Here is a 229,444-nt window from a genome sequence, read left to right on the forward strand (position 1 = left end):
GCCCCGTTCACCCCGGCGGAATTCGGCCGGCACACCCGGCGGGCGGACAGCGGCCCGTCCCAGCTCACCGCCGAGGTGCGGGCCGAACTGGCCGCCGGGTTCGCGCCGCACAACGCCCGCCTCGCCGACCTGCTCGGCTGGCCCCGCACCTGGTGAGTGCCCCGGCTGTCCAGCCGGTGTTCACCCAGGTGCGCCGTGGTCGGGTCGCCCGACCTCCCATGATCGTCTGCAGCTGAGCGGCACCCGACACGGCGTGTCGAGTCGCGCAGCCGTAGACGATCATGAGGTGGTCGGAAGGGCGGGCCGGTCAGCGGATCGGGGCGAGGACCGCGTCCGGGGTGCCGGTGGCGCGCAGCAGCACCGGGCTCGGGCCGATCGGCAGTGCCCCGGTGCGGGCGGTCGGATCGGCACCGACCGGGCCGCCGGTCACCCCGGCCGTGGCCGGCAACGACACCGTGCCGGTGGAGGTCGACCAGACCACCAGCGTGCTCTCCGCGCCCCGCCGGAACGCCACCCCGGTCAGACCCTTGCCGTTCACCGGCTCGACGGTCGCGTCCCGGGCCGCCGCCGCGAGGGCGGCCATCATCGCCCCGGCCTGCCGCTGGGTGCCGTCCGGGTCGAGCAGCCCGTAGCGGACCTCCGCGCCGGCCCGGTTGTTCGGGTTGTACGCCAATGGCAGCCACAGCACCTCGTGGATGCCCCCGGCGACCAGCAGGCTGACCACCTTGACCATTTCGTCGCCCCGGGCCGCGGCGTCGTCGTTGCCGTCCTTCCAGAACTGGCCGACCTCCCACGCCTGCACCGGCACTCCGGCCGGCGTTTCTGCCCGCAGGTACTCCAGCAGCGCCGGCACGCCGGAGAAGTGCTCGTAGAAGTGCAGCTGCCGGACGTCGACCACCCGGTCGTCGAGCAGCTTCTCGGTGACCGCGAGGTAGGCCAGGTTGCGGGAGTTCTGCGCGTTGTCCAACGCCGCGCGCAACGCCGTCGGGTCGTTCACCGCCGGGATCAGCCGTCCCCGGGTGCCGATCCGCCGCTGGAAGTACGCCTGGTAGGCGGCGACGGCCTGGTCCGGCTGCCCGGCGCGCAGCAGCCGGTCGGCGACCCCCATCCCGTACGCCACACTGCTCATGCCCGAGTCGACCACCTTGGCCTTCGGGTCGGCCGACCGGATCGCCTCGGCGGCGGCGGTGACCAGCCGGCGGTAGTCCTCCGGGCTGCCCGCCCAGTACTGCTGCGCGTTGACCTCGTTCTCGATGGCGTACTCGCCGACACCGTACGGCGCGTACCGCCGCACCAGGGTACGGACGAAGTTCTGGTAGGCGGCCAGGTCCGTCGGCATCGCCGACTCGGTCTTGTTGGCCTGGCCCCGGGTGAACTTCGCCGTCCCGCCGGTCGCCCAGCACACCCCGGTACGGATCTTCAGGTGCAGGGTGATGCCGAGCTTGCGGCTGCGCTCGGCGATCTGGTCCACCGCCGAGAAGTCCGGATTGCCTCGGGTCTTCTCGATGTCGCACCAGCTCAGCTCGTGGTACGTCGTCGAGCCGGTGAGCTTCTCCAGGTAGGGCACGAACTGGTCGTGCCGGGAGAAGTCCCAGTGCGCGCCGAACGGGTTGCGGACCGGCGCACCGGCCGGCGGTGGCGTGCCGGTGGCACCGCTCGACGGGGCGGCGGGGGGCGGGGTCGCCGACGGGGCCGGCCCGGGACCGGGGTCGTCCGAGCAGGCCACCCCGGCGACCAGGGCGAACAGCAGTGCCCCGGCGACCAGTACCCGCCGCCCGGCCCGGCGGGTCACCGACGGCCCGCCCGGAAGGTGCGCCGACGATCCTGCCCGGTCGGCCGTCGGCGGTCCGGCCACCGGGCGCACCGGCGGCCCGGCCCGGCGGTTCACCGGTAGCCCAGTTCGCGCAGGGTGGCACCGGAGAAGACCCGGACCAGCACCCGCAGGAAGGGGTCCAGCTCCCGGCGGTAGGTGCCGACCCGGGAGCCGTAGATCGGGGCGTCGGTGCCGGCGGCGGCCCGCCGTCGGTCCGCCTCGGCGGTGTACTTGCCCGCCACGTCGTGCTGCTTGCCGTCGTAGTCGAGCACGCCAGCCTCCCAGGGTTCGCCGAGGAACTCGAACAGGCCGCGCATGGCCTTCTCCGGATCGGTGACCGTCTCCTCGTACCGCAGTTCGTGGTAGCGCCCGGCCGGCAGCCGCGCCCCGGCGGCCCGGGCGACACGGATGTAGCGCGGCCACTTCACCACGCACTTGACCGCCGACCAGTAACCGAACCGCTTGCGGTGCGACACCACCACGTCCCGGCCGTCCCGGATGACGTGGACGAACTGCGCGTCGGGGAAGACCTCGGCCAGGAAGTCGATGGACAGCGCGTACAGCGGGGTCTTGTCCGCCCAGCGGGTCTTGCCCCGGGACCGGGCGTAGTCGGCCTGGATGCCGCCGAAGAAGTCGGCGATGCGGCCCAGCCAGTACTCCCGGGGGAACCCGAAGCGGGCCAGCCGTTCCCAGTCCCGCCCGACGATGCGGCGCATGTCGGCCAGGAACCGGGTCTCCGGGCCACAGCTCACCCGGGAGTGCGAATCGAGCACCAGCCGCAGCATCGTGGTGCCCGACCGCTGGCACCCGACCAGGAAGATCGGCCCCTGCGGGTGATCCCCCCGGCTCCCGACGGCCGGCACGTCGGCGGGTGCGGTGCCGGTGAGCGGCACGTCGGCGGGTGCGGTGTGCGGGACCGGGCCGGTGGGGTCAGCCATGCTCCACCGCCTCGTGCCGTCCGGCCAGCGCGTCCAACCGGCCGGTCAGCTCGGTGCAGAGCGCCCGTACCCGGGGATCGATCTCCAGCCGGGGCCGCGGCGGGGTGCGCACGCCGACGTGCGCGTGCAGCACCGGGTCGTACGGCAGGTCGAGGAACGCGCACAGCCGCCGGGTGTACCCGGCCGGGTCGGCGACCAGCGCGTCGTACGCACAGAGCAGGGTGTCCGGACGGTCGGCCAGGCCGAGGGAGAAGAACAGCGCGTTGCGGACGTACCAGAACAGGGCGGCGGCGGTGTGCGGGGTCATCCGGTCGTAGTCGAAGCCGGCGACCAGGTCCCGGGTCGGCGCGTCCAGGCGTTGCCCCTGCCACCGGTCACCGATGGTGCCGTCGGCGACCGCCCGCAACGCCCGCAGGTTGGCGTCGCCGAACTTCGCCACCTCGGAGCGCGCCCGGTCGTCGACGTCCCGGTACGCCCACAGCGCCCGCCCCGGCGCGACCCCGGGCAGGCCGAGCAGCTCGTCCACCCGGTGCGTGTCGCACAGCGGTTTGACCAGCACGAACCGCTGCCGGCTGCGCCGGATGACGGCGGTGAGCACCGGGTCGGGGCGCAACCGGAAGCGGTGGAACACGGCCCGGTCGTTCTCGTTGCGCACCTCGACCGACGGGTCGGTGTCCAACCCCCGGGTGAGCATGTTGGTGCCGGAGCGTTGCAGGCCCACCAGGTAGACCGGCACGGCCCGGCCGGGCGGCCCGGGGTGGGCCCGTCGCCACCGCCACTTGGCCAGCGCGGTACGGGTCCGTTCGACCGGGTCGAGCCGGTCCTCCTCGACGAGCCGCCGGACGCCCTCGGTACGCGCCCAGCGCAGGTGCCGGCGGACCCGTCGGGCGGTGTACGCCAGCGCCGAGGGTTCGTCGGGGTGGGGCACCGGGTCCTCCTCGGGCACGTCGGGCGGGGTGGGGCACACGGTACCGGCAGATCATCGCGGCTGGCCACGTGGCCGTGTGGCCAGCCGGCGATGGGCCGTGTGGCTACTTGGGGATCATGAACTGGACTCACGACACCGGTGTTGCATACGGTGGGGCCCCTGGTCACCGCTGCTGTCCGGGGCGACCATCCCACCCCCGACCCCAGTGGGCCGCAGCAGCCACCCCCGGAGCAGGCCGATGCGTGTCCTCCACGTCAACAAGTTCCTCTACCGGCGCGGCGGTGCCGAGGGCTACCTGCTCGACGTCGCCGAGCTGCAACGGGGCGACGGCGACGAGGTGGCCTTCTTCGGCATGACCCACCCGGACAACGACGCCCCCACCCCGTACGCCCGGCACTTCCCGTCCCACGTGGAGCTGGACCCGACGCCGCGCGGCGCGGGCGCCCGGGCGGCGGTGGCGGCCCGGATGATCTGGTCACCGGCCAGCCGGCGGGGCCTGGCCCGGGTGCTCGACGAGTTCCGGCCCGACGTGGTCCACCTGCACAACATCTACCACCAGCTCTCCCCGTCGGTGCTGGCCGCGGTGCGGGCGGCCCGGGTGCCGGCGGTGATGACCCTGCACGACTACAAGCTGGCCTGTCCCAGCTACCAGATGCTCGACCGGGGAGCGGTCTGCGACGCCTGCGTGACCGCAGGGCCGCTGCGGGCGGCCCGCCGCCGCTGCAAGGACGGTTCGTTGGGGGCCAGCTCGCTGCTCGCCGTCGAGTCCTGGCTGCACCGCACCACCCGGGCGTACGGGCCGGTGCAGGCGTTCGTCAGCCCCAGCCGGTTCCTGGCCGACGTGATGCGCCGGGCCGGTGTCTTCCCCGACCGGATGCACGTGGTGTCGCACTTCGTCGACGTCGCCGCGATGGCGGTGAAGCCGGCACCCGGCGGCCCGGTGGTCTTCGCCGGTCGACTGGCTCCGGAGAAGGGCGTCGACGTGCTGATCGAGGCGCTCACCCGGCTACCCGACGACGTCGTGCTGGAGGTGGCCGGCGACGGTCCGGCCCGCGACGGGCTGGCCGAGCTGGCCCGGCGGTGGGCCCCCGGCCGGGTCCGCTTCCACGGTCGGCTGGACAAGGCCCGGCTGCACGAGCTGGTCCGCTCGGCGACGGTGGTGGCGGTGCCGTCGCGGTGGAACGAGAACCAGCCGATGGCGGTGCTGGAGGCGTATGGCTGCGGGGTGCCGGTGGTCGCCTCCGACCTGGGCGGACTGCCGGAGCTGGTCACCGGTGGGGTGGACGGCGAGGTGGTGCCCGCCGACGATCCGGCGGCGCTGGCCGCCGGGCTGGGCCGGGTGCTGGCCGATCCGGCGCGGGCGTACCGGATGGGGCGGGCCGGGCGGGCGCGGGTGGAGCGGGACTTCTCCCCGCAGGCGCACCTGGACCGGCTGCGGGAGGTCTACGCGACCGCCGCGCGGGCCGTGCGGGAGCCGGCGTGAACCGCCCGGTGCGGGTGCTCTACCTGGCCGGCAGCGGACGCAGCGGCAGCACCCTGGTCACCACCGTGCTCGGCCAGTACGCCGGGGTCTTCGCCGCCGGCGAGCTGCGCTACCTGTGGCAGCGCGGCGAGGTGGAGAACCGGCCCTGTGGCTGTGGACTGCCCCTGCGGGACTGCCCGCTCTGGAGTGCGGTGCGCCGGGAACTGCCGACGGACCGGGCCGCCGCGATCGCCGCCGGGCTGCGCGGCCGGCTCCGGATGCGTGGCCTGCCCGCGCTGCTGCGCCGGCACCGGCGGGGCCGACGGCCGGTGCCCGCGCACCCCGACGACGCGGCGCTGGCCGACCTGTACGCGGCCGTGGCCCGGCACACCGGGGCGCGGGTGGTGGTCGACTCGTCCAAGCTGCCCCCGTACGGTGCGCTGATCGGCGCGCTGCCCGGCATCGAGCTGCGGGTGCTGCACGTGGTCCGCGACCCCCGGGCGACCGCGTTCTCCTGGCGTCGCCGCCGGGGCCTGGACGGTGCCGCCGACCCGGAGCTGATGAGCCGGCCACCGGTGTGGAAGGCGGCCCTGCTCTGGCTGGTCTGGAACGCCGTGACCGTCCGGCTGTGGGGTGGTCGCGCGCCGGAGGGCTACCTGCGGGTGCGCTACGAGGACCTGACCGCCGATCCGGAGCCGACGCTGCGCCGGATCCTCGGGTTCGCCGGGGTCGACGCCGACGGTGGCCCGTTCACCGGTCCGGCGACGGTCCGGCTGTCGCCGACGCACTCGGTGGCCGGCAACCCGTCCCGGCACCGCACCGGTCCGGTGCCGGTCACCGCTGACGTGCAGTGGCGGCGTGACCTGTCCCGCTGGTCGTACGCGCTGGTCACCGGGCTGACCGCGCCGGGGCTGCGCCGGTTCGGCTACCCGTGGCGTCGGGGCGGTCCGGCGGCGGCCGGCGGGTCGGCGGGATCCGGGCGGTCGGCCGCCGGCCGGTCGGTGGCGGTCGGGCAAGAGGAGGGCTGAGGGATGTTGGCGGTGGTGGTGGGCACCGGGCGGTGCGGCTCGACCCTGGTGCAGGAACTGCTGTCCCGGCATCCCGGGGTGGGATTCGTCTCCGGCGTCGATGACAAGCTGTCCCGGCTCAACCTCGCCGGCCGGTTCAACGGGCCGCTGTACCGGCGGTCCGCACCCCGCCCGGCCGGGATGACCTCGTTGCGGCACAGCCGCCGGCTGCTGGAGAAGGGACGGCTGCGGGTCGCCCCGTCCGAGGCGTACCACCTGCTGGACCGGCATGTGGTGGCCGGTTTCTCCCGGCCGTGCCGGGACCTGACCGCCGAGGACCTCACCCCCTACCTGCGGCGTCGGCTGCGCGCCTTCTTCGACGCCCGGATCGAACGGCAGGGCTGCCGGCTGCTGCTGCACCACGTGACCGGGTGGCCGCGTACCGGCTTCCTGCGGGCCGGCTACCCCGGGCTGCGGGTGGTCAACGTGGTGCGCGACGGTCGGGCGGTGACCAACTCCTGGCTCCAGATGGGCTGGTGGGACGGCTGGCGCGGACCGGAGAACTGGTTCCTCGGGCCGCTGCCGACCGACCTGCGCCGGGAGTGGGAGGAGTACGACCGGTCGTTCCCGGTGCTCGCCGCCCTCGGCTGGAAGATGCTGATGGACCGGTTCGCCGAGGCCCGCGCCGCGCATCCCGAGGGGCAGTGGCTCGACGTACGCTACGAGGACCTGCTGGCCGACCCGCGCGCCGAGGTGGCCCGGATGCTCGACTTCCTCGACCTGGACTGGTCGCCGGCGTTCGAGAAGGGGTTCGGGCGGTACCGGTTCCACGCCGGTCGACGGGCCGCGTACCAGGACGAGTTGGGGGCCGACCAGCTCGCCGCCGTCGAACGGGTGTTGGACAAGCCGCTGCGGCAGTGGAGCTACCGGGACTGACCGCCGGGTGGCCGGTCCGGCCCCGCCGTGCCGTGTCGTGGTCGGTCCGGCCCTGCCAGGGGTGCCGTCGCCGGTCCGGCTCTGCCCCGGCGTGCCGTCGGCGGGGCACGGGCGGCCGGGGTGCCGGACCCGGCGGGGGCAAAGTTCCTACAGGTGCAGGTGGTCGTGACGGTCGGTCGGCCCATAACGTGCGCGGTCTCGCCGAGTTTCAAGGGAGACCGCATGGCTGGAATGGGAATGCCCCTCCGCGCCGGGGTGGCCGTACTGTCCGCGCTGGCGCTCGCCGCCGTGGGCGCGGCGCCACCGGCGGTGGCGGCACCGGACGCACCGACGATCGTGGTCCAGGACGGGGTCACCCAGCCGGTGTTCGGCTACGCCGACGCCATCCGGGAGCGCCTGTTCATCGACTCCACCTTCGACAGCGACAACGACGGCCTGCGCGACATCATCGCGTTCGACCTGATGCGACCGGCGGCCACCGCGAACGGGCTCAAGGTGCCGGTGATCATGGACGCCAGCCCGTACTACTCGACGGTCTGCCGGGGCAACGAGTCCGAGTGCAAGGCCGACCTGGACGGCGACGGCCTGCTCGACAAGTGGCCGCTGTTCTACGACAACTACTTCGTGCCGCGCGGTTACGCGGTGATCCTGCTCGACATGGTGGGCACCAACAACTCCACCGGTTGCCCCACCACCAACGCCAACCAGGACAACCTCAGCGCCAAGCAGGCGATCAACTGGCTCAACGGCCGGGCCACCGCCCGCAACGCCGCCGGCCAGGTGGTCACCGCCGACTGGCACAACGGCAAGTCGGGCATGATCGGCAAGTCGTACGACGGCTCGCTGGCCATGGCGACGGCGGTGACCGGCGTCAAGGGCCTGACCACGGTGGTGCCGATCAGCGGCCCCACCGAGTACTACGACTACGTGCGCAGCAACGGGGTGGTCACCCGGGGCAACAGCTACGTGGCGTCGCTGGCCAACACGGTGACCAACCCGGAGCGGCGGGAGTACTGCAAGCCGGTGCGGGACGCGATGGCCGCCGCCGACGGCGACGAGACCGGTGACTACACCGCCTTCTGGAACGAGCGCAGCTACGTCAAGAAGGTCCCGAACATGACCGCCAGCGTGCTGCTCTACCACGGCCTCAACGACGACAACGTCCGCGCGGACCACTTCAGCAAGTTCTGGTACGCCCTGGCGGAGAACAACGTCCAGCGCAAGCTGTGGCTGTCCCAGGAGGGGCACGTCGACCCGTTCGACTCGCGGCGCGCGGTGTGGGTGTCCACCCTGCACCGGTGGTTCGACTTCTGGCTGCACGGGATCGCCAACGGCATCATGGACGAACCCCGGGTGGACCTGGAGCGGACCGCCGACGTGTGGGAGACGCACGCCGACTGGCCGATCCCCGGCAAGGCCGACACCGAGGTGTTCCTCCAGCCCGGCACCACCGGGGCCGGCGGCCTGAGGCTGGTGCCGACCGCCAAGCCCACCACCGGCGCGTTCCAGGACAGCCGGACCCAGAGCCAGAACACCATGATCCTCAACCCGGACACGGTGCAGCCGAACCGGCTGGCGTTCCTGTCCGCGCCGCTGACCGCGCCGCTGCACATCTCGGGCACGCCGACGGTGCAGCTGCGGGCCTCGGCCGACCAGACCGACACCAACTTCGGGGCGATCCTGGTCGACTACGGCACCGACGAGCGGGTGGCGCACCGGGCCTCCGGCGAGGGCATCGTCACCCTGGCCACCGAGGACTGCTGGGGGTTGAACAGCCCGACCGACGACGGCTGCTACAAGCAGACCGCCAAGCGGGTCGCCACCGCCGACTACGAGCTGGTCACCAAGGGCATCATGGACGCCCAGAACCGGCAGTCGATCCGGACCGCCGTGCCGCTGGTGGTGGGGGAGTCGTACAACTTCACCTTCCCGCTGCTGCCGGAGGACTACGTGTTCAAGCCGGGCCACCGGATCGGCGTGATCATCGTGGCCAGCTACCCGCAGTACTCCAGCCAGGCGGACACCACCGCCGCGAACATCCAGGTCGCCCTGAAGAGCAGCAAGATCGTTCTTCCGGTGGTCGGCGGCACCCCCGCCGCCCACGCGGCAGGTCTCTGACCGCTGCCGGGGTGGCCGCCGCAGCACCGCTGCGGCGGCCACCCCGGCCCGGTCACCCGACGGTGCAGGGGGTGCCGTTGAGCACGAAACCGGTGGGCGGGACGTTCGGGCCGCTGTAGGCCCCGACGAAGCCGGCGGTGGTGCCGCCACCGGCGGCGATCCGCCGGTTGTCGTCGGTGCTGACGACCGTCACGGTACGCCCGGTCTGCGTCCAGGTGCCGCTCCAGCCGCTGCTGACCTGCTGCCAGCCGGTGGGCCAGCTCCAGGTCAACGTCCAGCCGTCGACCGGGTTCGCCCCGTTGTTGACGATCTCGACGTTGCCGACCCAGCCGTTGCCCCAGTCGCTGGCGGTGGTGAGCCGGACGGTGCAGCCGCTGTCGGCGGGGCCGGCGGTGGTGAAGGTGACCGGCGACGACGACCAGGACACCTTCCCGGCGGTGTCCCGGGTCAGCACGTTGAGCGTGTACCGGGTGCCGGGGACGAGGTTGTCCACGGTGAACGAGGTGCCGGCCGTCTCGCCGAGCTGCTCGCTGACCGTACCGTTCTGCCGGTACACCTCGTACTTGGCGATCGGGGCGCCCTTCGGCGGGGCCGGCGACCAGGAGATCGTCGCCGACCGGTCGGTGACCCCGCTCGCGGTCGGCCGCCCCGGCGGGGCGGGGTGCGCGGTGACCGGGGACGAGGGCCGCAGCACCAGCGTGGTCAGGGAGTACGCCGGCAGCGTCGCGCCGCCCGCGCTGCCGGACTGCCCGGTGACCACGCCGGACGCCCCGTTGGTCAGCGAGTACGTCGTCGGCGCGGCGTCCGACGGGGTGAAGCCGGCGTAGTCGATGGTGACCGGTCGGGCGTTGGCCGGGTCCTTGTTGACCAGCAGCACCGCGAGATCCCCGTCGACCCGCCGCACGGCGTGCGCGGTGACCAGCGGCTCGTCGGTGGCGGCCCGGACGAACTGGTCACCCGGCCGGGCGAACAGATTCATCATCGACAGCCCGTGGTACGGCGCGAACGGGGTGTTCAACGGCGGCTCGCAGACCGCGTTGTCGGCGGTGCACCCGCCACTGGACAGCAGCCCGAAGTCGCCGTAGTCGGTCTGTCCGGCGACCTCGGTGACGGTGCCGATGCCGTTGTGCACGTTCCACCACTGGACCGTGAACACGCCGTTCTCCAGCAGGTCGCTGTAGGCGTCGGCGAGGAACAGCGCACCCGGCTGGGTGTTCTGGCCGGTGCCGACGTTCAGCTCGGTGAAACTGATGCCGATCCGGCCGGCGTTCGGGCCGGCGTACCGGGCGAGCTGGTCGCGCAGCAGGTGGGCGGCCTCGTCGATGTGCGCCGTGCGGGCCAGCGACTCGGCGGCGGTGCCACCCGGGTACCAGTGCACGTCCACGAAGTCGATCTTCGGGCCGGCGATGGAGAGCACGGTCCGGTTCCACGGGCCCGGGTCACTGCCGGCGGTGATCCCGTCCGGCCAGTTGCCCGGCATGGTGAGCACCGCGCCGACCTTGATCGTGGGGTCGACCGCCTTCATCGCGTCGGCGTAGTCGACCACCAGCCGGGCGTACTGGCTGGCGCTCTTGTCGGGGTGGTCGTCGGCCTCCCAGGCCGACCCGTAGTGGCCGTTGCCGTAGTTCTCGTTGCCGACCGTCCACCACTTCGCGCCGTACCCCTTGGTGACGTTGGCGTAGCGCACCCAGTCGGCGGCCTCGGCGGGGGTGCCGGTGCCGTAGTTCGCGATGATCATCGGCTGTGCGCCGACCCGTCGGGCGGCGGCCATGAAGGTGTCGAAGTCGGTGTTCGGGGCGACGTACCCACCGGGCGCGGTGTGGTCGCGCCAGTGGTAGATGTCGGCGTACGAGCCGCCCGGGTAGCGCATCATCCGTACCCCGGCGGCCTTGAGCAGGTCGGACGTCTCGTTCGTGCCGAGCTGGGAGTCCCAGATGGCATGGTTGACGCCCAACGCGGTGTCCGGCACGGTGGCCAGTCCGGCGTTGGCGTTGACGGTCACGGCCACCGGGTCCGCCGCCGCGTCGGCGGGCGACGGGCCGGTGACGGCGAGCCCACCGGTGGCGAGCAGCAGGCTCGCGGCGAGCGCCGTCCAACGCCCCCGGTCGCGGCGCGACAGGCGCGACGACGGGGCGGAAACTCTGTTCATACGGGGTTCCTTCGGGGGTCACCACAGCACACCGCCCGGCCGTTCGGGGTTGCGTCGCCCACGAGGAGCGTCGATACGGCGGGCGGGACTGGTGGACGGGAGTGCTGGCGTCGTTCCGTCGTGCTCGTCGCCGTCCCCCGGAAACCCAGCGGCCCCCGGTTGCCCTGGACGACTGTCAGCCCCACGCGCGGCACGTCATCGACGCATCAGAATCCCACGACGATCGTGGCGAATTCAAGGCGCTCCCCGGACCGCCGGGCCGGTACGGCTCACCGCCGGGCGGCCACCCTCGTCGCGACCCCGGCCGCCCGGACCACCGCGGCCATCCGGCGGGGCCGGGAGACGACCGCCGGCCGGGTACGCAGGCAGTCGCGCACCACGTCGGCGGCCCGCTCCACACTGAGCAGCATCGGCGTGACCGGCGACTTCGCCATCTTGGTGTCGACGAACCCGAACCGCACCACGGTCACCCGCACCCCGTGCGGACGCAGCGCGCCGCGCAGCCCCACCAGGTACGACGTCAACCCGGCCTTGGCGGCGGCGTACCCGGGGGCCTGGGCCGACGGGGCGGCGTCGGCGAGGCTGGACAGGCCCACCAGGTGACCGCCGCCTCCGGCCACCATCGCCGGCACGACCACCTCCACGGTGCGCGCCGCACCGATCAGGTTGACCTCCAGCGCCCGGGTCTGCGCCGCCAGGTCACCGAGGTCGAAGAACTCGCCGACCCCCGCCGCGTAGACGCACACGTCCAGCCCGCCGAGCCGGTCGACCGCCCCGGCCAGCACCGTGCGGTAGGTGTCGCCGGTGACGTCGGCGACGTGGTGGGTGTACCCGGGGGCGGTCAGGTCGCTGCCGCTGCGGGACACCCCGGTGACGGTCCAGCCGGCCGCCACCAGTTGCCGGGTGAGGGCCAGCCCGACGCCGTCGCTGTTGCCCACCACGACCGCCCGTCGCCCCTGCGTGTCCATGCCCCGGACTCTAGACACCACCGTCCGGCCCCGACGCGACGCCACCCCGCCCACCGGCTCGGTGGACGGGGTGGCGGGGGAGCGGCGACCGTCAGGGCTGGCCCTGGTAGATCTCGTCGTCGGCACCCCGGACGAACAGCCGCACCAGACCGCCGTAGACGCTGCCCGCCGGGGCGGAGATCGTCTGGCCGGGGCCGTCGACCGTGCTCCAGCCCGTCCACGCGCCGGAGTCCTGGAGGTACCAGGCGGTGCGCACGTCGTCGCCGCCGGTACGGACGAAGACGTGCAGCCCGCCTCCGTAGACCAGGGCGGCCGGCGCGGACGCGGCACGCGCGGTGCCGGGCACGTCGCTCCACCCCGACCAGGCGGCGGTGGACAGCGAGTACCGGTTGGCGCGCACGTTGCCGTTCGTGCCCCGGACGAAGACGTGCAGGTATCCGCCGTAGATGGCGGCGGACGGGGCCGAGTTGGCACCGGTCGGGCCGGCGAGGGTCGCCCAGCCGGACCAGGCGGCGCTGTCCAGCGTGTACTGGTTGGTGCGGACCTTGCCGTTCGCGCCCCGGACGAACAGGTGCAGTTGGCCACCGTAGACGGTGGCGGACGGGGCCGACGACGCGGACGTGGTGCCGGGCACCGTGCTCCAGCCGGACCAGGTGCCGGTGTCCAGGGCGTACCGGTTGGTGCGGACCTTCTGGTCGGACTGCACGAAGACGTGCAGCTCCCCGCCGTAGACGGCGGCCGCCGGTGCCGAGTTCGCCGCGGCGTCACCGGGGACGGTGGACCAGCCGGACCAGGAGTCGGGGTTGGTGTCGTACCGGTTGACCCGCACCTGACCGTCGGGGCCCTGCACGAAGACGTGCAGCTCACCGCCGTAGGTGGCGGTGGCCGGCGCGGACCGGGCCTGTGCCGTGCCCGGCACCGGCGTCCAGCCCGCCGCCCGGGCGGCCGGGGGCCGGGCGGTCGCGGAGGCGACGCCCGTGGCGGAGCCCGCCGGGTGGCTGCCCGTGGGCACGGCGGCGGCGGGGGTGGCGACGAGCGTGACCGCGCCCAGGCCGAGAGCGAACGCGGGCAACCGGTGCCGCACCAGTTTCATCGATAGAGTCAGACGCATAGACGCTCCCTTGTGGACGCTCGGTGGTGACGACGGCACGGTCGGCTCGCGGCTGGTCCACCGGGCTGCGCACCGCCGCCCGTCCCGGCGCGGCCGGCGACCCCGGCCCGCGACCCCGGGCGACCCCCCGTCACCGTCACCCTATCGATCCGCCCGCACCCCCACATCCACCGAACCACCCCACCCCGCCCGTCCGCGCGGCAACCGGCCCGACCGGCCGGCCGGGGAAGGGGGAGCGGCGGTGATCAGGAGGTTGACGTCATCCGGATCGGCTCCGGTGCCGGCAACCTCCTGATCACCGCCAGTTGACCACCGTCAGTGGGTGCGGTCAGACGACCGCGCAGGGGGTGTCGTTGAGGGTGAAGAAGGCCGGTTTCGCGGTGTTGCCGGTGTGGTCGGCCTGGAAGCCGATGCTCACCGAGGCGCCCGGCGCGATCGTGCCGTTGTAGGAGACGTTGCGGGCGACGACCGTCCCGCTGGTCGGCGAGTACGTCGCGTTCCACCCGCTGGTGATGCTCTGCCCGGCGGGCAGGGTGAACGTCAGGCTCCAACCGTTGACCGTCGTGCCGCTGGTATTGGTGATCGTGACGGCCGTGGTCAGGCCGGTGTTCCAGGCGTTGACCGTGTAACCGACCTGGCAGCCGGCACCCGGGCCGGGCGTGGTGGGCGTCGGCGGGAACGGCGTGGGCGGCGTGGTGGTCGGCACCGGCGGCGTCGTCGTGGGCGGCGGCGCAGTGGTGGTGGGCGGCGGGGTGGTCGGGGGCGGGGTGGTCGGCGGAGCCGTGGTCGGGGGCGGGGTGGTGGTCGGCGGGGCGTCCAGGCCGAAGAAGCGGATCGCCTGCGCGGCGTCGACCGGCAGGTTGTGCGTGACGCCCTGCATGCTGATCGCCTCGACCGGCGCGGTGCCGCCGCTACCGCCGTACCGGGTGCGGGTGTAGCCGGCCTTCGGGGTGTCGGTGAACGTCGGCGTCTGGCTCAGCCCCTGGACGTTCGTCCACTGCTTGACCTCCTCGCCGAAGTTCGGATACCGCAGCGTCTCGTCGTTGGTGCCGTGCCACAACTGCATCCGGGGCCGCTTGCCGGTGTACCCCGGGTAGGCGTTGCGGACCAGGTCACCCCACTGCTGGGCGGACTTGATGACCTGCCCGTTGGCGCACTGGCTGTTCCACTCCGAGCCGTCGGTGGTGGCGAAGCAGCCGAACGGCACCCCGGCGAAGGCCGCGCCCGCCGCGAACACGTCCGGGTAGTCGCCGAGCAGCACATTGGTCATCATCGCCCCGGACGAGGTGCCGGTGGCGAAGATCCGGTTCGGGTCGACGGGGTACCGGGCCCGGACGTAGTCGATCATCGACTTGATGCCCACCGGGTCGCTGCCCCCGTCACGGCGCAGCGCCTGCGGGGAGGAGACGTCGAAGCACTTGCTGCTGCGGGTCACCGACGGATAGATGACGATGTAGCCGTACCGGTCGGCCAGGGCGGCGTACTGGGTGCCGGAGTAGAACGCCGGGCCGCTGCCGGTGCAGTAGTGCACCGCCACCACCAGGCCCGGACGGGCCGCCACGGTGTTCGGCACGTACAGGTACATCTGCAGGTTGCTGGGGTTGGCGCCGAAGTTCGTCACCTGGGTCAGCGTCGCCGCCGAGGCCGGGGTCGGGGCGGCGATCGCCGCCAGTGCGGTGAGCGCGGCGGCGACCAGGGCGGTGCCGAGGAGTCGGATCCTGGATCTCATCAACGGGTTCCTCCGGAGGATCACGGACATGCGAGACTGTCGATCGAGGCTGCCCGGCGCTCGATCATGTCCGGCTCAGGAACATCCATGAGTATCGTTAGCCGCTCGTCGGCTTGGCAAGGCGGGCCGTTCCGCCGGAACTTCCGGTTCGGCAGGGCGGTTCGTCCCACCGGAACGTCCGGCTCGGCAGGGCTGGCCGTCCCACCGGAACTTCCGGTCGCCGACGGGCCTGGCCGCCGACGCCCGGTGGGTCCGGGCCGGTGGATAATGGCCGGCATGCGTGGTCCTGCGATGACGGACGTCGCCCGCCTGGCGGGAGTCTCCCACCAGACGGTTTCCCGGGTGCTCAACGACCATCCCAACGTCCGGGAACAGACCCGGGTCCGGGTCCGGGCGGCGATCGCCGAGCTGGGCTACCGACCGAACCGGGCGGCCCGGGCGCTGGTCACCGGCCGGTCCCAGCTCATCGGGGTGGTGGCCCAGAACAGCACCCTGTACGGTCCGGCGTCGCTGCTGGCGGCCCTGGAGCAGGCCGCGGCGTCGGCCGGCTTCGCGGTCAGCGTGGGCAGTGTCAGCACGCTCGACCGGCGGTCCATCTCCGCCGCCGTGGAGCGGCACCTCGACCACCGGGTCGCCGGCATCGTGGTGATCGCCCCGGTGGCCTCGGCCGACGAGGCGCTCGACCACCTCCCGCACGGTGTGCCGCTGGTCACCGTCGACGGCGACCCGGCCCGCGAGGCGGCGTTGGTCACCGTCGACCAGGCGGCGGGTGCCGGGCTGGCCACCCGGCATCTGTTGGACGCCGGGCACCGTACCGTCTGGCACGTCTCCGGTCCGGCGGACTGGTTCGACAGCGCCGGGCGGGTCGAGGGCTGGCGGGCCGCGCTGCGGGCGGCCGGCGCCGAGGTGCCGCCGGTGCTGGCAGCCGACTGGAGCGCGGCCTCCGGCTACCGGTGTGGGCAGATGCTGGCCCGGATGCCCGAGGTGACGGCGGTCTTCGCGGCGAACGACCATCTCGCGCTGGGGGTGTTGCGGGCGTTGAGCGAGCGCGGGCGTCGGGTGCCGGACGAGATCAGCGTCGTCGGCTTCGACGACGTGCCGGAGGCGGGGTACTTCATCCCGCCGCTGACCACCGTGCGACCGGACTTCGACGCGGTGGCCCGCGCCGGCCTGGCGATGCTGCTGCGACAGATCGAGGACGGCCCGGGGACGGTGGAGCGGTACACCATCGCCCCGACCCTGGTCCACCGGGCCAGCGTCGCCCCTCCCCCCACCTGAGCCCCGGTTGCCTCTGCCCGCGCGCGACTGGCGCTGATCAAGAGGTTTGCGGCACCTGATCTCCGGCAAACGTCTTGATCACCAGGGGTGGGCGGGGCGGAGGACGGCCCGTGGTGGCGCGGTGCGGGCGGTCATGGGCGTGGCCACGTCTCGAGGGCGGTCACCACGCTGTCGATCGTCCGGTCGTAGCTGCGTTCGAGATCGGCGGCGAGCTTGAAGGCGCCGGCGGTCTCCAGGCTGACGAAGCCGTGGATGGCGGCGCGCAGGAAACGCGTGGCGTCGATCGCGTCGTCGCCGACGAGGTGGAAGCCGGCCAGGACCGGGTAGATCACCTGGAGCGCGCCGGCGCTCGCCCGCTGGTCCTCGGCGTCGTCGGGCTCGGGCGCACGGATGGTCATCGGGTACTGCATCGGGTTCTCCCGCGCCCATGCCCGGTAGGCGGCGGCCAGGCTGCGGACCGCGTCGGCGCGGGCGCGGCCGATGCAGGCCTGGGCGAGCGCCGCCGCCAGCCTCTCCTTCGCCCGCACCATGATGCCCCGGCGGAGCCCGGGCAGGCCGTCGACGTGCTTGTAGAGGGACGGGACGCGGACGCCGAGGCTCTCGGCGAGCGCGGCGAGGGTCAGCTCGTCGGCGGGCTGGGCCTCGAGGAGCCGGGCGCCCCGCTCGATGACGACCTCGGTGGTGAGACCCGCCCTAGGCACCCGGGTGCGCCTTGGCGAGGAAGTCCAGCACCGCCCGGGTGGTCAGCTCGGGTTGCTGGGCGTGCGGGTAGTGGCCGGCGTCGGGCACCATCATCACCTCACCGTGCAGCGTCTCGCCGATCCACGCCGCCTCGGCCGCCGGGTCCTTGAAGTCGGGATCCCGGTCACCCATGACGACGAGCACCGGCGTGTCCACCTCGACCAGGCGTGCCTCGGCGAACGCGTGGTCGGTCTGCCGGGCGGTCTGCGAGAAGGCTCTGCCGTAACCGGGCTGGCGGAGCCGGTCGACGACGGCCGCCCGGTAGGCGGCGAAGTCGGCGGGTTTGGCGCCGGCGTAGAGGGAGGGCATGTAGGCCTTCCAGACGGTGGCCACCCAGAGCGGCGACGTCATCAGGTGGAACAGGCTCCGCATCCCCGGGGGCAGCGTGGGGTTGCGCACGAACGGGCCGACCAGGACGAGGCCGGCGATCTGCCCGGGGTGGTCGGCGGCGGCGATGACACCCGCCCCCGCGGCGAGGGAGTTGCCGACCACGACCGCCGGCCGGCCGAGCTCGGTGATCAGCGCGCTGATGTCGGAGGCCGTCTCGGGACCGCCGTAGGAGGTGAAGGTGGTGTCGCTGTCGCCGTGGCCCCGCAGGTCGGTGGTGGCCACGGTGTAACCGGCGGCGACCAGGGCGGGGGTCAGGAAACGGTACGAACTGCGTAGCTCTGCCATTCCGGGCACGAGGATCACGAGGGGGCCGCTGCCCTGGACGTCGTACGCGATGCGGCCCTCCTCTCGGTGCAGGAAGCGGGTCGTCGACGGGGAGGTGTGCTGGGGTGCGGTCATGCAGCTAGCTTAGCTAGGCAAAAAGCTAATGACAATAGCTTTTGTGGCCCCCGACGGGTGCCCACCGCTAGGAGGTGGTCCCCCTCGGCCGTCGCAGGCCGGATTACCCCTGGTCGACGCCGATACGCACGCCGGAGGGAGGGGCCGGCGGCACCGCCCGGTGCCCCCGACCCGTCGCCGCTGCGGGTCCTCAGCTGTCGGGGCGGCCGGCGTCCCGCACCGGACGGACCTCGACCAGGCCGAAACGGGCCTCGGGTATCCGGGCGGCCTGCCCGACCGCCCGCGCGAGGGTGTCGCACTCGACGAGGTAGATGCCGGCGAGGTGCGGCTCGGCACCGGGGAGCGGGCCGTCGGCGGTCGCCGTCCGACCGTCGCTGACCAGTACCCGCTTGGCCTGGTCAGGTGCGGCGAGCGCCTCGGCGACGATCAGCTCGCCCGTCGCGGTGAGGTCCTGCACCAGGGCGGCGTGCGCCCGGACACCCGCCTCGCGCTCCGTGTCGGACATGTCCTTCCAGGCGTCGCGGGTCTGCTGGTCGTGACTGATCATGATCAGGTATTTCATGGCGTCCTCCCGACGGCTCGACGACTTTCATCGGGATGTCGAGACCGCCGGGCCGCTTTCGACATCCGGTCCCGCAATGACACGCGCCGGTTCACCCCGGCTCGTGGGCGGGGCCTCGGCGGCGGAGGGGGTCAGGCCGCGCCCCCGGTGGGAGGGCGAGGAAGGTCGGGTTGCCGGGCCGCGCGTAGGCGCAGGAACCGCTGCTCCGGCACGCTGAGCGTCGCCTGGGCGGCCGACAGGTAGCACCGCCGGGCCGCCGCCCGGTCGCCGACCAGGTCGAGCAGGTGTGCCCGGACGACCTGCGTCCGGTGGTTGCCCACGAGTCCATGATCGGCCTGGGCGGCGGTCAGCTCCGCGAGCGCGACCTCCGGCCCGTCCACCATGGCGAGCGCGACGATCCGGTTCAGGGTGACCATCGGGCCGGGCGCGATATGCCGAAGCAGGTTGTAGAGACCGAGGAGTTGTGGCCAGTCGGTGTCCTCGGCCCGGGGTGCCTCGTCGTGCACCGCCGCGATCGCAGCCTGAAGCTGGTACGGCCCGACCCGCGCGTCCGCCAGGGTGCGGGTGATCAACGCGACGCCCTCGGCGATGGCCGACCGGTCCCACCGGGACCGGTCCTGCTCGGCCAGCGGGACGAGTGACCCGTCCGGCCGGGTCCGCGCCGGCCGCCGGGCGTCGGTGAGCAGCATCAGCGCCAGCAGGCCGGTGACCTCCGGGTCGTCGGGCAGCCGCCGGTGCAGCTGCCGGGTCAGCCGGATCGCTTCGCTGGTGAGTTCGACCCGGGTCAACGCCGGCCCCGAGCTGGCCGTGTGCCCCTCGTTGAAGATCAGGTAGAGCACCTCCAGCACGGCGGCCACCCGTGCCGGGTGGTCCCCGGCGGCGGGTGGCCGGAACTCCGCGCCACCGACCCGGATCCGCTGCTTGGCCCGGCTGATCCGTTGGGCCACCGTCGACTCGGGCACCAGGAAGGCACGGGCGATCTCGGCGGTGCTCAGGCCTCCGACCGCCCGCAGGGTGAGCGCCACCTGGGAGGCCCGGCTCAGCGACGGATGGCAGCAGAGCAGCAGCACCGTCAGCGTGTCGTCCACCGCACAGACCGGTTCCGGCCCCGGACCGGTCAGGGCGGCCACCGTGCGCTCCCGGCGTCGGCGGGCGGCGTCGGTACGCCACGCCTCCGTCCAGCGGCGGGCGGCAACCGTGGTCAGCCAACCCCGGGGGTTCGCCGGCAGCCCCTCCCGTGGCCACTGCACCGCCGCCGCCAGCATGGCCTCCTGGAGAGCGTCCTCGCAGGTCTCGAAGCTGCCGTACCGGCGCACCAGGGTGGCGAGCACCTGCGGCGCGTGGACGCGCAACAGGTCCTCGACGGCCGGTGTGCCGGTCACGCGTCCGGTCGCTCGTCGCCGCGGACCGGCCGCACCTCGACCAGGCCGAACCGCGCCTCGGGCACCCGGGCGGCGTACGCCACCGCCTGCCCGATGCTGTCGCACTCCACCAGGTAGAAGCCGGCGAGATGCTCCTTCACCTCGGGAAAGGGGCCGTCGGTGGCGATGGTGCGGCCCCGGTCGACCCGCACCCGGCGGGCCGTGCCCGGGTCGGCCAACGCCTCGGCGGCACGCAGCGCACCGGAGTCGGCCAGTTCCTCGAGCAGGGCGGTGTGGGCCTGGACGCCCTGCTGCCGTTCGGCGTCGGACAGCCCCTGCCACACCTCGCGGGCCTGCTCGTTGTGGCTGATGAGGATCAGATACTTCACCGCACCTCCAGAGGTCAGGGTGATTGTCCCAGCACCGCAGGGGCGGAGGTGGCCGGTCGTGTCCCCGCGTCAGGAACCCCTGCCGTCCCCGGCACCAGACCCGAGTGACCCGACGGCCCCGCCCCGAGGGTTCGATGTCGGAAGTGCGATACCTGGCCGCCGGCCGTCGCCATGCGGCGACCTAGCCGTTGACCTGGGCAACGACGAAGGTGCGCCCGGCCCCGGACCGGTCTGACGACGAACGGGTGTCCGGCCGGGGGCCACGACGGAAGGTGTCTCGACATGGGGGACGCGACGACCGACAGCCCCGACGGGACGCCCCCGTCCGCTCCCCGCCGCCCCGGCGGCAGCCGGCCGGCCGAGACGGTCCGGAGCCCCTCCGCCCTCGACGCCTGGGGCCGGGCCAACCGGCGCGGACAGTGCGACTGGTCGGACCCGGACGCCGAGCCGCACCTCATCCGTGGTCTGGACTGAACCGCGCCGGACCGGGTGCGGAGCGTCCCTGGGCGGGCCGGCGGGGGAGCCTGCCGCCCCGGGTGCGGGCCGTTCCCGGGTGGCCCCGGCGGACGGGAGCGTGGTCAGGCCGCCCGCCGGTCGCGGGCCTGCGCGCCGTACGGCTGGGCAGCCATCCGGCGCGGCTCGTCGACCTCGTCGAGCCGCAGCCGCCACCGGGACCGGCCGGTGCGTCGCCCCTGCGGCGGGCCGGCCGGACGCGGGCCGAGCCGGAACAGCAGCACCGTGATCAGGTAGCCGCCGACCAGGAACCCGTGGCTGACCAGCCGGGGCACCGCCACCTGCGCGGTGACCAGGTCGTTGACCGACAGCAGGACCAGGGTGGCGACGAAGGCGCTGAGCATCGGCAGCAACCCGGCCGGCGGGGTACGGCGCAGGGCGACGAACAGGAAGCCGGCGCCGACCGCCACGTTCCACGCGGCCGACTCGTGCCACAGGTGCTGCCCGGTCGGGTGCAGGTGGTCGGCGTTGACCCCCTGTCCCACCTGGGCCAGGCCGAGGGCCAGCTGGACCGCGCCGAGCAGCCCCAGCGCCCCCCGCAGGCCGTTGGTCAGACCACCGCGCCACCGGTCGGCGAGCCGTCGGCGGGGTGGCGGCACGGTGGCGAGGATCGTCTCGGTCAGGTCGGGCACCGCCTCCACCACCCGGGTACGGGCCCGCCGGGTCACCATGGCGGCGACCTCGTGCCACGCCCGGCAGTCCGCGCAGCCGTCCAGGTGGGCCTGGACGGCCGTCCGCTCCTCGGCGGTCTCCTCCCCGTCGAGCTGGGCCGACAGGATCTCCCGCCACGATTCGCACCGCATCCGGCGATTGTCGCTCATCAGGGCCGCCCGTCGGCGCAGCGTTCCGAGAGGGCGTAGCGCACCAGCACCACATCGCCGATCTGGCGTACCTCGGCGATCCTGGCCCGGCGACCCGGGTGCCACGGGAACGCCCCGTCGCCGACGAACCGGGGAGCCCGCCGGTCCCCGACGAAGAACGGCGCGACCACCAGGTGCAGTTCGTCGGCGAGACCGGCGGTGAGGAACTGGGCGTGCACCGACGCGCCGCCCTCCACCATCAGCCGTCCCACCCCCCGGCCGGCGAGGTCCGCCAGGGCCCGGGCCGGGTCCAGCGGGTCGCCCGCGTCGACCACGGTGGCCAGCCCGGCCAGCAGTGCGGTGGTCTTGTCCACCGCCGCGGTGGCGCAGTAGACGATCTTGTCGGCATCGCCGACGGTGAAGAACCGGGCCGTCGGGTCGAGCAGTCCCCGGGCGGTCAGGGTCACCTTGACCGGTGACGGCGGCAGTCCGGCGGCCTGCCGGGCGGCCCGCAGCCGGGCCGAGCGGACCACCAGCCGGGGGTCGTCGGCCCGGATCGTGCCCGCGCCGACCAGGATCGCGTCGCAGCCGGCCCGGACGGCGTCGATGCGGTCCATGTCCTCCGCGTTGGACAGCAACAGCCGCTGCTCGGTGGCATCGTCGATGTACCCGTCGATCGAGGTGGCGCAACTGAGCAGCACGTACGGCCGCCCGGTCGAGGCTCCGACGGCGGTGTCCGCCGTCCGGGCCGGCACGACACCCATCTCAGTTCAACGACGGCAGGTCGACGGCCCGGCCCGCGGCCCGGCTCGCCTTCGCCGCCAGGTAGTCGGCGTTGGCGGGGGACAGGAACACCCCGGTCGGCACCACCTCGGCCACCGACACACCCAGCCGGGTCAACTGCTCGGCCTTGTCCGGGTTGCTGCTCAACAGCACCAGCTCCGGCACCCCCAGCACCGCCAGCATCTGCGCGGCGGCCCGGTAGTCGCGCTCGTCCTCGTCGTGCCCGAGCGCCACGTTGGCCTGGTAGGTGTCCAGCCCGGCGTCCTGGAGGGCGTACGCGTCCAGCTTGGGGTAGAGGCCGATGCCGCGCCCCTCCTGGCGCAGGTAGAGCAGGAAGCCGCCCGCCTCGGTGATCCGCTGGACCGCCTCGCGCAGCTGCGGTCCGCAGTCGCAGCGTTGGCTGCCGAAGACGTCCCCGGTCAGGCACTCGCTGTGCGGGCGGACCAGTGGCGCGGTCCCGCCCGCCGCGTGCCGACGCAGGGCGCCCGCCCAGTCGCCCAGCCCGAACGCCAGGTGCTCCCGACCGTCCACCAGCCCGTCGAACGAGAAGACCCGGGCCGTGGTGGCGTACCCGTCGGGGAACCGCAGCGGCACCGTGACCTGTGTCCGGACGGTCGCTGTCGGCAGTGCTTCGTACATGTGTCTCCTCCGTCAGGCGCTGCCGGCCAGCCCGGCAGCGGGTACCGGTGAGGAACCACCCTGGGTTCCCACCGTACGGTCACCCGCCCGTGTGCGCAGTGCGGACGGGCGACCCCGCAGCACCAGCACAGCGGCCCCCGGCAGTGCGGCGACCAGCACCAGCGCCCCGTACACCAGGGCGGTCGCCACGCCCTCGGCCGCGCCCAGGCCCGCCGCCCCGAACGCCCACGCGGCGACGCCCTCGCGCGGGCCGAAACCCGCCACGTTGGCGGGCAGCGCCATCGCCAGCAACGCCAGCAGGGTCAGCGGCACCAGCACCGTCAACGGCGCGGTGACCCCGGCCACCCGGGCCGCCAGCACGAACGTCGCCAGATGGCAGCCGACCACCGCCGTCGAGGCGAGCAGCACCCCCGGGCCGGTGCGCCGGCCGAGCAGCCCGGCCCGCACGTCGGCGGCGGCGGCCCGCACCGCCCGGGCCCGCCGCGACGGCCCCGACCGGGGCAGCGCCCGGACCAGCACCGCCAGCACCAGGCCGACCGCCACCGTCACCGCGACCGCCACCGGCAGGTAGGGCCGCACCGGCGACGGTAGCGCGATCAGCAGCACCGCGGCCAACAGCACCTGCACCACCTGCCCGGCGGCCCGCTCCCAGACCACCGCCCGGACGGCCCGACCCAGGTCACCGGCCTCCCGGCCGTGCCGCACCGCCCGGTGCACGTCCCCGAGCACCCCACCGGGCAGCGTCGCGTTCAGGAAGACCGCCCGGTAGCAGTCGGCCACCGCCGTGCCCAGCGGCAGCCGGATGCCGAGCCCTCCGGCGACCAACCGCCACCGCCACGCGCAGCCGAGGGTGGCCAGCGCCCCCAGCACCAACGCGGTCAGCACCGCGGGCGTGTCGATCCGGCGCAGCCCGGCCAGCGCCGGGCCGGTGCCCAGCCACCACAGCAGCACCGCGACCAGGCCCACCCCGCCGAGATTGCTCACCCAGGCCCAGGCCGGGTTCCCGCGAGCGCGGGTGGACGGTGTGCCGGTGGCCTGGGGTGACACGCGGTTCCTCCTCGGAAAGATCTCGTCCTTTCTCACGTACCGGCCGGCGGCGCGGTTCATTCCACCCCGGCGAGCAGGTCGTCGTGGCCGACGGTGACGGTGAGCCGCCCGGCCGCCGCCTCGGACCGTCGCCGCCGGGCGTACCCGGCCGTACGGTCGGCCAGATCGGGGCGTTGGGCGACGGCGGCGTCGAGCCAACCGTCGAACCACTCCCCGGCCAGCGCGGCCCGGTCCGGGCCGAGCCGCCACGGGCTCGGCCGCACGGTCACCGGCATCCCGTGCCGGACGAACTCCGCGCCGGCCGCGGCGGCGGCGTCCGGTCCGAGCAGCGTCCGGCCGTCGACGGTACGCCGCTGGTGGGCGTCGAACGCGGCGGCGACCTCGGCGTCCAGCGGGTCGGCGGGGTGCAGCGTCACCCGACCGACCACGGAGAGCACGAAGAGGCTGGGGCAGCCGACGCCCGCGCAGGTGGCGACGATCCGGGCGATCTCGTCGGCGGTGAGCATGTCCAGCAGCGCCGACGCGGTGACCAGACCGGCCCCGGCCAGGTCGGCGGTGGTCAGCCGGGTGATGTCGCCCTGCCGGGTGTGCACCTCGACCGGGCTGCCGTCGGCGGCGACCGGCACCGTCGCGCCGGCCCGCTCCAGCAGACCCGGATCCCGGTCGTGCAGCACCCAGCGCTGCGGGCCGGGCAGCAACGGGGCCAGCCAGCGCAGCATCGACCCGGTGCCGCTGCCCAGGTCGTGCACGAGCAGCGGTCGGTCCCCGGTGAGCCGGTGGCGCAGCCGGTCGACCAGCTCCCGGCTGCGGGCGTCGGCGTCGGCGGGCTCCCGGAGCCGCAGCCAGTCGGCGAACGGGTCGGTGGCGTACGCGGTCATGTCCTCACTCCGTCCAGCACCTGGGAGATCATCGTCACGGTCGTCGGCCACCCCGGCAGGTCCGCCCGCCGGTCGCGGGCCGCGTGCCGCAGCCGGTCGCGCAGGTCGGCCGAGTGCAGCCAACGGCGCAGCCCACCGGCCAGCGCCACCGGATCGCCCGGCGGCACCAGCATCCCGGGCGCGGTCCCGTCGGCGGCCCGGCCCAGCGCCTCGGACACCCCGCCGGCCGTGGTGCCCAGCACCGGGAGCCCCCGGGCCAGGGCCTCGACCACCACCATCCCGTACGTCTCGGCGCGGGAGGCCAGCACCAGCAGGTCCGCCCCCGCGTATGCCGCGTCCAGCGCCGGCCCGGACAGTGGCCCGTGCCAGCGCACCCGCCCGGCCAGCCCGGCCCGGTCGACCCGACCCCGCAGCCCGGCCACGAAACCCGGATCGCGGTCCAGCGCGCCGACACAGTCCAGCGTCCACGGCCGGTCGGCGAGTGCGGTCAGCGCGTCGACCAGCACGTCGTACCCCTTGACCGGGGTGACCGCCGCGACGCAGAGCAGCGCCGTGCCGGCCGCCGTGCCGGGAGCGGGGTCGGCCGGATCGACCCCCGGTACCGCCACCGCCACCCGTGCCGGGTCGAGGGGATGCCGGGCCAGCAGCAGGTCGCGGGTCCAGCCACTGGTGGTGACGAGGGCGTCGGCGTGCGGCAGGGCACGCGCCTCGGCGTCGTCGCCGAGCGGCATGTGCACCAGCAGGACCTGGCGCAGCCGACCGGCCTGCGCCGCCAGCAGCTCCGGCACCGTCGAGGCGACCAGCCCGTCGTAGAGCACCAGCGTGCCGTCCGGCAGGGCCGCCAGCACCCCGGCCAGCCGCGCCCGTGCCGCCTCGTCGGGCGACGGCCAGTCCCCGGGCACGCCGTGCTCGCGCACCACCCATCCGGCCGCCGCGAGCCCGGTGCAGACCCGCCGGTCGTACGCGTTGCCGCCGCTGGGCGTGGCCGGGTCGTCGATGTCCCCGGGGAGGACGACGTGCACCGTCGGCACGGGCTACAACGACCGCTCGTAGCTGGCCCAGGCGATGTGCGACTCGTGCAGGGTGACGGTGATCCCGGACAGCTCGCGGGCGCCCTCGCCCAGGCCACCGGCGTGCACCCGGTCGGCGAGCCGGTCGGCGACGGCCCGGCACAGCACCTCGGTGGTGGTGTTCTGCCCGGCGAACGCCGGCTCGTCGTCGAGGTTCCGGTAGGTCAGGTCGGCCAGCACCGCCTTCAGCTCGTCGATCGCCCGGCCGATGTCCACCACGATGCCGTCGTCGTCCAGCTCCGGGCGGCGGAAGGTGGCGTCGACGACGAAGGTGGCCCCGTGCAGCTTCTGCGCCGGCCCGAAGACCTCGCCCCGGAAGCTGTGGGCGATCATGATGTGGTCCCGTACGGTCACGCTGAACACGGCGTCTCCTCGTCGTAGGTGATCAGATGGCACAGCGCGGGCAGTTCCCCCGAGGCCAGGCGGCCGAGCACGTCGGGCAGCTCCGCGAAGCGGGACCGCCCGGTCAGCAGCACGTCGAAGACCGGGTCGGCGAGCAGCTCCAGGGCGAGCGCCAGCCGGTCGCCGAAGTCACGCCGGGCCGCCCGCGCCGGGGAGACCGTGCCGACCTGGCTGCTGCGGACGGTCAACCGGCCGGCGTGGAACGCCCCGCCCAGCGACAGCTCGACCGGCCGGTCGCCGTACCAGCTCAGCTCGACCACGGTGCCCTCCGGGGCGAGCAGGTCCAGACTGCGTTGCAACCCGGCGGCGGTGGCGCTGGCGTGCACCACCAGGTCCCGCCCCCCGGTCGCCGCCTCGGGCGGGGCGAAGTCGACCCCCAGCGCCGAGGCGACCACCGCCCGCGCCGGGTCGGTGTCGACCAGCTCGACCCGGACCCCGGGGAAGCGGGCCAGCAGGGCCGCCACGCTGCACCCCACCATCCCGCCGCCGACCACGCTGACCCGGTCGCCGACCAGCGGCGCGGCATCCCACAGCGCGTTGACCGCCGTCTCCACCGTGCCGGCCAGCACCGCGCGGGCCGCCGGCACGCCGTCGGGCACCGGGGTCACCGCCGACGCCGGCACCACGTACGCGCTCTGGTGCGGGTGCAGGCAGAACACCGTCCGGCCGCGCAACGCCGCCGGACCGTCCTCGACCACCCCGACGCTGAGGTAGCCGTACTTGACCGGGGCGGGGAAGTCGCCCTCCTGGAACGGGGCGCGCATCGCGGCGTACTGGCTCGGTGGCACACTGCCGGTGAACACCAGCGTCTCGGTGCCCCGGCTCACCCCGGAGTAGCGGCTGCGGACCAGCACCTCGTCGGGTCCGGGTGCGGGCAGGGTCACCGGCCTCAGCTCACCGACCCCGGGAGCACGCAGCCAGAAGGCCTGGGCGTCGCGGATCACGCGGTTTTCTCCTCATCTGCCGGCCGGACCGAACGAATCGGCGGCGTGCTGCGTACCCATTACCGAGGTCGTCGATCATAAACACGGAGGCAGGGTGTCCAGGGTTCGAACCGGTCCGGTGCTCGGCCTGGCCGTACAGACCGTCCTGCTGGCCGGGCTGGCCGCGACCGTCGGGCTCGACGTCGCCGGCTGGCTGGCCGGCCTCGGGTACGGCGTGGTCACCTGTGTCGCGCTGCGACGCGGCCTGCGCCGTCGCGGCGCCGACCGGCTCGGGCCGGCGGACCGGGTGACGCTGGCCAGGGGGGTGCTCGTCGGCGGGGTGACCGCCCTGGTCGTGGCCGGTCTGGACGGCACGACCGCGCTGGGGGTGCTGGTGCCGATGACCGCGGTGGCGCTGGCCCTGGACGCGGTGGACGGCTGGGTGGCCCGGCGCACCGGCACGGTCAGCGCGCTCGGCGCCCGGTTCGACATGGAGGTCGACGCGTTCCTCATCCTGGTGCTCAGTGTCCAGGTGGCACCCGCGGTGGGGCCGTGGGTGCTCGCCATCGGCGGCCTGCGGTACGCCTTCGTCGCCGCCGGCCGGCTGCTGCCCTGGCTGCGGGGGGCGCTGCCGCCGCGCTTCTGGCGCAAGGTGGTCGCCGCCGCGCAGGGCGTACTGCTGCTCGTCGTGGCCGCGGACCTGCTGGCCCGACCGGCGGCCGCCGTACTGGCCGCGGTGGCGTTGGCGCTGCTGGTCGAGTCGTTCGGGCACGATGTCGGCTGGCTCTGGTGGCACCGACCCGCCCGGGTCGCCCGGACCACCGCCCCGACGGGTGTCCCGGCGCTGTCCCTGCCCCGGGGATCGTCCGTCGCGGCGCTGCCGTCCGTACCATCGGTGCGACCCCGGGTCGAAGCCATCGCCGACCGGCCGTTCGCCGCCCACCAGCCGGTCTGAGTCGGACCGTCGACCCGGCCCCGGAGCCGGGACCTGCCCAGGAAGGACCATTCGGAGTGTCGTTGTTGTCACGCCTGCGTCGGCCGAGCACGGCAGCCGGGAGTACCGCCACCGGGACCGGCCGACCCACTCCGACAACCGGGCCGGCCGAGCCCGGCACGTCGGCCGAGCCGGCCGCGTCGGTCGAGCGGGCGCAGCCCGGCACGTCGGCCGAACCCGCCGCTTCGGCCGAACCCGCCGCTTCGGCCGAACCCGCCGCTTCGGCCGAACCCGCCGTGTCGGACGGGGCCGCCCGTTCGGTGCCGTCGGCCGACGCCGCCGACGTGTCACCGGCGTCGGCCGCGACCGGACCGGCGGCGCGCTGGCGGCGGGTCGCCGCCCGGGTGACCACCGGGCTGGCCGCGCTGCTGGTCCTGGCGGTGCTGACCGCGCCGGACCGGTACGACCAGCTCACCCCGACGGCGTTCCTGGGGGTGCCGATCGAGGGGCTGGTGGCCGCCGGCCTGTTGCTGGCGCTGCCCGGCCGGGTGCGTCGGCTGGTCGCGGTGCCGGTCGGGGTGGCCCTGGGGCTGGTCGCCATCGTCAAGGTGCTCGACCTGGGCATGTCGGCCAGCCTGGCCCGCCCGTTCGACCTGGTCGTCGACTGGGTGCTGCTGGACGACGGGTACGCCTTCGTCACCGACTCGGTGGGCGGCGGTGGCGCGGTGGCCGCCGCCGCCGGGCTGGTCGCCCTGGTGGTCGCGTTGCTGGTGCTCACCGTCCGGTCGGTGCAGCGGCTGACCCGGGAGGCGACCGGGCACCGCCGGGCCGCCGTCCGGGTGGTCGCCGGACTGACCGCGCTCTGGGTGGCCGCCGCGACCCTCGGCGTGCCGGTCGCCGACTCCGGCACCGCCACCCTGGTCGGCCAGCATGTCGGCCAGGTCGGCGCGGGGCTGCGGGACCGGCGGGAGTTCGCCGGCGAGGTCGCCCGGGACGCCTACCGGGACACCCCGGGGGACCAGTTGCTCACCGCGCTGCGCGGCAAGGACGTGGTGCTGGCCTTCGTGGAGAGCTACGGCCGGGACGCGGTCGAGGACCCGGAGTTCGCCGGCCAGGTCGGCGCGGTGCTCGACGGCGGTACCCGGCGACTGGCCGCCGCCGGCTTCACGGCCCGCAGCGGCTTCCTGACCTCGCCCACCGCCGGTGGCGGAAGCTGGTTGGCCCACGACACGCTGCTGTCCGGGCTGTGGATCGACAACCAGCAGCGACACGACAGTCTGCTGGCCAGCGACCGGCTCACCCTCAACAGGGCGTTCCAGCGGGCCGGCTGGGACACCGTCGGGGTGATGCCGGCGGCCACCTCGCCCTGGCCGGAGGGGGCGTTCTTCGGCTACGACCGCTACCACGACGCGGCCGGGCTGGAGTACCGCGGGCCGCAGTTCAGCTATGCGCCGATGCCCGACCAGTACACCCTGTCCACCTTCCAGCGCCGGGAGCGGGCCACCGGGGACCGGGCGCCGATCATGGCGGAGATCCCGCTGATCTCCAGCCACTCACCGTGGGCGGCGATCCCCCGGATGCTCGACTGGGACCACGTCGGGGACGGCTCGATCTACCGCCGCCCGACGTCGGTGGCGTTCAACCCGAAGGACGTGGTGGGGCGGAGCACCACCGAGGTGCGCACCGGTTACCGCAGGGCCATCGAGTATTCGCTGAACAGCCTGATCTCCTACGTCCAGACGTACGGCGACGACGACCTGGTGCTGGTCTTCCTCGGTGACCACCAACCGTCCCCGCTGGTGACCGGCCCGAACGCCAGCCGGGACGTGCCGATCACCGTGGTCGCCCGCGATCCGGCGGTGCTGGCCCGGGTGGCCGGTTGGGGCTGGCAGGAGGGGCTGCGGCCCGGACCGGACGCGCCGGTGTGGCGGATGGACACGTTCCGGGACCGCTTCCTCGACACGTTCGGTCCGCAGCCACCGGCCCACGTGGCGGCCCCGCGCTGATGCCCCGGCGAGGCGGAACGCCCCGCGCTGACGCTCGGGCGAGGCGGAACGCCCCGCGCTGACGCCCCGGCGAGGCGGGACGCCCCGCGCTGACGCTCCGGCGAGGCGGGACGTCCGGCGGGACGTCCCGCCGTCACGGCACGGTCAGCGCCGCGACGACAGCCGCAACGTGTTGCAGACGTCGACCACCCCGGGCACCTGCCAGGCGACCTGTCCCGCGAACCGCCGGGTGGCCGCGTCGGGGACGAGCCCGCCGAGGATGGCCACCCGGTTCTGCACGGTGACCGTGATCCGTCGGGCCCGCGCACCGACCCCGCCGACGATCCGGTACGCCACCTCGGCGGCCAGCCGTACGTCGTCCCCGGGCGGTCCGGGCGGTCCGGGCTCCGGACGGAACCAGCTCTCGTCGGGCAGCGGCCACGGCATCACCATGCCGTGCTCCTGACCGGGGAGCGGTCGGACCCGGCGGACCGGGACCAGTCCACCGCGTCCCGTCGCGTGTCGAAGACCGGGAAGACCCGGTCCAACCGCATGGTGTGCAGCACGGTGCGGACGAACCGGGACGGCCCGGCGAGGCTGAGCCGCCGGCCACGGTGCCGGGCCTCCTGCCGGGCCCGGACCAGCACCCCGAGCGCGGTGGAGTCGATCAGGTGCACCCGGACCAGGTCGACCACCACGTGCCGGTCGGCGTCGACCGCCTCGGCCAACGCCCCGTGCAGGTCGTCGCCGGTGGCGATGTCGAGGTCCCCGGCGGCGGTGACGACCGCCACCCCGTCCAGGTGTTCGACGCCGAGCACGCCGAGCGGGTCGGCGCGGCGTGCCGCGCGGGCCGGTGGGGCGGGCGCCGGTGCCCCGACGAGTTCGCAGCGGGGGCAGCGGTGCGGACCGGTGGCGAACGGGGAACCGGTCCAGCCCTGCTCGGCGACGAACGTCCACACCACCTCGGCGTCGGGCAGGACGCAGGCCGGGCCGCTCGCCACCGTTCCGCAGCTGTCGCAGATCAGCGTCATCAGCGGGTCGTCCGGTACGACGGTCATCGGTCTCCTCCTTGAGGGTCGACGTCGGTGGCCCGGTGGTCGTGGTGGCCCGGTGGTCGTGGCCCGGCGCACGGTGGTCGACCGGACACCCCGCGCGCCGGGTCACGACCGGATCGGGTGGGTCAGCGCTCGGCACGGCCGCCGGCGGTCCCGACGACCAGCGCCACGGCGACCCCGGCCAGGCCGACCTGCACGATCAGTTGTCGCAGCGTGTAGCCGTCGCCGTCGATGCCGACCAGCCGGCTCAGGATGGTGCCGAGCAGCGCGGCGACCAGGCCGACGGCGAGGGTGAGCCAGAGCGGGAGCTGGGTGCGGCCGGGGACGACGAGCCGGCCCAGCGCGCCGATCACGAGCCCGACGACGACGGCGGCGACGATCCCGGTGCCGCTCACCGGCTGTGCTCCCGCAGCCGGGGCGGGGCGGTCTGCCGGTGGACGGCGGACGGGACCAGGCCGCCGTCCACCGACAGTGCCCTCGGGGTGGTGACCATGGGCAGCACCCGGGACACCCGGGCGGCGCTCAGCACGCGCATCGCCCGGGGGCTGGGATCCCGCAGGGTCAGCACGCCGCCGTGGCGGGCCAGTTGCCGGTGCACGTCGAGCAGCAGCCCGACGGCGGCGGCGTCGAGGTGCCGGCATGCGGAGAGGTCCACCACCACGTGTGCCGGGCGCAGCTCGACGAGCCGGTCGAAGACCTGCCGGGACCGGGCCAGCGCGGCCAGGTCCAGGTCGTCGGTGACGCACACCTCCACCAGCGGTACGGTGCACTCCGGGCGGGACGCTCCCACGATCGCCCTCCTTCCGGTTCGCTGTCCGGATTCCAGCCTGCTGGGCGAGATTGGCGGGGGCCGCGCAGACGTATGTCAGTTGCGTGACAAATTTCGCGTAGCCCACGGCCGGGTCGTCACCGCCGGAGCGCACCGGGCACGATTTGCCGATGGCGGGCGTACTGGTGATCGAGGACGACGACCGGATCCGTCTGGCGCTGCTGCTGGCCCTGGAGGACGAGGGCTATCTGGCGCGCGGGGCGGCCACGGCCGAGGAGGGGCTGCGGGCGCAGCGGCAGGAGACCGCCGACTACGTGCTGGTGGACCTGATGCTGCCCGGTCTGGACGGTTTCGAGTGCATCCGGCAGTTGCGCCGCCACGACGACGTGCCGATCGTGGTGGTCAGCGCCCGCGACGACACCCACGACATCGTCGCCGCGCTGGAGGCGGGCGCGGACGACTACCTGGTCAAGCCGGTCGCCATCAAGGAACTCTCGGCCCGGCTGCGGGCGTTGCGCCGCCGGGGCCGCAGTGCCGTGTCGGTCGGCACGGCGACGGTGCCGGTGCTGGCCTTCGGCGCGCTGGAGATCAGCCCGGAGGCCGGTGAGGTACGCCGGGCCGGGCGGCCCGTGCCGGTGACCCGGACCGAGTTCCGGTTGCTCTGCGAGCTGGCCGAGCACGCCGGGCGGGTGTTGTCCCGGCAGCAACTGCTCAGCCGGGTGTGGGGCTACGAGACCGGCGACGAGCGGCTGGTGGACGTGCACGTGGGCCGGTTGCGGCAGAAGATCGAGGCCGATCCGGCCAACCCCCGGCACCTGGTCACCCTGCGGGGCCTCGGCTACAAGCTGCAACGATGAGGCGGCTCGGCCTGCGGGCCCGGGTCACCGCAGCGTTCGCGATCGGCGCGCTGCTGCTGTCGGCGCTGATGGCCTTGATCTCGTACGAGCTGGTGCGCCGCTCGCTGCTCGACGAGCGGGAGCGGACCGCGCTGCGGGCGGCGTACTTCGACGCGGCGGTGGTCCGTGCCGGTCTGGACACCGACACCCCGGACGTCTACGAGGTGCTGCGCACCCTGGACACCGGTGGCAGCCGCCGGGCGCTGGTGCACCGCGACGGCCGCTGGTACGCCCGGACCGCCGACGAGGGCCCGTCCGGCGCGGTGCCGGCCGGGCTGATGGCGATGGTCGCCGACGGTGAGCCCGGGGTGCAGCGGATCCGGGTCGAGGGGCAGCCCGCGCTGTTGGTCGGGGTGCCGCTGGCGGAGTCGACCGGCTACTACGAGATCACCTCGCTGCGGGAGCTGGAGCAGACGTTCCAGGTGCTGGCGTTGGCGCTGACCGTGGTGGCGGTCACCGTGGCCGGCTCCGGTGCGGCGCTGGGCTGGTACGCCACCCGGCACGGGTTGCGCCCGTTGACGGCGGTGGCCGACGCGGCCGAGAAGATCGCGGCGGGGGACGTCACCGCCCGGCTGGCCCCCGGCACCGACCCGGACCTGGCCCGGCTCTCCACCTCCTTCAACCGGATGGTCGACCAGGTGGCGGTGCGGATCGAACGGGACCGCCGGTTCGCCGCCGACGTCGCCCACGAGCTGCGCTCACCGTTGCAGACGCTGTCGGCGGCGGCGAGCGTGCTGTCCCGGCGTCGGGACGGGTTGGACGATCGCACGGCCACCGCCGCCGGTCTGGTCAGCGAGGAGATCACCCGGTTCCAGCGGCTGGTCAACGACCTGATCGAACTGGCCCGCAGCGACCGGCCGGTGCAGCGGGAGGAGGTCGACGTGCTGGCGCTGGCCCGGGGGGTGTGCCGGGGGCGGGGGTTGCCCGAGTCGCTGGTGGCCGCCGGCCCGCCCCCGCCGGGACTCTGGTCGGTGGACCCTCGGCGGGTGGAGCAGGTGCTGGTCAACCTGCTGGACAACGCGGTCCGTTACGGCGGCGGCCCGGTCGCGGTGCGGCTGTGGGTCTGCGACGGGGTCGGGATGGTGGAGGTCGACGACGAGGGACCGGGGGTGCCGGTGGCCGATCGGAAGGTGGTCTTCGACCGGTTCGTCCGGGGACGGGCGGCACACGACCGGGCCGGCGGGGACGGCACCGGGCTGGGACTGGCGCTGGTCGCCCAGCACGCCGCGGCCCACGGTGGCCGGGCCTCGGTCGGCGACCGGCCCGGCGGCGGCGCCCGGTTCCGGGTGGAGTTGCCGGGGAGCCGGACGTGACCCGGCGCGGCCGGCCCCCGGCCGGGCTCGGGCGGGTGTGCCGGCCCCCGGCCGGGCTCGGGCGGGTGTGCCGGCCCCCGGCCGGGCTCGGGCGGGTGTGCCGGCCCCCGGCCGGGCTCCGGCGGGTGTCACCGTCGGTGCGGTGGTGGGTGCTGCTGCCGGTGGTGGGCCTGCTGCTGACGGCCGCGTGCGGGGTGCCGGTCGACGACCGGCCGAGGGGTGTCGAGCCGCCGTTCGGACCACCGGCCGCCCCGGCCGCCAGCAGTGTCCCGGGCCGGGTGGAACAGGCGTTCTGCCTGGTCCGTGACGGACGACTGGTCCGGACGGTCCGGCAGGTCGACGCCGTCGGTGGAGTGGACGGGCACCTGCGTCGCCTGCTGGCCGGTCCCACCCGGGCCGAACGGGCGGCCGGGCTCGGCACCGCCCTGCCGGGCGCGGTGCACGTGCTCGGGGCCCGGTTGGTCGACGGGCGGGCGCACGTGGAGGTGGAGCCGCTGGGGGAGGAGTCCGGTCGCAGCGACGAGGTGCTGGCGTACGGGCAGATCGTCTGCACGCTGGACAGCCGGGCCGACGTCTCCGGGGTGTCGTTCCTGCTGCGTGGTGGACCGCTGGAGGTGCCCCGGGCCGACGGCTCGCTGTCGGCCGGCCCGTTGACCGCCGCCGACTACCCGGCGGTCACCGGCCCGGACTGACGGCGCCGCCGGGCCCGGGGGACGACCAGCGGGGTGCCGGTCTCCGGGTCCTCGACGATCCGGCAGGGCAGCCCGAACACCTCCTCGACGAGGGCGGCGGTGACCACCTCGCGGGGGTCGCCCTGGGCCACCACCCGACCGTCGCGCATGGCGATCAGGTGGGTGGCGTACCGGGCGGCGTGGTGCAGGTCGTGCAGCACCGCGACCAGGGTCCGGCCCTCCTCCTCGTGCAGCCCGGCGCACAGGTCGAGCACCTCGATCTGGTGGGCGACGTCCAGGTAGGTGGTGGGTTCGTCGAGCAGCAGCAGGGCGGTCTGCTGGGCCAGCGCCATCGCGATCCAGACCCGCTGCCGCTGCCCACCGGACAGTTCGTCGACGGGCCGGTCGGCCAGCTCGCCGACGCCGGTGGCGGCCATCGACCGGGTCACCACCCGCTCGTCCTCGGTGGACCACTGGCGCAGCAGGCCCTGGTGCGGGTAGCGGCCCCGGGCGACCAGGTCGGCCACCGTGATGCCCTCCGGCGCGACCGACGACTGCGGCAGCAGGCCGAGGGTGCGGGCGACCTCCCGCGAGCGCAGCGAGTGGATGTCCCGGCCGTCGAGCAGCACCGTCCCGGTGGTCGGTCGCAGCGTCCGGGCCAGGGCGCGCAGCAGGGTGGACTTGCCGCAGGCGTTGGGGCCGATCACCACCGTGAACGACCGGTCGGGTACGGCCACCGACAGGTCCCGGGCCACCACCCGGCGATCGTAGGCCAGGGTCAGCCCGACCCCGCCCAGCCGACTCTCCGGTGTCACCACGTCCTCCTCAGATCCGGGCCGCGCGGCGTCGCGCGGCGAGCAGCCATACCAGGTAGCCGCCGCCGATCAGGCCGGTGACCACCCCGACGGGGAGCTGGTGGCCGTCGACCGCCCGCTGCGCGGCCAGGTCGGCGGCGAGCAGCAGCACCGCCCCGGTGCCGGCGGCGGCGGCCAGGTTCGGCCCGGGTGCCCGGGTCAGCCGGCGGGCCAGGTGCGGCGCGACCAGGGCGACGAAGGAGACCGGTCCGGCGGCGGCGGCCGCCCCGGCGGCGAGCAGCACCGCCGCGGCGAGCAGCAGGTGCCGGACCCGGGCCACCGGCACGCCGAGCGCGGTGGCGGTGTCGTCACCCAGCTCGATCGTGGACAGCGGCCGGGCGACGCCGACCACCACCGGCGTCAGCAGCCCCAGCAGGCCGAGCAGCGGGACGGCCTGCTCCCAGCCCCGACCGTCGAGGCTGCCGGTGAGCCAGAGCACCGCCCGCGCCGCGTCCATCAGCGGTGCCCGGGTGAGCAGCCAGCCGTTGACGCCGGTGAGGATGGCCGTGGTGCCGATGCCGACCAGCACCAGCCGGTACCCGGGCAGGCCGTGCCGGCCGGCGACCGCCCACAGCAGCAGGCCGGTGGCGAGCCCGCCCAGCAGCGCCGCCCCGGACAGCAGCAGGGTGCCGCCGCCGAGCACCACCACGACCAGCGCGCCGGTGGCCGCGCCCTGGGTGACCCCGAGCACGTCGGGGCTGCCCAGCGGATTGCGGACCAGGGACTGGAGGATCGCGCCGGACAGCGCCAGGGCGGCCCCGACGCCGAGCGCGGTGACCAGCCGGGGCAGCCGCAGCTCGCCGACGATGAAGTCCTCGGCGGGGGTGCCGCCGCCGGTGAGGGTGCGCAGCACGTCGGCGGTGCTCATCGGGTAGTCACCGCCGCCGATCGCGGCCACCCCGAGGACGACGACCAGGGCGGCGACGCCCAGTCCGACGAGCAGGGACCGGCCGTGCCAGCGCACCGACCGTCCGCCGATCCGTACCACCCGCACCGGCGGGCGGGGGCGGGTCGACGGGTCGGCCGGCCGGGTGCGGGTCATCGGCGGGCCACCAGACGCAGGAACAGCGGTCCACCGAGTACGGCGGTGACCAGTCCCACCTGGAGTTCACCGGGTCGGCCGAGGACCCGGCCGAGCACGTCGGCGCCGAGCAGGAGCACCGGTGCGAGCACCGCCGCGTAGGGCAGCAGCCAACGCAGGTCCGGGCCGGTCAGTGCGCGTACCAGGTGGGGGACGAGCAGGCCGACGAAGACGATCGGGCCGCAGGCGGCGGTGGCCGCCCCGCAGAGCAGGGTGACCGCGGTGACGGTGCCGGCCCGGACCAGGGCGGGTCGCGCGCCGAGGGCGCGGGCCGCGTCGTCGCCGAGGGCCAGGGCGTTGAGCGGTCGGGCACCGGCCAGTCCGACCAGCAGTCCGACCAGGATGAACGGGGCCACCGTGCCGACGGTGGTGAAGTCGGCGGTGGCCAGCGAGCCGACGGTCCAGAACCGCAGCCGGTCCAGCGCGGCGGAGTCGAGCAGCATCATCGCGCTGACGTACGAGTAGAGCACCGCGTTGAGGGCGGCCCCGGCCAGCGCCAGCCGCTCCGGGGTGGCCTGCCGGCCGCCGCCGACGGCGTGCACCGCGACGGTCACGGCCACCGCCCCGAGCAGGGCGAACCAGATCCATCCCCGTACCGTGGCGACGCCGAACAGCGCGGTGGCGGTGGCCACGGCGGCGGACGCGCCGGCGTTGATGCCGAGCAGGCCGGGGTCGGCGAGCGGGTTGCGGGTGAGTGCCTGCATGAGCGCGCCGGCCACGCCGAGCGCCGCTCCGGCGAGCAGGCCGAGCAGGGTGCGGGGCAGCCGCATCTGCTGGACCACCGCGTGTTCGGGTGAGGCGGTGCCGAAAAGGCCCTGCCACACCTCGACGGGGGTGAGTTGTCGCGCGCCGACGGCTACGCTGAGCACCACTACGGTGACGAGCAGCAGCAGGCCCGCCCCGAGTCCGGCGGCCCGTGCCCTGGTTCGCCGGCGGGCGGCCACGGTCCCCGGCGGTACAGTGGGTGCGGATAGGGTGGCGGACAGTGTGGACTCCCGGGGCGAGTGCGGCGCATGCCGCCCGTTGACAGCGATTTAGGTTAGGTTAACCTAACCGTGCCGTCGCGGATCGCCGCGGTCCGGGCCTGACCGAAAGACGTCACATGTTGCCTTCCTCGTCCTCACCCCGATTCTCCCGCCGGGGCCTGCTCGCCGCCGGTGGCGGGGCAGCCCTGACCGCTCTCCTCGCCGCCTGCGGCGGGGGCGACGACCCGGCGAAGCCCACCGCGAACGGCTCCGCCGGCCCGTGGAGCTTCACCGACGACCGGCAGCGCAAGGTCGAGGCGGCCAGCGCGCCGACCCGGGTGGTCGCCTTCACCGGGGTGGCCGCCGCGCTCGTCGACTTCGGACTCGACTCCCAGCTCGTCGGCGTGTTCGGCGAGACCACCCGGACCGACGGCTCCCGTGACCCGCAGGCCGGGGACCTCGACGTCGACCGGGTCACCGTGCTCGGCAACGTCTGGGGCGAGTTCAACGTGGAGAAGTACGCCGGGCTCCGCCCCGAGCTGCTGGTCACCCACATGTACGACCCGGACGCCCTCTGGTACGTCCCGGACGAGAGCCGCGACAAGATCCTCCAGCTCGCGCCGAGCGTGGCCATCACCACCGCCCGGACCCCGATGACCCGCCCGATCGAGCGTTACGCCGAGCTGGCCCGCTCGCTCGGCGCGGACCTGTCCGCCGCGAAGGTCACCGCGGCCAAGACCCGGTTCGAGGCCGCCGCCGAGCAGGTCCGGGCAGCGGTCAAGGCCAACCCCGGCATCCGGGTGATGGCGTCGTCCGGCAGCCCCGACCTGTTCTACGTCTCCAACCCGAAGGTCAGCACCGACCTGATGTACTTCGCTGAGTTGGGCGTCGAGATCGTGGTCCCCACCAAGCTCGAAGCCGGTGACTACTTCGAGGCGCTGAGCTGGGAGAACGCCGGCAAGTTCCCCGCCGACCTGATCCTGCTCGACAACCGCTCCACGGCGTTGCAGGCCAAGGACCTCGCGGCAAAGCCCACCTGGGCGCAGCTACCGGCCGTGAGGGCCAACCAGGTCACCCCCTGGGACGCGGTGCCCCGCTTTTCGTACGCGGGCGCGGCCCCGCTGCTGGAGAACCTGGCCACCGCGATCCGCTCCGCCAAGCGCCTCGGCTGACTGTCCGGCCACCGACCGGGTCCTCGACCCGACGCGGTGTCGCCCGCCTCCGTCAGTCCGGACGGTGTCGCCTCCCTCGTCGGGCCGGCGGTGCCGCGTCCCCCTCGCCGTTCCGGTGCGCCAGCCGCCGGGGGCGAGGGGGACGGCGGTCGACGGTTCAGGCCGCTTCGACGGTACGCGTGCGTCGCGCGGTGCGACCCGGCTGCTCCCGCACGGTGCGCCGGTCGTCGGTGACGCCGTTCGTCGTGTCGCCGGCCATGGTCAGCGCCCGATGGGCGTTGCGGGCGGCGTCGCAGGGCCACTGCTGGTGTTCGCAGAGCAGGTTGTCGCAGCGCCCGGCCTGGTCCGGATGGTGTGCGTCGATCACGTCGAGAGCCATTCGCCACAGGAGTGGATCGGTCACCCCGGCGGGCACGGTGGCGCGGGTATGTCGCTGTGGGCGGTCGGTGTCGGGCATGGTCTCCCCCTTTGTCGGTACCGAAGAAGAGTCTCCAGCCTGTCCGGTGGCAAAACCAATGACCTGGGGTGGGAATCACCACCTCGGCCCGGCCCGGTGACCTGTCCGGTACCGCCGGCCGCCGTTTCGGCCCCACCCCCGGGTCCGGGAACTGGCCGCGGCGGCACGGGTCGGGGAGGATGCGGGCATGCTGTTGATCGTCCCCGCCGACCCGCTGCGCCCCCGGCGACCGGACGCGCACTTCGCGCCGGAGGCGCAGGCCGCCCGCGAGGCTGGCCACCGGGTCGCCGTCGTCGACCACGACGCGCTCGCGGCGGGCCGCGACCCGGGACGGGCGGTCGCCGGGATCCCCGCCGCCGACGACGCGGTCTACCGGGGCTGGATGCTGTCCGCCGCCGGGTACGCCGGATTCGCCGAGGCGCTGCGCGCCCGGCAGGTCACCCTGCGTACCGACCCCGACCAGTACCGCCGCGCCCACGAACTACCCGGGTGGTACGCCACGGCGGCGGCGTTCACCCCGGAGTCCCGCTGGACGGTCGGCGTCGACCGGACCGACTTCGACCGGGCACGCACCGGGCTGGGCACCGGCCCGGCGGTGCTGCGCGACTGGACCAAGTCCGCCAAGCACCACTGGCACGAGGCGTGCTTCGTCCCCGAGCTGGCCGACGCGGAGGCCGCCTGGCGGATCGCGACCCGGCTGCGCGAACTGCGCGACGACGACTTCACCGGTGGTTTCGTCCTGCGCCGATTCGAGCCCCTGTCCGGCGTCGAGGTGCGCACCTGGTGGGCCGCCGGCCGATGTGTGCTCACCGGCCCGCACCCGGACACCCCGGGGGAGCTTCCCGACACCCCGGTGGACACCGGGCCGCTGGACCCCGTGCTGTCCGCGCTCGGTCTGCCGTTCGCCACCGCCGACCTGGCCCGGCACGCCGACGGTCGGTGGCGGCTGGTGGAGATCGGCGACGGCCAGGTCAGCGACCGCCCGTCCACCATGGCCCCGGAAGCCCTGATCGCCGCCCTCACCTGACGGCGGGCGGCGGCGGGCGGTGGGCACAGCCGGTGGTGATCAGCAGCAGCGCGGCCAGGTAGGTGGTCATCACCCACAGCCCGTGACCCGGTAGCCGGACACCCGTCGCCTCGACCCCGATCAGCAGGTCGGACAGGAGGAACAGCGCGCCTCCGGTGGCGACCCGCCGGGAGACGCCCCAGCCGGCGGCGGCCATCAGGCTCAGCGCCAGGCTGTAGCCGAGCACCGGCAGCCGCAGGTCGCCCAGCCGGCCCCAGAGCAGCACGTTCCCCGCCGCCCACAGGGCCAGGTACCCGGCGACGGCCACCGCCGGTGGCCGCCGGTGGCGCAGGAACGCGACCATGAACGCCGCCTGGGTGCCGAGGAAACACCCCATCCCGATCAGGAACGCGGTGGTGCCGGGGACCAGCAGCGCCAGGTCACCCGCCGTCGCGCAGATCAGCCCGGTCGCCACCAGGTCCCATCGCCGGCGTACGGCCAGCAGCCAGCCGAGCAGCAGCGGGGCGAGCAGCGGCTTGGCCGCCCACTGCATCGCTGTCGAGTCGAGCGCGACCCCGGTCAGCTCCATGGCGGCGACCAGCCCGAACGACCCGAGCCACCAGCGTCCCGCCACCCCGGCGGCGCGTGGCGACCGGGCGGGCTGTGGTGTCCCGGCCGGCTGGGTCGTCCCGGCAGGCTGTGGTGACCGGGCCGGCCCGGTCGTCCCGGCTGACTCCGGCGCCCCGGCCGACGGTGGCGGCACCGGCACTCCCGCCCGGGACGACCCGCCGCCGGCCTGGTGCGGCCCGGGACGGCCGGGTGGGCGGTCGGACCGGCAACGGCTCATCGGGCGGGCTGCCAGCCGGGGCGGCCGAGGACGTGCCCGAGCCGGTGTCGCCACGAGTCGGCCCGCCGGACGTCGGCCCAGATCGCGGCGTACTCGTGGGTGGCCACCCGCAGCGGGTTGTAGGTGCCGATGTTCGTCGTCAGCCCGTACCGGACGGGGGTGTGTTCCGGCGCGAAGCTGCCGAAGAGCCGGTCCCAGACGATCAGGATGCCGCCGTAGTTGCGGTCCAGGTACTCGCGGTTCGCCCCGTGGTGCACCCGGTGGTGCGACGGGGTGTTGAAGACCCACTCGACCGGTCGGGGTAGCCGGTCGATCCGCTCGGTGTGCAGGAAGAACTGGTAGAGCAGGCTGACCGACTGCTGGAGGAAGATCATCCAGGGTGGGATGCCGAGCAGCGCCAGCGGCAGCCAGAACGGCAGCGAGGTCATCGGTGTCCAGCTCTGCCGCAGCGCGGTGGACAGGTTGAAGTGCGTGCTGGAGTGGTGCACCACGTGGCTGGCCCAGAACAGGCGAACCTCGTGGTGGGTGCGGTGGAACCAGTAGTAGGCCAGGTCGTCGGCGAGGAACAGCAGCACCCAGGTCCCGATGCTGGTGGGGGAGAGCTGCACCGGCGCGACGGTCCACAGCGCGACGTAGAGGCCGACGGTGAGCAGTTTCCACGGGAAGCCGACCAGTTGGCTGCCGGCGCCCATGGCGAGGCTGGTGGTGGTGTCCCGCCGCTCGTAGCCGCGTTCGTCGTCGTCCGGAGCGAACCGGTACGACCACGCCTCGACGGCGATGAGCAGCAGGAACGCCGGTACGGCGTAGAGCACGGCGGGGATCATGTGCGACGTTCCCTTCCGGGGGACGGGCGACGGGGGTGGACGCCCGGGACGGGTCGGCGGGTGGGTGGTCGGGGCGGGCCGGTGGGGATGCGCGACGATCAGCCGCTGGGGGCGGTGAGGGACGCGGTGAGCAGGGTGTGTGCTTCGGTGGCGGCGTCGTCGCCCCGGCCGTCGGCGATCGCGGCGGCCAGCCGGCGGTGCCCGGCGACGTCCAGCAACTCGGCCGCGCGTCGCTGCGGCGGCACCTCGCCGACGGCCAGCGCCCCGGCCACCAGGCTGTTGAAGGAGAGCAGGTAGGCGGTGTTGCCGCTGCCGGTGACGATGTGCCGCCACAGCGCGATGTTGGCGTCGGCCATGGCGGCCAGGTCCGGTGCGAGCGCGGCGAACCGCTCCACGGTGTCGACGACGGTCCGGCCCACCGCTTCGCCGGCCCGTACGGCGCAGCGCCGGGCCGCGTCGACCCCGACGCAGGCGCGCATCTCCATCATGTCCCGGACCAGGTGCTCCACCGGCAGCACGTCGCCGGACTGGACGAGGGACAGGGCCAGGTCGAGGCCGGCGTGCACCCGCCAGTCCAGCACCCGCGTGACCCCGCCCTGGCTGACCCGCAGCAGCCCGAGCTGCTGGAGCCGGCGCAGCGCCTCACGCACGGCGTGCCGGTTGACGGCGAACGCGGCGGCCAGTTCGCGTTCACCGGGCAGCGGGTCGCCCGGCTGGTGCCCTCCGCTGACGATGGCGTCGCGGAGCTGGGCGAAGACGTGGTCGGAGACGGAGCTGCGCGGTACGGGGACGAAGGCCACGGCAGCAGTGTGTCGGCCTACCCATCAACCCGTCAACTGGTTGGACCAGTCGCGCCACAAGAAGTGGCGGCCGGGTCGGGTGACCCGGCCGCCGTCCCGACGGACCTCAGCGGTGGCCGTTACCGGGGGACCTCAGGACCGGCCGCGCTCCGAGCGGTAGCGCCGGATCAGGGCCGCGGTCGAGGAGTCGACGTCGGACAGGTCCGGCGCCTCCCCGGTCAGCTTCGGGGCGAGCTGGTTGGCCATCACCTTGCCCAGCTCCACCCCCCACTGGTCGAACGGGTTGATGTCCCAGATCGCGCCGCAGGTGAACACGATGTGCTCGTAGAGGGCGATGAGCTGGCCCAGCGTCGACGGGGTGAGCTTCGGCGCGATGATCGAGGTGGTCGGGTGGTTACCCGGCATCACCCGGTGCGGCACCACGTCGGCGGGCGTGCCCTCCGCCTCGACCTGCTCCCTCGTCCGGCCGAAGGCCAGCGCCGCGGTCTGCGCGAAGAAGTTCGACATGAACAGGTCGTGCATCTCGCCCAGATCGTGCTGGGGCTGGCTGAACGCGATGAAGTCCGCCGGGATCAGCAGGGTGCCCTGGTGGATGAGCTGGTAGAAGGCGTGCTGGCCGTTGGTGCCCGGCTCGCCCCAGAAGATCTCCCCGGTCGGGTGGTCCACCGGCGTGCCGTCGAAGGTCACCGACTTGCCGTTGCTCTCCATGGTGAGCTGTTGCAGGTAGGCGGGGAACCGGTGCAGGTACTGCGAGTACGGCAGCACCGCGTGGGTCTGCGCGCCGAGGAAGTCGACGTACCAGACGTTGAGCAGGCCCAGCAGCGCCGGCACGTTCCGCTCCACCGGTGCGGTGCGGAAGTGCTCGTCGACGGCGTGGTAGCCGGCCAGCAGCTCGCCGAACCGGTCCGGCCCGATCGCCAGCATCACCGACAGTCCGACCGCCGACGGCAGCGAGTACCGGCCACCCACCCAGTCCCAGAAGCCGAACATGTTCTCCGGGTCGATGCCGAAGGCGGCGACCCGGTCGGCGTTGGTGCTCACCGCCACGAAGTGCTTCGCGATCGCCGTGTCGTCGTCGGCGTCCAGGCCCGACAGCAGCCAGGTCTTCGCCTGCTCGGCGTTGGCCAGCGTCTCCTGGGTGGAGAAGGTCTTCGAGACCACCACGAACAGGGTGCTCGCCGGGTCCAGGTCGTGGGTCTTGTCGTGGATGTCGGTCGGGTCGATGTTGGAGACGAACCGGCAGTGGATCCCCGCGTCCCGGTACGCCTTGAGCGCCTCGTACGCCATCACCGGCCCGAGGTCGGATCCGCCGATGCCGATGTTGACCACCGTGCGGATCCGCTCGCCGGTGTGCCCGCGCCACTGGCCGGTGCGGACCCGCTCGCTGAACGCGGCCATCCGGTCCAGCACCCGGTGCACGTCGGCCACCACGTCCTGCCCGTCCACGGTCAGCGCGGCGTCGCGCGGCAGCCGCAGCGCGGTGTGCAGCACGGCCCGGTCCTCGGTGGTGTTGATGTGCTCCCCGGCGAACATGGCGGCGATCCGGCCGGTCAGCCCGACCCGCCCGGCCAGCGCGGTGAGCAGCCCGATCGTCTCGTCGGTGACGAGGTTCTTGCTGTAGTCGACGTGCAGGTCGGCGACCTCGCCGGTGAGCCGCTCACCCCGTTGCCGGTCGGCCGCGAACAGCTCCCGCAGGTGGGTGCCGCGCATCGTCTCGGCGTGCTTGCGCAGCGCCTGCCATTCGTCGGTGGTGGTCACACTCGCAGCCATCGGGTCGATCTTCTCCTTCACGACGGTCGTCGGCGCGTGGTGCCGCCGACGGTTCGCGTCCCAGCCTGCCACCCGGGGCCCGGCCCCGCGACGCGACCCGGCGCACCGGGCGGCGCGGCGTGCCCCACGACACGCCAATGCGACAGGTGTACGACACGCCGCCACGGCGAGACAGCCCGTCGTCGCTGACAGTAGGCTCGCCCGTGCCCAGCCCCCTTCGGCCCGGGAGGAACCATGGCGACGGTGACCGGTCCCCGCCGTGCGACCGGCGCGGACGAGCCCGCCGAGACGGGTGCCGCCGACGCCACCGACGCGGGGCTCGACCTGCCGGAGCTGGCCGACGGCGCCTGGATGCACCACGCCACCGCGTTCGCGCACACCAGCTTCCGCGCGGTGGCCCGGCGGCTGCCCCGGCTGGTGCGCGAGGCCGTCGCGTTGGCCTGGGCCACCAGCCGGCGCGACACCCTCGCCGCGATCGGCCTGAACCTCGCCGCCGGGGTGATGACCACGCTGGGCCTGCTCGCCACCACCGGGGTCCTGCGGGAGTTGTTCGCGGCCGGCCCGACGCCGGACCGGGTCCGGGCGGCGCTGCCGGCGCTGGTGCTGGCCGCGGCGGCGGTGGCCGCCAAGGGCACCCTGACCGTCACCGCCGGTTGGGCGCAGGCCCGGCTGATCCCGCAGATCACCTACGCGGTCGAGCTGCGGCTGTTCGAGACCACCACGGCGGTCGAGTTGGCCGCCTTCGACGACGCCGGGTTCGCCGAGGAGATGGACCGGGTCCGTGACCGGGGCGTGGCCGAGGCGGCGTCCATCGTCGACCACACGGTCAACCTGATCACCGGGGTGGTGGGCGTGCTGGCCACCGCCGCCGCGGTGACCGTGATCCAGCCGTTGCTGCTGCCGTGCCTGCTGCTCGCCGCGGTGCCCGAGGCGGTCACCGCGGTCAGGATGGCCCGCCGCCAGTACCTCGACATGCTGGCCCGGATCAACCGGCGTCGCCGGATGTGGATGCTGGCCAACCTGATGGCCAACCGGCACACCGCCGCCGAGGTGCGGGCCTACCAGATGCGCGACTTCCTGCTCACCGAGTTCCGCCGGATGATGAACACCGAGACGGCCGCGCTGCTGCGGTTGGCCCGCGCGCAGAGCCGGACCCGGGCCGTCGGGATGTCCATCGGGGGGATCGCCGCCTTCGCGGTCTACGCCGTCCTCGGTGGGTTGCTGCTCGCCGGCTTCGTCGCGCTGGCCGCGGCGGCGACCGCGCTGCTCGCCCTCCAGTCGGCCCGCAGCAGCCTGGCCCTCGCCGTCTTCGCCACCAACAACCTCTACGAGGACGCCCTCTACTACCAGGACTACCGGGACTTCCTCGACCGTGCCGAGGGGCGCGGCGGCACCGGGACGGGCCGGCCCGCCACCGGGTTCGACACCATCGAGCTGGACCGGGTCAGCCTGCGCTACCCGGACACCGACACTCCGGCCGTCGACGAGGTCAGCCTCACCGTCCGGCGGGGCGAGGTGGTCGCGCTGGTCGGGGAGAACGGCTCCGGCAAGACCACCCTGGCCAAGCTGATCGCCGGTCTCTACCGCCCCACCGGCGGGGTCATCCGGTGGGACGGTGTCGACGTGGCCGAGCTGGACCCGGCGTCGACTGCCGCGCAGGTGGCGGTGGTGACCCAGGAGTGGTGGAAGTTCCCGTTCACCGCCGCGCAGAACATCCGTGTCGGCCGGTACGACCGGACCCCGGACATGGCCGGGCCCACCGTCGAGGACGCCGCCCGGTCGGCCGCCGCGCACGACATGATCGCCGGGTTGCCGTTCGGCTACGACACCCTGCTGGCCCGGGAGTTCAAGAACGGACACGACCTCTCCGGCGGGCAGTGGCAGCGGCTGGTGGCTGCGCGGGGCCTCTACCGGGACGCCCGGCTGCTGATCTGCGACGAGCCGTCGGCCGCCCTCGACGCCCGCGCCGAACACGCGCTCTTCGAACAGCTGCGGCGGCGGCCCGACCGGACGGTCGTGCTGATCACCCACCGGCTGGCCAACGTCCGGCACGCCGACCAGATCTTCGTGATGGACCACGGTCGGCTGGTGCAGCAGGGCGACCACGACACGCTGATGGCCGCCGACGGACCCTACCGGGAGCTGTTCGCGTTGCAGGCGAGCGGCTACCTCGACGCCACCGGGCGGCGCGGCTCAGATATCGACGTTCGTTGAACTCCGAGAGATGTTTCGATAGCGTCATCCGGGTAACCGCTCGACCTCGGCGGTGGCGGCTGAGCGACGACACAGGCGGGTGTGGCCTCCGGGCGACCACACCGCCTCCCCGGCCGGCCACCGCACTCGGGCGCGGGTCGGGACGGTGCACCCCCCACCGTCTTGAAAGGCGTCTGCCATGAACCCTGTGTCCGCCCGCAGCAGCGGGCGTCGGACGACACCGCCGCGGCTGCGTGCCGCACTGGTCTCGATCGCCACCGGCGTGGTCGCCGTCGGCACCACCGTCGCCCTCGCCTCCAGTGCCAGCGCCGGCACCACCCTCGGTGCCGCCGCCGCCGAGACGGGCCGCTACTTCGGCGCCGCGGTGGCGGTGAACCGGCTCTCCGACTCCGTCTACGTGGGCATCCTGAACCGTGAGTTCACCTCGGTCACCGCCGAGAACGAGATGAAGTGGGACGCCACCGAGCCCAGCCCGAACCAGTTCACCTTCGCCAGCGGCGACAAGCTGGTCAGCCACGCCCGGGCCCACGGGATGCGGGTCCGGGGTCACGCGTTGGCCTGGCACCAGCAGCAACCGCGCTGGACGGCGGTCCTGTCCGGCACGGCCCTGCGCAACGCCATGCTCAACCACGTCACCCAGGTCGCCACCCACTACCGGGGCAGGATCGACGCGTGGAACGTGGTGAACGAGGCGTTCGCCGACGGTGGCAGCGGCGCTCGTCGTGACTCCAACCTGCAGCGCACCGGTGACGACTGGATCGAGGCGGCGTTCCGGGCCGCCCGGGCCGCCGACCCGGGCGCGAAGCTCTGCTACAACGACTACTACACCGACGGGCAGAACCCGAAGAGCAACAGCGTGTACGCCATGGTCCAGGACTTCAAGGCCCGGGGCGTGCCGATCGACTGCGTCGGCTTCCAGTCCCACTTCACCGCCCAGTCGCCGGTGCCGTCGGACTACCAGGCCAACCTCCAGCGTTTCGCGGACCTCGGCGTCGAGGTGCAGATCACCGAGCTGGACGTCGAGGGCTCCGGCAGCTCCCAGGCCGACAGCTACTCCCGCGTGGTCCGGGCCTGCCTGGCGATCTCCCGCTGCACCGGCATCACCGTCTCCGGCATCCGGGACACCGACTCGTGGCGGTCCAGCGCCACGCCGCTGCTCTTCGACGGCAACGGCACCAAGAAGGCCGCGTACACCTCCACGCTGGACGCGCTCAACGCGGGCGGCACCACCGTCCCGCCGACCACCACGACCCCGCCGCCGACCACGACTCCGCCGCCGACCACCACCCCACCGCCGACCACGACTCCGCCGCCCGGCGACGGTGACTGCACCGCGTCGGTGTCGCTCAGCTCCTGGCCCGGCGGCTTCGTGGCCACCGTGAAGGTCACCGCCGGTCCGGCCGGGCTCGACGGTTGGGTGGTCGGCCTGACCCTGCCGTCGGGGACCACCGTCACCAACGCCTGGAGCGCACAGCACACCGTCGCCACCGGTGACGTCAGCTTCCGCAACGCCGAATACAACGGCACCGTCGGCGCGGGGATCGGCACCGAGTTCGGTTTCCAGGGCACCGGCGACGGTCCCACCGGCACGGCGACCTGCGCCCGCGCCTGACCCCGGTCCGATCCCGGACCCGGCGCGACGGCGACGCCCGCCGCGCCGGCCGGTCGGCCGCCCGTCGCACCCGGGCGGCCGACAGGTCCGCGCGGCGAGGGTGTCCCGCCGCCCGCCACAGCGCCGGGTGGAGCGGCTAGACGGTGCCCGGGGCCACCCCGACCGGCTCGGTGGCGGGCGCTACCGCTCCCGTGCGCCGGCGAGGGCGCCCGCCGCGCGGTCAGACCGCGGCGGCCAACGTCACCACCCCGGCCGCGACCAGCGCCCCGGCCCAGAGCCGGTCCACGTTGAACCAGGCCCGGCGCAACATCCCCACACCGAACACCTCGTACACCACGAGGGCGACGACCAGCGCGACGACCAGCATGGCCAGCGTGTGCACCCCGGCCGCCACCAGGCCGGGCAGCGCGCCGGCCGGGGCCGCCGCCAGGTGCCCGGCGTGCCCGCCGGTCGGCGGGGGATCGGCCAGCAGCACCGGCAGCAGCATCAACCCGGCTCCGTGCGCCGACGACATCAGGAACGACCAGCCGGCCACCTGGGCCGCCGACAGGCGCATCCCGGCCCAGCGGAAGTGCCGCTGCGACAGCAGCCGCCACAGTCCGAAGCCGACCAGCACCGTCCCGCCGGTCACCGTCAGCGCGGTGCTCACCCCGACCGACCGGGTGGCGGTGACCAGCGCGGCGATCACCGCCACCGAGGCCAGGTGCCCCGCCGCGACCGGGGGTAGCGCGGCCAGCAGCGCCGCCCGGCGGCGCTGCTGCAACCCCCGGGCGACCGCGAGCAGCCACCCCATGGCCGGGTTCAGCCCGTGGAACGCGCCGAGCGCCGCCAACGCCAGCAGGGTCCGCCCGGTCACGGGAAGCAGTACGAGTCGGAGCTGGCGTCACCGCCCTGCAACCGGGTCTGGTGCACCCGCAGGCCCCGGAACTCCTCGCCGTGCGGGAAGAACCGCTCGTCCGGGGTGAGCCCGCCGTGTTCCGGGTCGACGTCCAGCTTGGCCAGCCAGGCACCCACCCCGTCGGGATAGAACTGGTCGTCCCAGGAACCGTAGAGCGAGTTGCTGACGTAGACCCGCCGGCCGTCCCGACTGACCTCCACCATCTGCGGGCCACCGGCCAGGGGCTCGCCCGGCGCGGCCGGGTGAGCGGTGCGGGCCACGATGCCGCCGAGCCGCACCGAGCCGACCAGCACCGGGTGGAACGGGTCGCGGACATCGTACTGGCGCAGCTCCCCGGTGCCCCAGCAGGAGACGTAGAGGAAGCGGTCGTCCACCGACAGGTCGATGTCGGTGACCAACGGGGGCACCGCCCCGAACGGCTTGAGCAGCTCGGGCAGGTCGGCCGGATCGGCCGGCTCGGCGGGGATGTCGATCACCTTGGTCACCGCCCACGGGGCGTGCGCGCCCGCGCCGTCGCGGTGCCACAACCAGACCGACGCCGACAGGTCCTCGACGCTGATTACCACCCCGACGAAGCCGTACGACTGCGTCGGGTCGTGGGCGGGACGCAGCTCGAGCGGCATCTGGTACTGGTCGCCGAGGTCGACCCGCTGCACGTGCCGGCGTTTGGCGAGGTCCCAGAAGTGGATCGCGTGGCCGTACTTCCGCCCCAGCAGCAGCTCGCCGACGATGCCGTCCTCGATCATCGACGGGGTGCCCCACTCGCTGGTGACCAGCACGTCCTGGGTGAGGTGCCACCACACGTCGTACGCCAGGAACTGTGGTCCCCGGTCGGCCTCCCAGGCACCGCGGACGTCGAAGGTGGTGTGGTCGAGCACGACGATGCCGCCGGGGCCCTCGGCGTCGACGCCGTCGGCACTCTGCGCGGCGTTGACGCCGTCGGCACTCTGCGCGGCGTTGACGCCGTCGGCACTCTGCGCGGCGTTGACGCCGCCGAGCGCCGACAGGTAGATGCCGTCCGGGCCGCAGTGCACGGTGTGCGGGCGGGAGTAGCCGGCGCGTCCGGCCAGCTCCTCCGCACCGATCACCTTGACCAGCTGCGGGGCGCGCGGGTCCGGCCGGGTGTCGAACACGTGGATCCGGGACGAGCGCAGCCCCGGCACGATCAGGTAGCGCCGCTCGACGTGCGGGTGCGGGGCGGTCGGGCAGAGCGCGCTGCTGCACGCGTTCCACCCGAAGTGGTGCACCTCGTCGCCGGTGTCCGGCAGGTCGGTCCAGCCGACGACCCGGCCGTAGTCGGCGGACTCCGGATCGGTGTCGAGCACGACGATCGCGTCCGGCCGCTGCGCCGTACGGTCGAACGCGGCGACGTAGGCCAGCTTCTCGGCGGGCGCGGTGGACGCCTCGCGGGGGGAGGGGTAGAAGCTCGGGTCGGGTGTCCAGCGGGTCATGCGGTCCTCCGGTGGTCAGGCGGCGGGTACGCCGAGGCGGCCCAGCAGGCGGCGGCGCAACGCGCCGAAGGCGGGATGGTCGGGGGAGCGGGCGGGTGGCTGGTCCCCGGGGTGGGCGGGGTCGAGGTCGACCGGGATCTCCTCGGCGATGACACCCCCGTCGAGGAGCAGGATCCGGTCGGCGAGCAGCAGCGCCTCCTCCACGTCGTGGGTGACCAGCAGGGCGGCGAAGCCGTGCTGGGCGCGCAGCCGTCGCAGCAGGGACTGCATCCGTAGCCGGGTCAGCGCGTCGAGCGCGCCGAACGGCTCGTCGAGCAGCAGCAGGTCCGGCTCCCGGACCAGGGCGCGGGCCACCGCGACCCGTTGCGCCTGGCCACCGGAGAGTTCCGCCGGCCAGGCCCGACGGCGGTCGGCCAGCCCCACCTCGGCCAGCGCCCGGTCCACCCGGGCACGCACGTCCGGGCCGGTCACCCCGAGCGCGACGTTGTCGCCGACCCGTTTCCAGGGCAGCAGCCGGTGCTCCTGGAAGACCACGGCGGCGGTGCCGTGCAGTCGGGTCCGGCCGGTGGCCTCGGCGTCCAGGCCGGCGAGGATCCGCAGCAGGGTGCTCTTGCCGGAGCCGCTGCCGCCGAGCAGCGCCACCACCTCACCCGCGGCGATGCTCAGGTCGACCCCGGCGAGCACCGGCCGACCGTCGAAGGCCCGCCGCACCGCATGGGCGGTGAGCACCGCCGCGGCGTCGCCCGCCCGCTCCGCGCCGCCGGCTGTCGGGCCCGCCCGGCCGGCGGTGGCGCCCACATCGCCCGCCGTCGTGCCCGCGTCGTCGGTCGTGGTGCCCGGATCTCCGGCTGTCGTGCCCGCCGTGCCGGGCGTCCCGCCCGGGCCGTCGGCTGGCGTGCCGGCCGGGTCGGTCAGGTCGCCCGCAGGCCGCGTCGCCATGTCAGGGTCCTCCTCTCCAGCGTCCGCAGGGCGAGGTCGGACAGCAGCCCGAGCAGCGCGTAGACGACCAGGCCGAGCACCACCACGTCGGTCTGGCTGAACTCCCGGGCCTCCATCATCAGGAAGCCGATGCCGGTCTGGGCGTTGACCTGTTCGCCGACGACGAGGCTGAGCCAGGCCGCCCCGATCGCCAGCCGCAGCCCGAGGAACAGCGACGGCAGCGCGCCGGGCAGCACCACGTGCCGCAGCCGGGCGGCGGGTCCGAGTCCGCAGGTACGGGCCGCTTCGACGAGCCGCTCGTCGATGTCCCGGATGCCGGCGTAGGTGTTGAAGTAGATCGGGAAGAACACCCCGAGCGCGACCAGGGTGATCTTCAACGGCTCGCCGATCCCGACCCAGATGATCAGCAGCGGGACGAGTCCCAGGTGGGGCAGCATCCGGGCCATCTGCACCGGCGGGTCGACCAGGTCGTCGCCGAGGCGCAACAGGCCGGCGGCGGCACCGAGCACCAGCGCGAGCACCCCGCCCACGAGCAGCCCGACGCCGGCCCGGGTGAGCGAGTCGAGCAGGTGGACGCCGAGGGTGCCGTCGGCGGCCAGTCGTACGCCGGTGGCGAGCACCTGACTGGGCGCGGGCAGCTTCTCCGGGGCCAGCAGCCCGGCGCGGGCGGCGGCCTCCCAGCCGGCGACGAGCGCGACCGGGCTGACCAGCCGCCACCAGCGCGGGCCGGTGCGGCGTCGCGGGCCGGCGTCCGGTGGGGCGGTGACCGTGGCCGGCGGCGCGGTGGCCAGCACGGCGCTGCTCACTGGAACACCGCGCTGAACCGGTCGTCGACCCGGCCGGAGATGTCGACCGGCCCGGGTACGAGATCGAGGGTGGTGAAGCCGTCCGCGATGGCCTGGAGTTCGGCACCGACGGCGGGGGTGACCGGGGCCAGCGGGCGGGCGCTACGGGCCAGCGCCCGGGTGGTCACGTCCAGCGGGATCTTCAGCTCGGGGGCGAGCACCGCGGCGCGCTCGTCGGGGTGGGCGATGCCCCAGTCGGTGACCTCCCGGTAGGTGGTGAGGAACGCGCGGACGTCGTCGGCGCGGTCGCGCACCGCCCCGGGCGCGGCCAGGACGTACTCCCGGTTGCTGGCCAGCCCGGTGGCGTCGGCGAGGACCTTCACCCCGGGCTGTTCGGCGAGGGCGAAGTACGGATCCCAGATGATCCAGGCGTCGATCTGGCCGTTGTCGAACGCGGGCCGTCCCTCGGCCGGCTTGAGGTACTTGACGTTGAGGTCCTTGAGCGTCATGTTGTTCGCCGCGAGCAGCCGCACCAGTAGCCAGTGCACGTTGCTGCCCTTGTTCAGCGCCACCGTCCGGCCGCGCAGGTCGGCGAAGGTCTTCAGGCCGCTGCTCTCCTTGACCAGCACCGCCTCGCCCTGCGGGATGGGGGCGGAGGTACCGATCACCGAGAAGGGGATCTTCGCGGCGGCGGCGAAGATCGGGGGTGCCTCACCGACCTGCCCGATGTCGATCGCGCCGGCCTTGAGCGCCTCGGTGAGGGCGGGACCGCTCTCGAACAGCGACCACTGCGCGTCCGGCGCGGCGTTGCGCGCCTTGACCAGACTCAGCCCGCCGAAGCGTTGGTAGCCGATGCGCAGCGGGCCGGTGCTGCCGCCGCCGGCGTCGGCGTCGGCGGCGCAGCCGGTGATCCCGCCGACCGCGACCAGTGACAGCACGGTGAACAGGGCGGTGACCAGGCGGCGGAGGCTCCTCGGCGGGGTGGACATGTCGGCTCCTCGGGAGTGGACGAACTGCTCGCGACGCCGGAGATCGGCGGCGGGCAGTAACCTACCAAGCCGATAGGTTTTATGGGTAGCCTGTCGTGGTTGCCGTCCCATCCCTCAGGAGGACCTCCGATGCCGCTGACCTTCCACTGGTTCCTGCCCACCTACGGCGACAGCCGCGACATCGTCGGCGGTGGCCACGGCGTCGCGGTCGGCACCGCCGGTGGGGCCCGCCCCGCCACCGTCGCCTACCTCGGGCAGATCGCCCGTACCGCCGAGCAGCTCGGCTTCGTCGGCGCGCTCACCCCGACCGGGGCCTGGTGCGAGGACGCCTGGCTGACCACCGCGATGCTCTCCGAGGTCACCGAGCGGCTGAAGTTCCTGGTGGCGTTCCGCCCCGGACTGCTCTCACCCACCCTCGCCGCCCAGATGGCCGCCACCTTCCAGCGGCTCTCCGGCGGCCGGCTGCTGCTCAACGTGGTCACCGGCGGGGAGGCGGTCGAACAGCGCTCCTACGGCGACTTCCTCGACAAGGACGCCCGGTACGCCCGTACCGACGAGTTCCTCCACATCGTCCGGGCACTCTGGCGGGGCGAGACGGTCGACCACGCCGGCACGCACCTGCGGGTCGAGGCCGCCCGGCTGTCCCATCTTCCCGATCCGGTGCCCCCGGTCTACTTCGGTGGGTCGTCCGCCGCCGCCGGCCCGGTCGCCGCCCGGCACAGCGACATCTACCTGACCTGGGGTGAGCCGCCCGCCCAGGTGGCCGAGAAACTCGACCGGATCCGCGCCGTCGCGGCCGAGGCCGGCCGGGAGCTGCGCTTCGGCATCCGGCTGCACGTCATCGCCCGGGACACCGCCGAACAGGCCTGGGCGCAGGCCGGTCGGCTGCTCGACGGCATCGGTGCGGCGGACGTCCGGGCCGCCCAGGAGGGGCTGCGGCGCAGCGAGTCCGAGGGGCAGCGCCGGATGCTGGCCCTGCACGGCGGCAGCCGCGACGCCCTGGAGGTCGCCCCCAACCTCTGGGCCGGATTCGGGCTGGTCCGGGGCGGCGCGGGCACCGCCCTGGTGGGCAGCCACACCGAGGTCGCCGACCGGATCGCCGAGTACCACGCGCTCGGCATCGACGAGTTCATCCTCTCCGGCCACCCGCACCTGGAGGAGGCGTACTGGTTCGGTGAGGGGGTGCTGCCGATCCTGCGGTCCCGGGGGCTGTGGCGGCATCCGGCGGGCGACCCGGTGGTCGAGGCGACGGCGAGCGTCCCGTTCGCCCCCCGACCGGCCCGGGTCTGACCGCCGACGCCGTGGCCCCACCCGCCCCGACGCGGCGGGGTCGGTGGGGCGGGCGGGCCGGTGTCGACGGGCGGGCCGGTGTCGACGGGCGGGCCGGTGTCGACCGGTGGGCCGGTGTCGACCGGTGGGCCGGTGTCGACGGGCGGGTCGGTGGGGCGGGCGGGCCGGTGTCGACGAGCGGGCCGGTGTCGACCGGTGGGCCGTCGTGAGCCGGTGGGCCGTAGTGGGTGGTGGGCCGTGGTGGGTGGTGGGTGGTGGGTGGTGGGGCGGTGTCGGCCGGCGGTCAGGGTTGGCCGGCGAAGAAGTCGGCCAGCACCCGGGTGTGGGTCGAGAAGGCCAGCTCGACCGGCTCGGTGAGGACCAGCCACTCGGTGGCCTCCTCGGTGGGCTTCGACGGGGGCAGCCCCGAGGCCGGTCGCTCCGGCAGCACCCCGAAGATCATCATGGTGCCGCCGCGGGGTGCCCCGTGCACCGCGAACAGCCGCGCCCGCTCCGCCTCGTCGACCAGGCCGGTCTCCTCGCGCAACTCCCGGACCAGGGCCTCGGACCACTCCTCGCCGTACTCGACGAAACCGCCGGGCAGGGCGAGCTGGCCGCGGGCCGGCTCGATGTCCCGGCGGACCACCACCACGCCGAGGCCGGTGTCGGTGCGGACCGGCAGCAGCGCCACCGCGACCGGGGTGGGATTGCGCCACACCGTCTCCCCGCAGGCCGGGCAGAGCCGGGGCCAGCCGGCGTCCGCCGGATAGGCCGCGCCGCAGTAGTGGCAGTGGGCGTACGGGAGGACGGTCATGCCGCCGCACGTTACCGCCCCGGGCGTACCCCGGCCGGGGCAGGTCGACCGGTCCGGTCCCCGGGCCGGTCGTCGTCGCGCAGGAGGTCACGGGCCTCCATCAGGGCGAAGCCGAGCAGGTTGAGCCCGCGCCAGCGGGCCGGGTCCTCGGCGCGTGGATCGTCGGCGGCCAGCCCCACCCCCCACACCCGGTCGACCGGGCTGGCCTCCACCAGTACCCGGTCCCCGGTGCCGAGCAGGTACGCCCGCAGGTCGGCGTGCTGGCCGAACTTGGCCAGGCTGCCGGCCAGCACGACGGGGTACCGTTCGGCCTCCCACACCGCCGGATCGAAGCGGCGGATCTCCCGGCCGATCGCCTTGGCCTGCTGGGGATGGCCGGCGGCGAGGACCCGCTCCCCGGCCTCGGTGTCGTCGAAGAGCTGCGCCTTGCGCCACATCATCCAGTGCTCGGCGGTGCGGAAGTGCCGCCCGTCGACGGTGAACGCCGCCGGCCACCACTGGCTGAGGCAGCTCTGGCCGACCGTGCCGTCCCGTCGGGGCCGGTGCCCCCAGAAGCAGAGGTAGCGCACCCGGTGCCCGGCGGCGGACCGGGCGAGGACGTCTTCGGCACAGCGCAGCGGCATGTGCACAGTCTCCCTGCCGGCACCGACAATCCGCGCGGGGGTTCGGCGGCTGGCCCGTCCCGACGAGGAACCCCGGGCCGGCGGGGAGGCGGGAGTGTCCCGCGCTCTCCACCGGCCGGACCGGTACCCGACACCGTACGTCGGGCGGCGGTGTGACCCGGGGTCGGCCGGGTCAGGCCGGTGGTGCGCCGGTGTAGGCGGCGATGGTCCGGGCGGCGGCGGCCCGGGCAGCCTCCGGTTCGGTGCCGCCGGCGATGTCGGCCTCGGCCCAGGCCTGGCCGCTGAGCGTCATGAAGAGCCGGCCGTCCGGGGAGCCGATCCAGGCGGCGGCCTGGTCGGGGGTGATCCCCCCGCCGTCGGCGTCCAGATGGCTGGCGAGCCCGAGCAGGCCGGAGTCCCAGCCGACGCCGACCGCGCCGGGACCGTACTCGGCCCACCGCTGGTCGTCGACGTGGGCGACGTGTTCGAGGGTGAACCGGGTCCGCTCGTCGCCCTCGGGGGTGAGGCGCACCTCGATCCAGCTCACCTCGTCGCCCATCTCCCAGGTGGCGGCGAAGCTCTTCGGCGGGTCGCAGCGTTCCACCACGCCACCCGCGTTCCCCTCGAACTGGTAGCGGCCGTGCAGGCGCAGGTCGCCGGAGATCGGCAGGAACCAGCGCGGGATCCGGTCGATGCTGGTGCAGGCGTCCCAGAGGTCGTCCAGCGTCGCCCGGTACGTCTGGCTGATGGTCAGCACGCGGGCCTCACCCGCCTCCAGGGTGCGGGTGCCCACGGTCCGTCGTACGGCGTTGATCTGGTGTGTCGTCTCGATCATGAGTGCTCCGGTGCTCGGTCGGGTTGCCCGTCGGGGTGTGCGACCGCCGTTCGCGCCGACCTCGGGCCAGCTCGGTGGCCAGGGCGTCCAGCGCGGGTGTCCAGAACCGGCGGAATCCCTCCAGCCACCGGTCGACCTCGCGCAGCGGAGCGGGGTCGACCGCGTAGAGCCGCCGGGCGCCCTGCGGGCGGACGGTGGCGAACCCGTTGTCCCGTAACACCTTGAGGTGCTGCGAGACGGCGGGCTGGGTGATCCCGAACTCCTCCTGGATGACCGCGCAGACCCCGCCGGCGCTCCGCTCTCCCTGCGCGAGCAGTTCGAGGATGCGCCGACGTACCGGGTCGCCGAGGACGTCGAAGGCGTGCACGGTGCCCTTTGTATCAGCCATAGCTTATATAAGCAATCACCCTAGTCGCGCGGCGACGGCGGCCCGCAGCTCGGGGAGCCGGTCGTGCAGCAGGCCGGGGCACTGGGTGCTGGCGAAGTCCTTGTGGCCGTAGATCTGGCTGGCCGGAATGCCGTACTGCTGGCAGGTGAACGCGCAGAAGACCACCAGGCTGTCCCAGAGCGCCTGGGGCGGCTGCACGTCGACGTAGATCCCGTCGTTCTCGATGCCGATGGCCTGGCTGTTCTGCCCCACGCAGTGCGCGCCCTGCACCATGCTCTGGCCGTGCAGCAGCGCGTACAGGCTGCCGTGCCGGCCCTCGGTGAGGTGGCCGCCCCGGCTGTTGGTGAAGTGCTGCCCGGAGTCCAGCCAGCCGTTGCCGTCCATGTGCAGGTCCTGGATCTCGCGCGAATTGGCGTACGCGTAGGCCAGGCTGTAGTCGGTCGCGTTCGGGAACGCGGTGTGATGCACGATGATCTTGTTGGGTCGGCTCTGCACCAGGCTCACCGGGGACGACGGCGGCCGGGCACCCCAGGTGGCGCAGTTGGCGATCACCGGTTGTTCGACCCGGCCGAGGGTGGCACGGCCGGTGACCGGGGCGCTGCCGGTGATGGGGGCGCTGCCGGTGGTCGGGATGGTGCCGCTGGTCGGCCCGGTGTCGGTGAGCGGCGACGGGCCGGGGGCAGCGGCGCTCGCGGCGGGTCCGCCGAACGGGGTCGACGCGAGCGCCCCGGCCGTGCCGAGCAGGACCGCGCCGCGCAGCACACTGCGCCGTGACACGGGTAGGGACATGGCGGGCTCCTCAAGGTGACGGGGGGTGTCGACGGGCGGATCTGCGCGGCGATGCCGGGGTGGCGGGGGGTGTCGACGGGCGGGTCTGCGCGGCGATGCCGGGGTGGCGGGGGGTGTCGACGGGCGGGTCTGCACGGCGATGCCGGGGTGGCGGGGGATGGCGACGGGTGGACCCGCGCAGCGATGCCGGGGTGGCGGGGGGGATGGCGACAGGCCGACCTGCGGGCCGATGCCGGGTCAACCGGGTCGGGCAGGCAGGGGTCAGCAGGGGCCGTTGCAGGCCAGCACCCGGAGCCGGTCGAGGCTGCCGTTCCAGACGTTCTGGTCGCCCGGGAAGGTGCCCGAGGACGCCCACTGCCAGAAGGAGTACGTGGACCAGCCGGCGGGCAGGGTGCCCACCGTGCTGGCGTACCGGGCGATCCAGAGCGGGTTGGTGGCGGCGAAACCGCTGTAGTTGCCGGTGCAGGTGACCCACCAGTCGGTGGTGGTGTAGATGGTCGCCCAGCGTCCGGTGCGGGCGTGGTACTGGTTGACGAAGGAGGTGATCCAGCTGCGCATCGCGCTCTGACTGAGCCCGTAGCAGGTCGCCCCGTAGGGGTTGTACTCGATGTCGAGCGCGGCGGGCAGGGTCCGGCCGTCCTTGGACCAGCCGCCGCCGTGGTCGACGAGGTAGTTGGCCTGGGTGGCACCGGTCGTGGTGTCCGGCCGGGCGAAGTGGTACGCGCCCCGGATCATCCCGACGTTGTACGACCCGTTGTACTGCTGGGCGAAGTACGGGTTGGTGTAGTAGTTGCCCTCGGTGGCCTTGACGTAGGCGAACCGGGCACCGTTGTTCCAGGCGGCGGACCAGTTGACGTTGCCCTGGTAGCTGGAGACGTCCAGGCCGGGCAGTCCGGCGGGGGCGGCGGCGGCCGGGGTGACGACGCCGAGGGTGGCGGCGGCGACCATGGTGGCGGTCGCCAGCAGCGTGCCCGTGACCGCACGGAGACGGTTCATCTTTCCTCCCTGGGGGATGCCGCATGGGTACGGCGGGAGCGACGAAAGGAACTGTCAGGTATTAGGTCACGACTGGAGATAGTTTTCAATAGACACATTCAAGATTATCCACCTTCAGTGGCCGGTCGGTCGCCGACCGTCCCCGCCCTGTTCCTCGATCAACTACGTCCGGGTGACTCGACACGCCGGGGTGGCTGTCGCTGGGGCGTAGGTGATCACGAGTCGTCCAGCCCTAGCGGAACGGCGGGGGTCGTGGGGGTTGTGCACAGGGTGGGGGTTGTCCACAGGTGGGGCCTTCCGGGTTGGTCGGCGGCGGTGCGGGTGGGTGAGGGTTGGTGGCGTGTGGGACGTGCTGCGGGACCTGGTCGAGCGGGAAGGTGGCGTGGTGACCGTGAGCGCCGCGCGGCAGGTGGTACCCGAGTGGACGCTCAGACGTGCGGGCGACCGGGGGGACCTCGTCCGGGTGCTGCCGCAGGTCTATGTCGACGCCCGGTTGCTGTTCGTCCCACCGGCCCCCGGTGTGCCGCTGCTCGGCCGCCTCCCCGCACCGGTCGCCCGACGGGCGGCGCTCGCCTGGGGCGGTGGGCGGGCGGCGCTGGGTGGTGTCACCGCCCTCACCGTCTGGGGCGTGCGCGGGCAGGTGGACGGGGAGCCGGTGCACCTGGACGTGGCCGCCGGTTCCGGGCTCCGGCCCCGGCCACACCTCATGATCCACCACCGGGACGGCTTCTCGCTTGCCTCACCCCGAGTGGTGACCCGGCGGCGTCTTCCGGTGGTGCGGCTGGAGCGGGCACTGGTCGACGCCTGGCCGGTGCTATCTCCGGTCGACCGTCCCGCCCCGGTGATCAGGGCCGTCAACGACCGGCTCACCACCCCGCAACGGATCGGGTCGGCGCTCGCCGCCGTGCCGAGGCTGAGCGGCCGTGCGCAGCTGCGTACCCTGCTCGACCGGCTCGCCGCCGGGTGCCGCAGCCCGTTGGAGATCTGGGGACACGACCACGTCTTCACCGGCCCGGGCCTGCCCGCGTTCCGCAGGCAGGCCCGGATCGTCGTCGGCCGTCGCACCATATACCTCGACGTGTACGCCGAGCGGGAACGCGTCGACTTCGAACTCGACGGCGCGACGACCCATGGTGATCCCCGCGAGCGGGAGATCGACCTGCGTCGGGACGCGCTGCTCGCCACCGTCGGCATCCTGGTGGTGCGCTTCGCCCGGCACCGCCTGATCCACGAGCCCGACGAGGTCCGCCACGAGGTGCGGGCGATCCTCGCCACCCGGGGACGTATCGGTGGCCCGTGACCGGGCTCCGCACCCTCGATGTCCGGCAGGTGCGGCCCCCGGAGTGCGGGTTCCGGGCAGGGCGGCGTGGAGCGGTCGGGTTTGTCGGAGTCGGTGGTGCAGGGTGCGGGTGGGGTCGGGGTGGTCGGGTTTGTCGGAGTCGGTGGTGCAGGGTGCGGGTGGGGTCGGGGTGGTCGGGTCTGTCGGAGTCAGTCGCGCAGGGTGCGCAGGATGCGGGTGAGGTCGGCGTGGTCGGCGGGGGAGAGGTGACCGAAGAAGCGCTCCGCCTCGGTCGCGCGGGCCGTCTGGATGGCCGCGCCGACCCGCGTACCCTCCTCCGTCGGCGCGACGAGGGTCGCCCGCCGGTCGGCCGGGTCGGGCCGGCGGGCGACGAGTCCGCGCTCCTCCAGGCCGTCGACGACCTCGGTGGTGGAGCGGGGCGCGATGTGCAGGTGCTCGGCGAGCGCGCTGAGCCGCATCGCCCCGTGCCGGGTGAGCACCGCGAGGGCGCGGGCGTGGCCGGGGTTGACGTCCCAGGGTTCGAGGGTACGTCGGGACTGGTGGCGCAGCCGTCGCGCCACCGCCCAGAACAGTTCGGCGAGGCTCTCCTCGGCCGCATCGGCCGGCTGCTCGGTGCAACGTGCGACCGGGTCGGTTCGGCGGGTGGTCGGTTCGGCCGGTGGGTCGGTTCGGCGGGTGGTCGGTTCGGCCGGTGGGTCGGTTCGGCGGGTGGTCGGTTCGGCCGGTGGGTCGGCGCGAGGGGTGGTCGGTTCAGCCGGTGGGTCGGTTCGGCGGGTGTCCGGTGGGTCGGCGCGAGGGGTGGCCGGTGGGTCGGCGCGGTGGGGGGCCGGGTCGGCTGGCGGGTCGGATGTCGCACCGGTCACCGGAATACGGTAGCAGCACTCACTGTTGCTACCTCATGATGAGGTAACCTCAGTAATCATCGGACGTACCGACCGACCCCCTGCGGACGCACACGGGCCCCCGAACGAGAGAAGGAACCCCTTGGACACCACCAGAACCCACCGGGAGGGCCACGGCGGCGTCCCCCGGACCGTCAGTGCCGCCGAGAAGTCCCAGGCCCGCGCGGTCTCGCTGCGCCGGATCGGCCGGCTGTTCACCGCGTACCGTGGTCAACTGGCCGTGGTCACCGCGATCATCGTGGTGTCGTCGATCGTCGCGATGGCCTCGCCCTTCCTGCTGCGGGCGGTGATCGACCGGGCGCTGCCGGAACGCGACCTGACCCTGCTGGTCTGGCTGGTCGCCGGCATGATCGCCGTCGCGGCGCTGACCGCCGTGCTCGGCGTGGCGCAGACCTGGATCTCCACCCGGGTCGGGCAGCTCGTGATGCACCGGCTGCGCACCGACGTCTTCGCCCACCTGCACCGGCAGTCGATCGCGTTCTTCACCCGCACCCGCACCGGCGAGGTGCAGTCGCGGATCACCAACGACATCGGCGGCATGCAGACCGTGGTCACCTCCACCGCCACCTCGATCGCGTCCAACCTGACCACGGTGGTGGCCACCCTGGTCGCCATGGTGGCGCTGTCCTGGCGGCTCACCCTGGTCTCGCTGGTGGTGCTGCCGCCGGCCATCTGGCTCACCCGCCGGGTCGCCGCGATGCGCCGCGAGATCACCGCGCAGCGCCAGCGGGAGCTGGCCGACCTCAACGTCACCATCGAGGAGGGGCTGTCGATCAGCGGTGTGCAGCTCAGCAAGACCCTCGGCGCGGGTGGCACGCTGATCGACCGGTTCACCGCCAGCTCGGCCCGGCTGGTCGACCTGGAGCTGCGCTCCGAACTCGCCGGCCGGTGGCGGATGGCCACCATGACGATCATCTTCGCCGCCATCCCGGCGGTGATCTACCTGGGTGCGGGGCTGCCCGGCACCGCCGGCACGCTCAGCATCGGCACCCTGGTCGCCTTCACCGCCCTCCAGGGTGGGCTGTTCCGGCCGCTGATGGGGCTGCTCAACGTGGGCGTCACGCTGACCGCCTCGCTGGCGCTGTTCGCCCGGATCTTCGAGTACCTCGACCTGCCGGTGGAGGTGGACGACCCGGCCCGGCCGGTGACCGTCGACCCGGCCCGGGTACGCGGGCACCTACGCGTCGAGGACGTCACCTTCAGCTACCCGGGCAGCGACACCGCCGCCGTCGCCGGCATCAGCCTGGACGTGCCGGCCGGCACCAGCCTCGCCCTGGTGGGCGAGACCGGCTCCGGCAAGAGCACGCTGGCCGCCCTGGTCAGCCGGTTGCACGACCCGGACGCCGGCCGGATCACCATCGACGGCGTCGACCTGCGCGACCTGCGGCTGACCGATCTGGCCGCCATCGTGGGCGTGGTCAGCCAGGAGACCTACCTGCTGCACACCACGATCCGGGAGAACCTGCGGTACGCGCGCCCCGACGCCACCGATGCCCAGTTGGAGGCCGCCGCCCGCGCCGCGCAGATCCACGACCTGATCGCCGCCCTGCCCGACGGGTACGACACCGTCGTCGGCTCCCGGGGCCACCGGTTCTCCGGCGGCGAGAAGCAGCGCCTGGCCATCGCCCGTACGCTGCTGCGCGATCCCCGGGTGCTGGTGCTGGACGAGGCGACCAGCGCGCTGGACACCGAGACCGAACGCGCCGTGCAACGGGCCTTCGACACCCTCGCCGAGGGGCGCACGGTGATCACCATCGCGCACCGGCTCTCCACGGTGCGCCACGCCGACCAGATCGCGGTGCTCGACCACGGCCGGATCGTCGAAGCCGGCACCCACGAGACGCTGCTGGCGCGCGCCGGCCGGTACGCCACCCTGGCCGGCTGACCGGGACATGTTCCCCTGGTCGGGGCGTCTCCTCTCTGGCCGGGGTCGTGTCCCGTGGCCGGAGACCAGGGGACCTCGCAGGTGCCCGACCCCAACGACCGACCGGCGGGGCCGTGACCAGGGGCGACCCGGCGGGCGGAAAAACCCGATCTGCAAGACGTGAGTCGTCGATCACCGGTGACTAGAGTGACGCCGTGCAAAGTGGTGTGCGGGCCCAGGTGCCGGTGCTGTACGTGGCGGACGCCGACGCGGCCCGACGGTTCTACGAGAACTTCGGCTACACCGAGATCCGGGGCGGCGGCGACGGCGGGTCGCACTGGTCGTACCTGCGGTGCGGGGAGTTGACGCTGCTGCTCGCGGCGGTCACCCCCCGCCTGGTCACCGTCGAGTTGCCCCTGCTCGTCTACCTGTACGTCGATGACCTGGCCGCGACCGCCGAGCGGCTCACCGCCGCCGGGCACCCGGTCGAGAAGGCCGGCTACCCGGAGCACGCCCCGGGCGGCGAGTGCCGGGTCACCGACCCCGACGGCAACGTGGTCGCCTTCGGCCAGCGGCAGGCCGTACCGCAGCAGGAGCGTGACCCGCAGGCGGGCGGTGAGGCGCGGTTCTCGCTGATCCGGGAGGCGGCCGAGGCGGTCGGCCGGCGCGGCGGGGCACCCGCCCGCTGCCAGATCGGCGGCCCGCGCGGCGAATCCTGCACCGAACCGGCGGAGGTCAAGCTCGCCGACTCGTGGGGCGACACGGCGTGGGGCTGCATGGCGCACGCCGACGAGACCTTGCTGACCGCGCGCGGCGCGTTCCTGGCCACCGAGGACGGGATGGGCCTCGGCCCGTTCCTACGCGCCCGCCAGGGTCAGCCTGACCGGCAGGTCCCCGCGCCCGGAGCCTGACCCGACCTCACCGTCGCCTCCCGTGCGACCCGGCCGGTACGGCCGTCGGTGCGCCGACCCGACCGGCCGCCCGCCTCGCCATAGCTGCGGACACAGTCGACCCCGGAGGCCGGGCGGGGGCGGGGCGCAGGCCGGCGAGCTGGACGAAGATCTCCCGTCGGGCGACGGCCTCGTCGCGCCGGCCGAGCACGTAGCCGGTCAGCCAGATCCACCCGTCGTAGGTGGGCCGGTCGCACACCGACACCACCCGCAGCCGCAGGGCGCGCTCCCCGGCGAACTGCACCGAGGCGGCCCGGTCGACGATCAGCAGGTCACCGGGGCGGGGCCGGACGTTCACCAGCGTCCGCCGTTGGATCGCCGGCACCGTGTCGCCTGCCGGGCCTGCCAGTCGCGCAGGGCACGCCTGAGCCGGTCGTTCTCCTGGGCGAGGACGCGGATCTCCTGGTGGAGCGCGGCGAACTCGTCGGCCAGCCGGGCCTGGAACCGGCGTACCTCGTCGGGGTCGACGCCGCGTCGGCGCGGCCGGAACGCGTGGGTGCGTACCTCGTAGGGGGTCAGCAGGGCCGGGCGGCCGGTCCCGTAGGGCTGGCCACCGCGATACACCTGGGCCACGGGGGTCCTTTCCGGTGCTGGGGGAGGGCGGAAGGGTCCTGTCGGTGGTGCTGGAGGGCGGGCCGTCCACCGCCGGCTGCGGACGACCCGCCGGCTCGGCGGTCGCAGCCCACTTCGGCGGTACGACAGCAGAGCAGCCGGACGGATCGGGGCGGGCACACACACCCGCCCCGACCAGGGGAAACCCCTCTCTCGTTGCCACGCGAGGGGAGAGGTTCGACTCAACTTAGCTGTCCCAGTCATCCGAGTCAAACATAGAGTTGTTGGAGGGTGTCCTTGCGTGATCGAATTGGCGTGCCACGCAGGGGGAGTCATGCCGATCACCGCCGACTACATTCGCATCGCCGATGAGATCGTCGCCGACGTCAGAGCCAAGAGGCTCGCGCCGGGGGAGCGGCTGCCTTCGATCACGGAGCTTGCCGCGCTGCACAAGGTGAGTCCGTCAACGGTCAAGCAGGTCTACGTGCGGCTGGAAGCGCTGCGGGTGATCTGGCGACACCAGGGCAAGGGTGTCTTCGTCAACGATCCGAAGCTCTGGATGCGCGAACCGTGACCCGCTCGCGCACCCTCCCGCGCCCGTCCCGCCTCTGCGCGCTGCGATCTGCCCGGTGACCAGGAGGTTTGCGTCGTCCGGAAGATCAAAGTTGACGCGAACCTCTTGATCAACGGCGAAGGGATGACGCGAAACCTCTTGGTCACCCTTTCGTGGCGGTTTTGGGGGTGGGGACGGGGATCCGCAGGGGGAGCGGTTACGTCGAAGGGGGTATGACGAGTTTTCGAGGTGTGTGGGCGGTGGTCGCACCGGTGCTTCTGCTCACTGCTGCCTGTGCGGGGCAGGACGGGGCGGGCGTCGCGCCCGATGCGGCCCCGACCTCTCTTCCCGCCAACGTGCCGGTGCTGCGGATCGACCACACGGGTGGCTTCGTGCGACCCGAGACGAACGTGACACGGCTGCCGTCCGTCAGCGTCTACGCCGACGGCCGGGTGATCACGCAGGGGCCGACCGTCCTCACTTATCCAGGGCCGGCGCTGCCCAACATCCAGGTCCGCACCATCAGCGCGGCCGAGGTGACCAAGCTGGTCGAGCAGGCCCGCGCCGCCGGGGTGGGCAGTGCGGTCGACGTGGGCACGCCGAAGATCACCGACGTGACCACCACCCGGTTCACCATCCGGGGGACGGTCGGCAGCGAGCAGCTGGAGGTCTACGCCCTGGGCGAGGCGACCGGCCCCGAGGCCGGCCTGACCCCCGCCCAGCAGGCTGCCCGGGAGAAACTGCGGACCTTCGCCGACAAGCTGACCGACCCGGGGAACGCGGCGACGCAGCCGTACCAGCCGACCGCCATCGCGGCGGTGGCCGGGCCGTGGGTCGCCACGCCGGAGACGGCGAAGCAGCCCAGGATGGAGTGGCCCGGCCCGGCGTTGCCCGGGGCCAGCCTCGGTGAGGGCCTCGATCTGGGGTGCGTGACCGTCACCGGCGCTGCCGTGCAGCAGGTGATCGCCTCCGCCGGCAAGGCCAATGCGGCGACCCCGTGGACCTCCGGTGGGAAGCGCTGGGCGGTCACCTTCCGCCCGCTGCTGCCCGACGAGACCGACTGCGCCAGCCTCACCGCTGGGCGTTGAGCGTGCACCCGGCCGGTCGATCCGATCGTGTCGACCGGCCGGGGGTCGCTGAGGCTGTGGACTGTCAATTCCCGAGATGGCCGTTCGCGATTAGCTGATCAAGCTGTTCGCATGCCGTCGCCGTGTGGTGTTCGCGCTGCGTGTGGGTGACACCCGTCAGCCCTTCGAGAATGTGCTCGGCCGTGATACATAGATGAGGAGGATCGCGGAGGTGGTGCATGGGCACCGACGAGCAACCCGAGCACTATGCGGCCCACGATTTCGCTCCTGACGAGCTTGATCAGATCCCGTCGCACGCTACGTTCGAGACGAAGATGCTGTATCTGGTCGCCACGGCCCTCCAGATCGGGTGGATGTTCGTGGTCTCCTGGGGGCTCAATCGGATAGCGGATCCGGCCCGTGGGGCGGGTGACAAGATATTGACAGTCTTGATCGAGATCGTGGCGATCTCGATTTGCCTCTCAGCCTGGAGCGAAGCCTACAGCTCTGCGGCGCGCGACAAGGCGTCGGCGAGGCTATGGGAGAAGACGGTGGAGCGGAACGACGGCACCGGCACGAAGAAGCCGGAGAGCCTCTGATCGCGGAATACCTGCCCCGCCTCTCGGGAGGGGCCCGGCAGATCTCAGGCAGCGTCCCGGCAACGTTGTCAGGCGATGCCGGGAAGCGCCAGTGTCCGGCCGCTGTCGCGGGAGTGCCGGTCGGTGGTGGCGGTGTTGGTGTTCGCGGTGTTGGTGGTCCCGGCGAGGCGTAGGGCGCCGATGGCGGCATGGTGTAGCGCGGCCATGAGCCGATCAGCCAGCGGCGCACCTCGACGGTGGACTTGTTTCCATAGGCAACCATCACTACATTGGGTTCGGGCGCCGCCGAGTTGCCGGGCGGCTGTTTGGCCTGAGCCGGGCCGTTGTCCACGTGCCGACAAGGCATGTCGACGCGCGAGCGACGTCATCGCTCCTGTGCCGTCGGTGCATTCCCGACGGCCAGCCGGAAGGACCCCTGTGAGGATTTCCCGTACCCGTATCACCGCCGCCGTGGCCGCCACCGTCACGGCGGCGGCGGCCGTCACCACCGTGCTCGCCGGCACCGCCTCGGCGGCCCAGGGCTGCCGGATCGACTACCAGCCCAACGAGTGGACCGGCGGCTTCACCGCCAACGTCCGGGTCTCTCCGGGCGACACCGCCCTGAGCGGTTGGACCGTCACCTGGTCCTACCCCGGCGGGCAGCGGCTCACCGGTGGCTGGAACGCCCAGGTCAGCCAGGCCGGCACGACGGTCACCGCCCGTAACGCGGCCTGGAACGGCAGCGTCCCCGCCGGCGGTTCGACCGAGTTCGGCGTCCAGGGCACCAGCACCTCGGGTTCCGCCGCGCCGACCGGGTTCACGCTCAACGGCGTACCGTGCAACGGCGCTCCGCCGCCCACCACGCCGCCGCCGACGACCCCGCCCCCGACGACGCCGCCGCCCACCACGCCGCCGCCGACGACGCCGCCGCCGACCACGCCGCCGCCGACCACCCCACCTCCGACGACCCCGCCGCCCACGACGCCGCCGCCGACCACCCCGCCGCCGGCCGGGTGCGCCGGTGCGGTGCTCTGCGACGGGTTCGAGAACCAGACCGGCTCGACGCCGGCCGGCGACTGGGGCGTGGTCAACCCGGACTGCTCCGGCGCGGGCCGGGCGGCGGTGGACACGACCACCACGCACAGCGGTAGCCGCTCGCTGCGCATCGACGGCGCGCAGGGCTACTGCAACCACGTCTTCGTCCGGTCCACCAAGGATCTCAGCGCGGTGGGTGCCGTCCGGTACGGCCGGATCTGGCTGCGCCACACCACCGCCCTGCCGACCCAGCACGTCACCTTCATGGCCATGACCGACGCCGCCGACGGCAACAAGGACCTGCGGATGGGTGGCCAGAACGGCGCGTTGCAGTGGAACCGGGCCTCCGATGACGCGACCCTGCCCGAGCAGAGCCCGTCCGGGGTGGCGTTGAGCGTGCCGCTGCCGACCGGGCGCTGGACGTGCCTGGAGTTCATGGTCGACGGCAACCAGGGACAGCTGCGGACCTGGCTCGACGGCACCGCCGTCACCGGACTGACCGCCGACGGGACGCCCACCCACGACATCGACGGCCAGTGGTACAACCGCACCTGGCGGCCCCGGCTGACCGACCTGAAGCTGGGTTGGGAGAGCTACGGCGAGGGCGCGGACACCATCTGGTACGACGACGTGGCCCTGGGCAGCAGCCGGATCGGCTGCTGAGCCCACCGGGGCCGGGCGGCGCTGACCGGGCTGCCCGGCCCCGGTGGCCTGGTCGGGTCGCCGGCTCCGGCGGCTCTGATCGGGCTGCCCGGCCCGGGCGGTAATCGGGCCGCCCGGCCTTCCGTCCCGGGCCGTCGCCGACCGACCATTCAACCGGCGGTGTTGTGCCGATCATGGCGCGTTCATCCACGGTTGCCAGGCTGACCTCTGGTCGGCGGGTTCGTCTCCCGCCAGAATGTGGCTGATCGGGATAACCATCTCGATCGATGCATTCCTGTCGGCCCCCGCGACCCGGAGGACCCGTTGCGCACTCCCGCGAACCCCGCCACCGCCGCCACTGCCATCACCGCCACCGCCGCCACTGCCATCACCGCCACCGCCGGCACTGCCATCACCGCCACTGCCACCGCCGGCACTGCCGTCGCCGTCGCCGCCGGCGCGACTGTCACGGCCCCCGCCCCGATCGCCCCCGCCCCGATCCCCGTCACCCCTGTCGGCGTCCCGATCGCTGCCACCGCCGGTGTCGTTCCGATCCGCCGCACCCGGCCCGGCCGTCTGCTGGGCACCTTCGCGCTGCTGACCGCGATGATCGCGGCGGTGCTGGTCGGGCCGTCCGTGGTGACGCCGAGGCTGACCGACCCCGCGTCGGCGGCGGTCTACGGCTCCTGCACGATGTCCCGCTGCGCGGACGCCCGTACCGCGCGTTCCGGCTGGTCGGCCAAGGGCTTCCCGACCAGCCGGGGCTGGTACGCCTGGAGCGGCGGGCTGTCGAACTTCGCCGGTGGCCAGTTCCACAACTACGAGGGTCAGCTCCCCGCCGGCGCCACCTACCACGAGTACGACGTCTACCCGCGGGTCTCCGGCGCGGCGCGGGACGCGTACCGCATCGTGGTGAACAGGAGCACCGGGGCGACCTGGTTCTCGCCCGACCACTACGCGAACTTCTACCGGATCTGACCGAGGACCATCGGGGTGGGGCGGTCCGTTGGCCCCACCCCGGGCGAGCAGGAGGATGCACGATGACCGGACAGCGCCAGCCCGGGTGGCTGCGGGTGACCGACGAGACACCGCCGTCGGGAGCCCCGACGCCGTCGGTCGCCGTGGCCGGGGCGGCGGCCCGTACCCGCGCCGAGCTGTTCGACACCCTCACCGACGCCCTCGACCTGCCCGGACACTTCGGCCGCACCTGGGACGCGCTCGCCGACGTGCTGGCCGACCGGCTCGACACCGGTCCGCTGACCCTGGAGGTCACCGAGGCGGGCCTGTTGCTGGCCGACGAGCCGCCCGGACAGCTAGGCACGTTGCTCGACGTGGTCGGCGGGGTCTCGGCCGGTGCCCGGGAGCCGGTCCGGCTGGTGTTGCGGGACACCCCGCAGCGGCTGCCCGCCCTGCGGGACCGGCTCGCCGCCGTACTCGGCGGGTGCGGGGTGGCCGCCCCACCGCGCGCCTGACCGTGCCGTCGGCATCGGTGCCGAGGACCCGGGGGCGCGGTGCGCCGAGCACGTAGGGTGCGGTGCGCCGAGTGGGCGGTGCGCCGAGTGCCTGGGGGTGCGGTGCGTCGAGGGTCAGTTGGCGTGGTCGAGGATCGCGCTGAAGCGTTCCTCGGCCAGGTCGAGCTGGCCGAAGATGTGTCGCTTCACCAGTGCCGACAGCGGGGTGTCCGGTCGGGCGATCAGCTCCCGGAACACCGGCACCAGCGGTCGGTACTTCGCCGCCGAGCGGGCCACCTTCGGCCCGACCGCGTAGACCACCCCCACGCCGTTGTCGGTGAAGTCGGAGATCTTGATGACCCGCGCCCACGGCTCCCGGTCCAGGCTGGCCGCGACGTGCTCGCGGTACTGCACGTGCGGATCCCGCTGCGGGTCGTACACCGGGTTGGTGACCGCGGCGACCAGCCGGGACACCCGCGCCCCGAACCGGTCGGTCAGGGTGGCCAATGCGGCCGCCGTCGGATCGGCGGCCCCGACGCCGGCCAGCTCGCCCGGGTGGTCCTCCACCGCGTCGTGCAGCAACCCGGCGACGATCACGTCGGCGTCGCGCACCTGGTAGTGGTGGATCATCCGGATCGACACCCGCAACAGGTGGTTGAGGTACGGCTCCCGGGACCGGCGGTCCTCGCGGTGCAGCTCGGCAGCGAGGTCCAGGGCGGTGGTCAGCCGGTCCTGCTCGGCCGCCGGGAAGGCCGGCAGCTCCAGCCGGAACCGGGCCAGCAGACCCGGCTCACCGTGCAGCTCGGTGATCGCGTGCATCGGCATGGTGGCGAGGTACGGCGGGAACTCCATGGCCTACTTATAGCCGATCTTCACTGTCGACCCGATCCTGTCGTCGGGCATGTGACCGCATCATCCCAGGCCGGAAAGGCGCTTGACCAGCCGTACCGTCGTCCCCTCGGGGGTGCCGTCGATGCGTGCCTCGTCCATCAGCCGCGTCATGATCAATCCGCCCCGGCCCCGGTTTCCACCGTCCGGGCGGGGGTCACGCCAGCCGCCGCTGTCGGAGACCTCGATCTCCAGCCGGTCGCCGCGCAGCCGTCCCCGCACCAGGACGGTCGACCCGACGGCGAACCGGTAGCCGTGCTCGATGGCGTTGGCGCACGCCTCGCCCACGGCGCTCAGCACCACCTCCACGTCCGCCTCGCCCGCGCCGAGCGTGGTCAGCCACGCCCGCAGCGCCTCCCGGGTGGGGGAGAGTCGCGCCGGGTCGGCGGCCAGCGCGGCCCGGAAAAGCGGTGGCGCGTGACGGTCCACCGCGCCGTTCGGCGGTGCGGCATCGGCCGGTAGGGCGGTGCCGGCCGGTGGGGTGGTGCGGGCGTGCGGTGCGGTGTCGGCCGGCGGTGCGGTGCCGTGCGGGTGGGCCGCCGGGAGGTGGGCCGGCCGGTCCGGGAGACCCGCGTCCCTGTCGCGTCCACCCGTCACCCGGGCTCACCTCCCGCTGATCCGCGTCGCCGGGGCCGGGGAGCCCGGGCCGTCACCCCGGGCCATTCTCCCTGTCCCGGCTCGTCGCCGGACGCCGGCCCCGGACGGACGTCAGTTCTCCCTGTCCCGGCTCGTCGCCGGACGCCGGCCCCGGACGGACGTCAGTCCGCAGGCGGGCCGGCAACGGGCTACGAGGCCAGCCGCTGGCCGGGGTCACGGGCCGGGCCGGCGAGGTCGACCGCGCCGTCGGAACGGTTGATCTCCGACCAGACCGCGTCGAGGGAGAGGCCGAGCACATCGGCGAGGACCGCGATGGTCGGGAAGGCCGGGGTGGCCACCCGGCCGGACTCGATCTTCCGGAGCGTCTCCGGGGAGAGCCCGGCGGCCAGGGCGGTGGTGAGCATCGAGCGCTGGCCCCGGGCGCGGCGCAGCACGGCACCGAGGCGCTGTCCGCGTGCCACCTCTGCGGGAGTGAGCGGCAACCTGACCATGACGACGATTCTAGTACCGGGATAATATGACCGGGATATTTATTGGCAGTACGAGGGGGCGCTGCATGATCGAGATCCTGAACGCCGACGACGTGCGGCGGGCGCGGGACACCGGCGCCCTGGTCGCCGGGATCCTCCAGACCCTGAAGAGCCGGAGCACGGTCGGCACGAACCTGCTGGAGATCGACGAGTGGGCGCACCAGATGATCATCGAGGCCGGCGCGCAGTCCTGCTACGTCGACTACGAGCCGTCCTTCGGGCGCGGCCCGTTCGGCCACTACATCTGCACGTCGGTCAACGACGCGGTGCTGCACGGGCTGCCGCACGACTATCCGCTGGCCGACGGTGACCTGCTCTCCCTCGACCTCGCGGTCTCTCTCGGCGGGGTGGTCGCCGACTCGGCCGTCAGCTTCGTGGTCGGCGACAGCCGGCCCCCGGAGAGTGTCGCGCTGATCGACGCGACCGAACGCGCGCTGCGCGCCGGGATCGCCGCCGCCGGCCCCGGCGCACGTGTCGGCGACCTCTCGCACGCCATCGGCACGGTGCTCGGCACGGCGGGCTACCAGGTCAACACCGAGTTCGGCGGGCACGGCGTCGGCTCGACGATGCACCAGGATCCGCACGTCTCCAACTCCGGCCGTCCCGGTCGCGGCTACCGGCTGCGTCCCGGGCTGCTGCTGGCCCTGGAACCCTGGGTGATGGCCGACACCGCCACTCTGGTCACCGACGCCGACGGCTGGACGCTGCGCAGCGCCACCGGCTGCCGCACGGCGCACAGCGAGCACACCATCGCCATCACCCCCGACGGTGCGGAGGTGCTCACCCTGCCGCGATGACCCCCGTGTCGGGCCGCGCCGAGGGACGGCACGGCCCGACACGGGCGGCTCACAGCGGCAGTCGACCGGCCCCGGCGAACGGCCCCACCACGAGCGGCACCAGCGGCGCGGGCACCGCCTGCGGCGCACGCAGGGCCGGCGTCCACCCGGCGTCGCCGCCCAGGTCCGGGTCGTGGGTCGCGTTGTACGCGGCCACCAGGTCGACCGGGCGGGGCGGCGCACCGTGCGCGTCCACCCAGTTGCCCCGGGTGGTGACGGCGGTGCCACCCCAGTCGTACAGCAGGTCGCCGGGGGCGATGCCGGCACCGAGGGTGAAGAAGTTGTTCTCCACGTACGCGGCGGACTGCACCCCGACGCCGATCGCGTACGCGAAGTCGTCGCCGGCCAGCCGGTACCAGTTGTTGTAGACGTCGACCTGACCGAAACGGACCCGGGGCAGCCGCTGGAGGACCCGGTCGAACAGGTTGTGGTGCAGCGTCACCTTCAACCGGCCGACGTCCGGCCCGACGGTGTTGGACGAGCCGATCAGCATCAGCTTGTCCCTGCCGACGAACCGGTTGTACGAGGCGGTCACCAGGCTGGCGGTGTGGGTGACGTCCAGCGACCCGTCGTGCACCTGGTACGGCCGGCCGAAGTACACCGGCTGGGCGCTGTCCGGGTTGTCGCCGTCGGTGAACGTGTTGTGGTCGATCCAGACGTGCTCACTGCGGCGTACCGAGATCTGGTCGTACTGGGAGTTCCAGTTGCCGGTCGCGCCGTCGGTGGGCGACCAGGCCGGGAAGCAGTCCCGGGCGTCGTCGAAGGTCAGGTTGCGGACGATCACGTTGCTGGCCCCGTCGATCATCAGGGTCAGCCCGGTGAGGACGGCCCCGTGCCGGCCGACGATGGTGGTGTTGGGGCCGACGTTGATCTGCGTCTGCCGGGTCTGGTTGGCCACCGAGCGCACCCGGGCGGCCTCCAGCGCCCCGGTCGGCGGCACCATGCCCCACACCGCCGGGTCGTACGCGGCCAGGTAGGCCGGCAGGCTGTACTCCGGATCGGCCAGGTCGGCGCAGCCGAGCAGGTGACCGTCGTCGGCGGCGAACCCGTCGACGGTGCCCTCCACGACGATCACCTTCGGGGTGGCGTTGGTCCGGTTGGTGGCGTTGTCGCCGCCCAGCGCGCGGACCAGGTCGGCGCGGCTGCGTACCAGGTGGACCTGGTCCGGGTCGGCCGTCGCCCCGCCGGTGGTGCCGGGTCCGTCCGCCGCCCAGCCGTCGCCGGCCGGCAGGGTCTGCCGGGCCAGTCGCTCGACGGCGCGGGGCACCCCGTCGGCGGCCCGGCCGGGGGCGGCGTGGGCCGGCGAGCCGGAGATCAGGGCGTGGGCCGCCGAGCCCGAGGTCAGCAGGAGGGCGAGGGCGACCAGGGCCGCCCCGGTGGTTCGTGGACGCATGGGACTCTCCGGAAGGTGGTGGTGGATGGTGCGTCAGTCGTCCAGCGCCGCCAGTTCCGTCCGCACCGGCGGCACCGCCCACGGCACGGCCAGCTCCGACAGCAGCGCGCCCTGCCCGGCGGCCCGGCGCAGCAGCGCGTTGATCCCGCGTACCGTCACCACCCGCTCCGGCCCGCTGCCGGTGACCGTGACCAGGTCGCCGTCGAGCAGGGTCGGCTCGGGGGCCTGCCGTACCCGCTCCAGCACGGCGGTGAACGGCGCGGTGCGGGCCAGCGGGGCGATCAGCGGGATGCCGGCCGGGTCGGCGCGGTGGGCGAGCAGGTTCTCCAGCAGCCCCCGCCGCCCCGGCACCTCCCGGGGTTCCGGGTCGCCGGGCAGCAACAGCCGGTCGGTCGGGTACTCCAGCACCGCCCGCCCGGCGGTGCCGGTCACGATCACCTCGCCGGCGACGAAGTCCTCCCCGGCCAGGGTCACCGCCGCCACGATCGGCGGCCCGTCGGGGGTGACGATCCGCAGCGTGGCGGTGTCGTCGACCTCGATCGGCCGGACCCGGTAACGCTCCAGCTCGATGCGCGACGGCCGGACCGGTGCGCCGGTCACCCGCTCGGCCACCGCCAGGCACTGCATCACCGCGTGCGCGAGCGGGTTGGCCAGCGCCCCGTCCAGCACCGGTCGACCGTGCAGGGTACGCCGACCGGCCCACGGGGAGCGGGCGTAGTAGCCGTCCGGCCGTTGCCAGGCGGCGACCGTGCCGATGCCGGTGACGGTGCCCAGCCGGCCCTGCCCGACGGCGGCCGACAGCTCGGCCAGCGCCATCGACCCGAGCGCCTGGAAGCCCACCTGGCAGGCCCGGCCGGTGGCGGTCAGCGCCCCGGCCAGCTCCCGGTGCTCGGCGGTGGACAGCACCGGGGGTTTCTCCAGCAGCAGGTCCGCACCGGCGGCGAGCACGTCCAGGGCGATCGGCAGGTGGGTGTGCGGCGGGGTGCACACGATCACCACGTCCGGCCGGGTGGCGGCGAGCATCTCCCGGTGGTCGGTGTACACGCCGACCCCGGGTGGGACCGGTGCCGCCGGTTCGTCGCGGACCGGTTGGACGTCGACCAGCGCCACCAGCCGCAGTCGCCCGGCCGCGTGCAGCGGGGCGACGGTCCGGCGGTGCCAGCGGCCGTGCCCGTTCGCGCCGACGATCGCCACCCGGGGCACGACGGCGGTCACGCCGCCCCCGCCAGGACCGCGGTGACGCCGTGGGTGCGCAGCGCGCCGAGCCATCCGGCCACGTCGGTGCGGAACCCGTCGTCGTCGGCGAGCGCGGCCGGGAAGACCTCGGACAGGGCGAACAGCGCCCCGACCGAGCCGGCGGGGGTGCCGTCCGCGGCGGCGAGCGCGGCGGTGATCCGCCCGGCCAGCGGGTCGTCCAGCGGCAGCACCGTGCCGTCGTCGGCCCGCCCGTCGAGGAACCGCAGCCAGGCCGCCACGACCAGCGCCGACCAGTACGCCGGACGGTCCTGCGCCCGCAGGTCGGCGGCGGTGTGCAGGACCCGCTGCGGCAGCTTCTGCGAGCCGTCCATGGCCACCTGGAGGGTGCGGTGCCGGATCGCCGGGTTGGCGAACCGGGCCAGCACCTCGTCGCCGTAGTCGGTGACCCGTACCCCGTCGGGCGGGGTGAAGCTGGCGGCCACGTCGTCGGCGACGAACCGGCGCAGCACGTCGGTCAGCCCGGGCAGCGCCAGCGTGTCCGCGATCGTCTCGCAGCCGGCCACCGCCCCCAGGTACGCCACCGCCGAGTGCACGCCGTTGAGGCTGCGCAGCTTCAGCCGCTCCCACGGCCCGGCGTCGGTGGTGAGCACCGCGCCGGCCCGCTCCCACCGCGGCCGGCCGCCGGGGAAGTCGTCCTCGACCACCCACTGGAGGTACGGCTCGGCGGCCACCGCCGCCAGGTCGGCCACGCCCAGCGCGGCGCGGGCGTCGGCCAGCGTCGCGGCGGTGCTGGCCGGGACTATCCGGTCCACCATCGTGCCCGGGAAGCTCACCTGCCCGGTGAGCGAGTCCAGCACCGCGTCCGACGCCCCGGCCAGGGTCAGCGCCTGCCGCACCAGGCTGTGCAGCCGGCTTCCGTTCGCCGGCAGGTTGTCACAGCTGACCAACGCGATCGGCCCCGCCTCGGCGGCGGCGCGGGCGAGCAGCCCGCGCACCAGCAGACCGGGCACGGTGACCGGGGGCCGGTCGGTGGTCAGGTCGAGGGTCAGCTCCGGGTCGGCACGCAACGCCCCGGAGACCGGGTCGAGCTGGTAGGCCTTCTCGGTCACCGTCAGCGTCACCACCCGGATCGCCGGGTCGGCCAGCAGCGCGACCACCGCCGCCGGGTCGCTGGCCGCGTGCCGTACCCCGGCCAGCGCGCCGACCACCCGGGTCGCGGACCGGTCGGCGGCCAGCGTGGTGACGCTGAACAGGGCGTCCTGCGCCGCGAGGGCCTCGACCAGCGCGGTGCTGCGCGGGGCGACGCCGACGATGCCCCAGTCGCCGCCGGCCGCGTCGACCGCCGCCTCGGTGTAGACCGCCTGGTGGGCCCGGTGGAACGCGCCCAGCCCCAGGTGGACGATGCCGGCGGGCACGGTGCCCGGCCGGAGCAGCGGTCGGCTCTGCGCGGGCAGCCGGTGCAGGGTGGCCAGGCCCAGCCGGTCGGTGTCCCCGGTCACCGCCATGCCGGCCCGTCCGGGAAACGGAACCGCGCGATCGACTCGGGACGCATGGCGGCGCTGTAGCCGGGCGCGGTGGGCAGCAGGTACCGGCCGCCCCGGGTGCGGACCGGGTCGACGAAGTGCTCGTGCAGGTGGTCGACGTACTCGACCATCCGTCCGTCCAGGCTGGTGCCGACCCGCAGGTAGTCGAAGATCGCCAGGTGCTGCACGTACTCGCAGAGGCCGACGCCACCGGCGTGCGGGCAGACCGGCACCCCGAACTTCGCCGCCAGCAGGATCTCGGCCAGCACCTCGTTGACCCCGGCGACCCGGCAGGCGTCGATCTGCATCACCCCGATCGCCTCGGCCTGGAGCAACTGCTTGAAGATCACCCGGTTGGCGGCCACCTCGCCGGTGGCGACCCGGCACCGGCCGTCGGTCAGCCCGGTCACCGCGCGGGCGATCCGGGCGTGGCCGAGGATGTCGTCGGCGTGCGTCGGCTCCTCGATCCAGTACGGGTCGACCTCGGCCAGCGCGGTCATGTTGGTGATCGCCTCGTCGACGTCCCACACCTGGTTGGCGTCCATCATCAGCAGCGCGTCCGGGCCGATCTCGGCCCGGATGATCCGCGCCCGGCGCAGGTCGTCGGCGGGCGGGCCGCCGACCTTCATCTTCATCGCCCGCCACCCCTGCGCGTACGCCTCGCGGGTCAGCGCCCGGACCTTGTCGTCCGGGTACCCCAACCACCCCACCGACGTGGTGTACGACGGGAAACCGTCCTGCTCCAGCACGGCGAGCCGGTCCGCCGCACCGACCAGTCCCTTGTCGAGCAGGGTGGCCGCCTCGTCGGGGGTGAGCGCGTCGGTGATGTGGTGGAAGTCGACGTTGGCGACCAGTTCGTCGGTGGACAGCTCGGCGAGGTAGCGCCACATCGGCTTGCCGGCCAGCTTGGCCCGCAGGTCCCAGACCGCGTTGACCAGCGCCCCGGCGGCCATGTGGATGACCCCCTTCTCCGGCCCCAGCCAGCGCAGCTGCACGTCGGCGGTGAGCGAACGCCAGAACGCCACCGGCTCGGCCGCGATCTCGGCGACGGTGCGCCCCCGGACGTGGTGGGCGAGGGCCTCGATCGCCGCGCAGGTGATCTCGTTGCCCCGGCCGTTGGTGAAGGTGAACCCGGCGCCCGTCGGGCCGTCGTCGGTACGCAGCTCGACGTAGCTGGCCGAGTAGTCACCCCGGTTGATCGCGTCGGAGCCGTCGCCGGCCGCCGCGGTGGGGAAGCGGACGTCGTGCACGTCGACGTCGGTGATCCTGGTGCTCATGCGTGCTCTCCGAACCTGAAGACCTTCTTGGGCAGCCGGTACGCCAGGTCGACGACCGTCTCGGCGGCCTCGGCCTCGCTGAGCCGGTGCTCGGCGACGAGGCGGGCGAGGAAGCCGGCGTCGATCCGGCGGGCCACGTCGTGGCGGACCGGGATGGAGCAGAACGCGCGGGTGTCGTCGACGAACCCGGCGGTGTTGTAGAACCCGGCGGACTCGGTGACCGCCTCCCGGAACCGGCGCAGCACCTCCGGGGAGTCCAGGAACCACCAGGGCGCCCCCAGGTAGAGCGCGGCGTAGCCACCGGCCAGCGGGGCCAGTTCCCGGGTGAAGGTGTACTCGTCGAGGGTGTAGAGCACCACCCGCAGCCGTGGGTCGTTGCCGTACGCGTCGAGCAGCGGGGCCAGCGCGTGCACGTACTCGGTGGCGTGCGGGACGTCCCCGCCGACGTCGCGCCCGTGGGTGGCGTACAGCCGGCGGTTGTGGTTGCGGACCGCGCCGGGGTGCAGTTGCAGCACCAGGCCGTCGTCGAGCGACATCCGGGCGAACTCCACCAGCATGTGCGCCCGGAACGCCTCGGCGTCGGCGGCGTCGGCCAGGCCGCGCCGGCCCCTGTCGTAGAGCCGCGCCGCCTCCTCGGCGGGCAGCGCCAGCGTCCGCGCGGTGGGGTGGCCGTGGTCGGAGGAGGTCGCTCCGGCCGCGATGAACGCCGCCCGACGGGCCCGCAGCGCGTCCAGGTAGCCGGCGTACGTGCCGGTGTCCACGCCGGCCACCTCGCCGAGCCGTTCCACGTTGTCGGCCCAGCCGTCGAACTCCATGTCGACGACGTTGTCCGGCCGGAACGTGGTGACCACCCGGCCGCCCGGCCCGCCCCAGCCGTCGGTGGCGAGCTTGGCGTGCCGGCCGAGGTCGTCCAGGGGTGACTCGGTGGTGGCCAGCACCTCGATCCGGAACCGCTCGAACAGTGCCCGGGGCCGGAACGCCGGCTCGGCCAGCCGGGCGGCCAGCTCGTCGTAGACGGCGTCGGCGGTAGCCGGGGTCAGTGCGGTGTCCACCCCGAACACCTCGCTGAAGGTGCGTTCCAGCCACAGCCGGGACGGGGTGCCCCGGAACAGGTGCCAGTGGGCGGCGAAGCGTCGCCAGATCGTCCGGCCGTCGGTCTCCACCGGGCTGCCGTCGACGCTGGGCACGCCCAGCTCGGCCGGGGGGACGCCCTGGCTGAGCAGCATCCGGGTGAGGTAGTGGTCGGGCACGATGAGCAGCCGGGCCGGGTCCGGGAAGGGCTGGTCCTCGGCCAGCAGCGCCGGGTCGACGTGCCCGTGCGGCGAGATGATCGGCTGCGGCCCGGCCAGGGCGTACAGCTCGCGGGCGATCGCCCGGACGCCCGGGTCGGTCGGCAGGAGCAGGTCGGGAGAGGTCGGCACGGCGGAGGACTCCTCGGGTACGGGCGGAGGGCCGGCGGTTCGGGGCGGGGTCGGCGGTGCCGGGCGTGCGGGGCCCGGCCCGGTCAGGGCAGGGTGAGCAGGTCGGCGACGCGGACCGGTTCGCCGGTGTCGAAGGAGCGGTTGGCGGCCAGCCCGGTGAGCAGGGCCAGTGCCCCGTCGCGTGCGGTGGCGGCCCGGCCCAGCGGGTCCGGCTCGCCGCCGAAGATCACCCGGGTCATCCGGACGTCCGCGCCGCCGTGGCCCTGCCGGGTGTAGCCCTGCACCGGAATCCGGGTGGGCGGGGCCCAGAACGGGCGCAGGGTGAGGGTGGCCGCGCCGTTCTCGGCGGCGGCCTCGTCGCCGTGCAGGGCGGCGCCCTTGAGCGCCCCGGCGGCGGCCGGGCTGACGAAGTCGCTCTCGGTGACCTCCAGTTCGAGGCGGCCCCGGCTGCCGTTGACCATCACCCGGTAGCCCTCCCAGGGGGCGTACGCGGTGAGGTGGTAGGTCATCGTCGCGCCGGTGGAGTAGCGGGCCAGCACCGCCATGTCGTCCTCGATGGTGACGCCGGGGGCGAAGACGTTCTGGTCGCGGTGGTAGCCGTCCTCGGCCTCGGCGTCGAGGTACAGCTCCCGCAGCCGGGGGTGTTCGGCCATCCGTAGGGCGAACGGGTCGTCGGCGGCGGCCGGGGCGTCGTGCGCCCGGTCGTAGTCGCGGGCGTAGCCGTGCCGCCGGCCGGTGTCGCCGTAGAAGAACAGCCGGCCGGCGGCGTACACCTCGACCGGGGTGGCGTCGAGCCACCAGTTGACCAGGTCGAAGTGGTGGCTGGCCTTGTGCACCATCAGCCCGCCGGAGCTGGCCTTGTCCCGGTGCCAGCGGCGGAAGTAGTCCGCGCCGTGCCGCACGTCGAGCAGCCACTCGAAGTGCACCGAGCCGATCTCGCCGACCGCGCCGTCGGCGAGCAGCCGGCGGACCTGCTCGTGCAACGGGTTGTAGCGGTAGTTGAAGGCGACGGTGACCCGCCGGCCGGTCTCGGCGACCGCGTCGAGGATCCGTCGGCAGCGGGCCGCGTCGACGGTCATCGGCTTCTCGGTGACCACGTCGCAGCCGGCTCGCAGGGCCGCCACGATGTACTCGTCGTGGGTGACGTCGACGCTGGTCACCAGCACCACGTCGACCCGTTCCTCGGCGAGCATGGTGGCGAAGTCCTCGGCCCGGTAGGTGGGCACGGCCGGGTGGCCCAGCTCGGTCAGCCACCGGTTGTGGGCGTCCATCCGGGTCTGGTTGACGTCGGCGAAGGCGACCAGCCGTGCGGTGTCGGCGTGCTCGGTGACCAGGGCCCGGACGAACATCTCGGCCCGCGCCCCGGTGCCGACCAGGGCGTGTCGACGGCGGTGCGCGGCTGGTGGTGACATCGGGTGGTCCTCCCGGTCGGTGCTGCAAAGGTTTGCAGTGAAGAAACCACGATGATGAAGACGACGTCAACGATCGATGCCAATCCCGCGTCATAGATCCCGTTTCGTGGGCTTAAGGGGGCATGGGGAGAGCCTTCCCGCAATCGATCCGTAACGAACTCCCGTTGACAGTGGAGCAACCGTTTGCATTAATTGGCGGCACCCACGTGACCCCGACCACACCATCGACGAGAGGGCCGCCCGTGCCAGCCACCATCCGCGACGTCGCGCGGGCCTCGGGCGTGCACATCTCCACGGTCTCCCGCACCTTCTCGGCGCCGCACCTGGTCAACCCGGAGACCCGGGTCCGGGTGCTGGCCTGCGCCGAGGACCTCGGCTACCGGCCCAACCGGGCGGCCCGCGCCCTGATCACCGGCCGGACCCACAACATCGGCCTGATCATCGCCGACATCGCCAACCCGTTCTTCCCCCCGCTGATCAAGGCGGCCGAGGGGCAGGCCCGGCACCGCGACTACCACGTCTTCGTGGCCGACACCAACGAGGATCCGGCCGCCGAGGAGGAGCTGGTCCACGCCCTGGCCAAGCAGGTCGACGGGGTGCTGCTGTGCAGTCCCCGGATGAGCAACGCGCTGATCGAGCAGGTCAGCCGCGAGGTCCCGGTGGTGGTGATAAACCGCCAGGTCACCGGGCTGCCCTGCGTGGTGATGGACGTCGGCCAGGGGGCCCGGGCCGCGATCGACCACCTGCTCGGCCTCGGCCACCGGCGGCTCGCCCTGCTCGGCGGCCCGCGCGGCTCCTGGACCAACCAGCAGATGCGCCGGGCGGCCGGGGCCGCCGCCCGCACCGGCGGGGCCGAGCTGACCGTGCTCGGGCCGAACCCGCCCACCGAGACCGGCGGCAGCGCGCTGGCCGAACAGGTCCGCCGCAGCGGCGTCACCGCCGTGCTCGCCTACAACGACCTGATGGCCATCGGGCTGATCGAGGGGCTCGACCACCTCGGCGTCCGGGTGCCGCAGGACGTCAGCGTGATCGGGGTCGACGACATCGCGCTGAGCCGACTCACCCGCCCCAAGTTGACGACGGTGGCCACGCCGACCGCGGCCGCCGGCCGGACGGCCGTCGACATGCTGCTGCAGCACGACTCCGAACCCCGCCCACGCGGCGGGGGACGGGCAGCGGCCGTCGGCGACCGTCGTACCACCGCACAGGTATTGCTCCAGACCGAACTGGTCATTCGCGACTCGACCGGACCTGTACCCGGTCGATCCCGTCCCGGCTCCGTTCCGGATGGCCCGGGCCCGCATCGCCTTGCGGACCCGGGCGGCCCGACCGTGACCACCGGTGGCGTCGTCGCCTCCTAACCCGAGGAGTGAGCGCAGATGCACCCCGCAACGTCCCCCACCGCCGGCACGCCGGCCGAACCGCATCACCGTACCCCCGCACCCCGTCGTCGATTCCTGCGCGGCATGGTCGCCGCCGTCGTCGCCGTACCGCTGATGTTCGGCGCGGCGGCCTGCGGCGACGACGACTCCGCCGGTGACGGCGGCAAGGTCAAGCTCTCCGTCTTCTGGTGGGGCGGTGAGGCGCGGGCCAAGCTCACCGAGGACGCCCTCGCCCTCTACACCAAGAAGCACCCGGACGTGACGTTCGAGAAGACCTGGCAGGCCAACCAGGGCTACTTCGACAAGCTGGCCACCCTGACCGCCGGCGGCAACCCGCCGGACCTGTTCCAGATCGACGACAACTACCTGGCCGAGTACGCCGGCCGCAGCACCGTGCTCGACCTCAAGAGCTACCAGGACTCCGGCAAGCTGGACGTGTCGAAGTTCCCCAAGAGCCTGCTCGAGTACGGCGTCGTCGACGGCAAGCTGGCCGGGGTGGCCGCCGGCGAGAACACCCAGGGCCTGGTCTACAACAAGACCCTGCTGACCAGGAACGGCCTGCCCGAGCCGACCACCGGCCAGAGCTGGGAGGAGCACATCGCCTGGGCCGAGCAGGTGGCCAGGAGGGCCAAGGTCCCCGGCACCCAGGACCCGAGCGCCGACTACAAGGCGTTCTGGATCTGGCTGCGCCAGCAGGGCAAGGACCTCTACAACGGCAAGGACCTCGGGTTCACCGCCGAGGACGTGACCAAGTGGTTCACCCTGTGGAAGGGTGCCCGGGACCGGGGGGCCACCCCCACCGCCGACGTGATCCACGAGGGCAACGCCAGCGACGTGACCAAGCAGCTCGTGGTCACCGGCAAGGCGGCGACCTCCTGGGTCTGGGTCAACCAGATGCCGGACCTGAAGAAGAACACCAAGGACGAGCTGGGCGTGGTCGCCTACCCCGGTGACCCGAGCGCCCAGTGGGCCCGCGCCTCGATGTACTGGTCGGTGTTCAAGGGCAGCAAGCACCGGGACACCGCCGTCGACGTGATCAACTTCCTGGCCAACGACCCGGAGGCGGTGGCGTTGCTCGGCACCGACCGCGGCCTGCCGTCCAACATGGACCTGCGGGCCACGGTCAGCCAGACGGTGACCGACCCGGCGATGAAGCAGTCCATCCAGGTCGAGTCCGAGCTGGCGCAGAAGTTCGGTCAGTCGCCGCAGGTGCCGATCAAGGGGCACAGCAAGGTCAAGTCCGAGCTGGTCAAGGCCGCCGAGAACGTCCAGTACCAGCGGGCCACCCCGGCCCAGGCGGCGGAGCAGTTCGTCGCCGCCTGCAAGTCCGCGATCGCCTGACCGACCGGTCGCGGTCGACGAAAGGAGCCGGACCCGTGGCCCTCACCACGGCGCCCGGCCGGACCGGACGCACCGGTCCCGCCCGCCCCCGCGCCACCCGGCGTCGAGGCGGGCGGGACCGGCACGCCGAAGGTCTGGCGGGCTACGTATTCCTCTCGCCCTGGCTCATCGGACTGATGGGCGTCACGGCGATCCCCATGCTGCTCTCGCTCTGGCTGAGCTTCACCAACTACGACATCCTCACCCCGCTGTCCGAGGTGCAGTGGGTCGGGCTGGCCAACTACGAGCGGATGTTCACCGCCGACCCGTCGTACTGGCACGCGGTCCGGGTGACGTTGACCTTCGCCCTGGTGGCCGTGCCGTTGAAGCTGGCCGCCGCGCTCGGCGTGGCGATGCTGCTCAACAAGGCGTGGCGGGGGGTGGGACTGTTCCGGGCGCTGTTCTACCTGCCGTCGCTGCTCGGTGGCAGCGTCGCGCTGGCCATCGTCTGGGTCAACATGTTCAACCGGGACGGCGCGTTCAACTCGTTCCTCGCGCTGTTCGGCATCGAGGGGCTGCCCTGGGTCAGCGACCCGGACTGGGCACTGCAGACCCTGATGGTGCTGGCCATCTGGCAGTTCGGCGCCCCGATGGTGATCTTCCTGGCCGGGCTCAAGCAGGTGCCCACCGAGCTGTACGAGGCGGCCTCCGTCGACGGCGCCGGCCGCTGGTCCCAGTTCTGGCACGTCACCCTGCCGATGCTCTCCCCGGTCATCTTCTTCAACCTGGTGCTGGAGACGATCAACGGGTTCCAGGGCTTCACCGCCGCCTTCGTGCTCAGCAACGGCACCGGCGGACCGGTCGACTCCACCCTGATGTACACCCTGAAGCTCTACATCTCCGGTTTCACCGACCTGGAGATGGGCTACGCCTCCGCGATGGCCTGGGTCTTCCTGATCGCGATCGGCCTGATCACCGCGATCTTCTTCAGCACCGGGCGGTTCTGGGTGCACTACGCCGACGGGGAGAAGTGATGGTGGCGGTGACCTCGACGGCGCGGCGGCCCGGCCGCCGCCGACAGGGCGGCCGGCAGGCCGTTCGTCTGCTGGTGCTGATCGCGATCGTGGCGGTGGTGCTCTATCCGCTGCTGTGGATGCTGGGCACCTCGGTCAAGTCGCCGGAAGAGATCGTCAACAACATCGGCCTGCTGCCCGAGCGGTTCACCCCGGGCAACTACACCGCCGGCTGGGGCAACTTCGACCTCAGCTTCGGCACGTTCTTCCTCAACAGCGCCATGGTCAGCCTGTTGACGGTGGTCGGCAACGCGGTCTCCTGCCTGCTCGCCGCGTACGCCTTCGCCCGGTTGCGGTTCCGGCTGCGGGGGATCTGGTTCGCCGTCATGATCGGCACCCTGCTGCTCCCCGGCCACGTGCTGATCGTGCCGCAGTACATCCTGTTCCGCAGCCTCGGCCTGGTCGGCGGGGACTGGCCCTACCTGCCGCTGCTCATCCCGCAGTTCCTGGCCACCGAGGCGTTCTTCGTGTTCCTCATGGTGCAGTTCATGCGGGGCATCCCGCGCGAGCTGGACGAGGCCGCCAAGATCGACGGTGCCAGCCCGTACGGCATCTTCCGGCACGTCATCCTGCCGCTGAGCCGCCCGGCGCTGGTCACCACCGCGATCTTCTCGTTCATCTGGACCTGGAACGACTTCTTCCGGCAGCTGGTCTTCCTGTCCAGCCTGGACGACTACACCGTGCCGGTGGCGCTGACCCTGTTCATCGACTCCACCAGCCAGAGCGCGGTGGGCCCGATGTTCGCCATGTCGGTGCTGTCGCTGCTGCCGGTCTTCCTGTTCTTCCTGGCCTTCCAACGGATGCTGGTCGAGGGCATCAACACCAGCGGGTTGAAGGGATGACCGCCGTCGGGGCGACGGAACCGGCCGAGGCGCCCCCGCGCCGGGACTGGCGGGACACCCTGCGCGACGCCACCGACCTGGCGCTGCTCGGGTTCGCGCTGACCCTGGCCGCACTGCCGGTGCTCACCGTCGCGCCGGCGCTGGCCGCCGCCAGCGCCGCCGTGCACGACCGGCTGACCCTCGGCGGCTGGCCGGACCTGCGCACCACGCTGGTCCGGTTCGGCCGGGGACTGCCCGCCGGTCTGGCCGCCAGCCTCGTCGGGGTGGCCGTCGCCGTCGCGCTCGGCGTCGACCTGGTCGCCCTGGCCACCGGCCGGGTGCCCGGGGGCGGGATCGGGCTGGCCGGCACCGCCGTGGTCACCGCCGCGCTGGCCGGGTACGCCGGACTGACCGTGGTCGCGGTCGGCCGGACCGACGCGCGGGGCTGGCGGGACGCGGCCCGCGCCGCCGCCCGGACCGGCCTGGCCCGGCCGGGGACCTGGGCTGCGGCCGGCGGGGTCTGCGCCGTGGCCGCACTGTTGGGGATACTGGTCACCCCGGTGGCGGTGCCGATCCTGGCCGGCTACGCGCTGGCCGCCCTGCACGCCGTCGCCGCCCGCCGTCCCGCCGCCCGGATGGAGGCACCGTGACCGGTCACCCGCAGCCCGGCCAGACCCGCACCGACCCGGACCCGACCGGGTCGGTCCCGCATCAGGTCGGGGCCGACCCGGCCGACGACGATCCCGCACTGCACCTCGGCGACGTCGAGGTGGCCCGGTACGTGGTCCGCCCCGACCTGGACCCCCGGCACGGCCGGCGGCCCTACCTGCACCCGGTCCGGACGCTGGCCGGCACCCCGGTCACCGACGCGTTCCCCGCCGACCACGTCTGGCACCTCGGGGCGTCGCTGGCCGTGCAGGACGTCGACGGCACCAACCTGTGGGGCGGCCGGACGTACGTGCGCGGCACCGGCTACACCTGGCGCGACGACCACGGGGAGATCGCGCACACGCAGTGGCGTGAGCGCACCCGGGACCGGTTGGCGCACACGTTGCAGTGGCGGGACCGGGCCGGCGGGGTGCTGCTCACCGAGCACCGCCGGCTCGCCGCGACCCCGGTGACGGCGGACGCCTGGGCGCTCGACGTCGACTACACCCTGACCGCCCCGGCCCGACGGGACGTCCCGCTGGGCAGCCCGGCCACCAACGGCCGACCCGGTGACGCCGGCTACGGCGGGTTCTTCTGGCGGGCGGTCGCCGAGGGCGAGCCGACGGCGTTCACCATGGACGCCGACGGCGAGCAGGCGGCCAACGGCAGTGCCGCCCGCTGGGTGGCGCTGACCGGCGTCGCGCCCGGCGGTGGGGCGTACACCCTGGTCTTCACCGGGCTCGGGCTGGGCGACCGGTGGTTCGTGCGGACGGCGATGTATCCAGGTGTCTGCGTGGCCTTCGCCTTCGACCGGCCGGCGGTGGTGCCCGCCGGGGGCCGGCGGACCGGGCAGCACCGGGTGCTGGTCGCCGACGGGGTACGCGACCGGGCGGGCGTGACCGCCCTGCTTGCCGCCGCGGAGTCGGCGTGACCGGCGACCGGCCGGGGGCGGGACCGTCGGTCGGCCGGTCGGACCCGGGGGTGTCGGTCGGGCCGGAGGTGGTCACGGTCGGTGAGTCGATGGTGGTGCTCAGCCCGGAGCCGACCGGGCCGCTGGAGGCCGCCGACCGGTTGGGCGTCTCGGTCGGCGGCGCCGAGTCCAACGTGGCCTCCGCGCTCGCCCGGCTCGGCCACCGGACGGCATGGGTGAGCCGGGTCGGTGACGATCCGTTCGGCCGGCGGGTGCTGCGGCACGTCGCCGCCACCGGGGTGGACACCAGCCTGGTCGCCGTCGACCCGGCCGCGCCCACCGGCGTCTACCTCAAGGATCCGACGCCCGGCGGCACCACCGTGCACTACTACCGGTCCGGCTCGGCGGCCTCCCGCCTGGGCCCGCAGGTGCTGGACGACCCGGGGCTGGCCGGGGTCCGGCTGCTGCACCTGTCGGGGGTGACGGCCGCCCTCTCGCCGTCCTGTGCGGCCCTGGTGCGCCGGGCGGTCGTCGACCGGCCGCTGCCCGCCGCCCGGGTCGCCTTCGACGTCAACCACCGGGCCCGGCTCTGGTCGGCCGAGGTCGCCGCGCCGGTGCTGCTCGGGCTCGCCGACGCCGCCGACGTGGTGCTGGTCGGGCTGGACGAGGCGGGCGCCCTGTGGGGCGTCACCGACCCGGCCGCGGTGCGTGACCTGCTGCCCGGCCCGGACCTGGTGGTGGTCAAGGACGCCGACGTCGGCGTCACGGCGCTGCCCCGCACCGGACCGGACGTCTTCGTCCCCGCCCTGCGGGTGCCGGTGCACGAGCCGGTCGGGGCCGGCGACGCCTTCGCCGCCGGCTGCCTGTCCGGGCTGCTGCGCGGTCTCGACCTGGACCGCTGCCTGCGACTCGGGCACCTCTGCGCGGCCCCCACGCTGACCGTGGCGGGGGACACCGCCCCGCCGCCCCGACGGGCCCTGGCCGATCGGCTCCTCGCGTTGCCGGCACCGGACTGGGCCAGCCTCGACCCGGTCGACGTCGGCCTGCTCACCACCCCCGCCACCGGAAGGAACGGTCGATGACCGCGCACGACTTCGCACCGCTGTTCGGCACCGCGCGGGTGATGGTGATCCTGCGCGACCTGCCGCCGACGGAGACCGTCCGGCTCGCCGAACGGGCCTGGGACCTGGGCATCGACGTGGTCGAGGTGCCGATCCGCACCCCGGACGCCACGCTCGCCCTGCGCGCGGCGGTGGAGGCGGGCAAGGACCGGGGCCGCCGGGTCGGGGCCGGCACGGTGCGGACCCCCGCCCAGGTACGGCAGGCCGCCAGCGCCGGGGCGGCCTTCACCGTCGCCCCCGGGCTGGACCTGGCGGTGGCCGACGCGGCGGTCAGCTACGGCATTCCGCACCTGCCCGGGGTGGCCACCCCGACCGAGGCGCAACAGGCGCTCGACCACGGGCTGGTCTGGCTCAAGGCGTTCCCCGCCGTCAGTCTCGGTCCCCAGTGGTTCAAGGCGGTCGCCGGTCCACTGCCGGAGCTGCGGTTCGTGGCGACCGGGGGGATCGACGCGGGTAACGCCGCCGACTTCCTCGCCGCCGGGGTGCGGGTGGTGGCGGTGGGTTCGGCGTTGTCCGACCCCCGGCAGATCGACCGGCTCGCCGAGCTGGCCGCCACCCCGGCCTGAGCCGGTGGGCAGGTCGACCGCCGCCCGGTGGCGCCGGGGCGGATCAGGCCGGGGCCGGGCCGAGGCTGTCCCGGACGACCAGGGTGGCCGGGAGCACCTCGACCCGGGACCGGTCGGCGGCCGGACCGAGGGCCAGGGTCATCGCCCGTGCGCCCAGTTCGACCAGGGGCAGCCGGACGGTGGTCAGCGCCGGGGTCACGTCGGCGGCGACCGGCATGTCGTCGAAGCCGACCACCGACACCCGCCCGGGGACCGGGACGTCCCGGGCGCGCAGCAGGGTCAGCGCGCCGACGGCCATCGAGTCGTTCAACGCCACCAGGGCGGTCAGTCCGGGGATGGCGTCGAGCAGCTCACCGGCCGCGCGGGCGCCACCGTCGCGGTCGAAGTCGGCGTACCGGATCCGCTCCTCGGGCAACGGATGGCCGCCGTCGGCGAGCGCGGCGCGCAGCCCATCGAGCCGGTCGGTGATGGTGGTGAGCACCCGGGGGCCGGCGACCACCCCGATCCGGGTGTGCCCCTGGCGCAGCAGCTCCGCGCCGAGCAGCCGGCCGCCGTCGGTGTTGGCCGGCATCACCGCGTCGCCGGGGTGCTCGTGCCGGCCGACCACCGCGACCCGGCCGCCGGTGGCCTGGTAGGCGGCCAGCTTCTCGGCGAGCCGGTCGGTGAAGGCGGCGTCGTGGTAGCCGGAGCCGGCCAGCACGATCGCGGCGACCTGCTGGGCGCGGAGCATCTCGACGTACTCCAGCTCGCGTTCCGGGTCGCGGTAGCTGTTGCAGATGATGACCAGCCGGCCGTGGTCGGTGGCGACCCGTTGCAGGCCCCGGGTCAGCTCGGCGAAGTAGGGGTCGGAGACGTCGTGCACCACCACGCCGACCACGCTGCGCTGCGGCCGGGCCAGCAGCTGGGCGTGCGCGTTGGGGACGTAGCGCAGCTCGGCGACGGCCCGCAGCACCCGTTCGCGCAGCTGGTCGGCGACCGGCTTGCTGCTGCCGTTGATCACCCGGGAGGCGGTGGCGGGGGAGACCCCGGCCCGACGGGCGACATCGGCCAGCGTCGCCATGGGCACCCCCGAAAGTGTCCGGCCCCGGGCCGGGGCGCGCGGTAGCGGACAGGTTACCGCAACGGTCCGGGCCGGCCCTTGCCCCGTGGTCGGGCTGCCACCTAGGCTGCTAGGAAAGCGCTTACCCATGTGTGGCAGAAGGGGAAGAACGACCATGACCCGAAGGTCGATCGGCATCATCGTCAACGGCGTCACCGGTCGGATGGGCTACCGCCAGCACCTGGTCCGCTCCCTGCTCGCCCTCCGCGAGCAGGGCGGCCTGGCGCTGGGCGACGGCACCCGGATCTGGCCCGAGCCGATCCTGGTCGGCCGGGACGAGACCCGGCTCCGGGCGGTCGCGGAACGGCACGGCCTCACCGACTGGACCACCGACCTCGCCGCCGCCCTGGCCCGCGACGACGCCGAGATCTACTTCGACGCCCAGGTCACCCAGCAACGGGAGAAGGCGATCCGCCAGGCCATCGAGGCCGGTAAGCACATCTACACCGAGAAGCCGCTCGCCGAGTCCAGCGCCGCCGCGCTGGAACTGGTCCGGGCCGCCGACGCCGCCGGCGTCCGCACCGGTGTCGTGCAGGACAAACTCTTCCTTCCCGGGCTGCGCAAGCTCAAGCGGCTGATCGACGGCGGCTTCTTCGGCCGCATCCTGTCCGTCCGCGGCGAGTTCGGCTACTGGGTCTTCGAGGGCGACTGGCAGCCCGCCCAGCGACCGTCGTGGAACTACCGCGCCGAGGACGGCGGGGGCATCGTGATGGACATGTTCCCGCACTGGCAGTACGTGCTGGAGGAACTCTTCGCTCCGGTCCGGGCGGTCACCTGCGTCGCCGCCACCCACGTGCCGCAGCGGGTCGACGAGGCCGGCCGGCCCTACCGGGCCACCGCCGACGACGCCGCGTACGGCATCTTCGAACTCGACGGCGGGGTGGTCGCCGCGCTCAACTCGTCCTGGACCACCCGGGTGCACCGCGACGAACTCGTCGAGTTCCACGTCGACGGCACCGAGGGCAGCGCCGTCGCCGGACTGCGCCGCTGCCGGGTGCAGCACCGGGCGGTCACCCCGATGCCGGTCTGGAACCCGGACCTGCCCACCACCGAGGACTTCCGGGCACAGTGGACCGAGGTGCCCGACAACGCGGAGTTCGACAACGGCTTCAAGGCCCAGTGGGAGGCGTTCCTGCGGCACGTCGTCACCGGCAGCCCGTTCAGCTGGGACTTCCTGGCCGGGGCGCGCGGTGTGCAACTCGCCGAACTGGGCCTGCGCTCGGCCCGCGAGGGCCGCCGGGTCGAGGTGCCGGAGCTGTCCCGGTGACCGCCGTCCGGCTGCCCGACGGCAGCACCCACCGGCTGCGCGGGGGCGCGGGCCACGCCCGGCCCGCCGGCCCGGCCACCAGCCGGGTGGCGTACGCCGCCGCGCACGTCGTCGCCGACCCGCGCGCGGAGAACGTCCCCGGTGCCCCGGCCGCCGTCGACTGGGAGGGCACGCTGGCCTTCCGGCACCATCTCTGGTCGTACGGGCTGGGGGTGGCCGAGGCGATGGACACCGCGCAGCGCGGCGCGGGCCTGGACCATCCGGCCACCCGGGAGCTGATCCGCCGCAGCGCCGCCGAGGCCCGCGCGGTCGGCGGCGGGATCGTCGCCGGGGTCGCCACCGACCAGCTCCCACCCGGGCCGGCGACGCTGCCCCAGGTGACCCGGGCGTACACCGAGCAGCTCGCCGAGGTCAGCGCCGCCGGCGCCCGGCCGGTGCTGATGTGCAGCCGGCACCTGGCCGCCGCCGCCACCGGCCCCGACGACTACCTGCGGGTGTACGACGAGCTGCTCACCGTCGCCGACCAGCCGGTGGTGCTGCACTGGCTCGGCGACATGTTCGACCCGGCGCTGGCCGGCTACTGGGGCTCGACCGACCTGGACGAGGCCACCGAGACGGTGCTGCACCTGATCAAGGACCACCAGGGCCGGGTCGACGGGATCAAGGTGTCCCTGCTCGACGCCGACCGGGAGGTCGCGCTGCGCCGCCGGCTGCCCGCCGGGGTACGCCTCTACACCGGCGACGACTTCCACTACCCGGAGCTGATCCGGGGCGACGCGCAGGGCCACTCCGACGCGCTGCTCGGCGTCTTCGCCGCCATCGCCCCGGCCGCCGCCGCCGCCCTCGCCGCCCTCGACGCCGGTGAGCCGGACCGCTACGACGCGGTGTTCGCCCCGACCCTGCCGCTGGCCCGGCACCTGTTCGCCACGCCCACCTGGTTCTACAAGACCGGCATCGTGTTCCTGGCCTGGCTGGCCGGGCACCAGGACCACTTCACCATGCTGGCCGGGCAGCAGTCCGGGCGTTCCCCGGCGCACCTGGCCCGGCTGCTCGTCCTCGCCGACGCCGCCGGGTTGCTTCCCGACGCGGACCTGGCCGCCGCGCGGGCGCGGGCCTATTTCACGGTCGCCGGGGTGACCCGGTGACCGCCCCCGCACCGCCCGGCGGCGGCACGACGGTCGGTGGGGCGGCGCCGACCGGTGGGGCGACGTCGGTCGGCGCGGCGGCGACGTCGGTCGGTGGGGCGGCGCCGACCGGCGCGGCGACGACGGTCGGGCGGGTGACGCCGGCCCCCGGGCTGGACCGGTTCTCGTTCAACCAGGCCACCGCGCAGCACTGGCCGCTGGCGGAGGCGGTCGCCGGCTGCGCGGCGGCCGGCGTGCCCGGAATCGGGCTGTGGCGGGAACCCGTCCAGGAGTACGGCCTCGACCGGGCGGCGCGGCTGGTCCGGGCCGCCGGGCTGACCGTCACCTCGCTGTGCCGGGGCGGGTTCTTCACCACCCCGGACTGGTGGGACGAGAACCGGCGGGCCATCGAGGAGGCGGCCACCCTCGGCACCCGGGAACTGGTCCTGGTCTCCGGTGGGCTGCCACCCGGCAGCCGCGACCTCGACGGTGCCCGACGACAGGTCGCCGACGCCATCGCCGCGCTCGCCGACGAGGCGGCGGCGGCCGGGGTACGGCTGGCCATCGAGCCGCTGCACCCGATGTTCAGCGCCGACCGGTGCGTGATCGCCACCCTCGGACAGGCGCTCGACATCGCCGAACGCTTCGACCCGGCGGTGGTCGGGGTGGTGGTCGACACCTACCACGTGTGGTGGGACGACACGGTGTACGCGCAGCTCATCCGTGCCGGCGACCGGATCGCCGCGTTCCAGGTGGCGGACTGGGTGACCCCGCTGCCGGAGGGGGTGCTGCTCGGTCGGGCACTGCCCGGCGAGGGCTGCGTGGAACTGCGCCGGCTGCGCGAGGCGGTCGACGCCGCCGGGTACACCGGACCGGTCGAGGTCGAGGTGTTCCAGGCCGCGCTCTGGTCCCGGCCCGGTCCGGACATCCTCGCCGCCACCATCGACGCCTACCTCGCGCACGTGCCCTGACCCCGGCCGGCGGGTCACCGCGGCGGTGTCCCCCGGACGGTCGTCCCCGGCGTGGGCCGTAGCGTGAGGGGTGACCCGAGGAGGCGGCATGCTGCGGTGGACCTGGTTGCGGACCGCCGCCGGCCGGCTGCGCGGAGGTTGGCTGCCGGTCGTCGAGACCACCCTGGCGGCCACCGTGGCCTGGGTGCTGGCCACCCGGATCGTCGGCCACCCGCAGCCCTTCTTCGCCCCCGCCGCCGCGCTGATCGTTCTCGGTCAGGCGCGGGGTCAGCGGGTGCGCCGCGCGGTCGAGGTGGTGCTCGGGGTGGCCGCCGGTGTGCTCGTCGCCGACCTGGTGGTCCAGGCCCTCGGACCACGTACCACCTGGACGGTCTTCACGGTCATCCTGCTCACCATCGCCCTCGCGGTAGCGGTCGGGGCGAGCACCGTCTCGGTGGTGCAGGCCGCCGTCTCCGCTCTCTATCTGGTGGTGGTCTCCCCGGCCACCGAGTCGCTGGTGCCGTTCCGGTTCGTCGACGCGTTGATCGGTGGCGGGGTGGCGGTGGTGGCCAGCCAGCTCATCGGCGTCCGCCGGCCGCTCGCCCCGCTGGTCGCCGCGTTCCGGTGTACCTTCGACGACCTCGCCGCGGTGCTGGAGCAGGTGGCCGCCGCCCTCGACCGGCACGACGCGCCCGCCGCGGTGGCCGCCCTGGAGCAGGCCCGGCAGCTCGACGTGGAGCCGCTGCGCGAGGCCGTCCTCGCCGCCGGTGAGGCGGTCCGGCTGCACGTCCGCCGTCGCCGGCACATCGGCCGGCTCCGGAGCGTGGACGCCTCCATCGGCCAGCTCGACTACGCGGTACGCAACGTCCGGGTGCTGGCCAGGGCAGGGGTGACGTTCAGCCGGCTGCCCGCCCCCGTCCCGCCCGAGCTGGGCGCCGCGCTGCGCGACCTGTCCCGGGCCGTCGAGGCGGCCGGTCGGGCGCTCGCGGCCGACCTGGAGGGCGCGGAGGAGGTCGGCGACCGGCACGCCGAGGACGCCGACCGGGCCGCCCTGGCGGCGGTGCGGACCGCCGGGCGGCTCTTCACCCCCGGCCAGAGCCTGCCGCTGGCGATGATCGTCGGCCAGATCCGGGCCACCGCCATCGACCTGTTGCGCGGGGTACGCGCCGACGACGACGCCGCCGTGCTGGCCCGGGTGGACGAGGCGCTCGGGCTGCCCGCGCTCTGACGCGCCTGTGGTAAGGAGCGCATACCGCTTGTGGGCGTGACGGATCCGGTGTGAGATCGACGGCGGCACCGTCATACCCGGAAGGACCGCACCGTCGTGAGCGTAACCAGCCCACCCCACAGCGCCGTACCCGCGGCGGTGCTGGCCGCCCGCAACGGCGTCACCGTGGTCTTCGCCCTCAACGGGCTCGCCGTGGCCACCTGGTTCGCCCGGGTTCCCGCCGTCCGGGAGGCGCTCGGTCTCAGCGCCGGCCGGCTCGGTCTGCTGCTGCTGGCCATGTCCGGCGGCGCGGTGCTGGCGCTGACCAGCGCCGGCCTGGTGACCCAGCGGTTCGGCCCCGCCCGCACCGTGGTCGGCTCGACGGTGCTGGTGGCGGCCGGGCTGGCCGGGGTGGGCCTGGCCGCCGGCCCGCTCGGTTCGCTGCCCGGCGTCGCGGTCGGCCTGTTCGCCCTCGGCTACGGCTCCGGCACCTGCGACGTGGCGATGAACGTCGAGGGCGCGGCGGTGGAGAAGCGCCTGGGCCGTACGATCCTGCCCCGGTTCCACGCCGCCTGGAGTCTCGGCTCGGTGGCCGGCGCGGGCCTCGGTGCCGGCGCGGCCCGGCTCGGTGTGCCGATCAGCGTCCATCTCGCGGTGCTGGCGGCGCTGGTCCTCGGCGGCACCCTGCTCGGTGCCCGGCTGTTCCTGCCCGCCGCGCACGCCGAGGGCGGGTCGACCCGTCGCGGCGGCCTGCTCGCGGCCTGGCGGGAACCGCGCACCCTGCTCATCGGCGCGCTGGTGCTGGTGATGGCGTTCACCGAGGGCAGCGCGAACGACTGGCTGGCGGTCGCCTTCGTCGACGGCTACGGGGCCAGCGAGGCCGCCGGCGCCGCCGTCTTCGGGGTTTTCGTCGCCGGTATGACCATCGGTCGGACCGCCGGCACCGTGGCCATCGACCGGTGGGGCCGGGTGCCGGTGCTGGTCGGCACGATCCTGCTCGCCGCCGCCGGCTCGCTGCTGGCGGTGCTGGCCGGTTCCGGCCCGCTCGCCGTGGTCGGGGTGGTCCTCTGGGGACTCGGCGCGTCCCTCGGCTTCCCGGTCGGGATGAGCGCCGCCGCCGACGACGAGGACCGGGCTCCCGCCCGGGTCAGCGTCGTCGCGGTGATCGGCTACACGTCGTTCCTGGCCAGTCCGCCGCTGCTGGGTCTGCTGGGGGACCGGGTCGGCATCCTGCACGCCCTGCTGGTGGTGCCGGTGCTGCTGCTCCCGACGCTGGCCCTGGTGCCGGCGACCCGCCCGCCGGCCGGACCGAAGCCCACCGCGCCGACAGTAAAAAGCTAGCAGTCACCGACCGTCACCGGTATCGGCTGCGCGCCCGATCACCCGGGCGGCCGGTGCTGGCTAGGGTCGCCGGATGCCGACCGAGATCACCGCCGCAGCGGCGGACCGCTGGACCCTGGGTGACCGCACCGTGCACCGACTGGGGTTCGGCACCATGCGGATCACCGTGCACCCCGACCGGGACCGGGCGGTGCGCCTGCTGCGCCAGGCCGTCGACCTGGGGGTCGACCACCTCGACACCGCCGCCTTCTACGTCTCGCCGGGCGGCACGCTGCGGGTCGGCACCGGCCCCGCCCGGTACGCCACCGAGCTGATCCGCGCCGCGCTCGCCCCGTACCCGGAACACCTGGTCGTCGCCACCAAGGTGGGCATCCGGTACGACCCGGCCCTCGGCGTGCATGAGGAGGCCGGCCCGGCGCAGCTGCGCGCCCAGGTGGAGGAGAACCTGCGTCGCCTGGGCCGCGACCACCTCGACCTGGTCAACCTGCGGATCGTCAAGCGCCCGCCCCCGGACTCCGTGGCTGAACGCTTCGGCGCGCTGGCCGAGATGCGCGACGCCGGACTGATCCGGCACCTGGGCCTGTCCAACGCCCGCCTCGACCACCTCGACGAGGCGCAGGGCATCGCCCCGGTGGTCTGCGTGCAGAACAACTACGCCCTGGACAACCGTGGAGACCAGGACGCCCTGATCCGCGAGTGCGCCGCCCGGGGGATCGCCTACGTGCCGTACTTCGCGTTGGCCGGGACCAACCGGGAGGGCGGGGCGCGCACCGACCACGCCCCGGCGGTCCTCACCGTCGCCCGCGCCCACCACGCCACCCCGCAGCAGGTACGGCTCGCCTGGATCCTGCACCAGGGTCCGCACGTGCTGGCCATCCCCGGCACCGGGGATCCGGCCCACCTGGTCGAGAACGTCGCCGCCGGCGCGCTGCGGCTCAGCCCCGACGACCTGACCGCCCTCGACCGGTCGTGAGGGGTTCGCAGCAGACTGTCACCGAGTTCGCAGTGTCCTACCAGGTAGGGATGCTGCACTGGAGGGACGCCGAGGAGAGGAGCGGGCAGATGGGCTGGATCCACCGGCGGCCCTGGGTCGCCGAGAGCATCCCGACCAGGCTCGACCGGGAGGCCACCCGGGAGGACCTGACCGCGTTGACGGACTTCGTGACCACCCACCGTGGAGTGGAGTTCTATCTGGAACCCGAGACCACCGCCACCGACACCACCGTGGTGGCGATCGCGCACGACGGGGAGTGGATCCGCCGCCGTGCCGGCTCCCCGCGGGCGGCGGCGAAGCTGGCCCACCGGCACGCGGTGCCGCTGTACGAGGCGGCGAAGATCGGTTATCCGGAACGGATGCGCGCCTGGAACCGGCTCCACCCCGAGCGCCGCGCCCGCTGACCGCCGCGCCCACCGACCGCCGCAGCCATGTGCCGCCAGAGGCGCGGCTGCGGCGGTCCGGTGCTGTTCGGCCTCGTCACCGGGTCGCCGGGTGCGCCGCCGGGCCGGCCGCCGCCGTTGACCCGGGGTAAGGAGTGTGGCAGCATTCGCGGCCTGACGGCAGTGAAGGAAGTCGGTGCGATTCCGACGCGGTCCCGCCACTGTCACCGGGGAGCGATCCCCCCTCGTGGGTCACGACCGTGCGTGTGCGGTTGGAAGGCCGGGGGTGAGCGTCGATCCGGGAGCCAGGATACTTCGGCCGTCGGAGAACCCCAGGGCGTGGACACCCGAGGAGGAACCGATGACGCGCAGCGTCGCCACCGGCCCGATGACGGCCGGTGATCCCCGCAGCATCGCCGAGCGTGTGCCGCCGCGTGCCGGCACCGTTCCCACCGCCGGCCGTCGCCGGGTCGGTTGGCCTGCCGGACACCGCTGACGCCCGGTCCGACCACCCTGCCGTCCGGCGGGGTGGTCGGTACCCCCGTCGCCGCTGACCGGCCTCCCTCCCGCCCCGACCGGCCCGGCCCCGTGGTCGAGCCGGCCGTCACTCTCCGGAGCCGCACGTGCGCATCCTGCTGCTGTCCACCGCCGACACCGACCTGCTCGCCGCCCGCGCCAGCGCCGCCGACTACCGGCTCGCCAACCCCACCCGGGTCGAGCGGGACGCCGTACCGGCCCTGCTCGACGGCGTGGACCTGGCCGTCGTACGACTGCTCGGTGGCCGGCAGACGTGGCCGGACGGCCTCGCCGCGGTGCTCGGCTCCGGCGTGCCCACGATCGTGCTCGGTGGCGAGGCGGTGCCCGACGCGGAGCTGATGGCGGCGTCCACGGTGCCCTCCGGGGTGGCCACCGAAGCCCTGTCCTACCTGGTCGAAGGGGGTGCGGAGAACCTCGCCCAGCTGGCCCGGTTCCTCGGCGACACGATCCTGCTGACCGGTGAGGGCTTCGACCCGCCCACCCCCACCCCGCCGTACGGCATCCTCGACCGCCGCCCGACGCCCCGCCCGGACACCGGGACCGGGGGGCCGCCGGACGGCGACGGGCGGCCCACGGTGGGGATCGTGTTCTACCGGGCGCACGCGCTGGCCGGCAACACCGGTTTCGTCGAGACCCTCGCGGACGCGGTCGACGCGGCCGGTGGGCACCCGCTGCCGATCTTCTGCGGCTCGCTGCGCGGACTCACCCCCGGCGACGGGCCGCTGGAACTCTTCGCCCGCTGCGACGCCCTCGTCGTCACCGTTCTCGCCGCCGGGGGGACGGTCGCCGCCGACGCCTCCGGCGGTGGTGACGAGGACGCCTGGGACGTCGGCGCGCTGGCCGCCCTCGACGTACCGGTGATCCAGGCGCTCTGTCTGACCAGCACCCGCGAGCAGTGGGCCGGCAGCGACGCCGGGCTCTCCCCGCTGGACGCGGCGATGCAGGTGGCCATCCCCGAGTTCGACGGCCGGATCGTCACCGTGCCGTTCTCGTTCAAACGGATAGACGCCGACGGGCTGTCGGTCTACGCAGCCGACGCCGAGCGGGCCGCCCGGGTCGCCGGGATCGCCGTCCGGCAGGCCCGGCTGCGGCACCTGCGGCCCGCCGACCGGCGGCTGGCGGTCGTGCTCAGCTCCTACCCGACGAAACACTCCCGGGTCGGCAACGCCGTCGGGCTGGACACCCCGGCCTCGGCGGTACGGCTGCTCGCCGCCCTCGCCGCCGCCGGCTACCACCTCGGCGACGCGCCACCGCCCACCGACGGCGACGCGCTGATCCACGCGCTGATCGCCGCCGGTGGCCACGACGTCGAGTGGCTCACCCCGGAACAGTTGTCCGCCGCCGAGGCCCGGGTGCCCGGGGAGACCTACCGGCGCTGGTTCGACCAGGTGCCGGCCGACCTGCGGGACCGGATGCGGGAACACTGGGGCGAGCCACCCGGCGGGCTCTACACCGACGGCGGTGACATCGTCCTGGCCGGGCTGCGGTTCGGCAACGTCACCCTGCTGATCCAGCCGCCACGCGGCTTCGGCGAGAACCCGATCGCCATCTACCACGACCCCGACCTGCCGCCCAGCCACCACTACCTGGCCGCGTACCGGTGGCTGGCCGCACCCGTCGACGACGGCGGCTTCGGCGCGGACGCCGTGGTGCACCTCGGCAAGCACGGCACCCTGGAATGGCTGCCCGGCAAGGGCCTCGGGCTGGCCGCCGACTGCGCCCCCGACGCCGTGCTCGGCGACCTGCCGCTGGTCTACCCGTTCATCGTCAACGACCCCGGCGAGGGCACCCAGGCCAAGCGGCGGGCGCACGCCGTCGTCGTCGACCACCTGGTGCCCCCGATGGCCCGCGCCGAGACCTACGGCGACCTGGCGAAACTCGAACAGCTCCTGGACGAGTACGCCACCGTGCAGGCGCTCGACCCGGCGAAGGTGCCGGTGGTCCGGGGGCAGATCTGGGAGCTGGTGCGCGCCGCCGAACTGCACCACGACCTGCACACCGAGGCGATGCCCGCCGCCGACGACTTCGACGACTTCGTGCTGCACCTCGACGGCTACCTGTGCGAGGTCAAGGACGTGCAGATCCGCGACGGACTGCACGTCCTGGCCGAGGTGCCCACCGGGGAGGCCCGGGTCAACCTCGTCCTGGCCGTGTTGCGCGCCCCCCAGGTGTGGGGCGGCAGCCGTACCCTGCCCGGCCTGCGGCAGGCCCTCGCCGCCGGCTACGGCCTGGACGAGCAGGTGCTGCTCGCCGAGCCCGGGGCGCGGGTGGCGGTGCCGGCGGCGCTGACCGACGTCGTGGACGGGCCGGCGGTCACCGCCGCCGACGCCGTGGACCTGATCGAGGCACTGGCCCGCCGGCTCGTGCTCGGCATGGAGACCCTCGGCTGGGATCCCGTCCGCGCCGACGCGGTGGTCGCCGAGGTGACCGGTGCCGACTGCCCCGACGCCGTCGCGGTGCTGCGTTTCGCCGCCCGGGAGGTGGTGCCCCGGCTGGACCGCACCACCGACGAGATCACCCACACCCTCGGTGCGCTCGCCGGCCGGTTCGTGCCGCCGGGGCCGTCCGGGTCGCCGACCCGGGGCCTGGTCAACGTGCTGCCCACCGGCCGCAACTTCTACTCCGTCGACCCGAAGGCGATCCCCAGCCGCAACGCCTGGGACGTCGGGGTGGCGCTGGCCGACTCGCTGCTCGCCCGCTACCTCGCCGACACCGGGGAGTACCCGCGGTCGGTCGGGCTGACGGTGTGGGGCACCAGCGCCATGCGGACCCAGGGCGACGACATCGCCGAGGTGCTGGCCCTGCTCGGCTGCCGGCCGGTGTGGGACGACCGGTCGCGGCGGGTCACCGGCGTCGAGGTGGTGCCGACCGCGGAGCTGGGCCGGCCCCGGGTCGACGTGACGGTCCGCATCTCCGGCTTCTTCCGGGACGCGTTCCCGCACGTCGTCGCCCTGCTCGACGACGCGGTCCGGCTGGTCGCCGCCCTCGACGAGCCGGCCGAGGAGAACTACCTGCGGGCGCACGTGGCCGCCGACCTCGCCACCCACGGCGACGAGCGGCGGGCCACCGCCCGGATCTTCGGCTCCAAGCCGGGGGCGTACGGGGCGGGGCTGCTGCCGCTGATCGACGCCCGGAACTGGCGTACCGACGCCGACCTGGCCGAGGTGTACGCCGTCTGGGGCGGCTACGCCTACGGCCGGGGCCTGGACGGGCGGGAGGCGCGGGCCGACATGGAGCGTTCCTTCGCCCGGATCGCGGTGGCGGCGAAGAACCAGGACACCCGCGAGCACGACATCGTCGACTCCGACGACTACTTCCAGTACCACGGCGGGATGGTGGCGATGGTCCGGCACCTGACCGGGGCCGCGCCGGCCGCCTACGTGGGTGACTCGGCGATGCCGCACGACGTACGCACCCGCACCCTCGGCGAGGAGACCCGCCGGGTGTTCCGGGCCCGGGTGGTCAACCCGAAGTGGATCACCGCGATGCGCCGGCACGGCTACAAGGGCGCGTTCGAGCTGGCCGCCACCGTGGACTACCTGTTCGGCTACGACGCCACCGCCGGTGTCGTCGACGACTGGATGTACGAGAAGCTCGCCGAGGCGTACCTGTTCGACGAGCCGACCCGGGAGTTCCTGGAACGGTCGAACCCGTGGGCGCTGCGCGGCATCACCGAACGGCTCCTGGAAGCCGCCGACCGGGGCCTGTGGACCGCACCCGAACCCGTCACCCTGGACCGTCTCCGCGAGACGTACCTGGCCACCGAGGGCGACCTGGAGGAGCGACAGTGAGCGCGAGGAGTGAGCCGGGTCTGCGAGCCCCGCAGTCGCGAACGGAAGGACCACGGTGAGCGCGAGGAGTGAGCCGGGTTTGCGAGCCCCGCAGTCGCGAGCGAGGGGGGTCCGGTGAGCGCGAGGAGTGAGCCGGGTTTGCGAGCCCCGCAGTCGCGAACGGAAGGACCACGGTGAGCGCGAGGAGTGAGCCGGGTTTGCGAGCCCCGCAGTCGCGAACGGAGGGCAGCACAGTGAGCGGGTTTCCGTTCTCGGCCGTGCTGGGGATGGACGACATGCGGCTGGCACTGCTGCTCAACGCGGTCAGCCCGGCGATCGGCGGGGTACTCGTCCGGGGCGAGAAGGGGACCGCCAAGTCGACCGCCGTGCGCGCCCTGGCCGCGCTGCTCCCGCCGGTGGACCGGGTCGCCGGCTGCCGGTTCGGCTGCGACCCGGCCGCCCCCGATCCGACCTGCCCGGACGGCCCGCACCCGGCGGCCGGGCCGGTCGAGCGGCGGCCGGCCCGGTTGGTGGAACTGCCGGTCGGCGCCGCCGAGGACCGGGTGGTCGGCTCGCTCGACCTGGAGAAGGCCCTCGCCGAGGGGGTACGTGCCTTCGAGCCGGGCCTGCTCGCCGCCGCGCACCGGGGGGTGCTCTACGTCGACGAGGTGAACCTGCTCCACGACCATCTGGTCGACCTGCTCCTGGACGCCGCCGCGATGGGCCGCTGCCACGTCGAGCGGGAAGGGGTCTCGGTCAGCCATGCCGCCCGCTTCCTGCTGGTCGGCACGATGAACCCGGAGGAGGGGGAGCTGCGTCCGCAGTTGCTCGACCGGTTCGGGCTCACCGTCGAGGTGGCGGCCAGCCGTGATCCGGCCGTCCGGGTGGAGGTGGTGCGCCGCCGGCTCGCCGCCGACGCCGATCCGGCCGGGTTCGCCGCCCGGTGGGCCGCCGCCGACGCCGAGGTGGCCGCCCGGGTCGCCACCGCCCGGGGCCGGCTCGACGGGGTGCTGCTGCCCGACGCCGCGCTACGGCAGATCGCCGAGGTCTGTGCCGCGTTCGACGTGGACGGGATGCGTGCCGACATCGTCACCGCCCGCACCGCCGTGGCGCACGCCGCCTGGCAGGGCCGGGACCGGGTGACCGCCGACGACGTGCGGGTCGCCGCCCGGCTCGCCCTGCCGCACCGCCGTCGCCGCGACCCGTTCGACACCCCGGGCCTGGACGAGAAGCGCCTCGACGAGGCGTTGCAGCGGGCCCGCGACGAGCACCCCGACGACCCGCCCGACGCCGGCCCGTCCGCTCCGGACGGCCCCTCCGACGGACCGGACGGTTCCGGCCCGGGTGGACCGTCGGCCGGCGGGACCGGCCCGGGTGGACCCGGTGCGGACCGGCCGTACCCCGGAGCCGACGGGCCGCACGCCGACGGTGACCACCGGGGCGGACCGACGGACGCCGCCGACGACCGTCCCGCCGAGGACCGGTCGACCCATGACCGGGATCTCCGCGACCGTCGGGCGGGCCACCCCGACGAGCGTCGGCCGGGCCGGGGCGACGACTCCCCGACCGACGGGTGGTCGGGTCCGGCCGGGGCCGGGTCCGACCGGTCCGAGGGCGGTGCGGGGCGGCCCGGTCGGCCGGGCGGCGCGGACGCCGGTGAGCCGGCGGCGGGTGGGTCCTCGGTGGCCGTACCCCAGCGGGGGATGACGGCCCGGTTGTTCACCGCGCCGGGGGTGGGCGACGGGGTGCCCGGCCGGCGGTCGCGGGCCCGGACCGGGCGCGGGCGGACCACCGGCGCGCGGGTGCCGGCCGGTCGGCCCGCCGCGGTGCACCTGCCGGCGACCCTGCGCGCCGCCGCCCCCCACCAGGCCGGGCGGGGCCGGTGCGGCGGCCGGCTGCTGGTGCGCCCCGACGACCTGCGGGAGGCGGTCCGGGAGGGCCGTGAGGGCAACCTGGTGCTGTTCGTGGTCGATGCCAGCGGGTCGATGGGGGCGCGGCAGCGGATGTCGGCGGTGAAGGGCGCGGTGCTGGCCCTGCTCACCGACGCCTACCAGCGTCGGGACACGGTGGCGGTGGTCGCCTTCCGGGGTGCGGGCGCACAGGTGGTGCTGCCGGCCACCTCCTCGGTGCTGGCCGCGTCGGCGCGACTGGCCGAGCTGCCCACCGGCGGGCGTACCCCGCTGGCGGAGGGGCTGCTCGCCGCCGCCGACCTGCTGCGGGTGCAGCGGCTGCGGGATCCGCGGCGGCGTCCGCTGGTGCTGGTGGTCACCGACGGCCGGGCCACCGCCGGCACCCGGCCGCTGGAGCGGGCGGCGCGGGCGGCGGCCGTCCTGGCCGCCACCGGTGCGCCGTGCGTGGTGGTCGACTGCGAGTCCGGCCCGGTCCGGCTGCACCTGGCCCGCCGGCTCGCCGGCCAGCTCGGCGCGGCCCATCACCACCTCGACACGGTGGCCGCCGACCCGCTGGCCGGGCTCGCCACCGTCGGACCACCCCGGAGGGTGCGCTGATGCCACAGGGAAAACCGGAGCACGTCCCCGCCGACGGGTTGACCACCCGGCAGCGGCGGCACCGCCCGCTGACCATCGTCCACACCGGACAGATGAAGGGGAAGTCGACGGCCGCCTTCGGCCTGGCGCTGCGGGCCTGGACGGCCGGGCTGCCGATCGGGGTGTTCCAGTTCGTCAAGAGCGCCAAGTGGCGGGTCGGTGAGGAGAACGCCTTCCGTGCCCTGGGGCAGGTGCACGCCGACACCGGGCAGGGCGCCCCGGTCGCCTGGCACAAGATGGGCGAGGGCTGGTCCTGGATCCAGCGTGGCGGCGAGGCCGACCACGCCGCCGACGCCCTGGAGGGCTGGCGGCAGATCCAGCGCGATCTGGCCGCGGAACGCTACGGTCTGTACGTCCTGGACGAGTTCACCTATCCGATGAAGTGGGGCTGGGTGGACGTCGACGAGGTGGTCGACACCCTCACCCGCCGACCCGGCTTCCAGCACGTGGTGATCACCGGCCGGGACGCCGACCCGCGACTGGTCGAGGCGGCCGACCTGGTCGCCGAGCTGACCAAGGTCAAGCACCCGATGGACGCCGGCCAGAAGGGCCAGAAGGGCATCGAGTGGTGAGCGGACCGACCCGCCGGACCGACCGGCGTCGCCGGCCCGGCAATGCGCCGGCCGGTCATCCGGGCACCCCCGTGTCGGCCGTACCGGAGCCGTCGGCCGCACCCGGCCCGCCGGGTGGGCCGTGGGCGCTGCCCCGGCTGGTGGTGGCCGCCCCGGCCAGTGGGCACGGCAAGACCACGGTGACCACCGGTCTGCTCGCCGCGCTGCGTCGTCGGGGTCTCGCGGTCAGCCCGCACAAGGTCGGTCCCGACTACATCGACCCCGGGTACCACGCGCTCGCCGCCGGTCGCCCCGGCCGCAACCTGGACCCGTGGCTGGTCGGGGAGGAGCTGGTCGCGCCGCTGCTGCGGCACGGGGCGAGCGTCCCCGTCCCCGCCGACGTCGCCGTGGTCGAAGGGGTGATGGGGCTGCACGACGGGGCGGTCGGCCGGGCCGGGTACGCCTCCACCGCCCACGTCGCCACGCTGGTCGACGCGCCCGTGCTGCTGGTCCTGGACACCACCGCGCAGGGGCGGTCGGCCGCCGCGCTGGTGCTCGGCATGCGTGCCTTCGACCCGGCCGTCCGCATCGGTGGGGTGATCCTCAACCGGGTCGGCTCGCCCCGGCACGAGACCCTGCTGCGCGACGCGCTGGCCGAGGTGGCCGTACCGGTGCTGGGGGCGGTCACCCGGGCCGTCGAGGTGGCCGCGCCGGCGCGGCACCTGGGGCTGGTGCCGGTCGCCGAACGGGCACCGGAGTCGCTGGCCGTCGTCGAGGCGCTCGCCGGGCTCGTCGAGGCCACCGTCGACCTCGACGCGGTGCTCGCCCTGGCCCGTAGCGCGCCCCCGTTGACCGTGGACGCCTGGGATCCGGCGACGGCCGTCGGCGGCCCGGCCGGCGGGGACCGTCCGGTCGTCGCGGTCGCCGCCGGAGCGGCCTTCACCTTCTCGTACGCCGAGACCGCCGAACTGCTCACCGCGGCCGGGGCGACGGTGGCCCCGTTCGACCCGCTGCGGGATCCGGCCCTGCCCGCCGGCACCCGGGCGGTGGTGATCGGTGGCGGCTTCCCCGAGGTGCACGTCGAGGCGTTGAGCGCCAACACCGGGCTCCGCGCCGAGCTGGCCGGCTTCGCCGGGCCGGTGGTCGCCGAGTGCGCCGGGCTGCTCTACCTCGGCCGCTCCCTGGACGGGGTGCCGATGTGCGGCCGGCTCGACCACCAGGCCCGGATGACCGGCCGGCTCACCCTCGGCTACCGCGACGCGGTCGCCGCCACCGATTCCCCGGTCCATCCGGCCGGTGAGCCGGTACGCGGCCACGAGTTCCACCGCACCGTCACCGACCCCGGGCACGGCGACCGGCCCGCCTGGCGCTGGGACGGCACCGGCCACGGTTTCGTCACCGGCCAGGTGCACGCCTCCTACCTGCACACCCACTGGGCGGGTCACCCCCGGGCCGCTCGCCGGCTGGTCGAGGCGGCGGCCCGGTGACCGCCGCCGGGGCGGGTCGCCTCTCCGCCGATGCCGCCGGGGCGGGTCGGCTGTCCGCCGATGCCGCCGGGGCGGGTCGGCTGTCCGCCGATGCCGCCGGGGCGGGTCGGCTGTCCGCCGACACCGCCGAGGCGGGGAGCCCGCCGCGGACCGCCACGCTGACCGGGGTGGGGGTCGGGCCGGGTGACCCGGAACTGCTCACCCTCAGGGCGGTGCGGGTGCTGGCCGAGGCCGACCTGGTGGTCGTACCGGTGCTGGACCGGCTGGCGACGGACCCGGCCACGCCGCCCGGCCGGGCCGAGACGACGGTCCGCGCCCACGTGCCGGCGGACCGGCTGCGCCGGCTGCCGTTCGCCCTCGACGACCGGGGCGGGGTGACCGCGCGCCGGGAACGTGCCTGGGACGCCGCCGCCCGTGCCGTGGTCGACGCGATCGACGCCGGGGCGCGGTCGGTCGCCTTCGCCACCATCGGCGACCCCAACGTCTACTCCACCTTCACCTACCTGGCCGACGGCGTCCGCGCGCTGCTCCCGGCGGTACGGGTCCGGACCGTGCCCGGCGTCACCGCCATGCAGGAGCTGGCCGCCCGCAGCGGCGTCCCGCTCTGCCAGGGGCGGGAGCCGCTGACCCTGCTGCCCGCCACCGCCGGCCCGGAGCTGGTCGCCGACGCCCTCGCCGGTCCCGGCACCGTCGTGGTCTACAAGGGCTGGCGTCGGCACCGGGACCTCGTCGACGAGCTGCGCCGGCACGACCGGCTCGACGACGCGGTGCTCGGTCGGGCACTCGGCCTGCCCGGTGAGTGGATCGGGCCGGTCGCAGCCGCCGACGACGACCTGCCGTACCTGTCGACGCTGCTGGTCCCGGCCCGCCGGGACGGGCGGGGAGGAAAACTGTGACGCCCACCGGAAAGGTGTGGTTCGTGGGGGCCGGTCCCGGCGCGGCCGACCTGCTCACCCTGCGCGCCGCCCGGGTGATCGCCGCCGCCGACGTGGTGGTCTGGGCGGCCAGCCTGGTGCACGCCGACGTGCTGGCCCACGCCCGCCCCGACGCCGAGATCGTCGACTCGTCGCAGCTGCCGATCGAGGGGGTGCTGCCGCTGTACCGGCGGGCCGCCGCCGAGCGGCTCACCGTGGCCCGGATCCACTCCGGCGACCCGGCGCTCTGGGGTGCCGTGCAGGAACAGCTCGACCTGTGCCGGGCACTCGACCTGGCCGTGGAGATCGTCCCCGGGGTGTCCTCGTTCACCGCCGTCGCCGCGATCGTCGGCCGGGAGCTGACCATCCCCGAGGTGGCCCAGTCGGTGATCCTCACCCGGCTGGAGGGGGGCAAGACGCCGATGCCGGCGGGGGAGCGGGTCCGCGACTTCGCCCGGCACGGCACCACCATGGCGCTGTTCCTGTCCGCCGCCCGCGCCGGGCAGGCCCAGACGGAACTGCTGGCCGGGGGTTACCCGGCGGACACCCCGGTCGTGGTGGCCTACCAGGCGACCTGGCCGGACGAGCTGGTGGTGCGGTGCGCGCTCGGCGACCTGGCGGCCACCGTCAAGGAACACCGGCTGTGGAAGCACACCCTGTTCCTGGTCGGGCCGGCGCTCGCCGCGAGCGGCACCCGCTCACACCTCTACCACCCCGGACACTTCCACACCTTCCGCCGGGCCGAGCCGACCGCCCGCGCCGAGCTGCGCCGGTCCCGGGCCGCCGGAACGCAGGACGCGGCACCGTGACGTACCCCGAGCCGCCGCTGCGGGAGCCGGACCTGCCGCGGACCGCGAAGGTCCGGCCGGTCGCGCTGCGTACCGGCTGGACCACCGGCGCGTGCGCGACGGCGGCGGCGAAGGCGGCGGTGACCGCACTGGTCACCGGCGTGCCCCAGCGGGAGGTGGAGATCGGGCTGCCCGCGGGGCGGCGGGTGGCCTTCCCGGTCGCCCGGTGCGAGCTGACCCGGTCGCCGCAGCCGCGGGCGGAGGCGGTGGTGGTCAAGGACGCCGGTGACGACCCGGACGTCACCCACGGCGCACACCTCACCGCCACCGTCGACTGGCGGCCCCGACCCGGCCTGGACCTGGCCGGCGGCCCGGGCGTGGGCACCGTCACCCGACCCGGGCTCGGCCTCGCCGTGGGTGGACCGGCCATCAACGACACGCCCCGCCGGATGATCGGTCAGGCCGTCGCCGAGGTGGTCGACCTGACCGAGGTGGGGGTCCGGGTGGTGATCAGCGTGCCGGACGGCGAGGTGATGGCCCGCAAGACCACCAACCGGCGACTCGGCATCGTCGGCGGCATCTCGATCCTCGGCACCACCGGCATCGTCCGGCCGTTCTCCACCGCCTCCTGGCGGGCCAGCGTGGTGCAGGCGGTGCACGTGATGGCCGCCCAGGGCCAGCGGACGGTGGTGCTGTGCACCGGCGGACGCACCGAACGGGCCGCCCGCGCCCTGCTGCCGGAGCTGCCCGAGGTGTGCTTCGTCGAGGTCGGCGACTTCACCGGCGCGGCCGTCACCGCCGCCGTCGGCGACGCGATGACCGGGGTGGTCTTCGTCGGGATGGCCGGCAAGCTGGCGAAACTCGCCGCCGGCATCCTGATGACCCACTACACCCGGTCGAAGGTGGACCTGTCGCTGCTCGGCGCGGTCACCGCCGAGGTCGGCGGCGACGCCGACCTGGTGGCGGCGGTGGTCGCGGCGAACACCGGACGGCACGCCTACGAGCTGTGGGAGGCCGCCGGTCTGCTGCGTCCCGCCGGTGACCTGCTCTGTGGCCGGGTCCGGCAGGTGCTGCGCCGCTTCGCCGGGCCGACGCTCACCGTCGACGTGGCGATGGTCGACTTCACCGGCGACCTGCTGGTGGCCTCCTCCGGCCGGTGGCCGGCATGACCGGCCGGGATGTGGCGACCGGCCGGGATCCGGCGGCGGACGGTGCGGCGCGCTCCGCACCGGCGGACGGTCCGGTGCCGGTGCCGGTGCTGGTGCTGGGGGTCGACGCGGCCGGTCGGCCGTCGCCACCGGCGGCGCTCGCCGCCCTGGCCGGGGCCGGGTTGGTGGTCGGGGCGGCCCGGCACCTGGCCGCCGTGCCGGTGCCGCCCGACGTCGAGACCGTCGTCCTCGGACCGCTCGCCCCCGCGCTGGACCGGCTCACCGCCGCCCACGCCGCCGGGCTCCGGACCGTCGTGCTGGCCAGCGGTGATCCCGGCTTCTTCGGCGTGGTACGCCGGCTGCGCGCCGCCGGGCTGCCGGTGCGGGTGCTGCCGGCGGTGTCCAGCGTGGCCGCCGCGTTCGCCCGCGCCGGGCTCGACTGGGACGGCGCGGTGGTGGTCACCGCCCACGGCCGGGACCTGGGTCCGGCCCTGCACGCCTGCCGGGCGCTACCGGCCGTCGCCGTGCTCACCGCGCCGGGTGCCGGCGCCACCGAGATCGGGGCCGGGCTGGCCGGCTGGTCCCGCCGCCTGGTGGTGGCCGAACACCTCGGCACCGCCGCCGAACGGGTCACCTGGACCACCCCGGAGCAGGCCGCCACGCGTACCTGGGCCGAGCCGCACGTCCTGCTCAGCCTGGCGACCCCCGCCGGTGCCGACCGCGACGCCGACCCCGCGACGCCGGCCGGTGCCGACCGCGGCACAGATCCCGCGACGCCGGCCGGTGTCGGGCCGGTGCGGGCGGACAACCAGCCGGCCGCCGCGCCCCCCGACGGCTGGGCGCTGCCCGAGTCGGCGTACTGGCACCGGGACTCGATGATCACGAAGGCCGAGGTACGGGCGCTGGCCGTCGCCCGGCTGCGGCCCCGGCTCGGCCGGCTGGTCTGGGACGTCGGCGCGGGCAGCGGCTCGGTCGGCATCGAGTGCGCGCTGCTCGGTGCGGCGGTGATCGCCGTGGAGCGGGATCCCACCGCGCCGATCGCGGTCAACGCCGCCCGGCACGGTGTCGACGTGCGGGTGGTGACCGGTGACGCCCCGGCCGTCCTGCACGGGTTGCCCGCCCCCGACGCCGTCTTCGTCGGGGGCGGGGGGAGCGCCGTGCTGACCGCCGTCGCCGACCGCCGCCCCGCCCGGGTGGTGGTCACCCTCGCCGCCCTGGACCGGGTCGCCCCGGCGGTGCACCTGCTGCGCGCCGCCGGCTACACGGTCACCGGCAGCCAGGTCACCGCCGCCCGCCTGGCCGACCTGCCCGGCGGATCCATCCGACTCGCGGCCACCAACCCGGTGGTCGTCCTCACCGGGGAGCGCCCGTGACCGTCACCGCACCACGTCGGCACGGGGGAGAACCCGTGACCGTCACCGCACCACGTCGACCGGGGGAGCACCGGTGACCGGCCCCGCCCCGCACCGGGTGGGACTCGTCGCGGCCACCGCCGCCGGCCGCCGGCACGCCCGGACCCTGGCCGCCGCCTGGCCGCACGCCCGCCTGGTCGAGGCCGACGGGGTCGCCGACGCGCTGCGTACCGCCTGGGCGGCGTACGACGCGGTGGTGGTCTTCCTGGCCACCGGAGCGGTGGTACGGATCCTGGCGCCGCTGCTCGGCGACAAGCGCACCGATCCGGCGGTGGTGGTGGTCGACGAGGCCGCCCGGCACGCCGTCGCCCTGCTCGGCGGCCACGCCGGGGGCGCGAACACGCTCGCCGCCGAGGTGGCCGCCCTGCTCGACGCCCGACCGGTGGTCACCACCGCCACCGACGCGGTCGACCTGCCCGGCCTGGACACCCTCGGCTGGCCGGTCGAGGGGGCGGTGGCAGCGGTGTCCCGGGCGATCCTCGACGGGGAACCGGTCCGGCTGGTCGCCGACGCGGTCTGGCCGCTGCCCGCCCTGCCGCCGAACGTCCACCCGGAACCCCCGGCCGTCGTGGACCCCGCCGCCACCGGGTCCGGCCCGGAACCGGGCGACGGGACAGGTGGGTACCGGGTGCTGGTCACCGACCGGATCGTGCCGGTCGACGAGCGGACCGTCGTGCTGCGACCGCCCTCCCTGGTCGCCGGGGTGGGATCGAGCCGGGGGGTGCCGGCGGCCGAGGTCGAGGAGCTGCTGCGCCGGGCGCTGGCCGCCGCGGGGCTGAGCCCGGCCAGTCTGCGCTGCCTGGCCAGCGTGGACGTGAAGGCCGACGAGGAGGGCATCCGGGCCACCGCCGACGCGCTCGGCGTACCGCTGCGGACCCGGCCGGCGGCGGAGCTGGCGACGGTCGACGTGCCGCACCCCAGTGAGGTGGTCCGGGCCGCCGTGGGCACGCCCAGCGTCGCCGAGGCGGCGGCGCTGCACGACGGCGGCACCCTGCTGGTGCCGAAGACCGCCTCGGCGATGGCCACCGTCGCGGTCGCCCGGCAGGCCCCGCGCGGCCGGCTGGCGATCGTCGGGCTCGGTCCGGGCGCGGCCGACCTGCGCACCCCGCGCGCCGTCGCCGAACTCCGCCGGGCCGCCGTGGTCGTCGGCCTCGACCAGTACGTCGACCAGGTCCGCGACCTGCTCCGGCCGGGCACCCGGGTGCTCGCCAGCGGGCTCGGCGCGGAGGAGGAACGGGCGCGAAGCGCGGTAGCCGAGGCCACCGCCGGGCACGCCGTCGCGCTGGTCGGCTCCGGCGACGCCGGGGTGTACGCGATGGCCAGCCCCGCCCTGGAGTACGCCGACGAGCGGATCGACGTGGTCGGGGTGCCCGGGGTGACCGCCGCGCTGGCCGCCGCCGCGCTGCTCGGTGCGCCGATCGGACACGACCACGTCTACCTGAGCCTGTCCGACCTGCACACACCCTGGGCGGCGATCGAACGGCGGGTCGCCGCCGCCGCCGAGGCGGACCTGGTCGCGCTGCTCTACAACCCACGCAGCCGGGCCCGGGACTGGCAGCTCGGCGCGGTGCTGGCGACGTTCGCCGAGCACCGCCCGCCGCACACCCCGGTCGGGGTGGTCCGCAACGCCAGCCGCCCCGACGAGCAGGTCCACCTGGCCACCCTGGCCACCTTCGATCCGGGCGTGGTCGACATGTACGGGCTGGTGGTGGTCGGCAGCTCGCAGACCCGGCTGGTCGGCGGCCGGATGGTCACCCCCCGGGGCTACCGGTGGCGCGGATGACCCCCGCCGCGTCCCCGACCGGCCCGGTCGTCGCGCCCCGGCCCGGGACGGCACCGGCCGTCGTGGCGACGGACGGTCCGGTCGCAGCGCCGGTGGTCATCGACGCCTGCCAGGGCTGTGGGGCCTGCCTGCGGACCTGCCCCACCCGGGCGATCCGCCCGGTGCCCGGCGGACTGACCGTCCGGGCCGACCGCTGCACCGGCTGCCTGGAGTGTCTGGAGATCTGCCCGGTGGACGCGATCCGGGTCACCACCGAGCGACGAGGAGCACCATGACCGTCACCGACCGACCGGCCGCCGGAGGCGGGCGGTGAGCCGGGTCGTCCATCCGATCGAGCAGGAGTCGTACCGGATCCTGCGGGAACGGGTCGACCTGGGGCGGCTGCCGCCGTTGACCCGTGCGGTCGTCGAGCGGGTGGTGCACGCCAGCGCCGATCTCGACTACGTGACCGATCTGGTCTGCGACGAGGCGGCGCTGGCCGGCGGGCTGGCCGCGCTGCGGGCCGGTGCGCCGATCGTCACCGACGTGGCGATGGTCGCCGCCGGGATCACCCGGGCGGGACGGGAGATCGTCTGCCCGGTCGCCGAACCGACCGCCGCCGACCTGGCCCGGCGGTCCGGGTTGACCCGCTCGGCGGCGGCCGTCCGGATCGCCCTGGACCGGGTCGGCCCGGGGGCGGTCTGGGTGGTCGGCTGCGCCCCGACCGCACTGGTCGAACTGATCACGGTGGGTGCCGCCCCGGCGCTGGTGGTCGGGTTGCCGGTCGGCTTCGTCGGGGCCGCCGAGTCCAAGGCGGCGTTGCGGGCCAGCGGCCTGCCCGCCGTGTCCAACGTCGGCGAGAAGGGCGGCTCGGCGGTCGCCGCGGCGGCCCTCAACGCCCTGCTCTACCAGGAGGAAAAATGACCGCACTGGTCATCGTCGGGCACGGTACGCGTAGCGCGGCCGGGGTCGAACAGTTCGCCGCCCTCGTCGACCGGGTCCGGGACCGGGCCGGGGGTGACGTCGAGGGCGGCTTCATCGAGTTGTCCCGGCCGCCGCTGACCGACGCGGTCACCGCGCTGGTCGCCCGGGGCCACCGGGCGCTGGTCGCGTTGCCGCTGGTGCTCACCGCCGCCGGCCACGGCAAGGGCGACATCCCGGCCGCGATGGCGCGCGAGCAGGACCGGCACGCCGGCCTGACCTACCGGTACGGTCGGCCGCTCGGCCCGCACCCGCTGCTGCACACCGTCCTGGAGCAGCGGATCGACGCCGTGCTGGACGGGGCGGACCGGGCCGGCACCTGGGTGGCGCTGATCGGGCGCGGGGCCACCGACCCGGATGCCAACGCCGAGGTGGCGAAGGTGGCCCGACTGCTCTGGGAGGGGCGTGGCTACGCCGGCGTCGAACCGGGGTTCATCTCGCTGGCCGAGCCGTCCGTGCCGGCGGTGCTCGACCGGCTGGTACGGCTGGGTGCCCGCCGGATCGTGGTGGCCCCGTACTTCCTGTTCGCCGGCGTGCTGCCGGACCGGATCGTGGCCCAGTCGCAGGCGTTCGCCGCGGACCACCCCGACCTGGACGTCCGGGTCGCCGACCTGATCGGTGACTGCGACGCCCTGGCCGACCTGGTGCTGGAACGGCACGCCGAGGCGCTGCGGGGGGATATCCGGATGAACTGCGACACCTGCGCCTACCGGGTGCTGATGCCCGGCTTCGCCGACAAGGTGGGCCGTCCGCAGACCCCGCACGACCACCCCGACGACCCGGTCGACGGCCACGGCCACCACCATCACCATCACGACCACGCCGGCCAGCACGGGCACGCCGGCCACGACCACACCGGCCGGCACGACCACGGCGACCACGCCGGTCAGCACGGTCCCGACGGCCAGCACGGGACTGGCGGCCACGGCCACGACGGCCGGCACCGGCACGGTCACACCACCGGGCGGGACGTGACGACGGTCCGCTGAGGCCGGTCAGCCGGTGAGCGCCCGGGCCAGCGCGAAGCCGAGGGTGGCCGCGCCCAGACCGGCGACGACGCTGACCAGGGCGTTGGCCAGCGCGTACCACCGGGCGCCGGTGCGGGCCAGCCGTACGGTCTCGTAGCCGAAGGTGGACCAGGTGGTCAGCGCGCCGCAGAAGCCGGTGCCGACCAGCGCGGTCACCGCCGGCCCCACGGGTGCCCCGACCACCGCGCCGAGCAGCAGCGATCCGGCGACGTTGACGGTCAGCGTCCCCCACGGGAACCGGGAGCCGTGCCGGGCCTGCACCGCCCGGTCGGTGAGGTAGCGCAGGGGCGCACCGAGGGCCGCGCCCAGCGCGATCAGCAGCACGGTCACCGGGGGACCTCCCCGCCGGTCCGGCCCGCACCCGGCGGCCGGTCGTCCCGTCCCCACCCGGGGCGTCGACCGCTCCGGCCGGATCCGGGCCGCCGGTCGCTCCGGCCGGATCCGGCCGCGCGGTGGCCCCGGCCGGCGTCCGTGCCCCACCACCGGGCGACCAGCGCGTCACCGGCGGCGACCGCCAGCAGTCCGCCGACCAGGGTGCCGGCCAGGTAGCCCAGGGCCGTCCCGATGGCCCCGGCGGCCAGCGCCCGGTGGACGTCCACCACGTACGCGGAGAAGGTGGTGAAGCCGCCGAGCACCCCGACGGCGAGGAACGGCCGGACGAGCGGACCGGCCCGACGCCGGCCGGGCACCCTCGCCGGACGCCGGCCGGGCACCCTCGCCGGACGCCGGCCGGGCACCCTCGCCGGACGCCGGCCGAGCACCCCCATCAGCGCCCCGATCAGCAGGCAGCCGGTGACGTTCACGGCGAAGGTGGACCAGGGGAACCCGGTCGGCGCGTGGGGCAGGGCGGTCTGCACCCCGGCGCGGGCGAGCGCGCCCAGCACCCCACCGGCGGCGATCGCGCCGAGCACGGCGGCCGGGTGCGCGGTCAGCTCACCCCGGTCGGCCGGAACGCGCAGGTCGACGTCGGGGTCGACGCGCCGCGACCACCGCGACATCGGGAGTCCTCCCCACCGGTACGTGCACCACCGGCAGGGGCCGTCGGCGCGTCCGGCGCGGTGCTCCCGGCCGGGGCCGGGACGGCAGGCCGCACCGCCGGCACGTCCGTGAGCATAACCCTGCCCGCCGGTCCCGGCGGCCGGAGGCGGTGGCGGTGGGGCGGGTGGCCGGAGCAGGTTGTGGTGGGGCGGGTGGCCGGATCGCGCCCGGCACCCGCGACGGGTGGTCGCCGACCCGGCGGCGTACGGTCGGCAGCGGCGATCGGCGTCGGCCCCGGGCGTCGCGCCGGGTGACCCAGGAGGAACCGTGCCGGACCGTAGCCCACGCCCCAGCGATCCGGATGCCGTCGAGCGGACCGACGGGTGGCGGGACGGCCGGCTCCCGGATCCGCCCGGGGAGGTGACGGAGGCTCCCGGCGGAACCGTGACGGAGGCCCCCGCCGGGGGCGTGACGGAGAATCCCGGCGGGACCGGGGCCGGGACCGAGGAGCCCGGCGGGCGGGTGGCGGAGGAACCCGGGGCCGGCCGGACGGCCGCCCACGACATGTTCGACGCCGACGTGGCGTCCCGGGGCCTCGGCATCGAACTGGTCTCCGCGGGCGACGGTGCGGCGGTGGCCCGGATGCGGGTGACCGCCGCGATGGTCAACGGGCACCGGATCGGCCACGGCGGTTTCCTGTTCCTGCTCGCCGACACCGCCTTCGCGCTGGCCTGCAACACCCACGGCCCGGCCACGGTCGCGGCCGGCGGTGAGATCAGCTTCCTGCGTCCGGTCCGCGAGGGCGACATGTTGACCGCGTACGCCACCGAACGTGTCCGGTACGGCCGCAGCGGCATCTACGACGTCACCGTTTCCCGGGGAGACGAGGTGGTGGCCGAGTTCCGTGGCCGCAGCCGCACCCTCGACCGTCCGGTCGGGGGCTGAGCCGTACCCCCCCATCGGCCGGTCGAGGGCTGATCCGTACCGTCACCCGGCCGGGGCGGGTCCGTGCTGGCCAGGCCCGTCCGGCGGCGGTCCGGATCCCGTCGGTGGAATGAGGTTTGACCGGCGGTGGACAGGAAACGGTAACCGGTGCAACGTGGTGTCCACGGTCCATGCTCCACGCTGTGCGGTCCCGATCGGACGGACGGCCGGTGATCGGGGAATTGCGCTGATTTCATTGACATCGTCCTCATTGGCGGAGAAGACTCGCGTTTTGATCTGCCAGGCGACGGAGGGTGACCGTGTCCATGACCAGATCGAGGATCACCGCGGCGGCGCTCGTCGTCGCCCTGACCGGCCCCGCCGGGTGCAGCGCGGGGGAGAGCGTCGATGTCGACGGGGGCGGCACGTCCGCCGGTGGCACCCTCACCGCCGCGATCGGCGGCGAGCCGGACCAGCTCGACCCGCACAGGACCTCGGCCTACCACAGCTTCGAGGTGCTGGAGAACGTCTACGACACCCTCGTCGAGCCGGCCGCCGACCTGACCATGGGACCGGCGCTGGCCACCCGGTGGACCACCAGCGGCGACCAGCTCACCTGGACGTTCACCCTCCGCGAGGGCGTGACGTTCTCCGACGGATCACCGCTGACCTCGGAGGACGTCGTCTACTCGTACCAGCGGATCATCAGGGAGAAGCTGAACGCGTCGTACCGGTTCGCCAGCGTCAAGTCGGTGACCGCCCCCGACCCGGCGACGGTGGTGGTCACGCTGACCGCGCCGACGCCGAACCTGCTGGCCAACCTCGGCGGGTACAAGGGCGTGGCGATCGTCGAGAAGTCCAACGTGGAGTCGGGCGCGATCAAGACCAGACCGGTGGGGAGCGGACCCTTCACGGTGGCCGGTTACACCGCCGGCGACACCATCAGGCTGGCCCGCAACGACGCCTACTGGGGGCGGAAACCGAAGCTCGACGGGGTCACCTTCACCTTCGTCAAGGACCCGACGGTGGCCCTGCAGAACCTGCGCGGCGGCGAGGTGCAGTGGACCGACAACCTGCCGCCGCAGCAGGTGCCGGCGTTGAAGGAGGCCGGCGAGGTGACCGTCGAGACCACCCCCTCGACCGACTACTGGTACCTCGCCCTCAACCAGCGGCGCAAGCCGTACGACGACGTGAACGTCCGCCGGGCCGTCGCGTTCGCCCTCGACCGGGAGGCGATCACCAAGGCCGCCACGTTCGGCCAGGCCACCGCCAACCAGACCGCCATTCCCCGGGGCAGCTCCTGGTACTACGACTACGCGCCGTACCGGCACGATCCGGGGCAGGCCCGGCGGCTGCTCGGCGGGGCCGGCGTCACGGGCCGCACCATGGACCTGATGGTGACCAGCGAGTACCCCGAGACGGTCACCGCCGCGCAGGTGATCGCCGCCCAGCTCGCCGAGGTCGGGATCACCGCGAAGATCCGCACCCTGGACTTCGCCCAGTGGCTCGACGAGCAGGGCAAGGGGAACTTCGACGCGTTCCTGCTCGGCTGGCTCGGCAACATCGACCCGGACGACTTCTACTACGCCCAGCACCGCACCGGCGGCACGTTCAACTTCCACGGGTACAGCAACCCCACCGTGGACACCCTGCTCGACCAGGCCCGCACCCAGACCGACAAGGCGGTACGCCAGCAGACGTACACCCGGGCGGCCAAGCAGATCGTCGACGACGCCAGCTACGTCTACCTGTACAACCCGGACGTGGTGCAGGGCTGGTCGGCGAAGGTCACCGGCTACCGGGTCCGCACCGACCGGGCGATCCGGTTCCGTGACGTCGCCCTGGGCCGCTGAGGGGGCGGGGTGGGACGCTTCGTCCTGCGGCGGCTGCTCCAGTCGGTCGTCGTCCTGCTCGGGGTGACCCTGGTGGTCTTCCTGCTGCTGCAACTCGTCCCCGGCGACCCGGTCCGGGTCTCCCTGGGCACCCGCTTCGACCAGCAGACCTACGACGCGCTGCGGGAACGCTCGGGACTGGACCGGCCGCTGGTGGCGCAGTATTTCAGCTACGTCGGCCACGCGCTCACCGGTGACCTGGGGGTCAGCTTCCGCAGCGGCCGGCCGGTCACCGCGATCGTGCTGGAACGGCTGCCCGCCACCGGGTCGCTGGCGGTGACCGCGGTGCTGCTCGCCCTGCTGGTCGCCTTCCCGCTGGGCGTGCTCTCCGCGGTGCGCAGCGGCTCGTTCGTCGACCACGCCGCCCGGGTGTTCAGCCAGGTCGGGGTCTCCGTCCCGGATTTCTGGACGGGCATCATGGGCATCCTGCTCTTCGCCGGGGTGCTCGGCTGGCTGCCGCCGTCGGGCTACGTGGCGCTCACCGACGACCCGATGGCCTGGGCGTCGCACGTGGCGCTCCCCGCCGCCGCCGTCGGCCTGGTCACCGCCTCCATCCTCACCCGGTTCATCCGCTCCTCGGTGCTCGAGGTGCTCGCCGAGGACTACGTCCGCACCGCCGAGGCCAAGGGGCTGCGCCGCCGGGTGGTGGTCGTCCGGCACGTGCTGCGCAACGCGCTGATCCCGGTGGTCACCGTGGTCGGGGTGCAACTGGCCAGCCTGGTCGGTGGGGTGATCGTGATCGAGGTGCTCTTCGCCTGGCCCGGCATCGGCCGGCTCACCTACGACGCCGTCCAGGCCCGGGACTATCCGGTGCTCCAGGGCGCGGTGCTCTTCGTGGCCACCCTCTTCCTGCTGACGAACCTGCTGGTGGACGTCCTGTACGCCCGCCTCGACCCACGGATCAGGCTGCGGTGAGCGCCGGCGACCGGGTGCCGCCGCCCACCGGCACACCACACCACGCGGACCGCCCGTCGACCTCCGCCCCCGCGCTGCCGGTCGACGACCGCCCGGCGACGACGGCGGCCCGGGCGGGTTCCCTGCGGCGGACGCTGACCGCGCTACGGCACGACCCGCCGGCCGTCGCCGGCACGGTGGTGCTGCTGGTCCTGCTGGTCGTCGGACTGGCCGGACAGTGGCTCGCGCCGGCCGGCATCAACGACGTGGACGTCGACCGGATGCTCCGTCCACCCAGCGGCGCGCACCCGTTCGGCACCGACGAGCTGGGCCGCGACGTGCTCAGCCGGGTGCTGGTGGCGGCCCGGGTGTCGTTGCAGGTGGGGCTGGTCAGCGTCGGCGTCGCCCTGGCCGTGGGGGTGACCGTCGGCCTGCTGGCCGGCTGGTACGGCGGCTGGGCGGACACCGTCCTCATGCGCGGCATGGACGTGTTGTTCGCGTTCCCCGTGCTGCTGCTCGCCGTGGCGATCGTCGCGGTGCTCGGCCCGGGACTGGTCACCGCGATGGTCGCCATCGGGGTGGTCTACACCCCGATCTTCGCCCGGGTGACCCGGGCCGGTGTGCTCGCCGTCCGGGAACAGGTCTTCGTCCGGGCCGCCGTCTCGATCGGCACCTCCGACCTGCGCATCCTGCGCCGGCACGTGCTGCCCAACATCGCCGCGCCGCTGATCGTGCAGACTTCGCTGTCGCTGGCCTTCGCGATCCTGTCGGAGGCGGCGCTGTCCTTCCTCGGGTTGGGCGTCCAGCCGCCGGCGCCGGCCTGGGGCCGGATGCTCTACGACGGGCGCGGGTTCGTCACCGACGCCTGGTGGCTGGGGTTCTTCCCCGGTGCGGCGATCTTCCTGACCGTGCTCGCCTTCAACCTGGTCGGCGATGCGCTGCGCGACGTGCTCGACCCGCGCCAGCTCACCGTCAGCGAGGCCAGGAGGAGCATCCGGTGAGCGGGCACGTCGTACCGTCCCCCCGGGTGGCCGGGGACGCGCCGGTGTTGGAGATCAGCGACCTGACGGTCACCCTCGGCACCCGCGACGGCCCGGCCCGCGCGGTCGCGGGCGTCGACTGGTCGGTGGCCCCCGGGCAGACCCTCGCCCTGGTCGGCGAGTCCGGCAGCGGCAAGAGCATGACCGTGCTCGCCGCCACCGGCCTGGCCCCACGGTCGGCCACGGTCACCGGCCGGGTCCGGCTGCTGGGCCGGGAGCTGACCACCATGTCCGGGGCGGAGCGTCGCCGCTGGCGCGGCCGGCACGTGGGTTTCGTCTTCCAGGACCCGATGACCACCCTCAACCCGGTGCTGACCGTCGGTCGGCAGGTCACCGAGGCGTGCGAGGAACACCTCGGGATGAACCGCCGGCAGGCCCGGTCCCGCGCCGTCGAACTGCTCGACCTGGTCGGCATCCCGTCGCCCGAACGCCGGGTGGACGCCCACCCGCACCAGTTCTCCGGCGGGATGCGGCAACGGGTGGTCATCGCGATGGCGCTGGCCTGCGAACCGGAGCTGCTCATCGCCGACGAGCCGACCACCGCGTTGGACGTCACCACCCAGGCGCAGATCGTCGAACTCGTCGCCGACCTGCGCCGCCGGCTCGGCACCGCGGTCGTCTGGATCACCCACGACCTCGGTGTGGTGGCCGGCATCGCCGACACCGTCGCGGTGATGTACGGCGGGCGGATCGTCGAGCAGGGGCCGGTCGACGCGGTCTTCACCGCACCGGGCCACCCGTACACCCGGGCACTGCTGGCCGCCCGGCCCCGGCCCGGCATGGCGGGGGAGGAACTGGCCGCGATCCCCGGTGCGCCGCCCAGCCCGCTCGACCTGCCGCCGGGCTGCGCCTTCTGGCCCCGCTGCCCGGTGCGCGGCGACCCCCGCTGCGCCCACGAACTGCCGCCACTGATCCCGATCGCCCCCGCGCACCGGGTCCGTACCTTCTGCCCCGCCACCGGCGACGACCCGGCCGCCCGGGACCGTGCGGCCACCGGCGACGGCCACCCCACCGGCGTGCCGGCCGCCGGCACGGACCACGACCGACCCACCCCGGAGGGCTGATGAGTACGGCACCCGTCGCCGAACTCGACGACCTGACCGTCTGGTTCCCCGGCCCCGGCGGCCCCCCGGTCCGCGCGGTGGACGGCGTGTCGCTGGCGGTGCGGGCCGGCGAGACCCTGGGACTGGTGGGTGAGTCCGGCAGCGGCAAGTCGACCACCGGCCTGGCGCTGCTGCGACTGGTCGACCCGACCGCCGGCCGGATCCGGGTCGGCGGACAGGACGTCACCGGCTGGTCGCGTCGTCGGCTGCGCGGGCTGCGCCGCCGGGTGGCGATGGTGTTCCAGGACCCGCAGGCGTCGCTGGACCCGCGCCGCACCGTCGGTGCCAGCATCGCCGAACCGCTGGTCGTCCACCGGCTCGCGGGTTCCGCCGAGGCCCGTCGACGGCGGGTCGCCGAGCTGCTCGACCTGGTGGGGCTGCGACCCGAGACGGCCGGCCGGCACCCGCACGAACTCTCCGGCGGCCAGCGCCAGCGGGTCGGGATCGCCCGTGCGCTGGCCGGTGAGCCGGACCTGATCGTCCTCGACGAACCGATCGCCTCGCTCGACCTGAGCGTGCAGGCGCAGATCATGAACCTGCTCCGCCGGTTGCAACGTGACCTCGGGCTGACCTACCTGTTCATCGCGCACGACCTGGCCGCGGTGGAGCACCTCAGTGACCGGATCGCCGTGATGCACCTGGGGCGGATCGTGGAGACGGGCACCCCGGCGCAGCTCTGGCGGGAGCCGGCGCACCCGTACACGGCGGCCCTGCTGTCGGCCGTCCCGGTGGCCGACCCGCGGGTGGAGCGTGACCGGCGACGGATCATCCTGCGGGGTGAGCTGCCCAGTCCGACCGACCCGCCGAGCGGCTGCCGGTTCCGGACCCGCTGTCCGCAGGCCCGTGCCGTCTGCGCGGAGACGGATCCGCCCGTGGTCGAGGTGGCTCCCGGCCACCGTGCCGCGTGCCTGTTCGCCGGTACGGCGGCACGCGCCATGCGGGACGACCCGCCCCCGCCGACCACCGGGGCGGCCCGCTGAGCACCGGCGACGGTCAGGCGGCCCGCGCCGGTAACGGTACGGCCGGGCGCGGCACCCCTTCCCCCCGTCGTCGCCGGCCACCGGTGGCCGGCCGGGAACCGGCCGGCGCGGCGGTGACCCGGACCGGTAACGGCACCACCACCGCGCCCGCGCGCGGTACACCGGCGCCGGTCCGGGGATCTCGGTCCCCGGGCACTCCGGACCGCCGCACCGGGTCGAAGTGGCGTGGTCCGTCCACGTCGACCCGGGGTCGGCCGGGGTCGTGGGAGCGGGTGGCCCCCGGGGGAACCGTTCGCAGCCAGGAGGCGTCACCGGCCGTCGCCGTGGCGACCGGCCGCCGCCACGGCGACCGGATGCCCGTGCTCGACCCGTCGGTCGACCGGATGCCCGTGTTCGATCCGTCGGTCGACCGGATGCCCGCGAGCGCCCGCCGGACCCCGGCCCGGTGGGCGAGGCCGCGGCGGCTGGCGGCCGCGGCGGACAGGTCGGTGCCGGTCCGGCGGACGAGGTCGGTGGGGTCGGCGGCCCGCAGGGCGGTGCCGACCCGGCGGGCGAGGTCGGGGTGGGACGCGGCAGGGAGAGCGGTGCCGGCCCGGCGGGCGAAGTCGGCGCGGACCGTCCGGGGCAGCCGGTCGTACGCGCAGCGCCGCAGGGCCGGGTCGGCGATGACGTGGCCGCCCCGCGCGCCGACCCGGACCAGCCCGGCGTCGGCGAGCCGGCGCAGGGCGTCCGCGACCCGGCCGGGTGTCCAACCGAGCAACCCGGCCACCCTCGACGCGGTGAACTCGACGTCGAGCGTCGCGGCGGCCATCAGCACCGCCCGGTGCGGGCCGTCGCACCGGTCCAGCCGGGCGGCGGCGCGACGGCGGAGCGACTCGGGCAGCGACGGCTCGGCCGCCCGGCCGGTCGGCGGCGGCGACGTGCTCCGCCGCGCGGCGTCGACGTAGGCGGCGGCGTAGCCGGGACGGCCGGCGACCAGCGGCGTCAGCCGGACGACGTCCACGCCCGGCCGACCGGCCCGGGCGAGGAGCCGGCGCAGCAGCCGGCCGGTGTGGACGGTGTCCAACGGTGGCAGTTCCACCGGATGACGGCGGTGCCCCGGCAGCGGCAGCGGGTCCGCGTGCTCCGGCCGGTGGGTGGCCAGCACCGCCAACGGCAGTCCCCGGGCGGTCGCGGCGGCGAACAGCGAGTGCAGGAAGTGGTTCACCTGCGGGGCGGCCCGGTCCAGGTCGTCCACGCCGACCACCACCGGCCGGCGGGCGGCCAGGGCGAGCAGCACCTGGCGTACCGCCGCGGCCCCGGTGCCCGCCGACCGGTCCGGGGCGGCCAGCAGCGCGCCGAGCGCCGCCGCCGTCACCGCCGCCCGGTGCGCCGGCAGCAGGCCCTCGACCAGAGCGTCCAGCCGGGCGCGCACGGTGTCCGCCGGGTCGGTGGCGGCCAGTCCCGCGACGTCCCGTAGCAGCTCAGCGACCGGGCCGAACACCTGCTCCGGGTACGGCGGGCAGTGCGCCATCGTCCAGCACACCGGTGTCCCGTCGACCTCCGGCAGCCGGTGGCGCAGTTCGGCCAGCAGCCGGCTGCGGCCGATGCCGTCCGGCCCGATCAGCGCCACCCACCGTGGACGGTGCTCCCGGGCCGCGCGGGTGAGCTGGTCAAGGACGGTGGCGACCTCACGCCGCCGGCCGATCAGCGGGCCGTGGTGCCGGGTGGGATGCGGCTGCGGGTGCGCGGTGCGGGTCACCCGCCAGACGTCGACCGGCAACGCCTTGCCGGTGAGGGTGGCCGGGGCGAGGGCGTGCTGGTCGACCAGGCCGGCGGTGGCCCGGTGGGTGGCGGCGCAGACGACCACGCCACCCGGCGGGGCGTACTCCTGGATGCGGGCGGCGGTGGTGAGGACCGCGCCGGAGGCCATGCCGTGGCCGCCGTCGCGGACGCCGGCCAGGTCGACCACCGCCTCGCCGGTGGCGACGCCGACCCGGACCCGCAGCCGCACCCCGCCCGGGAGCACCCGCCGGTCCAGTGCGGCCTGGATCTCCAGGGCGGCCCGGACGGCCCGGTAGCCGTCCAGCCCGTCGGAGGTACGGGCGCCGAAGAGCGCCATCACCGCGTCACCGACGTACTTCTCCACCGTGCCCTGCCAGCGGCGCAGCACACCGGCGACGATGGCGAAGTAGGCGGACTGCACCGCCCGGACGTCCTCCGGGTCCAGCCGTTCGGTCAGCGCGGTCGACCCGACGATGTCGGCAAACAGCACGGTCAGTGTCCGCCGTTCCTGCGGTACCGGCCAGGGCGACGTGGTGACGTCTTCCCGACCGGTACCGACCGTGGACAGTGGCATCCCACCCACCCTTCCTCCGCAGTGGTGTTGACGACGATCGGAGACTTCCACCACCGGGCTGACGGGGGATCTGCCGAACGACGTATGTCGGCACGACAGCACCTTTAGTCGCAATGTCGACGCGAGAGGTACCGGTGAGGGATTAAGCCCGTAGAAGGGTGCGGGAACCTGTGACTAGGCTGCGGACATGGCCAGCGATGTGGACACCGCACCGCTCGTCGGCCGCGCCGACCAGCTGGCGGTGCTGTGCGCCGCGCTCCACCACGACATCGGTCCCGGGCAGACCGCCGCGGTCTTCGTCAGCGGTGAGAGCGGGGTGGGCAAGACCCGCCTGCTCAGTGAGGCGGCGGCACGGTTACGGGACGCGGGGGCGGTGGTGCTCACCGGATCCTGCCTGGACATCGGCGACGCCTCACCGCTGCACCCGGTGCTCCAGGCGCTGCGTCGTTTCGACGCCGACCTCGCCGCCGGTCAGGCCCGCACCTCGTCGACGGTGCGCGGCCTGCTGCGGACCTTCGTCGAGGAGACCGGGGGAGCGGACAGCGCCGGGGCACTGCTCGAGCGGGTCAGCCGGGGGCTGAGCATGATCGCCCAGGGGCGTCCGCTGGTGCTCGTCCTCGACGATCTCCAGTGGGTGGACCGGACCACCCGGCAACTGCTGCTCTATCTGCTCGCCGGGCTCGGTGACCTGCAACTGTCGGTGCTGGCGGCGGTGCGGGCCGAGTCGTTGCAGGGGGCACACCCGCTGCGCCGGGTGCTCACCGAGCTGCGCCGGCTGCGGTCGGTGCGGGTGCTCGACCTGGCGCCGCTCGACCGGGCCGCCACCGACCTGCTGGCCGTCGAGATCGTCGGCGGGCCGCTGGCGCCGGAGGCCGCCGACCAGATCTGGCAGCGCAGCGGCGGCAACCCGTTCGTGGTCGAGGAACTGGCCCGTGACCTGCGCGACGGCCGCGCCGGGCTGTCCGACACGCTGCGGGAGATCTTCCTGTCCCGGGTGGACGCGTTGCCCCGGCACGCCCACGCGGCGGTGCACGCGGTCGCCGTCGGTGTCGAACCGGTCGAGCACTGGTTGCTGGCCGAGGTGCTCGGTCTGCCCGAGGCGGAACTGATCGAGGCGCTCCGGGAGGCGGTCGCCCACCGGCTGCTCGTCGGCGCGGACGACGGCTACCGGCTGCGGCACCGGCTGGTCGCCGAGGTGCTCGCCCACGAGTTGCTCCCGGCGGAACGGTCCGGCCTGCACCGGCGCTACGCCGAGGCGCTCACCCGGGCCCCGGCGGAGCTGCACCAGGCACGTCTGGCGCACCACTGGCGGCTGGCCGGCGAGCCCGGACGCGCCCTGCCGGCGGCGATGGCCGCGGCCCGGGAGGCCGAACGGCTCTACGGTTTCGCCGAGGCGCACCGGCACTGGACCGCGGCGTTGCAGCTCGCCGCGACCCCGGTCAGCGGACCGGCGGGCACGCCGCCCGAGGTGGACCGCGCGGTACTGCTGGAGCACGCCGCCGAGACCGCCCACCAGAGCGGCGAGCACGCCCGCGCCCTGTCCCTGCTGGCCGAGCTGACCGGCGGCGAGCCGCTCGACCCGTCCTGTGGGTTGCGGATCCGGCGGGCCCGCTATCTCGCCGCGGCGGGCCGGTCCGCCCCCGCCGAGGCGGAGTACCGCAGCGTGCTGGAGGCCGCCGAGTGCACCACCCGGGAGCGGACGACGGCCGCCGCCCGCCTCGCCGAGCTGCTGCTGCACCTGGGCCGGTACGCCGACGCCGGGCAGCGCGCCCGGGAGGCGCTGGAGCTGGCGGCGACGGTCGGCGGCAGCACCACCGAGGTGGTGCTGGCCAGCTCCGCGCTGGGTTTCAGCGAGGCCTTCCTGGAGGACCCGGACGCGGGCCTGGCGGTGGTCCGCCGGGCCCTGGACATCGCCGAGCGCTCCGGCGGGCCCGAGGACGTGGCCTGCGCGTACCTGCACCTGGCGGAGCTGATGACCGGGCCGCTGAACATCCTGGAGGAGGGGGTGGTGGTGGCCCGGCGGGGTGCCGAACGGGTCGCCGAGCTGGGGTTGGGCCGCACCTACGAGACCCGGCTGCTGGCCATCGCCACCAACGGGCTGTTCCGGGTGGGTCAGTGGGCGGAGGCGGAGAAGGTGGTCGCGGCGGCCCTGCGGCACCGCCCGTCGGGGGCCGACGCGGTGGAGCTGCTGCTGGCCCGCTGCCGGCTCTCCGTCGGGTACGGCGACGTCGAGGCCTCCGACCGGGACCTGGAGGCGGTGGCGACCATGCTCGCCGGTGGTGGCGCACCCCGGCACGTGCTGCCGATGCTGATCCTGCGCGCCGGCCTGGCGATGTGGCAGGGCCGGCACGACGTGGCCCGACAGGCGGTCCAGCGGGGGCTCACCGAGAGCCGTTCCGACGACGTGGTGTTGCTGGGCACGCTGGCCTGGCACGGGCTCCGGGCCGAGGCGGAGGCGCACGCCAGCCGTACCGTCGCGGTGGACCCCACGGCGGTACGCCGGCTGCGCGACGCCCTCGACCGGGTGGCCAGCAAGAGCACGACGGCGGCCGGTCCGGTCCGACTCAGCGCCGACGGTTTCCTGGTGTTGAGCATGGCCGAGCTGACCCGGCTCGACGGGCGGGGCGACCCGGACGCCTGGGCCCGGTCGGTGGCCGAATGGGACAAGCGGCACCATCCCTATCCGGCCGCCTACTCGCGGCTGCGGCAGGCCGAGGCGCTGCTGGCCCGGCGGAGCCGGGGCAAGGCCGTGGGCCGGCTGCTGCGGGAGGCCCACGAGATGGCGCAGAGCCTGGGCGCGGTGCCGCTGACCAGCGAGATCAGGATGCTGGCCGGGCGGGCCCGGGTGGAGTTGACCGAGCGTTCCCTGTCCGCGCCGGCCACCGGTGTCCCGCGTGCGCGGACGGGGCGTACCCGGCCGACCGGGGTGGTTCGCACCCGTGGCGGCGAGCCGGACCGGGCCGGCGCACCGGTGGGGTCGGACGCCGACGAGCTGGCCACGCTGACCGCACGGGAACGCGAGGTGCTCGCCGCGGTGGCCGAGGGGCTGACCAACAGGGAGATCGGCCAGCGGCTGTTCATCAGCGAACGCACCATCGGGGTGCACGTGTCGCACATCTTCGACAAGCTCCAGGTGCGTACGAGAGTGCAGGCCAGCGCCATCCACCTGCGCAACCGGGGCGCGTGAGCGTACGTCCGTCCACGGTGTCGAATACGTCGTTCTACTGATCCCCTGCCGCACCGACGCTGACAGGCTGTCCCTCGACAACGACGGCACGGCGCTGCCCCGACCACTGTGGAGGAGCCATGAGGGAACCGGTCTGGGGTCCTGTCCACGCGGACATCGTCGATCTGCTCGCCGACCATCCGGAGGACGTGCCGGCGGTGGTCGACCACCTCACCAAACTCCAGGACCTGCTGGTCCGGCTGCCGCCGCTGGAGCGCAGCTGCCCGCTGGCCGACTTCAACCGGCTCTACCTGACCATCACCAGCCGGGTGCTGGAGGGGCTCTACGACGACTACTTCGCCGACCCGGTCTTCCTGTCCCGGCTGGACGTGGAGTTCGCCGCGCGCTACTTCGACGCGATGCGGTTGTGGACCGAGTCGAGCCCGAGCACGCCGCGCGCCTGGTCCTGCCTGTTCAAGCGGATGCGCGGCCCGGACGCCCGGCCGTTGCCGTCGGCGGCGGCGGGGGTGAACGCGCACATCAACTTCGACCTGCCGTTCGCCCTGGTGACCACGTTCGACCACCTGGAGTCCGAGCCGGTGGACGGCACCGAGCAGCACCGTGACTATCTCAAGATCAACGACATCTTCGCCGACAAGATCCCCTCGCTGCGGCGCGGTTACCTGGAGCGGTGGCAACTGCTCCTCGACATGCTCAACGGCGACATCGACGACTGGTACCAGGGCGAACTGGTCGAGTACACCAGGGACGTGGCCTGGCGCAACGCGCAGAAGATCTGGCGTTGCCGGCACGACCCGCAGGCCCGTGACGGCGAGCGCACCCGGCTGGACGACAACGCCGCTGCGCTCGGTCGGCTGCTGCTGTCACCGCTGGGGGCGTTCCTGCAGTAGCAGCCGCGACGGGGGGTCCCCGCGCGTCGGGAAACCGGCGCGCGGGGACGCGTCCGTTCGGCCAGGATGGTGCGATGCGCCCCGACGAACAGCCGCTGCCCGGCAACGTCACCACCGGGGTGGTGCGGGTCGGCGACACCGTCCGCCGGCCGGTCGGCCCGTGGACCGACGCGGTCGACGCGTTGCTCACCCACCTGCACGACGCCGGCTTCGACGGTGCGCCCCGACCGCTGGGCCGCGACGACCAGGGCCGTCAGGTGTTGGAGTACGTGCCGGGAGAATGCGGACACCCCGCCGGCCGGTACCGGACCACCGAGCTGGCCTCGATCGGTCGCCTGCTGGCCGACCTGCACCGCGCGGTGGCCGACTTCGTGCCCCCGGCGTCGGCCCGCTGGCAGGTGCCGATCCGTCCCGACGGCGCGGACCTGCTCTGCCACCACGACGCGGCACCGTGGAACCTGGTCCGCGCCCCGCGCGGTTGGGTGCTGATCGACTGGGACGGCGCCGGCCCCGGCACCCGCCGCTGGGAGCTGGCGTACGCCGCGCAGGCGATGGCCGGGATGCGCCCCGACCGGCCGGTGGCGGAGTCGGCGCTGCGGCTGCGGGCACTGGTCGACGGCTACGGCCTGCCGGCGGCGGAGCGCCCCGCGCTCGCCGCGACGCTCGGTCCCCGGGCCCGCGCCATGTACGACCTGCTGCGCGACGGTGCCCGGGACGGCGTGCAGCCGTGGGCCAGGATCCACGCCGAGGACGGCCGCTACTGGCGGTCGGTCGCCGATCACCTGACCGCACACGTCGACGACTGGACCCGCGCCCTGACCTGACGCCGTCCCACGGGCACCGCCGGCACCTATCGGTCCGGGGCATCCGTCGCTGCGGGGCACCTGTTGGTCCGGGGCGTCCGTTGGCAGGGCCGGGTGTCGGGTGGCGTGCACGGGGTATCCGTCGGGCATGCCCGTACACCGGTTCGCGTTCCGCTTCGACCCGAGGTTCCAGGTCCCGCTGGCGCTCCTCGGCATCCGACCGCGGACCTGTGCCGTGGTGGTCGACGACGAGACCGTGGCGATCCGGTTCGGCCCCTGGCGGCTACGGACCGCGCGGGGGAACGTGGTCGGTGCCCAGGGCGGGGGGCCGTACCGCTGGTGGCGGGTGGTCGGGCCGCACCTGTCCCTGGCCGACGGCGGGGTGACCTTCGGTACCGGCACCACCGCCGGGGTGTGCCTGCGGTTCGGCACGCCGGTGCCGGGGCTGGCCCCGGGCCGCTGGTTACGCCACCCGGCGGCCACGGTGACGGTCACCGACCCCGACGCCCTGCTGGCGGCCCTGTCTGTCGCGTCCCCGACCGCCTCCCACCCGGCTTGACGGGCCGCTCTGGTTAACGATCCATGCTGCCCGACAGGTCGGTCGCTCCGCCGGGTCGCGCTCCGCCGGAGCAGCCGCCCGCCCGGCTCTGCCGCTCGCAGTGCCCGCCTCTGTGGCCCTGAGCGCCGGGTGGTCGACCCTTCCCGGGGGCGGCCCCCGGGTCTCCCCGAGGGCGGTCTGCGGCTGTCCGGCTTCCCCGTTCCGGCCGGTGGAGCCGGTGCCAACGCCTACCGTCGGGAACAGGGGCTACCAGGGCGGTCGGGGGGATCGTGGACGGGCGGGACGGCGCACGCGAACGGCGGCCCCGGGAACGACGGGGGAGCACGCCGCCGCCGGGCTACGGACGGGCGCTACGGGAGGCCCGGTCCGCCGGCCAGGGTGAGCGCACCCGGCCGGGGCCGGTGGGGCTGCCGGAGTGCGTGGAGAGCCACGCCCGGCCGGGGCGGCCACAGGGCGCGCTGCGCCGGTGGCTCTTCGCGCACCGGGTGCAGCCGGTCGGCCCGGAGGCCGAGGAGGGCAGCCAGCGTCGGCACCCCTGGTGGCAGGTGATGTGTCTGACCGGCGTCGACTACTTCTCGACCCTGTCCTACCTGCCGGGTATCGCCGCGCTGGCCGCCGGGGCGCTCTCACCGCTGGCCACCCTGTTGATCGTGGCGCTCACCCTGTTCGGGATGCTGCCGATGTACCGTCGGGTCGCCCGGGAGAGCCCGCACGGGCAGGGTTCGGTGGCGATGCTGGAGCGGCTGTTGCCGTTCTGGCGGGGAAAGCTCTTCGTGCTGGTGCTGCTCGGCTTCGTCGCCACCTCGTGGATCGTCACGATCACCCTGTCCGCCGCCGACGCGACGGTGCACCTGCTGGAGAACCCGTACCTACCGTCGTCGGCGCCGCACGGTACCGAAACCGCCGTGCTGGTGACGGTGGCACTGCTGCTCGTCCTCGGCGGGGTGTTCCTGCTCGGGTTCAGCGAGGCGGTGCTGGTGGCCGTACCGCTGGTCGTGGTTTTCCTGGGTCTCAACGCGGTGATCGTGGCCGCCGGTCTGGCCGAGATCGCCGCCGACCCGGCCGCCGTCCGGGACTGGAGGAGCGCCCTGACCGCCGGGGGCGGCGGGTTCGGTGCCGTGCTCGGCCCGGCTGTGCTGGCCTTCCCGCTGCTGGTCCTCGGCCTGTCCGGCTTCGAGACCGGGGTGAGCATGATGCCGCTGGTCCGGGGGGCGGGTGCGGACCGCCAGCAGCGGCTGGCCGCGCGGATCCGCAACACCCGGCGGCTGCTCACCGCCGCCGCGTTGATCATGTCGGTGTACCTGCTGGCCACCGCGTTCGTCACCACCGTGCTGATCCCGCCGCGCGAGTTCCAGCCGGGGGGCGCGGCGAACGGCCGGGCGCTGGCCTGGCTCGCCCACGCGCACCTCGGGGAGGGGTTCGGCACGGTCTACGACGTCAGCAGCGTGTTGATCCTCTGGTTCGCCGGGGCGTCGGCGATGGCCGGCCTGATCAACATCGTGCCGCGTTACCTGCCGTCGTACGGGATGGCGCCGGAGTGGGGGCGGGCGGTCCGGCCGGTGGTCCTGGTCTACACGCTGATCAGCATCATCCTCACCATCGCGTTCCGGGCCGACGTGAACGCCCAGGCCGGCGCGTACGCCACCGGGATCCTGGCGATGATGGTCTCCGGCGCGGTCGCGGTGACCATCGCGGCGGTCCGGGCGCGTCACCGGTTCGCCGCGGTCGGCTTCACGGCGCTGACCGCGGTGCTGCTCTACGCGTTGGCCGAGAACGTGATCGAGAAGCCGGACGGGCTCGCCATCTCCGGGCTCTTCGTCGCCGGCATCGTCGTGGTCTCGCTGGTCTCCCGGATCACCCGGACCACCGAGCTGCGGGCCGAACGGATCGAGTTCGACGAGCCGGCCCGACGTTTCGTCGCCGAGTCGCTGGCCCACGACGGCCGGCTCCACCTGATCGCCCACAAGCGGGACAGCGGCGCGCGCAAGGAGTACCGGGTCAAGGAACGGGCGCAACGGGGCATGAACCCGGTGCCGGGCGCCTCCGACGTGCTCTTCCTGGAGATCGAGGTGGTGGATCCCTCGGAGTTCAGTCGGGTGCTGCGGGTGCACGGGGTCGAGGTGGGCGGGTTCCGGGTGCTGCGGGCCGGCAGCCCGGCGGTGCCGAACGCGATCGCCGCGATCCTGTTGGCGTTGCGGGACGGCACCGGCGTACGCCCGCACGCCCACTTCGAGTGGTCCGAGGGGAACCCGATCGCCCACCTGCTGCGCTACCTGATCCTGGGGCGCGGCGACACCCCTCCGGTGGTCCGGGAGATCATCCGCAAGAGCGAACCCGACCCCTCCCGCCGCCCCGGTATCCACGTAGCCGGCTGACCCCCCGGCCCCGCCCCTTTGCGTCCCGCTCCCGCCCCGGCCCTCGGAATCGCCACGGTGATCAGGAGGTTCAGGTCACCCCCGCGTCCACTTCTGACCCTTCCCTCTTGATCAATGAGAGGTGGGCGTCGATGGAGGGAGGATCGGGAGACGTGGGGTGGGTTCCTAGGATGGTTGAGGGGATGTGTGGGGTGGGCGACGGTGGGTGATCTGGAGCGGACATGAAGCGGCCCGCGCCCCGAGGGGTGGCGCGGGCCGGGTCGGCGCGGTCTACTTCGAGGGCTCGGGGAGCTTGCAGTCCACCTTCGGGTTGGCACCGATGTAGTTGAGCGGCCCGGCCACGATGGTCACCAGGATGGTGCCGGCCTCGGCACAGTTGGTGTCGTCGTTTCCGTAGTAACCACGCTGACCAGCGGCGACAGCGCCGATGATCAACCAGATGACGACGATGACTCCGAGGATCGACGAACCGCGCATGGGGGTGCCTCCCGGCTTGTGGTGTATTTGAGGTGACGCCCATGTACCCACGGGTCGGGACCGGGTAAACGGTATTCCGGAACGGTCAGCCGGTCAGGGAAGGAGCCGTCACCACGTTCGGCCCCGCCGCGTGACGGATGAGCAGTGCCGGGATCCCCGGGTCGTGGTGGAGGAGTGCCGGGGCCGGTGGGCACCTGCCGACGTACCCACCGGCCCCGTCTGACGAGCCGATCAGTCCCGGGCGTCGCCCCCGGCCGGCGTCGGCAGCACCCGCGTGGCCTCGGCACCCGCACCGGCGAGCACCCTGGCCTGCTGCGGCCAGGTGGCCAGGCTCGCGGTGGCGCGCAGCCCGGCGGCACGGACCGTGTCCCGCAGGCTCGCCTCGTCGAGTTCGGCGAGCTGCCGGTAGGTGCGGATACCGGCTGCCTGGAGGGCGGCGGCGATCTTCGGGCCGACGCCCTGGATGCGCCGGAAGTCGTCCGCCGGCTCGTCCTGTCCGGTGGCGGCGTCCTCTTCGGGGGCGCGGTCCGGGTCGGTGCGCTGCGTCGGGACCACCGGCGTGACGCCGGCCGGCGTGTCATCCGTGTCGACGACGACCGGGGTGGTGCGCTCCGGCGCGGGGGCCGGGCTGGTCGGCGCGTCGTCGGCACCGTCACCGGGGATGGCGGGCTCCGGTGCGGTTTCGGCCGTCGGCTCCGTGGGTCGCTCGGCCGCCGGGTCGCTCGCTGCCGGCCCGGTGGCGGTGGGCTCCGCGTCGGCCGGGGTCGGCTCCGGACGTGCGGTCGCCGGGTCGGGGGTGTCCTCGACGGCGGTCCGGGGGGCGGGGACCGGCGCGGTGCTCCCGTCGGTGACGACACCCGTGGGCGTCGGGTCCGAGAGGGTGCGGTCGGCGGCGGCCGGCTCGTCCTCGAGATCGGTCAACGGGACGGGCCGGTCGTCGGCGACGGTGGTGGGCGTGCCGTCGAGGGTCGGAACGTCGTCGGTCGGGGTCCGGTCGCCGAGGGGAGTGTCGTCGACGGGCGCGGTGTGGCTGGCGGCCGGGGCGGGGTCACCGGGCGTCGGCGGGGCGGCCACCTCGTGCGGGGCGTGCTCGTCCACCACGGCGGCGGGCAGCGGGGCGGCGTCGAGCGTGGCGTCCGGGCGGGGGGTGTCGATCGTGGCGGTGGCCTTCTCCTCGGGGGAGAGACCGACGACCGGGTCACCCTCCACGATGGGCGCTACCGCGGCCGGCTTCTGCCGTCCCCACAGCGCCCAGCCTCCGGCCAGGCCCACCAGCAGGGCCAGAATCACGATCAGCCATTGCCCGAAAGAGGACGGCACGGCTACCTCCCTATTGCGTATGTCGTCGTCTTCACGAGGAAAACGCGAAGACCCGCCGCAGCTTTGCACACGCGTATGTCGGACGACAGGGAGGACCGCCTCTCGTTGCGCAGGTGGAATGCCCGGTGTCGGGCGGTGCCGACACCGCGACGCGGTGTCGTCGCGGTCGTGCCCGCCGCAGCCGGCCCCACCTGCGACAGCAGCCCAGCCCGGCGGTCACCGGCGGGGACGGTTCAGCGCCGTGTCTGCGGGGTGGTCGCCGCGGAGACGTCCCAACTGTAGAAACAGCCGGCCGGCGCGTCCCGGGGCGACCGCCAGGTCGGCAGGTACGACGAGGTGTGTGCCGACAGCCGTTCGTTGGTCCGCTGGTACAGCGGGTGGTGGTGGGCGGTGACCAGGGTGTCGACGTCCACGTCGGTGGTCTCCATCAGGTGTACGCACAGGTCGTGCAGGCGGTACAGGGAACGGTGCCGCAGCCCGGTGAGAGCGGGCAGTTCGGTCGCGTCGGACTCGGCGAAGATCTGGGCGACCCGCCCCTCCGCGCCGGGAATGATCCTGCTGACGATCACCAGACGGCTCATCGGACCCCTCTCGCCGGTGGCGTGCCCCGGTCGGTGCGGGGCTCACGGTGGGTCCACCCTGGCGGTGCCGCTGTCACCTGCCCGTCACGCCGTGCGGAGGGATCGTGACGGCGGTCGGCCGGGGTGCGGCGGGTGGCCTGCCGGATCGGCGCGAGGGTCTCGTCGACCAGGGCGCACATCGCGGGGGACGGTTCCAGCCGTAGCTCCCGCATGAGCAGGTCCCGGTAGACGTAGAAGGCGTGCACCGCCTCGAACGCGTTGCCCTCGGCGAGGTGGATGCGTACCACCAGGCGGTGCGGGGTCTCGCGGAGCGGTTCGGCGGCCATCGCCTCCAGGGCGGCCTGCAACGCCTCGCCGTGCCGGCCGGCCGCCAGCTGGTCGGCGGCGAGTTGCTCCAGCATGTGCAGGCGGAGCTGCCGCAGCCGTTCCCGGTCCAGCAGCACCCAGTCGTCGTACCAGCCGGGGAGCAGGTCACGGGTGCCGGCGGCGAGCGCGAGGGCGGCGGCGTGCGGGTCGCCGCCGCTGCGGACCCGGGCCGCGGCGGCGACGAGGTCGTCCACGTCGAGCCGGACCGTCGGGTCGAGACGGACGGTGTCGCCGCTGGCCAGCAGCGGGCAGCACGGATCCTGGCGGAGCCGCCACAGGGCGGTGCGCAGGGACGACAACGCCCGCTCCTCCGGCACGTCCGGCCAGAGCAGCCCGGCCAGGTTGCTGCGGGTGGCGCCGGGGCGTAGCCCGATCACGGCGATCACCCGTTGCAGCCCCCGCGGCACCACCACGGGGGTGTCGCCGTGCATCAGCCGGAAACCACCGAGCAGGTGCAGGTGTACGGGTGGGTCACCCGGGACGTCGCTGGTCGGCGGGCTGGCCTGACCGGTCACTGGCGCACCCCCTGCACGGAGAACCTGGGTTCAACCCGTCCGGTGTCTCGACGCGGTCTCCCGCGGACGCCGTGGTCCGGTCGCTCCGCGACGGCGCCGTGCCTGCCGGGCCGACCGGCACGAACACTACCAATGTGATTACTCTCGGTCAATGAAGGTGTAAGCATCGCGACTGGGCTGTAATGGCCCTGAACTGCGAAGTGTCGTCGCGATGGACAGCGGGCGCATAGCTGTTACACAGCCTGCGTCAACGCACCGTCACCATCGTGCGGGCCGTCGGGTGACGCGCGGGTGACGGGCCCGGCCGGAGGGTGGCGGGCACCGGGGCCAGCCGTCCGGTGGAGGTACGCCGCGGGGAGGCCGCACCGATGGACCGTCCGCCGACCGTCTCGACCGCCGGGCGGCCCGCGCGGCCACGGCCGCCGGGGAGCAGCGCTGGACCCGTAACCGAGGAGGACCCGAGATGACCGTCACCCACGGCCGACCGCTCACCGGTGAGATCACCGAGATCCTGGTGACCCACTGCGGCCTCGACGCCGATGCCGCCGCCCGCGCGCCCGCCGCCACCCTGGAGGAACTGGGGATGGACTCGCTGGCGCTGCTGGAACTGTCCGCCGTGGTCGCCGACCGCTGGCGGGTACGCATCCCCGAACAGGCCGGACGGCTCAGCATCGCCGGCGTGGCCGACCTGGTGGCCGGGGCCGGTCCCGCTGGACCGACGGTCGGCGACCCGGTGGACACCAACGCCGGGCACACCGAGAACAGCATCGTCATCGCCGCCCCGCTGCAACTGGTCTGGGAGATCACCAACGACGTGTCGCGCTGGACCGAGCTGTTCACCGAGTACGCGGTGGTGGAGATCCTGCACCGCGAGGGAGACACGGTGCGCTTCCGGCTCACCATGCACCCCGACGAGAACGGCATCGCCTGGAGCTGGGTCAGCGAACGCACCGCCGATCCGGCCACCTGGCAGGTGCGGGCCCGGCGGGTGGAGACCGGCCCGTTCGAGTACATGCGGATCCACTGGTACTACGACACCGAGCCGGAGGGCACCCGGATGACCTGGGTGCAGGACTTCGCGATGAAACCGACCGCCCCGGTGGACGACGCGGCGATGACCGAGCGGATCAACACCAACAGCCGGACGCAACTGGCCGTCATCAAGGAGCGGATCGAGCGGGCGTACGCGGGGGCCGGCGATGAGTGAGGTCACCACCGGACTGGTCGCGGCCCGGGACGTGCCCGCCGACCGGCGGCGCGGCGGGGAACTGCGGGTGCTGCTCGGCCCGCGTACCGTCGGCAGCACCTCGGGGTTCATGGGGGTGGTGACGGTGGCCCCCGGTGACCGGGTGGCCGAGCACTACCACCCGTACAGCGAGGAGTTCCTCTATCTCGTCCGGGGCGCGATCACCGTGGACCTGGACGACGAGCCGGTGCCGCTGGCCGCCGGGGAGGCGCTGTTCGTACCCCGTAACGTGCGGCACCGGTTGCGCAACACCGGCGACGCCACCGCCGAGGTGGTCTTCCACCTCGGCCCGCTCGCCCCCCGCCCGGAACTCGGCCACGTCGACACCGAACTGGTGGAGCAGCGGGGACCGTCATGACCGGCCGGCGCACGGTGGTGACCGGGATCGGGGTGGTCGCCCCGGGCGGCGTCACCCGGGACCGGTTCTGGAAGACCCTCGCCGAGGGCCGGACCGCCACCCGACGGATCAGTCTGTTCGACCCGTCGCCGTACCGGTCGCAGATCGCGGCGGAGTGCGACTTCGACCCGGACGCCGCCGGACTCACCCCGGCGCAGCGGCAACGCTCCGACCGGTACGGGCAGTTCGCGCTCGCCTGCGCCGCCGAGGCGCTGGCCGACAGCGGCCTGGAGCTGACCGACGCCGACCGGGACGTCGCCGGGGTGGTGCTGGGGACCGCCGTCGGCGGCACCACCGCCCTGGAACAGGAGTACGTGCGGGTCAGCGACTCGGGCCGGCACTGGCTGGTCGACCACGCCCTCGGCGGGCCGTACCTCTACCAGGCGCTGGTGCCGAGCAGCCTCGCCGCCGACGTGGCCTGCCGGCACGGGCTGCACGGGCCGGCGCAGGTGATCTCCACCGGTTGCACCTCCGGCATCGACGCCATCGGCTACGCCCACCAGCTCGTCGTCGACGGGGAGGCCGACATCGTGCTGGCCGGCGCGGCCGACTCGCCGATCTCCCCGGTCACCGTCGCCTCGTTCGACGCGATCCGGGCGACCAGCCCGGACAACGACGACCCGGCGCACGCCAGCCGGCCCTTCGACGCCCACCGGCAGGGTTTCGTGCTCGCCGAGGGGGCGGCGGTGCTGGTGCTGGAGGAGTGGGGGCACGCCCGACGGCGCGGCGCGCACGTCTACTGCGAGGTGGCCGGCTACGCCGGTCGCAGCAACGGCTTCCACATGACCGGACTGCGGCCCGACGGGGTGGAGATGGGTCTGGCCATCACGGCGGCGCTGCGGCAGGCCCGGCTCGACCCGTCGGCGGTCTCCTACGTCAGCGCGCACGGCTCCGGCACCCGGCAGAACGACCGGCACGAGACGGCGGCGTTCAAACGGGCGCTCGGCCCGACGGCGTACCGGGTGCCGGTCAGCTCGATCAAGTCGATGGTCGGGCACTCGCTGGGCGCGATCGGCGCCATCGAGATGGCCGCCTGCGCCCTGGCCATCGAGTACGGGGTGGTGCCGCCGACGGCCAACTGGACCACCCGGGATCCGGAGTGCGACCTGGACTACGTGCCGAACGTGGCCCGGGAGACCCCGGTCGACGTGGCCCTGTCGGTCGGCAGCGGCTTCGGTGGTTTCCAGTCCGCGATGCTGTTCCGTCGGTTGGCGGCGGCGTCGTGACCGCCCCGGCCACCCAGCCCCGCCCGACCGCTCCCGGTCGGGTGTCCGGTCCGGCCCGGTCCGGTGGAGCGGGCCGGGAGCAGGTGCGGGCGGTGGTCACCGGGATCGGGGTGGTCGCGCCCAGCGGCATCGGTGTCGACGCCCACTGGCGGACGGTGACCGGTGGGATCCGGCGGACCGGGCCGATCACCCTGTTCGACCCGGCCGGCTACCCGACCCGGATCGGCGGTGAGGTGCCCGGGTTCGCGCCGGCCGCCTACGTCGACACCCGGCAACTCGTGCAGACCGACCGGTGGACCCACCTCGGTTTCGCCGCCACCGCGTTGGCGCTCGCCGACGCCGGGCTGCCCGCCCGCGCCCCGGACCCGTACGACTGGGCGGTCACCCTGGCCAGCTCGTCCGGCGGCAACCTGTTCGGGCAGCGGGAGCTGCAACGTCTCTGGGGCGGGTCGAGCCGCACCGTCGGGGCGTACCAGTCGATCGCCTGGTTCTATGCGGCCAGCGTCGGGCAGCTCTCCATCCACCACCAGTTCAAGGGGCCGTCCGGGGTGCTGGTCGCTGAGGCCGCCGGGGGGCTGGACAGCCTGGCGCACGCGGTGCGCACCGTCCGGCGGGGCACCTCGGTGGTGATCGCCGGGGCGACCGAGTGCCCGCTGAGCCCGTACGCGCTGGCCTGTCAGCTCCGTTCCGGGCTGCTCAGCGACGTCGACGACCCGGCGCTGGCGTACCGGCCGTTCGACCGTGCGGCCGGCGGCTACGTGCCCGCCGAGGGGGGCGCGGTCTTCGTGGTGGAGGAGCGGGAGCACGCCCTGGCCCGGGGTGCCCGGGTCTACGGGGAGGTGACCGGCTGGGCGGCCACCCACGACGCCGTGCACACCGGCCCGGACACCGCCGGCGACCCGGCGACGTACGCGCGGGCGATGCGGCTGGCGCTGGCCCGGGCCGGGAACACCGCCGACGAGGTGGATCTGGTCGTCCCCGACGCGCTCGGGGTGGCCCGCTACGACCGCAGCGAGGCGGCGGCGCTGCGGGCGGTCTTCGGTGACCGGCCGCCACCGGTGAGCACCCACAAGTCGTTGACGGGACGGGCACACCAGGGCGGGTCGGCCCTGGACGCGGCGACCGCGCTGCTCGCCTTCCACCACGACACGCTGCCCGTCTCGGCGGGGCCGGCCGACCCTGCCCCCGGCTGCGAGCTGGACTTCCTGCGTACCCCCCGCCGGCCCGGCAGCCGGGTGGCGCTGGTCTGCGCCCGGGGCTTCGACGGGTTCAACAGCGCACTGGTCCTCCAGGGCGCACCCCCGCCCGCGCCGGCCTGACACACCCTGTCGCCTCACCCGCCACCCCCGCCCTTACTGACACGCCCGCCTGCCAGCCCCACTCCACCGCCCCCGCCGGCCCGTCCGCCCGTCCCACCGGCCGCGCCGGGTCCGCGCACCTCACCGGCCGCGCCGGCCCGTCCGCCCGCCCCACCGGCCGCGCCGGCTCCGCGCACCTCACCGGCCGGGCCGGGTCCGCGTGTCCTCACCGGCCGCGCCGGGTCCGGGCCTGCCCATCGTGGCGTGCTCCGTCTCGTCCCGTGATCAGATTGCGGGCAGGCAGCCGACCCGCCGGGGGCGGTGCGCGCGACGGCGATCTGATCGTGCGCTCCCTGCGCCCCGGCCCGGTCCGGGTGCCTCTGAGCTGCAGGGCGATCCGCCGGTCCACCGAGGAGGGTCGGACCCGGCGGGACCGCCGGTACGGTCGCGGGCCGGCGCACGCGCCTGATCCTGCCCCGCCGATCGAGCGGCGGCAATCCAACCGGCCGCCTTTTCTGATCTAGCCATTCGCATCTAGTAATGCTGTTCGCGGCTGTCGTAGGGTTCCGTGAGCACGCCAAGAGACGTTATTTATGGGTGGATTCCGCCCGATTCTATGCTGGACGGTGGCCGGCGGTGACCAGTACTCGCCCGACGGAAGATCCTGCGGCGCTAGACCCCGGTTGGGTGGACGACGTGTTGTTCGCCGGCCGTCCGACCGATGTTTGTCTCCGACTGCCCGAGCCGGTCGACCGGGCCACCCTGCACCGCCTGGTCACCGCGGCGCAGGACCGGCTGGGCGCCGCCGGACTGCGTCCCGGCGGGGCGGCCGCGCTGCGCCTGCCCCCGTCGCTGTCCTACGTGGTCAACCTATTGGCCACCTGGCGGGCCGGCGGTCAGGCCGTCCTGCTCGACCACCGGCTCACCGACCACGAGGTCGACCGGGCGTTGCGGCGGCTCACCCCGCAGGTGGTGGTGGCCCCGGCGCGCACCGGCGGCGGCGCGCTGAAGGTCTTCGTCGACGTCACCGAGAGCGTCACCGGCTACGCGGACCGCCCGGCGGTCAGCCGCCACGCGGTGATCCAGCTCAGTTCGGGCTCCACCGGACCGTCCAAGGTGATCGGACGCACCGCCGCCGACCTGGTCGCCGAGGTGCACCGCTACACCCGCATCGACGGGGTGGCGCTGCCCGGCGAGCGGATCATCCTGCTGCCGTCCATGGTGCACGTGCTCGGTCTGGTCGGCGGGCTGCTCTACGGCCTGCACGCCCGCGTCGAGCTGGTCCCGCCGGAGCGGCTCGGCGGCGACGCCGTGCTGGCCGCCATCGCCGCCCAGGACACCCCGGCCACCGTGCTGGGGGTGCCCTTCCACATCGGACTGCTCGCCTCCACCCGCCCGGACCGGCCGCTGCCCCAGTTCGCCCGGATGACCACCGGCGGCGAACTCGTCCCGCCGGCCGTCGTGCAGGCGTTCACCGACCGGTACGGCGTACCGCTGGGCAACATGTACGGGATGACCGAGGTCGGCGTCATCGGCACCGACCTGCACGGCCTGCACCGACCGGCCATCGCACCGGCACCCGGGATCGAGGTCCGCGAGTCCGGCGGCGAGCTGCTGATCAGCTGCCCGGCCTCGCCGTACGTGGGGCTCAGCGATCCGGACCGCTGGGCCGACGGGTGGCTGCGTACCCGCGACGCCGGCACCGTCGACCCGGCCACCGGTCTGGTCACCGTCCGGGGCCGGCTCGACTCGCAGGTCTCCGTGGGGGGCCTGAAGGTCGACCTGACCGAGGTCGAGGCGACCCTCACCGGGTTGCCCGGGGTGGCCGCCGCCGTGGTCGCCTACGACGACGGGATCACCGCGTACGTGCAGCCCGACGGGCCGCTCACCGAGGACACGCTGGACACGCTGCTCGCCGAGCGGCTGGCCGGCTACAAGCGTCCGCGCACCCTGCACCTGGTCGCCCAGCTACCCCGGACCACCACCGGCAAGCTGGTCCGCTCGCTGGACGTGCTGCGCACGGTGACGCCGTGACCGGTCCGCTCCACCCCGCCCACCCGACGCTCCACGGGGACCGCCGGGGCGGCGCCACCGCGTCACCACCGGCCGACCGTCGGTGGTACGCCCGCACCACCCCTGCACGGTGCCCCGACCGGGCACCGGCGACTCGCCCACCGAGAGAGGTTACCGCCATGCGAGACGAGGTCCGCACCTTCGTCATCGACCAGCTCCAGGACATGAACTACGACGTCGACGGGATCGACGACGACACCACCCTCGGCCCGTCCGGGGTGGACCTGGAGTCCCTCGCCCTGTCCGACCTGTCGGTCCGGGTGGAGGACCGCTACGGGCTGCGGTTCGCCGACGACGAGTCGGAGAAGCTGGCCCTGATGACGGTGGGGGAGTTCACCACCATGGTCGCCGAGCGGGTCGCCGGGGCGACCACCGACAACCGCTGATGTCCGGTCAGCCCGACCTGGGGCGAGCTGACCTGGTGGGCATGCTCGCCGAACTCACCGGCAAACCCGCCGACCAGATCCCGCACCGGGTCGGCTCGATGGAGCTGGCCTGGCTGGTGCACCTGGTCGAACAACGCTACGACGTCCGGATGGACCTCACCGACGACCAGCTCGCCGGCATCCGTACCGTGGACGACGCCCTCTCCGTGTTCCACACCTCGCTGACCGCCGCCGCTGATGGTTGAGCGGACCTCCGTCACGATCTCCGGCACGTACGCGGTCAGCGCCCTCGGCAGGGGGGTGGACGCGCTGCTGGCCGGGGCGCTGTCCGGAACGCCGGCGTTCCGGCCGGTCCGCCGCTTCGACACCACCGGCCGCCGGGTGACCGTCGCGGCCACCCGGCCCGACGTGGCAACCCTGCCGCAGGAACTGGCCGACGCGGTCGACGCGGCCTGCGACGCGGCCGGGCTCGACCCGACGCAGCGGGCCGGGTCGGCGCTGTTCCTGGCCACCCACGGCGGCCCCGCCACACTGCCCGGCCCGTACGTCGGCGACCGGCCGGTCGCGGACACCGACGACCCGTGGTGGGCCGGCGGCGAGCGGACCGGCGACGGTCCGGCCTGGCCGGAACTGCCCACCCTGGCCGCCCGGCTGGCCCGGCGGTGCGGGCTCGGCGGCCCGACCCGGGTCTACACCACCGCCTGCGTCTCGGCGACCAGCGCGGTGGCCGACGCCGCCGCGACGATCCGCCGGGGGGACACCGACCGGGTCGTGGTGGCCGCCGGCTACCTGGTGGAGCCGGACCAGTTCGCGCTCTTCGACGCCGGGCGGGCACTCGCCGCCGACGGCATGGTCCGCCCGTTCAGCACCGGACGCACCGGGTTGCTGCTCGGTGACGGGGTGGCCGCGGTCGTGCTGGAGTCCGCCACCGCGCTGCGCGGCCGGGGCGGCGAGCCGGTGGCGACCCTGGCCGGCTGGGGGCGGGCCGGCGACGCGCACCACCCCTGCCAGCCCGACCCGCAGGGTGGTGGGCTGGCCCGGGCGATCGGCGCGGCGCTGCACCGCGCCGACCTGCCCGCCGGGGTGGTCGGCTACGTCAACGCGAACGCCACCGGCACCGGGTACAGCGACGCCTCCGAGGCGGCGGCCCTCCGGTCGGCCCTGGGTGAGCGGGCCGGACAGGTGCCGGTCAGCTCCACCAAGGCGCTGCACGGGCATGCGCTGGAAGCGTCCGGACTGCTCGAACTGGTGGTCACGGTGGCGGCGCTGCGGCACGGGAAGCTGCCGGTCAACGCCGGTTGGCTCGGTCCCGACCCGGCCTGTCCGTTGGACGTGGTCGTCGCCGCGCCGCGTCCGGTGACCAGCCGCTACGCCCTCAGCCTCAACGCCGCCTTCGGTGGCGCGAACACCGCCCTGCTGGTCGGTGCGCCGTGACCGGCACGCGCGGCCCGGGGCACGGGATCGTCCCGGGCCGTCCGGCCGGCCACGGCGCACCCCGGGTGCTGGCGCAGGCGCGCTGGCCGGAGCCGGGTGACGGTCCGCCGCCGCCGCTGCCCGGGTTCGTGCACTCGACGTTCGCACCGCTGGTCGCGGCGGCGGCCGGACGCTGCCTGCAACGCCGGCCCACCCCGGCCCCGGCCGGCACCCGGTGCGCGGTGCTGCTGGTCAGCGCCGCCGGTGACCGGCCCAGCGCCACCCACGTCCGGTCGATCGTCGCCGCCGGGGGACGGGTCGGCCCGCTGTTCTTCTTCCAGTCGGTGCCCAACAGCGTCGCCGGACAGGTGGCCGCGCGGTGGGGGCTGACCGGCCCGGTGGTGTGCCTGAGCCCGACCGGTGACCCCCGTGCCGACGGGACCGCCGAGGCGGAACTGCTGCTGTACGACGGCGACGCCGACGAGGCATTGCTGGTCCTGATCGACGAGGCACCCGATGCGACGCCCACCGGCGCGGTCGCGGTGCTGCTGGGGGGAGGAGACGGTCCATGAAGACGAGGGGACTGCGGGGTGCGCTCGCCGCCGACCCGCAGCTCGGCGCCGGCAACGTGCTGGCCCGGGTACTGGCCCACGGCGCGGACCCACAGGGACCGGGGCTGACCTTCGACACCCCGGTCGACGGGCGTCCGGCCGGGCAGCCGCTCACCCTGGGCCAGCTCGACGAGCGGGTCGCCGCACGGGCGGCCTGGCTGCACGCCCGGGGGGTACGGCCGCGTGACCCGGTCGCCGTGTGGGCCACCGCCGCCGCCGACATGGTGCTGAGCTTCCTGGCGCTGACCCGGCTCGGCGCGATCCCGGCGCTGATGAACGGCAAGCTGCGTCCGGAGATCGCCGCCGAGTACGTCCGTCGGCTGCGCGGCGTCGGGGTGCTCGCCGACACCGCCCACACCGACCTGCTGGCCGGGCACGACCTCGGCGTACCGCTGCTGGGTACCCCGGAACAGGCCGGCACGGGTGACCCGGCGCAGGCTCCGGCCCACTACCGGCACCACCCCGACGACCCGATCGTCATCACCCACACCTCGGGGACCACCGGGGTGCCGAAGGCGGTGCTGCACTCGCACGCCAGCCTCTTCGCCGCCACCCGGCACCTGCTGTCCATGCCGCAGGCGCAGGGCACCCGCCGGATCCTCAACGCGCTGCCCGCCCCGCACACGGCGACGGTGCTCATGGTCAACCAGGCGCTGGGCAACCGGGCGGAGATGTTCCTGCTGTCCGAACAGGGCGGCGAGCGGGTCCTCGACACCATCGGGCAGTGGCGGCCCGACGGGGTGTTCGGTTTCTCGGTGACCTGGGCCGAGCTGGCCCGCTTCGACCTGAGCGGGTACGACCTGGAATCGGTGCGGCTGTGGTTCAACACCGGCGACTGCTCGCACGAGCCGCACGTCCGCCGGCTCGTCGCGGTCGGTTCGCGGGACGTGTTCACCCGGCAGGGCGTCACCCGGGTCGCCGGTTCGGTCTTCATCGACGGCCTCGGCTCCAGCGAGATGGGGCACTCGATGTTCCACATCACGCACACCGTCGACACCGACCGGTACGGCCGCTGCGTGGGCCGACCCTACCGGTTCGCCACGGTGGCCGTCCTCGACGCCGAGGGCAACGAGCTGCCCCCCGGCCAGGTGGGGTTCCTCGGCGTCGACTCGCCGTCGCTGTTCCGGGGCTACTGGAACGACTCGGTCACCAGCTACCGGTTCCGGCTGCGCGGCTGGTACCTCACCGGTGACCTGGTCCGCGCCGACGCCGACGGCCGCTACTACCACCTGGACCGGGCGGTGGACTCGGTGACGCTGCCCGACGGGCGGCGGTACTTCACCGCGCTGTCCGAGGAGCGGATCCTCGCCGCCTGCCCGGACGTCGCCGACTGCACCGTGCTGATCGTCGCCGAGGGCGACACGGTCACCACCGACGTGCTGCTGGAGCTGGCCACCGGGGCCGACCCGGCCGTCGACCGGACCGCCACGATCCGGGCCGCGCTCGGGGCGGACGTGGGCGCGACCCTGCGCCGGGTGGTGCCGGTCCGCCCCGACGACATCCCGGTCACCGTCACCGGCAAGGTCCGCAAGGTGGCGCTGCGCGAGCGCTATCTCGCCGGGTCGCCGTCATGACCGTCATGATCACCGGGATGGGCCTGTTCAGCCCGGTCGGACGGGGGGTGGATGCCACCTTCACCGCGTTGACCACCGGCCGCTCCGGGTTGAGCCGACCGCCCGAGGGGCACCCGGCCCGGGAATCGCTGGAGGTGGCGGGGGTGCTCCCGCCGATCGACCCGCGGACGGTCGCCACCGGCCCGGAGACCAGGGTGCTCGACCGGGTGGTGCTGTTCGCCCTGCTCACCGCCGCCGACGCGCTCGCCGACGCGGGCATCGAGGTGGGCCGGGACGTCGACCCGGCCCGGATCGGCGTCATCGTCGGCGGGGTCGGCGGCATGTCCACGCTGGAACAGCAGGTGATCGCCCGCACCGAACGGGGCCGGGCGGCGGTCAGCCCGTACCTGCTGACCGGGATCCTGCCCAACATGGCCTCGGCGCGGATCGCCATCGCCCACGGCATCCGGGGCTACAGCTCGGCTGTCGGCACGGCCTGCGCCTCCGGGGCGCAGGCGGTCGCCGACGCGGCCCGGCTGATCCGGGCCGGCGAGGCCGACGTGGTGCTCTGCGGGGCCAGCGAGGCCCCGCTCTTCCCGACCTTCGCCGACACCTTCGGCAACGCCCGCGCGCTGGCCCGGGGCTGGGCCGATCCGGCCGAGGCGAGCCGGCCGTTCGACCGGCGGCGCAACGGGTTCGTGCTCGCCGAAGGCGCCGCGCTGCTGGTGCTGGAACGCGCCGGGCACGCCGCCGCCCGGGGTGCCCGGACGTACGCGGAGGTCGCCGGCTACGGCAGCACCACCGACGCCCACCACCCGACCATCCCCCGGCCCGACGGCGAGGGCGCGGCCGACTGCATGCGTGCGGCCCTGGCCAGCGGGAACGTCGCGCCGGCCGAGGTCGGCTACGTCAACGCCCACGGCACCGGCACCAGACTCGGGGACATCGCCGAGAGCGCCGCGCTGGGCAAGGTGTTCGGCGTCGGAGGGGTGCCGGTCAGCTCCACCAAGGCGCTCACCGGGCACCTGCTCGGGGCGTCCGGGGTGGTCGAGGCGGCGGCGTGCGCGTTGGCGCTGCGGTCCGGTCTGCTGCCGCCCACCTACCACCTGGACGATCCGGACCCGGACTGCCCGGCGGACCACGTCCGGGGCACCCCGCGGGACACCCGGACCGACCTCGCGCTCACCAACTCCTTCGGATTCGGCGGGCAGAACGTCAGCCTGCTGTTGCGGCGGACCACCGACGCCCGACCCGCCGTGCCGGGGAGGTGATCGGTCCTGCGACCCGGGCCGCACGCGCCCGGACGGCAGTCACGGGGGGACATGGGGAAGGGCTGGAGAGATGGACATTCGTGGAATAGACCACATCGAACTGTACGTGGGGGACGCCCGACAGGCGGCCTTCTACTTCGGGACCGCCGTCGGCTTCACCCTGCGGGGGCAGGGCGGCCCGGAGACCGGACTGGTCGGGCAGCGTTCCCTGCTGCTGGGTCAGGCCGACATCCGGATGGTGCTGACCACCGGCCTCACCGCCGACCATCCCGCCTCGGGGTACGTGTCCCGGCACGGTGACGGGATCGCGGTGGTGGCGGTGGAGGTCGGCGACGCCGCCGGGGCGTACGCGGAGCTGGTGGAGCGGGGTGCCACGCCGGTGACCCCACCGCGCACCTGGACCGGCCCGGACGCCGAGGTGGTGACCGCCGAGGTGGGCGGCTTCGGCGACGTGCTGCACCGGCTGGTGGAGCGACGCGGCGACGCCGACGACTTCCTGCCCGGCGCGATCGAGGCGGTGCCGCCCGGTGGGACCGACCCGCGGCTGCTCGCCGAGATCGACCACCTGGCGGTCTGCGTGCCGCCCGGTCAGCTCGACGCCACCGTCGCGCACTACCAGCGGGTCTTCGGTTTCGCGCAGATCTTCGAGGAGCACATCGAGGTCGCCGGTCAGGCGATGAACTCCAAGGTGGTGCAGGACGCCTCCGGGCGGGTCACCCTGGTGCTGCTCGAGCCGGACGCCGGTCGGCGTCCGGGCCAGATCGACGCGTTCCTCACCGAGCACCACGGCGCCGGCGTGCAGCACCTGGGGCTGCGCACCGACGACATCGTCGGCGCGGTCGGCGCGCTCGGGGCCCGCGGGGTGCGGTTCGCCGGCACCCCCGCCACCTACTACGACACGCTGGAACAGCGGGTGGGCAAGGTCGACGCGCCGCTGGACCAGCTGCGGGACCTCAGCATCCTGGTCGACGCCGACCACGGCGGGCAGCTGTTGCAGATCTTCACCGAGTCAATGCACGTCCGACGCACCCTGTTCCTCGAACTCATCGAACGGCGCGGGGCGCGCACCTTCGGCAGCGGCAACATCAGGGCGCTCTACGAGGCCAAGGAACGGGAGCTGGCCGTGGCGGGGGCGACCCCCGCCGTCGCGGCCGGCACGGCATGAGGAGTTGGGCATGACCACGACACATCCGACGTTGACCGCCGAGGAGGAGGCGCTGCTCCCCTCGGACGAGGAGGTGCGCCACTACGCCGAGCACGGCTGGTACCTGTCGAAGAAGCTGCTCACCGACGACGAGGTGGACGCCCTGACGGCGGCCACCGACCGCTACTACGACGGCGAGCGGGACCGCACCCTGCCCGTCCGCCCGCCGAAACTGGCCTACTGGGATCCGTCGAAGGGGCCGGTGCAGCGGCACAACGACTACGTCCACGTAGAGCACGACGGCATCGCCGCGATCCTGCGCAAGCCGCTGATCGGCGCGGTGGCCGCCCGGCTGGCCCAGGCCGACGAGATCCGGATCTTCCAGTCCACCCTGATCTACAAGCCGCCGATCTCCGGTGAGCCGTCGAACATCGTGCCCTGGCACTTCGACAAGCACTACTGGTCGTCCTCGTCGTCGGAGAAGATGCTCACCGCGTTCATCCCGTTCCACGACTGCGGGGAGGAGATGGGCACCATCACCATGGTCGACGGATCGCACCGGTGGTCGGAGACCGGTGCGGACGACACCGTGGTCCGGCACTTCGCCGAGCGCGACCGCGACCAGCTGGAGGACATGCTGGCCGAGAACGCGGCGCACAACGGCGCGCAGATCTGCAAGATCCCGATGGTGATCCCCAAGGGACACCTGAGTTTCCACCACTGCCGCACCTACCACGGCAGCGGCCCCAACGTCAGTGGACGTCCGCGTCGGGCGATCTCGCTGCACCTGCAGGACGGCGACAACGCCCACCGGGAGTTCCCGCTCTCGGACGGCACCCTCGCCGCGTACAACCACGACGTGCTGGTCCGCCGTACCCCCGACGGGCGGCCGGACTACGCGGACCCCGACTACTGCCCGGTCATCTGGCGCGAGCGCGCCCAGCAGGAAGGCTAGAACATGTCACGGTACGACTGGGGTAAGACACACCCGGGCATCGAGCGGTTGGAGCAGGCGGTGACCGCCCGTCGCGAGGTGGTGGTCAAGCACCCGCTGTACGCCAACCTGGACACCCACGAGGCGCTGGTGACCTTCATGGAGCACCACGTCTTCGCGGTCTGGGACTTCATGTCCCTGCTGAAGTCGTTGCAGCGGCAGCTCACCTGCGTCGACGTGCCCTGGATCCCCACCGGGCCGACCGGCAGCCGCCGGTTGATCAACGACATCGTGATGGTGGAGGAGAGCGACGAGCTGGGCGAGGGCTTCATCAGCCACTTCGAACTGTACGTGCGGGGGATGGGTGAGGCCGGGGCCGACACCACCGCCGTCGACCGGCTGGTCGAGCTGCTGCGCGGCGGCGCGTCGGTGACCGACGCCCTGGTCGAGGCCGGCGTGCCCGCGCCGTCGCGGGCGTTCGCCGCCACCACCTGGCAGATCATCTCCTCGACCCCGGTGCACTGCCAGGCCGCCGCCTTCGCGTTCGGCCGGGAGGACCTGATCCCCGACATGTTCACCCAGGTCGTCGCGGTCAACGAGCGCAGCAACCGGCTGCACACCTTCGTCGACTACCTGGAGCGGCACATCGAGGTCGACGGCGAGCAGCACACCCCGATGGCGATGCAGATGCTCGCCGACCTGTGCGGCGACGACGACACCAAGTGGCAGGAGTGCGCGGACACGGTCAACCTGGCGCTGACCGCCCGCGCGCAGCTCTGGGACGACATCCTCGCCGCCGTCAAGGAGGGCCGCGACCGGTGACCGACGCCGACCCGGCCCGGCTCTACCGCACGGTACGGCTGATCCGTCGGTTCGAGGAGCGGGCCATCGCCCTGGTCCGCTCCGGGCACATCGTCGGCGGCATCCACCCCTACCTCGGACAGGAGGGTGTCGCCGCCGGCGTGTGCGCCGCCCTCGGCGAGGGGGATCTGGTCACCGGCACCCACCGCGGGCACGGGCACGTGCTCGCCAAGGGTGCCGACCCGGCCCGGATGATGGCCGAACTGTGCGGCCGGGAAACCGGACTGAACCGGGGCCGGGGCGGCTCGATGCACGCGGCGGACCTGTCCATCGGGGTGCTCGGCGCGAACGCCATCGTCGGCGCGTCCCCGGCGATCCTCACCGGCGCGGTGTGGGCGCACCGGCAGCGCGGCAACGCGGTGGTCGGGGCGAGCTTCTTCGGCGACGGCGCGGTCAACGAGGGGATGCTGCTGGAGGCGTTCAACCTGGCCGCGCTCTGGCGGGTGCCGGTGCTGCTGGTCTGCGAGAACAACGGCTACGCCACCACCATGCCGGTGGCCGGTGCGGTCGCCGGCACCATCACCGGCCGGGCCGAGGCGTTCGGCATCCCGGCCGTGGTGGTCGACGGGCAGGACCCGGAGGCGGTCCGGCGGGTCACCGCCGCCGCCGTCGCTCGGATGCGCGACGGCGGCGGGCCGGAGCTGGTCGAGGCCCGCACCTACCGGTTCGACGCCCACCACACCTTCGAACACTCGGTACGCCTGGAGTACCGCACGCCGCAGGAGGTGGCCGACGGCCGGTCCCGGGATCCGGTGGAGATCCAGGGTGCCCGGCTGCCGGCCGCCGCCCGGGAGGCCGTCGACGCCGAGGTGGAGGCGACCCTCGACGCGGCCGTCGCGTTCGCCCTGGCCGGCCCGGAGCCCGACCCGGCCGGGGCGCTGGACCACCTCTACGCCAGTGGGCTGACCGCCCGGGGAGGTAGCTGATGCCACGGCTGTCGTACCGCAAGGCGCTGAGCCGGGCGCTGGCCGACGAGATGACCCGGGACGAGGCGGTGTTCCTGCTCGGCGAGGACATCCGGGTGGGCGCGTCGAACGTCACCCCGGGCCTGCTGAAGCGGTTCGGGCCGGACCGGGTGCTGGACACCCCGCTGTCGGAGCAGGCGTTCACCAGCTTCGCCACCGGGGCCGCGCTGGCCGGGCTGCGGCCGGTGGTGGAGTTCCAGATCCCGTCGCTGCTGTTCCTGGTCTTCGAGCAGATCGTCAACCACGCGCACAAGTTCCCGATGATGACCGGTGGGCAGTGCGCCGTGCCGGTCACCTACCTGGTGCCGGGCTCCGGTTCCCGGACGGGCTGGGCGGGGCAGCACTCCGACCACCCCTACTCCCTCTTCGCGCACGTCGGGATCGTCACCGTGGTGCCGGCCACCCCGGCCGACGCGTACGGGCTGCTGGCGTCGGCGATCCGGCACGACGACCCGGTGGTGGTCTTCGCCCCCGCCGCCGCGCTGGACGTCCGCGACGACGTGGACTTCGCCACCCTCGCCCCGGTGCCGCTCGGGCGGGGGGTGGTCCGCCGGGCCGGCGACGACGTCACGGTGGTCGCCGTGGGGCACCTGGTGCACGACGCGCTGGCCGTCGCCGACGAGCTGGCCGACCAGGTGTCGGTGGAGGTGTTCGACCCGCGCACGCTCTACCCGTTCGACCTCGACGGGCTGGTCGACTCGGTGTCGCGCACCGGTCGGCTGGTGGTGGTCGACGACTCCAACCGCTCCTGCGGCATCGCCGCCGAGATCATCACCTCGGTACTGGAGCGGGTGCCGCTGACCGCGCCGCCCCGTCGGGTCACCCGGCCGGACGGCGCGGTGCTGCCGTTCGCGCCCGGACTCGACCGGGCGGTACAGCCCGGCCGGGCCGCCCTCACCGCCGCCATCCACCACGTGACCAAGGACTGTCCATGATCGATGTGAACTACCCGTGGCCGGAGCCCGGCCGGGCCTGGGCGGAACTGCCGGAGTCGAGCCGTACGGCGATGGTCGCCGCGGGGGCGCAGGAGTGGGAGCGGATCTTCCACGGTCGGGCGACGTACAACAAGCAGTGGCGGCTGGCCCGACCGCCGGTGCTGAGCGCCGACGCGTTCCGTGAGCTGAACGAGGTCTGCGACCGGATCGCCCAGCTCATCCTGGACGCCTGCCGTCGGCGCGCGACCACGGCCGGTGAGCTGCGCGCGGTGCTCGGGGTGCCGGCGGGGCAGACCCGGCTGCTGGACGAGGACGAGCCGCTGACCGAGGCGCTGCTGGCCGCGTACCGGCCGGACGTGCTGTTCTCCGGCGGTGAGCCGCGGATCGTCGAGTACAACATCGACAGCAGCCTGGGCGGCGGCTTCGACGCCGACACGGTGATCCAGCGGTTCGGCGCGCTCTACCGGGAGCGGGGGCTGCTCGACGGGCTGCCGGTCCGCCCCGCGCCGTCCCTGCTGGACCAGCGGTTCGTGGCGATCCGCAGCGAGCTGGGCCTGCCCGAGGGTGCCCGGGTGGCGCTGCTGATGGACTTCGAGGCCGACTATCCGGGGCTGGACGACCCGGAGACGTTCATCCGGATCCTGGCGCCGCTGGTCGACCAGGCCCGTCCGTTCGGCATCGACCTGGTCATCGCCCCGGTCGCCACGGCCACCCTGGACGCCGACCGGCGGCTGGTGGTCGACGGTGCCCCGGTGGACGCGCTGTTCCGGCTCTTCGTGCCCAACCGGGTCACCCCGAGCGCCGGGCTGGCGGCGGTGGCCGGGGCGCTCGACGCGGGCACCCTGCCGATGTTCGTCAGCGCCGCCGCCTGGCTGCTCGGCAACAAGATTAACTTTGCCTGGCTCTACCAGGACCTCGACCTGCTCCCCGCCGCCGACCAGGCCCTGGTCCGGCGGTACGTGCCGCACACCGTGGCGTTCACCGACGCCGAGCTGGACCGGGCGCTGGCCGACCGGGAGAACCTGGTCGTCAAGCCGGCCGACGGCTCGGCCGGTCAGGGGGTGCTCATCGGCCGGGAGCTGAGCGCCAGGGAGTGGGCGGACGGGCTGCGGGCCGCCCTGGACCGGGGCGGGGACATCCTCCAGCGGTACATGCCCGCCGACCGGGTCGCGATGGACTTCGTGCAGATCGAGACCGGCGAGACGGTCACCGCCGAGGTGCCGTACAGCATCGCCCCGTACCTGTTCGGCCGCACCGGCTCCGGTGCCCTCGCCCGGGTCGGCTACCCCGGCTGCGACGAGGTGCTCAACCTGGCCCGGGGCGTCCTGCTCACCGGCATCCTCCTGACCCCCTGACCCCCTGACCCCCTGACCCCCTCCCCCCGGATCCGGCTGGGCCGGTGGGGGGAGGGGAGGAGGGGTGGGGATCAGGAGGTGGGGCGGTCGGGGAGGCGGGTGGCCAGGTGGGCGCCGAGGCGGCGGATCGTCTCCGCGGCGGCGATGGCGTCGCTGCGGGCGCTGCCGTGTCGGCCGTCGCTGCTGTACATCGACGGGTCGCTGCCGGCCGGATGATCGGTCAGGTGCACGTGCAGCGCGCCCAGCCGGTCGGCGAGCCGGCCGGTACGTGAGGAGAGCAGCCGCATCCGGGTGTTGAGGCCGGGACGCAGTGCGGCCGGGACGGCCGGGCTGTGCGAGACGTCGAACATGCCCACCGTGATCACGTCCGCTCCGGCGTCGCGCAGCGCGCCGACGATCGCGGTCAGCTCGGTGTCGACCGCGTCCGGGTCGAACGCCGTCCGGAAGGCGTCGTTGCCACCGCAGGCGACCAGCGCCAGATCGGGGGAGAAGGCCAGCGCCCGGTCCAACTGCCCGGCCCGGACCTGCTGTGCCCGCAACCCGCGCCGACCCAGGTTGAGGTACGCCAACCCGGGCCGCACCGCCGACAGTTCGGCCGCGATCCGGTCCGCCCACTGCACGTCGGGGTACCCGTCGACCGGCTCGCACATACCCTCGGCGACGCTGTCGCCGAGCACCACGAACCGGTGCCACGGATGGCCGTGCAGCAGCGCGGCGCTCTCCCCCTCACGCAGGCAGTACGGATCGGTAGCTTCGGTCAACGTCGATGACATGGGCGGCAATGTAGCCGACCCCACCGGTGGCGTCGATCTCCGTGACCGGGCCGATCGCCTGATGGTCGTCCGGGTGCGCCGAGCCGTCGCCGCCGCCGGTTCCGTCCGCCCCGCTGCGTGCCCGGTCAGGTCGTGGTGGTCGTCGGTGGGGGTGTGGAGCGGCCCATCCGTAACGGCCCGACGACCAGGGGCAGCACGGTCAGCACCGCGCACACCACCGCCATCACCAGCAGCGCCGGGCGCAGCCCGAGGGCCGCCACCGACCAGCCGCCGAGCAGCGCCCCCACCGGCAGCCCGACGAACGCCAGCGACCCGGATATCCCCAGCACCCGGGTCTGCAACGCGTCCGGCACCCGTTCGTAGAGGGTGACGCCGAGCAGCGGGTTGACCGCCGCGATCCCGACCCCGGACAGGAACGTCACCACCAGCACCACCACCAGATGGTCGGTCAGCGCCAGGACCAGCAGCCGGGGCGCACCACTGAGCGCCGCCCCCGCGGCGAACACCAGGGTGCGGGGCAGCCGGGGGCCGAGCACCGTGAAGACCACGTTGCCGAGCAACGCACCCCCGGCGAACACCCCCAGCACCAGGCCGAACCCGGCCGGGTCGCCGAGTTCGTCGCGGACCCACAGCGGCACCCAGACCGCCGTGTTGGCGGCGGCGAACATGTTCAACGCGGAGACCACCACCAGCATGGTCAGCAGCACCCGGTCGGTGCGCAGGTAGCCGAAGCCGGTGCGCAGCGCCCGGAAGTAGCTCTCCCGGGGCGCGGCCGGGGCGTCGGTGGACGGCGGACGGACCAGCACCGCGACCAGCAGCGCGCAGAGCGCGAAGGTCCCCGCGTCGATCCAGATCGCCCGGGTCACCCCCACCCAGTCGATGAGCAGACCGCCGGCGACCGTGCCGAACAGCGCCACCCCGCGCAGCAGCCCGTCGTAGGTGGAGGTCAACCGGATCAGCTCCACCCCGGCGCGCTGTGCCGCCGGCCGGAACATCACGTGCTTGACCCGGTCGCCGATGCCGCGCAGTCCGCCGGCCACCGCGACGAGGGCGACCAGCGCCCCGAACCCCAGCCACGGGGCCAGGGCCACCACCGCGATGACGGCCGCGCTCGCCGCGTCCACCGCGATGGAGGTACGCCGTACCCCGAACCGGTCCGCCCACGGGGTGGCCAGTGAGCTGGAGAGCATGTACGGAAGGAACTCCGCCGCCGCGACGATGCCCATCTTCGCCGGGCTGCCGGTGGTGGTGAGCACCAGCCAGGGGATGGCGACCACCGAGATCCGACTGCCCAGGTTGGAGATCAGATCGGCGGCGACCAGGGTGACCAGTTCCCGCCGTGCGGCCCGCCGGGTCGGCGGTCCGACCTCTCCCGCCGACTCCCCCCGCCGGCCGGTGTGCGGCTGGCCACCGGCACCGGGCTCAACAGCGGTACCGGCACCGGGGTCGGTCGCAGGACCGGGACCGGTGGCCGTCCACGGGTCGGGCGCGGGGTCGGTGGTCGTCCGGGGGCCGGCGTCGGCGTCGGCGGTCATGACGGGCTGCCGACCGGATCGACGGGACGTCCGGCCGCGTACCGGTCCCGCAGCGCCCGCTTGTCCACCTTGGCCGACCGGTTCAGGGGCAACGCGTCGACGAACTCCACCGCGCCGGGCGCCCAGGTGTCACTCAGCTCGGCGGTGACCAGCCCGATCAGCTCCGCCCCGGTCACCGTCGCCCCGGGCGTCCGGACCACGTACGCGTGGGGCAGTTCCCCGGCGACCGGATCGGGCACCCCGATCACCGCCGCCGCCCGTACCTGGGGATGCCCGGCGAGCACGTCCTCGATCGGCCGGGAGTAGATCGGCCAGCTGCGTTGCCGGGTGAGGATACGGTCCTGTAGCCGGTCGACGAGGTAGAGGAAGCCGTCGGCGTCGAGGTGGCCGATGTCCCGGGTCCGCACCCAGCCGTCGACCAGCGTCTCGGCGGTCAGCTCGGGCTGGCCGTGGTAGCCGTGGAAGCTGAGTCTGGTCCGCACCCAGACCTCGCCGTCGGCACCGGCCGGCAGCACCCGCCCGTCGGTGTCGCGGATCTCCACCGTGACGTCCCCGTACGGCCGGCCGCAGGAGCCCAGCCGCTCCGGGTGCGCCGGGTCCTCGGTGAGGCCGGGCTGGGCGCAGATCACCACCGCCTCGCTCAGGCCGTACACGATGCGCAGGCACGGCCCGAACCGGGCGATGGCCTGGCGCAGCCGGGCGGGCGCGGCCGGTCCCGCGCCCACGTTGAACATGAACATCGCGGAGAAGTCCGCCCCGGGCAGGGCCGGATGGTCGAGCACCTCGTAGAGCATCGGCGGGGTGACGAAGGTGGAGGTGAGCCGCTCGGCGTCCACGGTGGCGATGAACGTGGCCGGATCCCACTGCTGGCGCAGGAAGAGCACCCCGCCGGTGAACAGGTTGAACAGGGTGGTGATCTGCCCGCTGGCCAGCCACATCGGGGAGTGCGACAGGTGCCGCAGCAGCGGGAAGCCGGCGGCCCGGAAGTCGGCCGCCAACGCCAGCACCTGCCGGTAGAAGCTCTCCCGGTGGTGCACCAGCTTGGGGGTGCCGGTGGTGCCGCTGGTCTGGAGGAACGACTCCGGGACGCCCACCGGGACGGGCAGCTCGACCGGCGCGGCGTCGGCGGTGGGTTGCCCGCCGGGCGGAGCGGCGTCGGCGGTCAGCTCGACGCCCAACCGCAGCACCGGCACCCCGGGCAGCGAGGCGGCGATCTGATCCCCCAGCCCGTCCGGCGCGTACGCGTGGTGCACGAACACGTCGGGGCGGGCCAGCCGGACGAACTCGTCGATCTCCCGACGGGAGGTGACCGGGGCGATCCACATCGTCCGGCAGCCGAGCAGGTGCAGGGCGAGCTGGAGCAGCGGACCCTCGACGGCGTTGCCGAGCATGACCAGCACCGCCGCGCCGGGCCGTACCCCGTGGCCGGTGAGGGCGTGGGCCAGCCCGCGTACCTCGGCGGCGACCTGCGGGTAGGTCAGCCGGCGTCCGTCGCCGACCAGCGCCTCCCGGTCGCCGAAGCGGGCGAACAGCTCCAGTGCGTCGTGCACGTAGGTGGTGGAAACGTCGGCCCCGTCGGTCATCGCACAGCCCCCAGGTCGAGCGGCGGGTCGTCGGCGGGCCGGTGGGCCTGCCGTGCCGACCGGCCGGGATGGCGTCCGGGCAGGTCACGGCCCGGTCCGCGACGGGGTGCGGGGAGTGGGCGACCGCACCGCCGCCGTCTGCGAGCCTAGGCCGACGGCGTCGCCGGGGGACAGGGCCGAACGGCGAGGGGCCGGCCACCATGGACATTTGATCATGTCTATCGGGGCGATTGACGCCTGTCAGACGGCACGGCTAGGTTTCTGGACCATCGTCCGGGCGGTGCCGTCGATGGACGCCGGCCCTGGGCGGCCAACCATGGAGGTTCAATGTCGACCCCGAAGAGATGGCAGGTCATAGCGTCTGCGGCCGCGTTGCTGGTCGTGAGCGCCCCGGCGGTGGTGGCCAGCGCCGGACCGTCCGATTCCGACGGTGGCGGGGCTGCCGCCCGGCCGCAGTGGGCGGGTACCTGGGCCGCGGCGGTCACCCGCGGCAACACCGTCGGGCTGACCAACACCGGCCTGAACAACCAGAGCATCCGGATGACCGTGCGCACCACCGTGGGTGGCGAGCGGCTGCGGGTCCGGCTGAGCAACCTCTACGGCGAGCAGGCGGTGCAGGTGGGGCACGCCACCGTCGCCCGCCCGAACGCCGCCACCCTCACCGACCGGTCGGACATCCTCCCCGGCACCCTGCGGGAGCTGAGGTTCGACGGGTCCACCTCGGCGACCATGAACAAGGGCGCCGAGCTGCTCAGCGACCCGCTGACCTACCAGGTGGGCGAGCAGGAGGACCTGGTCGTCACCCTGCACTTCCCGGTGCTCACCGGGCCGGTCACCTTCCACGGCCAGTCCAAGGTCACCACCTTCATCGGGGCCAACGACCTGACCACCGCCACCGACGGCGCCGGCTTCACCATCCGGCCGGACTGCTGCTGGATGTTCCTGTCCGGCATCGACGTGCTGCGCCCGAAGAGCCCCGGCGCGGTGGTGGTGCTCGGCGACTCGATCGGGGACGCCAACGGCAGCACCGTCAACGCCAACAAGCGCTGGCCGGAGCTGCTCGCCGGGCGGCTGGTCGCCGCGCGTCCCGAGGTGCGTACCCCGGGGGTGCTCAACCTGAGCCTGGCCGGCAACCGGCTCAACCACGAGGGCACCGAGCCCGGCGCGGGCGGATTCCCCGGCTACCACGAGCTGGGCCCGAACGCGCTGGCCCGGCTCCACGAGGACGTCTTCCCGCAGACCGGGGTGAAGACCCTGGTGACCCACCTCGGCATCAACGACATCTGGATGTCCGACGACTCCGCCGACCGGATCATCGCCTCGCTGCGGCAGATCAACAAGCAGGCCAAGGCACGTGGCCTGCGCAGCCTCGCGGTCACCCTCACCCCCTACGAGGGGCACGGCAACCCGGGGGTGTGGACGCCCGAGAAGGAGACCACCCGCCAGGCGGTGAACACCTGGCTGCGCGGCCCGGGAGCGGCCGAGTTCGACGGGCTGCTCGACTTCGACGCGGTACTGCGCGACCCGGCCCAGCCGAGCCGGCTGCTGCCCGCGTACGACGCCGGTGACCACATCCACCCGAACGACGCCGGCAACCAGGCGCTGGCCGACGCCGTACCCCTGCGACTGCTCGGTCTGTGACACCGGCGGGGCGGCGGGGGTGACCCGCCGCCCCACCGGTCATTTCCTGGGGAGGAAGCACCATCGTGGACGTCGACGAGATCATGACCGGCCTCTACAGCGAGGCCGGCCGGCAACACCCCTACCCGTGGTACGCCGCCCTGCACGAGCACGGGCCGATCAGCGCCATCCCGACCCGCCCGGAGCACAGCACGATCTCCGCGGTGGCGGTCGGCTACGACCTGGTCGACCAGGTGCTGCGCGACCCGGAGTGGTACAAGCAGGCCCCACCGGGCTGGCAGGACCACGAGATCCTGCGCACCTTCCAGTCGTCGATGATGTTCGTCAACCCGCCCGACCACGGTCGGATGCGCGGCGTCTTCGCCCGTACCTTCACTCCGCGCCGGCTGGGCGCGCTGGAGCCGGTGATCGTCCGGGTGGTCGACACCCTGCTGGACCGGATGGCGGACGCGGGCGCCGACGGCGGCGAGGTCGACTTCGTCGCGGAGTTCGCCTACCCGGCGCCGGCCCTGGTGATGGCCGAGTTCATCGGCCTGCCCGAGAGCGAGTTGGCCTGGTACCGGCAGCGGGTCGACTGGATCGACGAGTTTCTCGACGTCGCCGGCAAGACCCCGCAGCGGTTGGCGCTGGCCAACCAGGCCGCCGAGGAACTGCGGGCGTTGTACCGGGACCTGATCGCGCACCGCCGGGGCCGACCCGGCGACGACCTGATCTCCGGGCTGGTCGAGGCCCTGGACTCCGGCGAGGTCGACCTGACCGAGGAGGAGTTGATCAGCAACCTGATCGTGCTGTTCAACGCCAGCTTCGTCACCACCGTCTACATGTTCAGCAACGGACTGCCGGTGCTGGTGGACCACCCCGACACGGTGGCCGCGCTGCCCGGCGACGACGCCCTGGCGCAGGGCTGCGTGGACGAGGTGCTGCGGCTGGAGAGCCCGGTGCACTTCCTGGCCCGCGCCGCGCCCCGCGACACCGACCTGGGCGGGGTGCCGGTCGCCCGGGACGAGAACGTGCTGCTGATCATCGCGGGGGCCAACCGTGACCCGCGCCGCTTCCCCGAGCCGGACCGGTTCGACCCGCGCCGCGCCGGCCCGCCCTCGTTGGCCTTCGGTGTCGGTCCGCACTTCTGCCTCGGTGCGGCGGTGTCCCGCCTGGAGGGCCGGATCGGCCTGCCCCGGCTGTTCGCCCGGTTCCCCCGGCTCGCGGTCAGCCGGCAGGCTGACTACAGCGGGAGCCTGTTCCTGCGCGGCATCGACAAGCTCTTCGTCACCACCGGCGGATAGGAGCCAGCCCATGTCCCTCGATCCCCAGGTGGTCGCCTACCGGGCCGCGCGGGCCGCCACCGGCACCCCGCCGCTGTACACCCAGACCCTCGCCGAGGCCCGCGCCGCCGATCTCGCCGCGATCCGGGCCGGCGGCGGCGACGTCGAGCCGGTCCACGAGGTACGCGACACGACCGTGCCCGGCCCCGCCGGGGACCTGCGGGTCCGGGTGCACCGCCCGGCCGGTGACGGGCCGCTGCCCACCCTGGTCTACTTCTTCGGTGGCGGCTGGACGTTGGGCAGCGTGGAGACCGCCGACGGGATCTGCCGGCGGCTGGCCAACGCCACGCCCTGCCAGGTGGTGACGGTCGGCTACCGGCTGGCCCCGGAACACCCGTTCCCGGCGGCCGTGCTGGACTGTCACGCGGCCACCCGGTGGCTGGCCGGGCACGCCGCCGACCTCGGGGTGGACCCGGATCGGCTGGTGGTGGGCGGGGACAGCGCCGGCGGCAACCTGGCGGCGGCGGTGACCCTGCTGGCCCGCGCCGAGGGCGGCCCCCGGCTGGCCGGGCAGCTGCTGGTCTATCCGAACACCGACCAGCGCTCCACCCCCCGTCCCGCCGAGGGCCGGGACGCCGACGATGACCAGGATCCGCTGCTGTTCAACCGGCACTCCGTCGACTGGTACCGCGGTCACTACCTGGCCGACCCGGCGGACGCGGCCGACCCGTTGGCCTCGCCGCTGCTCGCCGACGACCTGTCCGGCCTGCCCCCGGCCCTGGTGCTCACCGCCGAGCACGACCCGCTGCGTGACGAGGGGGAGCGGTACGCGCAGCGGCTGCGGGAGGCCGGGGTGCCGGTCCGGGCCAGCCGCTATCCCGGCATGATCCACGGCTTCTTCGCCATGCCGGGGATCTTCGACGCCGGCCGCCGCGCCCAGGACGAGGCCGCCGCCTTCCTCCGCGACGTCTTCGGCCTGCCCGCCCCACCGGACGCCACCCCGGCCGTCCTGGTCGACACCCCGGTCGGGGACGGTCGGTGACGGTGGTCGCCCGGCCTCCGGTCAGCCTGGCCGACTTCGCCGACCTGGCCCGCGAGGTGCTGCCGGCCGCGGTCTGGGACTTCGTCAGCGGGGGCAGCGGCGTCGAGACCACCCTGGCCGCCAACCGGGCCGCGCTGGACCGGGTGGCCGTGCTGCCCCGGGTGCTCACCGGAGTGGAACGGCCCCGCACCGAGGCGGTGCTGCTCGGCCGGGAGCAGTCCATGCCGGTGGCGGTGGCACCGATGGCGTACCAGCGGTTGCTGCACCCCGACGGTGAACCGGCCCTCGCGGCGGCGGCCGGCGCGGCCGGGGTGCCCTACGTGCTCAGCACGCTGAGCAGCACCCCGATCGAGGAGGTCGTCGCCGCCACCGAGGGGCCGGTCTGGTTCCAGCTCTACTGGCTGCGCGACCGGGCACTGGTCGCCGAGCTGCTCGACCGCGCGCACGCCGCCGGCTGCGCCGCGCTGATGGTCACCGTGGACGTGCCGGTGCTCGGCCGGCGGCTGCGCGACGTCCGCAACGGCTTCGCGCTGCCGCCGGAGGTGACCGCCGCCAACCTGCCCGGCGGCCGGGACGACCTGGCGCACGCCGGCACCCCCGGGGTGTCCGCCGTCGCGGTGCACACCGAGACCGTCTTCGCCCCCGCGCTCAGCTGGGCGGACCTGGCCTGGCTGCGGGACCGTACCCGGTTGCCGCTGCTGGTCAAGGGCATCCTCGACCCGCGCGACGCGGTCCGCGCCGCCGACGTCGGCGTGGACGCGGTGGTGGTCTCCAACCACGGCGGCCGGCAGTTCGACGGGGCGCCGGCCACCGCCACCGTGCTGTCCGAGGTGGTCGCGGCCGTCGGTGACCGGATCGAGGTGCTGGTGGACAGCGGGATCCGGTCCGGTACCGACGTGCTGCGGGCCCTCGCCCTCGGCGCGACCGGCGTGCTGCTCGGCCGCCCCCTGCTCTGGGCGCTCGCGGCCGGTGGTCGGGCCGGGGCCCGGACCGCCCTCGACCTGCTCGCCGTGGAGCTGCGCGACGGGCTGACCCTGACCGGCTGCGCCGACCCGGGGCAGGCCCGGCGGCTGCGTACCCTGACCGGAGGCTGACCCGGTGGACCATCCGGTGGACCTGGACCTGGCGACCCTGCACCCGGCGGTCGACGACCCGGCGCTGAACTCGATGAACTTCCTCAACGAGGTCGCCGGGCACTGGCCCGACGCGGTGTCGCTGGCCGCCGGCCGACCGTACGAGGAGTTCTTCGACGACGACGCGCCGGGACGCTGGCTGGACAGGTTCCGCCGGCACCTCGCCGACGACCTCGGGCAGCGCCCCGACCAGGTCCGCCGCACCCTGTTCCAGTACGGCCGGACCAAGGGGATCATCCACCATCTGATCGCCCGCAATCTCGCCGTCGACGAGGACGTCCACGTCGACGACGAGGCGGTGGTGGTGACCGTCGGCTGCCAGGAGGCGATGCTGCTGGTGCTCCGGGCGCTGCGGGCCGGGCCGTCCGACGTGCTGCTCGCCGTCGCCCCGACGTACGTGGGGCTGACCGGCGCGGCCCGGCTGGTGGACCTGCCGGTCCGGCCGGTGGCCGGTGGTCCGACCGGGATCGACCTGGCCGACCTGCGGATCCAGCTGCGTCGGGCGCGCACCGAGGGGTTGCGTCCCCGGGCCTGCTACGTGATGCCCGACTTCGCCAACCCCTCCGGCACCAGCATCCCGGTGGTCGACCGGCGACGGCTGCTCGACCTGGCCGCCGAGGAGGATCTGCTGCTCATCGAGGACAACCCGTACGGGCTGTTCCCGGCCGGTGACGCCGACCGCCGGCCGACGCTGAAGGCGCTGGACACCCGGCGGCGGGTGGTCTACCTCGGCTCGTTCGCCAAGACCGTGCTGCCCGGCGCCCGGATCGGTTACCTGGTGGCCGACCAGCGGGTCGCCGGTGCCGACGGCACGGTGGGGCTGCTCGCCGACCAGCTTGCCAAGATCAAGAGTATGGTCACGGTGAACACGTCCCCGCTGGCCCAGGCCGTGATCGGCGGGGCGCTGCTGGAGCACGGCTGCTCGCTGGTCGCCGCGAACCGGCGGGAACGGGCCGCGTACACCCGCAACCGCGACCACCTGCTGGCCGGGCTGCGCCGCCGCTTTCCGGCCGGCTCGCCGGTCCGCTGGAACGCTCCGGCCGGCGGCTTCTTCGTCGTGGTCACCGTGCCGTTCCCGGTCGACGACGCGCTGCTGCGGCGCTCCGCCGAACGGTACGGCGTGCTCTGGACGCCGATGGCGCACTTCTACGACGACGGCCGCCCGGTCGACGCGCTGCGGCTGTCGGTCAGCGCCGTCACCCCGGAGCAGATCGACCTCGGCCTGGACCGGCTGGCCGCCCTGATCACCGACGAACTGGCCCGCCTGTCCGCCCGGTGACCGCTGACCGTCGGATGAGCGGCGACGGTGGTCCCGACCGGCTCCCGCCGTGCGGCTGGCCCGTTGTTCCGGCTGTCCCGCCGGGTGGTCCACGGTAGGTGGTCACCACCCGGTGTCGTCGAGCCGCCACCTGCCGTGCTGTGCGACGGATGGTCGGGTGGCCATAATGGACGCATGATCGCTTGGGAGTACGCCCTGTTGGTCCGTCGCTACCAGGGGCAGGGACGCCAGTTCCACGTCTCGTTCGTCTGGTACGGCCCGGACGGCTCACGCACCGATGTCACCGCCTACGGCGACACCGCCATCGCCCACCTCAACCGGGTCGGTCGGGAGGGCTGGGAGCTGGTCTCCGCCGCCGAGGACGTCAACAACGTACAGGGCAGCACCGAGGTCCACCGCTACCACCTCAAGCGCCCCCTTCCCTGACCCTCCCACCCCACCGCGCCCGCCCCGGGCGATCAAGAGGTTCAGGTCATGGGCGGAAGTTCGGTGACCTGAACCTCTTGATCGACACGCGCCGGTGGGAAGGGCGGATCAGCCCAGGGTGATGGTGGGGTAGAGGGGGAAGCCGGCGAGCAGGTCGGTGGCCTGCTTGCTGATCTTGTCGGCCACCGCCGGGTCGAGGACGTACTTGGCCTTCGACGGGGTGCCGTCGGCGTTGGCGCCCGGCGTGGTCTGGCTGAGCACGGTGTGGATCAGCTCGGCGGTGACGTCCATCTCGGCGGTGCCGAGGCCCCGGCTGGTCAGCGCGGGGGTGCCGATCCGGATGCCCGAGGTGTACCAGGCGCCGTTGCGGTCCTGCGGCACGGCGTTGCGGTTGGTGACGATGCCCGAGTCGAGCAGCGCCTGCTCGGCCTGCCGGCCGGTCAGCCCGTAGCCGGAGACGTCGAGCAGCACCAGGTGGTTGTCGGTGCCGCCGGTGACCAGGGTGGTGCCCCGGCGCAGCAGCCCCTCGGCGAGCGCCTGCGCGTTGTCGACGATCCGCTGGGCGTAGTCGGCGAAGTCGGGCCGGCGGGCCTCGGCCAGCGCTACCGCCTTGGCCGCCATCACGTGCGGCAGCGGGCCGCCGAGCACCATCGGACAGCCCCGGTCGACCTGGTCGGCCAGCTCCGGGCCGCAGAGCACCATGCCGCCGCGCGGGCCGCGCAGCGACTTGTGGGTGGTGGTGGTGACGATGTGCGCGTGCGGCACCGGGTCGAAGTCGCCGGTGAAGACCTTCCCGGCGACCAGGCCGGCGAAGTGCGCCATGTCGACCATGAAGGTCGCGCCGACCGAGTCGGCGATCTCCCGCATGATCCGGAAGTTCACCTTCCGGGGGTACGCCGAGTAGCCGGCGACCAGGATCAGCGGCTTGAAGTCCCGGGCGGCCTGGGCGACCCGGTCGTAGTCGATCAGGCCGGTGGCCGGGTCGGTGCCGTAGCTGCGCTGGTCGAACATCTTGCCGGAGATGTTCGGCCGGAAGCCGTGGGTGAGGTGGCCGCCGGCGTCCAGCGACATGCCCAGCATCCGTTGGTTGCCCAGCTCGCGGCGCAGCGCGAACCAGTCCGCCTCGGTCAGGTCGTTGACCTGACGTACCTGGGCCTTCTTCAGGGCGGGGGACTCGACCCGGTCGGCCAGGATCGCCCAGAAGGCGACCAGGTTGGCGTCGATGCCGGAGTGCGGCTGCACGTACGCGTGGGAGGCCCCGAACAGCTCCTTGGCGTGCTCGGCGGCGAGCGCCTCGACGGTGTCGACGTTCTGGCACCCGGCGTAGAAGCGACGGCCGACGGTGCCCTCGGCGTACTTGTCGCTGAACCAGTTGCCCATGGTGAGCAGGGTCGCCGGGGAGGCGTAGTTCTCGCTGGCGATCAGCTTCAACGACTCCCGCTGGTCGGCCAGCTCCGCGCCGATGGCGTCGGCCACCCGGGGCTCGACGGCCCGGATCACCTCGAGCGCGCTGCGGAAGGCGGTGGATTCGGCGTTCAGCGACATGCGACCTCCAGGTGGCGTACGGAAGGCCCAGGCGCTCGGCGTGCGTCCTCATGACGGGGCCGCTTCCCGATGGTGCTCCATCCCCACGCGCCAGTCACGGCCCGCGACGATCCTACCGGGTGCCCGGCGGAGGCGTCCGGAGCACCTCCGGCGCCGCTGCCGGGCACCCGGTGCCGGATGACCTTCTGCAATACGATCGGCGGATGCTGGGGGAGGACACCGAGGGCAGTCTGGTCGCGATCAGCGACCTGCACATCGGGTACGCGGAGAACCGTGCCCTGGTCGAGGCGCTACGACCCACCTCGCCACGGGACTGGCTGATCGTCGCCGGTGACGTGGCGGACACCGTGGCCGACATCGAGTGGGCGCTCGGCCTGCTCGCCCAACGCTTCAACACCGTCATCTGGGCGCCCGGCAACCACGAACTGTGGACCCCGCCGGCCGATCCGGTGACCCTGCGCGGGGTGGCCCGCTACGAACTGCTGGTGCGGCGGTGCCGGGAGTTGGGCGTGGTCACCCCCGAGGACGACTACCGGGTGTGGCGGGGACCGGGCGGCCCCGCGCTGGTCGCGCCGCTGTTCCTGCTGTACGACTACAGCTGGCGACCGCCGGGGTTCGACACCCGGGAGGCCGCCCTGGCGGAGGCGTACGAGACCGGGATCGTCTGCACCGACGAGTTCCTGCTGCACCCCGACCCGTACCCGAGCCGGCAGGAATGGTGTGCGGCCCGGCTGGACGCGACCGCCCGCCGGTTGGCGGCCCGGGATCCGGCGCTGCCCACCGTGCTGGTCAACCACTGGCCACTGGACCGCCACCCGACCGAGGTGCTGCGCTACCCGATCTTCGCGCAGTGGTGCGGGACGGACGCCACCGCCGACTGGCACCGCCGGTTCGCCGCCGCCGCGGTCGTCTACGGGCACCTGCACATCCCGCGTACCACCTGGAAGGACGGGGTGCGGTTCGAGGAGGTCTCGGTCGGTTACCCCCGGGAGTGGCGGCCGCGCCGCCTCCCACCGGGGCGGGTGCGGCGGATTCTCCCGGCCCCGGAGGGCACCCCGCTGACCGCCTGGTGAACCACCGGCTCAGCCGGCGTCGAGGCGGGTGAGCAGCTCCTCCTCAGCCGGCGTCGAGGCGGGTGAGCAGCTCCTCGGTCACCGCGCCGAGGCGACGGGCCGCGACGGGATCGAGCGTCCGGGTCGACGGTGGCACGGGTCGACCCCGGTCGTCGGCGGTCAGGGCGTCCGACGGCGGGTCGTCGATCCACTCCACGACGGGGTGGACCGCCTTCCCGACCGGCTGGGCGAACACCGACGCCGCCCGGACCACCCCACGGACCGGTGCCGGCAGGGCGGACAGGTCGCCGCTGCGGGTGAAGCCGGGGTGGTAGAGCACGTACCGGGCCCGTGCGCCGGAGCGTGCCGCGAAGTCCACCCCGAGCAGGTCGTTGGCCCGACCGGCCTGCAACTGCGCGTCGACCATGCCGTACCCGTGGGCCAGCTGGAGGTCGTCCCAGTGGATCGACCCCCGGGTGACGCCCACCCCGGCCACGTTGACCACGACCGGCCGTTCGGCGGCGTCCAGCTGGTCGCGCAGACCGTGGCTGAGCAGGTAACGGCTCAGGTAGTACAGGGCGAAGGTCTGCTCCAGGCCCTCGTCGGTGACCACCCGCCGGGGCGACTGCCGGTTGGCGCACAGCACCAGGGCGTCCACCGCCGGCCACCGCTGCCGGATGACGTCGATGACCCGACGGGTCTCGGCCACCGACCGCAGATCCGCCCGGAGGAAGTGCACCCGGTCGGAGAGCGCCCGCACCGCCCGCCCCTTCACGGGGTTGCTTCCGATGGCGACGACCTCGTCGCCGCGCCGGAGCCGGGCTTCGAGCGTGCCCCGACCGATGCCGTCGGTGCCGCCGCTGATGACGGTGACCCGCATACCGCCCCTTCCCGTCGCCCGCCGGCACCCGTTCGGCACCGGACGTCGACCCCGCATCGTGACCGGCACAATCCTCTGCGGAGGCCGGCGACAACGGAAGAAGGCAGTGTCATGTCCGCACCGAACACGGATGTTCGTTCCCTGGTGGTGACGGCCCTGCCGACGCCGGTGCCGGCCGACGAGTACGACGGCTGCCCGGTCACCGGACTGCTGCGGCTGCTCGGCGACAAGTGGTCGATGCTGGTGCTGGCCCTGCTGGGTCGTCGGCCGTACCGCTTCAACGAACTGCACCGCGCCATCGGGGGGATCAGCCAACGCATGCTGACCCGCACCCTGCGCGGTCTGGAGTCGGCCGGGCTGGTGCTGCGCGAGGTCCATCCCACCGTCCCGCCCAGCGTCGGGTACCGGCTCACCCCGCTCGGGCAGAGCCTGCTCGGCCCGCTGTCCGGCCTCGCCGACTGGGCGGTCGACAACGAGGCCGCGCTCGCCGCCGCCCGCCGCCCGGTCGCCGCCGCGACATCGTCCGGGCCGAACCGACCGGCCGGGTGACCCCGGCCCCGCGCGGGGCGGAACCGCGAATTCCGGGCCGCGCCCACCGGTGGGTGGTGGGCTACGCGGGGCGAACCGCGAGCGCCCGCGCGTACCACGTCACGAGGGGCCCGACCGCCGGTCGGGCCCCTCGTGACGTGGTTCGGACAGAACGTGGGGGTCAGGCGGTGGTGGCGTGCCGGGCGCTCCTGACCGCCTTCGGGTCGCTGGGCGAACGGGGGGCGTCCGGGCGCAGCGCGATCATCCGCTCACCGATCTCCTGGAGCTGCTTGCGGCCGAGCGCCTCCCGCACCTTCGGGAACCACTCCTGCTCCTCCTCCTCGACGTGGTGCTCGACGTTCTCGATCAGCACCGTGGTCTTGGCGACGAAGTGGTCGTCGGCGGCGTCCATCGCGGCCAGTTCGGCGCAGAGCACGTCGGCGACGTGGTGCTCCTCGTACGACTCGAGAATGTCGTCCTCCAGGTCCGGCAGGAGCTTGCGGACCTCCGGGTACATCACCTCGTTCTCCAGGTAGGTGTGCGTCGTCAGGGCGGCCACGATCTCGTCGACCAGCTTGCGGCGGCGAGCGACCGGTCCCTCCTGCGCCTTCTCGAACTCGCGGAAGAGGCGGCGCATCTCCTTGTGGTCCTCTTTGAGCAGGACGATGGCGTCGGTGGACACGGCGGACCTCCTTGATCGGCTGACGGCAATCCCGGTACCCGGGGACGAACTGCGCAAACGGATCGCGGTCGGCGGATGTTCGACACCCTCAGACGGTGGCGATGGTGTGCGGGATCTCGTCGAGCAGCTCGCGGGCGAGGAACCCGATTCGGCCGAACCGGGGCACCAGCCGTTGCCCGCTGACCGCGTGCACCCACGCCGCCCAGCAGGCCGCCTGGGCGGGCTCCGCGCCCCGGGAGAGCAGCCCGGCGAGCAGTCCGGCCCGCACGTCGCCGCTGCCCGAGGTGCCCAGCCCGGCATCGCCGCTCTCCTCCCGCCAGCCCTGGCCGTCGGGGGTGGCGATGTGCCCGTACAGGGAGACCACCGCCTCGTACCGGCGGGCCAGTTCGCGGGACTCGGCGTCCAGGTCGTCGCCGGGGTCACGGCCGAGCAGGTGCCGGGCCTCGGTGAGGTTGGGGGTCAGCACCACCTTCCGGTCCGCGCCGACCAGCAGGTCCGGTTCGTGGCTGAGCGCGCCCAGCGCGTACGCGTCGAAGACCAGCGCGGTGTGCGGCCCGGCCGCCGACAGCACCAGGCGCAGCAGCGCGCGGGTCTGGTCGATGTCGTTGAGGCCCGGCCCGACGGTGACCACGTCGGCCCGCTCCACCAGCTCGCCGAGCCGGTCGCCCGGGTCACCGGCGACCGCGCCGTCGGCGGTCTCCGCCAGGCCCACCACCATGGCCTCGGGCACCTGGATGCTCAGCGCGGCGGCGGTGGACTCGGCGGCGGCCAGTTGGAGCACCCCGGCCCCGGCGCGCAGCGCGGCCACCCCGGCCAGCAGCACCGCGCCCGGGGTGAACCGGGAACCGCCGACGACCAGGACCGTTCCCCGGTTGTCCTTGCCGCCGGTCGGCACCGGCAGCGCCCAGTCCCGCAGCAGCCCCGGGGTGATGACCCGGGTCTCAGACCGGTTCGGCATGGATCTCGTCCTCCGTCGTGGGCGCGGTGCCCTGTGCGTGCAGGTGGGTGACGTCGTTGAAGGTGTCCGGGACGAGCCGGCCTCCGGCGCCCGCCGACCAGCCGGTCACCGAGCAGTTGGCGATCACGTGTTCCCGGGTCAGGGCCATCAGCTCCGCCTCGGTCAGCCCTTCCACCAGGTAGCGGAGCAGGAACACCAGGGCGTCGTGCCCGAACAGCAGCACCCGCCGCCCCTCGTGGTCGCGGCGCAGGTCGCCGAGGAGGGTACGCAGCCGCAGCGCCACGTCGGTCCAGGACTCGCCGCCCGGCGGCCGGTAGTAGAACTTGCCCAGCCGGTGCCGCCGGGCCGCCTCGTCCGGGAACCGGCGGGCCACCCCGTGCCCGGTGAACCCGTCGAGGATGCCCAGTTCCCGGTCGCGGAGCCGCTCGTCGACACTGGCCGGGATGCCGGTGCCGGCCAGGGCCAGCTCGGCCGTCCGCACCGCCCGCCGGTACGGCGAGACGACCGCCACGTCGGGCCGATGCCGCTGCGGCAGCCCGGCCAGCCAGCGGGCGGTGGCCCGGGCCTGCTCCTCGCCGGTGTCCGACAGGGGCACGTCGGCGTCCCGGTGGGTCAGGTCGATCAGCTCCGCGCCGTTCTGTTCGGCCGCCGAGGCGGCGACGTTCGCCGTGCTCTCACCGTGCCGGACGATCCACAGCGCCCCCAGTTCCGCCATGCCCCCATGCCTACCCCCGCCTCCACCCCGATAACCGTCCACCCGCCCCGCCCCGCCGTGGCCCGCCCCGTCCACCTGCCCCGCCCCGTCCACCCGCCCCGCCCGGCCCCGTCCACCCGCCCCGCCCGCCGTGCCGTGGCCCGCCTGACCCGCCCCACCCCGCCGTGGCCCGCCTGACCCGCCGTGGCCCGCCTGACCCGCCGTGGCCCACGCGTCGGCTCGCCATCCAGTCGGTCGGTGGCCCTGCCGCCGGGAGATCTTGGTGGCAAATGGCCCCCCTGGGGGCCAGAATCTTCCAAGATCTACAGGACTCCCGGCGGCGGAGGCGGCGCTCCCCGAGTGGGGGTGGTGGGGTGGGAGTGGTGGGGTTCGGGTGGTGGAGTGGGGCGGGGCGGGCGATACCCTGCGCGCGTGGACGGCGGGATGGACAGTGGGGTGGGCGGCGAACGGGTGGCGGCATCGCTCACCGAGTGGCTGAGCCGGCTGGAGTTCACCGACCTGGGCACCGACGAGGTGACCGCGCGGATCATCGACGCCGTGCTGGCCTGGGCCGCCGAGCAGGGCTGGCGGTCCTACCGGCGGGCGGCGAGCGTGCTGCCGCTACCGCCGCCGATGACCGACCGCCACTCGGTGCTGGACGTGGCGTGTGCCCGCCGCGACGGACCACCCGTGGTGGTCGAGGTCGACCACACCGACCGGCGGCGCACCTGGGAGAAGCTCGCGGCGGAGGCCGCCGCCGGCCGGGTCGCCCTCTGGGTGCGCTGGGGTCCGGGGAAGTTCGCCGTGCCGCCGGCTCCGATCCACCTGGTCACCTGTGAGGTGGCCCGACACGCCGGGCCGGCGGGCGCGGGCCGCCGACACAGCCGGACGACGGGTCCGGCCCGACCGGCACCCGTCCACACTGCCCGTGACGTCGACCCGGTCGTCGAGCCGCTACCGCTGCCGCCTGCCGGTTTCTGACCAGGTCGACGGCTGGCCGCGCAGCAGAGCAGGGGTAACAGGCCGGTCGAGGCGGCGGGGGTGACGCGGGGTCGACGCGCGGCTACTCGAAGCGGGTCGGGTCGCCCGCGCCGTAGCGGACGATCTCCGGCTCGTCGGTGGAGAAGTCGATCACGGTGGTGGGCAGCGTGCCGCACTCGCCGGAGTCGACCACCGCGTCGATCGCGTGGTCCAGCCGTTCCTTGATCTCCCAGCCCTGGGTCATCGGCTCGGACTCGCCGGGCAGCAGCAGGGTGCTCGACGCCAGCGGTTCACCCAGCGCCGCCAGCAGCGCCTGCGCGACCGGGTGGTCGGGGATGCGTACCCCGACGGTCTTCTTCTTCGGATGCAGCAGCCGGCGCGGCACCTCCTTGGTGGCGGGCAGGATGAACGTGTAGCTGCCCGGGGTGGCCGCCTTCAGCGACCGGAACACCGCGTTGTTGATGTGCACGAACTGGCCGAGCTGCGCGAAGTCCCGGCACACCAGAGTGAAGTGGTGCTTGCTGTCCAGCTGCCGGATCTCCCGGATCCGGTCGAGGCCGTCCCGGTTGCCGAGCTGGCAGCCCAGCGCGAAGCACGAGTCGGTCGGGTAGGCGACCAGGCCGTCGGCCCGCAGCAGGTCGACCACCCGGGCGATCGTCCGGGGCTGCGGGTTCTCCGGGTGTACGTCGAGATAGGTCGCCATGGCGGCGAGCCTAGTGGGGCAGCGGTGGCGGCTGCCGGTGAGCCCGGAGCACGTCGCGCGCCCAGGTCAGCATGTGGCATTCGCCGTCGCGGCACTGGAAGCAGCGGCGCAGTGGTGGCGGCCCGTCCGGGGCCTCGTGGTGCTGGGCCAACACCCGGTGGGTGGTCCAGATGACCAGGGCGGGCGAGATCGGTTCGTCCATCGGCATGGTCGGCCCTTTCTGGGGACAGGCAGGTCCGGGCACCGATCTCCGATCAGGCACCCGGACCGCTACCGGCAACTCAGATGACTGATCGTCATGAGCTGCCACTCACCGTAGTTATGTACAAGCATGAACGTCTAGGCACGTATCCAAAAAATCTGCCTCGTCTACGCTCGATTAGCTTCGTCTCGTGATCGATCCAGACGGGCCGGTGCCGGTCTACCGCCAGGTGGCGAACATCCTGGCCGGTCGGATCAGCAACGGTGACCTCGTGGCGCACCGGCCGATTCCGAGCGAAGCGGCGATCGTGCAGGAGTTCGGGGTGGCCCGGGGGACCGCCCGACGTGCCGTTGCGGAGCTACGCGAGCGTGGACTGGTCTACACCGTGCCGCAGCGCGGAACCTACGTCGGGCAACCCGAGGCGTAGCCCTCCGCAGGAACCCGGGACAGGTCCTAGGGTTTCATCGTGAGACTCGTAGCCCTCTCCGACATCGCGGACATGCTCGGTGGGGTGTCGCGCACCAGGGCCACCGAGATCACCAACCGCCCGACCTTCCCGCCGCCGATCGACACGGTGGCCAGCGGCAAGGTCCGGGTCTGGGACCGGGCGGCAGTCGACGCGTGGATCCGGCGGTACCGGCCGAACCAACCGCGCGGCGCGGACGACGACGAACGCTGAACGGCCCGGTCGCGATCCGGTGAGCCGGCTCCGGGTGTCGGGGGTGGCCGTTACCGTGTGAGCGTGGCGACGGCGGCCGAGGAGATCCAGGTGGGGGAGCGGCTGGTCCGCGTCTCCAGCCCCGACAAGCCGTACTTTCCCGAGCGCGGGCTGACCAAGCGGGACGTGATCGGCTACTTCCTGGCCGTCGGCGACGGCATCCTGCGCGCCCTGCGGGACCGCCCGACGATGCTGGAGCGCTGGCCGCGCGGCGTGTTCGAGGGGGCGAAGATCGGCACCCGGCAGGACAACCGGGGTGACGCCTTCTATCAGAAACGGCTGCCGGCGGGCGCTCCCGACTGGGTGCGCACGGCACATCTCACCTTCCCCAGTGGTCGCACCGCCGACGAGATCGCGCCGGGCGAGTTGGCGGTGGTGATCTGGGCGGCCAACCTCGGCACCCTGCGGTTCCACCCGTGGCCGGTGACGGCGGCCGACGTGGAGCGCCCCGACCAGCTCCGGATCGACCTCGATCCGATGCCGGGGGTCGGCTTCGACCGGGTGGTACCGGTGGCGCACGAGGTCCGGGCCTTCCTCGCCGAGCTGGGCATGGTCGGCTATCCGAAGACGACCGGCGGGCGCGGCCTGCACGTCTACCTCTCCATCGAGCCCCGGTGGAGCTTCGGCGAGTGCCGGCGCGCGGTGCTCGCCCTGGGCCACGAGCTGGGGCGTCGGCTGCCCGACCTGGTCACCACCACCTGGTGGCGCGAGCAGCGGGACCGGCCGGTCTTCATCGACTACAACCAGATGGCCCGCGACCACACGGTGACCTCGGCATACTCGATCCGGCCCACCCCGGCGGCGCTGGTGTCGGCTCCGCTGGACTGGTCCGAGCTGGACGACGCCCGGCCGGAGGACTTCGACGTGCTGAGCATGCCGGCCCGGTTCGCCGAGCGCGGTGACCCGCACGCCGGCTTGGACGGCGACCGCTACTCGCTGGAGCCGCTGCTGGCGTTGGCCGACCGCGCCGGCCTGGCCGCCCCGCCGGAACGCTGACGAGCCGCCCGGTCGGCCGATCAGGCCCAGGGGCTGCCGGCCCCGTCGAACTCGTCGAAGACCAGCCAGGTCCGGGTGGAGAGCACCCCGACGATGCCCTGCACCCGGCTCAGCACCACGTCCCGCAGGGTGGCGTTGTCCGGCGCGCGGACCAGGGCCAGCACGTCGTGCTCCCCGCTGAGCAGCGCCACGTGCTCGATGTAGCGCACCCGGGCCAGCTCCGCCGACACCTCCCGCCAGGTGTTCTGCTGGATGGTCAGCGAGATGTACGCCGAGGTGCCCAGCCCGGCCGGCTCGGGCGCCACCCGGGCCCGGAACCCGGTGATCACCCCGTCCCGCAGCAGCCGCTCCACCCGGGCGTACGCGTTGGTGCGCGAGACGTGCACCCGCTCGGCGAGCGTACGCATGGACAGCCGGCCGTCCCGGGTCAGCTCGTCGAGGACCCGTCGGTCCACCTCGTCCAGCGGGGTGACCGAACGTCCCGTTCCGCCCGGCGGGCCCGGCTGTGGGCTGGTCTGCTGGCTCATCAGATACTCCCCGGTAGGCCAATCGTCCCGCGTTCACCACGGATGTTGAGTCAATCATCCAACCGCAGGAGCATAGGGCCACCACACGTCCAGGAGGTCCCCGCCGTGACGACCACACCCCAGGCGGTCCGCAGGGCATCCCCGCGTACCCGTCGACCGGCCACCCCGGTCGCCCCCGACCCCACCGCCGGCCTGCTCCCGCAGACCGAGCCGGTACGGCTGCTCGCCCCCGACGGCACCCCGCTGCCGCCCCGCGCCGACCTGCCCGAGCCCTCCGTCGGGGTACTGCGTGAGATGTACCGCCGGATGGTCGTCGGCCGCCGCTTCGACGCGCAGGCCACCGCGCTGACCAAGCAGGGGCGGCTCGCCGTCTACCCGTCCTCGCGGGGACAGGAGGCCTGCCAGGTCGGCGCGGTGCTCGCGTTGCGCGACGACGACTGGGTCTTCCCCACCTACCGGGAGTCGATGGCGCTGACCGCCCGGGGCATCGACCCGGTCGAGGTGCTGACCCTGCTCCGTGGCGACTGGCACTGCGGCTACGACCCGACGGTGGTGCGCACCGCGCCGCAGTGCACCCCGCTGGCGACCCAGTGCGTGCACGCCGCCGGGCTGGCCTACGGGGAGTCCTACCAGGGGCGGGACACCGTGGCGTTGGCGTTCATCGGGGACGGGGCGACCAGCGAGGGCGACTTCCACGAGGGGCTGAACTTCGCCGCCGTGTTCAAGGCCCCGGTCGTCTACTTCGTGCAGAACAACAAGTACGCGATCAGCGTGCCGCTGTCCCGGCAGACCGCCGCGCCGAGCCTGGCCTACAAGGGCGTCGGCTACGGGGTGCCCAGCGAGCAGGTCGACGGCAACGACCCGGTGGCCGTCCTCGCGGTGCTCACCCGGGCGGTGGCGCACGCCCGCGCCGGACACGGGCCGTACCTGGTCGAGGCGCACACCTACCGGATGGAGGCGCACACCAACGCCGACGACGCCAGCCGCTACCGGGATCCCGACGAGGTCGAGGCGTGGCGCGACCGCGATCCGGTGGCCCGGCTGGAGGCGTACCTGCGCAGCCGGGGTGAGCTGGACGACGCGGCCGTCTCGGCGGTCGCCGCCGAGGCCGAGCGCTACGCCGCCGACCTGCGGGACCGGATGAACGCGCAGCCCGCCGTCGACCCGCTGAGCCTGTTCGACCACGTCTTCGCCGAGCCGACCCCGCAACTGGTCGAGCAGCGGGAGATGGTCCGGGCCGAGCTGGCCGCCGACGCGGAAGGGGACGCCTGATGGCCACCATGACCATGGCGAAGGCGCTCAACGCCGCGCTGGCCGACGCGATGCTCGACGACGAGCGGGTGCTCGTCTTCGGCGAGGACGTCGGGCAGCTCGGCGGGGTCTTCCGGATCACCGACGGGTTGCAGGCCCGGTTCGGTGACAAGCGGTGCTTCGACACCCCGCTCGCCGAGGCCGGCATCGTCGGGTTCGCCGTCGGCCTGGCCATGTCCGGGCTGCGGCCGGTGGTCGAGATGCAGTTCGACGCGTTCGCCTACCCGGCGTTCGAGCAGATCGCCTCGCACGTGGCGAAGCTGCGCAACCGCACCCGGGGCGCGCTGAGCGTGCCGATGGTCATCCGGGTGCCGTACGCCGGTGGGATCGGCGGGGTGGAGCACCACTGCGACTCGTCCGAGGCGTACTACGCGCACACCCCCGGCCTGAAGGTGGTGACCCCGGCGACGGTCGAGGACGCGTACTCGCTGCTGCGGGAGGCGATCGCCGACCCGGACCCGGTGGTGTTCCTGGAGCCCAAGAAGCTCTACTTCGCCAGCGGCGAGGCCGAGTTGCCGGCCCGTACCGCGCCGTTCGGCCGGGCCGTGGTCCGTCGGCCCGGCACCGACGCCACCCTGGTCGCGTACGGCCCGGCGGTGCCGGTCGCGCTGGAGGCCGCCGAGGCGGCCCGGGACGAGGGCTGGGACCTCGAGGTGGTCGACGTGCGGACCATCGTGCCGTTCGACGACGCCACCGTCACCGCCTCGGTCCGCCGCACCGGCCGGTGCCTGGTGGTCACCGAGGCGCAGGGCTTCGCCGGGGTCGGCGCGGAGATCGCCGCCCGGGTGCAGGAACGCTGCTTCCACGCCCTGCACGCCCCGGTGCTGCGGGTGTCCGGGCTGGACATCCCCTACCCGGCACCGATGCTGGAGCACACCCACCTACCCGGGGTGGACCGGGTCCTCGACACCGTGGCCCGCCTCCAGTGGGACGACCGGCCCGACCCGCGCTGGGTGGCCCAGGGGAGCGCGGCGTGAGCGCCCGCACCGCCACCGGCACCCGGGTCTTCCTCCTGCCCGACCTGGGCGAGGGGCTCAGCGAGGCCGAGATCGTCGAGTGGAAGGTCGCCGTCGGTGACCTGGTCACCGTGGACCAGAGCGTGGTGGAGGTGGAGACCGCCAAGGCCGTGGTCGACGTGCCCTGCCCGTACGCCGGACGGGTGGTCGCCCTGCACGGCGCGGCCGGCGAGACGCGTCCGGTCGGCCAACCGCTGATCACGATCGCGCCGGTCGACGGCGGCGACGAGCCCGCCGGACACGCCACCTACCGCGAGGAGGAGCGGGCCGGCTCCGGCAACGTCCTGATCGGGTACGGCACCGGCCACGGCGGCAACCGGCGGCGGCGACGTCCCCGGCTGACCCTGGCGCCGGAGCCGGCCGCCGAGGCTGCCGTGCCCCCCGCCCCCGGGGGGACGGCCGGCCCGTCGTCCCCGCCGAGGCTCCCGGCCGACGCGGGTGGGGACGACCCGGTCTCCGGGATGTCCACCGACGGCGTCGTCGCGCCGGCCGGGGACGGCACCGCGCCGGCCGGGGACGGCACCGCGCCGGCCGGCGGGACGGCACCCCTGGTCATCTCGCCGATCGTGCGGCGGCTCGCCCGCGAGCACGGGGTGGACCTGACCGGGCTGCGCGGTACCGGCCCCGGCGGCGTGGTCCGCCGGGCCGACGTGGAGGCCGCCCTGGCCACCGCGCCGCAGCGGCACACCGGCGACCCGGGCCGGCCCGCCGCCGTCGCGGACCCGGCCCCGGCGACGCACGTCGGGCCGGCCCCGGCCGACGCGTCCGACGTGGTCATCCCGCTGACCGGCATCCGCCGGGTGATCGCCGACAAGCTCTCCCGCAGCCGCCGGGAGATCCCCGAGGTGACCATCTGGGTCGACGCGGACGCCACCGCGCTGCTGGCGACCCGGGCGGCGATCAACGCGGCCACCCCGGCCACCCCGGTCAGCGTGCTGGCCCTGCTGGCCCGGATCTGCCTCAGCGGGCTGCGGCGGTTCCCGCAGCTCAACGCGCACGTCGACACCGAGGGGCAGCGGATCGTCCAGTCGGCCGGGGTGCATCTGGGCATCGCCGCACAGACCGACCGGGGCCTGCTCGTCCCGGTGCTGCGCGACGCCCAGCGGCTCACCACCCGGGAGCTGGCCGCCGCCCTGGCCGAGACCACCGCCGCCGCCCGCGCCGGCACCCTGCCGCCGGCCCGGCTCACCGGTGGCACCTTCACCCTGAACAACTACGGCGTGTTCGGAGTGGACGGTTCCACCCCGATCATCAACCATCCGGAGGCCGCGCTGCTGGGGGTCGGACGGATCGTGGACAAGCCGTGGGTGGTCGACGGGCAGCTGGCGGTCCGCAAGGTCACCCAGCTCAGCCTGACCTTCGACCACCGGGTCTGCGACGGCGGGGTGGCCGGTGGTTTTCTGCGGCACGTCGCCGACTGCGTCGAGCAGCCGGCGCTGCTGGTGGCGAACGTCTGAGCGGTACGCCCGGAGCCGGTCACCCCTGGGCGGGGTGGCCGGCTCCGTCGTTGCGCCGGGCGTTCGTCCGCTTCGTCCGGACCGGCGGGTCGCGGTGGGGTTTTCCGGTCGGCGGGCCGGGAAACCGCCGTCGGTCGTGGCCATGCCACATCGGTCGTGGCGGCCCTGTGCCGGTCGTGGCCGCACCGGGTCGGTCGTGGCCGTGCCGCCGAGAGGAGTTCCCCGTGCCGTACCAGGGTCTGCCCGTCGCCCTGCGGGACCGCCGCCCGCCCGTCGCTGGTGCGCCGCTGTGGTGCGACGCCCACGACTACGGCCTGACCGGTGACGGGGTGACCAACGACCAGCCGGCGCTGGCCGCCCTGGTGGACCGGCTCGGTGCCGGCTACGCGGCCGACGGGCGGGCGCGGGTGATCTGGTGCCCGCCGGGCATCTACTCCATCCGGGACGCCGGCACGGTGTGGCGCAGCGGGGTGTCGCTGATCGGTGCCGGCCCGGCCGCCACCCGGTTCCTGCTCAGCAACGAGGGCAACCGTAGCGACCCGACCCCGTTGGCGTTCTGGACGGTGCTCCAGCACGGCGCGGACCGGGACCGGCACATCGCCGACTGCACCTTCGCCGACTTCGAGATCGACGGCTCCGGGGTGGCGATGGCCGAGTACAGCTACCTGGCCAAGGGCCTGGGCCTGCAATACGTGGTGCGCGGGGTGTTCCGCAACCTCTACATCCACCACACCGGGGCCAGCGGGCTGGGCTGCGACTTCCTCCAGGATACCCTGATCGACGGGGTGGTGGTGGTCGGCTGTGGCCGGCTGGACAACGGCGAGCAGATGGGCGGCGCGGGCATCGGCATCGGCATCGGCGGTTGGGGCGACATGGAGCGGCTGACCATCGCCAACTGCACCGCCCTGGCCAACGGCACCAACGGCATCTTCCTCGAACTCCAGAAGGACTACTGGACGCCGCCGCGCGGCTACCGGATCGTGGGCTGCCACAGCCAGGGCAACCGGTTCGGCATCTCCGACTGGGGCGCCGACGGGCTGATCGTCACCGGCTGCACGATGACCGGCAACCTGGAGGCCGGCTACGACGTCTCGGGCAACGGCACCGCCGGCATCGCCGGACGCGGTGGCCTGCTCACCGACTGCGTGATCGACGGCAACGTGGGCGACGGGATCAGCGTGGGCAACACCCCGGGGCCGTACACGGTGCGTGGCAACCGGATCAGCGGCAACGGCGGGTACGGCTACCACCAGCACGATCTGGGCCGGGCCTACCCGCACCCGGCGCAGGACGTCGTGGTGGAGAGCAACGAGTTCTGGGGTAACGGCCTGGACGCGATCCGGGTGGACCGCCCGATGACCGACGCGATGGTGCTCGACAACCGGATCCGCAACAACGGCCGGCAGTGCGCGCAGGCGTCCCGTGGTGGCGGTGAGTCGGTCCGCTACGCCGAACGGTCCCTGGTCGACCGCTCGGCGACCTGGGCGCCGGACAGCCACCGGGGCAAGGTGCTGCGGGTCGGCCGGCGGGTGGCGGTGGTGGCCACCAACACCGGCACCGAGCTGCACCTCGCCCCGGTCCGCCCCGACGCCGTCACCGCCTGGAGCGGGGACACGCCGCTGCCGGGCACCCCGTACGAGTTGCCGGCCGCACCGCCGACCCGGGCCGGCATCGCGATCGACGCGGCGTTCGACGGCGCGACGGTGCGGGGCAACCGGGTCTGGGACAACCACGACGAGCGCACCCAGACGCACGGTCTCTGGATCACCGGCCGGGGCAGTTGTGTCGGTTGCCGGGTCGAGGACAACGACCTGGCCGGCAACGCGGTGGCGGCGCTCCGCCTGGACACCCCGCCGGTCGGTGGCCGTTGGCTGCGCAACCACGGTGACCAGGACTGGGACTGACGATCCGTGCCGCCCCGGCACGGGCGATCCCGGACATCGGCGTCACTGCGCCCCGTCCGACATCGCGGGGGTCGATATGCCCGCCGTCGGCCGACCGGTTCCCCGGAAAGCCCGACCCGGCCCGAGAAACGCCGTACAGAATGTGGCCAAGGGGACTGGGAAATGGGGGACGGAATATGGACCTGAGGCGGCGATTGACGCTCCTGACGGTGACCATCGCAGCCGCGCCGTTGGCCCTCGGCGGGTGCACCGCCGAGCGGGAGCGGGCAGCCGGGGCGGCCCCCGGCGGGGCGTCCGGTCCCACGGTGTCGGTGACGCCCGCCGACCGGGCGAAGGACGTGCCGGTCAGCGCCGAGGTCGGCACCGTCGTGCAGCACGGGCGGGTGACCAGCGTGAAGCTCACCGACGACAAGGGGAAGGCTGTCGCCGGGGAGCCTAGGGAGGACGGGTCGAGCTGGGTGCCGGCGGCCCCGCTGGGCGGCGGCCGGACCTACACCGCCGAGGTGACCGCGACCGGTGACGCGGGCCGGACGACCGTCGGGCGCACCACGTTCACCACGGCGACGAATACGAACCGGCAGGCGTTGACCAGTGTGCTCTATTTCGCCGGTAACCAGACGTACGGCACCGCGATGCCGGTGACGGTGGCTTTCGAACCGGCAATTCCCCGCGAGGCCCGGGCGGCCGTGCAGCGACGATTGTTCGTGAAGACCGATCCGCCGCAGCCGGGCACCTGGTCGTGGCTGGAGGACGGCAGCCAGGTCTACTACCGCGCGCCCGACTTCTGGCGCAGCGGGACGACGATCAGTGTCCGGTCCGCGCTGGAGGGGCTGCCGATCGGCAAGGAGTACGTCGGTGACGCCGACCGGCGGTCCACCTCGAAGATCGGCCGGCAGGTCGCCCTGGACATCGACAACGCCACCAAGCAGATGTCGGTCTTCCAGGACGGCAGGCTGGTCCGCAGGATCCCGGTCAGCCTGGGCAAGCCGAGCACGCCGAGTTCCAGCGGCAAGATGGTGATCATGGAGAAGCACCAGCAGACCCGGTTCGACACCCGGGGTGAGCCCGACGGCGGCTACGTGGTCGACGTCGAGGACGCCCAGCGCCTCACCTGGGGCGGCGAGTTCATCCACGCCGCACCCTGGTCGGAGGGGGACCAGGGGTACACCAACGTCTCGCACGGGTGCGCCAACGTCTCGTCCACCGCCGCCGACTGGCTGATGGGTGTCACCCAGGTCGGCGACCTGGTCACCGTGAAGGGCACCGAGGTGCCGCTGCGGCCGGGCAACGGCTGGACGGCCTGGAACACCGACTGGGCCGAGTTCGCCCGGGGCAGCGCGCTGCCCGTACCGCCGGGCCTGAAGCCGGCGGCCCCCACCAGCCCGTCGCACCCGGGGGCGGTCGCCGGCGGTTCGTCGCCCGCGCCGTCGCCCAGCGGCGGCTGACACCGGCCGGGGAGGACCGATCGGGTAGGTACGCCCGGTCCGCCGTCACCGGCGGCCGGTCGTACCGCCTCCCGTCCGGGTCCGTGCGCCTTACGGGCTGCTCGGGTGCGGCGGCGCGTGGCCGGCGGCCCTCCACCCTGAGGAGGAGTAGGGGTCGGCTCCGGGGCGACCCTGGGACTACCCGGAGACCCGCCCTGGGCAGGGCGGAAATGTCAGGGACTGGGGCTAGATTCGGGGCATGACGAAGGGCGAGGACGACCGCTTCCACGTGCGGCTCAGGGTGGCCGACGACGTGGCCGAGCTGCGCGCGGTCGGCGAGATCGACATCGCCACCGTCGGCGCGTTCCGGGCGGCGCTCTGGGCCGCGCCGGCCCGTCCGGTGCTCCGGCTCGACCTCTCCGGCGTGCGGCTGCTCTCCGCCGCCGGGGTGCGGGCGCTGGTCGCCGCCCACCTCAGGGTGCGGGCCCGCGGTGGTGAGCTGGTGGTGGTCGACCCCGATCCGGTGGTCGCCCGGGTGCTGCGGGCCACCGGACTGCACCGCATCATCGCGGTCCGGCACGGTGACCTCCCGGTCGAGGTCACGCGCCGCCCCCTGGCCGCCTGCGCCTGACCGGCCCCGCGTCCGCCTCCGGCCCGCGTCCGCCTCCGGCCCGCGCCGATTCCGGCCCGTGCCGTGAACGGTGCGCGGCCCGGCCGAGGGTGGCCCCGGGCAGTCGGGCACGGGGTCCGGGCAGGCGTGCGGGCGGGGCCGCCGGACAATGCCGGCGACCCCACCGACGGTCAGCGGACGCCGAGCAGGTCGACGACGAAGACCAGGGTCTCGTTCGGCTTGATGACGCCGCCCGCGCCCCGGCTGCCGTAGCCCAGGTGCGGCGGGATGGTGAGCCGGCGACGGCCGCCGACCTTCATGCCCACCACGCCCCGGTCCCAGCCGGCGATGACCCGGCCGCCGCCGAGCGGGAACTCGAAGGCCTCGCCCCGGTTCCAGGAGGCGTCGAACTCGCGGCCGGTGGAGTGGGACACCCCGACGTAGTGCACGTTGGCCAGTTGACCCGGCTGGGCCTCGGGACCGTCGCCGACCGTGAGGTCCTCGATCACGAGGTCGGCCGGCGGGGCGCCCTCGATCGGACCGATCTCCGGCTTGCCTGCCTGGGGCGTGTTCATTGCTGATCTCCTCCGTCGTCGCACGATCGTCCGGTCGGTGTCGATCCTGCCCGATCGTGACGGGCCGATTCCCGGCGGTCCCGGGACCGGGATTCCCGACCGGGGACGGACGCACGGCCAGGGGCGCCACCTCGATGGTGGCGCCCCTGGCCGTGCGGTCGGTCACCTGAGCCAGCCGAACCGGCGCACCAGTGGGAGCGTGGCCCAGACCCGGCCGAGACCGAGGGTGTTCCCCGCGCCGACCAGGGCGAGACCGGCCAGCACCGCGGCGTAGATCAGGTGGTCGTCCATGAAGGGGTTGTTCTCGGGAGGCAGGACGGCGGTCCACATCAGCACCATGAGCAGGCCACCGGCGGCCGCGGCGAGCCGCATCCCGATGCCGAGCAGCAGGGCCACCCCGATGCCGGCCAGGCCGGTCATGAACAGCCAGTCGGCCCAGGCCGCTCCAGCGATGTCCTGGTAGAGACCCTGGAACGGGCCTTTGGCACCGAAGGCGAGGAAGCCCTTCGTCGGGCTGCCGCCGTTGATCCAGGCGTTCTTCGTCGCGGTCTCGTGGCCGAGGCCGAACAGCTTGTCCAGGAAGGCCCAGAGGAAGATCCAGCCGAGGGCGATCCGGGTTCCCGCCCAGACGTACCGGGCGGCGCGCTGCCGGGTGGTCTCGGTGCCCGCCACCGGTGCGATGGTCCCGGCGGTGGTGTTCCGCTCGATCGTCGCGGTCATGGTCTCCACGTCCCTTCTCTGCCTGGCACCGCACTTCCCGGTGGCAGTTCCATTCCACGCCGACGGCGGCCGTCCCGGCAGGGCCGACCGGTCCGTGCCGGGACGGGACCTAAGTCCCCTGGTGGCGGTCTCCCGGCGGGACCTTCGGCCCCGCCGGTCCCGGTCCGTCCGCCTCTGCCCCGGCCGGCCGCGGCGGCCCTAGCGTCGGCCGGGAGAGCCCCGAGGAGGTCGTGATGAGGACGTGGCAGGTGGAGGACGTGATGACCCGGGAGGTCGCCACGGTGGGGGAGGAGACCCCCTACCGGGCGATCGTCGACGTGCTGGTCCGCCGGGGCATCAGCGCGGTGCCGGTGGTGGACGGGTTCCGCCGCGTGCTGGGGGTCGTGTCCGAGGCGGACCTGCTGCACAAGGTGGAGCACTCCGGGGCGCAGGAGGAGCGGCGGGTCTTCGCCGGGCGACGACGTCGGGTCTCCCGGGAGAAGGCGGAGGCGCTGCTGGCGGGGGAGCTGATGACCGCGCCGGCCGCCACCACCCACCCCGGGGCGTCCCTGCCGGCGGCGGCCCGGCTGATGGACCGGGAGGCCGTCAAGCGGCTGCCGGTCCTCGACGACCTGGGCCGGCTGGTCGGCATCGTCACCCGCGGCGACCTGCTCCGGGTGCACCTGCGCACCGACGCCGAGATCCGCCAGGACGTGGTGCAGGAGGTGCTGCGACGGGTGTTGGCGGTCCGGGACGGGTTGGTCACCGTGCGGGTCCGCGACGGCGCGGTGACGCTGGACGGCCGGCTGGACCGGCGGACCGCCGCCGAACTGGCGGTGAAGCTCGCCGGTCAGGTCAGCGGGGTGGTCCAGGTCACCAGCACGATCGGGTACGACCTGGACGACCGGGCCACGGCACCACGGACGGCGGGCGGGGTGACCCCGGTGGCCTGAGTCCGCCGCCACCGCACCGGCCGTCGCCCGGACGGCGGGCGGTGGGTCACCGCCCCGGCCTCACCGCCCGCCCGCGAGCTGGGCGGTGAGCAGGGCGGGGGCCGCCGCGAGGGACGGACCGTACCAGGTGAGATGCCGGCCGGAGACCAGCGCGTACGGGACGCCGGGGAAGGCGTCCGGTCCGTCCTCGGCGGTGAAGGCGTACGGCTCGTCGGGGAGCACCACCAGGTCGGGCCGGCGGGACCGCAGCGCGTCGAGGTCGGGTCGCGGGTAGCGCTCGGGGTCGTCGTCGTACAGGTTGACCACGCCGAGCCGGCGCAGCACGTCCCCGGCGAACGTGTCCCCGCCGAGCACCACCCACGGGCGACGCCACACCGGCACCACGGCCCGGCGGATCCGGGATCCGACGGCGGGGTCGGCCCAGGCCCGGCGGGCGTCGGTCAGCCAGCCCGGCTCCCCGGTCACTCCCAGCGCGGCGAGCACCCCGGCCAGCTCGTCCAGGGCCTGCGGCACGGTCCGCGGGTAGGTGACCAGCACCGCGACGCCGGCCGCGGTGAGCGCTTCCGCGTCGGCCCGCCGGTTCTCCTCCACGTTGAGCAGCACCAGGTCCGGCCGCAGCGCCAGGACCCGGTCCAGGTCGGGGTACTTGCTGCCGCCGACCCTGGCCACGTCCAGCCCGGCCGGGTGCACACACCAGTCGGTCGCGCCGACCAGCATCTCCGGCACGGTCGCCGCCACCGCCTCGGTCAGCGACGGCACCAACGAGACCACCCGCATCCCGGTGTCCCCCTGCTCAGTGCGCGGCGCTCGCGACGGCCTCCCGGGCCACCGTGGCCACCGGGACGCCCTCCCGGGCCGCCCAGTCGACGGCGTGCCGGACGTCGGCCACCGGCAGCGGCCGCCGGTCGGTCACCGTGACCGCCGTGTGCACCGCGAAGGACACGAACGGGTACGACCGGGCCAACCCGGCCACCGAGGTGTGCACCCGGCTCGCCACCGCCAGCGCCTCCTGCCGGTTCAGCGACGGCAGGATCAGCAGGTACTCGTCGGGGGCGAGGCGGACCGCCCGGTCGACCGGGCGCAGCGGCGCGGTCAACGCGGCGATCACCGCCTGCGCCTCCCGGGCCGCGCTGCGCCGTCCGAAGCGCTCCGGGGCACCGGCCGGCTCACCGACCCGTACCCCGATCAGCGCCACCGGCAGGGTGCCGGCGGCGGTCACCCCGTCCGTCCCCGCCCAGTGGCGCAGCGTCGGCTCGTCGACCAGCCCCGGTGCGCCCTCCTCCGGCTCGCCGCCCCGCCCCGGTCCACCGTGGTGGGCGCGGTCCACCCGTCCGGCCATCAGCCGCAACGCCGCCTCGGCCCGGCTCTCCCCGGGAGTCGCCGGCAGGTCCCGGACCCGGCGCAGCACCTGGTCGATCGCGGTCAGCGCGGTCGGCGGCAGCCGGTCGCCGAGCTGCGCCCGCAGCCGGATCACCTCGTGCAGCGCCTCGTCCCGCCGGAACCCCCAGCGGCCGGAGAAGAGCCGCCCCTCCTCCAGGGTGCCGGCCACCGCCACCTCCCGCCGGTCCCGGGCCACCAGGCTGGCCCCGAACCGGGGGGTCAACGCGACCACGCTCCACTCCTGGGCCAGTTCCTCGGTCTCCGCCAGCGCCACCGCGTACCCACCGGGCGGCAGCTCCGGTGGTGTCTCCCCGACCAGCCCGACCACGGTGACCGCCGCGCCCGCGGCGATCCTGCGGTAGCGGTCCCGCTCCCGCAGGAAGTACGGCATCCGTTGGAACAGGGCGATCACCACCAGCGGGCCGTCCTCGGCGGTGGCCAGCGCCGACCGCTCGATGGCGTGGGAGACCGTGACGAGACTCCGTTTGGTCAACAGTTGGGGGGCCGGTCCGTCGTGCAGCACCCCGTGAGCGTAGAGACACCGGTCGGTGCCCGCACGTGCCGCCCGGTGCCGGCTGTACCGGCGAGGCGGGAGCCGGGTCCGGCGTCCTAGACTCCTCCGGTCACCCTTCCCGCCACGGACGGACCGACCCGACGATGACGCGTACCGCCACCGACGACGCCCGGCTGCGGCCGGTGCCGGCCGGTGCCACGCCGCTGGTCGTCCGGGCCGGCCAGGCGGTGTACGGCGCCCGCCGCCTCGGTGACCTGGTGTCGCGGCGGCCGGCCGGGGTCACCGGGCACCAGTGGAGCTCGGCCGTGCGGGAGGAGTTCGACCACGTCGTCTGCGCCGCCGGCACCGGCGTGCCGTTGTTCGTCGTGACCGTCGGCCCCGTCGCGGCGGCCGGTTCGGCGCGGCAGCGGGCCGAGCGGACGTGTGCGGCGGTGTGCGCGGCGGTCGGGCTGCCGGTGCTGCGGATCGGTTCGCCGACGTTGCGGGCCGCCGGACACGGCCGGCGGATCGTCACGTACGTGATCGACGCGCGTGCCTACACCGCCGGAGCGACCCCGGACGACCCGGACGACGCCCGGGTCGACTACCGCGACATCGTCGGTCGGCTGCCGGACGGGCGCACCGGCCCGGTCAACGACCTCGGCGCCCTGTCCCGGGCGGCGGCCGTCGAGGCGTACGTGTCCCGGCGGCTCAGTGACCCGATCGTGCGCGGACTGCACGTGCGCTGGCACGGTGGGGTGGCCGAAGGCTGGAGCTGGGTCGAGGTGCGGCCCGGTCGGTGCCTGGTGGAACGGGTCACCGTGCACGGCACCCGGCTGAACTGCGGGGTGGACCCCGGTCGGCTCGCCGAGGACCTCGCGGCGATGGCGGTGGGCGACTGGCTGGCCGGCGTCGGATATGACGACGTCACCCTGCTCGACCGGGATGAACTGCGACGACAGATCCGCGCCCTGCGGGACCGGCGCGACGAGTTGAGCACGCCGTTCGCCTTCGACCATCTCTGTGTGGACTGACCCACCGTAACGACCCGCCGTCATTTACCGGCGACGGTTGGTGACATTCCGGCCCGTCCGGAAATCAGTCCCGGATCCTTCGGATCACGTTGAACCTTCGCCCGGGCCGGCCCGTACCTAAGCGGGAATGGACAGGATCTTCCCAGCCGCGCCACCCGACGCGGCGGACGGTGCGGAAAGGCATCGTCGGCCATCGACGTGCGACCGGAACGTCGCAGTGCCCCTGGACGGGGGCGACGGACCCAAATGGGCGTCTCCTCGTCGGGGACACGAGTCAGGTACCGGATCGAGAAGGAGAGCAATTCGATGCGCAGGTCCACAGGGGCACGCCGGTCATCCGGTAACGCGCGGAGCAAGCGGCTGCTGGCGGCGGTCGGTGCGCTCGTCGTCTTCGGCGGTATCGCCGCCGTCACCCAGATCTCATCGGCCGGGGACAAGCCGCGGCAGCAGACCCGCAACGTCTCGTCGGCCTGCGTCGCACCGAGCCCCGGTGCCACCTCGCCGAGCGGGCGCGGCAGCACCACCCAGACGTGGCAGAACGGTCGCTGGGTTCGTAACCACTGGGGTGACGGGCAGATGTCCGTGGCCGAGTGCCAGGCGGTCAAGGCCGGCAACGCCCCGGTGACCACGCTGGCCTCGACGGTGGCCTGCCCCGAGGTCACCCCTCGGCTGCCGCAGATCCCGGCCCAGGCCAAGGCCGAGGTGGACAAGGAACTCGCCCTGCTCAAGACCCAGATCGACGACGCCAACAAGCGGTTGGCCGCCGAGGGGCGCAACGGGCAGGCGTTCATCAACAACGCCATCCTCGGCCCGCTGGCGGACAAGCGCCGGTCGGCGTTGAACCGGATCGCCACCGCGATCGGCCGGTTCGCCCAGCGTCCGCAGGGCCTGGAGCAGCTCGCCGGCTGCCAGGTGGCGGCGGCCAACAACGGTGGCAACAACGGTGGCCAGAACGGCAACAACGGCGGTCAGAACGGGAACAACGGCAACAACGGCGGTCAGAACGGGAACAACGGCGGCCAGAACAACAACGGCAACAACGGCAACGCCCTGGGCGTGCTCGCCAAGGACTGCGCCAACAGCCGGTTGCAGCCGCACGACGGCTTCCAGAACGGCAACCGCTGCGTCAGCACCGCGTTCGGCGAGGTCGGTGCGGCGGCCAACAACCCGTCGCTGCTGATCACGCAGTTCCCGAACCAGGTGCAGCGCAACCAGGCGTTCAGCCTGAAGGTCTCCACCCGCAACCTGGTCCGGGACCGGTTCCTGGCGGCCGGCCAGGGTGGCTACTACCTGGAGAGCTCGGTGCTCAACGGGCAGGGCCTGACCCGTGGTCACTTCCACACCGCCTGCCGGATGCTGCAGAACACCAACCAGGCGCCGTCCAACCCGCAGGACGTTCCGGCGTTCTTCGTGGCCACCGAGGACGGTAAGGGTGGCAACCAGTCCGACGACGTGACCATCCAGATCCCGGGCCTGCCGCAGTCGGGTACGGCGCAGTGCGCGGTCTGGGCCGGTGACGGCTCGCACCGGGTGCCGATGATGGAGCGGGCCAACCAGACCCCGGCCTTCGACGTGGTGCGTATCCGGGTCAACTGACCGACAGGGTCGACGGCTGCGGGCCGTCCCGGGGGAGAGCCCCGGGGCGGCCCGCAGCTCTGTGTTTCCCGGGGTGGGCGGCCGGCAAGGGTTTTCGCCGTCCCGCCGCTGGGTGGAAATTGTGTACAGCGCGAAATGCGCCGGGGTCACGCTGATATCCCAGCGTGACCCCGGCGCACCCGATCGTGAGCCGACCTGGCGGTCAGCGGTTCTTCCACGCCTCCACGACCGAGACCGGGATGCGGCCGCGCTCGGAAATCTCGTGGCCGTTCTTGGTGGCCCATTCCCGGATCGCCCGGTTCTGCTCGCGATCCATTCCCGAGACACCGGCCCGCGCGGGGCGGCGAGCCGGCCGGCCCGCCTCGACCGCACCGCGCCCCATTCGACGGCCAGCGGTGATGTAGGCGTCCAGCGCCTTGCGCAGCACCCCCGCGTTCTCGTCGGAGAGGTCGATGGTGTACGCCGCCCCGTCCAGGCTGAACTCGACGGTCCGATCGGCCTTTCCGCCGTCGAGGTCGTCGGTCAGAACGGTGATTACTTTCCTTGCCATCGCCATTACTCCCTGTGTTGAGCGGGGTGTGCTAAGAGTTTGACGTATCTGACGGCAAATCCGCAACAATATGCCTCTCCTTCATTTGGCGGGTCGCGCCAATCCTGGGAAATCCCGCACCGGGCAATGCTGGGCACTGCGGGCGGTGACGGCCGGGATGTGTCCTGGGTCACAAGGCGGAACACAGGGCACGGTTTGTGACTTGAGTGAGACACGCTCAACTAGACCCGATGGCAGGTGTCCGATGGCAACCCTTCCGGTACTTCCCCTCACCGACGTCGTCCTGCTGCCCGGCATGGTCATCCCGGTGACCCTGGACCCGACGACCCAGTCCGCCGTGGACGCGGCGCGGGCCAGCGGCGACCAGACTCTGCTCGCCGTGCCGCGCATCGACGGCGAGTACGGCCCCGTCGGCACGATCGCCACCATCGAGAAGGTGGGCCGGCTCCCCGACGGTGAACCCGCCGCCGTGGTGCGCGGTCTGGCCCGGGCCCGGATCGGCTCCGGGGTTCCCGGCCCCGGCGCGGCCCTCTGGGTGGAGGCCACCCGACTCGACGAACCCGCTCCCGCCGGTCGCGCCCGCGACCTGGCCCGGGAGTACCGCGCCCTGATGACCTCGGTGCTCCAGCAGCGGGGCGCCTGGCAGGTCATCGACGCGATGGAACGGATGACCGACCTGTCCGAACTCGCCGACGCGGCCGGCTACGCCCCGTGGCTCAGCCTGCTGCAGAAGACCGCCCTGCTCGCCGCGCCCGACGTCACCGCCCGGCTGGAACTCCTGGTCGGCTGGGTGAAGGAGCACCTGGCCGAGCAGGAGGTGACCGAGCAGATCAACAGCGACGTCCGGGAGGGACTGGAGAAGTCCCAGCGGGAGTTCCTGCTCCGCCAGCAGCTCGCCGCGATCCGCAAGGAACTGGGCGAGGACGAGCCGGACGGCTCCGCCGACTACCGTTCCCGGGTGGAGTCCGCCGACCTGCCGGACAAGGTCCGCGAGGCGGCGCTGCGCGAGGTCGGCAAGCTGGAGCGGGCCAGCGACGCCTCCCCGGAGGCCGGCTGGATCCGGACCTGGCTGGACACGGTGCTGGAGATGCCCTGGAGCACCCGTACCGAGGACAACACCGACCTGGCGGCGGCCCGCGCGGTGCTCGACGCCGACCACGCCGGCCTGGCCGACGTGAAGGACCGCATCCTGGAGTACCTGGCGGTGCGCAACCGTCGGGCCGAGCGCAACCTCGGCGTGGTCGGCGGACGCGGCTCCGGCGCGGTGCTCGCCCTCGCCGGTCCGCCCGGCGTCGGCAAGACCAGCCTCGGTGAGTCGGTGGCCCGTGCGTTGGGCCGCAACTTCGTCCGGGTGTCGCTCGGCGGCGTCCGCGACGAGGCCGAGATCCGCGGCCACCGGCGCACCTACGTCGGCGCGCTGCCCGGCCGGATCGTCCGCGCCCTGCGCGAGGCCGGCTCGATGAACCCCGTGGTGCTCCTCGACGAGGTGGACAAGCTCGCCGTCGGGTACGCCGGCGATCCGGCCGCCGCCCTGCTGGAGGTGCTCGACCCGGCGCAGAACCACACCTTCCGGGACCACTACCTGGAGGTCGACCTCGACCTGTCCGACGTGCTCTTCCTGGCCACCGCCAACGTGGTGGAGACCGTCCCCGGCCCGCTGCTGGACCGGATGGAACTGGTCACCCTGGACGGTTACACCGAGGACGAGAAGGTCGCCATCGCCCGGGACCACCTGCTGCCCCGGCAACTCCAGCGGGCCGGGCTGACCGTCGACGAGGTCACCGTGGCCGACAAGACGCTCGCCCGGATCGCGGGGGAGTACACCCGGGAGGCCGGGGTGCGTCAGCTCGAACGGGCCCTGGCGAAGATCCTGCGTAAGGTCGCGGTCACCCTGACCACCGACCCGGCCCCGGTCCGGGTGGACACCGGCAACCTGGCCCGTTACCTGGGCCGGCCGAAGTTCACCCCGGAGTCGGCGGAGCGGACGGCGGTGCCCGGCGTGGCCACCGGCCTGGCGGTCACCGGCGCGGGTGGCGACGTGCTCTTCATCGAGGCGACCAGCATGGAGGGTGAGCCCGGGTTGACCCTGACCGGGCAGCTCGGCGACGTGATGAAGGAGTCGGCGCACATCGCCTGGTCGTACCTGCGGGCCAACGGACGGCGGTACGGGCTGGACCCGAACGTCCTCGCCGGACACCGGATCCACCTGCACGTCCCGGCGGGCGCGGTGCCCAAGGACGGACCGAGCGCCGGCATCACCATGGTCACCGCGCTGGCCTCCCTGGTGACCGGCCGGCCGGTGCGGCCCGAGTTCGGGATGACCGGCGAGGTGACGCTCTCCGGGCGGGTGCTGCCGATCGGCGGGGTCAAGCAGAAGCTGCTCGCCGCGCACCGGGCCGGACTGACCGAGGTGATCATCCCGGCCCGGAACGAACCGGACCTCGACGACCTGCCCACCGAGGTCCGCGAGGCGCTGACCGTGCACACCCTGGCCGACGTCGCGGACGTGCTGGCCCTGGCGTTGCGCCCGGCCGAGATCGACGCCGGGGCGCTGGGCGGTCAGCCGGTCGGCGCCGCCTGAGCCGTCCCGTCCGACACACCGTCCCCTCCGACGACCGGTCCGTTCCCGACGTCCCGTCCGGGCGTCGGGGGCGGACCGGCCCGTAGCCTGGACGTTCCCGCTTTCCCGTATCCCTCACCGTACGGTGGCACCCCCGGAGGCGATCTTCCGTGAACGTGTTCCTGTGGATCCTGCAGACCCTGCTCGCCGCGCTCTTCGCCGGCGCGGGACTGACCAAGCTGAGCCAACCCAAGGAGAAGCTGCGCGACCGGATGGGCTGGGTGGAGAACGTGCCACCCGCCCAGGTGAAGGCGCTCGGCGCGGCCGAGGTGCTGGCCGCGGTCGGGTTGGTCCTGCCCGGCCTCACCGGCATCGCCACGGTGCTCACCCCGCTGGCCGCCGTCGGGCTGGTGATCGTGATGGCCGGCGCGGTCGTGGTGCACGCCCGGGCCAAGGAACACCCCGGCACCGCGCTGACCGCGGTGCTGCTGGTGGTGGCGGCGATCGTGGCCTGGGGCCGGTTCGGGCCGTACCCGCTCTGAGTAGCCGTGACCGGCCCGCACCCGGGACGGGGCGCGGGCCGGGGTCACGCGGGGGGTGTCAGTGCCCCTCGCCGCCGCGGTCGCGCCGTACGGTCGCCTTGCGGCCCTTGATGGTGCTGTTGCGCAGTCCCGCGATCACCTCGTCGGCGACACCCTGCGGCACCTCCACGAGGGAGAACCGGTCGGCGATCTCGATCGAGCCGATGTCCCGGCCGCTCACCCGGGTCTCCCCGGTGATCGCCCCGACCAGGTCCTGCGGTCGGACCCCGGCGCGGCGGCCCAGACCGATGAAGACCTGGGCGGTGCCGCCGGTACGGGGGCGGCCGCTCCCGCCGCGTCGGTCGCCGCCCCGGCCGTCGAACCCGGGCCGGGACTCGCGGGGCGGGCGGACCGTCACCTGCGGGATCTCCTCCTCGTCGTCGGAGCCGGGCAGGGCCGCCTCGTGGGCCAGCTTGACGGCGGCCAGGGCCACCTCCATCAGGTCGAACTCGTCCGACAGCGACTCCACGATCACCCGGAACGGGTCCAGGTCGTCCTCCAGCAGGCTCTCCCGCAGGGCCGCCTGGGTCAGCGCCATCCGTCGGGTCCGCAGGTCCGCCACCGTCGGGATCTTGTCGATGTCGATCCGCTGGCCGGTCACCCGTTCGATGGTCTTGAGCATCCGGTGCTCCCGGGGCTCGGCGAGGGTGATCGCCACCCCCTCCCGACCGGCCCGACCCACCCGGCCGATCCGGTGCACGTACGACTCCGGCGCCGACGGCACGTCGTAGTTGACCACGTGGGTGAGCTGCTCGACGTCCAGGCCGCGGGCCGCCACGTCGGTGGCCACCAACAGGTCGGCGGTGCCGGCGCGCAGCCGACCCATCACCCGGTCCCGCTGCTCCTGGCTCATCCCGCCGTGCAGCGCCTCGGCCCGGTAGCCCCGTCCGTTCATGGTCTCGGTCAGCCGGTCGACCTCCTCCCGGCTGCGACAGAACACGATCGCCGCGGTCGGGGACTCCACGTCCAGCACCCGACCCAGCACCGCCGGCTTGTGCGCCCGGGTGACGATGTACGCGCTCTGCCGCACCCGGGGGGCCTCGCCGGCCACCGGTTGCTCCCGGCCGATCTGGATCCGCTCCGGGTCGGTCAGGTGCTTACGGGCCAGGCCGTCGATCCGGGCCGGCATGGTGGCCGAGAAGAGCACCGTCTGGCGTTGCGCGGGGGCGTGCTCCAGGATCGCCTCGATGTCCTCGGCGAAACCCATGTCGAGCATCTCGTCGGCCTCGTCCAGCACCACCGTGGCCAGTGACCCCAGCCGCAGGGTGCCCCGGGCGATGTGGTCCAGCGCCCGCCCGGGGGTCGCCACCACCACGTCCACCCCGAGGTCCAGGGCGCGGAGCTGGCGGCCGATCGGCTGGCCACCGTAGATCGGCAGCACCCGGGCACCGAGATCCTTGCCGTACCGGTGGAACGCCTCGGAGACCTGGACGGCCAGCTCCCGGGTGGGCACCAGCACCAGCGACACCGGGTCGCCGCCGCTGCGGTCCTCCGGCATCCGCTGCAACAGGGGCAGGGCGAACGCGGCAGTCTTGCCCGTACCGGTGGCGGCCTGTCCGAGCAGGTCCCGGCCGGCCAGCAGCAGCGGGATCGCCTCCCGTTGGATCGGGGTCGGCTCCTCGTAGCCGAGTGCGGCGAGGGCGCCCAGCAGTTCGGCGCGCAGCCCGAGATCCACGAAGGCGGGCACCCTGTCGGAGTCGCCGGGAGCGGAGAGGTCGGTCGGTGTCGGTGCGGAACTCATGGGGCAAAGTTTTCCATCACCCCCGTCGGGCCGTTCCGCCGACCGGCACAACCGTGCCGGTCGGCACAGCGGCGGTGGGAACCGCCCGATAGCCTGACGGTCGTGCGTACGGTCGAGCTGCTCTGCTGCCCGGCGCTGGAGGAGGCGGTCCGCGCCGCCTGGGGCCGGTTGGCCGGGGCGGGGCTGCCCAGCCTGGCCCGGCACGACCATCCGACGAACCGGCCGCATTTGACCCTGGCCGCGGTCGACGCCTTCCCGCCCGGCGCGGCGGACCGGCTCGCCGGGCTCTTCGACGACGCGCTGCCCCTGCCGGTCCGGCTGGACCGGGCGACGGTGCTCGACGGCAGCGCCCCGTTGGTCTGGCCGGTACGGCCCACGGCGGCGCTGACCGGCCTGCACCGGGCCGTCTGGGCCGCGCTCGACGGCGCGGCCGGCCGGCGGCCCTGGCACGCCCCGGGCCACTGGACTCCGCACCTGAGCCTGGCGTTGCGCTTCCGTGACCACGACCGGCGGCTGGCCCGCGCCGTGGTCGACGGCGACCGGCCCGCTGGCCGGTTCGTCGCGGCGCGCAGTTACGACAGCGACACCCGGACGGTCCGGCCGCTGGGCGGTGGCTTCCCACCGGAGTGATGCTGGTCTATGGTGGGCGGAGCGCTCCCGTCGACGGTCCGTCCGACCGCCCGGCGGATCAATGCTGCGCCGGGTCCGGTCGGATGGTCACTGCCATCACCACCGGAAGAGGCCACATGCCCCAGCATCCCCGACGGCGTCCGGTCGCGCTCGCGGCTGCCGCCCTGCTCGCCCTCGGCGGGCTCGCGGCCGTGCCGCAGCTCGCCTCCGCCGCCCCCGACCCCGGCTCACCGGTCAAGGTCAACCAGGTCGCCTACGTGCCAGGGCTGCCCAAGCAGGCCACCGTCGTGAACTCCGCGAACTCCCCGCTCGGCTGGACGCTGCGCAACGCCGGCGGCGCCACGGTCGCCTCCGGGCAGACCACGGTACGGGGCGCCGACGCGCTCTCCGGCGACCCGGTGCACATCGCCGACTTCTCCGCCTACGACACCCCGGGCACGGGCTACGTGCTGTCGGTCGGCGGGAGCAACAGCTACCCGTTCGACATCTCCGCCGACCCGGTCCGCCGGCTGCGCGGTGACTCGCTGGCGTTCTTCTACCACCAGCGCAGCGGCACCCCGATCGACGCCCAGTACGTGGGTTCCCGGTACGCCCGGCCGGCCGGGCACGTCAACGTCGCACCGAACCGGGGCGACAACAACGTGCCGTGCCGCACCTCCTGCGGTTACACCCTGGACGTGCGCGGTGGCTGGTACGACGCCGGTGACCAGGGCAAGTACGTGGTGAACGGTGGCCTGGCCACCTGGCAGCTCCAGAACATCTACGAGCGGACCCTGCACGTCGCCGGGGCCGACAGGTCGGCCGTCGCCGACGGCACGCTGGCCATCCCCGAGCGGTCCAACGGGGTGCCGGACGTGCTCGACGAGGCCCGCTGGGAGCTGGAGTTCCTGCTCAAGATGCAGGTGCCGGACGGCCGGACCAACGCCGGCATGGTGCACCACAAGATCCACGACCAGAACTGGACCGCGCTGCCCACCCGTCCCGAGCTGGACAGCGAGGCACGGCTGCTGTCCCCGGTGAGCACCGCCGCCACCCTCAACATGGCCGCGGTGGCCGCCCAGGCGTCCCGGCTGTGGAAGCCGTTCGACGCCGCCTTCGCCTCCCGGGCGCTGGCTGCCGCCGAGAAGGCGTACACGGCGGCGAAGGCCAACCCGAACCGGCTCGCCCCGGCCACCGACAACACCGGCGGCGGCGCGTACGAGGACAACACCGTCACCGACGAGTTCTACTGGGCGGCGGCCGAGTTGTACGCCACCACCGGCTCGACCGGCTACCGCAACGACCTCAGCGGCTCCCCGCACGCCCGGGGGTCCAGCTTCACCCGCGGCGCGTACGACTGGAGCTGGACCGCCGGGCTGGGTGACACCACCCTGGCCCTGGTGCCGACCGGGCTGGCCAGCGGCGACGTCAGCGCGATCCGTTCGGCGATCGTCGGCTTCGCCGACCGGATGCTCGCCCAGATCGCCAACCAGGGCTACCCGGCCCCGGGCAGCGGCAACGGCACGTACTACTGGGGTTCCAACGGCGCGGTCGCCAACAACGCCAACGCGCTCGCGGTGGCCTACGACCTGACCCGCACGACGAAGTACCGCAACGGTGCCTTCGCCGCCTACGACTACCTGCTCGGCCGCAACCCGCTCAACCAGTCCTACGTGGCCGGCTACGGGGACAAGCCGGTGCGCAACCTGCACCACCGGTTCTGGGCCAACCAGAACGACGGCTCGCTGCCCACCGCGCCGCCCGGCTCGCTCTCCGGCGGCCCGAACAGCGAGTTGCAGGACCCGGTCGTCCAGGCCCAGCTCGGTGGCTGCAAGCCGCAGAAGTGCTTCGTCGACGACATCGGGGCGTACTCGGTCAACGAGGTGGCGATCAACTGGAACTCGGCGATGGCCTGGCTGGTGCACTGGGCGGCCGAGCAGGCGGGCGCCGGCACCGGGCCCGACCCGACGCCGACCCCCACGGTGACGCCGCCGCCGACCACCACGCCGCCCCCGCCCACCACCACCCCGCCGCCCACCACCACGCCCCCGCCGGCCGGCGGGTGCGCGGTGACGTACTCGGCGAACAGCTGGAGCACCGGCTTCACCGGCAGCGTCACGCTGGCCAACACCAGCGCGACCGCCTGGTCGTCGTGGCGGCTGACCTTCCGGTTCACCGGTAACCAGCAGATCAGCCAGGGCTGGTCCGGCCGGTTCAGCCAGAGCGGCAGCGAGGTCACGGTGACCAACGAGAGCTACAACGGCGCGGTCGCGCCGAACGGCTCGGTCAACCTCGGCTTCAACGCCTCGTACACCGGCACGAACGCGACCCCGACCGGGTTCGCCGTGAACGGGACGGCCTGCACGCTGCGCTGACCTGTCGACCACCCCGGGCCGCCCGTCGCCCACCGGCGGGCGGCCCGGGGTGGTCCGGCGTTCCCGCCGACCGGCCGGGGTGGGCCGTGCTCCGGTGTCCCGGCGGCGCGTCCGCACGTCGCCCTTCGGGGGCTGTGGGAGGAATGCTCCTTCTCTGCCGGTTCACAGCGTTTACGGTGCGTTCAGGTTTATCCGCACCGCGTACCGGGAGAGGACCGACCATGCGCGTGCCCAGCCGAAGCCCCGGCCAACAGCCCGGTGTCACCCCACCCGCCCCGGCCCGCCGGTCGCCGGTGCCGACGCACGCCGGCCGGCCGGTCGCGCCCGACCTCGACGCCTACCGGACGGCGGTCGCGGAACTCCTGGTCGAGGTCGGCGCGTTGGCCGGCACCGCCGCCACCGCCGCCCGCCAGGTGCTGCTCGACGAGCGGCTGCGCGAACCGGCCATCGCCGACGTGCTCGACGCGACCGAGCAGGGCCTGCTCGGTGCCCGCGAGACCCTGCTGCTGGAGCTGGCCCGCCACCAGCCCGACGCCCACGCCTCGGCCCCGGACCTGACCGCCCTGGTCCGGATCTACCTGCTCTCCCGCATCGACCTCATGTGGTGGCGGGACGCCCCCGTCCTGCGCACCGACGCGCAGGTCGACACGCACCACGACCTGATCGACCCGGAGTGGTTGCGTCGTCGCGGCCTGCTCGGCTTCCGCTACCGGGAGCAGCCGTCGGGCGTCCTCGGTCGCGGCGTGCGTGGCCTGCGGCAGCGGTTGGTGCCGGAGGCCGCCCCACGTACCGCCGGGGTGCCCTTCCGGCGGACCCGCCGGGAGATCGTCGCGCTCCTCAACGACCTCGCCCGGGAGTTCGCCCGGTCCGCCCCGCCGGGTACCCCGCCGCTGTGGGTGACCAGCCTGGCACACAGCGCCGAACACCAGTACCGGTTGCGTCGGCTCGGGTACCCGGCGATGCTCCCCAGCGCGCACTGCCTCGGTTGGGCGGTGGACGTGGAACTGGCCTGGTACGCCCGGTTCGGCGCGCGTGACGTGCTGGCGGAGATCCTGCTGGCCCGACAGGCCGCCGGTGAGGTGAACGTCATCGACGAGGGGTCCAGCTGGCACGTGTGCCCGGCCCCGGCCGCCCGCGCCCGGTTGCGCTCGGCGTACGAGGCGGAGATGGGGAGCTGAGGCCACCCGCGCCGTCCGGCCCGGATCACCGGCTCTCCGCGGGCAGGGGCGGCGTGCCCCGCCCGTCAGCCGGTTACCAGCAGGGCGAGCACCGCGGCCAGCGTGGCGAACACCGCGACCACCGCGCTGGTCGCCACGAACCGGCCCAGGGGCACGGTCACCCCGGCGGCCCGGCAGCGCTCGTACCACAGCAGGGTGGCCAGCGAGGCCCACGGCACCGCCAGCGGGCCGACGTTGGTGCCGATCAGCAGGGCCAGCAGCCGGGTCTCGTCTCCGGCGGGGAGGACCGCTTCGCCGGCCAGGTAGGCGGGCAGGTTGTTGACCAGGTTGGCCAGCAACGCGCCGGTGCCCCCGGCCCGCAGCGCCCCCACCGTGCCCCCGGCCTCGCCGAGCAGCACCGACACCACGTCGTCCAGTCCGTGCCGGCCGAGGGTCTGCACCACCAGGAACAGGCCGGTCACGAAGACCAGCAGCCGCCAGGGCAGCAACGCCGGGCGCAGGGTCCGCCGGGAGCGGACCGCGAAGCCGAGCACCACCAGCCCGGCGGCGACGGCGGCGGCGACGCCGATCTCCACCCCGGCCAGGATGCCGGCGACGAGCAGCAGGCAACCGGCGACCGCCGTGCCGAACAGCAGCCGGTCGGCCGGTCGGTGCGGCGCGGGCGGGGTGAACCGGTCCGTGTCGCGCCGACCCCGCCGCCAGTGCCAGAACCACAGCCCCGCCATGGTCACCCCGATCGCCGCGAGCTGGGGCAGCGCCATCCTGGCCGCGTACGCCGCCGGGGCCAGGTCGACCCGGTCGGCGGCGAGCAGGTTGGTCAGGTTCGACACCGGCAGCAGCAGGCTGGCGGTGTTGGCCAGCCAGACCGTGGTCATCGCCAGCGGCCCCGGGGCGGTGCCCAGCTTGCGGGCCAGCGCGATCATCACCGGGGTGAGCAGGACCGCGGTGGTGTCCAGGTTGAGCGCGATGGTGGTGAGCGCGGCGAACCCGACGCAGAGCAGGAACAGCGCGGCGAAGCTGCCCCGGGCGGCGATCGCCAGCCGGGTGGCCAGCACGTCGAACACCCCGGCGACGGCGGTCAGCTCGGCGAGCACCACCACCGCGCCGAGGAAGAGCAGCAGCGGCAGGACGCGGTGCAGGGTCGCCGCGGCGTCGGCCCGGGGGAGCAGGCCGGTCAGCACCGCGCCCGCACCGGCCAGGGCCAGCCCGATCGCCACCTGGTCCAGCGGGTGCAGCCGTGGGCGGCGGGGCCGGTCGGTCGGTACGGGCGGCATGTCGCCGGCAGGTGTCACGGCGCCTGATCCTCGCACAGCCGGTGCGGGTCCGCCGCCGGACCGCCCGAACGGCCCGACCGTCGTGGCCGGGCCGTCCGGGCCGCCGGGTCACCAGCTCAGGTAGCCGGCCTGGGTCTGGACGTTCAGCTCCGGGATCCGGACCAGGTCGGCTGTCCAGGTCCGCCAGTCGCTGAGCTTCAGCACGTCCAGGCCCTTCTGGATGTCGCTGGAGTAGATGTGCCCGTTGTAGTAGTACGTCGACCAGGCGCCACCGGTGGTGAGCTGGGTGTCCGACAGCGGCCCGCGCTCCCAGAAGCCGATCTCCTTCGGCCGGGTCGAGTCGGTGAAGTCCCAGACCGAGACCCCGCCCTGGTACCACGCCTGCACCATGACGTCCCGCCCGAGCACCGGGATCAGCGAGCCGTTGTGCGCCACGCAGTTCTCGGTGTCGGCGTTCACCCGGGGGATCTTGTAGTAGCTGCGGAAGACCATCTTCCGGGCGTCACCCCGGCCGGTGATGTCGTAGACGGCGTCCGCGCCACGGTTCGGGCCGACGACCTCGTTGCAGGTGGCCGCGCCGCCGCCACCGAGTTCGTCGGTGAAGACCACCTTGGTGCCGGCGTTGTTGAAGGTGGCCGAGTGCCAGAACGAGAAGTTGACCGTGTCCCGGATCCGGTTGATCACCCGGGGCGCCTCGCGGTCCCGGATGTCGAGCAGGACGCCGTCGCCCATGCAGGCGCCGGCGGCCAGGTCCCTGGTCGGGTAGGCGGTGATGTCGTGGCACCCGGTGGTGGCCGAGGTCTGCCCCGGCACACCCTCGTAGCCGCCGTCCGGGAAGAGGTTCGGTGTGGCCACCACCGCGGCCTCGGTGGGCTCGTGCACCGGGACCTTGACGATCGAGATCGAGTCGTGCGGCGGCTGGCAGTCGGGGTAGTCGGCCCGCGGGCTGTACGACGACACGTACAGGTAGACCGTCCTGCGGTCCTTGCCCGGCACGAGGGTGTGGGTGTGCGAACCGCAGGCGGTCTCCACCGACTTCAGGTAGCGCGGGTTGGCCTTGTCGCTGATGTCGAAGACCTTGATGCCCTCCCACGACTCCTTCACCGTCGCCGGCTGCGTCACGCTGGCGCAGGAGTCGTCGTTGCGCGACGAGTCGGTGGAGAGGAAGAGCAGATTGCCGTAGACCGAGATGTCGTTCTGTGAACCGGGGCAGAGCACCTGCGAGACGATCGTCGGGGCGTTGGGACGGCCGATGTCGTAGACGACGAAGCCGTTGTAGTTGCCGACGAAGGCGTACCGGCCCTGGAAGGCCATGTCGGTGCCGAGCGCGCTGGTGGTGTCGAAGGGTGCCTGCTTGGGCAGGTTGGCCACCTGGCGCAGGTTGGGGCTGCTGGAGATCTCGTCCACGCCGAGGCCCGGGGCCGTCGCCGGTACGCCCCGCGTCGTGGTGGCCGGTGCGGCGTTGCCCGCCGGGCTGGTGGCGACGCTGGCCACCAGCAGGCCCGCGGCGATCAGGCTGACGGCTCTCAACTGCCGTCGTCGGGGCAGGGGGAATCTGGTCATCGGCAGAAACCTTCAAAGGGGACGACGCGTGCCGAATACCTTACGCGTCAACGAAGTCTGTCGATGTGATTCACGTCACATATAATCGTGACGGTAAATGGATACGATCGCGGCGACCTCGACCGGAGGGGGAGCCGCATGACCGGACGACGTGGACGGATCCTGCTCGCCGTCACAGCCGCCGTCGCCGTCCTGCTGTCGGTCGGGCTCGCCCTGCGCCCGGGGGACCGGCCGGAGCCGGCGACGGCCGGCCGCACGGCTACCCCGACGACCGCCCTCCCCACCGACGCCCCTGCGGTAATCGTGCCCGGCCGACCGGGAGAGCCCGCCGTGACCCGGCCCGCGCGGCAGGCCCGCGACGCCGGCGCACCCCGGTACAACACCCCCGACGTCTGGTTCGTCCGGATGATGATCCCGCACCACCAGCAGGCCCTCCAGATGGCCGAGCTGGCCCCCGACCGGGCCGCCAGCGCGCAGGTCAAGGCGATCGCCGCCCGGATCCGGGGCGCGCAGGGCCCGGAGATCGGACTGCTGCGCGGCTGGCTCGACACCCGGGGCCTGGCCGCCGACGAACCCGGGCACGACCACGGCGGAATGCGCGGCATGCAGTCGCCCGGGGCGATCCGGCAACTCGCCGACGCCCGGGGAGCGGCCTTCGACCGGCTCTTCGTCCAGCTGATGACGGCCCACCACGAGGGCGCGGTGGCGATGGCCACCGAATTGCTCTCCGCCGGTGCCGACCAGCAGCTCAACGAGTTCGCCAACGCGGTCGCGACCGAACAGGCCGTGGAGATCGCCCGGCTGCGCGAGCTGGTCTGACCGGCGACCGGCCCGGCCCGCTCCGCGTCGACCGCCGCCCCGACCGGACCCGCCGCCCCGACCGGACCCGCCGAGCGTCGGACCCGCCGAGCGTCGGACCCGCCGAGCGGGGGCAGCCGTCCGGGCCGGGGCACTACGCTCGGTCACCGTGAGCCGTACCCTCTTCGGTCGCCCGCTGCGCGGCGTCGCCTTCGACGTCGGCGTCAGCGCCCTGGTGGTGCTCTCCATCCTGGTCACGGCGGCCCAACCCGCGACGTCGGCCGTGCCCGGTGGCTGGGCGGTCGCCCTGGTCGGCCTCGCCATGGCGGTGGCCCTGCTGTTCCGCCGCGGCCACCCGTCACTGGTCGCGACGGTGGTGGCCGGGCTGGCGCTGATCCAGGTGCTCGCCGGCTGGGGTCCACTGCCCTACGACCTCGCCGTGCTGATCGCCCTCTACAGCGTGGTCAAGTACGCCGACCGGCTGCGCGACGGGGTGCTGGCCGGGGCGGTGGCCGCCGTCGGGGTGCTGCTGGCCGCCCCGCAGGCCGGGGCCAACGTGGTCTGGTGGGCCACCGCGATCTACTTCGGGCTGGTCACCGGCGGCGTGTGGCTGGCCGCGCTGAACGTCCGCACCCGCCGCCTCTACGTGCTCAGCCTGGAGGAACGGGCCGCCACCCTGGAGCGGGAGCGCGAGGCGGAGGCCCGCGCGGCGGTGGTCGGCGAACGGGCCCGGATCGCCCGCGAGCTGCACGACGTGGTGGCGCACAGCATGGCCGTGATGATCGTCCAGGCCGACGGGGCACGGCTGCTGTTCGACCGGGATCCGGAGACCGCCCGGCACGCGGTCAAGGTGGTCGCCGACACCGGACGGCAGGCGCTGGAGGAGATGCGGCGGCTGGTCGACGTACTGCGGGAACCCCAGCCGCCGGAGCCGGCGACCGACCCCGACGCGACCGCCCCCACCGGCGACCCGGAACGCCGCCGCGCCACCGTCGCCGAGCTGCCCGCGCTGGTGGGCCGGTTCCGCGACGCCGGCCTGCGGGTCCGCTACCGGGCCGAGGACGTGCCGGCCACCCTGCCCCCCGGGCTCGACCTGACCGTCTACCGGGTGGTGCAGGAGGCCCTCACCAACGCCCTCAAGCACGCCGGCGTCGGCGCGGACGTCACGGTCGGGCTCCGTGTCGAGGACGACCTGGTGGTCCGGGTGACCGACGACGGGCGCGGGCGTACCCCGGTCCGTCCGGCCCCCTCCGGCGGCCACGGCCTGGTCGGGATGCGCGAACGGGTCGGGGTGTACGACGGTCGGCTGGTCGCCGGCCCGCGCAGCGGTGGCGGGTGGCAGGTCGAGGTCCGGCTGCCGCTACCGTCGACCCCGGACCCGGAGGTGATCGCGGCATGACCGTACGAGTGGTGATCGTGGACGACCAGGCGCTGGTCCGGGCCGGCTTCAAGATGGTGCTGGACTCCCAACCTGACCTGGAGGTCGTCGGCGAGGCGATCGACGGCGCGGACGCGCTGCGGGTGCTGGCGACGGTCGAGGCCGACGTGGTGGTGATGGACCTGCGGATGCCGACCATGGACGGGGTGGAGGCGACCCGCCGGATCTGCGCCGCCTCCGCCGACGGCCGCCCGCGGGTGCTGGTGCTCACCACCTTCGACACCGAGGCGGACGCGTTCGCCGCGCTCCGCGCCGGAGCCAGCGGCTTCCTGCTCAAGAACGTGCCCCCGGAGGAACTGCTGGCCGCCATCCGGGTGGTCGCCGAGGGGGACTCGGTGGTCGCCCCGTCGATCACCCGCCGGCTGCTGGACCGGTTCGCCGCCCGGCTCGGTCCGGCCCCGGCCGAGGACCCGCGACTGGCCCAGCTCACCGACCGGGAACGGGAGATCCTGCTGCTGGTCGCCCAGGGCCTGGCCAACGCCGAGATCGCCGCCCGGGTGCACGTCGCCGAGGCGACCGTGAAGACGCACGTCGGCCGGATCCTGGCCAAGCTCCAGCTCCGCGACCGGGTCCAGGTGGTCGTCCTGGCGTACGAGAGCGGCCTGGTCACCCCCGGCGGCTGAGCCGGGTGCGACCTGGGTCGTACGGGTCACCCCGGTCGGGGACGACCTGCGGCGCAGCCGACCCGAGCGTCCGGGTGGACGCGGGTGTCTCCGGCGCTGCCTAGCGTCGGAGGCGACCCGCACCCCGTCGACCGGGAGTCCCGATGTCCGTCCCCGTTCCCGTACCCTTTGCCGGCCGCCGCGCGCCGGTCCCGCCCGCCGCCGGCCGGTCCGTCGCGGCCACGGTTCCCGCCACCGGTCGGCGGTGACCGGGATGCGGCGACTGACCCTGCGTACGCTGCGCGCCGACGCCCTGCGGCTGCTGCTCTCCTCGGTGGCGATCGTGCTCGGTGTCGCCTTCGTCGCCGGCACGCTGATGCTCACCGACGGCATGCGGGCCGGCGCGTACCAGCGGGCCGGCGCCTTCGACCGGCACACCGACCTGGGCGTGTACGCCGGCCGGACCGCCCTGCCGCCGTCCCTGGTCGACCGGGTCCGCACGGTCGACGGGGTCACCGCGGCGGCCGGTGAGCTGACCGCCCTCGCCGGGGTGGTCGGCGTCGACGGCCGTCCCGTACCGGGCGTCGGGATGCTCGCCGCGATCCCCACCGAACCCGCGTTGCGCTCGTACGACGTGGTCGCCGGCCGGCTGCCCGACCGTCCCGGCGAGGTGGTCCTCGACGCGCCCACGGTCGCCACCGAGGGCTTCGTGCTCGGCGGCGCGGTCGGCGTCGGCGGTGCCACCGGCGCGGCCCGCCCGTACACCCTGGTCGGCACGGTCGACGTGGCCGGCACCAGCCGGGACATCGGCGGACCGTTCGTCGGGCTGGTCGGCGCGGACGCGCTGACGGTCAGCGGGGAACGGGGCTACGGCCGGATCCTGGTGGCCGGCGCACCGGGGGTGTCCGGGCCGACGCTCGCCGACCGGGTGACCGCGGTGGTCGGCGGGGACGCCACGGTGAAGTCGCGCCAGCGCATCCTCGACGAGGCCGTCGGGGCCGCCGTGCGTGACCTGGACCAGTTCCGCCTGGTGCTGCTCATCTTCGCCGGGGTGGCGGTGGTGGTGGCCGGCTTCGTCATCGCCAACACGTTCGCCATCGTGCTCGCCCAGCGGACCCGGCGGACCGCGCTGCTGCGCCTGGTGGGGGCCCGCCGGGGGCAGGTCTTCCGGGCCGCGGTGCTGGAGGCGGCGGCGCTCGGCCTGGTCGGCTCGACCCTGGGGGTGACGCTCGGCGGCGCGCTGGCCGCCGGGGCGGCGGCCCTGGCACCCCGGCTCGATCTGCCGGTCTCCGACGGCCTGGCGCTGACCGCCCGGACCGTCGGGCTCAGCCTGCTGCTCGGCGTCCTGGTCACCGTCGGGTCCGCGCTGCTGCCCGCCTGGCAGGGCACCCGGGTACCGCCGATAGCCGCCCTCACCGCCGCCGCCGGGCAGCCGGCCCGGGGGGCCGGGCGGATCCGGTTGACCGTCGGCGCGCTGGTCGGCGTCGCCGGCCTCGCCGCGCTGGCCGGGGCCGCCGCCGTCGGCCAGATCGTCCTGGTCGCCGTGGGTGGGGTGCTGGCCTTCTTCGGCATCGTCCTGTTCGGCCCGTGGCTGGTGCCGGCGCTGGTCCGGGTGCTGGGCCTGCCGTTGCGGCCGGTGCTGGGGGCCACCGCCGCGCTCGCCGTGGCCAACGCGGCCCGTAACCCGCGTCGGGTGTCGGCCACCGCCACCGCGCTGGTGATCGGCATCGGGCTGGTCTCGGCGTTCGTGGTGGGCGCCGGCAGCGTCAAGGTGGGCATCGAGCGCGGGGTGGACGCCCGGATCGGCGTCGACTACGTGGTCACCGGCCTCGGTGGTGAGCTGCCCGCCCGGCTCGCCGGTGAGCTGGCCGCCCGGCCCGAGGTGGGGGTGGTGCACGAGCAGCGCAGCCGGGTCGTCGACGGCGTCGAACTGCGCTCGGCGCATCCGGCGCTGGTGCGGCGTACCCTCACCGGGGTGGACGCCGGGGACGTCGCGGACCTGGCATCGGGGTCGGTGCTGGTGCACCGCGACCTGGCCGCCGCCCGGGGATGGCGGGTGGGCTCGACGGTCACCGTCGCCGGTCGTCCGTTCCGGGTGGCCGCCGTGGTCACCGCCGACGGTCCGACGTCGCCGGGGGCGCCCGCCGGGCACGTGGTCGACCTGGCCGACGCCGACTTCACCGCGCTCTACCCCGGCGAACGCGGGCACCTGGTCGAGGTCGACCCGGCCGACGGGGTGTCCGCCGCGCAGGCCCGCGCCGCCGTCCAGGCGGTGGTCGCCCGGTATCCGACGGTGAACCTGCTGGACCAGGCGGCCTACAAGAGGACGCTCACCGGCACGGTGGACATGCTGCTCGCCTTCGTCACCGCGCTGCTCGGCCTGGCCGTGGTGATCGCCCTGGTCGGCGTCGCGAACACGCTCAGCCTCTCGGTGGTGGAGCGGACCCGGGAGAACGCCGTGCTGCGCGCGGTGGGGCTGTCCCGGGGCCGGATGCGCCTGCTGCTGGCCGTCGAGGCGGTGCTGACGGCGCTGGTCGGCGCGCTGCTCGGCACCGCGCTGGGGGTCGCCGTCAGCGCCGGGACGGTGGCCTTCGTGGCCCGGCTGGGCGGTGGGTTCACGCTGGTGCTGCCCTGGGGGCGGCTCGGGCTGATCCTGGCCGTGGCGGTGCTCGCCGCGCTGGCCGCGTCGGTGCTGCCCGCCCGGCGGGCGTTGTCCCGCCCGGTGGTGGAGGCGCTCGGCGTGGAGTGAACCCGGCGGACCGAGCTGCGCCGCGTCCGGGTTCCCGGGCGCGGCGGGCAGCGGTCAGAGCCGTTCCACCATCTCCCCCCGGCACCGGTCCCGGGTGTCGAAGACGTACCGGGCGTGCCGGGTGACCAGGTCGTAGTCGAAGCTGTCGTGGTCGGTCACCAGCACCACCGCGTCGGCCGCCGCGACCTCCCGCGCGGTCAGGTCGACCACCACCACCCCGCCCGGGATGTGCTGCGGCGCGGCGTACGGCTCCACCGCGTGCACGTCCGCGCCGAGCGCCTGCAACCGTCGGGCCACGTCCACCGCCGGTGAGTCGCGCATGTCGCCGGTGTTCTTCTTGTACGCCAGCCCGAGCAGCAGCAACCGGGCCCCGTTGACCGGCCGGCCGATCCGGTTCAACCCGGCCATGACTCGCTGGGTCACGTGCTCGGGCATCTGGTGGTTGATGTCGTCGGCCAGCTCGATGAACCGGAACGGCCGACCCAGGGTGCGCTTGACCTGCCAGGACAGGTAGCACGGATCGATCGGCAGGCAGTGCCCGCCGACGCCCGGCCCGGGGCGGAACGGCATGAACCCGAACGGCTTGGACGACGCGGCCTCGATGGCCTGCCAGGCGTCGATGCCGAGGTGGTGGGAGGCCATCGCCAGCTCGTTGATCAGCGCGATGTTGACCTGGCGGAAGGTGTTCTCGATCAGCTTGGTCAGCTCGGCGACCCTGGTGGAGTCGACCGGTACCGTCCGCTCGACCAGCCGGCGGTAGAAGCCGTCCACCCGGGCCAGCGACGCCGCGTCCACCCCGGACACCACCTTCGGGGTGTTCTCCAGCCGCCAGGTGGGGTTGCCCGGGTCGATCCGCTCCGGGCTGTAGCCGAGGTGGAAGTCACCCGGGCTGCGCAGTCCGCTCGCCGCCTCCAGCAGTGGCCGGAGCAGGTCCTCGGTGGTGCCCGGGTAGGTGGTCGACTCCAGCACCACCGTGCAGCCGGGCCGGACGTACGGGCCGACGGCGGTGCCGGCCTGCTCGACGTAGCTCAGATCGGGGGCTCCCTCGCGCAGCGGGGTGGGCACGGTGATGACGCAGATGTCGAAGCCCTCGGCGTCCGGGTACTCGGTGCTCGGCCGGTACCGGCCACTGGCCAGCGCCCGGCCCAGCCGGTCGGCCGGGATGTCCTCGACGAACGACTCACCGGAGGCGAGCCGCTTGATCCGGTCGGCGTCGACGTCCAGCCCGACCACGTCCAGCCCGGCCTCGACGGCGCGCATGGCCAGCGGCAGTCCGACGTATCCCTGACCGATGACGACGAGCTTCTCTGTGTTCACCTGGGCTCCCGTGGCAGATGTGTCCCGCCGAGGAGCCTAACTGGCGATATAGCGATCTAAGTCCGTTTTGGTATTTCCGGGCACTCGTGGCCCGGAGCGGGTCAGGTGCCGGCCGGCGGCGGATTGTTACCGCCCCCGCCGCCGGAGTCGGCCGTGGTGGGCGGCGGGTCCACCGGGGCCGGCGTGGTGGTCGGCGGCGGGTCCACCGGGGCCGGCGTGGTGGTCGGCGGCGTGCCGACCGGGGTGGTCGGTGCCGACGTGGTCGGTGCCGGCGGGGGCGATCCGCCCGGCAGCGGCGTCGGGCTGACCGACACCGACGGCGACGGCTTCTGGTTCTGGTAATCCGGGCGGTTGGTGCGGTCCGGCTCCTCGGAGCCGGTCTCCTCGGTGACCGTGGGCAGCTCGCTCCGGTCGGTGGGTGCCACCGCCGGCCCGGTGTCGCGGATGTTCGGCGTGCCGCTGTCGAGCGACTTCGTGGCACCCAACGCGGCACCGAGCGCGGTCAGCGCCACCAGCACCGCGGCCAGTGCGCCGACCAGGGAGCCCCGGCGGTTGCGCCGCGACCGGGGGCCGCCCACCGTCGTCGCGGCGCGGGACGGGCCGACCCGCGGGCCGTTCGCCCCGGACGGGTCACGCAGCGGCGGGGTCACCAGGGCGGTCAGGGCGGCGGTGCCGTCACCGCTGGCGGCGCGGGCGGCGGCGGCCATCTCGGCGCCGGTGGCGAACCGGTCCGCCGGGTCCTTGGCCAGGGCGCGTGCCACCAGGGCGCGGACCGGCTCCGGGATGTCGGCCGGCAACTCCGGCGGCTCGTCGTCGAGGTGCCGCACGGCCACCTGGAGCGGATTGTCCCCGGTGAACGGGGGTTGCCCGGTGAGGCAGCAGTGCGTCACCGCGCCGAGGGCGTAGATGTCGGTGGCGGCCGAGACCGGCCGCCCGGACGCCTGTTCCGGCGCCATGTAGAGGGCGGTGCCGGGCACCGCGTTGGTGCTGGTGATGCTCGTCACATTGGTGGAGCGGGCGACGCCGAAGTCGACCAGCACCACCGTGCCGTCCTCCTGCACCAGCAGGTTGCTCGGCTTGACGTCGCGGTGCACGATCCCGCCGGCGTGCGCCGCGTGCAGGGCCTGCGCGACCTGCGCCACGATCGACATGGTCTCGGCCACGTCCAGGTGACCGGCCGACTCGATCCGCCGGGACAGCGGCTCACCCTCGACGAACTCCATGACCAGGTAGTCGGCCCGGGTGCCGTCGGCGAGGCGGTCCTCGCCGCAGTCGAAGACCTGCACGATGCCGGGGTTGCGCAGCGCGGCCATGATCCGCGCCTCGGAGCGGAACCGGGCGATGAAGTCGGGGTCCGAGACCAGCGCCGGCAGCAGCACCTTCACCGCGACCTGGCGGCCGAGCACCAGGTCGGTGGCCCGCCACACATCGCCCATGCCGCCGGTGGCGACACGTTCGTCCAGGCGGTAGCGACCGCTGAGCACGAGCTCGGATGACAACACCCCCATACCGTACCCAGGGTCCTCCCGTCCGGCAGATGCCGATATCCCTTCGGTGCACTCGCGGGACGACCGGCCGGGTCCGTTCTGCCGCGGTGGCTGGCGTTGGGTGGTCGGGAGACCACCCGCCGTCACCGTCCGCTCCGGCCGACCCGGCCGTGACCTGGGGCTTGCGGTCGGTACGCCCCGGTGGCGATCCGTGTCACGCCGACGCGCCGTCGGCCCGGCCGGATTCATCTCACCCCGACCGCTCCGCCGCCGACTTGCCTCCATCGACGGTGTGCTCCTAATGTTGGCCGCCCCGCTGCCCGTGCCGCGTCGCCGTTGCGACGCCGCACTCCCGCGGCGGTGTGCGGACGGGTCCTCGGCCTGCGGTGCCGGGGTGCGATCGGGTTCAGCGGGGGACTGAAGGTGCGCGAGAGGAACCGCCTGCCGGGCTGCGGCTTGCGTCCGCCCGTCATCGGGCCGCCTCAGCCGGTGGGAGCGGTGCGACCATGACCGATGACCTGCTCAGCCGGTGGGAGCGGTGCGACCATGACCGATGACCTGGCCGGGACGGTCGCCGCGGCGCAGGCCGGTGACGAGGAGTCGTTCCGGCTGCTCTACCGCAGCCTGCAACCGGGCCTGCTGCGCTATCTCACCGCGCTCGTCGGCCCCGACGCCGAGGACGTCGCCTCCGAGACCTGGTTGCAGATCTCCCGGGACCTGTCCCGGTTCACCGGCGGCGAGTTCCGCGCCTGGGCGGTGACGATCGCCCGGAACCGGGCCATGGACCACCTCCGTCGGCAGCGTCGCCGTCCCTCGCTGCCGGTTCCGGTGCAGGCGCTCACCGACCTCGCCGGGGACGCCGACACCGCCGAACGGGCCGGTGAGACGATCGGTACCGAGTCCGCGCTGGCCCTGATCGCGACCCTGCCGCCCCGGGAGGCGGAGGCCGTGCTCCTGCGGGCGGTGATCGGGTTGGACGCCCAGACCGCCGGACAGGTGCTCGGCCGGCGACCGGGCGCGGTCCGTACGGCCGCGCACCGGGGGCTGCGCCGGCTGGCGGCGTTGCTGGAGCGACCGGACGCGGCGCAGCCCTCCGACGACGAACGGGCCGCCCCGCCCCGACCCCGGCCGACGCCGCACGCGTCCCGGGCTGAGCCGGCGGACGGCTGACGTGAGGGGAAACTGGATGAACTTCCGCCGCCCGGCCCGGCCCGGGCGGACGGTGGACCGGGCCGAGGCCGAGCGGTTGCTCGACGCGACCGGCCTCGGCGTGCCGCCGTCCGCCGACGATCCGCTCGCCCGGCTGCTGGCCACCGCCGCGGCCCCGGCCCGACCCGGGGAACTCACCGGTGAGCAGGCGGCCGTGGCGGCCTTCCGGGCCGCGCGGGGGGCCGCGGCCCCGGCGTCCGGCGTCCGGCGGCGTCGGCTGACCACTGGCGTGCTGGCCTGGATCGCCGGGCTGGCCGCCACCGCCACCGCGGGGGTGGCGTTCGCCGCCGTCACCCTCGACGACCGGCCCGGCGAGCGGACCCCCGGCCCCGTCCCGTCCGCCTCGGACACCGGATCCACCAGCCCCACCCCGCACCGGCCGGACCCGTCGCGCCGACCCACCGCCGCACCGGGGGGCACCTCGCCGGGTGCCGCCGTCCCACCCGCGACCCCGCCCCGCGGGAAGCCGGCGGGCGACGGCAGGTGGACCGGACAGTGCCGGGCCTACCTGGCCAAGTCGCCCGAGCAACGGGCGAAGGCGCTGACCAAGCCCGGCTTCGCCGGCCTGGTCGATGCCGCCGGTGGAGCCGACCGGGTGGAGGCGTACTGCCGGGCACTCGTCCCCGACCATCCCTCGGCCGGCGCTCCCGGCCCCGCCACCGGTGGCCCCAAGGGCGGCACCGGTCCCAAGGGGGGTACCGGACCCGGCAACGGTAACGGTCCCGGGGGCACGTCCAGCCCCGGTCCGGGCAACTAGTCGACGAGGCTTCGCAGAATGTTTCTTCCCCCCGGGCCTGCGGTATCGGTCTGTTAGACAGAGGATGGAGGGACGGGGCGGTCTCCACCGTCGGCCTGCCCGACCGGCCGGTGGGGTCGGATCCCCGTCTCGGGAGGGGGTCGCACCGTGGTGACATCGCCGGAGCTGGACCGGTCGGTCGTGCTCGGCGAGGTGTCCGGCGCCGCCGGACACCTCGCCCGGATCTGCTTCAAGACCGGGCCGCCGACCCTGACCGGCGTCGAACTGGAATGGACCGTCCACGACGCCGCCGACCCCGCCCGGCCACTGGACCGGGCGCGGCTACGAGCGGCACTCGGGCCGCACAGCCCACCCACCCTCGACGACACCAGCCCGGCCCGCCCCCTCCGGCACGGCAGTACCGTGACCGTCGAGCCCGGCGGGCAGGTGGAGGTGTCCACCGCGCCGCGATCCTCGGTCGCCGCGCTGGTCGCGGCCACACAGGCCGACATCGACGAACTTGACGCCCTGCTCGGCCGCGCCGGGCTGGTGCTCGGACGCAGCGGCATCGACCCGTGGCGCAGTCCGCGTCCGGTGGTCGACACCCCGCGCTACCGCGCCATGCGCTGCGTCTTCGACCGCCGGGGGCCGGCCGGGCAGACCATGATGTACAGCACCGCCGGCCTCCAGGTCTGCCTCGACGTCGGGGAGCCGGCCGGGCTGCCCGACCGGTGGGCGGCGGTGCACGCGATGGGACCGGCGCTGGTCGCGGCCTTCGCCACCGCCGGCCGGCACGCCGGTCGGCCCACCGGATGGGCATCGGCCCGGATGGCCGCCTGGCTGGACATCGACCCGGCCCGCACCGGGCCGGTCTGGTCGGCGCACCAGCCGGACCGCGACCCGGTGGTCGCCTGGACCGAGTACGTCCTCGCCGCGCCGCTGCTCTGCCTGCGGCACGCCGGCCCGGACTGGACGCCGCCGCCGGGGATCACCTTCGCCGACTGGATCGCCGGGGCGCTGCCGTTCCCACCCACCACCGACGACCTGGACTACCACGTCAGCACGCTCTTCCCGCCGGTGCGCCCGCGCGGCTACCTGGAGGTCCGCTACCTCGACGCCCAGCCCGGCCGGGACTGGACGATCCCGCTGGCCGTGCTGACCGCGCTGCTGCACGACGACCGGACGGTCCGGGCGGCCCGGACGATCGCCACGCCGGTGGCCGACCGCTGGCATTCCGCGGCCCGGCACGGACTGGCCGACCCGCCGCTGGCCGCGGCCGCCGCGGCCCTGCTCGACCTGGCCGGGCGGAGCCTGTCGGCGCTGGACCTGCCGGCCCGGACCCACGACGAGATCGACAGCGGGATCCGGCGACGGATCGCCGCCGCGGAGAGGGGGGACCGGTGACCACCACCGAGGAACCGGGCACCGAAGCCGAGCCGCTGCGCAGCAGGATCGCCGCCGAACTGGCCCGGACCCGGGCGCGCACCGACGCGCTCACCACCGCCGTCGACGACGACGAGCTGGTCCGTCAGCACTCGACCCTGATGTCCCCGCTGGTCTGGGACCTCGCCCACGTGGGCAACCAGGAGGAGCTCTGGCTGGTCCGTGACGTCGGCGGGCGGACGCCCGTCCGCCAGGACATCGACGACCTGTACGACGCCTTCAAGCAGCCCCGCAAGGACCGGCCGGCACTGCCGCTGCTGCCCCCGGCCGAGGCGCGGGCGTACGTGGCGACCGTCCGGGACAAGGTCCACGACCTGCTGGACGGCATCCGGTTCACCGACCGGGCGCTGGTCGCCGACGGGTTCGTCTTCGGCATGATCGTGCAGCACGAGCAGCAGCACGACGAGACCATGCTCGCCACCCACCAGCTCCGGGCCGGCCCGCCGGTGCTCGACGCGCCCCCGCCCCCCGAGCCCCGGGCGCGGGTCGCCGCCGAGGTGCTGGTGCCGGCCGGGCCGTTCACCATGGGCACCTCGACCGATCCCTGGGCGTTGGACAACGAACGGCCCGCCCACACCGTCGAGCTGCCCGCGTACGTCATCGACGCGACGCCGGTGACCAACGGGGCGTACCGGGAGTTCATCGCCGACGGCGGATACGACGATCCGCGCTGGTGGAGCGAGGCCGGCTGGCGGCACCGCACCGGAGCCGGGCTGACCGCGCCGATGCACTGGCGGCGCGACGGCGACGGCTGGGCCTACCAGCGGTTCGGCCGGTGGGCACCGGTCCGCGACGACGAGCCGGTGGTGCACGTCTGCTGGCACGAGGCGCAGGCGTACGCGAGCTGGGCCGGCAAACGGCTGCCCACCGAGGCGGAGTGGGAGAAGGCGGCCCGCTGGGATCCGACGACCGGCCGGTCGCGGCGCTGGCCGTGGGGCGACGACGAGCCGACCGCCGAGCACGCCAACCTGGGGCAGCGGCACCTGTGGCCGGCGCCGGTCGGGGCGTACCCGGCGGGGGCGTCGCCGCTCGGCGTGCACCAGCTCATCGGCGACGTCTGGGAGTGGACGTCCAGCGGCTTCCACGGCCACCCCGGGTTCGCCGTCTTCCCCTACCGGGAGTACTCCGAGGTGTTCTTCGGCGGCGACTACCGGGTCTTGCGCGGCGGGTCGTTCGGCACCGACCGGGCGGCCTGCCGGGGCACCTTCCGCAACTGGGACCACCCGATCCGGCGGCAGATCTTCAGCGGCTTCCGCTGTGCCCGTGACGCCCGGCCCGAGGAGGCCCACGGGTGACCGGCGGAGTCGCCTGATGTGCCGGCACCTGGCGTACCTCGGGCCTCCGGTGACCCTGCGGGCGCTGCTGTACGACCCGCCGCACTCGCTGGTGCGGCAGTCCTGGGCGCCCCGGGACATGCGGGGCGGCGGGACGGTCAACGCGGACGGCTTCGGCGTCGGCTGGTACCCCGGCACCGCGACCCCGGTGCGGTACCGGCGGGCCGGCCCGATCTGGTCCGATCCGACCCTGCCGGAGCTGGCCGGGGTGACCACCGCCGGCGCGGTGCTGGCCGCGGTGCGCTCCGGCACGGTCGGCATGCCGGTGCAGGAGAGCGCCGCCGCGCCGTTCGCCGAGGGGCGGTGGCTGTTCAGCCACAACGGGGTGGTGCGCGGCTGGCCGGACTCGGTGCTCGGGCTGGCCGGTGGGCTGCCGGTGCGGGACCTGCTCACCCTCGACGCGCCGACCGACTCGGCGCTGCTGTGGGCGCTGGTCCGGCACCGGCTGCGGGCCGGCGCGTCGGCGGACGAGGCGGTCACCGAGACGGTGCGGGAGGTGGCCGTCGCGGCACCGGGTTCCCGGTTGAACCTCCTGCTCACCGACGGCGTGTCGGTGGTGGCGAGCGTGTGGGACCACGCGTTGTCGGTGCGCGTCACCCCCGGGGCGGTGCTGCTGGCCTCCGAGCCGGTGGACGACGCGCCCGAGTGGCGGGAGGTGCCGGACCGGCGGTGGGTGCGGGCCGGACCGGACGGGGTGCGCCTGGGCGCGCTGGGGTGACCGGCTGCGCCGTCGCGCACCGGGCGGGATGTCGCGCACCGGGCGGGGTAGCGGGGTGCGCCGTGGCGTACCGGGCGGAATGACCGGCTGCGCTGTCGCGCACCGGGGTGACCGCAGGGGACGGGACGATGTCGACGCAGGAGAGGGGAACTGATGAGCGCGGAACCGCTGGAGATCTACCTGGAGGAGCGGGACCTCGACCGGGCACTGCGGTCCGACGTCCGGGCCGGGCTGACCGCCGACCCGAAGTGGTTGCCACCGAAGTGGTTCTACGACGCCCGGGGCAGCGAGCTGTTCGAGGAGATCACCCGGCTGCCGGAGTACTACCCGACCCGGGCGGAACGGGCGGTGCTCGCCGCACGGGCGGCCGACGTCGCGGCGTCGACCGGGGCGAAGACGCTGATCGAACTGGGTTCCGGTTCGTCGGAGAAGACCCGGCTGCTGTTGGACGCGTTCACCCGGCACGGTGGGCTGGGCACCTTCGTGCCGCTGGACGTGTCGGTGAGCGCGCTGCGGCAGTCCACCGCGCAGATCGCCACCGACTACCCGGAGCTGCGGGTACGCGGCATCGTCGGTGACTTCACCCGGCAGCTGGACCGGTTGCCGACCGGCGGCCGGCGGTTGGTGGCCTTCCTGGGTGGCACCATCGGCAACCTGCTGCCGGCCGAGCGGGCCGGCTTCCTGGCGGCGATGCGTGCGGCCCTGGAACCGGACGACCAGCTGCTGGTCGGCACCGACCTGGTCAAGGACCCGGCGGTGATCGTGCCGGCCTACGACGACGCCGCCGGGGTCACCGCCGAGTTCAACCGCAACGTGCTCCGGGTGGTCAACCGGGAGTTGGACGCCGACTTCGACCCGACCGCGTTCGACCATGTGGCGGTCTGGGATCCGGCCCGGGAGTGGATCGAGATGCGGCTGCGGGCCGGCCGTGCGATGCGGGTGCGGATCGCGGCGCTCGGGCTGACCGTCGACTTCGCCGCGGGTGAGGAGCTGCGTACGGAGGTGTCGGCGAAGTTCCGGCCGGAGGGGATCGCGGCCGAGTTGACGGCGGCCGGCTTCCTGCCGGCGGAGTTCTGGACCGACCCCGACGGCCTGTTCGGGGTGACGCTGGCACGGGCGTGTTGAGCCGCGCCGGCCGGTCGGTGGGCGTCGGCCCACCGCACTGTCGGCCACCGACCAGTCCCGTCGACCCCGACCCACCGCAGTGTCGGCCGCCGACCCGCCGGTGGGTCGGGGTGACGCCCCGCACCCGGCCCGCCGGGCGGCGTGCGGGTCGGCTAGGCTGGCTGGCGCGAAGGGGAGTAGCCCCCAATGTCGTGGTCGACACACTGGTGCGTTCCGCATCCGGCCACGCGGCCCCGTCCTCGGACAGGGCGGGCGAGACCTTCGACTCAGGCTGTCACAGCCGGGTCGAGGGCGCCCCACACCTCTTCCCGGCCTGATCGGGAAGGTTCTCATGGACGGTTTTCTCGTCGCGCTGGTGGTCAGCTTCGGCGTCATCTTCGTGGCCGAGCTGGGGGACAAGTCCCAGCTGATGGCGCTCACGTTCGCCACCCGGTTCAGGACGGTCCCGGTGCTGATCGGCATCACCGTCGCCACCGCGATCGTGCACCTGGCCTCGGTGGCGATCGGGGTGGGCCTCAACGCCGCGCTGCCCACCGACTGGATATCCCTGGTCGCCGGTCTGGCGTTCCTCGGTTTCGGGGTCTGGACGCTGCGCGGGGACAAGCTCACCGAGGAGGAGAAGCGCAAGGCGGAGAAGACCGGAAAGTCGGCCGTCTTCGCGGTGGGTGTGGCGTTCTTCCTGGCCGAGCTGGGCGACAAGACGATGCTCGCGACGATCACGCTGGCCACCAAGTACGGCTGGTTCGGCACCTGGCTCGGCTCGACGCTGGGGATGGTGGCCGCCGACGCCCTGGCCATCCTGGTCGGCCGGCTGCTCGGCCGGCACCTGCCGGAGCCGACCATCCGGTACGGCGCCGCGGTGCTCTTCGCCGTCTGCGGTCTGTGGCTGATCCTGGAGGCGGTGCGGGAACTGGCCTGATCGCCGACTAGCGGGTCCGGGGGCGGGTAACGCCCCGCGGTGAGCCTGGACGAGCTGCTGCGACACGGTGACCTGGTCGTGGTGGGGGTGGTGGAGACGCTCGGCGCGGCGACGATCGTCGTCGGTGCGCTCTGGGCGGCGCTGCGGTGCGTGGTCGAAGGGCTGCGGCACCGCAGCGCCGCCGTGTTCACCCCGATCCGGCTCTCCCTCGGCCGGTTCCTGGTGCTCGGCCTGGAGTTCCAGCTCGCGGCGGACATCCTGCGTACCGCGGTGTCGCCGACCTTCGCCCAACTCGGCCAGCTGGCGGCGGTCGCCACCATCCGGACCGCGCTGAACGTCGTGCTCCGTCGGGAGATCAGCCAGGAGCGGCGGCAGCTCGGCGTCGGGGCGGAGGCCGGCGGGCGGGCACACCGGTGATCCGCGGTGAGTCCCGCCGCCGACTACCGGCCCCACGGGGTGGGTAAGCCGGGGGAGGCCCCACCGGGGCGAGCAGGGCACGAACCGGATGTGACGGGAAGGATTCCGCTATGCGGCGACACGACGAGCCGAACGAGTACGGCTTCGCGGGCGGGGCGACCGCCCCGCAGACCCCGGCGGACGGTCGTCCCGACGAGCAGGACCGGGCCGAGGCGGTGGCGGTGCCGGCGGACGACCTGACCGAGCCGCTCTCCGAGGCGCTGGAGGAGACGGAACCGGACGGGCGGGACTCCGCGGCACGGCGGGGCCGGTGACCGGCGTCCGCCCGGCACCCCCGCACGGGGTGCCGGGCGGACGCTCCGGTCAGCGTGGCGCCGGCAGCGCGGAGAGCCGGGTGGCGTCGTCGAGCCGGGTGCGGCTGCCGTCGCAGCACGCCGCCAACCGCTTGATCAGCTCCTCCGGTTCCCCGTACGGGTCGAGTCCGGCCAGTTCCGCAGGGGCCAGTGGGGGTACCCGGACGTGGGAGATGAGCGGGTGCAGCGGGCGGCTGTCGATCTCGTCGACGCCGAACAGGTCCTCGTGCAGCTTCTCCCCGGGGCGCAGGCCGGTGAAGACGATCTCCGGTGGTTGGGGTGCCTCGGCGGCCAGCCGCTGGGCCACCTCGGCGATCCGCACCGGCTCGCCCATGTCCAGCACCAGTGCCTCGCCGCCCCGGCCGACGACGGCGGCCTGGAGGACCAGGTGCACCGCCTCCTGGAGGGTCATGAAGTACCGGGTCACGTCCGGGTGGGTCACGGTGATCGGCAGTCCGGCCCGGACCTGGGCCTGGAAGGCGGTGAGCACGGAACCCCGGCTGCTGAGCACGTTGCCGAAGCGGACGCTGAGGAACGCGCCGCCGTACCGGTCGGCGTAGTGCGCGGTCAGCCGCTCGGTGATCCGCTTGGAGTAGCCGAGCACGCTGACCGGGTTGGCCGCCTTGTCCGTGGAGATGTTCACGAACTCGGCGACGTCGCGGCACGCCTCCAGCACGTTCACGGTGCCCTGGATGTTCGTCTTGATCGCCTCGCCCGGGTGCCGTTGCAGCAGGGTGAGGTGCTTGAGGGCGGCGGCGTGGAAGACGATGTCGGGCCGCCGCTCGGCGATGATCCGGGTGATGGCGTCGGCGTCGCGGATGTCGGCGAGGATCAGCTCCGGGCCGTCCAGCAGGGCCCGCCCGTGTAGGGACATCTGGAGGGCGTGCAGGGCCGACTCGTCCCGGTCCAGCATCATCAGCTCTCCCGGGTCGCAGCGGGCGATCTGCCGGCACAGCTCCGAGCCGATCGATCCACCGGCCCCGGTGACCAGCACCCGGCGTCCGGCCAGGCCACTGCGCTCCACGGTCAGTTCGGCCACCCGCTGGGCACGGCCGAGCAGGTCGGTGATCTGCAGGTCGCGGACGGCGTCGGCGGTGACCGGGCGGTCCAGCAGCTCCCGGACGGGGGGGAGCACCTTGAACGCCGCGCCCGACTGGAGGGTGCGGCTGCGGACGTCCCGCATCAGCTCGGCGTCCGAGCCGTTGATCGAGAAGATCACCGTGCTGGCCCGGGTGCGCCGGACCGCCTGGGTCAGCTCGTCGCGGCCGCCGAGCACCCGCAGGCCCGCCACCCGTAGCCCCTGCCGGTCCGGGTCGTCGTCGAGCAGGCCGACCGGTAGGTAGCCGCTGGCGGGGTCGCCGAGCAGCACCCGGATCAGCCGTTCGCTGGCCGCGTCCACCCCGTAGATGAGCGTCCGGTCGGCCGAGCGGGCCGGTCGGGTGTCCCGGTCGCGTCGCCACCGGTAGAAGACCCGGCCACCGCCCATCGCCAGCAGCGCCACGGCCGCGCCGAGGACCGGGACGCTGGCCGGGACCGGTCGGTCGGTCATCGGCAGCAGCGCGGCCAGGGCCACCACCGCGGTCATCAGCACGGTCCCGCCCAGGTCGCGTGCCTCACCGACGCTGCCGACAGGGTGCCGTCCCCGGGCGGTGAACCGGACCTGTTCGAGCGCCGCGTGGACGACGGCGCAGACTCCGGCGGCGCCGAGGGCCGCCGCGCACTGGCGCGGCGTGATGCCGAACTCGTACCGGGCCCAGGAGGCGACCAGGAAACCCGCGCACCAGGAGGCGGTGTCGAGCGTTAGCAAGGACAGGGTCTTCGCACGCCGGGTGACCCAGTCCCGTCGCTTGGTGGAGTCGTTGAGGGGGTCGGTGTGATCCATGGGCGTCCTCTACGTTTTGTCCCGTTATTGAGATGATTCACCGTGAGCACGAGGTTTCAATCGTATACATTGCGTTTGCCGCTTAACGGGCTACTTGCAGGGTTTAGATACTCTCATGTGCTTATCAGAACCTAGGGAGACTTCGTGCTTTTTCATCGGCTAGCCGTTCCGCCGCCGGAACGGAGGGCGTGATGGACGTCCGTACCTGCCTGCGCCTGGTCCGCCGACACTGGTGGATCGTCCTGGTCACCCTGATGCTCACGGTCGGCGCGGCGGCCCTGGTCACGGTCCGCACGCCACCGCGTTACATGGCCTCCGTGACCTTCTTCGTCACCGCCCCCAGCCAGGGCGTCACCAACGCCTACCAGGGCGAACTCTTCCTCCAGCAGCGTGTGAAGTCCTACGCCGACCTGCTGCGCAGCGACCGCCTGGCGCAGGCCATGGTCGCCGACAACTCCCTCGGTCTGACCGCCGACGACATCCAGCGCCGGGTGGCCACCTCCACCGAGACCGGCACCGTGCTGCTGCGCGCCAACGTCACCGACACCGACCAGGCCCGCGCCCTGAAGACGACCGAGGTCCTGTCGGCGAAGTTCGTCGAGCTGGTCCAGAAGATCGAGACCACCTCGGACGGCAAGGCCGGCCCGACCCGGCTCGAGGTGGTCGGTGGCCCCCGGGTCAGCGCCAGTCCGGTCGCCCCGCAGCCGAACCGCAACATCGCCCTCGGGGTGCTGGTCGGGCTGCTGCTCGGCGCGGCCCTGGCGGTCCTGCGCGGCATGGTCGACGTACGGCTGCGTGACGCCGCCGGCCTGCAACGGGCCACCGGCAGCCCGTTGCTCGGCGACATCCCGTTCGACACGGCCGCCAAGGCGACGCCGCTGATCGTCGGCGAGGCCGCGACCTCCGCCCGCGCGGAGGCGGTCCGCAAGCTGCGGACCAACCTGCGGTTCGTGGACGTGCACGAACCCGCCCGGGTGATCGCGGTGACCAGCGCGTTGCAGGGCGAGGGGAAGACCACGCTGTCGTGCAACCTGGCCATCGCCCTGGCCGAGGCGGGCTGGCGGGTGCTGCTGGTCGACGCCGACCTGCGTCGTCCGAAGGTCGCCGACTACCTCGGCATCGACGGTGGGATCGGCCTGACCGACGTGCTCGTCGGCGACGTCCAGGTCGGTGACGTGGTGCAGCGGTGGGGCGACAAGTCCCTGCTGGTGCTGCCCAGCGGGTCGACCCCGCCGAACCCCAGCGAGCTGCTCGGCGCGAAGGCGATGGCGGATCTGCTGCTCGCGCTCCGCGAGTCGGCCGACATCGTGGTCATCGACACCGCGCCGCTGCTGGCCGTCACCGACGGTGTGGTGGTGGCCGTGCAGGCCGACGGCGCGTTGCTGGTCACCCAGCAGGGCCGTACCTCGCGGGCGCAGGTCGCCGCGGCGGCCCGCTCCCTGCACTCGGTGTCGGTGCGGCTGCTCGGCTGTGTGCTGAACATGGCCAAGGTGGCCCGGGCCGACGCCTACCAGTACGAGGCGTACCGGGTGGCCACCACGACGCCGTCCGTCCCGGCGGACCGCGCCGCCGCCCACCGTGGCGAACAGGACCTGCACCCCGTCGAGGACCGGACGCAGGAACTCACCCGGCTGTCGCAGTGAGTGCCACCGCGCTTTCCGTCGCCGACGTCCGGTCCACCGCCCGGTCGGGTGGGACGTCGGCGACGGAGCGGGGGGCCGCCGCTCCGGGGACGGCCCGCCATCATCGTCCGGCCCGCGCCGGGCGACGGTGGTGGGCCGGCGGACGCCGGCCGGTCCCGGTCGGCGTCGGGCCGCGGGCGGTGGTCGTCCGGCGACGGGGGAGCGGGTGGCGATGAGGATCGGCATCCTGTCCTACCACTTTCCGCCGGAACCGGCCTTCATCCCCGGCAGCCTGGCCGAGGAGCTGGCCCGCCGGGGGCACGAGGTCCGGGTGCTGACCGGTTTCCCGGACTATCCCGGTGGTCACGTCTACCCGGGCTGGCGGCAGCGCTGGCGGCACCTGACCCGCAGTGAACGGCTGACCGTGCGCCGGGTGCCGCGGTACGCCGGTGGGGACGCCTCACCCGCCGCCCGGTTGGCCGGCTATCTCTCCTTCGCCGGCAGTGCCGCGTTGGCGGGGCGGCGTTACCTGGCCGACGTCGACGTGCTGTACGTCTTCCAGCTCCCCGCCACCACCTTCGCCACGGCCGGACTGCTGCGGCTGCTCGGCCGGGTGCCGACGGTCCTGCACGTGCAGGACCTCTGGACCGGGGAGGGGGCCGCCGGGGAGGCGGGGCAGGGCCGGATCGCCACCACGATGCGCCGGGTGCTGCGTGACGCCGACGCGGTGGCGGTCACCGCACCGTCCATGCGGGACCTCGTGCTCGCCGACGGGGTCGCCGGGGACCGGGTGCACACCGTGCTCAACTGGACCGACGAGCGGATCTTCCAACCGGTGCGCCCCGGCCGGGAGGCGTGGGGGCTGGTGCGCCGGGATGCCCGCTGCGTGGTCATGCACGCCGGCACGATCGGCGTACGCCAGGGTCTGGAGACCGCGGTACGGGCGGCGGCGGCGCTCGACGACCGGATGGATCTGGTACTGGTCGGCTCCGGGGCGCAGGAGCGGCAGGTCCGGGGGCTCGCCGCGGACCTCGGTGCCGACAACGTCCGTTTCCTGCCGCGGCGGCCGCCGACCGAGATGCCCGAGCTGTACGCCGCCGCCGACTACCAGCTGGTGGCCCTGCGCGACCTTCCGGAGTTGCACGGGACGGTGCCGAGCAAGGTGCAGTCGGCGCTGGCCTGCGCCACGCCGCTGGTCGCCTCGGCCGGTGGCGACACCGCGGCGCTGGTGGAGCGGGCGCGGGCCGGGCTCTCCTGCCCGCCGGAGGACTGGGCCGCGCTGGCCGACCGGTTCTGGTTGGCGACCACCATCCCGCCGCCGGCCCGGGCCGAGATGGGCCGCCGGGGGCGGGAGACCTACCTGCGGGAGATGTCGCTGGGGGCCGGTGTGGACCGGATCGAGACGCTGCTGACCCACGTCGCGGCGACCGCCGGCTCCCCGGGTCGTTCCCGGTAAACCGACTTAAAGCGGCAAAGAACCTGTTATCAATCTATAGCACCGACATTCGTGCTAGAAACCTCATGAACGGTCATTTACCCCGAGGTAGGAGCGGAGTGTGGCGTGGCAGAGAGCCATGGGTCACGACGTGGTCGACGCCGGCTGCGCCGGCGCACCCGGCGGCGGGTCCGGCGCGTCCTGCTGGTCGGTCTGGTCGTCACGGCCGTGCTGCTCGGCGCTGCCGGTTGGGTGGGGTTCCGTGGCTGGCAGGCGCGGGCCCACCTGGTCAACGCGGCCGGGCTCGCCCGGGAGCTGAGCAGCCAGGTGCTGGCCGGCGACCTGGACCGCGCCCAGCGCACGCTGGCGGCGTTGCAGGAGCAGGCCGGCGCGGCGCGGGCCGCCACCGGCGACCCCGGCTGGTGGGTCGCCCGGCACGCCCCGTACGCCGGGGACGACGTGGCGGCGGTACGGAGCATCGCGGTCGCCATCGACGACCTCGCCCGGCATGCCTTCCCGGTCCTGCTCCGCACCGACCTGGCCACCCTGGTGCCGACCCAGGGGCGGCTCGACCTGGACCGGTTGCGGGCCGCCTCGGCCGGTCTGACGGAGGCGGACGCCGCCGTTCGCAGGTCCCGGGTCGGTCTCGACGCGGTACCCGCCGAGGACCTGGTCAGCCAGCTCCGTACCGCGCTGGGCGAACTGCGCACCGAGATCGACCGGTTGGCCGGTCTGACCGGGGCGGCGCAACGGGGTGCCCGGGTGCTGCCCGCCCTGCTCGGGGCGAACGGGCCGCGCAGCTACCTGCTGCTCTCCCAGAACCTCGCCGAGTTGCGGGCCACCGGTGGCATGTTCGGCGCGTACGCGGTGATCCATGCCGACGACGGGCGGATCCGGTTGCGCGAGCAGGGCACCAGTGCCCAGTTCGGCCGCTTCACCCCGGCCCTGCCGGTGACCGAGGAAGTGCGCCGCCTCTACACCGACCTGCCCGGCATCTATCCCGCCGACGTCAACCTCACGCCACACTTCCCGACCGCCGCGAAGCTCTACCGGGAGATGTACCGACGGCACAGCGGCCAGACCGTCGACGGGGTGCTGGCGGTCGACCCGGTGATGCTGTCGTACCTGCTCCAGGCCACCGGCCCGGTCCGGGTGCCGGGCGACGCCACCCTGGTCAGCAGTCAGGTGGTGCGCACCCTGCTCAGTGACGCGTACCAGGGGCGCGACGACAGCGGGCAGGACGCCTTCTTCGCCGCTTCCGCGTCCGCGGTCTTCGACGCCTTCCTCACGAAGAAGGTCAACCCTAGAGGGCTTTTGTCGGCTTTAGACCGCTCCATCACTGAACGGCGGATATTGTTCTGGAGTGCCCGACCTGAGGAACAGCGGACCTTCCACGACACCCGGCTCGCCGGCGTGCTTCCCGAGCAGGAAGCCGCACCGACCGTCGGGGTCTTCCTCAACGACGGCAGCGGCGCCAAGCTCGGCTACTACCTGCGGCCCGCAGCGACCCTCACCATGGGCGACTGCGCCGACGAGGGGCGACGGCACCTGCGGTTGCGCTTCACCCTGCACTCCTCGGCCCCCGACACCGGGCTCAGCAAGTCGGTGCTCGGTCTGGCCAGGGCCGACGATCCGTACACCGCCCGGACCCTGGTGTCCCTCTACAGCCCGGCCGGCGGAACGGTCCTCGGTGCCCGGCTGGACGGGAAACCGATCTCACTGGGCAGCGGGACCGAACGACGCCGACAGGTCGTCATCGCGACCGTCGACGTCGCCCCCAACGCCACCCGAACCCTCGACGTGGACCTGCTGACCAGCAGGAACACCGCAGGCACCCCGGAAATATGGCACACACCGACCGCCACCCCATGGACCACCCAAGTAGTTCCCGCACCTAGCTGCAAACAGTAGGAGGAGACCATCATGCGGCTATCCCGCATTCTCATGGCGCTGACGGTCGGTCTGGCCATCGTGGCCGTGCCGACCGCCGCGGGGGCTGCTCAGCCGCAGCCACCCGCCGACAGCACGCCGCAGCCGCCACCGTACCCACCCGTCACGCCCTCGCTGACGGCCAACCCGACGACCATCTTCCTCGGCGAGACCGTGGTGCTCACCGGCACCGGCTTCGGGCCGAACGAGATCGTCGACATCGACGTCACCGTGGCGCCCCTCGCCGCGGCCGTGCCGGGGCAGGCTCCGGCCCGACGCAGCGATGGCACCACCGTCGCGATGGTGAAGGTGGACTATTCGCAGCCGCAGCCCGCGCCGCGGCACTTCACGGCGCAGACCGACGCGAACGGCAACTTCACCGTGAGCTACCGGCCGAGCGACGTCGGGCGGCTCACCTTCACCGCGACCGGGCGCACCTCGGGTCGTACGGCCAGCACGACGATCACCGTGCTGCCGAAGAAGAAGCACCCGCACCTGCCGGTCACCGGTGACAACCTGAGCACGCCGCTGAAGGTCGGCGGCGGGCTGGTCGGCGCCGGTGTCGTGCTGATGCTCACCGCCTTCGGGTGGCGGCGTCGCCACCGGTTCGGCATGACCCGCTGACCCGGATCACTCCGGTAGGCGAAGGTGCCCGCCGGCCCCGCTGGGGCCGGCGGGCACCCGTGTCCGGTTGACTGGGTGGGTGGACGAGGTGATCTGGAACGCGGCCCGTGCGGCCCGTGCCTGGCTGGACGCCGCCAACGGCACCGACCAGACCGAGCTGACCTGCCGGATCCTCAAGCTCAGCGAGGAGGCCGGCGAGGCGGCCGGGGCGTGGATCGGCGTCCTCGGCCAGAACCCCCGCAAGGGCGTGACGCACAGCCACGCGGAGGTCGCCGCCGAGTTGGCCGACGTGGTCTTCACCGCCCTGGTCGCCATCGAGAGCCTGGGGTTGGACGCCCGGTCGGTGGTGACCGCCTGCGCGGCGAAGGTCGAGTCCCGGATCGCCCGGTGACCTCTCCGACGGCCCGAACGGACGGTACGTCCCCGATCAGATGCCGGATATCGCCGTTCACGCCCGGATCGTCGTGCCCGCAGCCACCCCGCCGGGCCGGAATCCCGGCCGGGCCGACGGCGTTACACCCTGCGTACGACCGCAGCAGCACCCCAGCCCGGCAAACCCCACCCCGGCCCGGCAGGTCCCGCCGCCCCCGGTGGAATGACCCGGGGCCGCCGGTCGTTACACCTGACTCGGCACGAGAGGCCGCCCCCCGGGGCAGGCCCCGCCGCACCCCCGCACCCCACCCCCCGCACGAGCGCCCGACGTGGTGCCCACACCCGCCGCGCCAGTCCCCCGGACCGGCGCACCCCGACCCTCGCCGGCCGGGAGCCAGGGTGTCGACCCCGAAGGAGCTACCCCCATGAACACCACCATCCTGCGCAAGACCGCCCTCGGCATCGCCGGCCTCGCCTTCACCGGCGGCATCCTCGCCGGCCCCACCACCCACGCCCACGCCACCACCCCCACCGCCGTCACCACCGCCGTCCAGGCCGACAAGCCGGCCGTGGACAAGGACAAGCTGATCCCGCACGGGGTGCAGGGCGAGCAGTCCCGCATCGACCTCGACGACGAGCAGACCGGCAACGTCAAGGCCATCATCGCCGCCACCAAGAAGGCCGGCATGGACGAACGCGCCGCCGTCGTCTCCCTCGCCACCGCCCTGCAGGAATCCAAGCTGAACAACCTCGGCCACCTCGGCGACCGCAACGACCACGACTCCCAGGGCCTGTTCCAACAGCGCCCCTCCTCCGGCTGGGGCACCGTCGAACAGATCACCGACCCCGAATACGCCACCACCGCGTTCCTCAAGGGCCTCAAGCAGGTCGACGGCTGGCAGGACATGCCCCTGACCAAGGCCGCCCAGACCGTCCAGGTCTCCGCCTACCCCGACCACTACGCCCAGTGGGAACAGCAGGCCGCCGACCTCGTCACCCAACACTGGAACAGCTGACCCCGCCGTGCCCGTACCCCTTCCGCCCGCCGGGTGGAGGGGGTGACGGGGGTCACCGTGGTGCCGGGGAAGGAGCACGGGGTGGCCCGCGTTGTGCAGGGTGTCGATGTGTTCGGTGTCCCCGGGCCTCATCTGAACCGCCCTCGCGGAGTTCCGTTCGGCTGGAGCCGCGTTGCGCCACGCGCCGAGAGGCGACCCGCACGTCGACACGCGCCGCCCCCGACCCGGCCGGGTCGGGGGCGGCGCGCTGTATGCGTACCGGGCAGAATGGCCGATGTGGACTGGTCCGGCTCTCCCGGTGTGGTGACGTTGCCCAGCGGCGTGACGGTGCGCGGCCGGCGGGTCGCCGACGTGGTGTCGCCCGCCGACTTCGCCCTGATCCTGGCGCCGGGGCCGACTCCTGGCTGGCCCTACCGGCGCATCCGGTGGCCGGACTTCTGGCTGCCGCTGGACCGTGAGGACGCCCTGGACGCCCTCCGCGAGGCGCTGCGGGGCGCGCACGACGGGCGGCGGGTGGAGGTGGCCTGCCGGGGCGGGATCGGCCGGACCGGCACCGCGCTGGCCGCCCTGGCGGTCCTCGACGGGCTGCCGGCCAGGCAGGCGGTGGGCTGGGTGCGTGAGCGTTACCACCCGAGGGCGGTGGAGACCCCCTGGCAGCGGGCCTGGCTGCGGCGGCTTCCCACCCGCTGACCGGCCGGCTACCGGGCGACGTACTCGCGCAGGTGGCGGGCGGTCAGGGTGTCGCCCCGCGCGACCAGGTCGGCGGGGGTGCCGGTGAAGACGATCCGCCCGCCGTCGTGACCGGCCCCGGGGCCGAGGTCGACGATCCAGTCCGCGTGCGCCATCACCGCCTGGTGGTGCTCGATGACGACCACCGTGTTACCCGCGTCGACCAGGCGGTCCAGCAGCGCGAGCAGTTGGTCCACGTCGGCCAGGTGCAGGCCGCTGGTCGGCTCGTCCAGCACGTAGGTGGCGGCCTTCTCCGCCATGTGCACGGCCAGCTTGAGCCGCTGGCGTTCCCCACCGGAGAGCGTGGTGAGGGGCTGGCCCAGGGTCAGGTAGCCGAGACCGACCTCGGCGAGCCGGTCCAGCACGACCCGGGCCGGCCCGGACGGGAAGAACTCCCGCGCCTCGGTCATCGACATGCCGAGCACCTCGCTGATGTTCCGGCCGCGCAGCGTGTACGCCAGCACCTCGCGGGTGTACCGCCGCCCCTCGCAGGCCTCGCAGACGGTGGCGACGGCAGCCATCGTCGCCAGGTCGGTGTAGACCAGCCCGATCCCCTTACAGGTCGGGCAGGCCCCCTCGGAGTTGGCGCTGAACAGCGCCGCCTTCACCCCGTTGGCACGGGCGAACGCGGTGCGGATCGGATCGAGCAGCCCGGTCCAGGTGGCCGGGTTGCTGCGCCGGGAGCCCCGGATGGGGGACTGGTCGACCACCACGACCCCGTTGCGGCGGGGCAGCGAGCCGTGGATCAGCGAACTCTTGCCCGAGCCCGCCACCCCGGTGACCACGGTGAGCACCCCCAGCGGCAGGTCGACGTCGACGTCGCGCAGGTTGTGCAGGTCGGCACCCCGGATCGCCAGGTGGCCGGTGGGCTGCCGGACGGCCGTGCGCAGGGTGACCCGGTGGTCGAGGTGCCGGCCGGTCAGCGTGTCGGAGCGCCGTAGCCCGGCGACGTCGCCGGCGTAACAGATCCGGCCGCCCGCCGACCCGGCACCCGGGCCGAGGTCGACCACGTGGTCGGCGATCGCGATCGTCTCCGGCTTGTGCTCCACCACCAGCACCGTGTTGCCCTTGTCCCGGAGCTGCCGCAACAGGTCGTTCATCCGGGTGATGTCGTGCGGGTGCAGCCCCACCGTGGGTTCGTCGAAGACGTACGTCACGTCGGAGAGGCTGGAACCGAGGTGACGGACCATCTTCACCCGTTGCGCCTCGCCGCCGGACAGGGTGCCCGACTCCCGGTCCAGGCTGAGGTAGCCCAGGCCGATCTCCACCAGCGAGTCCAGGCAGTCGCGTAGGTCGGCCACCAGGGGTGCCACCGACGGGGCCTCGATCCCGCCGATCACCTGTGCCAGGTCGCTGATCTGCAGGGCCGAGCACTCGGCGATGGTGCGTCCGGCGATCCGCGACGACAGCGCCGCCGCGTTGAGCCGGGCACCACCGCAGGCGGCACAGGTCTTCAGGGTGACCGCCCGGTCCACGAAGGCACGGTGCTGCGCCTGCATGGAGTCCCGTTCCTTGGTCAGGTAGAGCCGACGGACCTTCACCGCCAACCCCTCGTAGGTCCAGTTGCTGTTCCCCACCCTGATCTTCGTGGCCGGCTTGTGCAGGAAGTCCGCCCACTGCTGCTCGGTGAAGTCCTGGAGCTTGACGTCCGGGTCGAACAGGCCGGAACCGGCCATGATCTGCCAGTACCAGGAGTCGACGGCGAAGTTCGGGACCAGGATCGCCCCGTCGTTGAGCGAGCGCTCCACGTCCACCATGGCCGACACGTCCAGGTCGGAGACCCGGCCCAGCCCCTCACAGGTCGGGCACATCCCCTCGGCGAGGTTGAAACTGAACGCCCCGGCACCGCCCACGTGCGGTTCGCC

General features: G+C 74.1%; 212 protein-coding genes, 3 pseudogenes and 2 riboswitches (2 of these 217 cut by a window edge). Of the genes and pseudogenes, 128 read left to right on the forward strand and 87 right to left on the reverse strand.

Annotated elements, in window-relative coordinates:
- Positions 1–156: the final stretch of a sulfotransferase gene (locus tag O7612_RS13450; protein WP_282273572.1), read on the forward strand. Its footprint begins 690 nt before the window's first position; 156 of the gene's 846 nt are visible here — the last part of the coding sequence; its start codon lies beyond the left edge, outside the window; its stop codon occupies positions 154–156.
- Between the two features lie 151 nt (positions 157–307).
- Here the strand turns inward: O7612_RS13450 and O7612_RS13455 are convergent, their stop codons facing one another.
- From O7612_RS13455 to O7612_RS13465, 3 genes are read right to left on the reverse strand one after another with little or no spacing between them, the layout of a single operon-like run.
- A complete protein-coding gene (locus O7612_RS13455; RefSeq protein ID WP_282273573.1) occupies positions 308–1,855 on the reverse strand; it encodes a hypothetical protein in 1,548 nt (515 codons plus the stop codon).
- A 29-nt stretch (positions 1,856–1,884) separates the two neighbouring features.
- Entirely contained in the window at positions 1,885–2,751 is an 867-nt protein-coding gene (locus O7612_RS13460; protein ID WP_282273574.1) for a sulfotransferase, read from the reverse strand.
- A complete protein-coding gene (locus O7612_RS13465; RefSeq protein ID WP_282273575.1) occupies positions 2,744–3,679 on the reverse strand; it encodes a hypothetical protein in 936 nt (311 codons plus the stop codon). Before O7612_RS13465 ends, O7612_RS13460 begins: the two co-directional genes overlap by 8 nt.
- Positions 3,680–3,917: 238 nt before the next feature.
- Between O7612_RS13465 and O7612_RS13470 the strand changes: the two genes are divergently transcribed.
- The 4 genes from O7612_RS13470 to O7612_RS13485 all read left to right on the forward strand — a co-directional run bounded on the left by O7612_RS13470 (position 3,918) and on the right by O7612_RS13485 (position 9,202).
- A complete protein-coding gene (locus tag O7612_RS13470) occupies positions 3,918–5,162 on the forward strand; it encodes a glycosyltransferase (protein ID WP_282273576.1) in 1,245 nt (414 codons plus the stop codon).
- A complete protein-coding gene (locus O7612_RS13475) occupies positions 5,159–6,169 on the forward strand; it encodes a sulfotransferase (protein WP_282273577.1) in 1,011 nt (336 codons plus the stop codon). Before O7612_RS13470 ends, O7612_RS13475 begins: the two co-directional genes overlap by 4 nt.
- A gap of 3 nt (positions 6,170–6,172) precedes the next feature.
- Positions 6,173–7,084: a sulfotransferase gene (locus O7612_RS13480; protein ID WP_282273578.1), complete on the forward strand. Its 912-nt coding sequence runs from the start codon at positions 6,173–6,175 to the stop codon at positions 7,082–7,084.
- Positions 7,085–7,306: 222 nt separating this feature from the next.
- The gene (locus tag O7612_RS13485; protein WP_282273579.1) at positions 7,307–9,202 is read left to right on the forward strand and encodes a CocE/NonD family hydrolase; all 1,896 of its coding nucleotides are present in this window, start codon (positions 7,307–7,309) and stop codon (positions 9,200–9,202) included.
- 52 nt (positions 9,203–9,254) lie between these two features.
- Here the strand turns inward: O7612_RS13485 and O7612_RS13490 are convergent, their stop codons facing one another.
- The 4 genes from O7612_RS13490 to O7612_RS13505 all read right to left on the reverse strand — a co-directional run bounded on the left by O7612_RS13490 (position 9,255) and on the right by O7612_RS13505 (position 15,159).
- Positions 9,255–11,351 carry a cellulose binding domain-containing protein gene (locus O7612_RS13490; protein ID WP_282273580.1) on the reverse strand — a complete coding sequence of 699 codons (2,097 nt, stop codon included), beginning with the start codon at positions 11,349–11,351 and terminating at the stop codon, positions 9,255–9,257.
- Between the two features lie 269 nt (positions 11,352–11,620).
- Complete coding sequence (locus O7612_RS13495; protein ID WP_282273581.1) at positions 11,621–12,319, reverse strand: SDR family NAD(P)-dependent oxidoreductase; 699 nt, start codon at positions 12,317–12,319, stop codon at positions 11,621–11,623.
- A gap of 91 nt (positions 12,320–12,410) precedes the next feature.
- Positions 12,411–13,430 carry a hypothetical protein gene (locus O7612_RS13500; RefSeq protein ID WP_282273582.1) on the reverse strand — a complete coding sequence of 340 codons (1,020 nt, stop codon included), beginning with the start codon at positions 13,428–13,430 and terminating at the stop codon, positions 12,411–12,413.
- A 328-nt stretch (positions 13,431–13,758) separates the two neighbouring features.
- Positions 13,759–15,159 carry a PHB depolymerase family esterase gene (locus tag O7612_RS13505; RefSeq protein WP_282273583.1) on the reverse strand — a complete coding sequence of 467 codons (1,401 nt, stop codon included), beginning with the start codon at positions 15,157–15,159 and terminating at the stop codon, positions 13,759–13,761.
- Positions 15,160–15,435: 276 nt separating this feature from the next.
- On the opposite strand from O7612_RS13505, the gene O7612_RS13510 reads away from it, so the two are divergent.
- Positions 15,436–16,437 (forward strand): LacI family DNA-binding transcriptional regulator, encoded by a 1,002-nt coding sequence (locus tag O7612_RS13510; RefSeq protein ID WP_282273584.1) that lies wholly within the window; start codon positions 15,436–15,438, stop codon positions 16,435–16,437.
- 131 nt (positions 16,438–16,568) lie between these two features.
- Here the strand turns inward: O7612_RS13510 and O7612_RS13515 are convergent, their stop codons facing one another.
- The 5 genes from O7612_RS13515 to O7612_RS13535 all read right to left on the reverse strand — a co-directional run bounded on the left by O7612_RS13515 (position 16,569) and on the right by O7612_RS13535 (position 20,279).
- Entirely contained in the window at positions 16,569–17,138 is a 570-nt protein-coding gene (locus tag O7612_RS13515) for a TetR-like C-terminal domain-containing protein (protein ID WP_282273585.1), read from the reverse strand.
- Positions 17,131–17,967, reverse strand: coding sequence for an alpha/beta hydrolase (locus tag O7612_RS13520; protein WP_282273586.1), 837 nt, complete (start codon positions 17,965–17,967; stop codon positions 17,131–17,133). Before O7612_RS13520 ends, O7612_RS13515 begins: the two co-directional genes overlap by 8 nt.
- 190 nt (positions 17,968–18,157) lie before the next feature.
- On the reverse strand, positions 18,158–18,529 hold the full coding sequence (locus tag O7612_RS13525) for a YciI family protein (protein ID WP_282273587.1): 372 nt from the start codon (positions 18,527–18,529) through the stop codon (positions 18,158–18,160).
- Between the two features lie 131 nt (positions 18,530–18,660).
- Positions 18,661–19,911 (reverse strand): DUF6596 domain-containing protein, encoded by a 1,251-nt coding sequence (locus tag O7612_RS13530; RefSeq protein ID WP_282273588.1) that lies wholly within the window; start codon positions 19,909–19,911, stop codon positions 18,661–18,663.
- Positions 19,908–20,279, reverse strand: coding sequence for a YciI family protein (locus O7612_RS13535; protein ID WP_282273589.1), 372 nt, complete (start codon positions 20,277–20,279; stop codon positions 19,908–19,910). Before O7612_RS13535 ends, O7612_RS13530 begins: the two co-directional genes overlap by 4 nt.
- A gap of 282 nt (positions 20,280–20,561) precedes the next feature.
- Here O7612_RS13535 and O7612_RS13540 point away from each other — a divergent pair, with 282 nt between their 5' ends.
- Positions 20,562–20,753: a hypothetical protein gene (locus tag O7612_RS13540; RefSeq protein WP_282273590.1), complete on the forward strand. Its 192-nt coding sequence runs from the start codon at positions 20,562–20,564 to the stop codon at positions 20,751–20,753.
- A 104-nt stretch (positions 20,754–20,857) separates the two neighbouring features.
- On the opposite strand, the gene O7612_RS13545 is transcribed toward O7612_RS13540, so the two are convergent.
- Genes O7612_RS13545 through O7612_RS13580 form a run of 8 tightly spaced genes read right to left on the reverse strand, consistent with a single transcriptional unit; the run spans position 20,858 to position 27,355 of the window.
- Positions 20,858–21,613 carry a zf-HC2 domain-containing protein gene (locus O7612_RS13545; RefSeq protein WP_282273591.1) on the reverse strand — a complete coding sequence of 252 codons (756 nt, stop codon included), beginning with the start codon at positions 21,611–21,613 and terminating at the stop codon, positions 20,858–20,860.
- On the reverse strand, positions 21,613–22,347 hold the full coding sequence (locus tag O7612_RS13550; protein ID WP_282273592.1) for a dihydrofolate reductase family protein: 735 nt from the start codon (positions 22,345–22,347) through the stop codon (positions 21,613–21,615). The genes O7612_RS13545 and O7612_RS13550 overlap by 1 nt, the downstream gene beginning before the upstream one ends.
- Positions 22,348–22,357: 10 nt before the next feature.
- Positions 22,358–23,014, reverse strand: coding sequence for a GTP cyclohydrolase II (ribA, locus tag O7612_RS13555; RefSeq protein ID WP_282273593.1), 657 nt, complete (start codon positions 23,012–23,014; stop codon positions 22,358–22,360).
- Between the two features lie 12 nt (positions 23,015–23,026).
- Complete coding sequence (locus tag O7612_RS13560) at positions 23,027–24,061, reverse strand: lysylphosphatidylglycerol synthase domain-containing protein (RefSeq protein ID WP_282273594.1); 1,035 nt, start codon at positions 24,059–24,061, stop codon at positions 23,027–23,029.
- 56 nt (positions 24,062–24,117) lie between these two features.
- On the reverse strand, positions 24,118–24,939 hold the full coding sequence (locus tag O7612_RS13565) for a class I SAM-dependent methyltransferase (protein WP_282273595.1): 822 nt from the start codon (positions 24,937–24,939) through the stop codon (positions 24,118–24,120).
- Complete coding sequence (locus tag O7612_RS13570; protein ID WP_282273596.1) at positions 24,936–25,970, reverse strand: glycosyltransferase family 4 protein; 1,035 nt, start codon at positions 25,968–25,970, stop codon at positions 24,936–24,938. The genes O7612_RS13565 and O7612_RS13570 overlap by 4 nt, the downstream gene beginning before the upstream one ends.
- A gap of 3 nt (positions 25,971–25,973) precedes the next feature.
- Complete coding sequence (locus O7612_RS13575; RefSeq protein ID WP_282273597.1) at positions 25,974–26,372, reverse strand: 6-carboxytetrahydropterin synthase; 399 nt, start codon at positions 26,370–26,372, stop codon at positions 25,974–25,976.
- Positions 26,360–27,355, reverse strand: coding sequence for a zinc-binding alcohol dehydrogenase (locus tag O7612_RS13580; RefSeq protein WP_282273598.1), 996 nt, complete (start codon positions 27,353–27,355; stop codon positions 26,360–26,362). The genes O7612_RS13575 and O7612_RS13580 overlap by 13 nt, the downstream gene beginning before the upstream one ends.
- A 94-nt stretch (positions 27,356–27,449) precedes the next feature.
- Here O7612_RS13580 and O7612_RS13585 point away from each other — a divergent pair, with 94 nt between their 5' ends.
- Together O7612_RS13585 and O7612_RS13590 are read left to right on the forward strand one after the other, a co-directional pair.
- The gene (locus tag O7612_RS13585) at positions 27,450–28,289 is read left to right on the forward strand and encodes a CDP-alcohol phosphatidyltransferase family protein (RefSeq protein ID WP_282273599.1); all 840 of its coding nucleotides are present in this window, start codon (positions 27,450–27,452) and stop codon (positions 28,287–28,289) included.
- A gap of 350 nt (positions 28,290–28,639) precedes the next feature.
- A pseudogene (locus O7612_RS13590) lies at positions 28,640–30,274 on the forward strand (sulfatase-like hydrolase/transferase); the annotation flags it as partial.
- Positions 30,275–30,418: 144 nt separating this feature from the next.
- Here the strand turns inward: O7612_RS13590 and O7612_RS13595 are convergent.
- From O7612_RS13595 to O7612_RS13610, 4 genes are all read right to left on the reverse strand, one after another.
- Positions 30,419–30,706, reverse strand: coding sequence for a BON domain-containing protein (locus tag O7612_RS13595; protein ID WP_282273600.1), 288 nt, complete (start codon positions 30,704–30,706; stop codon positions 30,419–30,421).
- Positions 30,700–31,311: an STAS domain-containing protein gene (locus tag O7612_RS13600; protein WP_282273601.1), complete on the reverse strand. Its 612-nt coding sequence runs from the start codon at positions 31,309–31,311 to the stop codon at positions 30,700–30,702. Before O7612_RS13600 ends, O7612_RS13595 begins: the two co-directional genes overlap by 7 nt.
- Positions 31,312–31,433: 122 nt before the next feature.
- Complete coding sequence (locus O7612_RS13605; RefSeq protein WP_067306388.1) at positions 31,434–31,703, reverse strand: transglycosylase; 270 nt, start codon at positions 31,701–31,703, stop codon at positions 31,434–31,436.
- On the reverse strand, positions 31,700–32,098 hold the full coding sequence (locus O7612_RS13610; protein ID WP_282273602.1) for an STAS domain-containing protein: 399 nt from the start codon (positions 32,096–32,098) through the stop codon (positions 31,700–31,702). Before O7612_RS13610 ends, O7612_RS13605 begins: the two co-directional genes overlap by 4 nt.
- A 149-nt stretch (positions 32,099–32,247) precedes the next feature.
- Between O7612_RS13610 and O7612_RS13615 the strand changes: the two genes are divergently transcribed.
- From O7612_RS13615 to O7612_RS13625, 3 genes are all read left to right on the forward strand, one after another.
- Entirely contained in the window at positions 32,248–32,934 is a 687-nt protein-coding gene (locus O7612_RS13615; protein WP_282273603.1) for a response regulator transcription factor, read from the forward strand.
- Positions 32,931–34,286, forward strand: coding sequence for a HAMP domain-containing sensor histidine kinase (locus O7612_RS13620; protein WP_282273604.1), 1,356 nt, complete (start codon positions 32,931–32,933; stop codon positions 34,284–34,286). Before O7612_RS13615 ends, O7612_RS13620 begins: the two co-directional genes overlap by 4 nt.
- 137 nt (positions 34,287–34,423) lie before the next feature.
- Positions 34,424–34,978, forward strand: coding sequence for a GerMN domain-containing protein (locus tag O7612_RS13625; protein WP_282273605.1), 555 nt, complete (start codon positions 34,424–34,426; stop codon positions 34,976–34,978).
- Here the strand turns inward: O7612_RS13625 and O7612_RS13630 are convergent.
- The 3 genes from O7612_RS13630 to O7612_RS13640 are packed head-to-tail and all read right to left on the reverse strand — an operon-like array spanning position 34,951 to position 37,836.
- Complete coding sequence (locus tag O7612_RS13630; protein WP_282273896.1) at positions 34,951–35,739, reverse strand: ABC transporter ATP-binding protein; 789 nt, start codon at positions 35,737–35,739, stop codon at positions 34,951–34,953. The genes O7612_RS13625 and O7612_RS13630 overlap by 28 nt on opposite strands.
- A gap of 43 nt (positions 35,740–35,782) precedes the next feature.
- Complete coding sequence (locus O7612_RS13635) at positions 35,783–36,805, reverse strand: iron chelate uptake ABC transporter family permease subunit (protein ID WP_282273897.1); 1,023 nt, start codon at positions 36,803–36,805, stop codon at positions 35,783–35,785.
- Positions 36,806–36,849: 44 nt separating this feature from the next.
- On the reverse strand, positions 36,850–37,836 hold the full coding sequence (locus O7612_RS13640; RefSeq protein WP_348774288.1) for an iron chelate uptake ABC transporter family permease subunit: 987 nt from the start codon (positions 37,834–37,836) through the stop codon (positions 36,850–36,852).
- A gap of 158 nt (positions 37,837–37,994) precedes the next feature.
- Here O7612_RS13640 and O7612_RS13645 point away from each other — a divergent pair, with 158 nt between their 5' ends.
- The gene (locus O7612_RS13645) at positions 37,995–39,029 is read left to right on the forward strand and encodes an ABC transporter substrate-binding protein (RefSeq protein ID WP_282273606.1); all 1,035 of its coding nucleotides are present in this window, start codon (positions 37,995–37,997) and stop codon (positions 39,027–39,029) included.
- 157 nt (positions 39,030–39,186) lie between these two features.
- Here the strand turns inward: O7612_RS13645 and O7612_RS13650 are convergent, their stop codons facing one another.
- Complete coding sequence (locus tag O7612_RS13650; protein ID WP_282273607.1) at positions 39,187–39,486, reverse strand: hypothetical protein; 300 nt, start codon at positions 39,484–39,486, stop codon at positions 39,187–39,189.
- Between the two features lie 187 nt (positions 39,487–39,673).
- On the opposite strand from O7612_RS13650, the gene O7612_RS13655 reads away from it, so the two are divergent.
- Entirely contained in the window at positions 39,674–40,513 is an 840-nt protein-coding gene (locus O7612_RS13655; protein WP_282273608.1) for an ATP-grasp domain-containing protein, read from the forward strand.
- On the opposite strand, the gene O7612_RS13660 is transcribed toward O7612_RS13655, so the two are convergent.
- The 4 genes from O7612_RS13660 to pgi all read right to left on the reverse strand — a co-directional run bounded on the left by O7612_RS13660 (position 40,506) and on the right by pgi (position 44,733).
- On the reverse strand, positions 40,506–41,126 hold the full coding sequence (locus O7612_RS13660; protein ID WP_282273609.1) for a lysoplasmalogenase: 621 nt from the start codon (positions 41,124–41,126) through the stop codon (positions 40,506–40,508). The genes O7612_RS13655 and O7612_RS13660 overlap by 8 nt on opposite strands.
- 209 nt (positions 41,127–41,335) lie before the next feature.
- Complete coding sequence (locus O7612_RS13665) at positions 41,336–42,163, reverse strand: sterol desaturase family protein (protein ID WP_282273610.1); 828 nt, start codon at positions 42,161–42,163, stop codon at positions 41,336–41,338.
- Positions 42,164–42,261: 98 nt separating this feature from the next.
- On the reverse strand, positions 42,262–42,963 hold the full coding sequence (locus O7612_RS13670; RefSeq protein ID WP_282273611.1) for a GntR family transcriptional regulator: 702 nt from the start codon (positions 42,961–42,963) through the stop codon (positions 42,262–42,264).
- Positions 42,964–43,095: 132 nt separating this feature from the next.
- The gene (gene pgi, locus O7612_RS13675; protein ID WP_282273612.1) at positions 43,096–44,733 is read right to left on the reverse strand and encodes a glucose-6-phosphate isomerase; all 1,638 of its coding nucleotides are present in this window, start codon (positions 44,731–44,733) and stop codon (positions 43,096–43,098) included.
- A 234-nt stretch (positions 44,734–44,967) separates the two neighbouring features.
- On the opposite strand from pgi, the gene O7612_RS13680 reads away from it, so the two are divergent.
- Entirely contained in the window at positions 44,968–46,947 is a 1,980-nt protein-coding gene (locus O7612_RS13680) for an ABC transporter ATP-binding protein (protein ID WP_282273613.1), read from the forward strand.
- Positions 46,948–47,125: 178 nt separating this feature from the next.
- A complete protein-coding gene (locus O7612_RS13685; RefSeq protein ID WP_282273614.1) occupies positions 47,126–48,559 on the forward strand; it encodes an endo-1,4-beta-xylanase in 1,434 nt (477 codons plus the stop codon).
- Between the two features lie 220 nt (positions 48,560–48,779).
- Here O7612_RS13685 and O7612_RS13690 read toward each other — a convergent pair whose 3' ends face one another.
- The 5 genes from O7612_RS13690 to O7612_RS13710 form a co-directional block, all read right to left on the reverse strand.
- Entirely contained in the window at positions 48,780–49,415 is a 636-nt protein-coding gene (locus O7612_RS13690) for a hypothetical protein (RefSeq protein WP_282273615.1), read from the reverse strand.
- Positions 49,412–50,908: a selenium-binding protein SBP56-related protein gene (locus O7612_RS13695; protein WP_282273616.1), complete on the reverse strand. Its 1,497-nt coding sequence runs from the start codon at positions 50,906–50,908 to the stop codon at positions 49,412–49,414. The genes O7612_RS13690 and O7612_RS13695 overlap by 4 nt, the downstream gene beginning before the upstream one ends.
- A 15-nt stretch (positions 50,909–50,923) precedes the next feature.
- Complete coding sequence (locus O7612_RS13700) at positions 50,924–51,637, reverse strand: ABC transporter ATP-binding protein (RefSeq protein ID WP_282273899.1); 714 nt, start codon at positions 51,635–51,637, stop codon at positions 50,924–50,926.
- Between the two features lie 182 nt (positions 51,638–51,819).
- Positions 51,820–52,653 carry an ABC transporter permease gene (locus tag O7612_RS13705; RefSeq protein ID WP_282273617.1) on the reverse strand — a complete coding sequence of 278 codons (834 nt, stop codon included), beginning with the start codon at positions 52,651–52,653 and terminating at the stop codon, positions 51,820–51,822.
- Positions 52,650–53,621 carry an aliphatic sulfonate ABC transporter substrate-binding protein gene (locus O7612_RS13710; RefSeq protein ID WP_282273618.1) on the reverse strand — a complete coding sequence of 324 codons (972 nt, stop codon included), beginning with the start codon at positions 53,619–53,621 and terminating at the stop codon, positions 52,650–52,652. Before O7612_RS13710 ends, O7612_RS13705 begins: the two co-directional genes overlap by 4 nt.
- Positions 53,622–53,750: 129 nt before the next feature.
- Here O7612_RS13710 and O7612_RS13715 point away from each other — a divergent pair, with 129 nt between their 5' ends.
- Positions 53,751–54,911 carry an LLM class flavin-dependent oxidoreductase gene (locus tag O7612_RS13715; RefSeq protein WP_282273619.1) on the forward strand — a complete coding sequence of 387 codons (1,161 nt, stop codon included), beginning with the start codon at positions 53,751–53,753 and terminating at the stop codon, positions 54,909–54,911.
- A gap of 283 nt (positions 54,912–55,194) precedes the next feature.
- Here the strand turns inward: O7612_RS13715 and O7612_RS13720 are convergent, their stop codons facing one another.
- The 6 genes from O7612_RS13720 to O7612_RS13745 all read right to left on the reverse strand — a co-directional run bounded on the left by O7612_RS13720 (position 55,195) and on the right by O7612_RS13745 (position 59,314).
- Positions 55,195–55,704, reverse strand: coding sequence for an NUDIX domain-containing protein (locus O7612_RS13720; protein WP_282273620.1), 510 nt, complete (start codon positions 55,702–55,704; stop codon positions 55,195–55,197).
- 11 nt (positions 55,705–55,715) lie between these two features.
- Positions 55,716–56,327, reverse strand: a complete 612-nt coding sequence (locus tag O7612_RS13725) for an NADAR family protein (protein ID WP_282273621.1) — start codon at positions 56,325–56,327, stop codon at positions 55,716–55,718.
- 172 nt (positions 56,328–56,499) lie between these two features.
- A complete protein-coding gene (locus O7612_RS13730) occupies positions 56,500–57,141 on the reverse strand; it encodes an SRPBCC family protein (RefSeq protein ID WP_282273622.1) in 642 nt (213 codons plus the stop codon).
- Positions 57,071–57,508 (reverse strand): metalloregulator ArsR/SmtB family transcription factor, encoded by a 438-nt coding sequence (locus tag O7612_RS13735; RefSeq protein ID WP_282273900.1) that lies wholly within the window; start codon positions 57,506–57,508, stop codon positions 57,071–57,073. The genes O7612_RS13730 and O7612_RS13735 overlap by 71 nt, the downstream gene beginning before the upstream one ends.
- A 36-nt stretch (positions 57,509–57,544) precedes the next feature.
- Complete coding sequence (locus tag O7612_RS13740) at positions 57,545–58,318, reverse strand: peptidoglycan recognition family protein (RefSeq protein WP_282273623.1); 774 nt, start codon at positions 58,316–58,318, stop codon at positions 57,545–57,547.
- Positions 58,319–58,579: 261 nt separating this feature from the next.
- Positions 58,580–59,314, reverse strand: a complete 735-nt coding sequence (locus O7612_RS13745) for a lysozyme (RefSeq protein ID WP_282273624.1) — start codon at positions 59,312–59,314, stop codon at positions 58,580–58,582.
- Positions 59,315–59,639: 325 nt separating this feature from the next.
- On the opposite strand from O7612_RS13745, the gene O7612_RS13750 reads away from it, so the two are divergent.
- On the forward strand, positions 59,640–60,614 hold the full coding sequence (locus O7612_RS13750; protein ID WP_282273625.1) for a DUF559 domain-containing protein: 975 nt from the start codon (positions 59,640–59,642) through the stop codon (positions 60,612–60,614).
- Positions 60,615–60,802: 188 nt separating this feature from the next.
- On the opposite strand, the gene O7612_RS13755 is transcribed toward O7612_RS13750, so the two are convergent.
- Entirely contained in the window at positions 60,803–61,174 is a 372-nt protein-coding gene (locus tag O7612_RS13755) for a MarR family transcriptional regulator (RefSeq protein WP_282273626.1), read from the reverse strand.
- Between the two features lie 424 nt (positions 61,175–61,598).
- Here O7612_RS13755 and O7612_RS13760 point away from each other — a divergent pair, with 424 nt between their 5' ends.
- Together O7612_RS13760 and O7612_RS13765 are read left to right on the forward strand one after the other, a co-directional pair.
- Positions 61,599–63,401, forward strand: a complete 1,803-nt coding sequence (locus tag O7612_RS13760; RefSeq protein WP_282273627.1) for an ABC transporter ATP-binding protein — start codon at positions 61,599–61,601, stop codon at positions 63,399–63,401.
- Between the two features lie 194 nt (positions 63,402–63,595).
- Positions 63,596–64,291: a VOC family protein gene (locus O7612_RS13765; protein ID WP_282273628.1), complete on the forward strand. Its 696-nt coding sequence runs from the start codon at positions 63,596–63,598 to the stop codon at positions 64,289–64,291.
- A gap of 7 nt (positions 64,292–64,298) precedes the next feature.
- On the opposite strand, the gene O7612_RS13770 is transcribed toward O7612_RS13765, so the two are convergent.
- Both O7612_RS13770 and O7612_RS13775 read right to left on the reverse strand, forming a co-directional pair.
- Positions 64,299–64,655 (reverse strand): hypothetical protein, encoded by a 357-nt coding sequence (locus tag O7612_RS13770; RefSeq protein WP_282273629.1) that lies wholly within the window; start codon positions 64,653–64,655, stop codon positions 64,299–64,301.
- The gene (locus O7612_RS13775) at positions 64,625–64,903 is read right to left on the reverse strand and encodes a DivIVA domain-containing protein (RefSeq protein ID WP_282273630.1); all 279 of its coding nucleotides are present in this window, start codon (positions 64,901–64,903) and stop codon (positions 64,625–64,627) included. Before O7612_RS13775 ends, O7612_RS13770 begins: the two co-directional genes overlap by 31 nt.
- Positions 64,904–65,216: 313 nt before the next feature.
- Between O7612_RS13775 and O7612_RS13780 the strand changes: the two genes are divergently transcribed.
- The 3 genes from O7612_RS13780 to O7612_RS13790 all read left to right on the forward strand — a co-directional run bounded on the left by O7612_RS13780 (position 65,217) and on the right by O7612_RS13790 (position 67,101).
- Positions 65,217–65,456, forward strand: a complete 240-nt coding sequence (locus O7612_RS13780) for a winged helix-turn-helix domain-containing protein (protein ID WP_282273631.1) — start codon at positions 65,217–65,219, stop codon at positions 65,454–65,456.
- Between the two features lie 239 nt (positions 65,457–65,695).
- Positions 65,696–66,523 carry a hypothetical protein gene (locus O7612_RS13785; protein WP_282273632.1) on the forward strand — a complete coding sequence of 276 codons (828 nt, stop codon included), beginning with the start codon at positions 65,696–65,698 and terminating at the stop codon, positions 66,521–66,523.
- Positions 66,524–66,741: 218 nt separating this feature from the next.
- Positions 66,742–67,101 (forward strand): hypothetical protein, encoded by a 360-nt coding sequence (locus O7612_RS13790; protein ID WP_282273633.1) that lies wholly within the window; start codon positions 66,742–66,744, stop codon positions 67,099–67,101.
- 68 nt (positions 67,102–67,169) lie between these two features.
- On the opposite strand, the gene O7612_RS13795 is transcribed toward O7612_RS13790, so the two are convergent.
- Positions 67,170–67,307 (reverse strand): hypothetical protein, encoded by a 138-nt coding sequence (locus tag O7612_RS13795; protein ID WP_282273634.1) that lies wholly within the window; start codon positions 67,305–67,307, stop codon positions 67,170–67,172.
- A 211-nt stretch (positions 67,308–67,518) separates the two neighbouring features.
- On the opposite strand from O7612_RS13795, the gene O7612_RS13800 reads away from it, so the two are divergent.
- The 3 genes from O7612_RS13800 (at position 67,519) to O7612_RS13810 (ending at position 70,229) form a co-directional block, all read left to right on the forward strand.
- Entirely contained in the window at positions 67,519–68,778 is a 1,260-nt protein-coding gene (locus O7612_RS13800; RefSeq protein ID WP_282273635.1) for a cellulose-binding domain-containing protein, read from the forward strand.
- 303 nt (positions 68,779–69,081) lie between these two features.
- On the forward strand, positions 69,082–69,735 hold the full coding sequence (locus O7612_RS13805; RefSeq protein WP_282273636.1) for a ribonuclease domain-containing protein: 654 nt from the start codon (positions 69,082–69,084) through the stop codon (positions 69,733–69,735).
- Positions 69,736–69,797: 62 nt separating this feature from the next.
- Positions 69,798–70,229, forward strand: a complete 432-nt coding sequence (locus O7612_RS13810) for a barstar family protein (RefSeq protein ID WP_282273637.1) — start codon at positions 69,798–69,800, stop codon at positions 70,227–70,229.
- 114 nt (positions 70,230–70,343) lie between these two features.
- Here O7612_RS13810 and O7612_RS13815 read toward each other — a convergent pair whose 3' ends face one another.
- The 3 genes from O7612_RS13815 to O7612_RS13825 form a co-directional block, all read right to left on the reverse strand.
- Positions 70,344–71,060: an HD domain-containing protein gene (locus O7612_RS13815; RefSeq protein ID WP_282273638.1), complete on the reverse strand. Its 717-nt coding sequence runs from the start codon at positions 71,058–71,060 to the stop codon at positions 70,344–70,346.
- 60 nt (positions 71,061–71,120) lie between these two features.
- The gene (locus O7612_RS13820; RefSeq protein WP_282273639.1) at positions 71,121–71,693 is read right to left on the reverse strand and encodes an ATP-binding protein; all 573 of its coding nucleotides are present in this window, start codon (positions 71,691–71,693) and stop codon (positions 71,121–71,123) included.
- 188 nt (positions 71,694–71,881) lie between these two features.
- Entirely contained in the window at positions 71,882–72,184 is a 303-nt protein-coding gene (locus O7612_RS13825) for a helix-turn-helix transcriptional regulator (protein ID WP_282273640.1), read from the reverse strand.
- A gap of 65 nt (positions 72,185–72,249) precedes the next feature.
- Between O7612_RS13825 and map the strand changes: the two genes are divergently transcribed.
- Positions 72,250–73,020, forward strand: coding sequence for a type I methionyl aminopeptidase (map, locus tag O7612_RS13830; protein ID WP_282273641.1), 771 nt, complete (start codon positions 72,250–72,252; stop codon positions 73,018–73,020).
- Between the two features lie 49 nt (positions 73,021–73,069).
- Here map and O7612_RS13835 read toward each other — a convergent pair whose 3' ends face one another.
- From O7612_RS13835 to O7612_RS13860, 6 genes are all read right to left on the reverse strand, one after another.
- Positions 73,070–74,452, reverse strand: a complete 1,383-nt coding sequence (locus O7612_RS13835; protein WP_282273642.1) for a pectate lyase — start codon at positions 74,450–74,452, stop codon at positions 73,070–73,072.
- Between the two features lie 33 nt (positions 74,453–74,485).
- Positions 74,486–75,667 (reverse strand): Gfo/Idh/MocA family oxidoreductase, encoded by a 1,182-nt coding sequence (locus O7612_RS13840; RefSeq protein ID WP_282273643.1) that lies wholly within the window; start codon positions 75,665–75,667, stop codon positions 74,486–74,488.
- Positions 75,664–77,154: a mannitol dehydrogenase family protein gene (locus O7612_RS13845; protein ID WP_282273644.1), complete on the reverse strand. Its 1,491-nt coding sequence runs from the start codon at positions 77,152–77,154 to the stop codon at positions 75,664–75,666. Before O7612_RS13845 ends, O7612_RS13840 begins: the two co-directional genes overlap by 4 nt.
- Positions 77,145–78,449 (reverse strand): enolase C-terminal domain-like protein, encoded by a 1,305-nt coding sequence (locus tag O7612_RS13850; RefSeq protein WP_282273645.1) that lies wholly within the window; start codon positions 78,447–78,449, stop codon positions 77,145–77,147. The genes O7612_RS13845 and O7612_RS13850 overlap by 10 nt, the downstream gene beginning before the upstream one ends.
- Positions 78,446–79,870: a glucuronate isomerase gene (uxaC, locus tag O7612_RS13855; RefSeq protein WP_282273646.1), complete on the reverse strand. Its 1,425-nt coding sequence runs from the start codon at positions 79,868–79,870 to the stop codon at positions 78,446–78,448. The genes O7612_RS13850 and uxaC overlap by 4 nt, the downstream gene beginning before the upstream one ends.
- Positions 79,871–79,953: 83 nt before the next feature.
- On the reverse strand, positions 79,954–81,282 hold the full coding sequence (locus O7612_RS13860) for a Gfo/Idh/MocA family oxidoreductase (RefSeq protein WP_282273647.1): 1,329 nt from the start codon (positions 81,280–81,282) through the stop codon (positions 79,954–79,956).
- 242 nt (positions 81,283–81,524) lie between these two features.
- Here O7612_RS13860 and O7612_RS13865 point away from each other — a divergent pair, with 242 nt between their 5' ends.
- Genes O7612_RS13865 through O7612_RS13900 form a run of 8 tightly spaced genes read left to right on the forward strand, consistent with a single transcriptional unit; the run spans position 81,525 to position 89,123 of the window.
- Entirely contained in the window at positions 81,525–82,643 is a 1,119-nt protein-coding gene (locus O7612_RS13865; RefSeq protein ID WP_282273648.1) for a LacI family DNA-binding transcriptional regulator, read from the forward strand.
- Positions 82,644–82,661: 18 nt separating this feature from the next.
- The gene (locus tag O7612_RS13870; RefSeq protein WP_282273649.1) at positions 82,662–84,005 is read left to right on the forward strand and encodes an extracellular solute-binding protein; all 1,344 of its coding nucleotides are present in this window, start codon (positions 82,662–82,664) and stop codon (positions 84,003–84,005) included.
- 35 nt (positions 84,006–84,040) lie between these two features.
- On the forward strand, positions 84,041–85,018 hold the full coding sequence (locus tag O7612_RS13875; protein WP_282273650.1) for a sugar ABC transporter permease: 978 nt from the start codon (positions 84,041–84,043) through the stop codon (positions 85,016–85,018).
- Complete coding sequence (locus O7612_RS13880; RefSeq protein ID WP_282273651.1) at positions 85,018–85,899, forward strand: carbohydrate ABC transporter permease; 882 nt, start codon at positions 85,018–85,020, stop codon at positions 85,897–85,899. The genes O7612_RS13875 and O7612_RS13880 overlap by 1 nt, the downstream gene beginning before the upstream one ends.
- On the forward strand, positions 85,896–86,528 hold the full coding sequence (locus O7612_RS13885) for a hypothetical protein (RefSeq protein WP_282273652.1): 633 nt from the start codon (positions 85,896–85,898) through the stop codon (positions 86,526–86,528). The genes O7612_RS13880 and O7612_RS13885 overlap by 4 nt, the downstream gene beginning before the upstream one ends.
- Positions 86,525–87,457 (forward strand): PmoA family protein, encoded by a 933-nt coding sequence (locus O7612_RS13890; RefSeq protein WP_282273653.1) that lies wholly within the window; start codon positions 86,525–86,527, stop codon positions 87,455–87,457. Before O7612_RS13885 ends, O7612_RS13890 begins: the two co-directional genes overlap by 4 nt.
- Positions 87,454–88,518 (forward strand): sugar kinase, encoded by a 1,065-nt coding sequence (locus O7612_RS13895; RefSeq protein WP_282273654.1) that lies wholly within the window; start codon positions 87,454–87,456, stop codon positions 88,516–88,518. Before O7612_RS13890 ends, O7612_RS13895 begins: the two co-directional genes overlap by 4 nt.
- Positions 88,515–89,123: a bifunctional 4-hydroxy-2-oxoglutarate aldolase/2-dehydro-3-deoxy-phosphogluconate aldolase gene (locus tag O7612_RS13900; RefSeq protein ID WP_282273655.1), complete on the forward strand. Its 609-nt coding sequence runs from the start codon at positions 88,515–88,517 to the stop codon at positions 89,121–89,123. The genes O7612_RS13895 and O7612_RS13900 overlap by 4 nt, the downstream gene beginning before the upstream one ends.
- A 43-nt stretch (positions 89,124–89,166) precedes the next feature.
- Here O7612_RS13900 and O7612_RS13905 read toward each other — a convergent pair whose 3' ends face one another.
- A complete protein-coding gene (locus O7612_RS13905) occupies positions 89,167–90,183 on the reverse strand; it encodes a LacI family DNA-binding transcriptional regulator (RefSeq protein ID WP_282273901.1) in 1,017 nt (338 codons plus the stop codon).
- 154 nt (positions 90,184–90,337) lie between these two features.
- Here O7612_RS13905 and O7612_RS13910 point away from each other — a divergent pair, with 154 nt between their 5' ends.
- The 19 genes and pseudogenes from O7612_RS13910 to O7612_RS14000 form a co-directional block, all read left to right on the forward strand.
- The gene (locus tag O7612_RS13910) at positions 90,338–91,489 is read left to right on the forward strand and encodes a Gfo/Idh/MocA family oxidoreductase (protein ID WP_282273656.1); all 1,152 of its coding nucleotides are present in this window, start codon (positions 90,338–90,340) and stop codon (positions 91,487–91,489) included.
- A 35-nt stretch (positions 91,490–91,524) separates the two neighbouring features.
- A complete protein-coding gene (locus O7612_RS13915; RefSeq protein ID WP_282273902.1) occupies positions 91,525–92,634 on the forward strand; it encodes a DUF993 family protein in 1,110 nt (369 codons plus the stop codon).
- Between the two features lie 152 nt (positions 92,635–92,786).
- On the forward strand, positions 92,787–93,584 hold the full coding sequence (locus O7612_RS13920) for a sugar phosphate isomerase/epimerase family protein (protein ID WP_282273903.1): 798 nt from the start codon (positions 92,787–92,789) through the stop codon (positions 93,582–93,584).
- A gap of 88 nt (positions 93,585–93,672) precedes the next feature.
- Positions 93,673–94,791, forward strand: a complete 1,119-nt coding sequence (locus O7612_RS13925) for an FUSC family protein (RefSeq protein ID WP_282273657.1) — start codon at positions 93,673–93,675, stop codon at positions 94,789–94,791.
- A gap of 96 nt (positions 94,792–94,887) precedes the next feature.
- Positions 94,888–96,111, forward strand: a complete 1,224-nt coding sequence (locus O7612_RS13930) for an MFS transporter (RefSeq protein ID WP_282273658.1) — start codon at positions 94,888–94,890, stop codon at positions 96,109–96,111.
- 73 nt (positions 96,112–96,184) lie between these two features.
- Complete coding sequence (locus O7612_RS13935; RefSeq protein WP_282273659.1) at positions 96,185–97,084, forward strand: aldo/keto reductase; 900 nt, start codon at positions 96,185–96,187, stop codon at positions 97,082–97,084.
- A gap of 89 nt (positions 97,085–97,173) precedes the next feature.
- Positions 97,174–97,509: a hypothetical protein gene (locus O7612_RS13940; RefSeq protein ID WP_282273904.1), complete on the forward strand. Its 336-nt coding sequence runs from the start codon at positions 97,174–97,176 to the stop codon at positions 97,507–97,509.
- A gap of 165 nt (positions 97,510–97,674) precedes the next feature.
- Positions 97,675–97,804: riboswitch (cobalamin riboswitch) on the forward strand.
- 307 nt (positions 97,805–98,111) lie between these two features.
- Complete coding sequence (cobN, locus tag O7612_RS13945; protein WP_282273660.1) at positions 98,112–101,816, forward strand: cobaltochelatase subunit CobN; 3,705 nt, start codon at positions 98,112–98,114, stop codon at positions 101,814–101,816.
- Positions 101,817–101,989: 173 nt separating this feature from the next.
- Complete coding sequence (locus O7612_RS13950) at positions 101,990–104,302, forward strand: VWA domain-containing protein (RefSeq protein ID WP_282273661.1); 2,313 nt, start codon at positions 101,990–101,992, stop codon at positions 104,300–104,302.
- Positions 104,302–104,913 carry a cob(I)yrinic acid a,c-diamide adenosyltransferase gene (gene cobO, locus O7612_RS13955; RefSeq protein WP_282273662.1) on the forward strand — a complete coding sequence of 204 codons (612 nt, stop codon included), beginning with the start codon at positions 104,302–104,304 and terminating at the stop codon, positions 104,911–104,913. Before O7612_RS13950 ends, cobO begins: the two co-directional genes overlap by 1 nt.
- A 71-nt stretch (positions 104,914–104,984) precedes the next feature.
- On the forward strand, positions 104,985–106,379 hold the full coding sequence (locus O7612_RS13960) for a cobyrinate a,c-diamide synthase (RefSeq protein WP_282273905.1): 1,395 nt from the start codon (positions 104,985–104,987) through the stop codon (positions 106,377–106,379).
- 110 nt (positions 106,380–106,489) lie between these two features.
- Positions 106,490–107,275 carry a precorrin-2 C(20)-methyltransferase gene (gene cobI, locus O7612_RS13965; protein ID WP_282273906.1) on the forward strand — a complete coding sequence of 262 codons (786 nt, stop codon included), beginning with the start codon at positions 106,490–106,492 and terminating at the stop codon, positions 107,273–107,275.
- Complete coding sequence (gene cobM, locus O7612_RS13970) at positions 107,272–108,102, forward strand: precorrin-4 C(11)-methyltransferase (RefSeq protein ID WP_282273663.1); 831 nt, start codon at positions 107,272–107,274, stop codon at positions 108,100–108,102. The genes cobI and cobM overlap by 4 nt, the downstream gene beginning before the upstream one ends.
- Positions 108,099–109,250 (forward strand): cobalt-precorrin-5B (C(1))-methyltransferase, encoded by a 1,152-nt coding sequence (locus O7612_RS13975; protein ID WP_282273664.1) that lies wholly within the window; start codon positions 108,099–108,101, stop codon positions 109,248–109,250. Before cobM ends, O7612_RS13975 begins: the two co-directional genes overlap by 4 nt.
- Positions 109,247–110,602 carry a precorrin-6y C5,15-methyltransferase (decarboxylating) subunit CbiE gene (gene cbiE / locus O7612_RS13980; RefSeq protein WP_348774289.1) on the forward strand — a complete coding sequence of 452 codons (1,356 nt, stop codon included), beginning with the start codon at positions 109,247–109,249 and terminating at the stop codon, positions 110,600–110,602. The genes O7612_RS13975 and cbiE overlap by 4 nt, the downstream gene beginning before the upstream one ends.
- Positions 110,603–110,675: 73 nt before the next feature.
- Positions 110,676–112,424, forward strand: coding sequence for a precorrin-3B C(17)-methyltransferase (cobJ, locus tag O7612_RS13985; RefSeq protein WP_282273665.1), 1,749 nt, complete (start codon positions 110,676–110,678; stop codon positions 112,422–112,424).
- Positions 112,421–112,699 (forward strand): 4Fe-4S binding protein, encoded by a 279-nt coding sequence (locus O7612_RS13990; RefSeq protein WP_348774290.1) that lies wholly within the window; start codon positions 112,421–112,423, stop codon positions 112,697–112,699. Before cobJ ends, O7612_RS13990 begins: the two co-directional genes overlap by 4 nt.
- Positions 112,700–112,733: 34 nt before the next feature.
- Positions 112,734–113,327, forward strand: a complete 594-nt coding sequence (locus tag O7612_RS13995; RefSeq protein ID WP_282273666.1) for a precorrin-8X methylmutase — start codon at positions 112,734–112,736, stop codon at positions 113,325–113,327.
- Positions 113,324–114,199 (forward strand): annotated as a pseudogene (locus tag O7612_RS14000) (sirohydrochlorin chelatase); the annotation flags it as partial. The gene O7612_RS13995 and the pseudogene O7612_RS14000, both read left to right, overlap by 4 nt.
- 180 nt (positions 114,200–114,379) lie before the next feature.
- Here O7612_RS14000 and crcB read toward each other — a convergent pair.
- Complete coding sequence (gene crcB / locus O7612_RS14005; RefSeq protein ID WP_282273667.1) at positions 114,380–114,742, reverse strand: fluoride efflux transporter CrcB; 363 nt, start codon at positions 114,740–114,742, stop codon at positions 114,380–114,382.
- On the reverse strand, positions 114,739–115,410 hold the full coding sequence (locus O7612_RS14010) for a CrcB family protein (RefSeq protein ID WP_282273668.1): 672 nt from the start codon (positions 115,408–115,410) through the stop codon (positions 114,739–114,741). Before O7612_RS14010 ends, crcB begins: the two co-directional genes overlap by 4 nt.
- A gap of 544 nt (positions 115,411–115,954) precedes the next feature.
- Here O7612_RS14010 and paaI point away from each other — a divergent pair.
- From paaI to O7612_RS14040, 6 genes and pseudogenes are all read left to right on the forward strand, one after another.
- Complete coding sequence (gene paaI, locus O7612_RS14015) at positions 115,955–116,335, forward strand: hydroxyphenylacetyl-CoA thioesterase PaaI (RefSeq protein ID WP_282273907.1); 381 nt, start codon at positions 115,955–115,957, stop codon at positions 116,333–116,335.
- Positions 116,336–116,640: 305 nt separating this feature from the next.
- Positions 116,641–118,167, forward strand: coding sequence for an ABC transporter substrate-binding protein (locus O7612_RS14020; RefSeq protein WP_282273669.1), 1,527 nt, complete (start codon positions 116,641–116,643; stop codon positions 118,165–118,167).
- A 9-nt stretch (positions 118,168–118,176) separates the two neighbouring features.
- Entirely contained in the window at positions 118,177–119,121 is a 945-nt protein-coding gene (locus tag O7612_RS14025) for an ABC transporter permease (protein ID WP_282273670.1), read from the forward strand.
- A gap of 74 nt (positions 119,122–119,195) precedes the next feature.
- On the forward strand, positions 119,196–120,101 hold the full coding sequence (locus tag O7612_RS14030; RefSeq protein WP_282273908.1) for an ABC transporter permease: 906 nt from the start codon (positions 119,196–119,198) through the stop codon (positions 120,099–120,101).
- Positions 120,098–121,093: pseudogene (locus tag O7612_RS14035) on the forward strand (ABC transporter ATP-binding protein); the annotation flags it as partial. The gene O7612_RS14030 and the pseudogene O7612_RS14035, both read left to right, overlap by 4 nt.
- Positions 121,094–121,203: 110 nt before the next feature.
- Positions 121,204–122,223 carry an ABC transporter ATP-binding protein gene (locus tag O7612_RS14040; RefSeq protein ID WP_282273672.1) on the forward strand — a complete coding sequence of 340 codons (1,020 nt, stop codon included), beginning with the start codon at positions 121,204–121,206 and terminating at the stop codon, positions 122,221–122,223.
- A gap of 13 nt (positions 122,224–122,236) precedes the next feature.
- Here O7612_RS14040 and O7612_RS14045 read toward each other — a convergent pair whose 3' ends face one another.
- Positions 122,237–124,561 (reverse strand): adenylate/guanylate cyclase domain-containing protein, encoded by a 2,325-nt coding sequence (locus O7612_RS14045; protein WP_282273673.1) that lies wholly within the window; start codon positions 124,559–124,561, stop codon positions 122,237–122,239.
- A 187-nt stretch (positions 124,562–124,748) separates the two neighbouring features.
- Here O7612_RS14045 and O7612_RS14050 point away from each other — a divergent pair, with 187 nt between their 5' ends.
- From O7612_RS14050 to O7612_RS14070, 5 genes are all read left to right on the forward strand, one after another.
- The gene (locus tag O7612_RS14050; RefSeq protein WP_282273674.1) at positions 124,749–127,748 is read left to right on the forward strand and encodes an AAA family ATPase; all 3,000 of its coding nucleotides are present in this window, start codon (positions 124,749–124,751) and stop codon (positions 127,746–127,748) included.
- Positions 127,749–127,867: 119 nt separating this feature from the next.
- Complete coding sequence (locus O7612_RS14055) at positions 127,868–128,638, forward strand: DUF5995 family protein (protein WP_282273675.1); 771 nt, start codon at positions 127,868–127,870, stop codon at positions 128,636–128,638.
- Between the two features lie 74 nt (positions 128,639–128,712).
- Positions 128,713–129,462 carry a phosphotransferase gene (locus O7612_RS14060; RefSeq protein ID WP_282273676.1) on the forward strand — a complete coding sequence of 250 codons (750 nt, stop codon included), beginning with the start codon at positions 128,713–128,715 and terminating at the stop codon, positions 129,460–129,462.
- Between the two features lie 127 nt (positions 129,463–129,589).
- Positions 129,590–130,000, forward strand: coding sequence for a hypothetical protein (locus O7612_RS14065; protein WP_282273677.1), 411 nt, complete (start codon positions 129,590–129,592; stop codon positions 129,998–130,000).
- 407 nt (positions 130,001–130,407) lie between these two features.
- Positions 130,408–132,375 (forward strand): amino acid transporter, encoded by a 1,968-nt coding sequence (locus O7612_RS14070; protein WP_282273909.1) that lies wholly within the window; start codon positions 130,408–130,410, stop codon positions 132,373–132,375.
- Positions 132,376–132,645: 270 nt separating this feature from the next.
- Here the strand turns inward: O7612_RS14070 and O7612_RS14075 are convergent, their stop codons facing one another.
- The 4 genes from O7612_RS14075 to O7612_RS14090 form a co-directional block, all read right to left on the reverse strand.
- Positions 132,646–132,852 carry a hypothetical protein gene (locus tag O7612_RS14075; RefSeq protein ID WP_282273678.1) on the reverse strand — a complete coding sequence of 69 codons (207 nt, stop codon included), beginning with the start codon at positions 132,850–132,852 and terminating at the stop codon, positions 132,646–132,648.
- A gap of 231 nt (positions 132,853–133,083) precedes the next feature.
- Entirely contained in the window at positions 133,084–134,172 is a 1,089-nt protein-coding gene (locus O7612_RS14080; protein WP_282273679.1) for a hypothetical protein, read from the reverse strand.
- 233 nt (positions 134,173–134,405) lie between these two features.
- Positions 134,406–134,753 carry a TcmI family type II polyketide cyclase gene (locus tag O7612_RS14085; protein ID WP_282273680.1) on the reverse strand — a complete coding sequence of 116 codons (348 nt, stop codon included), beginning with the start codon at positions 134,751–134,753 and terminating at the stop codon, positions 134,406–134,408.
- A complete protein-coding gene (locus tag O7612_RS14090) occupies positions 134,750–135,634 on the reverse strand; it encodes a BTAD domain-containing putative transcriptional regulator (protein ID WP_282273681.1) in 885 nt (294 codons plus the stop codon). Before O7612_RS14090 ends, O7612_RS14085 begins: the two co-directional genes overlap by 4 nt.
- Positions 135,635–136,097: 463 nt before the next feature.
- On the opposite strand from O7612_RS14090, the gene O7612_RS14095 reads away from it, so the two are divergent.
- From O7612_RS14095 to O7612_RS14175, 17 genes are all read left to right on the forward strand, one after another.
- A complete protein-coding gene (locus O7612_RS14095; RefSeq protein WP_282273682.1) occupies positions 136,098–136,841 on the forward strand; it encodes an SRPBCC family protein in 744 nt (247 codons plus the stop codon).
- The gene (locus tag O7612_RS14100; RefSeq protein ID WP_282273683.1) at positions 136,834–137,238 is read left to right on the forward strand and encodes a cupin domain-containing protein; all 405 of its coding nucleotides are present in this window, start codon (positions 136,834–136,836) and stop codon (positions 137,236–137,238) included. The genes O7612_RS14095 and O7612_RS14100 overlap by 8 nt, the downstream gene beginning before the upstream one ends.
- Positions 137,235–138,503, forward strand: a complete 1,269-nt coding sequence (locus O7612_RS14105; protein ID WP_282273684.1) for a beta-ketoacyl-[acyl-carrier-protein] synthase family protein — start codon at positions 137,235–137,237, stop codon at positions 138,501–138,503. Before O7612_RS14100 ends, O7612_RS14105 begins: the two co-directional genes overlap by 4 nt.
- Positions 138,504–138,586: 83 nt before the next feature.
- Positions 138,587–139,822 (forward strand): beta-ketoacyl synthase N-terminal-like domain-containing protein, encoded by a 1,236-nt coding sequence (locus O7612_RS14110; protein WP_282273910.1) that lies wholly within the window; start codon positions 138,587–138,589, stop codon positions 139,820–139,822.
- 666 nt (positions 139,823–140,488) lie between these two features.
- Positions 140,489–141,835: a class I adenylate-forming enzyme family protein gene (locus tag O7612_RS14115; protein WP_282273685.1), complete on the forward strand. Its 1,347-nt coding sequence runs from the start codon at positions 140,489–140,491 to the stop codon at positions 141,833–141,835.
- Positions 141,836–141,993: 158 nt separating this feature from the next.
- Positions 141,994–142,260 carry an acyl carrier protein gene (locus O7612_RS14120; RefSeq protein ID WP_067308421.1) on the forward strand — a complete coding sequence of 89 codons (267 nt, stop codon included), beginning with the start codon at positions 141,994–141,996 and terminating at the stop codon, positions 142,258–142,260.
- Entirely contained in the window at positions 142,260–142,505 is a 246-nt protein-coding gene (locus O7612_RS14125; protein ID WP_282273686.1) for an acyl carrier protein, read from the forward strand. Before O7612_RS14120 ends, O7612_RS14125 begins: the two co-directional genes overlap by 1 nt.
- The gene (locus tag O7612_RS14130) at positions 142,498–143,694 is read left to right on the forward strand and encodes a beta-ketoacyl synthase N-terminal-like domain-containing protein (protein WP_282273687.1); all 1,197 of its coding nucleotides are present in this window, start codon (positions 142,498–142,500) and stop codon (positions 143,692–143,694) included. Before O7612_RS14125 ends, O7612_RS14130 begins: the two co-directional genes overlap by 8 nt.
- Before the next feature lie 26 nt (positions 143,695–143,720).
- Positions 143,721–144,245 (forward strand): beta-ketoacyl synthase chain length factor, encoded by a 525-nt coding sequence (locus O7612_RS14135; protein ID WP_282273911.1) that lies wholly within the window; start codon positions 143,721–143,723, stop codon positions 144,243–144,245.
- On the forward strand, positions 144,242–145,858 hold the full coding sequence (locus O7612_RS14140; RefSeq protein WP_282273688.1) for a class I adenylate-forming enzyme family protein: 1,617 nt from the start codon (positions 144,242–144,244) through the stop codon (positions 145,856–145,858). Before O7612_RS14135 ends, O7612_RS14140 begins: the two co-directional genes overlap by 4 nt.
- Positions 145,855–147,108 (forward strand): beta-ketoacyl-[acyl-carrier-protein] synthase family protein, encoded by a 1,254-nt coding sequence (locus O7612_RS14145; protein WP_282273689.1) that lies wholly within the window; start codon positions 145,855–145,857, stop codon positions 147,106–147,108. Before O7612_RS14140 ends, O7612_RS14145 begins: the two co-directional genes overlap by 4 nt.
- 70 nt (positions 147,109–147,178) lie before the next feature.
- On the forward strand, positions 147,179–148,273 hold the full coding sequence (hppD, locus tag O7612_RS14150; RefSeq protein WP_282273690.1) for a 4-hydroxyphenylpyruvate dioxygenase: 1,095 nt from the start codon (positions 147,179–147,181) through the stop codon (positions 148,271–148,273).
- Between the two features lie 10 nt (positions 148,274–148,283).
- Positions 148,284–149,207: a phytanoyl-CoA dioxygenase family protein gene (locus O7612_RS14155; protein ID WP_282273691.1), complete on the forward strand. Its 924-nt coding sequence runs from the start codon at positions 148,284–148,286 to the stop codon at positions 149,205–149,207.
- Between the two features lie 3 nt (positions 149,208–149,210).
- The gene (locus O7612_RS14160; RefSeq protein ID WP_067308400.1) at positions 149,211–150,008 is read left to right on the forward strand and encodes a DUF3050 domain-containing protein; all 798 of its coding nucleotides are present in this window, start codon (positions 149,211–149,213) and stop codon (positions 150,006–150,008) included.
- Positions 150,005–150,973, forward strand: coding sequence for a thiamine pyrophosphate-dependent dehydrogenase E1 component subunit alpha (locus O7612_RS14165; protein WP_282273692.1), 969 nt, complete (start codon positions 150,005–150,007; stop codon positions 150,971–150,973). The genes O7612_RS14160 and O7612_RS14165 overlap by 4 nt, the downstream gene beginning before the upstream one ends.
- The gene (locus O7612_RS14170; protein WP_282273693.1) at positions 150,973–151,947 is read left to right on the forward strand and encodes a transketolase C-terminal domain-containing protein; all 975 of its coding nucleotides are present in this window, start codon (positions 150,973–150,975) and stop codon (positions 151,945–151,947) included. The genes O7612_RS14165 and O7612_RS14170 overlap by 1 nt, the downstream gene beginning before the upstream one ends.
- A complete protein-coding gene (locus tag O7612_RS14175; RefSeq protein ID WP_282273694.1) occupies positions 151,944–153,302 on the forward strand; it encodes a hypothetical protein in 1,359 nt (452 codons plus the stop codon). Before O7612_RS14170 ends, O7612_RS14175 begins: the two co-directional genes overlap by 4 nt.
- Before the next feature lie 71 nt (positions 153,303–153,373).
- Here the strand turns inward: O7612_RS14175 and O7612_RS14180 are convergent, their stop codons facing one another.
- From O7612_RS14180 to O7612_RS14190, 3 genes are all read right to left on the reverse strand, one after another.
- The gene (locus O7612_RS14180) at positions 153,374–154,075 is read right to left on the reverse strand and encodes an SGNH/GDSL hydrolase family protein (protein WP_282273695.1); all 702 of its coding nucleotides are present in this window, start codon (positions 154,073–154,075) and stop codon (positions 153,374–153,376) included.
- 125 nt (positions 154,076–154,200) lie between these two features.
- Complete coding sequence (locus O7612_RS14185) at positions 154,201–155,610, reverse strand: MFS transporter (protein ID WP_282273696.1); 1,410 nt, start codon at positions 155,608–155,610, stop codon at positions 154,201–154,203.
- Positions 155,607–157,193: an AMP-binding protein gene (locus O7612_RS14190; RefSeq protein ID WP_282273697.1), complete on the reverse strand. Its 1,587-nt coding sequence runs from the start codon at positions 157,191–157,193 to the stop codon at positions 155,607–155,609. The genes O7612_RS14185 and O7612_RS14190 overlap by 4 nt, the downstream gene beginning before the upstream one ends.
- 354 nt (positions 157,194–157,547) lie before the next feature.
- Here O7612_RS14190 and O7612_RS14195 point away from each other — a divergent pair, with 354 nt between their 5' ends.
- The 6 genes from O7612_RS14195 (at position 157,548) to O7612_RS14220 (ending at position 163,976) form a co-directional block, all read left to right on the forward strand.
- Complete coding sequence (locus O7612_RS14195; RefSeq protein ID WP_282273912.1) at positions 157,548–158,834, forward strand: SGNH/GDSL hydrolase family protein; 1,287 nt, start codon at positions 157,548–157,550, stop codon at positions 158,832–158,834.
- A 62-nt stretch (positions 158,835–158,896) separates the two neighbouring features.
- Complete coding sequence (locus O7612_RS14200; RefSeq protein WP_282273913.1) at positions 158,897–160,117, forward strand: cytochrome P450; 1,221 nt, start codon at positions 158,897–158,899, stop codon at positions 160,115–160,117.
- A 10-nt stretch (positions 160,118–160,127) separates the two neighbouring features.
- The gene (locus O7612_RS14205) at positions 160,128–161,138 is read left to right on the forward strand and encodes an alpha/beta hydrolase (RefSeq protein ID WP_282273698.1); all 1,011 of its coding nucleotides are present in this window, start codon (positions 160,128–160,130) and stop codon (positions 161,136–161,138) included.
- Positions 161,135–162,232 (forward strand): alpha-hydroxy acid oxidase, encoded by a 1,098-nt coding sequence (locus O7612_RS14210; protein ID WP_282273699.1) that lies wholly within the window; start codon positions 161,135–161,137, stop codon positions 162,230–162,232. Before O7612_RS14205 ends, O7612_RS14210 begins: the two co-directional genes overlap by 4 nt.
- 4 nt (positions 162,233–162,236) lie before the next feature.
- Positions 162,237–163,550 carry a PLP-dependent aminotransferase family protein gene (locus O7612_RS14215; RefSeq protein ID WP_282273700.1) on the forward strand — a complete coding sequence of 438 codons (1,314 nt, stop codon included), beginning with the start codon at positions 162,237–162,239 and terminating at the stop codon, positions 163,548–163,550.
- Between the two features lie 174 nt (positions 163,551–163,724).
- Positions 163,725–163,976 carry a hypothetical protein gene (locus tag O7612_RS14220; RefSeq protein ID WP_282273701.1) on the forward strand — a complete coding sequence of 84 codons (252 nt, stop codon included), beginning with the start codon at positions 163,725–163,727 and terminating at the stop codon, positions 163,974–163,976.
- Between the two features lie 108 nt (positions 163,977–164,084).
- Here O7612_RS14220 and O7612_RS14225 read toward each other — a convergent pair whose 3' ends face one another.
- Complete coding sequence (locus O7612_RS14225; protein WP_282273702.1) at positions 164,085–165,521, reverse strand: glycine hydroxymethyltransferase; 1,437 nt, start codon at positions 165,519–165,521, stop codon at positions 164,085–164,087.
- A gap of 18 nt (positions 165,522–165,539) precedes the next feature.
- Positions 165,540–165,629, reverse strand: a riboswitch (ZMP/ZTP riboswitch).
- A 95-nt stretch (positions 165,630–165,724) separates the two neighbouring features.
- On the opposite strand from O7612_RS14225, the gene O7612_RS14230 reads away from it, so the two are divergent.
- Positions 165,725–166,594, forward strand: coding sequence for a metallophosphoesterase (locus O7612_RS14230; RefSeq protein ID WP_282273703.1), 870 nt, complete (start codon positions 165,725–165,727; stop codon positions 166,592–166,594).
- 43 nt (positions 166,595–166,637) lie between these two features.
- Here O7612_RS14230 and O7612_RS14235 read toward each other — a convergent pair whose 3' ends face one another.
- The gene (locus O7612_RS14235) at positions 166,638–167,453 is read right to left on the reverse strand and encodes an SDR family NAD(P)-dependent oxidoreductase (protein ID WP_282273704.1); all 816 of its coding nucleotides are present in this window, start codon (positions 167,451–167,453) and stop codon (positions 166,638–166,640) included.
- A 111-nt stretch (positions 167,454–167,564) separates the two neighbouring features.
- Between O7612_RS14235 and O7612_RS14240 the strand changes: the two genes are divergently transcribed.
- Positions 167,565–168,002 (forward strand): helix-turn-helix domain-containing protein, encoded by a 438-nt coding sequence (locus O7612_RS14240; protein WP_282273705.1) that lies wholly within the window; start codon positions 167,565–167,567, stop codon positions 168,000–168,002.
- A 160-nt stretch (positions 168,003–168,162) separates the two neighbouring features.
- Here the strand turns inward: O7612_RS14240 and O7612_RS14245 are convergent, their stop codons facing one another.
- From O7612_RS14245 to O7612_RS14255, 3 genes are all read right to left on the reverse strand, one after another.
- Complete coding sequence (locus tag O7612_RS14245) at positions 168,163–168,663, reverse strand: hemerythrin domain-containing protein (RefSeq protein WP_282273706.1); 501 nt, start codon at positions 168,661–168,663, stop codon at positions 168,163–168,165.
- 88 nt (positions 168,664–168,751) lie between these two features.
- The gene (locus tag O7612_RS14250; RefSeq protein WP_282273707.1) at positions 168,752–169,621 is read right to left on the reverse strand and encodes an NAD(P)H-hydrate dehydratase; all 870 of its coding nucleotides are present in this window, start codon (positions 169,619–169,621) and stop codon (positions 168,752–168,754) included.
- On the reverse strand, positions 169,605–170,336 hold the full coding sequence (locus tag O7612_RS14255) for a histidine phosphatase family protein (protein WP_282273708.1): 732 nt from the start codon (positions 170,334–170,336) through the stop codon (positions 169,605–169,607). Before O7612_RS14255 ends, O7612_RS14250 begins: the two co-directional genes overlap by 17 nt.
- 423 nt (positions 170,337–170,759) lie before the next feature.
- Here O7612_RS14255 and O7612_RS14260 point away from each other — a divergent pair, with 423 nt between their 5' ends.
- Complete coding sequence (locus tag O7612_RS14260) at positions 170,760–171,296, forward strand: hypothetical protein (RefSeq protein ID WP_282273914.1); 537 nt, start codon at positions 170,760–170,762, stop codon at positions 171,294–171,296.
- Positions 171,297–171,378: 82 nt separating this feature from the next.
- Here O7612_RS14260 and O7612_RS14265 read toward each other — a convergent pair whose 3' ends face one another.
- Entirely contained in the window at positions 171,379–171,999 is a 621-nt protein-coding gene (locus O7612_RS14265) for an L-threonylcarbamoyladenylate synthase (protein ID WP_282273709.1), read from the reverse strand.
- 10 nt (positions 172,000–172,009) lie between these two features.
- Positions 172,010–172,201: a hypothetical protein gene (locus O7612_RS14270; RefSeq protein WP_282273710.1), complete on the reverse strand. Its 192-nt coding sequence runs from the start codon at positions 172,199–172,201 to the stop codon at positions 172,010–172,012.
- A 190-nt stretch (positions 172,202–172,391) separates the two neighbouring features.
- Between O7612_RS14270 and O7612_RS14275 the strand changes: the two genes are divergently transcribed.
- The 3 genes from O7612_RS14275 to O7612_RS14285 all read left to right on the forward strand — a co-directional run bounded on the left by O7612_RS14275 (position 172,392) and on the right by O7612_RS14285 (position 173,915).
- Positions 172,392–172,628, forward strand: coding sequence for a winged helix-turn-helix domain-containing protein (locus tag O7612_RS14275; protein ID WP_067308864.1), 237 nt, complete (start codon positions 172,392–172,394; stop codon positions 172,626–172,628).
- A gap of 39 nt (positions 172,629–172,667) precedes the next feature.
- A complete protein-coding gene (locus O7612_RS14280) occupies positions 172,668–172,880 on the forward strand; it encodes a hypothetical protein (RefSeq protein WP_067308866.1) in 213 nt (70 codons plus the stop codon).
- Between the two features lie 63 nt (positions 172,881–172,943).
- Positions 172,944–173,915: a DNA primase small subunit domain-containing protein gene (locus O7612_RS14285; RefSeq protein ID WP_282273711.1), complete on the forward strand. Its 972-nt coding sequence runs from the start codon at positions 172,944–172,946 to the stop codon at positions 173,913–173,915.
- A gap of 20 nt (positions 173,916–173,935) precedes the next feature.
- Here the strand turns inward: O7612_RS14285 and O7612_RS14290 are convergent, their stop codons facing one another.
- Complete coding sequence (locus tag O7612_RS14290; protein WP_282273712.1) at positions 173,936–174,442, reverse strand: Lrp/AsnC family transcriptional regulator; 507 nt, start codon at positions 174,440–174,442, stop codon at positions 173,936–173,938.
- Between the two features lie 72 nt (positions 174,443–174,514).
- On the opposite strand from O7612_RS14290, the gene pdhA reads away from it, so the two are divergent.
- From pdhA to O7612_RS14320, 6 genes are all read left to right on the forward strand, one after another.
- Positions 174,515–175,714: a pyruvate dehydrogenase (acetyl-transferring) E1 component subunit alpha gene (gene pdhA / locus O7612_RS14295; protein ID WP_282273915.1), complete on the forward strand. Its 1,200-nt coding sequence runs from the start codon at positions 174,515–174,517 to the stop codon at positions 175,712–175,714.
- On the forward strand, positions 175,714–176,730 hold the full coding sequence (locus tag O7612_RS14300; RefSeq protein WP_282273713.1) for an alpha-ketoacid dehydrogenase subunit beta: 1,017 nt from the start codon (positions 175,714–175,716) through the stop codon (positions 176,728–176,730). Before pdhA ends, O7612_RS14300 begins: the two co-directional genes overlap by 1 nt.
- Positions 176,727–178,226, forward strand: a complete 1,500-nt coding sequence (locus O7612_RS14305; RefSeq protein ID WP_282273714.1) for a dihydrolipoamide acetyltransferase family protein — start codon at positions 176,727–176,729, stop codon at positions 178,224–178,226. Before O7612_RS14300 ends, O7612_RS14305 begins: the two co-directional genes overlap by 4 nt.
- A gap of 224 nt (positions 178,227–178,450) precedes the next feature.
- Complete coding sequence (locus tag O7612_RS14310; RefSeq protein WP_282273715.1) at positions 178,451–180,130, forward strand: right-handed parallel beta-helix repeat-containing protein; 1,680 nt, start codon at positions 178,451–178,453, stop codon at positions 180,128–180,130.
- Between the two features lie 176 nt (positions 180,131–180,306).
- Positions 180,307–181,575 carry an Ig-like domain-containing protein gene (locus tag O7612_RS14315; RefSeq protein ID WP_282273716.1) on the forward strand — a complete coding sequence of 423 codons (1,269 nt, stop codon included), beginning with the start codon at positions 180,307–180,309 and terminating at the stop codon, positions 181,573–181,575.
- Positions 181,576–181,813: 238 nt separating this feature from the next.
- On the forward strand, positions 181,814–182,185 hold the full coding sequence (locus tag O7612_RS14320; protein WP_282273717.1) for an STAS domain-containing protein: 372 nt from the start codon (positions 181,814–181,816) through the stop codon (positions 182,183–182,185).
- A 170-nt stretch (positions 182,186–182,355) separates the two neighbouring features.
- On the opposite strand, the gene O7612_RS14325 is transcribed toward O7612_RS14320, so the two are convergent.
- Both O7612_RS14325 and O7612_RS14330 read right to left on the reverse strand, forming a co-directional pair.
- On the reverse strand, positions 182,356–182,739 hold the full coding sequence (locus O7612_RS14325) for an FKBP-type peptidyl-prolyl cis-trans isomerase (protein WP_282273718.1): 384 nt from the start codon (positions 182,737–182,739) through the stop codon (positions 182,356–182,358).
- A 162-nt stretch (positions 182,740–182,901) separates the two neighbouring features.
- Entirely contained in the window at positions 182,902–183,468 is a 567-nt protein-coding gene (locus tag O7612_RS14330; RefSeq protein ID WP_282273719.1) for a DoxX family membrane protein, read from the reverse strand.
- 224 nt (positions 183,469–183,692) lie between these two features.
- Here O7612_RS14330 and O7612_RS14335 point away from each other — a divergent pair, with 224 nt between their 5' ends.
- Positions 183,693–184,391 carry a CBS domain-containing protein gene (locus tag O7612_RS14335; protein ID WP_282273720.1) on the forward strand — a complete coding sequence of 233 codons (699 nt, stop codon included), beginning with the start codon at positions 183,693–183,695 and terminating at the stop codon, positions 184,389–184,391.
- A gap of 60 nt (positions 184,392–184,451) precedes the next feature.
- Here the strand turns inward: O7612_RS14335 and O7612_RS14340 are convergent, their stop codons facing one another.
- Entirely contained in the window at positions 184,452–185,168 is a 717-nt protein-coding gene (locus O7612_RS14340; protein ID WP_282273721.1) for a helical backbone metal receptor, read from the reverse strand.
- Positions 185,169–185,184: 16 nt separating this feature from the next.
- On the reverse strand, positions 185,185–186,294 hold the full coding sequence (locus O7612_RS14345; RefSeq protein WP_282273722.1) for a DICT sensory domain-containing protein: 1,110 nt from the start codon (positions 186,292–186,294) through the stop codon (positions 185,185–185,187).
- A gap of 134 nt (positions 186,295–186,428) precedes the next feature.
- Here O7612_RS14345 and O7612_RS14350 point away from each other — a divergent pair, with 134 nt between their 5' ends.
- Together O7612_RS14350 and O7612_RS14355 are read left to right on the forward strand one after the other, a co-directional pair.
- A complete protein-coding gene (locus O7612_RS14350; RefSeq protein ID WP_282273723.1) occupies positions 186,429–187,298 on the forward strand; it encodes a hypothetical protein in 870 nt (289 codons plus the stop codon).
- Positions 187,299–187,604: 306 nt separating this feature from the next.
- On the forward strand, positions 187,605–188,894 hold the full coding sequence (locus tag O7612_RS14355) for a hypothetical protein (RefSeq protein ID WP_282273724.1): 1,290 nt from the start codon (positions 187,605–187,607) through the stop codon (positions 188,892–188,894).
- 202 nt (positions 188,895–189,096) lie between these two features.
- Here the strand turns inward: O7612_RS14355 and O7612_RS14360 are convergent, their stop codons facing one another.
- A complete protein-coding gene (locus O7612_RS14360) occupies positions 189,097–189,444 on the reverse strand; it encodes an Lsr2 family protein (protein WP_282273916.1) in 348 nt (115 codons plus the stop codon).
- Positions 189,445–189,688: 244 nt separating this feature from the next.
- Between O7612_RS14360 and lon the strand changes: the two genes are divergently transcribed.
- Both lon and O7612_RS14370 read left to right on the forward strand, forming a co-directional pair.
- Positions 189,689–192,025 carry an endopeptidase La gene (lon, locus tag O7612_RS14365; protein WP_282273725.1) on the forward strand — a complete coding sequence of 779 codons (2,337 nt, stop codon included), beginning with the start codon at positions 189,689–189,691 and terminating at the stop codon, positions 192,023–192,025.
- 149 nt (positions 192,026–192,174) lie between these two features.
- Positions 192,175–192,546: a DoxX family protein gene (locus O7612_RS14370; RefSeq protein ID WP_282273726.1), complete on the forward strand. Its 372-nt coding sequence runs from the start codon at positions 192,175–192,177 to the stop codon at positions 192,544–192,546.
- Positions 192,547–192,604: 58 nt separating this feature from the next.
- Here O7612_RS14370 and O7612_RS14375 read toward each other — a convergent pair whose 3' ends face one another.
- Positions 192,605–194,326: a DEAD/DEAH box helicase gene (locus O7612_RS14375; protein ID WP_282273727.1), complete on the reverse strand. Its 1,722-nt coding sequence runs from the start codon at positions 194,324–194,326 to the stop codon at positions 192,605–192,607.
- 102 nt (positions 194,327–194,428) lie between these two features.
- Here O7612_RS14375 and O7612_RS14380 point away from each other — a divergent pair, with 102 nt between their 5' ends.
- The 3 genes from O7612_RS14380 (at position 194,429) to O7612_RS14390 (ending at position 198,488) form a co-directional block, all read left to right on the forward strand.
- On the forward strand, positions 194,429–194,956 hold the full coding sequence (locus O7612_RS14380) for a 2'-5' RNA ligase family protein (RefSeq protein WP_282273728.1): 528 nt from the start codon (positions 194,429–194,431) through the stop codon (positions 194,954–194,956).
- A gap of 116 nt (positions 194,957–195,072) precedes the next feature.
- Positions 195,073–197,310, forward strand: a complete 2,238-nt coding sequence (locus O7612_RS14385; protein WP_282273729.1) for a glycoside hydrolase family 9 protein — start codon at positions 195,073–195,075, stop codon at positions 197,308–197,310.
- A 221-nt stretch (positions 197,311–197,531) separates the two neighbouring features.
- Positions 197,532–198,488: a hypothetical protein gene (locus O7612_RS14390; protein ID WP_282273730.1), complete on the forward strand. Its 957-nt coding sequence runs from the start codon at positions 197,532–197,534 to the stop codon at positions 198,486–198,488.
- Between the two features lie 65 nt (positions 198,489–198,553).
- Here the strand turns inward: O7612_RS14390 and O7612_RS14395 are convergent, their stop codons facing one another.
- Both O7612_RS14395 and O7612_RS14400 read right to left on the reverse strand, forming a co-directional pair.
- The gene (locus O7612_RS14395) at positions 198,554–199,780 is read right to left on the reverse strand and encodes an SLC13 family permease (protein WP_282273731.1); all 1,227 of its coding nucleotides are present in this window, start codon (positions 199,778–199,780) and stop codon (positions 198,554–198,556) included.
- 90 nt (positions 199,781–199,870) lie between these two features.
- A complete protein-coding gene (locus tag O7612_RS14400; protein WP_282273732.1) occupies positions 199,871–201,325 on the reverse strand; it encodes a hypothetical protein in 1,455 nt (484 codons plus the stop codon).
- 138 nt (positions 201,326–201,463) lie between these two features.
- Between O7612_RS14400 and O7612_RS14405 the strand changes: the two genes are divergently transcribed.
- From O7612_RS14405 to O7612_RS14420, 4 genes are all read left to right on the forward strand, one after another.
- Complete coding sequence (locus tag O7612_RS14405; RefSeq protein WP_282273733.1) at positions 201,464–202,144, forward strand: DUF305 domain-containing protein; 681 nt, start codon at positions 201,464–201,466, stop codon at positions 202,142–202,144.
- A gap of 148 nt (positions 202,145–202,292) precedes the next feature.
- Positions 202,293–203,522 (forward strand): sensor histidine kinase, encoded by a 1,230-nt coding sequence (locus O7612_RS14410; RefSeq protein WP_282273734.1) that lies wholly within the window; start codon positions 202,293–202,295, stop codon positions 203,520–203,522.
- Entirely contained in the window at positions 203,519–204,184 is a 666-nt protein-coding gene (locus tag O7612_RS14415) for a response regulator transcription factor (protein WP_282273735.1), read from the forward strand. The genes O7612_RS14410 and O7612_RS14415 overlap by 4 nt, the downstream gene beginning before the upstream one ends.
- Before the next feature lie 253 nt (positions 204,185–204,437).
- Positions 204,438–206,912 carry an FtsX-like permease family protein gene (locus O7612_RS14420; RefSeq protein WP_282273736.1) on the forward strand — a complete coding sequence of 825 codons (2,475 nt, stop codon included), beginning with the start codon at positions 204,438–204,440 and terminating at the stop codon, positions 206,910–206,912.
- 54 nt (positions 206,913–206,966) lie between these two features.
- Here the strand turns inward: O7612_RS14420 and O7612_RS14425 are convergent, their stop codons facing one another.
- On the reverse strand, positions 206,967–208,229 hold the full coding sequence (locus tag O7612_RS14425; RefSeq protein WP_067310386.1) for a nucleotide sugar dehydrogenase: 1,263 nt from the start codon (positions 208,227–208,229) through the stop codon (positions 206,967–206,969).
- 101 nt (positions 208,230–208,330) lie between these two features.
- Complete coding sequence (locus O7612_RS14430; RefSeq protein ID WP_282273737.1) at positions 208,331–209,731, reverse strand: serine/threonine-protein kinase; 1,401 nt, start codon at positions 209,729–209,731, stop codon at positions 208,331–208,333.
- 531 nt (positions 209,732–210,262) lie between these two features.
- Here O7612_RS14430 and O7612_RS14435 point away from each other — a divergent pair.
- From O7612_RS14435 to O7612_RS14475, 9 genes are all read left to right on the forward strand, one after another.
- On the forward strand, positions 210,263–210,886 hold the full coding sequence (locus tag O7612_RS14435) for an RNA polymerase sigma factor (protein WP_282273738.1): 624 nt from the start codon (positions 210,263–210,265) through the stop codon (positions 210,884–210,886).
- 16 nt (positions 210,887–210,902) lie between these two features.
- Positions 210,903–211,682 carry a hypothetical protein gene (locus O7612_RS14440; RefSeq protein WP_282273739.1) on the forward strand — a complete coding sequence of 260 codons (780 nt, stop codon included), beginning with the start codon at positions 210,903–210,905 and terminating at the stop codon, positions 211,680–211,682.
- Positions 211,683–211,829: 147 nt separating this feature from the next.
- Complete coding sequence (gene egtA, locus O7612_RS14445; protein WP_282273740.1) at positions 211,830–213,065, forward strand: ergothioneine biosynthesis glutamate--cysteine ligase EgtA; 1,236 nt, start codon at positions 211,830–211,832, stop codon at positions 213,063–213,065.
- A complete protein-coding gene (egtB, locus tag O7612_RS14450) occupies positions 213,062–214,399 on the forward strand; it encodes an ergothioneine biosynthesis protein EgtB (protein WP_282273741.1) in 1,338 nt (445 codons plus the stop codon). Before egtA ends, egtB begins: the two co-directional genes overlap by 4 nt.
- A 16-nt stretch (positions 214,400–214,415) precedes the next feature.
- A complete protein-coding gene (gene egtC / locus O7612_RS14455) occupies positions 214,416–215,156 on the forward strand; it encodes an ergothioneine biosynthesis protein EgtC (RefSeq protein ID WP_282273742.1) in 741 nt (246 codons plus the stop codon).
- A gap of 153 nt (positions 215,157–215,309) precedes the next feature.
- On the forward strand, positions 215,310–216,281 hold the full coding sequence (egtD, locus tag O7612_RS14460) for an L-histidine N(alpha)-methyltransferase (RefSeq protein WP_282273743.1): 972 nt from the start codon (positions 215,310–215,312) through the stop codon (positions 216,279–216,281).
- A 331-nt stretch (positions 216,282–216,612) separates the two neighbouring features.
- Positions 216,613–217,200, forward strand: coding sequence for a TMEM165/GDT1 family protein (locus O7612_RS14465; protein ID WP_282273744.1), 588 nt, complete (start codon positions 216,613–216,615; stop codon positions 217,198–217,200).
- A gap of 39 nt (positions 217,201–217,239) precedes the next feature.
- Positions 217,240–217,617 (forward strand): DUF1622 domain-containing protein, encoded by a 378-nt coding sequence (locus O7612_RS14470; RefSeq protein ID WP_282273745.1) that lies wholly within the window; start codon positions 217,240–217,242, stop codon positions 217,615–217,617.
- 110 nt (positions 217,618–217,727) lie between these two features.
- Positions 217,728–217,931, forward strand: a complete 204-nt coding sequence (locus O7612_RS14475) for a hypothetical protein (protein ID WP_282273746.1) — start codon at positions 217,728–217,730, stop codon at positions 217,929–217,931.
- 49 nt (positions 217,932–217,980) lie between these two features.
- Here the strand turns inward: O7612_RS14475 and O7612_RS14480 are convergent, their stop codons facing one another.
- On the reverse strand, positions 217,981–219,852 hold the full coding sequence (locus O7612_RS14480) for a nucleoside-diphosphate sugar epimerase/dehydratase (RefSeq protein ID WP_282273747.1): 1,872 nt from the start codon (positions 219,850–219,852) through the stop codon (positions 217,981–217,983).
- A gap of 191 nt (positions 219,853–220,043) precedes the next feature.
- Between O7612_RS14480 and O7612_RS14485 the strand changes: the two genes are divergently transcribed.
- The 7 genes from O7612_RS14485 to O7612_RS14515 all read left to right on the forward strand — a co-directional run bounded on the left by O7612_RS14485 (position 220,044) and on the right by O7612_RS14515 (position 227,540).
- Positions 220,044–221,495 (forward strand): polysaccharide biosynthesis tyrosine autokinase, encoded by a 1,452-nt coding sequence (locus O7612_RS14485; RefSeq protein ID WP_282273748.1) that lies wholly within the window; start codon positions 220,044–220,046, stop codon positions 221,493–221,495.
- Positions 221,496–221,706: 211 nt separating this feature from the next.
- The gene (locus O7612_RS14490; RefSeq protein WP_282273749.1) at positions 221,707–222,930 is read left to right on the forward strand and encodes a glycosyltransferase family 4 protein; all 1,224 of its coding nucleotides are present in this window, start codon (positions 221,707–221,709) and stop codon (positions 222,928–222,930) included.
- A 105-nt stretch (positions 222,931–223,035) separates the two neighbouring features.
- A complete protein-coding gene (locus O7612_RS14495; protein WP_282273750.1) occupies positions 223,036–224,820 on the forward strand; it encodes a DUF4012 domain-containing protein in 1,785 nt (594 codons plus the stop codon).
- A 12-nt stretch (positions 224,821–224,832) separates the two neighbouring features.
- A complete protein-coding gene (locus tag O7612_RS14500) occupies positions 224,833–225,462 on the forward strand; it encodes a hypothetical protein (protein WP_067310349.1) in 630 nt (209 codons plus the stop codon).
- Positions 225,463–225,541: 79 nt separating this feature from the next.
- On the forward strand, positions 225,542–225,853 hold the full coding sequence (locus tag O7612_RS14505; protein WP_282273751.1) for a MazG-like family protein: 312 nt from the start codon (positions 225,542–225,544) through the stop codon (positions 225,851–225,853).
- A gap of 406 nt (positions 225,854–226,259) precedes the next feature.
- Positions 226,260–226,850, forward strand: coding sequence for a hypothetical protein (locus tag O7612_RS14510; protein ID WP_282273752.1), 591 nt, complete (start codon positions 226,260–226,262; stop codon positions 226,848–226,850).
- Positions 226,851–227,126: 276 nt separating this feature from the next.
- On the forward strand, positions 227,127–227,540 hold the full coding sequence (locus tag O7612_RS14515) for a protein-tyrosine phosphatase family protein (protein WP_282264949.1): 414 nt from the start codon (positions 227,127–227,129) through the stop codon (positions 227,538–227,540).
- An 8-nt stretch (positions 227,541–227,548) separates the two neighbouring features.
- Here the strand turns inward: O7612_RS14515 and O7612_RS14520 are convergent, their stop codons facing one another.
- Positions 227,549–229,444, reverse strand: partial view of an excinuclease ABC subunit UvrA gene (locus O7612_RS14520; protein WP_282264950.1) — the 3' portion only. It continues 381 nt past the right edge of the window; the window shows 1,896 of its 2,277 coding nt (coding positions 382–2,277); its start codon lies off the right edge, out of view — the gene reads right to left on this strand; its stop codon occupies positions 227,549–227,551.

It is taken from the genome of Micromonospora sp. WMMD987, from assembly GCF_029581435.1.
Classification (GTDB): Bacteria; Actinomycetota; Actinomycetes; order Mycobacteriales; family Micromonosporaceae; genus Micromonospora; species Micromonospora rifamycinica.

Coding starts and splice junctions, on each gene's coding strand:
- O7612_RS13730 (WP_282273622.1), bottom strand. CDS start 57,141: ATGATCGAGACGACACACCAGATCAACGCCGTACGACGGACCGTGGGC.
- O7612_RS14385 (WP_282273729.1), top strand. CDS start 195,073: ATGCCCCAGCATCCCCGACGGCGTCCGGTCGCGCTCGCGGCTGCCGCC.
- O7612_RS14205 (WP_282273698.1), top strand. CDS start 160,128: ATGTCCCTCGATCCCCAGGTGGTCGCCTACCGGGCCGCGCGGGCCGCC.
- O7612_RS13505 (WP_282273583.1), bottom strand. CDS start 15,159: ATGAGATCCAGGATCCGACTCCTCGGCACCGCCCTGGTCGCCGCCGCG.
- O7612_RS13825 (WP_282273640.1), bottom strand. CDS start 72,184: ATGGTCAGGTTGCCGCTCACTCCCGCAGAGGTGGCACGCGGACAGCGC.
- O7612_RS13620 (WP_282273604.1), top strand. CDS start 32,931: ATGAGGCGGCTCGGCCTGCGGGCCCGGGTCACCGCAGCGTTCGCGATC.
- O7612_RS14155 (WP_282273691.1), top strand. CDS start 148,284: ATGACCACGACACATCCGACGTTGACCGCCGAGGAGGAGGCGCTGCTC.
- O7612_RS14105 (WP_282273684.1), top strand. CDS start 137,235: ATGACCGGCCGGCGCACGGTGGTGACCGGGATCGGGGTGGTCGCCCCG.
- O7612_RS13725 (WP_282273621.1), bottom strand. CDS start 56,327: ATGCCGCTGCGCTGTGCCGAAGACGTCCTCGCCCGGTCCGCCGCCGGG.
- O7612_RS13500 (WP_282273582.1), bottom strand. CDS start 13,430: ATGCGTCTGACTCTATCGATGAAACTGGTGCGGCACCGGTTGCCCGCG.
- O7612_RS14225 (WP_282273702.1), bottom strand. CDS start 165,521: ATGTCGCTGAACGCCGAATCCACCGCCTTCCGCAGCGCGCTCGAGGTG.
- O7612_RS13545 (WP_282273591.1), bottom strand. CDS start 21,613: ATGAGCGACAATCGCCGGATGCGGTGCGAATCGTGGCGGGAGATCCTG.
- O7612_RS13540 (WP_282273590.1), top strand. CDS start 20,562: ATGGGGGACGCGACGACCGACAGCCCCGACGGGACGCCCCCGTCCGCT.
- O7612_RS13520 (WP_282273586.1), bottom strand. CDS start 17,967: ATGACCGCACCCCAGCACACCTCCCCGTCGACGACCCGCTTCCTGCAC.
- O7612_RS13780 (WP_282273631.1), top strand. CDS start 65,217: ATGCCGATCACCGCCGACTACATTCGCATCGCCGATGAGATCGTCGCC.
- O7612_RS13685 (WP_282273614.1), top strand. CDS start 47,126: ATGAACCCTGTGTCCGCCCGCAGCAGCGGGCGTCGGACGACACCGCCG.
- O7612_RS14390 (WP_282273730.1), top strand. CDS start 197,532: ATGCGCGTGCCCAGCCGAAGCCCCGGCCAACAGCCCGGTGTCACCCCA.
- O7612_RS14440 (WP_282273739.1), top strand. CDS start 210,903: ATGAACTTCCGCCGCCCGGCCCGGCCCGGGCGGACGGTGGACCGGGCC.
- O7612_RS14190 (WP_282273697.1), bottom strand. CDS start 157,193: ATGACCGACGGGGCCGACGTTTCCACCACCTACGTGCACGACGCACTG.
- O7612_RS14140 (WP_282273688.1), top strand. CDS start 144,242: ATGAAGACGAGGGGACTGCGGGGTGCGCTCGCCGCCGACCCGCAGCTC.
- cbiE (WP_348774289.1), top strand. CDS start 109,247: ATGACCGGCCGGGATGTGGCGACCGGCCGGGATCCGGCGGCGGACGGT.
- O7612_RS14355 (WP_282273724.1), top strand. CDS start 187,605: ATGCGCAGGTCCACAGGGGCACGCCGGTCATCCGGTAACGCGCGGAGC.
- O7612_RS13815 (WP_282273638.1), bottom strand. CDS start 71,060: ATGGAGTTCCCGCCGTACCTCGCCACCATGCCGATGCACGCGATCACC.
- O7612_RS13710 (WP_282273618.1), bottom strand. CDS start 53,621: ATGTCCACCCCGCCGAGGAGCCTCCGCCGCCTGGTCACCGCCCTGTTC.
- ribA (WP_282273593.1), bottom strand. CDS start 23,014: ATGTACGAAGCACTGCCGACAGCGACCGTCCGGACACAGGTCACGGTG.
- O7612_RS14260 (WP_282273914.1), top strand. CDS start 170,760: ATGGACAGTGGGGTGGGCGGCGAACGGGTGGCGGCATCGCTCACCGAG.
- O7612_RS14490 (WP_282273749.1), top strand. CDS start 221,707: ATGAGGATCGGCATCCTGTCCTACCACTTTCCGCCGGAACCGGCCTTC.
- O7612_RS14315 (WP_282273716.1), top strand. CDS start 180,307: ATGGACCTGAGGCGGCGATTGACGCTCCTGACGGTGACCATCGCAGCC.
- O7612_RS13615 (WP_282273603.1), top strand. CDS start 32,248: ATGGCGGGCGTACTGGTGATCGAGGACGACGACCGGATCCGTCTGGCG.
- O7612_RS14145 (WP_282273689.1), top strand. CDS start 145,855: ATGACCGTCATGATCACCGGGATGGGCCTGTTCAGCCCGGTCGGACGG.
- egtD (WP_282273743.1), top strand. CDS start 215,310: ATGAGCGCGGAACCGCTGGAGATCTACCTGGAGGAGCGGGACCTCGAC.
- O7612_RS14020 (WP_282273669.1), top strand. CDS start 116,641: ATGACCAGATCGAGGATCACCGCGGCGGCGCTCGTCGTCGCCCTGACC.
- O7612_RS14170 (WP_282273693.1), top strand. CDS start 150,973: ATGCCACGGCTGTCGTACCGCAAGGCGCTGAGCCGGGCGCTGGCCGAC.
- O7612_RS13790 (WP_282273633.1), top strand. CDS start 66,742: ATGGGCACCGACGAGCAACCCGAGCACTATGCGGCCCACGATTTCGCT.
- O7612_RS13600 (WP_282273601.1), bottom strand. CDS start 31,311: ATGACCGTCGTACCGGACGACCCGCTGATGACGCTGATCTGCGACAGC.
- O7612_RS14050 (WP_282273674.1), top strand. CDS start 124,749: ATGGCCAGCGATGTGGACACCGCACCGCTCGTCGGCCGCGCCGACCAG.
- O7612_RS14100 (WP_282273683.1), top strand. CDS start 136,834: ATGAGTGAGGTCACCACCGGACTGGTCGCGGCCCGGGACGTGCCCGCC.
- O7612_RS14065 (WP_282273677.1), top strand. CDS start 129,590: ATGCCCGTACACCGGTTCGCGTTCCGCTTCGACCCGAGGTTCCAGGTC.
- paaI (WP_282273907.1), top strand. CDS start 115,955: ATGTTCGACGCCGACGTGGCGTCCCGGGGCCTCGGCATCGAACTGGTC.
- O7612_RS14500 (WP_067310349.1), top strand. CDS start 224,833: ATGCGGCTATCCCGCATTCTCATGGCGCTGACGGTCGGTCTGGCCATC.
- O7612_RS14095 (WP_282273682.1), top strand. CDS start 136,098: ATGACCGTCACCCACGGCCGACCGCTCACCGGTGAGATCACCGAGATC.
- O7612_RS14175 (WP_282273694.1), top strand. CDS start 151,944: ATGATCGATGTGAACTACCCGTGGCCGGAGCCCGGCCGGGCCTGGGCG.
- O7612_RS13655 (WP_282273608.1), top strand. CDS start 39,674: ATGCTGTTGATCGTCCCCGCCGACCCGCTGCGCCCCCGGCGACCGGAC.
- O7612_RS14180 (WP_282273695.1), bottom strand. CDS start 154,075: ATGTCATCGACGTTGACCGAAGCTACCGATCCGTACTGCCTGCGTGAG.
- O7612_RS13680 (WP_282273613.1), top strand. CDS start 44,968: ATGGCGACGGTGACCGGTCCCCGCCGTGCGACCGGCGCGGACGAGCCC.
- O7612_RS14325 (WP_282273718.1), bottom strand. CDS start 182,739: ATGAACACGCCCCAGGCAGGCAAGCCGGAGATCGGTCCGATCGAGGGC.
- O7612_RS14120 (WP_067308421.1), top strand. CDS start 141,994: ATGCGAGACGAGGTCCGCACCTTCGTCATCGACCAGCTCCAGGACATG.
- O7612_RS14475 (WP_282273746.1), top strand. CDS start 217,728: ATGCGGCGACACGACGAGCCGAACGAGTACGGCTTCGCGGGCGGGGCG.
- O7612_RS13510 (WP_282273584.1), top strand. CDS start 15,436: ATGCGTGGTCCTGCGATGACGGACGTCGCCCGCCTGGCGGGAGTCTCC.
- O7612_RS14055 (WP_282273675.1), top strand. CDS start 127,868: ATGAGGGAACCGGTCTGGGGTCCTGTCCACGCGGACATCGTCGATCTG.
- O7612_RS13645 (WP_282273606.1), top strand. CDS start 37,995: ATGTTGCCTTCCTCGTCCTCACCCCGATTCTCCCGCCGGGGCCTGCTC.
- O7612_RS13990 (WP_348774290.1), top strand. CDS start 112,421: ATGACCCCCGCCGCGTCCCCGACCGGCCCGGTCGTCGCGCCCCGGCCC.
- O7612_RS14240 (WP_282273705.1), top strand. CDS start 167,565: ATGTCCGCACCGAACACGGATGTTCGTTCCCTGGTGGTGACGGCCCTG.
- O7612_RS14235 (WP_282273704.1), bottom strand. CDS start 167,453: ATGCGGGTCACCGTCATCAGCGGCGGCACCGACGGCATCGGTCGGGGC.
- O7612_RS13720 (WP_282273620.1), bottom strand. CDS start 55,704: ATGACCGTCCTCCCGTACGCCCACTGCCACTACTGCGGCGCGGCCTAT.
- O7612_RS13870 (WP_282273649.1), top strand. CDS start 82,662: ATGCACCCCGCAACGTCCCCCACCGCCGGCACGCCGGCCGAACCGCAT.
- O7612_RS14415 (WP_282273735.1), top strand. CDS start 203,519: ATGACCGTACGAGTGGTGATCGTGGACGACCAGGCGCTGGTCCGGGCC.
- O7612_RS13795 (WP_282273634.1), bottom strand. CDS start 67,307: ATGGCCGCGCTACACCATGCCGCCATCGGCGCCCTACGCCTCGCCGGG.
- O7612_RS14060 (WP_282273676.1), top strand. CDS start 128,713: ATGCGCCCCGACGAACAGCCGCTGCCCGGCAACGTCACCACCGGGGTG.
- O7612_RS13485 (WP_282273579.1), top strand. CDS start 7,307: ATGGCTGGAATGGGAATGCCCCTCCGCGCCGGGGTGGCCGTACTGTCC.
- O7612_RS14010 (WP_282273668.1), bottom strand. CDS start 115,410: ATGTCGCGGTGGTCGCGGCGCGTCGACCCCGACGTCGACCTGCGCGTT.
- O7612_RS14340 (WP_282273721.1), bottom strand. CDS start 185,168: ATGCGGGTGGTCTCGTTGGTGCCGTCGCTGACCGAGGCGGTGGCGGCG.
- O7612_RS14435 (WP_282273738.1), top strand. CDS start 210,263: ATGACCGATGACCTGGCCGGGACGGTCGCCGCGGCGCAGGCCGGTGAC.
- O7612_RS13740 (WP_282273623.1), bottom strand. CDS start 58,318: ATGTCCCTACCCGTGTCACGGCGCAGTGTGCTGCGCGGCGCGGTCCTG.
- O7612_RS13835 (WP_282273642.1), bottom strand. CDS start 74,452: ATGCGTCCACGAACCACCGGGGCGGCCCTGGTCGCCCTCGCCCTCCTG.
- O7612_RS14420 (WP_282273736.1), top strand. CDS start 204,438: ATGCGGCGACTGACCCTGCGTACGCTGCGCGCCGACGCCCTGCGGCTG.
- O7612_RS14125 (WP_282273686.1), top strand. CDS start 142,260: ATGTCCGGTCAGCCCGACCTGGGGCGAGCTGACCTGGTGGGCATGCTC.
- O7612_RS13695 (WP_282273616.1), bottom strand. CDS start 50,908: ATGACCCGCTGGACACCCGACCCGAGCTTCTACCCCTCCCCCCGCGAG.
- O7612_RS14480 (WP_282273747.1), bottom strand. CDS start 219,852: ATGGATCACACCGACCCCCTCAACGACTCCACCAAGCGACGGGACTGG.
- O7612_RS14270 (WP_282273710.1), bottom strand. CDS start 172,201: ATGGACGAACCGATCTCGCCCGCCCTGGTCATCTGGACCACCCACCGG.
- O7612_RS13460 (WP_282273574.1), bottom strand. CDS start 2,751: ATGGCTGACCCCACCGGCCCGGTCCCGCACACCGCACCCGCCGACGTG.
- O7612_RS13650 (WP_282273607.1), bottom strand. CDS start 39,486: ATGCCCGACACCGACCGCCCACAGCGACATACCCGCGCCACCGTGCCC.
- O7612_RS14075 (WP_282273678.1), bottom strand. CDS start 132,852: ATGCGCGGTTCGTCGATCCTCGGAGTCATCGTCGTCATCTGGTTGATC.
- O7612_RS14185 (WP_282273696.1), bottom strand. CDS start 155,610: ATGACCGCCGACGCCGACGCCGGCCCCCGGACGACCACCGACCCCGCG.
- cobO (WP_282273662.1), top strand. CDS start 104,302: ATGCCACAGGGAAAACCGGAGCACGTCCCCGCCGACGGGTTGACCACC.
- O7612_RS13715 (WP_282273619.1), top strand. CDS start 53,751: ATGCCGCTGACCTTCCACTGGTTCCTGCCCACCTACGGCGACAGCCGC.
- O7612_RS14335 (WP_282273720.1), top strand. CDS start 183,693: ATGAGGACGTGGCAGGTGGAGGACGTGATGACCCGGGAGGTCGCCACG.
- O7612_RS13910 (WP_282273656.1), top strand. CDS start 90,338: ATGACCCGAAGGTCGATCGGCATCATCGTCAACGGCGTCACCGGTCGG.
- O7612_RS14290 (WP_282273712.1), bottom strand. CDS start 174,442: ATGAGCCAGCAGACCAGCCCACAGCCGGGCCCGCCGGGCGGAACGGGA.
- O7612_RS14220 (WP_282273701.1), top strand. CDS start 163,725: ATGATCGCTTGGGAGTACGCCCTGTTGGTCCGTCGCTACCAGGGGCAG.
- O7612_RS14360 (WP_282273916.1), bottom strand. CDS start 189,444: ATGGCAAGGAAAGTAATCACCGTTCTGACCGACGACCTCGACGGCGGA.
- O7612_RS14255 (WP_282273708.1), bottom strand. CDS start 170,336: ATGGCGGAACTGGGGGCGCTGTGGATCGTCCGGCACGGTGAGAGCACG.
- O7612_RS13905 (WP_282273901.1), bottom strand. CDS start 90,183: ATGGCGACGCTGGCCGATGTCGCCCGTCGGGCCGGGGTCTCCCCCGCC.
- O7612_RS14350 (WP_282273723.1), top strand. CDS start 186,429: ATGACGCGTACCGCCACCGACGACGCCCGGCTGCGGCCGGTGCCGGCC.
- O7612_RS13860 (WP_282273647.1), bottom strand. CDS start 81,282: ATGTCACCACCAGCCGCGCACCGCCGTCGACACGCCCTGGTCGGCACC.
- O7612_RS14405 (WP_282273733.1), top strand. CDS start 201,464: ATGACCGGACGACGTGGACGGATCCTGCTCGCCGTCACAGCCGCCGTC.
- O7612_RS13665 (WP_282273610.1), bottom strand. CDS start 42,163: ATGATCCCCGCCGTGCTCTACGCCGTACCGGCGTTCCTGCTGCTCATC.
- O7612_RS13940 (WP_282273904.1), top strand. CDS start 97,174: ATGGGCTGGATCCACCGGCGGCCCTGGGTCGCCGAGAGCATCCCGACC.
- O7612_RS13495 (WP_282273581.1), bottom strand. CDS start 12,319: ATGGACACGCAGGGGCGACGGGCGGTCGTGGTGGGCAACAGCGACGGC.
- O7612_RS13810 (WP_282273637.1), top strand. CDS start 69,798: ATGACCGGACAGCGCCAGCCCGGGTGGCTGCGGGTGACCGACGAGACA.
- O7612_RS13900 (WP_282273655.1), top strand. CDS start 88,515: ATGACCGCGCACGACTTCGCACCGCTGTTCGGCACCGCGCGGGTGATG.
- O7612_RS14085 (WP_282273680.1), bottom strand. CDS start 134,753: ATGAGCCGTCTGGTGATCGTCAGCAGGATCATTCCCGGCGCGGAGGGG.
- O7612_RS13480 (WP_282273578.1), top strand. CDS start 6,173: ATGTTGGCGGTGGTGGTGGGCACCGGGCGGTGCGGCTCGACCCTGGTG.
- O7612_RS14400 (WP_282273732.1), bottom strand. CDS start 201,325: ATGACCAGATTCCCCCTGCCCCGACGACGGCAGTTGAGAGCCGTCAGC.
- pgi (WP_282273612.1), bottom strand. CDS start 44,733: ATGGCTGCGAGTGTGACCACCACCGACGAATGGCAGGCGCTGCGCAAG.
- O7612_RS14375 (WP_282273727.1), bottom strand. CDS start 194,326: ATGAGTTCCGCACCGACACCGACCGACCTCTCCGCTCCCGGCGACTCC.
- O7612_RS13880 (WP_282273651.1), top strand. CDS start 85,018: ATGGTGGCGGTGACCTCGACGGCGCGGCGGCCCGGCCGCCGCCGACAG.
- O7612_RS14320 (WP_282273717.1), top strand. CDS start 181,814: ATGACGAAGGGCGAGGACGACCGCTTCCACGTGCGGCTCAGGGTGGCC.
- O7612_RS14045 (WP_282273673.1), bottom strand. CDS start 124,561: ATGCCACTGTCCACGGTCGGTACCGGTCGGGAAGACGTCACCACGTCG.
- O7612_RS13470 (WP_282273576.1), top strand. CDS start 3,918: ATGCGTGTCCTCCACGTCAACAAGTTCCTCTACCGGCGCGGCGGTGCC.
- O7612_RS14160 (WP_067308400.1), top strand. CDS start 149,211: ATGTCACGGTACGACTGGGGTAAGACACACCCGGGCATCGAGCGGTTG.
- O7612_RS14040 (WP_282273672.1), top strand. CDS start 121,204: ATGAGTACGGCACCCGTCGCCGAACTCGACGACCTGACCGTCTGGTTC.
- O7612_RS13935 (WP_282273659.1), top strand. CDS start 96,185: ATGCCGACCGAGATCACCGCCGCAGCGGCGGACCGCTGGACCCTGGGT.
- O7612_RS14265 (WP_282273709.1), bottom strand. CDS start 171,999: ATGGCGACCTATCTCGACGTACACCCGGAGAACCCGCAGCCCCGGACG.
- map (WP_282273641.1), top strand. CDS start 72,250: ATGATCGAGATCCTGAACGCCGACGACGTGCGGCGGGCGCGGGACACC.
- O7612_RS14250 (WP_282273707.1), bottom strand. CDS start 169,621: ATGCCGAACCGGTCTGAGACCCGGGTCATCACCCCGGGGCTGCTGCGG.
- O7612_RS14130 (WP_282273687.1), top strand. CDS start 142,498: ATGGTTGAGCGGACCTCCGTCACGATCTCCGGCACGTACGCGGTCAGC.
- lon (WP_282273725.1), top strand. CDS start 189,689: ATGGCAACCCTTCCGGTACTTCCCCTCACCGACGTCGTCCTGCTGCCC.
- O7612_RS14230 (WP_282273703.1), top strand. CDS start 165,725: ATGCTGGGGGAGGACACCGAGGGCAGTCTGGTCGCGATCAGCGACCTG.
- O7612_RS13490 (WP_282273580.1), bottom strand. CDS start 11,351: ATGAACAGAGTTTCCGCCCCGTCGTCGCGCCTGTCGCGCCGCGACCGG.
- O7612_RS13525 (WP_282273587.1), bottom strand. CDS start 18,529: ATGAAATACCTGATCATGATCAGTCACGACCAGCAGACCCGCGACGCC.
- O7612_RS14510 (WP_282273752.1), top strand. CDS start 226,260: ATGAACACCACCATCCTGCGCAAGACCGCCCTCGGCATCGCCGGCCTC.
- O7612_RS14300 (WP_282273713.1), top strand. CDS start 175,714: ATGGCCACCATGACCATGGCGAAGGCGCTCAACGCCGCGCTGGCCGAC.
- egtC (WP_282273742.1), top strand. CDS start 214,416: ATGTGCCGGCACCTGGCGTACCTCGGGCCTCCGGTGACCCTGCGGGCG.
- O7612_RS13565 (WP_282273595.1), bottom strand. CDS start 24,939: ATGACCGCGTACGCCACCGACCCGTTCGCCGACTGGCTGCGGCTCCGG.
- O7612_RS13925 (WP_282273657.1), top strand. CDS start 93,673: ATGCTGCGGTGGACCTGGTTGCGGACCGCCGCCGGCCGGCTGCGCGGA.
- O7612_RS14485 (WP_282273748.1), top strand. CDS start 220,044: ATGGACGTCCGTACCTGCCTGCGCCTGGTCCGCCGACACTGGTGGATC.
- O7612_RS14465 (WP_282273744.1), top strand. CDS start 216,613: ATGGACGGTTTTCTCGTCGCGCTGGTGGTCAGCTTCGGCGTCATCTTC.
- O7612_RS13595 (WP_282273600.1), bottom strand. CDS start 30,706: ATGGTGATGCCGTGGCCGCTGCCCGACGAGAGCTGGTTCCGTCCGGAG.
- O7612_RS13850 (WP_282273645.1), bottom strand. CDS start 78,449: ATGAGCACCAGGATCACCGACGTCGACGTGCACGACGTCCGCTTCCCC.
- O7612_RS13885 (WP_282273652.1), top strand. CDS start 85,896: ATGACCGCCGTCGGGGCGACGGAACCGGCCGAGGCGCCCCCGCGCCGG.
- O7612_RS13745 (WP_282273624.1), bottom strand. CDS start 59,314: ATGAACCGTCTCCGTGCGGTCACGGGCACGCTGCTGGCGACCGCCACC.
- hppD (WP_282273690.1), top strand. CDS start 147,179: ATGGACATTCGTGGAATAGACCACATCGAACTGTACGTGGGGGACGCC.
- O7612_RS13845 (WP_282273644.1), bottom strand. CDS start 77,154: ATGGCGGTGACCGGGGACACCGACCGGCTGGGCCTGGCCACCCTGCAC.